At 68.0% G+C, this 222,953-nt stretch carries 211 protein-coding genes, 13 tRNA genes, 1 other RNA gene and 2 pseudogenes (2 of these 227 only partly in view); 103 read left to right on the top strand and 124 right to left on the bottom strand.

Annotated features, from left to right (window positions below; translation table 11 throughout):
- Positions 1-290, bottom strand: partial view of a Six-hairpin glycosidase-like protein gene (locus AC3ITM_RS05385; RefSeq protein WP_489268973.1) — the 5' end (the start) only. Its footprint begins 1,912 nt before the window's first position; 290 of the gene's 2,202 nt are visible here — the first part of the coding sequence; its start codon is at positions 288-290; its stop codon lies off the left edge, out of view.
- Between the two features lie 313 nt (positions 291-603).
- On the opposite strand from AC3ITM_RS05385, the gene AC3ITM_RS05380 reads away from it, so the two are divergent.
- Both AC3ITM_RS05380 and AC3ITM_RS05375 read left to right on the top strand, forming a co-directional pair.
- Positions 604-2,634, top strand: a complete 2,031-nt coding sequence (locus AC3ITM_RS05380) for a glycoside hydrolase family 97 protein (protein WP_489268971.1) — start codon at positions 604-606, stop codon at positions 2,632-2,634.
- A 332-nt stretch (positions 2,635-2,966) separates the two neighbouring features.
- Complete coding sequence (locus AC3ITM_RS05375; protein WP_489268969.1) at positions 2,967-5,720, top strand: TonB-dependent receptor; 2,754 nt, start codon at positions 2,967-2,969, stop codon at positions 5,718-5,720.
- Between the two features lie 324 nt (positions 5,721-6,044).
- Here the strand turns inward: AC3ITM_RS05375 and AC3ITM_RS05370 are convergent, their stop codons facing one another.
- Positions 6,045-6,959, bottom strand: a complete 915-nt coding sequence (locus AC3ITM_RS05370; protein WP_489266115.1) for an IS110 family RNA-guided transposase — start codon at positions 6,957-6,959, stop codon at positions 6,045-6,047.
- Between the two features lie 849 nt (positions 6,960-7,808).
- The gene (locus AC3ITM_RS05365) at positions 7,809-9,422 is read right to left on the bottom strand and encodes an alpha-glucosidase (RefSeq protein ID WP_489268968.1); all 1,614 of its coding nucleotides are present in this window, start codon (positions 9,420-9,422) and stop codon (positions 7,809-7,811) included.
- A gap of 279 nt (positions 9,423-9,701) precedes the next feature.
- Between AC3ITM_RS05365 and AC3ITM_RS05360 the strand changes: the two genes are divergently transcribed.
- Positions 9,702-10,700: a polyprenyl synthetase family protein gene (locus AC3ITM_RS05360; RefSeq protein ID WP_489268966.1), complete on the top strand. Its 999-nt coding sequence runs from the start codon at positions 9,702-9,704 to the stop codon at positions 10,698-10,700.
- A gap of 66 nt (positions 10,701-10,766) precedes the next feature.
- Here the strand turns inward: AC3ITM_RS05360 and AC3ITM_RS05355 are convergent, their stop codons facing one another.
- The 4 genes from AC3ITM_RS05355 to AC3ITM_RS05340 all read right to left on the bottom strand — a co-directional run bounded on the left by AC3ITM_RS05355 (position 10,767) and on the right by AC3ITM_RS05340 (position 17,067).
- Entirely contained in the window at positions 10,767-11,561 is a 795-nt protein-coding gene (locus AC3ITM_RS05355) for a dienelactone hydrolase family protein (protein ID WP_489268965.1), read from the bottom strand.
- Between the two features lie 89 nt (positions 11,562-11,650).
- Complete coding sequence (murD, locus tag AC3ITM_RS05350) at positions 11,651-13,060, bottom strand: UDP-N-acetylmuramoyl-L-alanine--D-glutamate ligase (protein ID WP_489268963.1); 1,410 nt, start codon at positions 13,058-13,060, stop codon at positions 11,651-11,653.
- Positions 13,041-14,393: a UDP-N-acetyl-alpha-D-muramoyl-L-alanyl-L-glutamate epimerase gene (gene murL / locus AC3ITM_RS05345; RefSeq protein ID WP_489268962.1), complete on the bottom strand. Its 1,353-nt coding sequence runs from the start codon at positions 14,391-14,393 to the stop codon at positions 13,041-13,043. The genes murD and murL overlap by 20 nt, the downstream gene beginning before the upstream one ends.
- A gap of 70 nt (positions 14,394-14,463) precedes the next feature.
- Complete coding sequence (locus AC3ITM_RS05340; protein WP_489268960.1) at positions 14,464-17,067, bottom strand: bifunctional aspartate kinase/diaminopimelate decarboxylase; 2,604 nt, start codon at positions 17,065-17,067, stop codon at positions 14,464-14,466.
- A 176-nt stretch (positions 17,068-17,243) separates the two neighbouring features.
- Between AC3ITM_RS05340 and AC3ITM_RS05335 the strand changes: the two genes are divergently transcribed.
- Positions 17,244-18,119, top strand: a complete 876-nt coding sequence (locus AC3ITM_RS05335) for a PhzF family phenazine biosynthesis protein (protein WP_489268958.1) — start codon at positions 17,244-17,246, stop codon at positions 18,117-18,119.
- A gap of 31 nt (positions 18,120-18,150) precedes the next feature.
- Here the strand turns inward: AC3ITM_RS05335 and AC3ITM_RS05330 are convergent, their stop codons facing one another.
- Together AC3ITM_RS05330 and AC3ITM_RS05325 are read right to left on the bottom strand one after the other, a co-directional pair.
- On the bottom strand, positions 18,151-19,824 hold the full coding sequence (locus AC3ITM_RS05330; protein ID WP_489268956.1) for an amidohydrolase: 1,674 nt from the start codon (positions 19,822-19,824) through the stop codon (positions 18,151-18,153).
- A gap of 98 nt (positions 19,825-19,922) precedes the next feature.
- Entirely contained in the window at positions 19,923-20,360 is a 438-nt protein-coding gene (locus tag AC3ITM_RS05325) for an OsmC family protein (protein WP_489268955.1), read from the bottom strand.
- 363 nt (positions 20,361-20,723) lie between these two features.
- Between AC3ITM_RS05325 and AC3ITM_RS05320 the strand changes: the two genes are divergently transcribed.
- The 4 genes from AC3ITM_RS05320 to AC3ITM_RS05305 all read left to right on the top strand — a co-directional run bounded on the left by AC3ITM_RS05320 (position 20,724) and on the right by AC3ITM_RS05305 (position 22,987).
- A complete protein-coding gene (locus AC3ITM_RS05320; RefSeq protein ID WP_228886225.1) occupies positions 20,724-21,122 on the top strand; it encodes an HU family DNA-binding protein in 399 nt (132 codons plus the stop codon).
- Between the two features lie 257 nt (positions 21,123-21,379).
- The gene (locus AC3ITM_RS05315; RefSeq protein WP_489268952.1) at positions 21,380-21,718 is read left to right on the top strand and encodes a DUF3861 family protein; all 339 of its coding nucleotides are present in this window, start codon (positions 21,380-21,382) and stop codon (positions 21,716-21,718) included.
- Between the two features lie 65 nt (positions 21,719-21,783).
- The gene (locus tag AC3ITM_RS05310; protein WP_489268951.1) at positions 21,784-22,317 is read left to right on the top strand and encodes a hypothetical protein; all 534 of its coding nucleotides are present in this window, start codon (positions 21,784-21,786) and stop codon (positions 22,315-22,317) included.
- A gap of 73 nt (positions 22,318-22,390) precedes the next feature.
- Positions 22,391-22,987, top strand: coding sequence for a DUF1439 domain-containing protein (locus AC3ITM_RS05305; protein WP_489268949.1), 597 nt, complete (start codon positions 22,391-22,393; stop codon positions 22,985-22,987).
- Between the two features lie 28 nt (positions 22,988-23,015).
- Here the strand turns inward: AC3ITM_RS05305 and AC3ITM_RS05300 are convergent, their stop codons facing one another.
- Positions 23,016-23,558, bottom strand: a complete 543-nt coding sequence (locus AC3ITM_RS05300) for a type 1 glutamine amidotransferase domain-containing protein (RefSeq protein WP_489268948.1) — start codon at positions 23,556-23,558, stop codon at positions 23,016-23,018.
- A 96-nt stretch (positions 23,559-23,654) separates the two neighbouring features.
- Positions 23,655-24,122 (bottom strand): SET domain-containing protein, encoded by a 468-nt coding sequence (locus AC3ITM_RS05295; RefSeq protein WP_489268947.1) that lies wholly within the window; start codon positions 24,120-24,122, stop codon positions 23,655-23,657.
- 173 nt (positions 24,123-24,295) lie between these two features.
- Here AC3ITM_RS05295 and AC3ITM_RS05290 point away from each other — a divergent pair, with 173 nt between their 5' ends.
- The 7 genes from AC3ITM_RS05290 to AC3ITM_RS05260 all read left to right on the top strand — a co-directional run bounded on the left by AC3ITM_RS05290 (position 24,296) and on the right by AC3ITM_RS05260 (position 31,518).
- Positions 24,296-24,748 (top strand): SUF system Fe-S cluster assembly regulator, encoded by a 453-nt coding sequence (locus AC3ITM_RS05290; RefSeq protein WP_228886219.1) that lies wholly within the window; start codon positions 24,296-24,298, stop codon positions 24,746-24,748.
- A 16-nt stretch (positions 24,749-24,764) separates the two neighbouring features.
- The gene (gene sufB / locus AC3ITM_RS05285) at positions 24,765-26,240 is read left to right on the top strand and encodes a Fe-S cluster assembly protein SufB (protein WP_489268946.1); all 1,476 of its coding nucleotides are present in this window, start codon (positions 24,765-24,767) and stop codon (positions 26,238-26,240) included.
- Positions 26,241-26,321: 81 nt separating this feature from the next.
- The gene (sufC, locus tag AC3ITM_RS05280) at positions 26,322-27,086 is read left to right on the top strand and encodes a Fe-S cluster assembly ATPase SufC (RefSeq protein WP_489268944.1); all 765 of its coding nucleotides are present in this window, start codon (positions 26,322-26,324) and stop codon (positions 27,084-27,086) included.
- Positions 27,086-28,348 carry a Fe-S cluster assembly protein SufD gene (gene sufD / locus AC3ITM_RS05275; protein WP_489268943.1) on the top strand — a complete coding sequence of 421 codons (1,263 nt, stop codon included), beginning with the start codon at positions 27,086-27,088 and terminating at the stop codon, positions 28,346-28,348. Before sufC ends, sufD begins: the two co-directional genes overlap by 1 nt.
- Positions 28,345-29,601, top strand: a complete 1,257-nt coding sequence (locus tag AC3ITM_RS05270; protein ID WP_489268942.1) for a cysteine desulfurase — start codon at positions 28,345-28,347, stop codon at positions 29,599-29,601. The genes sufD and AC3ITM_RS05270 overlap by 4 nt, the downstream gene beginning before the upstream one ends.
- 502 nt (positions 29,602-30,103) lie before the next feature.
- Positions 30,104-30,802 (top strand): response regulator, encoded by a 699-nt coding sequence (locus AC3ITM_RS05265; RefSeq protein ID WP_489268941.1) that lies wholly within the window; start codon positions 30,104-30,106, stop codon positions 30,800-30,802.
- Positions 30,799-31,518 carry a response regulator gene (locus AC3ITM_RS05260; RefSeq protein WP_489268939.1) on the top strand — a complete coding sequence of 240 codons (720 nt, stop codon included), beginning with the start codon at positions 30,799-30,801 and terminating at the stop codon, positions 31,516-31,518. Before AC3ITM_RS05265 ends, AC3ITM_RS05260 begins: the two co-directional genes overlap by 4 nt.
- 45 nt (positions 31,519-31,563) lie before the next feature.
- On the opposite strand, the gene AC3ITM_RS05255 is transcribed toward AC3ITM_RS05260, so the two are convergent.
- The 18 genes and pseudogenes from AC3ITM_RS05255 to AC3ITM_RS05170 all read right to left on the bottom strand — a co-directional run bounded on the left by AC3ITM_RS05255 (position 31,564) and on the right by AC3ITM_RS05170 (position 53,582).
- Complete coding sequence (locus tag AC3ITM_RS05255) at positions 31,564-34,320, bottom strand: autotransporter family protein (RefSeq protein ID WP_489268937.1); 2,757 nt, start codon at positions 34,318-34,320, stop codon at positions 31,564-31,566.
- 53 nt (positions 34,321-34,373) lie between these two features.
- Positions 34,374-36,950 carry a fimbria/pilus outer membrane usher protein gene (locus AC3ITM_RS05250; protein ID WP_489268935.1) on the bottom strand — a complete coding sequence of 859 codons (2,577 nt, stop codon included), beginning with the start codon at positions 36,948-36,950 and terminating at the stop codon, positions 34,374-34,376.
- Positions 36,951-37,183: 233 nt separating this feature from the next.
- Entirely contained in the window at positions 37,184-37,951 is a 768-nt protein-coding gene (locus AC3ITM_RS05245) for a fimbrial biogenesis chaperone (protein ID WP_489268933.1), read from the bottom strand.
- Positions 37,952-38,045: 94 nt separating this feature from the next.
- The gene (locus AC3ITM_RS05240; RefSeq protein WP_489268931.1) at positions 38,046-38,696 is read right to left on the bottom strand and encodes a fimbrial protein; all 651 of its coding nucleotides are present in this window, start codon (positions 38,694-38,696) and stop codon (positions 38,046-38,048) included.
- 103 nt (positions 38,697-38,799) lie between these two features.
- Positions 38,800-39,375: a conjugative transfer signal peptidase TraF gene (gene traF / locus AC3ITM_RS05235; protein ID WP_489268929.1), complete on the bottom strand. Its 576-nt coding sequence runs from the start codon at positions 39,373-39,375 to the stop codon at positions 38,800-38,802.
- Entirely contained in the window at positions 39,359-40,309 is a 951-nt protein-coding gene (locus tag AC3ITM_RS05230; protein ID WP_489268927.1) for a fimbrial protein, read from the bottom strand. The genes traF and AC3ITM_RS05230 overlap by 17 nt, the downstream gene beginning before the upstream one ends.
- Before the next feature lie 54 nt (positions 40,310-40,363).
- A pseudogene (locus AC3ITM_RS05225) lies at positions 40,364-40,822 on the bottom strand (transglycosylase SLT domain-containing protein); the annotation flags it as partial.
- Entirely contained in the window at positions 40,812-43,829 is a 3,018-nt protein-coding gene (gene trbL, locus AC3ITM_RS05220) for a P-type conjugative transfer protein TrbL (protein WP_489268925.1), read from the bottom strand. The pseudogene AC3ITM_RS05225 and the gene trbL, both read right to left, overlap by 11 nt.
- Before the next feature lie 99 nt (positions 43,830-43,928).
- Positions 43,929-44,849 carry a TrbJ/VirB5 family protein gene (locus tag AC3ITM_RS05215; protein ID WP_489268923.1) on the bottom strand — a complete coding sequence of 307 codons (921 nt, stop codon included), beginning with the start codon at positions 44,847-44,849 and terminating at the stop codon, positions 43,929-43,931.
- Positions 44,850-44,949: 100 nt separating this feature from the next.
- Entirely contained in the window at positions 44,950-46,230 is a 1,281-nt protein-coding gene (locus tag AC3ITM_RS05210; protein ID WP_489268922.1) for a TrbI/VirB10 family protein, read from the bottom strand.
- The gene (locus AC3ITM_RS05205; protein WP_489268921.1) at positions 46,231-46,665 is read right to left on the bottom strand and encodes a hypothetical protein; all 435 of its coding nucleotides are present in this window, start codon (positions 46,663-46,665) and stop codon (positions 46,231-46,233) included.
- A 2-nt stretch (positions 46,666-46,667) separates the two neighbouring features.
- Entirely contained in the window at positions 46,668-47,558 is an 891-nt protein-coding gene (gene trbG / locus AC3ITM_RS05200) for a P-type conjugative transfer protein TrbG (RefSeq protein WP_489268919.1), read from the bottom strand.
- Positions 47,559-47,569: 11 nt separating this feature from the next.
- On the bottom strand, positions 47,570-48,289 hold the full coding sequence (locus AC3ITM_RS05195) for a VirB8/TrbF family protein (RefSeq protein WP_489268917.1): 720 nt from the start codon (positions 48,287-48,289) through the stop codon (positions 47,570-47,572).
- Entirely contained in the window at positions 48,286-50,823 is a 2,538-nt protein-coding gene (locus AC3ITM_RS05190; RefSeq protein WP_489268915.1) for a VirB4 family type IV secretion/conjugal transfer ATPase, read from the bottom strand. Before AC3ITM_RS05190 ends, AC3ITM_RS05195 begins: the two co-directional genes overlap by 4 nt.
- A complete protein-coding gene (locus tag AC3ITM_RS05185) occupies positions 50,820-51,131 on the bottom strand; it encodes a conjugal transfer protein TrbD (protein WP_489268913.1) in 312 nt (103 codons plus the stop codon). The genes AC3ITM_RS05190 and AC3ITM_RS05185 overlap by 4 nt, the downstream gene beginning before the upstream one ends.
- Position 51,132: 1 nt before the next feature.
- On the bottom strand, positions 51,133-51,534 hold the full coding sequence (locus AC3ITM_RS05180; RefSeq protein WP_489268911.1) for a TrbC/VirB2 family protein: 402 nt from the start codon (positions 51,532-51,534) through the stop codon (positions 51,133-51,135).
- 8 nt (positions 51,535-51,542) lie between these two features.
- Positions 51,543-52,526 carry a P-type conjugative transfer ATPase TrbB gene (trbB, locus tag AC3ITM_RS05175; RefSeq protein ID WP_489268909.1) on the bottom strand — a complete coding sequence of 328 codons (984 nt, stop codon included), beginning with the start codon at positions 52,524-52,526 and terminating at the stop codon, positions 51,543-51,545.
- A 330-nt stretch (positions 52,527-52,856) separates the two neighbouring features.
- Positions 52,857-53,582, bottom strand: a complete 726-nt coding sequence (locus AC3ITM_RS05170; RefSeq protein ID WP_489268907.1) for a LuxR C-terminal-related transcriptional regulator — start codon at positions 53,580-53,582, stop codon at positions 52,857-52,859.
- 457 nt (positions 53,583-54,039) lie between these two features.
- Here AC3ITM_RS05170 and AC3ITM_RS05165 point away from each other — a divergent pair, with 457 nt between their 5' ends.
- Positions 54,040-54,732, top strand: coding sequence for a response regulator transcription factor (locus tag AC3ITM_RS05165; protein ID WP_489268905.1), 693 nt, complete (start codon positions 54,040-54,042; stop codon positions 54,730-54,732).
- Between the two features lie 73 nt (positions 54,733-54,805).
- Here the strand turns inward: AC3ITM_RS05165 and AC3ITM_RS05160 are convergent, their stop codons facing one another.
- Positions 54,806-55,291, bottom strand: coding sequence for a hypothetical protein (locus AC3ITM_RS05160; RefSeq protein WP_489268903.1), 486 nt, complete (start codon positions 55,289-55,291; stop codon positions 54,806-54,808).
- Between the two features lie 458 nt (positions 55,292-55,749).
- Complete coding sequence (locus AC3ITM_RS05155) at positions 55,750-55,986, bottom strand: hypothetical protein (RefSeq protein ID WP_489268901.1); 237 nt, start codon at positions 55,984-55,986, stop codon at positions 55,750-55,752.
- Between the two features lie 244 nt (positions 55,987-56,230).
- Between AC3ITM_RS05155 and AC3ITM_RS05150 the strand changes: the two genes are divergently transcribed.
- The 13 genes from AC3ITM_RS05150 to AC3ITM_RS05090 all read left to right on the top strand — a co-directional run bounded on the left by AC3ITM_RS05150 (position 56,231) and on the right by AC3ITM_RS05090 (position 69,412).
- A complete protein-coding gene (locus AC3ITM_RS05150; RefSeq protein WP_489268899.1) occupies positions 56,231-56,767 on the top strand; it encodes a GNAT family N-acetyltransferase in 537 nt (178 codons plus the stop codon).
- Complete coding sequence (locus AC3ITM_RS05145) at positions 56,764-57,096, top strand: non-heme iron oxygenase ferredoxin subunit (protein ID WP_228886189.1); 333 nt, start codon at positions 56,764-56,766, stop codon at positions 57,094-57,096. The genes AC3ITM_RS05150 and AC3ITM_RS05145 overlap by 4 nt, the downstream gene beginning before the upstream one ends.
- 107 nt (positions 57,097-57,203) lie before the next feature.
- Positions 57,204-57,602 carry a hypothetical protein gene (locus AC3ITM_RS05140; RefSeq protein ID WP_489268897.1) on the top strand — a complete coding sequence of 133 codons (399 nt, stop codon included), beginning with the start codon at positions 57,204-57,206 and terminating at the stop codon, positions 57,600-57,602.
- A 153-nt stretch (positions 57,603-57,755) separates the two neighbouring features.
- Complete coding sequence (locus AC3ITM_RS05135) at positions 57,756-60,068, top strand: catecholate siderophore receptor Fiu (protein WP_489268895.1); 2,313 nt, start codon at positions 57,756-57,758, stop codon at positions 60,066-60,068.
- A 51-nt stretch (positions 60,069-60,119) separates the two neighbouring features.
- Complete coding sequence (locus tag AC3ITM_RS05130; protein ID WP_489268893.1) at positions 60,120-60,806, top strand: Fe2+-dependent dioxygenase; 687 nt, start codon at positions 60,120-60,122, stop codon at positions 60,804-60,806.
- Positions 60,807-60,957: 151 nt separating this feature from the next.
- Positions 60,958-61,389, top strand: coding sequence for a hypothetical protein (locus AC3ITM_RS05125; RefSeq protein WP_489268891.1), 432 nt, complete (start codon positions 60,958-60,960; stop codon positions 61,387-61,389).
- Positions 61,390-61,527: 138 nt separating this feature from the next.
- On the top strand, positions 61,528-63,948 hold the full coding sequence (locus AC3ITM_RS05120; protein WP_489268889.1) for a TonB-dependent receptor domain-containing protein: 2,421 nt from the start codon (positions 61,528-61,530) through the stop codon (positions 63,946-63,948).
- Between the two features lie 501 nt (positions 63,949-64,449).
- Complete coding sequence (locus tag AC3ITM_RS05115) at positions 64,450-64,620, top strand: hypothetical protein (RefSeq protein ID WP_489268887.1); 171 nt, start codon at positions 64,450-64,452, stop codon at positions 64,618-64,620.
- A gap of 2 nt (positions 64,621-64,622) precedes the next feature.
- Positions 64,623-65,258: a PepSY-associated TM helix domain-containing protein gene (locus AC3ITM_RS05110; RefSeq protein ID WP_489268885.1), complete on the top strand. Its 636-nt coding sequence runs from the start codon at positions 64,623-64,625 to the stop codon at positions 65,256-65,258.
- 22 nt (positions 65,259-65,280) lie between these two features.
- On the top strand, positions 65,281-65,799 hold the full coding sequence (locus AC3ITM_RS05105) for a DUF2271 domain-containing protein (protein WP_489268883.1): 519 nt from the start codon (positions 65,281-65,283) through the stop codon (positions 65,797-65,799).
- Between the two features lie 103 nt (positions 65,800-65,902).
- Positions 65,903-66,709, top strand: a complete 807-nt coding sequence (locus AC3ITM_RS05100; protein ID WP_489268881.1) for a DUF4198 domain-containing protein — start codon at positions 65,903-65,905, stop codon at positions 66,707-66,709.
- A 118-nt stretch (positions 66,710-66,827) separates the two neighbouring features.
- Positions 66,828-67,808 (top strand): FAD:protein FMN transferase, encoded by a 981-nt coding sequence (locus tag AC3ITM_RS05095; RefSeq protein WP_489268880.1) that lies wholly within the window; start codon positions 66,828-66,830, stop codon positions 67,806-67,808.
- Complete coding sequence (locus tag AC3ITM_RS05090; RefSeq protein WP_489268878.1) at positions 67,805-69,412, top strand: sulfite reductase subunit alpha; 1,608 nt, start codon at positions 67,805-67,807, stop codon at positions 69,410-69,412. Before AC3ITM_RS05095 ends, AC3ITM_RS05090 begins: the two co-directional genes overlap by 4 nt.
- Before the next feature lie 506 nt (positions 69,413-69,918).
- Here the strand turns inward: AC3ITM_RS05090 and AC3ITM_RS05085 are convergent.
- The 5 genes from AC3ITM_RS05085 to AC3ITM_RS05065 form a co-directional block, all read right to left on the bottom strand.
- The gene (locus AC3ITM_RS05085) at positions 69,919-70,203 is read right to left on the bottom strand and encodes a hypothetical protein (RefSeq protein ID WP_447592342.1); all 285 of its coding nucleotides are present in this window, start codon (positions 70,201-70,203) and stop codon (positions 69,919-69,921) included.
- Positions 70,196-70,810 (bottom strand): HutD/Ves family protein, encoded by a 615-nt coding sequence (locus AC3ITM_RS05080; protein ID WP_489268876.1) that lies wholly within the window; start codon positions 70,808-70,810, stop codon positions 70,196-70,198. The genes AC3ITM_RS05085 and AC3ITM_RS05080 overlap by 8 nt, the downstream gene beginning before the upstream one ends.
- Before the next feature lie 14 nt (positions 70,811-70,824).
- Positions 70,825-71,532 (bottom strand): murein L,D-transpeptidase catalytic domain family protein, encoded by a 708-nt coding sequence (locus AC3ITM_RS05075; protein WP_489268874.1) that lies wholly within the window; start codon positions 71,530-71,532, stop codon positions 70,825-70,827.
- 26 nt (positions 71,533-71,558) lie between these two features.
- Positions 71,559-72,620 (bottom strand): L,D-transpeptidase, encoded by a 1,062-nt coding sequence (locus AC3ITM_RS05070; protein ID WP_489268873.1) that lies wholly within the window; start codon positions 72,618-72,620, stop codon positions 71,559-71,561.
- A gap of 517 nt (positions 72,621-73,137) precedes the next feature.
- Positions 73,138-73,572 carry a ComEA family DNA-binding protein gene (locus tag AC3ITM_RS05065; RefSeq protein ID WP_489268871.1) on the bottom strand — a complete coding sequence of 145 codons (435 nt, stop codon included), beginning with the start codon at positions 73,570-73,572 and terminating at the stop codon, positions 73,138-73,140.
- A 94-nt stretch (positions 73,573-73,666) separates the two neighbouring features.
- On the opposite strand from AC3ITM_RS05065, the gene AC3ITM_RS05060 reads away from it, so the two are divergent.
- The 4 genes from AC3ITM_RS05060 to murU all read left to right on the top strand — a co-directional run bounded on the left by AC3ITM_RS05060 (position 73,667) and on the right by murU (position 77,315).
- A complete protein-coding gene (locus tag AC3ITM_RS05060; protein ID WP_489268869.1) occupies positions 73,667-75,160 on the top strand; it encodes a M20 family metallopeptidase in 1,494 nt (497 codons plus the stop codon).
- Positions 75,161-75,229: 69 nt separating this feature from the next.
- Positions 75,230-75,511 carry a GlsB/YeaQ/YmgE family stress response membrane protein gene (locus AC3ITM_RS05055; protein WP_489268867.1) on the top strand — a complete coding sequence of 94 codons (282 nt, stop codon included), beginning with the start codon at positions 75,230-75,232 and terminating at the stop codon, positions 75,509-75,511.
- 68 nt (positions 75,512-75,579) lie between these two features.
- A complete protein-coding gene (locus tag AC3ITM_RS05050; protein WP_489268865.1) occupies positions 75,580-76,605 on the top strand; it encodes an aminoglycoside phosphotransferase family protein in 1,026 nt (341 codons plus the stop codon).
- Entirely contained in the window at positions 76,602-77,315 is a 714-nt protein-coding gene (murU, locus tag AC3ITM_RS05045) for an N-acetylmuramate alpha-1-phosphate uridylyltransferase MurU (protein ID WP_489268863.1), read from the top strand. Before AC3ITM_RS05050 ends, murU begins: the two co-directional genes overlap by 4 nt.
- A 196-nt stretch (positions 77,316-77,511) precedes the next feature.
- Here murU and hda read toward each other — a convergent pair whose 3' ends face one another.
- From hda to AC3ITM_RS05030, 3 genes are read right to left on the bottom strand one after another with little or no spacing between them, the layout of a single operon-like run.
- Positions 77,512-78,222 carry a DnaA regulatory inactivator Hda gene (hda, locus tag AC3ITM_RS05040; RefSeq protein WP_489268862.1) on the bottom strand — a complete coding sequence of 237 codons (711 nt, stop codon included), beginning with the start codon at positions 78,220-78,222 and terminating at the stop codon, positions 77,512-77,514.
- A complete protein-coding gene (locus AC3ITM_RS05035) occupies positions 78,219-79,391 on the bottom strand; it encodes an AI-2E family transporter (RefSeq protein ID WP_489268860.1) in 1,173 nt (390 codons plus the stop codon). Before AC3ITM_RS05035 ends, hda begins: the two co-directional genes overlap by 4 nt.
- Positions 79,388-80,506, bottom strand: a complete 1,119-nt coding sequence (locus tag AC3ITM_RS05030; protein WP_489268858.1) for a DUF2066 domain-containing protein — start codon at positions 80,504-80,506, stop codon at positions 79,388-79,390. The genes AC3ITM_RS05035 and AC3ITM_RS05030 overlap by 4 nt, the downstream gene beginning before the upstream one ends.
- 138 nt (positions 80,507-80,644) lie before the next feature.
- On the opposite strand from AC3ITM_RS05030, the gene purM reads away from it, so the two are divergent.
- The 6 genes from purM (at position 80,645) to AC3ITM_RS05000 (ending at position 85,014) form a co-directional block, all read left to right on the top strand.
- Positions 80,645-81,670, top strand: coding sequence for a phosphoribosylformylglycinamidine cyclo-ligase (purM, locus tag AC3ITM_RS05025; RefSeq protein ID WP_489270031.1), 1,026 nt, complete (start codon positions 80,645-80,647; stop codon positions 81,668-81,670).
- A 20-nt stretch (positions 81,671-81,690) separates the two neighbouring features.
- A complete protein-coding gene (locus AC3ITM_RS05020; protein ID WP_228886790.1) occupies positions 81,691-82,167 on the top strand; it encodes a hypothetical protein in 477 nt (158 codons plus the stop codon).
- Between the two features lie 49 nt (positions 82,168-82,216).
- Positions 82,217-82,828, top strand: coding sequence for a DUF2238 domain-containing protein (locus AC3ITM_RS05015; protein WP_489270030.1), 612 nt, complete (start codon positions 82,217-82,219; stop codon positions 82,826-82,828).
- On the top strand, positions 82,825-83,484 hold the full coding sequence (gene purN, locus AC3ITM_RS05010) for a phosphoribosylglycinamide formyltransferase (protein ID WP_489268856.1): 660 nt from the start codon (positions 82,825-82,827) through the stop codon (positions 83,482-83,484). The genes AC3ITM_RS05015 and purN overlap by 4 nt, the downstream gene beginning before the upstream one ends.
- A 64-nt stretch (positions 83,485-83,548) precedes the next feature.
- A complete protein-coding gene (locus tag AC3ITM_RS05005) occupies positions 83,549-84,328 on the top strand; it encodes a DUF3108 domain-containing protein (protein WP_489268854.1) in 780 nt (259 codons plus the stop codon).
- Positions 84,329-84,330: 2 nt separating this feature from the next.
- Complete coding sequence (locus tag AC3ITM_RS05000) at positions 84,331-85,014, top strand: DUF3108 domain-containing protein (protein ID WP_489268852.1); 684 nt, start codon at positions 84,331-84,333, stop codon at positions 85,012-85,014.
- A gap of 120 nt (positions 85,015-85,134) precedes the next feature.
- Here AC3ITM_RS05000 and AC3ITM_RS04995 read toward each other — a convergent pair whose 3' ends face one another.
- From AC3ITM_RS04995 to AC3ITM_RS04985, 3 genes are all read right to left on the bottom strand, one after another.
- Positions 85,135-85,446: an EF-hand domain-containing protein gene (locus AC3ITM_RS04995; protein WP_228886787.1), complete on the bottom strand. Its 312-nt coding sequence runs from the start codon at positions 85,444-85,446 to the stop codon at positions 85,135-85,137.
- Positions 85,443-86,720, bottom strand: coding sequence for a UDP-N-acetylglucosamine 1-carboxyvinyltransferase (murA, locus tag AC3ITM_RS04990; RefSeq protein WP_489268850.1), 1,278 nt, complete (start codon positions 86,718-86,720; stop codon positions 85,443-85,445). The genes AC3ITM_RS04995 and murA overlap by 4 nt, the downstream gene beginning before the upstream one ends.
- Positions 86,721-86,826: 106 nt before the next feature.
- Positions 86,827-87,060 carry a BolA family protein gene (locus AC3ITM_RS04985; protein ID WP_489268848.1) on the bottom strand — a complete coding sequence of 78 codons (234 nt, stop codon included), beginning with the start codon at positions 87,058-87,060 and terminating at the stop codon, positions 86,827-86,829.
- Positions 87,061-87,113: 53 nt separating this feature from the next.
- On the opposite strand from AC3ITM_RS04985, the gene AC3ITM_RS04980 reads away from it, so the two are divergent.
- The 17 genes from AC3ITM_RS04980 to AC3ITM_RS04900 all read left to right on the top strand — a co-directional run bounded on the left by AC3ITM_RS04980 (position 87,114) and on the right by AC3ITM_RS04900 (position 101,068).
- Complete coding sequence (locus AC3ITM_RS04980) at positions 87,114-88,115, top strand: KpsF/GutQ family sugar-phosphate isomerase (protein ID WP_489268846.1); 1,002 nt, start codon at positions 87,114-87,116, stop codon at positions 88,113-88,115.
- 44 nt (positions 88,116-88,159) lie between these two features.
- Positions 88,160-88,708: a KdsC family phosphatase gene (locus tag AC3ITM_RS04975; protein WP_489268844.1), complete on the top strand. Its 549-nt coding sequence runs from the start codon at positions 88,160-88,162 to the stop codon at positions 88,706-88,708.
- A complete protein-coding gene (lptC, locus tag AC3ITM_RS04970) occupies positions 88,705-89,265 on the top strand; it encodes an LPS export ABC transporter periplasmic protein LptC (protein ID WP_489268843.1) in 561 nt (186 codons plus the stop codon). The genes AC3ITM_RS04975 and lptC overlap by 4 nt, the downstream gene beginning before the upstream one ends.
- A 102-nt stretch (positions 89,266-89,367) precedes the next feature.
- Entirely contained in the window at positions 89,368-89,919 is a 552-nt protein-coding gene (lptA, locus tag AC3ITM_RS04965) for a lipopolysaccharide transport periplasmic protein LptA (protein WP_489268841.1), read from the top strand.
- Positions 89,919-90,638: an LPS export ABC transporter ATP-binding protein gene (lptB, locus tag AC3ITM_RS04960; protein ID WP_489268839.1), complete on the top strand. Its 720-nt coding sequence runs from the start codon at positions 89,919-89,921 to the stop codon at positions 90,636-90,638. Before lptA ends, lptB begins: the two co-directional genes overlap by 1 nt.
- Before the next feature lie 41 nt (positions 90,639-90,679).
- Entirely contained in the window at positions 90,680-92,119 is a 1,440-nt protein-coding gene (locus tag AC3ITM_RS04955; protein WP_489268837.1) for an RNA polymerase factor sigma-54, read from the top strand.
- Positions 92,120-92,177: 58 nt separating this feature from the next.
- Positions 92,178-92,495, top strand: coding sequence for a ribosome hibernation-promoting factor, HPF/YfiA family (gene hpf, locus AC3ITM_RS04950; protein ID WP_489268836.1), 318 nt, complete (start codon positions 92,178-92,180; stop codon positions 92,493-92,495).
- A gap of 20 nt (positions 92,496-92,515) precedes the next feature.
- On the top strand, positions 92,516-92,968 hold the full coding sequence (locus AC3ITM_RS04945; protein ID WP_489268834.1) for a PTS sugar transporter subunit IIA: 453 nt from the start codon (positions 92,516-92,518) through the stop codon (positions 92,966-92,968).
- The gene (gene hprK / locus AC3ITM_RS04940; RefSeq protein WP_489268832.1) at positions 92,965-93,915 is read left to right on the top strand and encodes an HPr(Ser) kinase/phosphatase; all 951 of its coding nucleotides are present in this window, start codon (positions 92,965-92,967) and stop codon (positions 93,913-93,915) included. The genes AC3ITM_RS04945 and hprK overlap by 4 nt, the downstream gene beginning before the upstream one ends.
- The gene (gene rapZ / locus AC3ITM_RS04935; RefSeq protein ID WP_489268830.1) at positions 93,912-94,808 is read left to right on the top strand and encodes an RNase adapter RapZ; all 897 of its coding nucleotides are present in this window, start codon (positions 93,912-93,914) and stop codon (positions 94,806-94,808) included. Before hprK ends, rapZ begins: the two co-directional genes overlap by 4 nt.
- Before the next feature lie 249 nt (positions 94,809-95,057).
- Entirely contained in the window at positions 95,058-95,450 is a 393-nt protein-coding gene (locus tag AC3ITM_RS04930; RefSeq protein WP_228886774.1) for a PTS sugar transporter subunit IIA, read from the top strand.
- Positions 95,443-95,712 (top strand): HPr family phosphocarrier protein, encoded by a 270-nt coding sequence (locus tag AC3ITM_RS04925; RefSeq protein ID WP_228886773.1) that lies wholly within the window; start codon positions 95,443-95,445, stop codon positions 95,710-95,712. Before AC3ITM_RS04930 ends, AC3ITM_RS04925 begins: the two co-directional genes overlap by 8 nt.
- Before the next feature lie 2 nt (positions 95,713-95,714).
- Entirely contained in the window at positions 95,715-97,493 is a 1,779-nt protein-coding gene (gene ptsP, locus AC3ITM_RS04920; RefSeq protein ID WP_489268828.1) for a phosphoenolpyruvate--protein phosphotransferase, read from the top strand.
- Positions 97,494-97,652: 159 nt separating this feature from the next.
- Complete coding sequence (gene mgtE / locus AC3ITM_RS04915; RefSeq protein WP_489268826.1) at positions 97,653-99,014, top strand: magnesium transporter; 1,362 nt, start codon at positions 97,653-97,655, stop codon at positions 99,012-99,014.
- A 26-nt stretch (positions 99,015-99,040) separates the two neighbouring features.
- The gene (locus AC3ITM_RS04910; protein ID WP_489268824.1) at positions 99,041-99,307 is read left to right on the top strand and encodes a hypothetical protein; all 267 of its coding nucleotides are present in this window, start codon (positions 99,041-99,043) and stop codon (positions 99,305-99,307) included.
- A 67-nt stretch (positions 99,308-99,374) separates the two neighbouring features.
- Positions 99,375-100,175: a carboxylesterase family protein gene (locus AC3ITM_RS04905; protein ID WP_489268822.1), complete on the top strand. Its 801-nt coding sequence runs from the start codon at positions 99,375-99,377 to the stop codon at positions 100,173-100,175.
- A 434-nt stretch (positions 100,176-100,609) separates the two neighbouring features.
- Positions 100,610-101,068: an REP-associated tyrosine transposase gene (locus AC3ITM_RS04900; protein WP_489270029.1), complete on the top strand. Its 459-nt coding sequence runs from the start codon at positions 100,610-100,612 to the stop codon at positions 101,066-101,068.
- Positions 101,069-101,185: 117 nt separating this feature from the next.
- On the opposite strand, the gene AC3ITM_RS04895 is transcribed toward AC3ITM_RS04900, so the two are convergent.
- From AC3ITM_RS04895 to AC3ITM_RS04885, 3 genes are read right to left on the bottom strand one after another with little or no spacing between them, the layout of a single operon-like run.
- The gene (locus AC3ITM_RS04895; RefSeq protein WP_489268820.1) at positions 101,186-102,136 is read right to left on the bottom strand and encodes an aspartate carbamoyltransferase catalytic subunit; all 951 of its coding nucleotides are present in this window, start codon (positions 102,134-102,136) and stop codon (positions 101,186-101,188) included.
- Positions 102,137-102,152: 16 nt separating this feature from the next.
- A complete protein-coding gene (gene ruvX, locus AC3ITM_RS04890) occupies positions 102,153-102,650 on the bottom strand; it encodes a Holliday junction resolvase RuvX (RefSeq protein ID WP_489268818.1) in 498 nt (165 codons plus the stop codon).
- The gene (locus AC3ITM_RS04885) at positions 102,643-103,209 is read right to left on the bottom strand and encodes a YqgE/AlgH family protein (protein WP_228886765.1); all 567 of its coding nucleotides are present in this window, start codon (positions 103,207-103,209) and stop codon (positions 102,643-102,645) included. The genes ruvX and AC3ITM_RS04885 overlap by 8 nt, the downstream gene beginning before the upstream one ends.
- An 82-nt stretch (positions 103,210-103,291) precedes the next feature.
- Here AC3ITM_RS04885 and AC3ITM_RS04880 point away from each other — a divergent pair, with 82 nt between their 5' ends.
- Together AC3ITM_RS04880 and AC3ITM_RS04875 are read left to right on the top strand one after the other, a co-directional pair.
- A complete protein-coding gene (locus tag AC3ITM_RS04880) occupies positions 103,292-105,088 on the top strand; it encodes a DUF4153 domain-containing protein (protein ID WP_489268816.1) in 1,797 nt (598 codons plus the stop codon).
- Positions 105,088-105,624 carry a DNA-3-methyladenine glycosylase I gene (locus AC3ITM_RS04875; RefSeq protein WP_489268815.1) on the top strand — a complete coding sequence of 179 codons (537 nt, stop codon included), beginning with the start codon at positions 105,088-105,090 and terminating at the stop codon, positions 105,622-105,624. The genes AC3ITM_RS04880 and AC3ITM_RS04875 overlap by 1 nt, the downstream gene beginning before the upstream one ends.
- Positions 105,625-105,893: 269 nt before the next feature.
- On the opposite strand, the gene AC3ITM_RS04870 is transcribed toward AC3ITM_RS04875, so the two are convergent.
- Together AC3ITM_RS04870 and AC3ITM_RS04865 are read right to left on the bottom strand one after the other, a co-directional pair.
- Positions 105,894-106,601, bottom strand: coding sequence for a YitT family protein (locus AC3ITM_RS04870; protein ID WP_489268813.1), 708 nt, complete (start codon positions 106,599-106,601; stop codon positions 105,894-105,896).
- Positions 106,602-106,717: 116 nt separating this feature from the next.
- Positions 106,718-106,933: a DUF4287 domain-containing protein gene (locus AC3ITM_RS04865; protein WP_489268812.1), complete on the bottom strand. Its 216-nt coding sequence runs from the start codon at positions 106,931-106,933 to the stop codon at positions 106,718-106,720.
- A 182-nt stretch (positions 106,934-107,115) separates the two neighbouring features.
- Here AC3ITM_RS04865 and AC3ITM_RS04860 point away from each other — a divergent pair, with 182 nt between their 5' ends.
- Positions 107,116-107,937, top strand: coding sequence for an alpha/beta fold hydrolase (locus tag AC3ITM_RS04860; RefSeq protein WP_489268810.1), 822 nt, complete (start codon positions 107,116-107,118; stop codon positions 107,935-107,937).
- 144 nt (positions 107,938-108,081) lie between these two features.
- Here the strand turns inward: AC3ITM_RS04860 and AC3ITM_RS04855 are convergent, their stop codons facing one another.
- From AC3ITM_RS04855 to AC3ITM_RS04845, 3 genes are all read right to left on the bottom strand, one after another.
- Positions 108,082-108,702, bottom strand: a complete 621-nt coding sequence (locus tag AC3ITM_RS04855; RefSeq protein WP_489268808.1) for a hypothetical protein — start codon at positions 108,700-108,702, stop codon at positions 108,082-108,084.
- A 149-nt stretch (positions 108,703-108,851) separates the two neighbouring features.
- The gene (locus AC3ITM_RS04850) at positions 108,852-109,988 is read right to left on the bottom strand and encodes a PilT/PilU family type 4a pilus ATPase (protein WP_228886758.1); all 1,137 of its coding nucleotides are present in this window, start codon (positions 109,986-109,988) and stop codon (positions 108,852-108,854) included.
- A 51-nt stretch (positions 109,989-110,039) separates the two neighbouring features.
- A complete protein-coding gene (locus AC3ITM_RS04845) occupies positions 110,040-111,077 on the bottom strand; it encodes a type IV pilus twitching motility protein PilT (RefSeq protein WP_228886757.1) in 1,038 nt (345 codons plus the stop codon).
- Between the two features lie 86 nt (positions 111,078-111,163).
- Between AC3ITM_RS04845 and AC3ITM_RS04840 the strand changes: the two genes are divergently transcribed.
- Together AC3ITM_RS04840 and proC are read left to right on the top strand one after the other, a co-directional pair.
- On the top strand, positions 111,164-111,844 hold the full coding sequence (locus AC3ITM_RS04840; RefSeq protein ID WP_489268806.1) for a YggS family pyridoxal phosphate-dependent enzyme: 681 nt from the start codon (positions 111,164-111,166) through the stop codon (positions 111,842-111,844).
- Positions 111,845-111,880: 36 nt separating this feature from the next.
- On the top strand, positions 111,881-112,702 hold the full coding sequence (gene proC, locus AC3ITM_RS04835; RefSeq protein ID WP_489268804.1) for a pyrroline-5-carboxylate reductase: 822 nt from the start codon (positions 111,881-111,883) through the stop codon (positions 112,700-112,702).
- Between the two features lie 210 nt (positions 112,703-112,912).
- Here the strand turns inward: proC and AC3ITM_RS04830 are convergent, their stop codons facing one another.
- Positions 112,913-113,794, bottom strand: a complete 882-nt coding sequence (locus tag AC3ITM_RS04830) for a LysR family transcriptional regulator (RefSeq protein ID WP_489268802.1) — start codon at positions 113,792-113,794, stop codon at positions 112,913-112,915.
- A gap of 95 nt (positions 113,795-113,889) precedes the next feature.
- Here AC3ITM_RS04830 and AC3ITM_RS04825 point away from each other — a divergent pair, with 95 nt between their 5' ends.
- A complete protein-coding gene (locus AC3ITM_RS04825) occupies positions 113,890-114,492 on the top strand; it encodes a short chain dehydrogenase (RefSeq protein ID WP_489268800.1) in 603 nt (200 codons plus the stop codon).
- A 29-nt stretch (positions 114,493-114,521) separates the two neighbouring features.
- Here the strand turns inward: AC3ITM_RS04825 and AC3ITM_RS04820 are convergent, their stop codons facing one another.
- Both AC3ITM_RS04820 and soxR read right to left on the bottom strand, forming a co-directional pair.
- A complete protein-coding gene (locus AC3ITM_RS04820; protein ID WP_489268798.1) occupies positions 114,522-114,941 on the bottom strand; it encodes a hypothetical protein in 420 nt (139 codons plus the stop codon).
- A gap of 248 nt (positions 114,942-115,189) precedes the next feature.
- Positions 115,190-115,648, bottom strand: coding sequence for a redox-sensitive transcriptional activator SoxR (soxR, locus tag AC3ITM_RS04815; protein ID WP_489270028.1), 459 nt, complete (start codon positions 115,646-115,648; stop codon positions 115,190-115,192).
- A gap of 91 nt (positions 115,649-115,739) precedes the next feature.
- Between soxR and AC3ITM_RS04810 the strand changes: the two are divergent.
- Positions 115,740-117,100 (top strand): annotated as a pseudogene (locus AC3ITM_RS04810) (MFS transporter).
- 33 nt (positions 117,101-117,133) lie between these two features.
- Here the strand turns inward: AC3ITM_RS04810 and AC3ITM_RS04805 are convergent.
- Together AC3ITM_RS04805 and AC3ITM_RS04800 are read right to left on the bottom strand one after the other, a co-directional pair.
- On the bottom strand, positions 117,134-119,110 hold the full coding sequence (locus AC3ITM_RS04805; protein WP_489268797.1) for an esterase/lipase family protein: 1,977 nt from the start codon (positions 119,108-119,110) through the stop codon (positions 117,134-117,136).
- On the bottom strand, positions 119,107-120,084 hold the full coding sequence (locus AC3ITM_RS04800; protein WP_489270027.1) for an Lnb N-terminal periplasmic domain-containing protein: 978 nt from the start codon (positions 120,082-120,084) through the stop codon (positions 119,107-119,109). The genes AC3ITM_RS04805 and AC3ITM_RS04800 overlap by 4 nt, the downstream gene beginning before the upstream one ends.
- Before the next feature lie 227 nt (positions 120,085-120,311).
- Between AC3ITM_RS04800 and AC3ITM_RS04795 the strand changes: the two genes are divergently transcribed.
- Positions 120,312-122,414 carry a TonB-dependent siderophore receptor gene (locus AC3ITM_RS04795; protein ID WP_489268795.1) on the top strand — a complete coding sequence of 701 codons (2,103 nt, stop codon included), beginning with the start codon at positions 120,312-120,314 and terminating at the stop codon, positions 122,412-122,414.
- Here AC3ITM_RS04795 and AC3ITM_RS04790 read toward each other — a convergent pair.
- Positions 122,398-123,918 (bottom strand): MFS transporter, encoded by a 1,521-nt coding sequence (locus tag AC3ITM_RS04790; protein WP_489268793.1) that lies wholly within the window; start codon positions 123,916-123,918, stop codon positions 122,398-122,400. The two genes, AC3ITM_RS04795 and AC3ITM_RS04790, sit on opposite strands and share 17 nt — an antisense overlap.
- A gap of 105 nt (positions 123,919-124,023) precedes the next feature.
- Between AC3ITM_RS04790 and AC3ITM_RS04785 the strand changes: the two genes are divergently transcribed.
- From AC3ITM_RS04785 to AC3ITM_RS04775, 3 genes are read left to right on the top strand one after another with little or no spacing between them, the layout of a single operon-like run.
- On the top strand, positions 124,024-124,947 hold the full coding sequence (locus AC3ITM_RS04785) for a LysR family transcriptional regulator (RefSeq protein ID WP_489270026.1): 924 nt from the start codon (positions 124,024-124,026) through the stop codon (positions 124,945-124,947).
- Between the two features lie 59 nt (positions 124,948-125,006).
- Positions 125,007-126,143, top strand: coding sequence for a PepSY-associated TM helix domain-containing protein (locus tag AC3ITM_RS04780; protein ID WP_489268791.1), 1,137 nt, complete (start codon positions 125,007-125,009; stop codon positions 126,141-126,143).
- Positions 126,140-126,322, top strand: a complete 183-nt coding sequence (locus AC3ITM_RS04775) for a hypothetical protein (RefSeq protein ID WP_489268789.1) — start codon at positions 126,140-126,142, stop codon at positions 126,320-126,322. Before AC3ITM_RS04780 ends, AC3ITM_RS04775 begins: the two co-directional genes overlap by 4 nt.
- A 43-nt stretch (positions 126,323-126,365) precedes the next feature.
- On the opposite strand, the gene AC3ITM_RS04770 is transcribed toward AC3ITM_RS04775, so the two are convergent.
- From AC3ITM_RS04770 to fabD, 14 genes are all read right to left on the bottom strand, one after another.
- Positions 126,366-126,767 carry a hypothetical protein gene (locus AC3ITM_RS04770; RefSeq protein ID WP_489268787.1) on the bottom strand — a complete coding sequence of 134 codons (402 nt, stop codon included), beginning with the start codon at positions 126,765-126,767 and terminating at the stop codon, positions 126,366-126,368.
- Positions 126,768-126,795: 28 nt separating this feature from the next.
- Positions 126,796-127,185 (bottom strand): YbjQ family protein, encoded by a 390-nt coding sequence (locus tag AC3ITM_RS04765; protein ID WP_489268785.1) that lies wholly within the window; start codon positions 127,183-127,185, stop codon positions 126,796-126,798.
- An 82-nt stretch (positions 127,186-127,267) separates the two neighbouring features.
- The gene (locus AC3ITM_RS04760) at positions 127,268-127,687 is read right to left on the bottom strand and encodes a hypothetical protein (protein WP_489268783.1); all 420 of its coding nucleotides are present in this window, start codon (positions 127,685-127,687) and stop codon (positions 127,268-127,270) included.
- A 73-nt stretch (positions 127,688-127,760) separates the two neighbouring features.
- Positions 127,761-128,528: a PoNe immunity protein domain-containing protein gene (locus AC3ITM_RS04755; protein WP_489268782.1), complete on the bottom strand. Its 768-nt coding sequence runs from the start codon at positions 128,526-128,528 to the stop codon at positions 127,761-127,763.
- 92 nt (positions 128,529-128,620) lie between these two features.
- Positions 128,621-128,695: transfer RNA gene (locus AC3ITM_RS04750), tRNA-Val, on the bottom strand.
- Between the two features lie 65 nt (positions 128,696-128,760).
- The gene (locus tag AC3ITM_RS04745) at positions 128,761-129,114 is read right to left on the bottom strand and encodes a PilZ domain-containing protein (protein WP_489268780.1); all 354 of its coding nucleotides are present in this window, start codon (positions 129,112-129,114) and stop codon (positions 128,761-128,763) included.
- On the bottom strand, positions 129,111-130,070 hold the full coding sequence (locus AC3ITM_RS04740) for a DNA polymerase III subunit delta' (protein WP_489268778.1): 960 nt from the start codon (positions 130,068-130,070) through the stop codon (positions 129,111-129,113). Before AC3ITM_RS04740 ends, AC3ITM_RS04745 begins: the two co-directional genes overlap by 4 nt.
- Positions 130,063-130,731, bottom strand: coding sequence for a dTMP kinase (tmk, locus tag AC3ITM_RS04735; protein ID WP_228886736.1), 669 nt, complete (start codon positions 130,729-130,731; stop codon positions 130,063-130,065). Before tmk ends, AC3ITM_RS04740 begins: the two co-directional genes overlap by 8 nt.
- A complete protein-coding gene (gene mltG, locus AC3ITM_RS04730; RefSeq protein WP_489268776.1) occupies positions 130,728-131,774 on the bottom strand; it encodes an endolytic transglycosylase MltG in 1,047 nt (348 codons plus the stop codon). The genes tmk and mltG overlap by 4 nt, the downstream gene beginning before the upstream one ends.
- A 90-nt stretch (positions 131,775-131,864) precedes the next feature.
- Positions 131,865-133,220, bottom strand: coding sequence for an aminodeoxychorismate synthase component I (locus tag AC3ITM_RS04725; protein ID WP_489268774.1), 1,356 nt, complete (start codon positions 133,218-133,220; stop codon positions 131,865-131,867).
- A 97-nt stretch (positions 133,221-133,317) separates the two neighbouring features.
- The gene (gene fabF / locus AC3ITM_RS04720; protein WP_489268772.1) at positions 133,318-134,580 is read right to left on the bottom strand and encodes a beta-ketoacyl-ACP synthase II; all 1,263 of its coding nucleotides are present in this window, start codon (positions 134,578-134,580) and stop codon (positions 133,318-133,320) included.
- Between the two features lie 136 nt (positions 134,581-134,716).
- On the bottom strand, positions 134,717-134,956 hold the full coding sequence (gene acpP, locus AC3ITM_RS04715) for an acyl carrier protein (RefSeq protein ID WP_228886732.1): 240 nt from the start codon (positions 134,954-134,956) through the stop codon (positions 134,717-134,719).
- A gap of 153 nt (positions 134,957-135,109) precedes the next feature.
- Positions 135,110-135,853 carry a 3-oxoacyl-ACP reductase FabG gene (gene fabG / locus AC3ITM_RS04710; RefSeq protein ID WP_489268771.1) on the bottom strand — a complete coding sequence of 248 codons (744 nt, stop codon included), beginning with the start codon at positions 135,851-135,853 and terminating at the stop codon, positions 135,110-135,112.
- A 72-nt stretch (positions 135,854-135,925) separates the two neighbouring features.
- Entirely contained in the window at positions 135,926-136,879 is a 954-nt protein-coding gene (fabD, locus tag AC3ITM_RS04705) for an ACP S-malonyltransferase (protein WP_489268769.1), read from the bottom strand.
- A 699-nt stretch (positions 136,880-137,578) separates the two neighbouring features.
- Between fabD and AC3ITM_RS04700 the strand changes: the two genes are divergently transcribed.
- Positions 137,579-138,493, top strand: coding sequence for an IS110 family RNA-guided transposase (locus tag AC3ITM_RS04700; RefSeq protein ID WP_489266115.1), 915 nt, complete (start codon positions 137,579-137,581; stop codon positions 138,491-138,493).
- A 230-nt stretch (positions 138,494-138,723) separates the two neighbouring features.
- Here the strand turns inward: AC3ITM_RS04700 and AC3ITM_RS04695 are convergent, their stop codons facing one another.
- The 4 genes from AC3ITM_RS04695 to AC3ITM_RS04680 all read right to left on the bottom strand — a co-directional run bounded on the left by AC3ITM_RS04695 (position 138,724) and on the right by AC3ITM_RS04680 (position 141,461).
- Entirely contained in the window at positions 138,724-139,506 is a 783-nt protein-coding gene (locus tag AC3ITM_RS04695; RefSeq protein ID WP_489268767.1) for a BUD32 family EKC/KEOPS complex subunit, read from the bottom strand.
- A gap of 73 nt (positions 139,507-139,579) precedes the next feature.
- A complete protein-coding gene (locus tag AC3ITM_RS04690; RefSeq protein WP_228886728.1) occupies positions 139,580-140,557 on the bottom strand; it encodes a beta-ketoacyl-ACP synthase III in 978 nt (325 codons plus the stop codon).
- 88 nt (positions 140,558-140,645) lie between these two features.
- Positions 140,646-140,843, bottom strand: a complete 198-nt coding sequence (gene rpmF, locus AC3ITM_RS04685; RefSeq protein ID WP_017357626.1) for a 50S ribosomal protein L32 — start codon at positions 140,841-140,843, stop codon at positions 140,646-140,648.
- Positions 140,844-140,951: 108 nt separating this feature from the next.
- Positions 140,952-141,461, bottom strand: coding sequence for a YceD family protein (locus tag AC3ITM_RS04680; protein ID WP_228886727.1), 510 nt, complete (start codon positions 141,459-141,461; stop codon positions 140,952-140,954).
- A gap of 114 nt (positions 141,462-141,575) precedes the next feature.
- Here AC3ITM_RS04680 and AC3ITM_RS04675 point away from each other — a divergent pair, with 114 nt between their 5' ends.
- Positions 141,576-142,148 carry a Maf family protein gene (locus AC3ITM_RS04675; protein ID WP_489268764.1) on the top strand — a complete coding sequence of 191 codons (573 nt, stop codon included), beginning with the start codon at positions 141,576-141,578 and terminating at the stop codon, positions 142,146-142,148.
- A gap of 18 nt (positions 142,149-142,166) precedes the next feature.
- On the opposite strand, the gene AC3ITM_RS04670 is transcribed toward AC3ITM_RS04675, so the two are convergent.
- Positions 142,167-144,008 (bottom strand): ArnT family glycosyltransferase, encoded by a 1,842-nt coding sequence (locus tag AC3ITM_RS04670; protein ID WP_489268762.1) that lies wholly within the window; start codon positions 144,006-144,008, stop codon positions 142,167-142,169.
- Positions 144,009-144,048: 40 nt separating this feature from the next.
- Between AC3ITM_RS04670 and AC3ITM_RS04665 the strand changes: the two genes are divergently transcribed.
- The 4 genes from AC3ITM_RS04665 to AC3ITM_RS04650 are packed head-to-tail and all read left to right on the top strand — an operon-like array spanning position 144,049 to position 148,424.
- A complete protein-coding gene (locus tag AC3ITM_RS04665) occupies positions 144,049-145,002 on the top strand; it encodes an AAA family ATPase (RefSeq protein ID WP_489268760.1) in 954 nt (317 codons plus the stop codon).
- Entirely contained in the window at positions 145,002-145,961 is a 960-nt protein-coding gene (locus AC3ITM_RS04660; RefSeq protein WP_228886723.1) for a DUF58 domain-containing protein, read from the top strand. Before AC3ITM_RS04665 ends, AC3ITM_RS04660 begins: the two co-directional genes overlap by 1 nt.
- Positions 145,954-147,903, top strand: coding sequence for a transglutaminase TgpA family protein (locus AC3ITM_RS04655; RefSeq protein WP_489268758.1), 1,950 nt, complete (start codon positions 145,954-145,956; stop codon positions 147,901-147,903). Before AC3ITM_RS04660 ends, AC3ITM_RS04655 begins: the two co-directional genes overlap by 8 nt.
- Positions 147,900-148,424, top strand: a complete 525-nt coding sequence (locus AC3ITM_RS04650) for a Slp family lipoprotein (RefSeq protein WP_489268756.1) — start codon at positions 147,900-147,902, stop codon at positions 148,422-148,424. The genes AC3ITM_RS04655 and AC3ITM_RS04650 overlap by 4 nt, the downstream gene beginning before the upstream one ends.
- 113 nt (positions 148,425-148,537) lie before the next feature.
- Here the strand turns inward: AC3ITM_RS04650 and AC3ITM_RS04645 are convergent, their stop codons facing one another.
- From AC3ITM_RS04645 to dnaX, 4 genes are all read right to left on the bottom strand, one after another.
- Entirely contained in the window at positions 148,538-148,897 is a 360-nt protein-coding gene (locus AC3ITM_RS04645; protein WP_489268755.1) for a histidine triad nucleotide-binding protein, read from the bottom strand.
- A gap of 46 nt (positions 148,898-148,943) precedes the next feature.
- The gene (gene recR, locus AC3ITM_RS04640; RefSeq protein WP_228886719.1) at positions 148,944-149,543 is read right to left on the bottom strand and encodes a recombination mediator RecR; all 600 of its coding nucleotides are present in this window, start codon (positions 149,541-149,543) and stop codon (positions 148,944-148,946) included.
- A gap of 97 nt (positions 149,544-149,640) precedes the next feature.
- A complete protein-coding gene (locus AC3ITM_RS04635; protein ID WP_228886718.1) occupies positions 149,641-149,961 on the bottom strand; it encodes a YbaB/EbfC family nucleoid-associated protein in 321 nt (106 codons plus the stop codon).
- A gap of 6 nt (positions 149,962-149,967) precedes the next feature.
- Positions 149,968-151,923 (bottom strand): DNA polymerase III subunit gamma/tau, encoded by a 1,956-nt coding sequence (dnaX, locus tag AC3ITM_RS04630; protein ID WP_489268753.1) that lies wholly within the window; start codon positions 151,921-151,923, stop codon positions 149,968-149,970.
- 146 nt (positions 151,924-152,069) lie between these two features.
- Between dnaX and AC3ITM_RS04625 the strand changes: the two genes are divergently transcribed.
- Positions 152,070-152,162, top strand: a tRNA-Ser gene (locus AC3ITM_RS04625).
- A 631-nt stretch (positions 152,163-152,793) separates the two neighbouring features.
- Positions 152,794-153,240, top strand: a complete 447-nt coding sequence (locus AC3ITM_RS04620; RefSeq protein ID WP_489268751.1) for a hypothetical protein — start codon at positions 152,794-152,796, stop codon at positions 153,238-153,240.
- A 147-nt stretch (positions 153,241-153,387) separates the two neighbouring features.
- Here the strand turns inward: AC3ITM_RS04620 and AC3ITM_RS04615 are convergent, their stop codons facing one another.
- Positions 153,388-153,705 (bottom strand): DMT family transporter, encoded by a 318-nt coding sequence (locus AC3ITM_RS04615; RefSeq protein ID WP_489268749.1) that lies wholly within the window; start codon positions 153,703-153,705, stop codon positions 153,388-153,390.
- A 278-nt stretch (positions 153,706-153,983) separates the two neighbouring features.
- On the opposite strand from AC3ITM_RS04615, the gene ffs reads away from it, so the two are divergent.
- Positions 153,984-154,080, top strand: an RNA gene (ffs, locus tag AC3ITM_RS04610) — signal recognition particle sRNA small type.
- Positions 154,081-154,119: 39 nt separating this feature from the next.
- Here the strand turns inward: ffs and AC3ITM_RS04605 are convergent.
- Genes AC3ITM_RS04605 through AC3ITM_RS04595 form a run of 3 tightly spaced genes read right to left on the bottom strand, consistent with a single transcriptional unit; the run spans position 154,120 to position 156,014 of the window.
- Complete coding sequence (locus AC3ITM_RS04605; protein ID WP_489268748.1) at positions 154,120-154,503, bottom strand: nuclear transport factor 2 family protein; 384 nt, start codon at positions 154,501-154,503, stop codon at positions 154,120-154,122.
- Between the two features lie 3 nt (positions 154,504-154,506).
- On the bottom strand, positions 154,507-155,265 hold the full coding sequence (locus AC3ITM_RS04600; RefSeq protein ID WP_489268746.1) for an MBL fold metallo-hydrolase: 759 nt from the start codon (positions 155,263-155,265) through the stop codon (positions 154,507-154,509).
- Positions 155,265-156,014 (bottom strand): 3-deoxy-D-manno-octulosonic acid kinase, encoded by a 750-nt coding sequence (locus AC3ITM_RS04595; RefSeq protein WP_489268745.1) that lies wholly within the window; start codon positions 156,012-156,014, stop codon positions 155,265-155,267. Before AC3ITM_RS04595 ends, AC3ITM_RS04600 begins: the two co-directional genes overlap by 1 nt.
- A gap of 21 nt (positions 156,015-156,035) precedes the next feature.
- Between AC3ITM_RS04595 and AC3ITM_RS04590 the strand changes: the two genes are divergently transcribed.
- Entirely contained in the window at positions 156,036-157,085 is a 1,050-nt protein-coding gene (locus AC3ITM_RS04590; RefSeq protein ID WP_489268743.1) for a glycosyltransferase family 9 protein, read from the top strand.
- 62 nt (positions 157,086-157,147) lie between these two features.
- Here AC3ITM_RS04590 and AC3ITM_RS04585 read toward each other — a convergent pair whose 3' ends face one another.
- Together AC3ITM_RS04585 and AC3ITM_RS04580 are read right to left on the bottom strand one after the other, a co-directional pair.
- Positions 157,148-157,552: a DUF6165 family protein gene (locus tag AC3ITM_RS04585; RefSeq protein WP_228886708.1), complete on the bottom strand. Its 405-nt coding sequence runs from the start codon at positions 157,550-157,552 to the stop codon at positions 157,148-157,150.
- A 287-nt stretch (positions 157,553-157,839) separates the two neighbouring features.
- Positions 157,840-157,930, bottom strand: a tRNA-Ser gene (locus AC3ITM_RS04580).
- 170 nt (positions 157,931-158,100) lie between these two features.
- On the opposite strand from AC3ITM_RS04580, the gene AC3ITM_RS04575 reads away from it, so the two are divergent.
- Entirely contained in the window at positions 158,101-158,805 is a 705-nt protein-coding gene (locus tag AC3ITM_RS04575; protein ID WP_228886707.1) for a PP2C family protein-serine/threonine phosphatase, read from the top strand.
- A gap of 116 nt (positions 158,806-158,921) precedes the next feature.
- Here AC3ITM_RS04575 and dnaQ read toward each other — a convergent pair whose 3' ends face one another.
- From dnaQ to AC3ITM_RS04560, 3 genes are read right to left on the bottom strand one after another with little or no spacing between them, the layout of a single operon-like run.
- The gene (gene dnaQ, locus AC3ITM_RS04570; RefSeq protein WP_489268741.1) at positions 158,922-159,647 is read right to left on the bottom strand and encodes a DNA polymerase III subunit epsilon; all 726 of its coding nucleotides are present in this window, start codon (positions 159,645-159,647) and stop codon (positions 158,922-158,924) included.
- 4 nt (positions 159,648-159,651) lie between these two features.
- Positions 159,652-160,104, bottom strand: coding sequence for a ribonuclease HI (gene rnhA, locus AC3ITM_RS04565; protein WP_228886705.1), 453 nt, complete (start codon positions 160,102-160,104; stop codon positions 159,652-159,654).
- Between the two features lie 11 nt (positions 160,105-160,115).
- Positions 160,116-160,760 carry a methyltransferase domain-containing protein gene (locus tag AC3ITM_RS04560; protein WP_489268738.1) on the bottom strand — a complete coding sequence of 215 codons (645 nt, stop codon included), beginning with the start codon at positions 160,758-160,760 and terminating at the stop codon, positions 160,116-160,118.
- A gap of 11 nt (positions 160,761-160,771) precedes the next feature.
- Here AC3ITM_RS04560 and gloB point away from each other — a divergent pair, with 11 nt between their 5' ends.
- Positions 160,772-161,539 (top strand): hydroxyacylglutathione hydrolase, encoded by a 768-nt coding sequence (gene gloB / locus AC3ITM_RS04555; protein ID WP_489268736.1) that lies wholly within the window; start codon positions 160,772-160,774, stop codon positions 161,537-161,539.
- Entirely contained in the window at positions 161,536-162,750 is a 1,215-nt protein-coding gene (locus AC3ITM_RS04550) for a lytic transglycosylase domain-containing protein (RefSeq protein ID WP_489268734.1), read from the top strand. The genes gloB and AC3ITM_RS04550 overlap by 4 nt, the downstream gene beginning before the upstream one ends.
- A gap of 285 nt (positions 162,751-163,035) precedes the next feature.
- Here AC3ITM_RS04550 and AC3ITM_RS04545 read toward each other — a convergent pair whose 3' ends face one another.
- Together AC3ITM_RS04545 and AC3ITM_RS04540 are read right to left on the bottom strand one after the other, a co-directional pair.
- Positions 163,036-165,009 carry a peptidyl-prolyl cis-trans isomerase gene (locus AC3ITM_RS04545; RefSeq protein WP_228886701.1) on the bottom strand — a complete coding sequence of 658 codons (1,974 nt, stop codon included), beginning with the start codon at positions 165,007-165,009 and terminating at the stop codon, positions 163,036-163,038.
- A gap of 8 nt (positions 165,010-165,017) precedes the next feature.
- On the bottom strand, positions 165,018-165,233 hold the full coding sequence (locus tag AC3ITM_RS04540) for a hypothetical protein (RefSeq protein ID WP_489270151.1): 216 nt from the start codon (positions 165,231-165,233) through the stop codon (positions 165,018-165,020).
- Here AC3ITM_RS04540 and AC3ITM_RS04535 point away from each other — a divergent pair.
- From AC3ITM_RS04535 to AC3ITM_RS04520, 4 genes are read left to right on the top strand one after another with little or no spacing between them, the layout of a single operon-like run.
- Positions 165,211-166,188: an NAD-dependent epimerase/dehydratase family protein gene (locus tag AC3ITM_RS04535; protein WP_228886700.1), complete on the top strand. Its 978-nt coding sequence runs from the start codon at positions 165,211-165,213 to the stop codon at positions 166,186-166,188. The genes AC3ITM_RS04540 and AC3ITM_RS04535 overlap by 23 nt on opposite strands.
- Positions 166,185-167,339 carry a glycosyltransferase gene (locus tag AC3ITM_RS04530; RefSeq protein WP_489270025.1) on the top strand — a complete coding sequence of 385 codons (1,155 nt, stop codon included), beginning with the start codon at positions 166,185-166,187 and terminating at the stop codon, positions 167,337-167,339. The genes AC3ITM_RS04535 and AC3ITM_RS04530 overlap by 4 nt, the downstream gene beginning before the upstream one ends.
- A complete protein-coding gene (locus AC3ITM_RS04525; protein ID WP_489270024.1) occupies positions 167,317-167,922 on the top strand; it encodes a hypothetical protein in 606 nt (201 codons plus the stop codon). The genes AC3ITM_RS04530 and AC3ITM_RS04525 overlap by 23 nt, the downstream gene beginning before the upstream one ends.
- Positions 167,919-169,157, top strand: a complete 1,239-nt coding sequence (locus AC3ITM_RS04520; protein WP_489268732.1) for a glycosyltransferase — start codon at positions 167,919-167,921, stop codon at positions 169,155-169,157. Before AC3ITM_RS04525 ends, AC3ITM_RS04520 begins: the two co-directional genes overlap by 4 nt.
- 123 nt (positions 169,158-169,280) lie before the next feature.
- On the opposite strand, the gene AC3ITM_RS04515 is transcribed toward AC3ITM_RS04520, so the two are convergent.
- From AC3ITM_RS04515 to AC3ITM_RS04445, 15 genes are all read right to left on the bottom strand, one after another.
- Positions 169,281-169,357, bottom strand: a tRNA-Asp gene (locus AC3ITM_RS04515).
- Positions 169,358-169,445: 88 nt separating this feature from the next.
- Positions 169,446-169,522: transfer RNA gene (locus AC3ITM_RS04510), tRNA-Asp, on the bottom strand.
- Positions 169,523-169,607: 85 nt separating this feature from the next.
- Positions 169,608-169,684 (bottom strand) — tRNA-Asp (locus tag AC3ITM_RS04505).
- Positions 169,685-169,712: 28 nt separating this feature from the next.
- Positions 169,713-169,787, bottom strand: a tRNA-Val gene (locus AC3ITM_RS04500).
- Between the two features lie 11 nt (positions 169,788-169,798).
- Positions 169,799-170,071 carry an HU family DNA-binding protein gene (locus AC3ITM_RS04495; RefSeq protein WP_228887584.1) on the bottom strand — a complete coding sequence of 91 codons (273 nt, stop codon included), beginning with the start codon at positions 170,069-170,071 and terminating at the stop codon, positions 169,799-169,801.
- A gap of 206 nt (positions 170,072-170,277) precedes the next feature.
- Positions 170,278-172,743 (bottom strand): endopeptidase La, encoded by a 2,466-nt coding sequence (gene lon / locus AC3ITM_RS04490; protein ID WP_489268730.1) that lies wholly within the window; start codon positions 172,741-172,743, stop codon positions 170,278-170,280.
- Between the two features lie 144 nt (positions 172,744-172,887).
- Complete coding sequence (gene clpX / locus AC3ITM_RS04485) at positions 172,888-174,177, bottom strand: ATP-dependent Clp protease ATP-binding subunit ClpX (protein WP_228887582.1); 1,290 nt, start codon at positions 174,175-174,177, stop codon at positions 172,888-172,890.
- A 126-nt stretch (positions 174,178-174,303) separates the two neighbouring features.
- On the bottom strand, positions 174,304-174,930 hold the full coding sequence (clpP, locus tag AC3ITM_RS04480; RefSeq protein ID WP_228887581.1) for an ATP-dependent Clp endopeptidase proteolytic subunit ClpP: 627 nt from the start codon (positions 174,928-174,930) through the stop codon (positions 174,304-174,306).
- Positions 174,931-174,996: 66 nt separating this feature from the next.
- Positions 174,997-176,292: a trigger factor gene (gene tig, locus AC3ITM_RS04475; protein ID WP_489268727.1), complete on the bottom strand. Its 1,296-nt coding sequence runs from the start codon at positions 176,290-176,292 to the stop codon at positions 174,997-174,999.
- A gap of 234 nt (positions 176,293-176,526) precedes the next feature.
- Positions 176,527-176,611: transfer RNA gene (locus AC3ITM_RS04470), tRNA-Leu, on the bottom strand.
- A 221-nt stretch (positions 176,612-176,832) separates the two neighbouring features.
- A tRNA-Lys gene (locus AC3ITM_RS04465) sits at positions 176,833-176,908 on the bottom strand.
- A gap of 666 nt (positions 176,909-177,574) precedes the next feature.
- Positions 177,575-177,650: transfer RNA gene (locus AC3ITM_RS04460), tRNA-Lys, on the bottom strand.
- A gap of 80 nt (positions 177,651-177,730) precedes the next feature.
- A tRNA-His gene (locus AC3ITM_RS04455) sits at positions 177,731-177,807 on the bottom strand.
- A gap of 35 nt (positions 177,808-177,842) precedes the next feature.
- Positions 177,843-177,919 (bottom strand) — tRNA-Arg (locus AC3ITM_RS04450).
- Between the two features lie 42 nt (positions 177,920-177,961).
- A tRNA-Pro gene (locus tag AC3ITM_RS04445) sits at positions 177,962-178,038 on the bottom strand.
- A 175-nt stretch (positions 178,039-178,213) separates the two neighbouring features.
- On the opposite strand from AC3ITM_RS04445, the gene AC3ITM_RS04440 reads away from it, so the two are divergent.
- A complete protein-coding gene (locus tag AC3ITM_RS04440) occupies positions 178,214-178,972 on the top strand; it encodes a Bax inhibitor-1/YccA family protein (RefSeq protein WP_489268725.1) in 759 nt (252 codons plus the stop codon).
- 58 nt (positions 178,973-179,030) lie between these two features.
- On the opposite strand, the gene AC3ITM_RS04435 is transcribed toward AC3ITM_RS04440, so the two are convergent.
- The 5 genes from AC3ITM_RS04435 to grxC all read right to left on the bottom strand — a co-directional run bounded on the left by AC3ITM_RS04435 (position 179,031) and on the right by grxC (position 182,862).
- Positions 179,031-179,939 carry a LysR family transcriptional regulator gene (locus AC3ITM_RS04435; RefSeq protein WP_489268723.1) on the bottom strand — a complete coding sequence of 303 codons (909 nt, stop codon included), beginning with the start codon at positions 179,937-179,939 and terminating at the stop codon, positions 179,031-179,033.
- A gap of 52 nt (positions 179,940-179,991) precedes the next feature.
- Entirely contained in the window at positions 179,992-180,738 is a 747-nt protein-coding gene (locus AC3ITM_RS04430) for a cysteine hydrolase family protein (RefSeq protein ID WP_489268721.1), read from the bottom strand.
- Between the two features lie 174 nt (positions 180,739-180,912).
- Positions 180,913-181,920 (bottom strand): isocitrate dehydrogenase, encoded by a 1,008-nt coding sequence (locus tag AC3ITM_RS04425; RefSeq protein WP_228887578.1) that lies wholly within the window; start codon positions 181,918-181,920, stop codon positions 180,913-180,915.
- Positions 181,921-182,173: 253 nt separating this feature from the next.
- Positions 182,174-182,566 carry a carboxymuconolactone decarboxylase family protein gene (locus tag AC3ITM_RS04420; RefSeq protein ID WP_038690172.1) on the bottom strand — a complete coding sequence of 131 codons (393 nt, stop codon included), beginning with the start codon at positions 182,564-182,566 and terminating at the stop codon, positions 182,174-182,176.
- On the bottom strand, positions 182,563-182,862 hold the full coding sequence (gene grxC / locus AC3ITM_RS04415; protein WP_228887576.1) for a glutaredoxin 3: 300 nt from the start codon (positions 182,860-182,862) through the stop codon (positions 182,563-182,565). The genes AC3ITM_RS04420 and grxC overlap by 4 nt, the downstream gene beginning before the upstream one ends.
- Positions 182,863-183,017: 155 nt before the next feature.
- Here grxC and AC3ITM_RS04410 point away from each other — a divergent pair, with 155 nt between their 5' ends.
- The 10 genes from AC3ITM_RS04410 to AC3ITM_RS04365 all read left to right on the top strand — a co-directional run bounded on the left by AC3ITM_RS04410 (position 183,018) and on the right by AC3ITM_RS04365 (position 197,673).
- On the top strand, positions 183,018-184,658 hold the full coding sequence (locus AC3ITM_RS04410; protein WP_489268718.1) for a M48 family metalloprotease: 1,641 nt from the start codon (positions 183,018-183,020) through the stop codon (positions 184,656-184,658).
- A 135-nt stretch (positions 184,659-184,793) separates the two neighbouring features.
- Positions 184,794-185,483, top strand: a complete 690-nt coding sequence (gene phoB, locus AC3ITM_RS04405; protein WP_123728486.1) for a phosphate regulon transcriptional regulator PhoB — start codon at positions 184,794-184,796, stop codon at positions 185,481-185,483.
- 90 nt (positions 185,484-185,573) lie between these two features.
- Positions 185,574-186,914 carry a phosphate regulon sensor histidine kinase PhoR gene (phoR, locus tag AC3ITM_RS04400; protein ID WP_489268715.1) on the top strand — a complete coding sequence of 447 codons (1,341 nt, stop codon included), beginning with the start codon at positions 185,574-185,576 and terminating at the stop codon, positions 186,912-186,914.
- Positions 186,911-188,998 carry a polyphosphate kinase 1 gene (gene ppk1 / locus AC3ITM_RS04395; protein WP_489268713.1) on the top strand — a complete coding sequence of 696 codons (2,088 nt, stop codon included), beginning with the start codon at positions 186,911-186,913 and terminating at the stop codon, positions 188,996-188,998. The genes phoR and ppk1 overlap by 4 nt, the downstream gene beginning before the upstream one ends.
- Before the next feature lie 216 nt (positions 188,999-189,214).
- On the top strand, positions 189,215-190,741 hold the full coding sequence (gene ppx, locus AC3ITM_RS04390; protein ID WP_228887572.1) for an exopolyphosphatase: 1,527 nt from the start codon (positions 189,215-189,217) through the stop codon (positions 190,739-190,741).
- A gap of 447 nt (positions 190,742-191,188) precedes the next feature.
- Positions 191,189-194,122, top strand: coding sequence for a TonB-dependent receptor domain-containing protein (locus tag AC3ITM_RS04385; RefSeq protein ID WP_489268710.1), 2,934 nt, complete (start codon positions 191,189-191,191; stop codon positions 194,120-194,122).
- 238 nt (positions 194,123-194,360) lie between these two features.
- Entirely contained in the window at positions 194,361-195,500 is a 1,140-nt protein-coding gene (locus AC3ITM_RS04380) for a glycosyltransferase family 4 protein (RefSeq protein ID WP_489268708.1), read from the top strand.
- On the top strand, positions 195,481-196,020 hold the full coding sequence (locus AC3ITM_RS04375; protein WP_228887569.1) for a phosphatase PAP2 family protein: 540 nt from the start codon (positions 195,481-195,483) through the stop codon (positions 196,018-196,020). Before AC3ITM_RS04380 ends, AC3ITM_RS04375 begins: the two co-directional genes overlap by 20 nt.
- Before the next feature lie 240 nt (positions 196,021-196,260).
- Complete coding sequence (lpxH, locus tag AC3ITM_RS04370) at positions 196,261-197,004, top strand: UDP-2,3-diacylglucosamine diphosphatase (RefSeq protein WP_489268706.1); 744 nt, start codon at positions 196,261-196,263, stop codon at positions 197,002-197,004.
- An 18-nt stretch (positions 197,005-197,022) separates the two neighbouring features.
- Positions 197,023-197,673, top strand: coding sequence for a hypothetical protein (locus tag AC3ITM_RS04365; protein ID WP_489268704.1), 651 nt, complete (start codon positions 197,023-197,025; stop codon positions 197,671-197,673).
- 58 nt (positions 197,674-197,731) lie between these two features.
- On the opposite strand, the gene AC3ITM_RS04360 is transcribed toward AC3ITM_RS04365, so the two are convergent.
- Positions 197,732-198,985, bottom strand: coding sequence for a zinc-dependent metalloprotease (locus AC3ITM_RS04360; RefSeq protein ID WP_489268702.1), 1,254 nt, complete (start codon positions 198,983-198,985; stop codon positions 197,732-197,734).
- Between the two features lie 219 nt (positions 198,986-199,204).
- On the opposite strand from AC3ITM_RS04360, the gene AC3ITM_RS04355 reads away from it, so the two are divergent.
- On the top strand, positions 199,205-200,692 hold the full coding sequence (locus AC3ITM_RS04355; RefSeq protein WP_489268701.1) for a phospholipase effector Tle1 domain-containing protein: 1,488 nt from the start codon (positions 199,205-199,207) through the stop codon (positions 200,690-200,692).
- A 134-nt stretch (positions 200,693-200,826) separates the two neighbouring features.
- On the opposite strand, the gene AC3ITM_RS04350 is transcribed toward AC3ITM_RS04355, so the two are convergent.
- The 7 genes from AC3ITM_RS04350 to AC3ITM_RS04320 form a co-directional block, all read right to left on the bottom strand.
- Positions 200,827-201,678: a ferritin-like domain-containing protein gene (locus AC3ITM_RS04350; RefSeq protein WP_489268699.1), complete on the bottom strand. Its 852-nt coding sequence runs from the start codon at positions 201,676-201,678 to the stop codon at positions 200,827-200,829.
- Between the two features lie 10 nt (positions 201,679-201,688).
- Entirely contained in the window at positions 201,689-203,155 is a 1,467-nt protein-coding gene (gene purF, locus AC3ITM_RS04345) for an amidophosphoribosyltransferase (protein WP_489268697.1), read from the bottom strand.
- 30 nt (positions 203,156-203,185) lie between these two features.
- Entirely contained in the window at positions 203,186-203,965 is a 780-nt protein-coding gene (locus AC3ITM_RS04340) for a CvpA family protein (RefSeq protein WP_489268695.1), read from the bottom strand.
- A 55-nt stretch (positions 203,966-204,020) separates the two neighbouring features.
- Positions 204,021-205,028, bottom strand: coding sequence for an SPOR domain-containing protein (locus AC3ITM_RS04335; RefSeq protein ID WP_489268693.1), 1,008 nt, complete (start codon positions 205,026-205,028; stop codon positions 204,021-204,023).
- Positions 205,029-205,138: 110 nt separating this feature from the next.
- Positions 205,139-206,413 carry a bifunctional tetrahydrofolate synthase/dihydrofolate synthase gene (gene folC / locus AC3ITM_RS04330; protein ID WP_489268691.1) on the bottom strand — a complete coding sequence of 425 codons (1,275 nt, stop codon included), beginning with the start codon at positions 206,411-206,413 and terminating at the stop codon, positions 205,139-205,141.
- Positions 206,414-206,459: 46 nt separating this feature from the next.
- On the bottom strand, positions 206,460-207,104 hold the full coding sequence (locus AC3ITM_RS04325; RefSeq protein ID WP_489268689.1) for a histidine phosphatase family protein: 645 nt from the start codon (positions 207,102-207,104) through the stop codon (positions 206,460-206,462).
- Positions 207,105-207,371: 267 nt separating this feature from the next.
- The gene (locus AC3ITM_RS04320; protein WP_489268687.1) at positions 207,372-209,534 is read right to left on the bottom strand and encodes a S46 family peptidase; all 2,163 of its coding nucleotides are present in this window, start codon (positions 209,532-209,534) and stop codon (positions 207,372-207,374) included.
- A 349-nt stretch (positions 209,535-209,883) separates the two neighbouring features.
- On the opposite strand from AC3ITM_RS04320, the gene tdh reads away from it, so the two are divergent.
- Positions 209,884-210,906: an L-threonine 3-dehydrogenase gene (gene tdh, locus AC3ITM_RS04315; RefSeq protein WP_489270023.1), complete on the top strand. Its 1,023-nt coding sequence runs from the start codon at positions 209,884-209,886 to the stop codon at positions 210,904-210,906.
- A 198-nt stretch (positions 210,907-211,104) separates the two neighbouring features.
- On the opposite strand, the gene AC3ITM_RS04310 is transcribed toward tdh, so the two are convergent.
- The gene (locus AC3ITM_RS04310; RefSeq protein ID WP_489268685.1) at positions 211,105-211,806 is read right to left on the bottom strand and encodes a TorF family putative porin; all 702 of its coding nucleotides are present in this window, start codon (positions 211,804-211,806) and stop codon (positions 211,105-211,107) included.
- A gap of 191 nt (positions 211,807-211,997) precedes the next feature.
- On the opposite strand from AC3ITM_RS04310, the gene kbl reads away from it, so the two are divergent.
- Positions 211,998-213,209 (top strand): glycine C-acetyltransferase, encoded by a 1,212-nt coding sequence (gene kbl, locus AC3ITM_RS04305; RefSeq protein ID WP_489268683.1) that lies wholly within the window; start codon positions 211,998-212,000, stop codon positions 213,207-213,209.
- A 59-nt stretch (positions 213,210-213,268) separates the two neighbouring features.
- Here the strand turns inward: kbl and AC3ITM_RS04300 are convergent, their stop codons facing one another.
- The 4 genes from AC3ITM_RS04300 to AC3ITM_RS04285 form a co-directional block, all read right to left on the bottom strand.
- Positions 213,269-213,607: a hypothetical protein gene (locus tag AC3ITM_RS04300; protein WP_489268681.1), complete on the bottom strand. Its 339-nt coding sequence runs from the start codon at positions 213,605-213,607 to the stop codon at positions 213,269-213,271.
- 89 nt (positions 213,608-213,696) lie between these two features.
- A complete protein-coding gene (locus AC3ITM_RS04295; protein WP_489268679.1) occupies positions 213,697-214,530 on the bottom strand; it encodes a pseudouridine synthase in 834 nt (277 codons plus the stop codon).
- A gap of 20 nt (positions 214,531-214,550) precedes the next feature.
- Complete coding sequence (locus AC3ITM_RS04290; protein ID WP_228886420.1) at positions 214,551-215,060, bottom strand: hypothetical protein; 510 nt, start codon at positions 215,058-215,060, stop codon at positions 214,551-214,553.
- A 552-nt stretch (positions 215,061-215,612) separates the two neighbouring features.
- The gene (locus AC3ITM_RS04285; RefSeq protein WP_489268677.1) at positions 215,613-216,701 is read right to left on the bottom strand and encodes an OmpA family protein; all 1,089 of its coding nucleotides are present in this window, start codon (positions 216,699-216,701) and stop codon (positions 215,613-215,615) included.
- A 369-nt stretch (positions 216,702-217,070) separates the two neighbouring features.
- Here AC3ITM_RS04285 and AC3ITM_RS04280 point away from each other — a divergent pair, with 369 nt between their 5' ends.
- From AC3ITM_RS04280 to AC3ITM_RS04260, 5 genes are all read left to right on the top strand, one after another.
- Positions 217,071-218,096, top strand: a complete 1,026-nt coding sequence (locus AC3ITM_RS04280) for a zinc-binding alcohol dehydrogenase family protein (RefSeq protein WP_489268675.1) — start codon at positions 217,071-217,073, stop codon at positions 218,094-218,096.
- Positions 218,097-218,327: 231 nt separating this feature from the next.
- Positions 218,328-218,939 (top strand): membrane protein YczE, encoded by a 612-nt coding sequence (yczE, locus tag AC3ITM_RS04275; protein ID WP_228886417.1) that lies wholly within the window; start codon positions 218,328-218,330, stop codon positions 218,937-218,939.
- Positions 218,940-219,322: 383 nt separating this feature from the next.
- Complete coding sequence (locus AC3ITM_RS04270; protein WP_489268673.1) at positions 219,323-221,356, top strand: 2,4-dienoyl-CoA reductase FMN-binding domain-containing protein; 2,034 nt, start codon at positions 219,323-219,325, stop codon at positions 221,354-221,356.
- Between the two features lie 290 nt (positions 221,357-221,646).
- Positions 221,647-222,105, top strand: a complete 459-nt coding sequence (locus tag AC3ITM_RS04265; protein ID WP_346488737.1) for a cell wall hydrolase — start codon at positions 221,647-221,649, stop codon at positions 222,103-222,105.
- Positions 222,106-222,194: 89 nt separating this feature from the next.
- Positions 222,195-222,806 carry a glutathione S-transferase N-terminal domain-containing protein gene (locus AC3ITM_RS04260; protein ID WP_489268671.1) on the top strand — a complete coding sequence of 204 codons (612 nt, stop codon included), beginning with the start codon at positions 222,195-222,197 and terminating at the stop codon, positions 222,804-222,806.
- 63 nt (positions 222,807-222,869) lie between these two features.
- Here the strand turns inward: AC3ITM_RS04260 and AC3ITM_RS04255 are convergent, their stop codons facing one another.
- A protein-coding gene (locus tag AC3ITM_RS04255; RefSeq protein ID WP_489268670.1) for a suppressor of fused domain protein crosses the window boundary here: on the bottom strand, positions 222,870-222,953 show its 3' portion. Its footprint extends 978 nt past the window's final position; 84 of the gene's 1,062 nt are visible here — the last part of the coding sequence; the start codon falls outside the window, past its right edge; it ends in the stop codon at positions 222,870-222,872.

The raw sequence follows: 222,953 nt of genomic DNA, 5'->3' as shown, positions 1-222,953 counted from the left end.
GGCACCGGCCTGCCCTGGTTGAAGGCCGGGTCGCGGATCGCGTCCACGCGGTCGGCGTCCAGCTCCTGCTGGGCCAGCGCGAACAGCGCGTCGAACAGCACGCTGTCGGTGCGGCTGCGCATCGGCTGCGCGGCGATCTCCACCTCCTGCGCTGGCCCATGCAGGCGGTAGCCGCCATCGGCGGCAGCGACGGCGCGCGCGGTGCGGCCGTCGAAGCTCAGCTCGGCCGCCGTGGCGGCCCAGCTCGGCGCCAGCCCGAAGGCGGCGGTCAGGCAGATCATCTTCAGCATCGAAGCGGACGACCGGCTTGCGCCCGTCGGCCTCCCTCCCTCGTTGCACGCGTTGTGGTTACCCAGCCCCGTACCGGCCAACGGCCGGTACCGACCGGCGGGTGGTTGCACCGGTGCGGCGCTGCGCTCGCGGCCCCCTCCCAGGGTGCCTTGGCCCCATGGTAGACGGCAGGCCGCGGCGCGCGCCCCTTTGCATACGTATTCATCGCAATGCAGCCGAAGCGCCGGATCTGCGTGGCTATAGTCCAGCCATGTCCGGGCCGCCTTGGGAGGGGAAATGCCGACGACGCCGCAACATCTTCATGCGTGCAGCATGCGCCGTCGCCTGCCCTGGCTGGCGCTGTCGCTGCTGCTCGCCGCCGCCGGCGCCTGGGCCGAACCGCTCACCGTGGCCAGCGTGGAATCGCCCGGCAAGGTGCTGCGGGTGTCGCTGCAGCTGGATGGGGGCAACCCCAGCTACCGGGTCGAACGCCTGGGTGACACCGTGGTGGCCGAATCCAGGCTGGGCTTCCAGCTGCGCGACGGGCGCCTGGACCGCGACCTGGCCGTGCTCGGGCAGACCGCGCGCAGCGTCGATGAAACCTGGGAACAACCGTGGGGCGAACGCCGCTTCGTGCGCAACCACTACAACGAGGTGGTGGTGCAGCTGGGCGAACGCAGCGGCGCCGGGCGCCGCATCGACGTGGTGCTGCGCGTGTTCGACGATGGCCTGGGCCTGCGCTACCACTTCCCGCAGCAGCCGGGCATGGACGAGGCGATCATCGACGAGGAACTGACCGAATTTGCGATCGCGCCCGCCGCCACCGCGTGGTGGATTCCGGCCGGGGAAGCGATCCACTACGAATACCTGTACCGGCGCACGCCGCTGGACCAGGTACCGCTGGTGCACACCCCGATCACCCTGCGCAGCGGCGACGGGCTGCACGTGGCCATCCATGAAGCGGCGCTGGTCGACTACGCCGGCATGTGGCTGCGCCGCACCGACGGCCAGCGCCTGCGCGCGCAGCTGTCGCTGGCGGCCGAAGGCTGGAAGGTGCGCCGCAGCCTGCCCTTCGATACCCCTTGGCGTACCCTGCAGATCAGCGATCGCGCCGGCGGGCTGGTCGAATCGGACCTGATCCTCAATCTCAACGAACCCAATGCGCTGGGCGATGTGGGCTGGGTCAAACCGTCCAAGTACCTGGGCGTGTGGTGGTCGATGCACCTGGACCGGGAAAGCTGGGCCACCGGACCCAGGCATGCGGCCACCACCGCCAAGACCAGGAAGGTGATCGATTTTGCCGCCGCACACGGCTTCCGCGGGGTGCTGGTGGAGGGCTGGAACCCCGGCTGGGACGGCAACTGGGTGGGCAACGGTTACGACTTCGATTTCACCCGGCCCACCGCCGATTTCGACATCCAGGCGCTGTCGGCCTATGGCGCCAGGAAAGGTGTGCACCTGATCGGCCACCACGAAACCGGCTGCGCGATCGAACACTACGAAGACCAGCTCGACGCCGCGCTGGACCTGTATGCGCGGCTGGGCGTGGATGCGTTCAAGAGCGGCTACGTCTGCGATGACGGCCAGGTGGACCGGCGCAATCCGGCCGGCGGCGCATTGTGGCGCGAGTGGCACGACGGCCAGTTCATGGCCCGCCACCACCTGAAGGTAGTGCAGGAAGCCGCCAAACGGCACATCGCGGTCAACCCGCACGAGCCGATCAAGGACACCGGGCTGCGCCGCACCTACCCGAACTGGATCTCGCGCGAAGGTGCGCGAGGCATGGAATACAACGCCTGGGGCCAGCCGCCGAACCCGCCCGAGCACGAGGTCAACCTGGTGTTCACCCGGATGCTGGCCGGGCCGATGGACTACACCCCCGGCATCCTCAGCCTCAAGGGCCGTGGCGGCCAACCCATTCCCAGCACGCTGGCCCGCCAGCTGGCGCTGTACGTGGCCATCTACAGCCCGATCCAGATGGCCGCCGACCTGCCCGAACACTACCTGCAGCACCGCGAAGCGTTCCGCTTCATCAAGGATGTGGCGGTGGACTGGGACGACTCGCGCGTGCTCAACGGGGAAGTGGGCGACCATGTGACCCTCGTGCGCAAGGACCGCCACAGCCGCGACTGGTTCCTGGGCAGCATCACCGACGAGCACGGCCGGGTGCTGCCGGTATCGCTGGGTTTCCTGGAACCGGGCGTGCGCTACCGCGCCGAGATCTACCGCGATGGCGACGGCGCCGATTTCCGCAGCAACCCGTTCGCGTTCGTGCGTGAAACCCGCGAGGTGACCAGCGCCGATGCGCTCACCCTGGTGCTGGCACCCGGCGGTGGCCAGGCCATCCGTTTCGTTCCGCTGTAATTGCCCCGGCGCAATACAACGCACCGACCGTTAGCGCGTCTGGAGGAAAGCCCCCTGAGTCAGGGGGTGGTGCCGAAGGCACGGGGGTATGGGTGTTGGTGAGACAGGGGTCTGCGGTTCGCGAAGCGAATCGTGGAGCGGCAGCGCGAATGCGCCGACGCACCTGTAACCGCTTACAGCCGCTGAAACCCCATTGAATACGTATGCAGGATCCGTCGCACGGCGAATGCGCTGCCTACCATAGCCACGCAGTCAACGGCCACCGCGCCATGACGCTCCCGGTTCTCCGGGCAACCAAAAAAACGATTGGCAACATTGCCTGGGAGGGGAAAATGTTGAACCGCAAGCGCAGCGCGCTGAGTCTGGCGCTGGCCGTCGCCCTGACGCCGTTGATGGCGTCGGCGCAGACCGCCGAACCGAACACCACCACGCCGGCCGGCACCGCGGCCACCAACCTGGACACCGTGCAGGTCACCGGCATCCGTCGCGGCATCGAGAACGCCATTGCGATCAAGCAGGACGCCACCTCGGTGGTCGAAGTGATCTCGGCCGAGGACATCGGCAAGCTGCCCGATGTGAGCATCGCCGAATCGCTGGGCCGCCTGCCCGGCCTGGCCGCCCAGCGCGTGGCCGGGCGTGCCCAGGTGATCAGCGTGCGCGGCCTGTCGCCGGATTTCGCCACCACCCTGCTCAACGGGCGTGAGGTGGTCAGCACCGGCGACAACCGCAGCGTCGAGTTCGACCAGTACCCCTCGGAACTGGTCAACGGCGTGACCGTGTACAAGACCCCCGACGCCGCCCTGGTCGGCCAGGGCCTGTCGGGCACCATCGACATGCAGACCGTGCGCCCGCTGAGCTTTGCCGAGCGCGTGATCGCCATCAGCGGCCGCTACCAGAAGAGCTCGCTGGGCAAGGCCGCCAACGTCGATCCGTATGGCAACCGTTTCAGCGCCAGCTACATCGACCAGTTCTTCGACAACACCCTGGGCATCGCGGTCGGCTACGCGCACAGCGACATGCCGATCCAGGAAAACCAGGTGGGCCTGTACGAGCCTTGGACCACCGAGCATACCGACAACGGCGACCGCCCCGGGCTGGCCCCGGGCACGGTGTTCTCCGACGGCATCAAGGCGCTGCGCCGCACCGGCAACAACAAGCGCGACGGGGTGATGGCCACCGTGCAGTTCCGCCCGTCCAACGTGTGGACCAGCACCCTGGATGCGTTCCATACCGAAGCCGAGCAGATCGACACGGCCAACCAGTTCGAACTCAACCTGAGCAACTACAACGGCAACTACACCCCCGGCCTGCTGATCAGCAACCCGCAGGTGAACGCCGACGGCAGCTTCGCCGGCGGTGTGGCCAGCGGCGTGTACCCGCTGGTGCGCGGCATGTACAACACGCGCAAGGACAAGATCGACGCGTTCGGCTGGAACAACGAGTTCAACTTCGAGCGGGTCAAGGTCGTGGCCGACGTGAACTACTCCAAGGCCACCCGCGATGAGCTGAACCTGGAGAACAACCTGCAGCTGACCCCGATGCCGCAGCTGGATACGGTCGGCGTGGTGGTCAAGCCGAACGGCTTCTCGCAGATCCGCCCGGGCCTGGACTATTCCAACCCCGACGCGCTGTTCCTGACCAACACCATCTACGGCTCCGGCTACGGCAAGGTCCCGCAGGTCGAAGACCGCCTGAAGGGCGCCCGCCTGCAGGCCACCTTCGCCCTGCCCGAATCGCTGAAGTGGTTCGCCGACGTGGACGTGGGCGTGAACTACGCCGACCGCCGCAAGCAGAAGACCCAGCCTGAAGGCAGCATCCTGCTCGGCGCGCAGGGCGATGCCAACATCGCCGGCGACCTGCAGTACCGCCCGGTCAATCTCGGCTTTGCCGGGCTGGGTTACATCCCGGCCTGGAACGTGCCGGCCGCGGTGGACCGCTACATGGTGTTCGCGCCCACCGATGAGCTGTCCTACCTGGTGTCCAAGGCATGGACCGTACAGGAGAAGATCACCACCGCCTGGCTGCGCGCGAACATCAACACCGACATCGGCGCGGTGGGCGTGCGCGGCAATATCGGCGTGCAGATGCAGCACACCGACCAGAGTTCGCAGTCCAATTACTGGGATGGCTCGCAGCCGGCCGGCAGCAATGTGCGTCCGTTCAGCGGTGGCAGGACCTACAACGACTGGCTGCCCAGCATGAACCTGGTGTTCATGTTCCCGCACCAGCAGACGCTGCGTTTCGCCGCGGCCAAGCAGGTGGCACGGCCGCGGGTGGACCAGATGCGCTCGGCGCTGGAGTTCGGCGTGGACACGGCTACCGGCAAGCCGGGCGCCAGTGGCGGCAACCCGCTGCTGGATCCATGGCGTGCCACTGCGCTGGACCTGTCCTATGAGAAGTACTTCGGCGAAAAGGCCTATGTGGCCGCCGCGCTGTTCTACAAGCAGCTGAAGACCTACATCTACACCCAGTCCCAGGACAACTACGACTTCTCGCAGTTCGTCGCCGACTATGTGCCGCCGGTAGGTTCGCCGCCGGCAGTGACCACCGGCACCTTCACCGCCCCTGAAAACGGCAAGGGTGGTTCGCTGCGCGGCCTGGAGCTCACCGCGTCGTTCCCGCTGGACATGTTCACGCCGGCATTGCGCGGTTTCGGCGTACAGGCCAGCGCCACGTTCAACGACAGCGATGTCAGCATCCGCGATCCTGAAAGCGCCTCCTCGGTCGGTGATGGGCCGATCAGCCTGCCGGGCCTGTCCAAGCGCGTGTACAACCTCACCGCGTACTACGAGCGCAGCGGTTTCGAGGCACGGGTGAGCCAGCGCCGGCGGTCGGACTTCATCGGCGAGATCGGCAACTTCAACGGCAACCGCACGCTGCGCTATGTGGTGGGCGAGAACGTCACCGACGCGCAGATCAGCTACACCTTCGCCGACAGCAGCAGCCTGCACGGGTTGACCCTGCTGCTGCAGGGAAGCAACCTGACCAACGAGCCGTACCGCACCTACGCCGGCAGCAAGGACCGCCCGCTGGAGTACATGGAATGGGGCCGTACCTACATGCTGGGCGTGAACTACAAGTTCTGATCCAGCCAGGGTGGAAACCACGGAAACCCGCTGCGCGAGCAGCGGGTTTTTGCTTGCCCGGCATGCATGATCGACGAATTCCGGGTATCGCCAAGCGCGAAAAGGTTCTTCGCCAATTTTCGGGTAGGCGGCGAACTACAGACTCAGATCAAAGGCAATGACCGACATATACGCTGATTGGGTTGGCGCGGGCGGGTTGGCGGGACACGCCGTGAATCCGTCCATGGAGCAACTGTGTTGCCGGGGAGCTTCCCCGTGCCCGGCGCGCAGGCACGGTAGTGCCGGCCGCTGGCCGGCAGCCTTTTGAGGCCCTACGGGCGCGCGTCAGGCGGGGATCGATCCGCTTTGGGCGTCGCGCACGCGGGCGTTGAGGATCACCAGCATCTTCCGCATCACCGCCACGATGGCCACTTTGCCTTCCTTGCCGCGAGCTCGCAGCGACTGATAAAAGTCGCGCAATCGCGGTTCATGCCGCATGGCCGACATGCTGGCCATATAAAGCACCTGACGGATCTCGGCTCTGCCGCCATGGATGCTTCGTTTCCCACGTATCGTCCCGCTGTCGTGGGACATCGGCGCCACCCCAACCAGACTGGCGATGGCCTTGCCGCTGATCTTGCCCAGCTCGGGCAGATAACTGGCCAGTACCGCCTGCAGCCCTGGACCGACGCCTTTCATCGACTTCAGCACAGCCAGTTGAGGCTGCTGAGAGACCTGCTCGGCAATCTGCTTTCCCAGTCGTTCAACCAGCGTATGCAGGCGTGTGATATTGGTCTGCAGCAGCTGGCGCAATTCACGATTGCCCACCATTTCCTGTTGCTGCCGCGCGACGGTTAGCGCGTGCATCGCCTGTCGACGTGCGCACACGAATTCCCGCATCTTCTGCTGCCAAGGCTCCAGCGGCTGATAGGAAGGCAGTTTCACCAAGGCAGCCATCTGCGCCAATGCATAGGCGTCCAAACGGTCGGTCTTGGCCACCTGGCCAAGGCCTTGGGCCAGTTTTCGGGCCCGCAGGGCATTGGCCCGGACCACCGGATGACCTGCCTTGTGCAGGAAGTCCAGCACGGGCTGCTCGTAGCCGCCGGTGGCCTCCAGCACGATCTGGATCGCCGGGTGTTTCCTCAGCCAAGCGTCCAATTCAGCAAAGCCAGAGCGGGTATTGCTGACCCGCAGGGTCTCCCCGTCCGTCGTGCCAACATCAAGCTGGCGCTTGCTGACATCAATCCCGATCCCGTTCATCGCCCGACTCCGTATAGTCTGGAAGGGTCGAGAGCTCCCCCGCTTGCCCAGTCTTATCACTGCGAGTGTCAGCTCCAGCAACTGTTCGGGCGGATCAAGGGAGATTCCGGCGTGGGCGCCAAGCTCCATGACGATCGTCGAGATCCAGGCTTGCACGGCGGCCCACGCCGGCTCTCGACGCCTACGCTGCCAGATTCCGAACAGATAAGGCTTGGCGAAAACATCCATGTTTTCGACAGTCCCGCCAACCCACCCGCGCCAACCCTCCACACATGGCTGGCACGCATGGAAAAGCGTAGATCCGAGCCACGCTCGGACAGCGTGATGCCGGAACGAAGCGTGTCCGACCACGGGTCGGACCTACCTGCAATAGGTTGCCAGGAATTGGAGCAGCTGGACTGACCGCTGGTTGGACGCTGTTGCCGTTGCCGTTGCCGTTGCTGGTGATCCTGACCTTGATCTACCTCCCCCTTGGAGCGAGCCGAGCATCGCAGCGGCGGCAAGGGCGAAGAGGTGCGGGTGTCTGAGCGCAGCGAGTTCCGCACCGTCCCTTGCCGACGCGAGAAGCGCAGGGCACCGGCGGGCAACGCCCGACGGCGAGCGGACGGGGCGTGCTTTCTTTTGGTTACTTTTCTTTGCACGAGCAAAGAAAAGTGACTCGCGCCCCGGAGGGGCACGAAACGCTTTTGAAGTTATCCGCGAAGCGGAAACAGCAACCGCGCCCGGACAACGGTGGCATGTCCACCCAATGCCCCAGCACTTGACGGGTTGTAGCCCCGCACATCGGCGAAGAACCAAAAAAAGGGCGAGGCCATCGGCCCCGCCCACTCAATACCACCGGAAATCGTTTCAGCCCTGGCGCGCGCAGTACATTGATTGCGCCGGCAACACCAGCTCAGCACCCTCGGCGTGGCCCACGTCCGGGCCCGGCACGTGCAGCGCCTGCCAACTGCCTTCGGGCAAGGCCACGCGCACCTCGTCGGCGGACAGGTTAAACGCCAGCAGCAGCGTCTCCCCCGCATGCCGGCGCTGGAACATCAGCACCGGCTCGGCCGTGGCCAGGAATGCGATGTCGCCCACCAGCAGCGTCGGCACGGTCCGCCGCCAGCCCAGGAACCGGCGGAACGCGTTCAACACCGAGTGCGGATCGTGTTCCTGCACCGCCACCGCCGCGGCAACGTGCTCGGCCGGGATCGGCAACCATGGCTGGCCGGTGGTGAACCCGGCCAGCGGCGCGTCGATCCACGGCATCGGCGTGCGGCAGCCGTCGCGGCCCTTGAAGTTCGGCCAGAAGGTGATCCCGTACGGATCCTGCAGCGCCTCGAACGGCACCTCGGCCTCGCCCAGCCCCAGCTCTTCGCCCTGGTACAGGCAGATCGAACCACGCAGCGAGCACAGCAGCGCCACCAGCAGGCGCGCCAGCCGCGGTTGCGCCGGGTGCCCGCCCCAACGGGTCACCGCGCGCTCCACATCGTGGTTGGAGATCGCCCAGCACGGCCAGCCGTCGGCCATGGCCGCTTCCAGCCGCGACACCGTGTCGCGGATGTACCCGGCGCTGAAATCCTTCACCAGCAGCTCGAAGCTGTAGCCCATGTGCAACCGGCCCGGCGCGGTGTACTCGGCCGTGGTCGCCAGCGAATCCTCGGCCGAGATCTCGCCCAGGCTGACCGTTCCCGGATACTCGTCCAGCAGCCCGCGCAAGCGCTCGATGAAGCCGATGTTCTCCGGCTGGGTGTTGTTGTAGTAGTGGTACTGGTAGGCGTAGGGGTTGTCCGCGCTGAAACCGCGGCCCACCCGCTGGTCCAGCGGCTTGGCCGGGTTGTCGCGCAACTGCGCATCGTGGAAACAGAAGTTGATCGAATCCAGGCGGAAACCATCCACCCCACGGTCCAGCCAGAAACGCACATAGTCCAGCGTGGCCTCCTGCACCGCTGGATTGTGGAAATCCAGGTCCGGCTGGTCGGCCAGGAAATTGTGCAGGAAATACTGCTCGCGGCGCGGCTCCCACTGCCAGGCCACGCCACCGAAGATCGACATCCAGTTGTTGGGCGGCGTGCCGTCCTCGCGCGGATCGGCCCATACGTACCAGTCGGCCTTGGGGTTGGTGCGGTCCTGTCGGCTTTCGCGGAACCAGGCGTGGTCGATCGAGGTATGGCTGAACACCTGGTCGATCATCACCTTCAGACCCAGCGCATGCGCCCTGGCCAGCAGGCGGTCGAAATCGGCCAGGCTGCCGAACAGCGGGTCGACATCGCGGTGATCGGCGATGTCGTAGCCGAAATCGGCCATCGGCGATGTGAAGAACGGCGAGATCCAGATCGCGTCCACGCCCAGCGCAGCCACGTAGTCCAGGCGGTCGATGATGCCGGGCAGGTCGCCTACCCCGTCGCCATTGGCGTCGAGGAAACTGCGCGGGTAGATCTGGTAGATGACGGCACCACGCCACCATGGAGTCTGCGACATTCAGGGCCCCCTCCGGGCTTGCACGGCGCCTGCAAGGGCGCCACAACGTACCCGGCAAGCTTAGCGGGGCGCCTGCGGGGATGGCGCCGGGTGCATACGTATTCACCGCAGGCAGCTGTGCCGGCGGGGCGGCGGCGACCGGTGGCGGCATCCCGGCCATGGCCCGATCCGCCCGCCGGGCCGGCCCCGGGCCGGTAGGGCCAGCGCCGCCGCATCGCCTGGCGGGCGGAATACGACGGCACCGCCTATAATTCCCGCCAAGCCTGAAAGTCAGACCGCATGACCATCACCGAAGACACCCGCCCCGCGCTGGGCCTGCCCCAGATCCAGACGCTAGCCGCGCCCGACATGGCCGCCGTCGATGCGCTGATTCGCCGCCGTCTGTCCTCCGATGTCGTGCTGATCAACCAGATCGCCGACCACATCATCTCCGCCGGCGGCAAACGCCTGCGGCCGATGCTGGTCATGCTGGCCGGCCACGCGGTCGGCCAGGCCGGCCCGGAACACCACCAGCTGGCGGCAATCATCGAGTTCATCCATACCTCGACCCTGCTGCACGACGATGTGGTCGACGAATCCAGCCTGCGGCGCGGCCGCAGCACCGCCAATGCGTTGTGGGGCAATGCCCCCAGCGTGCTGGTCGGCGATTTCCTGTACTCGCGCAGTTTCCAGCTGATGGTCGAACTGGACCGCATGCCGGTGATGCGGATCCTGGCCGACACCACCAACCGCATCGCCGAGGGCGAAGTACTGCAGCTGTTGCACGTGCACAACCCCGATACCGACGAGGCGGCCTACCTGCGCGTGATCGAGCGCAAGACCGCGGTGCTGTTCGCCGCCGGCACCCGCCTGGGCGCACTGGCCAGCGGCGTGGACGAAGCTGCCCAGCAGGCCTTGTACGACTACGGCATGGCGCTGGGCTACGCCTTCCAGATCGCCGACGACGTGCTGGACTACTCGGCCAACGCCGAAGAGCTGGGCAAGAACCTGGGCGACGACCTGGCCGAAGGCAAGGCCACCCTGCCGCTGATCCACGCGATGGCGCACACCGATGCCGGCACCCGCGAGCGCCTGCGGCAGATCGTGCGCAACGGCGACGCCGAGGCCATGCCCGAAGTACTGGCCGCCATCCACGCCACCGGCGGGCTGGAATACAGCCGCGCCCGCGCGGTGGAATACGCCGATGCCGCCGAGCGCGCGCTTGACGGCCTGGCCGACAACGATGCGGTGGCCGCCCTGCGCGGGCTGGCCCGCTACGCGGTACAGCGCTCGCATTGACGGCAGGGCGTGCCGACCAACGGTCGGCACCTACCCGTATCCCGGTAGTGCCGGCCGCTGGCCGGCTCAACGCTTCTCGAACCGCTCCTCGAAGAACTCGTCCAGCGCCTTCCACGCGCGCTTGGCCGCGCGTTCGTTGTACAGGCAGCCCGGCGGACTGTTGGCGTCGCTTTCTGCAAAGCAGTGCACCGCGCCGCTGTAATTGGTGAACTCCCAATCAACCTTGGCCGCGTTCATTTCCTGCTCGAAGCCGGCGATGTCCTGCTTGCTCACGCCCTTGTCGTCGGCACCATTGAGCACCAGCACCGCCGGATGGCTGCCACCGGCCACGGCCGGCAACGGCGAGCCCAGCCCACCGTGCAGGCTGACCACGCCGGCCAGCGGCGCACCGGCGCGGGCCAGCTCCAGCACGGTGGTGCCACCGAAGCAGAACCCGACCGCACCGATCCGGCTGACATCCAGTGGCGCCTTGCCTGCCTGGGCCTTGAGCACCTCCACCGCCTTCAGCGCGCGTGCCCGCAGCACCGGGCGCTGGTTGCGCAGCGCGGTGGCCACCGGCCCGGCCTCGGCGTCGGTCTTCGGGCGCACGCCCTTGCCGTACATATCGGCCACCAGCACCACGTAGTCGTCGCCGGCCAGCTGCTTGGCCTTGGCGATCGCCGATTCGTTGACGCCCTTCCAGTTGGGCACCATCACCAGGCCCGGGCGCTTGTCGTTGTCGCCATCGTCGTAGACCAGCACCCCGCTGAAGGTGGTGCCGTCCAGCGTCCACTCCACCGGCTGGGTCTTCATCGCCGCCATTGCCGGCAGCGCCACCATGCCCAACAGCACGGCCGCACCCCACTGCCATCGCTTGTTCATGCACCTGCTCCTGCCCGAAAGAAGCCCGAGTGTATGCCCGCCGGCGTAGCGCCACCGCGACAGCCGCGGCACGGGCCACCGCGACCGTGTCAGGCGATCCCGATCCCCGGGATCGCGGTGATCGTGTCCGGGTCGAACCCGGCCAGTTCGGCGAAATGCCGGCCGCGGGCCACGTAGTCGCGGTACACCCCGTAGCTGGGCGCCCCCGGCGACAACAGCACCACCCCGCCCTGCCCGCCCAATGCGGCGCGGGCCAGTTGCATCGCCTGGCCCAGGTCGGCCGCCGCGTGCAGGCCGAACCGGCCGGCATCGGCCAGCGGCTGCAGCAGCGCATGGATGCGCGGGCCATTGGCGCCCATCGTGACGATTTCCACCGGCGGCGCATCGTGGGCCATGTGCTGCACGAAATCGTGCCAGTCCAGGCCGCGGTCATGGCCGCCGACCAGCAGCGCGATGCGCTGGCCGGCAAAACACTCCAGCGCGGCCAGGCTGGCATGCGGGGTGGTGCTGATCGAATCGTTGACGAAGGTCAGCCCGTCGCGCGTGCCGACCGCCTGCAGGCGGTTGGGCAACGGGCGGAAATCCTGCACCGCCGGGGCCAGCGCCACCGCGTCCAGGCCCAGCGCCTCGATCGCGGCCAGCACCGCGCACAGGTTGCCGCGGTTGTGCCGGCCCGGCAGGGGGGTATGCGCGGTATCGAACACCGCCCGCTCGCCGCGGTGGACCACCTCGCCGCGCATATACCAGCCCTGCGGCTGGTTGAACCAGATCACCGCGCTGCGCGGCAGCACCAGCCCGGCCAGGTGCGGGTCGGCGGCATTGAGCACGGCGATGCGCGGCGCAGCGTCGGTGACCAGGCGCAGTTTGTCTTCGATGTAGCGTGCTTGGCTGCCGTGCCAGTCCAGGTGTTCGGGAAACAGGTTGAGCACGATCGCCACCTGTGGGTGGGCGCCGCTGCGCGCCACCTCGCCGGTCTGGTAGCTGGACAGCTCCACCGCCCAGTACCGCGGCGCCGGCTGCGGATCCAGCACTTCCAGCAACGGCAGGCCGATGTTGCCGATCAGCCCGGTGCGCGCGCCCGAGGCACGCAGCAGGTGGGCCAGCAGGGCGGTGGTGGTGCTTTTGCCCTTGGTGCCGGTCACGCACACCGTGTCGCGCACCGTGCCGTCGGCATCGGCATGCTCGGCGAACCACAGCGCGCTGCCGCCGATGAACTGCGTGCCCGCCGCCGATGCGTGCAGCGCCGCCTCGCCATAGGGGCTGATGCCCGGCGACTTGATGACCACCTCGAAGCCGGCCAGCGCCTCGCCGGAGACATCGGTCCGCACGGTCAACGCCCCGCCGGTGTCCTCGCCGGCCGCGGCCGCTTCAGCTTCCGGGCAGAACAGGGTCAGTGCCAGCGACGGCAGCCGCTGCTGAAGGACGCGGTACGCTGCGCGCCCTTCGCGCCCCCATCCCCACAGCGCAACCCGCCTGCCCTCAAGCTGCGAAATTCGCACGCAGGCGCTCCCAGATCGCCGCCGGGATGCGGTGCTCGCCTTCCAGCGCCAGCAACGGCGTGATGGTCAGTTCAGCCGCGTCCAGCTGCGGCTGGATCTGCTCGGCGAAGCGCTTCACCAGCGCATCCTCGCTCCACTCCGGGCGGCCGGCCAGGGTGGCCATCGCCGCGCGCGATTCGCGGCCTTCGCCGACGCATTCGAACGGTTTGTGGTCCTGGAACTCCAGCAGCGCGTCAAAGCCGGCGGCCTGGTCGGCATCGTCGAGCAGGTTGCGGCCGAAGATGCCGACCAGGCGCGGCTTGGGCATGAACGGGGCCAGCGCCAGGAACACGAAGTGGCACTTCGGGCACACCCCGCACCAGCGGTTGACCGGGCGTTCGCCGAGGATGTGGAAGTTGCGGTTGCAGCTGGAGAAATGCGCGTCGTAGAAGTCGCTGCGGGCGAACTGGCGCGCCACCGCCAGCTCCGACAGCGGGCGCAGCAGCGAGTAGTAGTGCAGGTCGGCGGCGACATGCCGCTGCAGGTGCTCGCCGAACGCCTGTTCGAACGCCCAGCCCTTGGACCACTGGTGGTTGACCTCGCCGGTGCCGGGAATCTGGCTGCCATAGCTGGCCGAGCGCTCGTTGGAGAACACCACCTGGTCCACGCCCTGCAGCAGCGCGGCCAGCACCATGATCGCCGAATTGATCGCGGTGACCGGAATATGCCCGTTCCAGGCGCCCTGGCGGTTCAACTCGAACAGTTCCGGGGCCAGGCTGCGGCCGATGTTGAGGATAGGCAGGCCGGTGCGTTCGGCGCAGGCGCGGATCAGCTGCGAACCGCCGATCCAGGTCACCGTTTCGGCGATGCCCAGCCCGCGCAGGGCTTCGATGCTGACCAGCGAGTCCTTGCCGCCGCCAATGGCCACCAGCGCGTGTTCGCGCAGGCCCAGCGCCGGCGCGGCGAACGCCGGCGCGTCGGCCGGCAGGCGGAACCGCCCGCGCAGGTTCAGGCCGTTGCGGTAGGCGAACTCGCCCAGCCCGTTGAGGTACACCGTTTCCACCAGCGCGGCGGTGGCCGCATCGATGCTGTAGCTGTCGATGCGCACCTGGCCGGGCACGCCGGCCTTGTAATAGCTCACCCCGGCAATCAGGTGCAGCAGGCGCAACGCACGCTGCACCGCCTCGGCGCGGGTACCGTCCAGCGCGAACGGGGCGCCGGGAATGGTTACCGTCTCGGTCATTTCCGGGCCGTCGTCGAAGGCATAGACCAGCTGCGCCACGCCGGTATCGGCGGCGAAATCGCAGCGCACGAAGCGGAAAACGGCAACCTGGTGTTTATCGAAAGCAGTCATGGTGTATCCGGTTCACAGGGCGGCCGTGCGTTTGCACGGCGCCGCTTCAAGGTGGGGCGGCAGGTAGCGGTCAGCGCGCATCATCGATCACGTCCTCGCGCGGCAGCTCGCGCTGGTTGTAGGTGTTGGCCATGACATAGCCGTAGGCGCCGGCATCGGCGATCAGCATCACATCGTCCGGCGCGGTCGACACCGGCAGCTTGCGGCGCTTGCCGAACACATCGCTGGATTCGCAGATCGGGCCGACCACGTCGAACGCGGCCTCGGCATAACCGCCCAGCCGGCTGAGGTTCTCGATGTCGTGCCAGGCGTCGTACAGGGCCGGGCGCATCAACGTGTTCATGCCCGCATCCAGGCCGACCCGGCGCACGCCGTCCTTCTCCACCACCTGGGTGGCGCGGGCCAGCAGCACGCCCGATTCGGCCACCAGATAGCGGCCCGGTTCGATCGCCAGGCGGAACGCGGGGTGCACCGCCTTCACCTCGGCCAGGCCGGCGGCCCAGGCATCCAGGTCGAACGGCTCGTCGTCGGCGCTGTACGGAATCGGCAGGCCACCGCCGATGTCGATCGTTTCGATGCTGCCGATGCGGCGGGCGAAACCGGCCAGTTCATCGCACATCAGGCGCCAGTGCTGCGCCGTTTCCACGCCGCTGCCCAGGTGGGCATGCAGCCCGACCACGCGGGTGCCCAGCTCGCCGGCGATGCGCACGAACTCGTCCACGCGCGCGATCGGCAGGCCGAACTTGGAGTCCTTGCCGCCGGTGCGCACCTTGGCATGGTGGCCTTCGCCACGGCCCAGGTCCACGCGCAGCCACAGTTCGCGGTTGCGGAACAGGTCCGGCCAGCGCTGCAGGGCTTCGACGTTGTCCACGGTGACGGTCACCCCGAGTGCGAAGGCGGCATCGTATTCGGCATGCGGGGCGAAGCTGGGGGTGAACAGCACGCGCCTGGGCGACAGCGTCGGCAGCGTGTTGAACACGTGCTTGAGCTCGCCGTGGGAGACGCACTCCAGGCCGAAGCCTTCCTGCTCCAGCACCTCCAGGATGGCCGGGTGCGAGTTGGCCTTGATCGCGTAGTAGCGCTGGTCGATGGCCTTGATCGCGCCCAGCGCGCGGGCGCGGGCGCGCACCGTCGGCAGGTTGTACACATAGCGCGGGGTGCCGGCCTGGGCCAGCGCCAGCAGGTGCTCGCGCTGGCCCCGCCACCAGGCGGTTTCGCGCGGGCGCACGGTGCCGGCGATCTCGCGCCAGCGCGGGCCGAACACCTCGCCCTCTTCCACCGGCATCGCGCCGCTGTCGATCAGCTCGGCATGCAGGATCGGCAGCAGGCCATCGGCGTCGGCCTCGTCGATGACGAAGGTCAGGTTCAGATCGTTGGACGACTGCGAAATCATGTGCACGCGCTCGCGCCCGAACGTGGCCCACACGTCCGACAGCTTGTGCAGCAGCGAGCGCATGCCGCGCCCGACCAGGGTGATCGCCGCGCACGGCACGATGATCTTGACCTTGCAGATCTGCGACAGGTCGGCCGACAGCGCGGCCAGCACATCGGTGTTGACCAGGTTCTCGGACGGGTCCAGCGACACGGTCACGTTGGTTTCGGCCGAACCGATCAGGTCCACCGACAGCCCATGCTTCTTGAACAGCCCGAACACATCGGCCAGGAAGCCGACCTGCTGCCACATGCCGATGCCTTCCATGGACACCAGCACGATGCCGTTGCGGCGGCTGATCGCCTTCACCCCCGGCACCGGTGCTGCGTTGCCGTCGATGCTGGTGCCCGGCAGTTCGGGGCGCTCGGTGTCCAGGATCGCCATCGGTACGCCGGCGTCGCGGCACGGCTTGATCGAGCGCGGGTGCAGCACCTTGGCGCCGGTGGTGGCGATTTCCTGTGCTTCGTAATAGTCCAGCCGGGTCAGCAGGCGCGCATCGGGCACGTCGCGCGGATTGGCGCTGAACATGCCCGGCACGTCGGTCCAGATCTCCACCCGGCTGGCACCCAGCAGCGCACCGAAGTACGCCGCCGAGGTGTCCGAGCCGCCGCGCCCGAGGATGGCGGTACCGCCATCGGCGTGGCGGGAAATGAAGCCCTGGGTGATCAGCATGCGCGTGGGCTGGGCGCGGAAGCGCGCGGCCCAGTCGGCATCGGCGCGCCACTGGCAGTTCACCGACAGCCGCTGCGACCAGTCGCTCTGGTTGGGCTGCGGCGGCAGCGCGTCCAGCCACTGGCGCGCGTCCATCCAGCCGAAGTCCAGGCCGCTGGCGCGCAGGTAGGCCGCGCCCACCGTCGAGGACAGCAGTTCGCCCTGGCCCAGCACATCGGCCTGCCAGTCCAGCGGGCGGGCGGCCGCGCGCGGGTCGTCGAGCAGCCCGGCCAGCGTGGCCAGGCGCACATCCAGCGCAGCGGCATCCAGTTCCAGTTCGACCAGGAACGCGCGGTGGCGCGCCACCAGGGCCTCCACGCGGGCGCGGCTGTCGGCGGCGCCATCGGCGATCGCGGTCAGTTCATTGGTGACCCCCGACAGCGCCGACACCACCACCAGCACGCGCGCGCCGGTTTCTTCGGCGCGTTTTTTCGCCAGCTTCCCGATCGTGTCCCAGCGGTGACGACGCGACACGGAGGTGCCGCCGAACTTCAGTACGATCCAGCGATCGACAAGGGAGGAAGCTGACATGGAGGTAGACAGGGTTGGGTAGTGAGGGGGCTCGCCCGGCACGCCGGGCCGAACCCCCGATTCTATGCCAAGCCCGGCCCCTACAGGGCCGCTGCGCCGGCGACGGCGGCAAACCGCGCGGGAATGGCCGGCCGGTCTTGTTAAGCTGCCCGCCCGTTTGACCGGACCGCCCCGCCATGAGCCCTCGCCGTTTCCTGCAGTTGGATGTGTTCTCCCCCTACCCCGGCGCCGGCAACCCGCTGGCGGTGGTGCTCGACGCACAGGGCCTGGACGATGCGGCCATGCAGGCAATCGCACGCTGGACCCGGCTGCCGGAAACCACCTTTGTGTCGGCACCGCAGGTGCCCGGCGCCAGCTACCGCATCCGCATGTTCAGCCCGCAGAAGGAAGTGCCGTTCGCCGGCCATCCCAGCGTCGGCACCGCCCATGCGGTGCTGGAGGCCGGGCTGGCCGTGCCGGTGGACGGCGTGCTGGTGCAGGACGGCATCGCCGGCGCCCTGCCGCTGCGGGTGGACGGCGACGGTGCCGCGCGCACCATCGCCATCCGCACCCCGCGCGCGGCGGTGGCCGAGGTGAGCACCGCCGATGACCCGCGCCTGCGGGCCGCGCTGGCCGGCTGGGCGCTGGGCGCGCTGCCGCCGGCGCGCATGGACGGCGGACGCAGCTGGTGGGTGGTGGAACTGGCCGATGAGGCCACCCTGCGCGGCCTGCAGCCGGACTGGGATGCCATTGCCGCGCTGGCCGAAAGCACCGGCAGCATGGGCGTGTTCGCCTACGCCCGCAGCAGTGGCCAGCCCTGGGACCTGGCGGTGCGCGCGTTCGTCGGCAACGGCCGGCGCTTCGAGGATGCCGCCTCCGGGGCGGCCAACGCGGTACTGGCCGCCTGGCTGGACAGCCGTGGCGCATTGCCCGGGGGCGCCCGCGACTACGTGGTCAGCCAGGGCCGCGAAGTCGGCCACGATGCCCGCCTGAGCCTGCATATCGATGTCGCTGGCGATGTCTGGTCCGGCGGCCAGGTGCAGAGCGTCATCCGCGGCACGCTGGACTGGTAAGCGCGCACGCAAGGCCGCGCGAGGCGGCGCGTCAGCGCGCTGCCTCATACACCGGTTGGCCATCCACCCAGGTCGAACGCACCTGCAGGCTGGCCAACTGCTCCGGCGGCACGCGCAGCGGGTCGCGGTCGAGCACCACGAAATCCGCGCGCAGCCCCGGCTGCAGGCGGCCCACCCGGGCCTGGTCATGCCCGGCCCAGGCCGCGTCGGCGGTGAACCCGCGCAGCGCCTCGGCGGCCGTCAACCGCTGCTCCGGTTGCCAGCCGCGCGAGGGTTGGCCGGCGCGGTCCTGTCGCGTCACCGCCGCGTACAGGCCCAGCCGGGGGTCCACCTGCTCCACCGGAAAATCCGAGCCCAGCGCGATATGCGCACCGGCGGCGAGCATGCGCCGCCACGCATACGCGCCCAGGATGCGTTCGGACCCCAACCGGTCCTGCGCCCAGCCCATGTCCGACGTGGCATGGGTGGGCTGCATCGAGGCGATCACGCCGAGCTGGGCGAATCGCGGAATGTCTTCCAGCGCCACCACCTGGGCGTGTTCGATCCGCCAGCGGTGGTCGCCGCCGGCGCGCGCGCCCAGCACCCGCGCATAGGTATCCAGCGCGATGCGGTTGCCGCGGTCGCCGATGGCATGGGTGGCCACCTGCAGCCCGCAGCCATCGGCCTTGCGTACGGCGGTTTCAAAGTCTTCCGGCGAGGTCACCAGCAGCCCGCGGTTGTGCGGGTCATCGCTGTAGTCGGCCAGCAGCGCCGCGCCACGGCTGCCCAGCGCGCCGTCCATGAACAGCTTCACGCCGCGCATCTGCAGGCGCCCACCGGGATGCTGGTAGGCACCGTGCGTGCACAGATCGGCCAGCGCCTGGCCATTGCCATCGGCGTAGGCATCGATGCGCAGCGGCAGTCGGCCGGCATCGGCAAAGCGGCGCATCAAGGCCAGGTCCTGCCGCGATACGCCCATGTCATGCACGCCCGTGAGGCCCTGGCTGACCGCCTTGTCCAGCGCGCGGGCCAGCTGCTGTTCGCGCGCGGCGTCGCCGGGCGCGGGAATCGCGCGGCGCACCAGGTCCATGGCCGCGTCGATGAACACGCCGCTGGGCTGGCCGCGCGCATCGCGCACGATGCGCCCGCCGTCGGGCTGCCAGCGACCGGCCAGCGCGCGCTGCCCCGGCGTTCGCGCCAGCGCGCGCAAGGCAGCGGTGTTGCCCCAGCCGGCATGGCCATCGACGCGGCCCAGCCATACCGGGCGATCCGGGAACGCGGCGTCCAGGTCGGCAGCGGTCGGGAAGGTGGTCTCGGGCCAGTGGTTCTGGTCCCAGCCATTGCCCAGCAGCCAGCCCTGCGGGTTGTCGGCGGCGAACCGCTGCAGCCGCGCGACGATCTCGGCCTTGCTGGCCGCACCGGTCAGGTCGGCCTGCATCAGGGTTTCGCCCAGGAACATCAGATGCGCGTGCGCGTCGATCAGCCCGGGCACCACGGTGGCATCGCCCAGGTCGGTCAGCGCCGCCGCGGGGTACCGCGCCAGCAGCGCCGCGCGCGCGCCCACGGCCAGCACCTGCCCGCTGTCGCCGTCCCAGGCCAGGGCAGTCGCCGCGGGGGCTTCGGGAGTGCCGGTGTGGATGGTGGCCGCGGTCAGCAGGCGTACATCGGCCTGAGCCTGGTGGGCGCAGCACAGGGAAAACAGGACAGCCAGAAGGCGATGGCGCACGCATTACTCCCCGCAAACGGAACAGGGGCGACTATGCCGCCCCTGCGGGGATGACTCAATGTGCACCGCAACCACGCCGGACACGGTGCCGCCGGGCATCAGCCGCCAGCCAGCTCGGCTTCCATGCTGATCGGCACCGCGCTCAGCGCCTTGGACACTGGGCAGTTCTGCTTGGCGTCCTCGGCAATCGCACGGAACTGCGTGGCATCGATGTTCGGCACCACCGCCTTGACCTTCAGGGTGATCTGGGAGAGCTGCGGGCCGCCCTCCATCGACAGGTCCACCTTGGCCTCGGTGTCCAGCGAGGTCGGCACGAAACCGGCCTCGGTGAGCTTGGCCGACAGCGCCATGGTGAAGCAGCCGGCATGTGCGGCGGCGATCAGTTCCTCCGGGTTGGTGCCCTTTTCATCACCGAAGCGGCTGCTGAAGGCGTAGCGGGTCTTGTCCAGCAGGCCGCTCTGCGGCGTGCTCAATTGTCCCTTGCCTGTCTTGAGGTCACCTTCCCAGTGCGCGGTGGCATGACGCGAAATGCCCATCGATTGATCTCCTGCGGATGAATGGCAGGACCAGACTAGACGCTGGGGCGTTAGCACCGCGTCGGGTAACGCGGCCGGCCCGGCCCGACTTGCGCAGGACGCCCTCACGCCGCGCGGAAACTGCTGTTTTCAAGGAATTTTCTCCCGGATGGCTGCCATCCGGCGGCACCGGCATGCGGCCCCCACGGTCGCCGCCGGCCCTGTTTTCCGGGCATGTACTGATGCACTGCAGTAACCGGGAAGCGGGAAATCGCCAATATTTATGCGATTGCCTATTGGCGGCGCCGCATAGTTGCCCTACATTTCGCTTGCCGACGGGGTTCGGCGCGACCAAACCACCAACCGATCACGGAACAGGAAACCATGGCAAAGACCGCTAAGAAGGCTGCCCCGAAGAAGGCAGTAAAGAAAGTCGCTACCAAGGCAGCCGCCAAGCCGGCCGCTCCCAAGCCGATCAAGGACGTGCTGAGCAAGTCTGGTCTGGTTGCACACATCGTTGAAGCGTCCGGCGTTGTCGCCAAGGACGTGCGCGCCGTGCTCGCCTCGCTGGAAGGCGCCGTCGCCGCTTCGGTGCACAAGAAGGGCGCGGGCAGCTTCACCCTGCCGGGCCTGCTGAAGATCACCACCGTCAGCGTGCCGGCCAAGCCGAAGCGCAAGGGCATCAACCCGTTCACCAAGGAAGAGCAGTGGTTCGCCGCCAAGCCGGCCTCCACCAAGCTGAAGGTGCGTCCGCTCAAGAAGCTCAAGGACGCTGCGCTGTAACCAGCGCGCTTCCTGCAGCACCCGGACGGGACGGCGATGGCCGTCCCGTTCTTTTTTCTGGGGCGCGGCAGCGAAACACAGCGTTGCCCAGGCATCGCCGCGCGCCGGCCGGCCATGCAAACCACGCTGCGCCGGCCCTGCGCGCCGCGCACGGCGCGCGTGGAACGCACAAGGTGGAACACTGCGTACGACCGCGCCCGTCGTCGCCGCCGCCGCGCCGGCCTATGGTGGCCTTGTCCCCCACCGTGCAGACCGCCATGACCCGCGCATCGCAGCCCAGCGCCTCTCCGCCAGCCGCATCCCAGCGTTACCGCATTACCGTCACCCCGATCGAGAAGGACGGGCTGCAGTGCAGCGGGCGCTGCACGATAGAACTGGAGCACCGTGCGCAGCAGGACTGGATGCGGCTGCTAGAAGCGTCCCGCCGCCAGACCGGCCTGAGCGGCGACGAGCGCGCCGCGGCGATCGTGGCCACCCAGTTGCTGCACGACCTGGCCCGCCGCCACGCACAGGACCCTGCCCACCCGCTGAGCAGCCTGCAGCCGCAGCTGGATGAGGTGCTCGGCGCGCTCGACCGGATCCAGCACACGCCCTGACCCGGCGCCGGCCGCCGGCCGCCGGCCGCCGGCTACACTGCGCGCATCGCCGGGGAGAATCCGCCATGCGTTGTGCCGTGATCGTGTTGCCACTGCTGTTGCTGGGCGGGTGTTCGTGCCAGCGCCACGCCAATGACGATGGCGCCGCCGCCAGCGAACAGGCGGCGGCCGCGGCCGTCGCCGCGACACCAGACGGATCGGCCGCGCAGCCCCTGGCAGGCAATACCGTGTCGCCCCCCAGTGCGGTGGCCAGCGGCGCAGCCGACGAACCGACCGTCGTGCGCCAGTACTTCAATACCCTGATGACCGGCGACCGCGCCGCCGCCGATGCGTTCTGGAGCGGCGGGCGCACCTCGGCGCGCCCGGACGACATCGCCCTGCGCGAACTGCCCGGGCTGCTGGGGCTGCGCATGGAGGCCGACCCGCCGATCGCCCGCGACGATGCCCAGCCCTCGCGGCTGCGCGAAGTGCCGGTACGGATCCGCGCCCGCACCGCCGGGGGCACCCTGCGCTACCACGGCTGGTACCGCCTGCAGCCGCGCGCGGACGGCAGCGGCTGGGAGATCCATGGCGCCTCCCTGCAACCCACGCTGGACTGAGCCGGCCACGCGTCAAAGCTGGATTCAGCCGAAGGCGCTATCGTTGCAGTCTCTTTCCCCACGGCCTGTCGCCATGAACGCACGTCCGCTGCTATCCCGCCTTGCCGCCGCCACCCTGCTGATTGCCGTCGCGGTGGGCGCGCAGGCCGCCCCCAGCGTTTCCGGCCGCCAGCTGTCGGTGGGCGCCGGCGACGTCCAGCAGTACCTGGACGGCAGCTTCCCGCGCACCCAGGACGCGCTCGGCGGGTTGATCGAGATGACCATGAGCCATCCGCAGCTGACGCTTCCGCAGGGCAACCGCCTGGACCTGGGCTTCGACATCGCCATGGCCACCGCCGGCAGCAGCGCCGCGCCGCTAGGCAAGGTCAAGCTCAGCAGTGGCCTGCGTTACGACGCGCAGACCCAGGGCTTCCACCTGGACCAGCCCACCGTGGACGACTTCACCCCAGCCAACAACGGCGGCCGGCTGGATTCGCGCACGCGCAGCCTGCTCAACGCCTGGCTGACCGACTACGCGCGGCGCGAACCGATCTACAAGATCGACCCGGCCGTGGCCAGCGTGCTCGGCGCCCTGCAGGTGCAGTCGGCGCAGGTGGAGAACGGCAAGCTGGTGGTCACCTTCAACCAGGACCTGGGCCAGCTGATCCCGGCCGGCGTACTGGGCCGGTAGGCACCCACCGTTGGTGGGTGCGCCCTGCTCACCCCGCCAGCGCCTTGCCCACCGCGTCGGCAAAGGCGGGAATATCGTCCGGCTTGCGGCTGGTGATCAGCCCGCCATCGACGACCACCTCGGCATCGGTCCACTCGGCACCGGCATTGCCCAGGTCGGTTTTCAGCGACGGCCACGAGGTGACCCGTCGGCCCTTGGCCAGGCCCGACTCGACCAGCAGCCACGGGCCATGGCAGATCGCCGCCACCGGCTTGCCGGCCGCGCCGAAGGCCTTGATGAAATCAACCGCCTGCGCATCGATGCGCAGCTTGTCCGGATTGATCACCCCACCGGGCAGCACCAGCGCATCGTAGTCATCGGCCCTGGAACGTTTCAGCGGTTGATCGATGGCAACCTCGTCGCCCCAGTCCTTGTCCTTCCAGCCGCGGATGCGGCTGCTCTCGCCGGGCGCCACCACCGAGACCGTGGCGCCCCAGGATTCCAGCAGGCGCTTGGGCTCGAGCAGTTCGGACTGCTCGAAACCGTCGGTGGCCAGGATCGCGATGTGCTTGCCGTTGAGTGCATGTGCCATGGGAGGCTCCGTCGGAAAGGAGCCTCCACTGTGCATGCGCGCGCATTGGGCAGCGGTGACCGGAGCGTGTAGGAGGCGTCGGCGCCGCGGCCGGCGTTACCGCTTGGGCTGCAGCATCGTCCCGGTGCACTTTTTGGAACCGCAACGGCATTCCCACACTTTCTTCAGGCGCGCGGTGTGGCGCTCGGCCAGCACGATGCCGTAGTTGTAGGTCAGTTCCTCACCGGGCTGGATATCGCGGATCGCCTCGATGAACACCTTGTCCTCGCGCCGGTTGTCGCCCTCGGCTTCCTCGATCACCGCCTCGCAGTTGGGATCGCAGCTGTGGTTCAACCAGCGCGCATCGTTGCCCTTGTAGTTGGCATCGATCACGTAATCATCGTTGAGCGTGAACAGAAACGTATGCCCGCTCTCCACGTCGCCGGTATCGTCGGCATCCACGTCGGCGTGGCTGCGCAGCAGGCCTTTGTACTGGATCACCCGTTCGCCCTGCTTGAGCGGCGCCAGCGCGAACACGCCGTTGCCGTGGATGGCGGACTTGCGGGCTTGGATCTTCTTGGGCATCTGGCTGGCCGTTGCGATGGGAAGAGCCGATTCTCGCCTAATCCGGGTGATTGCCAAAGCCACGCCGCCACGCCGCCCTTCACCGCCGGCTTTCGGGCCGCTGAACGGGGTGGGTTGGATGCCCGGGCATAAAAGCGTACAATTTCAGTCCGCTTTATGGTCCCACCCTCCCCATGCTCCGCGTCACCAAGCTTACCGACTACGCCACCGTCGTACTGACCGTGCTCGCCGCCCGGCCGGGCGAGGTGCTCAGTGCGACTGAACTGGCCGAATTCGCCCGGCTGGAGCCACCCACGGTCAGCAAGCTGCTCAAGCCGCTGGCCCAGGCCGGCCTGGTTGAAGGCCTGCGTGGCGTGCGTGGCGGCTACCGGCTGACCCGTTCGGCCGGGCAGATCAGCCTGTTCGAGATCGTCGAAGCCATGGAAGGGCCGCTGGGCCTGACCGAGTGCAGCCACGACCACAGCCAGTGCGGCCGCGAACTGCAATGCGGTGCGCGCAGCAGCTGGCGGATGATCAACGACGTGGTGGCCGAAGCCCTGCGCGCGGTCAGCCTGGCGCAGATCCTGCCCCCCCTCCCCCTTGTCGACGCCCCCCGCCGCAGCATCGCGGCGGATGTCGTTTCCTGATCCACAGGCAGCCCCCATGGCCACCGATATCCTTGACACCGTCGCCGCCGGCGACACCCCCAATCGTGAGATCCATGAGCAGCTGGGCCGCAAGTACGCGGCCGGCTTCATCACCGAGATCGAATCGGACTCGTTGCCGCCCGGCCTGGACGAGGACACCATCCGTGCCCTGTCGGCCAAGAAGGAAGAGCCCGAGTGGATGACGCAATGGCGCCTGGACGCCTACCGTCATTTCCTGACCATGCCCATGCCGAACTGGGCCAAGCTGCAGATCGCCGCGATCGACCTGCAGGCGCTGAGCTACTACTCCGCGCCCAAGGGGCCCAAGTACGCCTCGCTGGACGACGTGCCCAAGGAACTGCTGGATACCTACGACAAGCTCGGCGTGCCGCTGCACGAACGCGCCCGGCTGGCCGGCGTGGCGGTCGATGCGGTGTTCGACTCGGTCTCGGTGGGCACCACCTTCCGCAAGGAACTGGCCGAAAAGGGCGTGATCTTTTGCTCGATGTCCGAGGCCATCAAGGAACACCCCGAACTGGTCAAGCAGTACCTGGGCAGCGTGGTGCCGGTGGGCGACAACTACTTCGCCGCGCTGAACTCGGCGGTGTTCTCCGATGGCAGCTTCGTGTTCATCCCCAGCGGCGTGCGCTGCCCGATGGAGCTGAGCACCTACTTCCGCATCAATGCCGGCCATACCGGCCAGTTCGAGCGCACCCTGATCATCTGCGAGGACAAGGCCTACGTGTCCTACCTGGAAGGCTGCACCGCGCCGATGCGCGATGAGAACCAGCTGCACGCCGCGGTGGTCGAGCTGGTCGCGCTGGACGATGCCGAGATCAAGTATTCCACGGTACAGAACTGGTACCCGGGCGATGAGAACGGCGTCGGCGGCATCTACAACTTCGTCACCAAGCGTGCCGAATGCCGTGGCGCGCGCAGCAAGGTCACCTGGACCCAGGTCGAGACCGGCTCGGCGATCACCTGGAAGTACCCGTCCTGCGTGCTGCTCGGCGACGACTCGGTGGGCGAGTTCCACTCGGTGGCGCTGACCCATCACCGCCAGCAGGCCGATACCGGCACCAAGATGATCCACATCGGCAAGCGCACCAAGAGCAAGATCGTCAGCAAGGGCATCAGCGCCGGCCGCGGCCAGAACACCTACCGCGGGCTGGTCAGGATCGACCGCAACGCCGATGGCGCGCGCAACTACACCCAGTGCGACTCGCTGCTGATCGGCAAGACCTCCGGCGCGCACACCTTCCCGTACATCGAGGTCAAGAACCCGAGCGCGACGGTGGAGCACGAAGCGACCACTTCCAAGATCTCCGACGACCAGATGTTCTATTGCCGCGCGCGCGGCATCGACCAGGAAAACGCGGTGTCGATGATCGTCGATGGCTTCTGCAAGCAGGTGTTCCGCGAACTGCCGATGGAGTTCGCGGTGGAAGCCAAGAAGCTGCTGGACGTCTCGCTGGAAGGCTCGGTCGGGTAACGCGCCGGGCGCGTTGCGCCTCATTTTTGCCTTCGTTTGACATTTTTGCCACGCATGGCGTGGCACTACCGGATTCGTATCATGCTGAAGATCGACAACCTCCACGCCCGCATCGGCGACAAGGAAATCCTCAAGGGCCTGTCGCTGGACGTCAAGCCCGGCCAGGTGCACGCCATCATGGGCCCCAACGGCGCCGGCAAGTCCACCCTGGGCAACGTGCTGGCCGGCCGCGAAGGCTATGACGTCAGCGAAGGCAGCGTGCAGTTCGAAAGCAGGGATCTGCTCGAGCTGGCCCCGGAAGAACGCGCCGCCGCCGGCCTGTTCCTGGCCTTCCAGTACCCGGTGGAAATCCCCGGGGTGAACAACACCTACTTCCTGCGCGCCGCGCTCAACGCCCAGCGCAAGGCGCGCGGCGAGGAAGAACTGGATTCGATGCAGTTCCTCAAGCTGGTCCGGCAGAAGCTGGCCGTGCTGCACCTGAAGGACGAACTGCTGCACCGTGGCGTCAACGAAGGCTTCTCCGGCGGCGAGAAGAAGCGCAACGAGATCTTCCAGCTGGCCGTGCTCGAACCGAAGCTGGCGATCCTGGATGAAACCGACTCCGGCCTGGATATCGATGCGCTCAAGAGCGTGGCCGATGGCGTCAACGCGCTGCGTTCGCCGGACCGCTCGTTCATCGTGATCACCCACTATCAGCGCCTGCTCGACTACATCAAGCCGGACGTGGTGCACGTGCTGGCCGACGGCAGGATCGTGCAGAGCGGCGGCCCGGAACTGGCCCTGGAACTGGAAGCCCACGGCTACCACTTCCTGAAGGACCGCGTGGTGCCGGAGGCAGCGGTCTGATGAGCGCCCTGCTCGATTCCCTCGCCAGCGGCTTTTGCGGCAGCGACGCACGTCGCGCCGAACTGGATGCCGCGCTGCAGGCCGGCCTGCCCGGCCCGCGCAGCGAAGCCTGGAAGTACACCTCGCTGCGCCAGCTGGAACGCCGCAGCTTCAGCCCCGCGCCGTTGGCTGCGGCCGATGTCGATCCCGCGCTGCTGGCCGACATCCCGTCGCCGCGCCTGGTGTTCGTCAACGGCCGCCCGTCCGAGGCGCTGAGCGATGTGTCCACGCTGCCGGCCGGCGTACAGTTGCAGCGCCTGTCCGCGGCACTGGCTGCCGGCGACGATGCGCTGCGCTTCCTCGGCCGTCGCTTCGAGCGCAGCGAAGAAGTGTTCGCCCGCCTCAATGCCGCGCTGGCCGATGAAGGCGCGCTGGTGCGCGTGGATGAGGACGTGCAGGTCGAACTGCCGCTGCAGCTGGTGTTCGTCAGCGTGGCCGGCGATGCCGACCTGGCCTGGCACCACCGCCACCTGATCGAACTGCGCCGCGGCGCCACGCTGGGCGTGGTCGAACACCACCTGCATGTCGGCGATGCCGCGCACCTGGGCAACACCCTGGTGCATGTGCACCTGGCCCAGGATGCGGTACTGTCGCACGCCCGCGTACAGGCCGATGGCGTGCGCGCCACCGCGCTGCTGCGCACCGACGCGGTGCTCGCCCGCAACGCGCAGTACCGTCGCGTCGACCTGGAGCTGGGCGCCGCGCTGAGCCGCCATGAGCTCAACGTGCGCCTGGAAGGCGACAACGCCCGGCTCACCGCCAACGGCGTGCTGCTTGGCAACGGCCGCCGCCATGTCGACACCCGCCTGGGCATCGAGCACATCGCGCGCGACACCGCCTCGCAGATGCTGTGGCGTGGCGTGGCCGCCCAGCGCAGCCGCGTGGTCTTCCACGGCGGCATCCACATCCGCGCAGGTGCCGACGGCACCGACGCCAACCTGTCCAACAAGAACCTGCTGCTGTCGGCCGACGCCGAAATCGATACCCAGCCCACCCTGGTAATCGACGCCGACGATGTGAAGGCCGCGCACGGCGCCACGGTCGGCCAGCTCGACGCCAATGCGCTGTTCTACCTGCGCTCGCGCGGCCTGCCCGCCGACCAGGCGCGCCAGCTGCTCAGCGCCGCGTTCTGCCGCGAGCCGTTGAATGTGCTGGACGCGCGCCTGACCGAACAGCTCAGCCGCCAGCTCGACCTGGCGCTGGCGCGGGCGGGCATGGCATGAACCTGTCCACCCCGCGCCCGCTGGCCGATACCGCCCAGGCCCCGGACTGGGGCCGGGTGCGGCTGGATTTCCCGCTGTTGATGCGCGAAGTGCATGGCAAGCCGCTGGTGTACTTCGACAACGCCAACACCGGGCAGAAGCCGGTGCAGGTGATCGGCGCGGTGGACGAGTTCTACCGCCGCTACAACGCCAACGTCAGCCGCGCGGTGCACGCATTGGGCACCGAGGCCACCGACGCCTACGAGGGCGCGCGCAACAAACTGGCGCGCTTCCTCAACGTGCGCCCGGGCGAACTGGTGCTGTGCAGCGGCACCACCTTCGCGCTCAACCTGGTGGCGTACTCGTGGGCGCTGCCCCGGCTGAAGGCCGGCGACGTCATCCTGGTCTCGCGCATGGAGCACCACGCCAACATCGTGCCGTGGCAGCTGGTGGCCCAGCGTACCGGTGCCACCATCCGCGTGGCCGAAATCACCTCCGACGGTGCGCTCGACCTGGACGCGCTGCGCAAGGCCATGACCGCCGAGGTCAAGCTGCTGGCCGTGGCCCACGTCTCCAACGTGCTGGGCACGGTCAACCCGGTCCGCGAGATCTGCCGCGAAGCGCGCAAGCGCGGCATCATCACCGTGGTCGACGGCTCGCAGGCAGTACCGCACCGCAAGGTCGACATTGCCGCGATCGGCTGCGATTTCTACGCCATCACCGGCCACAAGATGTGCGGCCCCACCGGCACCGGCGCGCTGTGGGCGCGCCGCGAGCACCTCGATGCCATGCCGCCGTTCCTCGGCGGCGGCGAGATGATCAAGGAAGTCAGCTTCGAAGGCACCGTGTTCAACGATGCCCCGCACAAGTTCGAGGCCGGCACCCCCAACATCGCCGGCTTCATCGGCCTGGGCGTAGCGGTGGACTACCTGGAATCGCTGGGGCTGGACCACGTGGAGAGCCACGAGGCCGAACTGCTGGCGCACTTCACCGAAGAACTGAACAAGATCGACGGCCTGCGCATCCTCGGCACCACCGCCGACAAGGCCGCCGTGGTTTCGTTCCTGATCGACGGCGCGCATTCGCACGACCTGGCCACCCTGCTCGACCTGGAAGGCGTCGCGGTGCGCTCGGGCCAGCACTGCGCCCACCCGCTGCTGCAGTACTACGGCGTGGCGGCCACCTGCCGGGCTTCGCTGGCGTTCTATAACACGCATGCGGAGATCGAGCGGTTCATTGTGGCGTTGAACAAGGTCCGCAAGCTGCTGGGCTGAGTTGCCGCAGCGTGACATGAGCCAATGGAACGCCGCGGGAGACCGCGGCGTTCTGCGTCAAGGCCGCGCCCGCCACCGCAGATAATCAATCGAATTATTAACTTCGATTCACCCCGATTACATCCATTCACCGTCTGCATAACCGCTACCCACCGGTGGCAGCGTGCGCGCCCACCGCCATCGACGCGGCAGGCAGCGGCACCAGTAACCATAGGGCACCGCGTCCGCCGTCAATTTGTCGCTTCCTGTCACACCAGGGCCGGCACGACCCAATGGACGAATACCGGCAAAAACCAGCAAATCAACAATCTGGTGCTGGCGCGTTCATTCAACCGGTAGACCACAGCCGCCAATAGACCGCCAAAGCTCCTGCATTCAGGCAGCAGCCCCCCCCCTCCCTGTCAGGGCGGGGGGCAGGAATACCGCCAATAAATTTAGGATAGCTACTACTGCAACGCTGATGTTGGCGTTATAATACGCTATCTCTGCCCAATCCGACACCATGCACTCACCGCCGGCCTTCATTAGGCAATCCATATTAATTTTGGACGACCACGAGATTGTTCAACATGGTCTCGCCCAGCGATTGTCGCTTGAAGACGATATGGAGGTTGTAGAGCTCTGCTCCAGCAGCCGCGACCTGCTGGATGCGCTGGCCCTGCGCGCGGCCGATATCGTGATCACCGATTTTGTGCTCGGCGCCCACGATGTCGATGGCATCAACCTGATCAAGGTCATCAAGGCGCGCTTCCCGCGTTGCAAACTGTTGGTGCTCACCGCCCAGTACACCCCGGCCACCGCCGCCCTGGTACTGCAGGCCGGTGCGCATGGATTCATCGGCAAGTCCCAGCCGCTGGACGGGGTGGTCAACGCGGTGCGCGCCGTGGCGCGCGGCCAGATCCACCTGACCCAGGACATGGCTGCGGAACTGGCCGAGTTCTCCGAATCCGGGCGGCGTACCGCCTGCGCCCCGCAACAACAGGCCCATGCCAACCCGCTGCTGGCCAGCGCGCTGCTGTCCCCGCGCGAACGCGAAGTGCTGCGTTGCTGCCTGGATGGCATGTCGGTGGCGCAGATCGCCAGCAAGTTCTCGCGCAGCAGCAACACCATCAGCACCCAGAAGCAGTCGGCCTTCCGCAAGATCGGCATCCGCAGCGACAACGAGCTGTTCAAGATGCGCGACCAGCTCGACCGGCAATGACCATCGCGCGGCCCCCTGCAGCAGCTGCCGACGATGCCAGCCGCGTCCTGCTGGTGGACGACCATCCCACCAGCCTGCTGGTGATGGAACTGCAGCTGCGCAGCCTGGGCCTGGCCCTCCACACCGCCGGCGATGGCGCCGCCGCGCTGGCGGTATTGCAGCAGTTCCCGGTGGACCTACTGCTGATCGACTGCAACATGCCCGGCATGAGCGGATACGACACCGCCGCGCATATCCGCGAGCAGGAACGCCAGCATGGCCGGCCGCACCTGCCGATCATCGCCATGTCGGTGGACCACCACCCGGCGCATACGCTGCGCTGCCTGCGCAGTGGCATGGACGGGGTCCTGCGCAAGCCCTTGTTGCTGGCCGACCTGCAGGCGCTGCTGGCCCTGTGGCTGCCGTCGACCGCGCCCGCCGCCGGCCGCCCGACCCGGCTATGGCCGGCCCCGCACATCGATCTGGGCACCCTGTTCGCCGAAACCCTGTGTGCCGATGTGGCTGCGCTGCGCGAGGCGGTGCGTTGCTGGGACCGCAGCCAGGCGCTGTACTGGAGCCATCGCCTGGTCGGCGCGGCGGCCATCGCCGACGCGGCAGCGATCGGCCAGCATGCCCTGCACGTGCAGGGCATGGTCAACGGCGACGACCGCAGCGGCGCCGACGCCGCCAGCGAGCGCGTGCAGGCAGCGCTGCGGCACTGGCTGCGCGCGTCCTGACCCAACGGCCGCCGCAGGGGCGGCCGCGGAACCGGACCGCGCGGCTTACCAGTGGTAGCGCAGCCCAAGCTGCCCACCCACGCCGCGGAATTGACGCTGGCCGGACTGCAGCGCGAACTCGCCCCAGCCGCTCAGGCGCGGGCCAAGCTGCAGCTGCGCGCCCAGCTTGGCCTCGACCTGGTCGCCACGCACATCGCCGGTCCAGATCTGCTCGTCGAAGCGCAGTGCATCGGTGGCATGGCTGTTGCGCAGCCAGTTCACGGTCAGGTACGGCTGTACCCAGGCATGCTGCTGCGCATGCGCGCCGGGCGTACCGCGCTGCCCGTACACGCGCACGCCGGTGCGCGTGGCCAGGCCACCGGCGCCCTGCACCGACACCACCGTACCGTTGCGCTCCAGGTGGCGCCCGGCGGTATACCGGGTGTAGGTCACCTGCAGCTGCGGTTCCACGTACAGCGTGGTGAACTGGCCCAACTGCAGCGGCAGCGCGTAGCCCAGTTCGACCGAGGCAGCACTGCTGCGCGCGTTGTAGCGTTCGTCTGCCAGTCCGATGCCCTCCACCTTGTGCCGGTAGCGCGCCCACTGCAGCCAGCTGTCCAGCTGCAGGCCACCTTGGTCCTGACTGGGCTCCAGCCAGCTGGCATAGATCCCCAGCGCCATGCCGTCCACACGGCCCTGGGCCTGGTAGCCGGTGGCGATCGACTCCGACTGGTTGCGGGCCTGGCCGTGGCCGAACATCACCCCGACCCGGGTGCTGTCGTTGCCATACAGGTCGGTGCCGGTCTGGCGCAGGGTACGCTGCGAACGCAGCTTCAGCTGCCCACCCTGCAGCCCGTAATTCTCCTGCTGCTGGCTGAAGCGGCCCCAGGCGCCGCGTTGCTCACTGCCCGGGTACGGCAGGCGCGCGCCGAGGCGATCGTGCAGGCCGAGCTGGAACATCGCCAGGGCCGCGGTCTGATTGGCCCAATAGGCACCCGGCTCCGGGCGCAGCACCGGATCGGGATCGGGCTTGGGATCCGGGTCGACCGACGGCAACGCCGAGCGCAGGTACCAATGTCCGTTGTCCGGGTCTTTTACCCCACCCTGGTGCAGGAAGTACTCGTGCACCCCACGCACCGCGCGGGTGCGCTGCACGAACTCGCCGTCGGAACGGCCATTGACGGTTACCACCTCAATGCCGTCGGCGCTGGTCGGGCCCACGCCGCCCACGTTGTTGACTACCACCCAGGTGCGGCCGGAGGTATCGCCTTCCACCAGCAGGCGATCCGACGGCGCCCCATCGCCTTCCAGTCGGCCGTTCAGCACCAGCATGCCGTTGTCGCTGTGGTAGTTGCCCTTGATGGTGAGCACGTTGAAACGTTCGCCATCTTCAGGCTCCTCGAACGCCAGCATGCCGCCTACAAGCACGAGGCTGCCGATCGTCGAATCGTCGGTGATGGTCCAGCGGCTGCCGTTGCTGATGCGCATGCCATCGACGATGTCGGTCGCGCCCTGCCAGTGCGAAAGACCGTCCAGCGCCACCTGCAGCCCGCTGTTGCCCGGGCTGGCGGTGCCATCGGCATGGACGATATCGCCCTGCGCCTGCACGCCGCTGTCCAGCTTGACGCCAACCGCCGCGCCCGACGGACCCTCCAGCACCAGCAACCGTCCGTCGCCGCCGAACAGCTGCGCACCGTCGCTGAAGTTCAGCTGCGAGGCCCCCGACACGCTGATCGCCCCATACTGTTCGCTGCCCAACGTGCCGCCGGCCATGTTGAAGGTACCGCCACCGATGCGCAGGCCCCAAGCCCGCTCGCCCTGTGCCAGCACCGCGCTGCTGGTCAGGTTGAACACGCTATCGTTTCCGGATACCACTAGCGCATGCCCTTGGGAGCCAATGGTTCGCACACTGCTGCCGGTGAGTTCGACCTGTGCGCCATTGCGTACCACCACGCCACTAGCATCGCTGCCGATGGTGCTGATGTTCAATGCATCGGCACGCAGCATCGCACCACCTGCTCGCTCACTGGTCACATATAGCCCATGCGAACCAACGCCAGCCGTGCTAATAGCGCCGCGACGCAGATCAACCTGACCATCGCGCACGTCCACCCCCGGCGCATAGTTCCCCAAGGTGCTGAACTGTATGTCCTGACCGCTCATTACACCATCGGATAGCAGCCATAGTGCCGCCGAATGGTCGCCCTCGGTGATGACCTCCACCCGTTGCAGACGCAGAGTGGGATCCCCGCGGTTGGCATTAATGCCCATCGAGCCGAAACCGCGGGTACGGATACGGGTATCGAACAACTCAGCCGCGCCACCCAGCATCGCCACCACGCCGTGGCTGTCATCGGCGCTGGTGCTGATCTCGCTGGCGACCAGGCGCAACACACTGCCGGCATTCTCCACGTAAACGCCGTGGCCAATGCCCGTTTTGTTGATCACCAAGTTGCGCGCGTCGATCAAACCGCCCCGGCTGGCATTCAACCCATCCGAGAAATCCCCGGTGACATCGATGCGCCCACCGTCAAGCGTAATCGCACTGCCCAAGCCCTCGGCGTACGCGCCATTGACCCCATTGCCGCTAGCACGAAGATTGACCGGACCGTCAGCGGTGATGGTGCCACCACGCAGCGCATAGAACACCGACTTATCCGGCCCGACCTGACCATCACTATCGTAGTCACCGCTGGACACACGCAGGTCGGTACCGTCGGCGACCACCTGGCCGGCGAACGCCGGCAGGCTTAGCGAGGCCAACAGGGCGGCACGTATGGCCGCGCCCAGTAGGCGGTGAGGAAAACGGGGGGTAGACAACATGGTGTAACTCCTGACAAGGCATTGTGAGGGTAGAGGTCCGCAAAGCACTGCGGTTACGGCAAAGAGGTTCGGGAGATGGTTGAGTCGCCTGGGTCGGCATCGGCAGGAATCGCATTCGGCGGTGGCGCTGTCGAGACCCTTGCTGACGCCGCGCCGACTGCAAACCAGATATCCTGACGACACACCGCCTGGTCGATCAGGTCAGGCGCCTGTTGGCGCTGCGCGCCGCGTGCGGGCAGTTCGTAGATAATCTGGCACTGCTGGTCGGTTTTTTTGCCCCAGCGCACAGTCAGTACGCCCTGCGCATCATTGCTGCGCACCTGCAGCCGGCTGCCCTGGCCCACGCTGCCGACGCTGTTGCCGGCCTGGTCGAACACGCTGGCGGCGAACGGCAGGGTGCGCCCATCGGCTTGGCGGGCCTTGATCAGCACCGCGCGGCCGCTGTCGGTGACGTACTCCAGCCGCACCACCGCACCGTGCCGCGGCGCGACCATGCGCGAGGTGGTCTTCAGTTCCACATCGGTGGACATCCCGCGCGGGTCCAGCTCCACCGTGTTGAATCGGTACGGCATCAGCGACGGCACAAGCGCATAGCCGCGTGCATCCACGCGCGCGCCATCGCCGCCACCGACCTTGGCGCCGGCCGCATCCGGGGCATGGATCAGGCCGATGGTCTCGCCCAGGCTTGGCGCCAGGGTCAGCCCGCCGGCATGCACGGCGATGCCGCCACTGAGATCCAGCGAGGTACTGCGGTAGTCATCACCCCGCGAGTAGCTGCCGCCGACGATCGCCTGCGGTGCCTTGTACTGCGCGCTGGCGCCGGCCGAGGATGCGCCGGGCCGGTGCGCGGCATTGAAACCGTACTGCAGTTGCCGGTCGGCACCGGCGGTGCCGTTGATGCCCAGGTTGATGCCCAGGTCCTGGTTGCGGTCGTGGCGCAGGGTGGAATGCAACTGCGGGGTGCGCTCGCTGCGGCCCAAGGGCAGGGTCATGGTCAGGCTGACCTCGTTGTCGCTGCGCTGGTCGGACAGCCGGGTGGAGCGTTGCGCGGCCAGGCTGTAACCCAGCTGGCGCCAGCTGTTGCTGTAGCCCAGCGAATAGCTCAGGGTGCGGCCGCCGCGGTTCCAGTAATCCTGGCTGGACGCGCTGGCGTACAGCGCCCCGCCCTGGCGGCCCAGGGTCTGGTTGACGGTGCCTTCCAGCCGGCTGCGGTAGCGGTCGATGCTGCGCGGCAGCTGGCCCTGTTCGAGCTCGGCGCGCAGACGCAGGGCCTGGTTGACATCCACGTAGCCCTGTGTGGAATAGCGGTAGGCGCCCACCGAGAAACTGGTTCCGGCCCCCGGCAGCTGCTTGCTGTAGCGCAGCTGCAGGCTCTGCCCGTCCATTGGGCCTTGCGGCAACGCCAGTCGGGACTGAGTCAGATCCAGCGACACCGCCCCGATCGGCGTGTTGAGCGCCGCACCGATCTGGCTGGCGGCGTAATGTTCGCTTTTGAGCGCACCGGCATAACCGGTCACCGCATTGCTCAGGCCGCGCTGCAGCTGTGCCTGCACCAGGTAGGGCCGGTAGCCGTACTGCACCGAGTCGACATGCCCGGCGCTGAGCGCATAGCGGCTGTAGCCAGGGCGTAGCAGCCGCGCGGTACCGGTGAACGGCACCACATACGAGGTTTCGCGGCCGTCGGCCTCGCGCACCACCACCTCCAGATCCCCGCCGTAACCGACTGCGTACAGGTCGTCGATCTCGAACGGGCCCGCCGCCACGGTCAGCTCGCGCAGCACCACGCCGCGTTGCTGCACCCGCACCAGCGCATTGGTCTGGGCCACCCCGCGCACCACCGGCGCGTAGCCCACCATCGACTGCGGCAGCATCCGGTCATCGGTGGCCAGTTCCAGCCCGCGCAGGCGCACGCTGCCGAACAGATCGCCGCGCGAGTACAACTGGCCGACCAGGAACTGCGATTGCAGGGCGACGATATCGCGCTGGGCGAAGGTGCTGCTGGCCTGGTACTGGCTGCCCTGGCCTTCGCTCCACGCCAGCGAGCCCTGGTGGCGCAGCAGCCAACCGCCGGCGTTCAGCCCGGCGCGCAGGCCGAGGTAACCGCGCGTGCTGGCAAGGCCCTGCACGCGGGTGTCGTAGAGGTTGGCGTTGTAATGCAGCAACGCGGCAGGCACGCCGCGGTCGAATTGCGCCGGCGACACGAAGTCGCGCGGGCGCCGCGCTAGGTACAGCTGCGGCACCTGCACCGCCAGCGCCTGCTCGGCCGGGTCGAAACGGGCGCTGGCGCCAGGCACCCACGCCTCGATGCTGCGGCACGCCTGATCATCGGCAACCGCTGCAGTGCCTGCGGCATCGGCATCGACACGCTCCAGGTCGACCCCGAAGCGGTCCAGCATCAGCCGGTCGACGCACAGCTGCGTGTCGTCCTGCCCGTCCGGCGCCTCGAAGCGCAGCGACTCCGGGCCCACCGACTGGCCGTTGACCTGCACCGATGCCGGATACACACCGGGCAGCACGACATTGCCCCGGTTGAAGCGCGACAGGTCGATCCTGGCACTGCCGGGAAACTGCCCCGAGCGGAACTCCACGCTGCGTGGAACCGGTGACGGATCGGCCAATGCCGTGCCCATCGTGAACGCCGATACCAGTGCAACAGCCAACCTATGGCGGTGGCGCCTGCAGTGTACACCTGCCTCTAGATCCGAATGAAAATACATGACTGGTCGATGGCCTATTGCCTGCGGGGCACGCGCCTGCGCACCAGCGGCGCCGACCCCGTGCGCCCGCGGACGAAAAAGAAATGGGCAGCCCACCCCCACAGGGGGGGGAAGGACCGCGCGTCAAGCACCTGCTACGGACAGAATCAGCGGTCATCCCCGAACGAAAGCGGCGCCACCGATTCGATCCTGTTGCCATAGTCGCCAATGGTCACGAACGCGACCTGCGCACCAGCGCCAGGGCGCCCGGTCAAATCGGGAAACTCGAACTGCTGCTGCGCATGCGGCGCCACCATGTTGGCGGCGACGTGCTGGCCGCGCTTGTAGGCGGTGCTGTGCGGCCCGTCGACGAGCTTCAGCGCCGCGAAGGAAACAAAATACGGAGTGGGGTTGCGCACCTGCACGATCGCGCCACGCTTGCCCTGCGCCGGATGCAGCGACCACTGCAGCTGCTGCGGCACCTTGTCGGCGGCCGGCACCAGCCCCTGCGGACGAAACAGCGTTTTCAACCGGGTGCGGTAGGCGAACTGCAGCAACTTCGGGCTATCGCCATTATCGGCTCCCGACGGCGGAATCTCCAAAACGTTCAACCAGAACAGGCTCTCGCGATCGCCCGGCAGCGGTTCGCCGGTATAGGACAGACGCAGCGCCTGCGCGCTGCCCGGGTCCATCCGGAATACCGGCGGGCTCACCACGAACGGCACCTCCACCGTGTCCGGCGATGAATCCTCCTGACCATCGTCCAGCCAGATCTGCAGCACACTGGGCTCATGCTCGGCCAGGTTGTTCAGCCGTACCGCCACCTCGCGCTCCTGCGCGGGATAGATCACCCGCGTCCCCGAAATCACCACCTTGGACTGCGCCGCGCCAACCACCAGCAGCAACGCCATCACTCCCATAGCACGCATCATCATCGCCATTGCCCATCGTTGCGGTAGTCCCTGGTGCGGGCCTGCACGTGGCAGGCCCGCAAGCCTGGCACCGGTTGCGGCGCCCTTTCAGCAGACCTCAGTCGTAGACAACCGAGAAGCCCACGGCCGATTCCACCGCACCCACGGTGGCAGCACCACCGTTGGCGTACATGCGCACGATCAACGGAATGCGCGCCTGGTTGTTGACGATCTCGTAGCCGGCCGAATCGTCGTTGGCGATATCGATCACCGAACCATCGATGTTGGTGAACTGAATCTGCACGTTACCGGCCGGCCCAGTGGTGGCCGTGTTGTTCAGACGACCGGTGGTGAAGTCGATGGCCGGGCTGGCCGGGTCGAACCGCACATAGGCGGTATCGCCATTGGTGCAGCCCACTTCACCCGGGGCACCGATGCTGATGGTCACCGCTTTGTCGCCAGCGGTTTGTCCCGCGGCGGCCAAACTGGCACGACTGATACCCAGCAAGTCAACATCCTTGACCACGGTACCACCACCCGGCGGCTCGCCTTCGATGGTGCAGGTAGTCGCAGTGACGGTACCGACAATGTTGATCACGCCGTCGTTGGCCGCGTGCGCTGGGTTCAGTGCGGCCATGCCCAGACCGGCAGCCAGCGCCGCCGAAATACCAAGATGCTTCATGTAGATTGACTCTCCATTGATGTAGTGCAACCGAAGGTTGCGCCCCTCGCGACCATCGCGACCGCCGGCACCGAATCGTTCATGCACCGGGGGATAGGGGGCAAACGATTATCTCGGCTCTGCTTTTCGGCGTATCTGGGGCGAGCCCCAAAACATCTGGCTGTTTTCCGAATTTCATTGAATGCTGCAATCACCAGGTCCACACCGGCCGCACAACGTCGTCCACCTGCCAGCGCACGATCGGCCCGAAGTAACGCGCGTCGAACGAGTTGCCATTGACGTCAGACATCAGCAGCAGTTCGTCATGACCCAGGCGGCGTTCGCCCAGCACCAGCACCGGCATCGGCCGGCCGGCGCCGTCGGCGCGCAATGGCCGGCTGTGCGGCAACAACCGACCGTTGACATGCACGCCACGCGCATCGATGGCCACCGTATCGCCGGCCGCGGCCATCACCCGCTTCAACAACGGCCGCACGCCCCCGGGGCAGCTGCCCGGGCGCAGGTAGCCGCGTTCGTTGGCCAGCGCGAACACCGGCCGCTCCAGCTCAGGACAGAACGAGGCGTAGCGGCCCGGCTCCGGCGCGTGGTGCTGCACCCAGTACACGCCATAGGCCAGGCTGGAACTGGTGTTCAGGCGTGCACCGGCTGCGCCCAGCAACGGCAGCACCGCCGCGGCCAGCAGCAGGCCCCCCACCACCTGCCGACGGCGGCGGCGATCGGCCAGCCAGCCCGACGGCGCACCGTTGCGGTCAGTCGTACTGCACATTGACCAATACCGTGCTGCGCGCCGGCCCGGACACCAGGTCGCCGGCGATGCGCTGGAAGCGTGCGCGGAAGCCATATTCACCACCGGCCGCCACCGCCGTCATCGCCAGCCCGCCGCCGGGCGGGATATCGCTGCCGGCGGCATTCTGCAGGCGCACCGCCACGCCACCGGCGCCGCCGGTCACCGCAAACAACTCCGGCCGGCCCACCGCTGCATCACCGGTAAAGGTGAAGCGGGCCTCGCTGAACTGGGTCAGGTCGCAGTCTTCGGACACCAGCGTGAAGTCCTTCCACGGGCCACCACCGTCGCCGCTGAAATCGCGCGGGGTGATCCGGCCCAGGTCGACGGTCTGATTCAACGAGGCGGTAGTGACCGAACAGGTGGCCAGGCGGAACGGGATGTTGTCGAACATGATCCGGCGCCCACGCAATGCATCGATGCGGGTCTCGGCCACTTCGACCGCGCCGCCGGCGCCAAGCACCCCACCGGTGAAATCGCCGGCGATGCGGTAGAAGCCCACATGCAGGGTACCGTCGTTGGTCAAAGTATAGCGCGCCGGGTTGTCGACATTGACCACGAACGGGAACGCGCGGCGGGTGCCGCCGGTCGGTTCCCATTCGAACTTGACGCCCACACCAGGCAAGGAAGTGCGATAGATGTCCGGCAGCTCGGACGGCACCAGACCAATGAAACGGCTGTCGACCACCGTCAGCCCCGAGCAGGTCGCCATCGCCCGACCGTCGCCAATGGCGGAGGCAGACTTGATCAATGCACCGACCGCCGCATTCTGTTTGATAGGAATGGCATCGCTGCCCTGGATCGGGAAGCTGACCAGGTTGTTTAAGACGCAGCTGGCGGCCTGCGCAGCGCCCGGCGCAAGGGCCAACGCGCCGGCCAGGAGCCCACCAAACACAGGAAATTGCAGTTTCATCATGGGGTTCTCATTGATTGCATGGGAAAGCGCCGCGCCAGGGCCGCCTGCTCATCCGGCCCGAGCCGGGGCCGACAGCCCGACGTCGTAAGTGGGGAAGTACTGATCCAGCCACCGCCCCCAGTGGGCGGCGCGGCGGATCAGCTGCGCGCGGTAGCGTTGGTTGTACTGCGGTGTGCGCGAGTGGTAGTTGGCCGCGCGCGTCCAGATATCGCCACGGTCGTCGCGCAGGTGGCCACGTAACCGCCAGGCGGCCAGCTCGTACGGATAGCAGCCGGCGACGGCCACATCGGCACTGCTGATGCCATACCGGGCCAGATCCTTGAGGTAGGCGGTATTGAACTGCATCGCGCCCACATCGAAGCTGCCGTTGCGGTTGCGCACCCACTGCCCGGGGCGGCCGCCTTCCTGTTCGGCCACCGCCAGCACGATATTGGCCGGGATGGCGTACTTGATCGCCGCGGCGATCGAGCAGATCACCCGCTCCTCATGCTGCGGCGGTAGATCAATGCCCATCCTTGTCTCCTGCGTGCGGTATATCCGGCGACGGCGACGCATCGTTGCCGTGCGACGGCGGCGCCGATGCGGCGTGCAGCGTGCTGCCGGCCGCCGCGGCAGATGAAGGTCGTGCCGGTGCCGTCGCCGGCTCCGCGGCTTCACTGCCGGCCGCAGCCGATGCGGGTGCAGAGGCCGGCGGCGTGGGCGCCGGCCGGGCCGCCGGCAGCACCGGCGCCTGCGCGGCGGATGGCGCGATCGACGATGCAGCGGGCGTTGCCACCGGCACTGCGCCGGCCTGCGGCAGGGCAGCGCCGTGGGTGGACACGGTATTGCCCGTCACCCTTGCATCCGGCATCGATGGAGCGGTTCCGGCCTGCCCAGCGGAGGAGGCAAAAACAGAGGTTGGCGGGAGCGGCGATAGCGGTGCCGTCCCACCGCTGGCAGCAGCGGCGGCCTCCACGCGCACCGGCATCACGGGCTGCCCGGGCGCAGACTGCACTGACGGCGGTACCTGCGCCCGCGTCGGCGGCAGCGGCGAGGGCTCGTCGCCTGCGGCCGGCCCTACCCCGCCCACGGACGGTACCCGCGGGGTTGCGGCCATCGGTGCGTCAACGCTGTGCATCGGTGGCTTGGCCGCAGCGGCGTCGGCGGCAACCGGCGTTGCCGCCGACAGCGGCGCGCCGGCACCGTCAGGGGCCGGGCCAGACATCGGCTCCGCTGCGGGCGCATGCGCAGAAAGTGTCGTCGACACCGGCACGACCTCCCGCTGCGGGCCATGCGTCGCAACGTACGCATCCACGCCTGGCAGCGGGCGTACAGTGCCCTCGGTCGACGGCGATTCCCGGTGCGGCGGCATGCCTTGCAACGGCGCCACCAGGCGCGCGTCGCCGGCGGCCGTACCCGGCACCTGCAGCGCGGGCGGCAGCCCGGGCGCCTGCGACGGGGCAGGCGGCGTGGTCTGCAACGTCGGAAGCGCGCGCGCCGTGTCGTTGTCCGTGCCGGGCAGCGGCACGCTTGCCGGCGCTACCGGGACAGCGCGCTCAGCCGCGGCAGTGGCGGCGACAGGTATCTGCGGCAGTTCCGGTGATGGCTGTGGCGGTGCGTCTGCGGCGACCTGCGGCGGCCGGTCGACGGCATTGGGCATGTGCTGCTGCAATGGCATGCTCTTGTCCGATGGCAGCGACGATGCCTGGGGCGTGTCGAGCGATGGCCGCTGTGGCGGCAGGACCGAGGTTTCCAGGTTCAGCTGTGTCGCCTGCCAGTCCGCCGTTGCCGCTGGCATGGCGGTGTGCCGTGCAGCGCGCAGCGCGTCATCACGATCCAGCGGCTGGGCGGACGGCTGGGCCAGCGGCGGCAACATGCTGCGATTCCGCTCGGCGACGGCCTCGACGTCGATGCCATCGAATGCGTTTGCAGCCGGTGCCAGCGCGGCGGCCAGCGGCGCATCGGGGGCAATCGCTTCGGCGCCGGGCGTCGGCGTGCCTGCGTCCGAGTCAGTAGCGGTGGCCGCATCGCGCAGTGGTGCTGCGGCCTGTTCGGCCGGCGCTGTCGCTCCCCCGCCCGCGGCAGCCGCGGCGGCGTTCGCCAGCAGATCGCGGCCACCGTCCGGACCACCGGCCGACTGCCCTGCCCGCCGCCCACCGGCCGGCGTGGCGGGCAGCGCGTCGACACCGCCCTGCGCCGATGGCGGCGCGGTCGCTCCTGCGCTGGTGGTATGGGATACCGCTCCGGCCGACACCGACGGGAACGCCGCAGCAGCGGCACCGGCACCCACCGCCGGCGCACTGCTCGGGCGCCCGGCGGCGGGCGTCGCCACCGGCGCACGCGCCACCTCGTGCGGTGCGGCGGTCGCGGCGAACACGCTGCCCACCGTGGTGCTGCCGTAGTCGTTGTTGTACAGCGTATGTGTGGACAGCACCGAGGCCGGCAGCGTCGCGCCAAGGTCGCTGGCGTGAGTGCCGTCGGCCGTGCTGGCGGCATGCACGGCATGGGGCGCCGGCGTAGCCGTGGCAGGGTCGCCGCGGTACGCCGCGTACAGCGCCTGGGCGCCATGGCCGGCGCGGTCGATGCCACTGGCAATCGCGGTGCCGCCCATCGCCAGCACCCGCCCGCTGAAACTGCCGCCATCATTGCCGCCGCCAAAGCGTGCCCCCAGCACGATGCCCGACACCAGCGCCGGAATGCGCACCAGCAGCGCCAGTAACACAATCGCGGCCACCAGCATGATCGCCAGGTTCGGCAGGGTGATCGCAACGACTACATCAGTGCTGTAATCGCGCAGGAAGATTTCGCCGGTGCCGGCCAGCAGCAGCATGGTGAAATAGGCCATACCCACCGCCAGCACGTGTTTGTAGTAGTTGACCGCCATCCCCGAGGTCCAGCGCGCTCCGCCGAAACCGAGCAGGAACAGGCCGCCAAAGGCCAGGATCCAGAACATCACCTGGATCACCATCATGCTCACCGCAGCCAGCGCCACCAGGACCAGAATCAGGGTGGCCAGCATCAGACCGACGATCTTGTCGGCATCGGTCCAGGAATGCTCACCGGACTGCCGGGCCACTTCAAAAAACACCTCATAGCCGCTGCGCAACAGTGCGGCCGGGCGCAAGCCAGGGCCGCCGCCGTCATTGGCCGCGCGCTCACCGAGGATCTTCATGCTGTCCAGGATGCTGTGGATCAATCCGTCCGGGCCGCCACCGCTGCTCAGCAGCCACCAGAAGATGCCGGTGAGCACCACAAAGCGCACCAGCTCGGCGAACAGCTCGCCAAAATCGGCGTGGCGGAACACCATCATCGCCATCGTCCAGGTCAGGCTAATGGTGGCCAGGGTCCAGAACAGCCAGTTCGCCGCCGTCTGTACCTCCAGCAGCCACAGCGCCAGAAGCTCGTCGAAGCGACGCAGCAGGTTGTCGACCGGATACGGATCGACCGCAGCATGGGCGATACCGGGGGCCAGCAACAGGGCCAGGCAGCACAGCGCGACGCAGCAGGGCAGGTGCTTGGCGGAGGGATCGAACCAGCTCATCAACGTCTCATTGTCCTGTCTATACAACGCGTGGCAGGGAAGCACACGCATGGACAGCGCCGGACCGCGAAGCGGTCCGACGCCGTTGTTACCCTTGATTTACCAGCGTCCAACCGCTTCGGCATTCAGGTCCGGAGCAGCCCGCAGGCGGCGTTCGGCCACCGCTTCGCGCGCGCTGCGTGCGGTGACTTCTTGCGCGCGCACCACCTGGGCATTCTGGTCGGCCAGCATCAGCGCGCGCATCTGCATCATCTCGGCGGTCTGCGCGGCGGCGATCTGGTTGGAGAACACCGCCTGCATGCGCGAGCCCATATTGGCGGTGGACGCCTCGGTCAATCCTCTCAATCGGTTGCTGTCATCGGCGAATGCTCGCGCCTGCTGATCAACGGCCTGGGCCTGCACGGCGTTGCTGTCCATCATCGACTTGAAGCGTTTGTTGTCGTGGTCGACCAGCCCATCCAATACCTGCCGCGAGTCGGCCATGTAGGCCTCGGCGCTGGCGTAGTCGCCGAACTTGCCGACGCCATAGTTCACCGGAATGGGAATGATGATTTCACCGGGATCACCGTTGCCGATGCAGTTCTGGTCACCGTCACTGACCCGCAAACCACCACCATCGCCGGTACCGATGTTGCAGTAGTAGTTGTTTTCCTTGTAAATATTGGCGATTTGTGTGTTGTGATTGGTCACATTCTCGTTATGAGTGTTGAACTCATCGTAATAGCTGATGACGTTGCTATTGTGCACTTCTACATTCTTGTTGTGCACTTCTACATTCTTGTTGTGCTCTTCGTTATTGATGTGATAGATGGTATCGCTACTCCCCATGTGGTTGAGACGATCAAGTACCAGATGCATTTTCAGTGCAGTGGCCACATTGGCCACCGAGTTCGTGGTATTCACGGCCAGATTGGCACCATCAAGGACCGGCATGACAGCCTGCGCCGGGCTGATCGAGGCTAGCGCCAGCGCGCTCGTCACAGACAAGGACAAGGACAAGGACAAACAACGGTGTTTCATCGCACACTCTCCTGAAAGATGCCCGGACGGGCAGGGATGGCCGATCGTCGCAACGATTGGCCCGACTGCAGGAAAATCCTGCGGCCAATGGGTCGGAAATTCAGTAGGTCATCGGCACATAGGGGCGATCGAAGTCCAGGTCTTTGACCACCATTACGTTGAAACGGAACCCTGGCCGAACTTCCAGCGTGGGCGCGATATTGAGGTTCTTCTGGAACAGCTGAACCAGCGCCTGGCCCAGGCTCTGCCCCAGTGCCTGGCTGATTGCGCCGCCTGCGGTGACACTGCCGTTCACGTCTTGGTTCCGATCTTTCTGGCTCAACTCCACCCCGGCAATCACACCTGACAGCAGCACCGCCTGGCCGAAGATGCGCAGGTAATGGTTGTTGACCTGGTCCTGCATGCCTGAATAGCCAGCGCCATCGGCGCCCGGCATGGCGCCGATATCCATCGCGCGCCCATCGGGGAACACCAGCCGCTGCCATGCAACCAGCACGCGCCGCTGCCCATAGGCCACCTCGCTGCTGTACGCCCCAACAAGGCGCGTGCCCTGCGGAATCACCCGGTGGCGGCCGGTGGCGGTGTCATAGACGTCCTGGCTGACCTGGCCGATGATCTGCCCGGGAAGGTCGGAATTGACGCCGGAGATCAGCACCGCCGGAATGACGAAGCCGGCGCGCAGGGTGAACGGAGTACGTGGCGCCTCGACCCGGCTGTCCAGCTGCCAGCGATCGCCCTGGCCGCTGGGAGCGAACTGGGCTAGGTCGTTCTTGCGCTGAGGTTGCTCGGCATCAGGTCCACTGAGCCGACGACGCAGATCTTCATACGATTCCGCAGGCAGATACGGCGATGGCCCACGACTGGCAGCGGATGCGTTCGAGCCTGCATCGCCACCGGTCGGCGCCTGCCCACCCTGCAACTGCTTGGCAGTGAGCACGCCGGTGCGCGCCGACAAGGCCTGCTGTACCTGCTGCAGCCGCAGCACGCGCAGCCGCTGCAGCTCCGGGTCCACGGTTTCGGCCTGCTCCGGCGGCATCGGCGGGCCCTCGTCATCGCCCAGCCGCGCGATCGGCACCACCAGCGGCGGTGGCGCACTGGCCGCCGGCGCGGCTTCGGGCACGATGCCATCGGCCTGGCTGCCGACCAGCTGCTGGGCCATCGACAACGCCGTCGGCGCGGCGCTGCTGACCATGGCCGGTGCCGACACCGCAGTGGCCGGGTCGGCCTCGCCACGGCCGCTGATCACCACCACCAGCACCAGTACGAACACCAGCCCGACCCCGCCGATCAGGTACAGCGGCAGGTTGTTGACCCGGCGCACACCGCTGCGCACGGCCGCCCCGGCCGCATCGCCCGGGGCATTGGATTGGGATTGCATCATCTATTCTCCGTGCGACCAGGCGCCGATCGGTGCCATCTGCGCGTTGCCGGCCCTATAGACGCGCGACAGCGTGCGTGGACCCACCCGCAGACTCAGCCGGTACACACCGGCATCCAGCGGTTCAAACACATAGTCCAGCGGCGCACCTTCACTGGCGGCCGCCGTGCCACGCGCGGTGGCCGCTTCCTCCACCGCATACCCCTCGCGGCGCAGGCGGTCGACCAGGGCCAGCCCGAACGCGTCGGTCGCCGGCCGCTGCAGCACCCAGCGGGTGGCCCCCGGCGGGTACCAGCCGGCCAAGCGGCCTACCGCGTCGGCGGCCACGCTGCCAAGCCCCGCAGGGGCGCTGGCCAGCACCGCCGCCGGCGTAGCCACACGCGGGGTGACCGCGCAGCCGCCCAGCACCATTGCCGCACCCAGTAGCGCCAGGCGCATGCTCAACTCCCCCGCCGCACGGTGATCTTGCGTTGGCCGCGGCCCACCCCGGTGACCAGGATGGCGTGGTCCAGCACCGCATCGACGATGTAGCGGTTGCCCTGCACGCGGTAGTTGACCAGTACGGTTTCATCGGCACCGCGCGGCGAGCCGTTGTCGCGGATCGACAGCAACGTCGGCGCCTCGGTCTGGGCCATCGCCTTGGGCATCTCGATGATGGTCTTGGTGCCATCGTTGTAGACGCGCAACGGCTTCCACGGCGCGCTGCCGTTGAGGGTGTAGTTGAAGTCCAGGTTGCCCAGGTATTCGCCGGTAGCAGGAATCGTGCGCGCCTGGCGCTCCTGGCTCTGCACCCGCTTGATCGCTTCCCAGCGCGCGGCCACTTCGTCGCCGTAGATGAAACCCACCCGCGGCAGGAACTCGGTGCGGTGCGAACGCAGGCCGATATGGTAGGTGCGGCGGTTGGTGGTCACCACCAGCGAGGTCTCCAGGCCCACGTCCAGCGGCTTGATGATCAGGTGCTGCAGCGCGCCCGGCCCGCCGCCGGTCAGCGCCGGTTCGACCAGCCAGCGCACCGCATCGCCCAGGTGCACCGAACTGACCACTTCGCCGGGCTGCAGTTCGACATCGCAGACCTGCATCACCGCACACACCACGGTGGGCTGGCCGGCACCGAACAGGAAACGGATCGCGCCGTCGGCCGCGGCCACCGGCTGCGCCCGGCTGGCCGGATTGGCCTGCCACTTGCGCGCCAACGCCACCGCGGCGCGGGCCTGGTCGGACAGCGGCGGCTCGGGGGCGTCCAACAGTTGCTGAAGGGCCGCCGGTTCGGCGGCGGCGATGGGGGCGGCCGGCGACAGGGCCAGCGCGACAAACAATGCAAGATATTTCATAGGGACTCTTTTCAGTTCTGCCTGGACCACGAGAAATCGGTGATGAAAATGCCCAGCGGGTTGTCGCGCAGCTGCTGTTCGCTGGCGTCGGAAGGCTGGTTGGCCACCTGCACGCTGACCAGTGCGCGCATCCGGGTCGGTGCGGCGGTGGGCTTGCCGCTGCGGTCGTGCACGGTTTCGATCCAGTCCACCTGCCAGGATGCGGCGCTCTGGGCCAGCACCGACTCGATCTGCACGCTCACCGTTTCGCTGGCCGCGCGCTTGAACGGGTTGACCGTGTCGGCGCCGTTGAGCCACTCATTGGTCTTGTGCGTGGCCGCATTGCCCGCCGCCAGCACCGCATAGGCGCGCAGGATCGCCTTGCGCTGCAGCGCGGTATCGGGGGTGACCGTGCGCAGGTCGCTGATGAAGGTGGCCAGAGTGGCGCGGATCACCCGCGGGTCGGCCGGGGTGGCACGGTCGGCCACGCCCACCGCCAGCGGCTGGCCCAGCTTGTCCACTTCCACTACGTAGGGCACAAACCGGGACTGGCTGCCGATATGCACCAGCCCGCCCACGCTGGCCAGCACGATCAGCAGCGCGATCAGGCCGACCAGCTGCCAGATCCGCCGCGAGGCGACCAGGGCGCCCACGTGTGCGTTCCAGGCGCGGCGCGAGGCCAGGTAGGGGTTGGCCGGCAGGTCGTCGGGCAACGGCGCGCCGGCGGTACCGGTTGCGGTCTGGTCTGTCATCGCGTGGTTCCATAGTCGTGAAGGCTGAAGCCCTTGATCCGGGCCCATTCGTGCACCCAGGCGTCGCCGTGGCGCTGGCGCAGGGCTTGGATGGTGGCGATCGATTCGCGGTCGCTGCTGCCGATGAAGGCCAGCGCCACCGGGCCGATCGCCAGGTCGTACAGGCGCCGGCCCAATTCGGACACGTAGTAATAATGGCGCTTGGGCACCGCCCCGGCGAGGATCTCGATCTGCCGGTCGTTCAAGCCCATGCGCCGGTACAGCGCCGACGCTTCCTCGTCGCGCGCATGCACGTTGGGCAGGAAGATCTTGGTCGCGGTCGATTCCAGGATCACATCGAGGATGCCGGAGTTGGCCGCATCGCTCAGGCTCTGGGTGGCCATCAGCACTAGGCAGTTGCTCTTGCGCAGCACCTTGAGCCACTCGCGGATCTTGGCCTGGAACACCGGGTGGCCCAGCATCAGCCAGGCCTCATCAAGGATGATCGCGGTGGGCTGGCCGTGCAACGAACGCTCGATGCGGCGGAACAGGTACAGCAGCACCGGCAGCGCGAAGCGCTCGCCCATGTTGAGCAGTTCCTCGATCTCGAACACGGTGAAGTCCGACAGCGCCAGTGCATCGTGCTCGGCATCGAGCAGGTGCCCCATCGCGCCGTCGCCGGTGTACTGCTCCAGCGCTTCGCGCACCGCGCGGTCCTGGATGGTCAGGCAGAAGTCGGACAAGGTGCAGGCCCCGCTGTCGTGCATGCTGGTCAACGCATTGCCGATCTCGTTGCGCTGCGCGGCACTGGTCTGCAGGCCATTGAGGGCCAGCACGGTGTCGACCCATTCCAGCGCCCAGGCGCGGTCGGCCTTGCTCTGCAGGAACTGCAGCGGGCAGAACGCCAGCCGCTCCTCGTCCACGCCGATGTTGTAATGGTGCCCACCGCAGGCCGCGGCCAGCGCGAACATCGACATGCCCTTGTCGAAGCAGTACAGCGACATGCCCGGGTAGCGGCGCAGCTGGGCGGCGATCAGGCCCAGGTGGGTCGACTTGCCGGCGCCGACCGGCCCGAAGATGAAGGTATGCCCCACGTCGCGCACATGCAGGTTGAGCCGGAACGGGGTGGCGCCCTGGGTCACGCAGCTCATCAGCGGCGGCGCGTTGTCCGGGTACATCGGGCACGGCGCGCGGTTCTCGCCTGGCCAGATGGTGCTGGTGGGCAGCAGGTCGGCCAGGTTCATGGTGTTGAGCAGCGGCCGCCGCACGTTCTCCACCCCATGCCCGGGCAGGCTGCCCAGGAACGCGTCCATGGTGTTGACGGTCTCGATGCGCGCCACGAAGCCCAGCGCGTTGACCACCTTTTCGACCTGGCGCGCGGACTGCTCCAGGCGCTGCCGGTCCTCGTCCATCAACACCACCACGCTGGTGTAATAGCCCTGCGCGACCAGGCCGCTGTTGACCTCGGCGATCGCCGCCTCGGCATCGGCCACCATCATCAACGCGTCCTGGTCGATGGTGCCGCTGTTGGTGTTGAAGATCTGGTCGAAGAAGCCGCGCACCTTCTGCCGCCACTTCTTGCGGTAGGCCTCCAGGTGCTTCACCGCCTCGTGCTGGTCCATGAAGATGAAACGGTTCGACCAGCGGTACTGGCATTGCAGCTCGGCCAGCGCACTGAGCATGCCCGGGCTGGATTCCAGCGGGAACCCCTCGATCGCCACCACCTGCACGAACTTGCGCCCGATCCGCGGCACCACCCCGGTCCACAGCTCCTGCCCGCCGATCAGCGCATCCAGGTAGATCGGCAGGTCCGGCAGCCGCACCGGCTGGTCGATGCCGGTCACGCAGTGCTGCAGCCAGCGCAGGAAATCGTCGTGGCTGATCCGCCGCCCCACCTCGTCGTTGCCGGGTACCGCCTTCAACCGGCGCAGCTGCACCGCTGCGGCCAGGCGCGATTCCAGCGAGCCGCATTCGCGGCGGAAATGCTCCAGCAGCCGCGCGGTGGTGCCCTTGTCGCCGCGCACCTTGTTGTCATCGTCGAACATCAGTTCAACGAACCGGCGTTGGGCCAACATCGGCGCGAAGTAGGTCACCGTCAGCACGAAGTAGCCCTCGTACATCACCCCCAGCCCTTCGAACAGCCGCCGGCGCTCTTCGTCGATGGCCGCGGTGACCGGGTCGGGGAAATGCGAGGCGCCGGCGGCGGTATAGCTGGGCGCCTGCTGGCGCACCGCGTCGACATGCACCATCCAGCCATTGCCCAGCCGCGACAACGCCTGGTTCAGCCGCAGCGACACCGCTTCGCGCTGCGCATCGGTACTGCTGGCTGCGTCATCGCCACGGTACAGCCAGGCCGCGCACAGCGCACCGCTCTTGCAGACGATGATGCCATCATCGACCACCGCCGCATGGTTGAGCAGGTCGGCCAGCCCGGCCGCACCGGCGCGATGGCGCGCCAGCCGGTCGGCGGCCTGCGCCTGCCGCGCCTGCGCGAACAGCCACACCAACAGCGCGCTGCCGACCACGGCCAGCGCCACGGTAACGATCACCATCATGCGTACTGCCTGGCCTGCGCGGGGGTATTGATCCGGAATGGGGTGGAGCGTGCGGCGTAGTACGCCTGGTAACGCCGGTTGCGCAGGTACACCTTGCGCAGGCGCGGGTCGGCCTTGGCCATCTGCCGCAGCAGGAACAGGGCGACAAACCACAACGCCACGCCAATTACCGCTGAAACCAGCGACTGCACGCTGAACACCAGCACCACCGACAGCAACCCGGACAGCATCACCAGCTCGCGGTCGCCACCCATGAACAGGCTGTCACGGTTGCCGGCCCGACGGATCGGCACACGTCGCAATGCCATGTCAGCACAGTCCCTGGCTGACCAGCGAGACAACAAGCGGGGTACCGGCATCGACAACGGCACCGGTGACGGCGAACAACTTCTCCAGCACGCCCACCGCGCTGACAATCAACCCGATCACGAGCACCACGAAGACGATGGAGCGCATGAAGCCACTCATGTCGCCGCCAAAGATCAACATCGCCCCCGCCGAAACAACGCCAATCACCGAAATTCCGAAGGCAACCGGCCCGGTGATCGATTTCATGAGCTTCTCCAGGCCATCCTCGTAAGGCAAACCAGCCCCACCGGTCCCACCAGCCAGAGCTGCACCAGGTACCGCAAGCAGGAGAAGCAACAGGAACATGGTCAACGTCATCCGATTGCGATCCGGAATCAGTCTTTTAACAGTAAACATCGACATCTCAACTCCTACAGGGTGTGTAATTGGTATTGGCCGTGCGCATAGCCCTGCACACGCACCAACTGGTTGATCCGGCGCCCATGCCCGCTGCGCTCGATATGCACGATCAGGTGCACGCAGTCGCCGATCAGCGGTTCGATCTGGCTGGGTGCGTCGGCGTGCATGCTGACCAGCATCGACAGCCGGCTCAGCCCGGCGATGGCGTTGTTGGCATGCAGGGTGGCCGCGCCCCCTTCATGGCCGGTGTTCCAGGCCATCAACAGGTCCAGCGCCTCCGGCCCGCGCACCTCGCCGACCAGGATGCGGTCCGGGCGCATGCGCAGCGAGGCGCGCAGCAGGCCGGTCATGCCCACCTGCGGGGTGGTGTGGTACTGCACGAAATTGGCCGCCGAACACTGGATCTCGCCGGTGTCTTCGATGATGAAGATGCGCTCGTCCGGGTCGCACACCACCATCTGCTGGATGATGGCGTTGACCAGCGTGGTCTTGCCCGAGCCGGTGCCGCCCACCACCAGGATGTTGCGGTGCGCGGCCACCGCCTCGGCGATCACCTCGCGCTGCAGCTGCGTCATCACCCCGCTGTCGACGTAGTCGTCCAGGTCCATCACTGCCACCGCCTTCTTGCGCAACGCGAAGGTCGGCGCGCTGACTACCGGCGGCAACTGCGCGGCAAAGCGCGAGCCATCCAGCGGGAATTCGGCTTCGATCATCGGCTGGTCGCGGGTGATTTCCAGGCCATGGAAACCGGCCACGGTCTTGATCACCGCTTCGGACTGCGACTGGCTCATCACCCCGATGCAGCGCATCGGTTCGCCCAGCCGCTCCTGCCACAGGCGGCCATCGGCATTGAGCATCACCTCGATGGTGCGCGGGTCGTTCAGCGCGCCCAGCAGGCACTCGCCGATATCGCGACGCAGCTTGCCCCTGGCACGCGATGCCATCGTCACCGTGTCGGCGAGCGAAGGCGTTACGGAATCAACGAGGCCGTGCATGAAGGTGGATCCTGGAAGACTGCGGGAATACGCGCTGGGCAACCTCGCCAGCAAGCCGATGCATCCTAGTGACCGCACCCGGCCGGGTCTCTAGACCGCCCCCGAAAGCGCATGGCGATTTTCCTAAGGCCACGCTCAGTGCCGGCGGGCAGCGCCCCGCTGCAGGCGTCAAGCGCGCGCACGGCCGCGATCGGCGATGGCGACCGGGCGTGGCGGCAATATCTATCCAGAACCCTTCGTGTACCAGTCCGCCGCGCGATGACGGCAGCCTGCGCGGCAGCACTGCAGCGTGCAGGCCGGCCCATCACACGGCCGACGTTGCGGGCTGGATCAGACCCCGGCGTCGAACAGCGCGAACAGCTCGAAATCGCTGTTGATATCCAGCTTGCGGAACGCACAGCGCTTCTGCGTGCTGATCGTATGCGCGCTGCGCTCCAGCTTGTGCGCGGTCTGGCTGACCGACAGGCCGGCCAGGCAACAGCGCAGCACATCGCGTTCGTGTTCGGTCAACCAGGGATGGTCCAGTACCGCCAGCGCGGCATTGACATCGGTGCGCCGGTAACGCGACAGGGACGCCGCGGGGTCGCGGGCGATCGGCGTGTGCCCGTTGGCCAGGGCACGGATGCCGGCCACGATCTCCGCATACGGCCGCAACCGGCTGATCACCCCGCCCGCGCCGGCGCGCATGACCATGTTCACCAGCCCCGGGCTGGCCGCATCGGTGAGGATCAGCAGCCGTTGCTGCGGGCGCTGCTCGCGCAACACGCGGATCAATGCGATGCCGTCCAGGCTGTCGGCGGCCAACGCGTAGTTGCTGACGATCACCTCACCCAGCGCATCCGGCGCAGCTTCCAGCAATGCGCCGACATCGGCGAAGCAGCGACCCACCTGCAGCCCCGGCTCCTGGCCGAGACGCCAGGCCAGCGCCTCCCGGTTCAACACCAGGTGGTCGAGCAGGGTCACGCCGATGCGTGCGCCGGTGCCGACGGGAGGGTTGGCCGACGGCTGTTCCGCGCCCGGGTGGAAGTGCGCATCGCAATGCTGCAATTGGTTCACCTGGCGACTCCGTGGGGACAGGGCGCGCACCATATCACGCCGCTTGAACACCCTCGGGGCCGTAACCGATACCCCGTGTCGCCCCCATCCAGACCGTCCGCGCAGGACCACGCAACCACCCCCAACGCCTCACTGGAAAGCCGGCCCGGCTTCGGATTCACCCTAGACACTTTCGCGCCAAATCTAAAGATCGCTGCCCGATGCTGCACCTAAAATTCTGCACCTAGGCTTGGCCTCGCCATCGGATGGCAGACAGCCCCCTTCCGCCACCCCGGCAGGCTTTTCGTACGGCGCCGCACAACGCGTCCGCTCCTTTTGGTCTCTGTTGCTGGCTGGCCCGTGTTCCAGGGCAACGGCCGCGGCGCACTGCCACATGAGTATCGATACCTGTTACCTATTGATTCGCTAACAACGATCACTTGGATGGCCAAATCCATCGGTCCGAGGACGCCCGCCCATGTACCCAGTCCCCTCGTACTCCCCCCCGCTCCCCCATCGCACCGACCCGATCCGGGTCGCCGTGCTCGACAACCACCCCACCCTGCTGCAACTGTTGGCCGAGCGACTGGCCGTGCAGCCCGGACTGACCTTGTGCGGCGCCTGGACGCACAGCGATGGCCTGCTCGCCGGCCTGGCCGACAACCCGGTCGACGTGGTGCTGATGGAATACAGCCTGGGCAACGACGACATCGACAGCAGCCCGTTGATCAGCCAGATCCGCCAACGCCACCCGCAGGTGCGCATCCTGGTGTTTTCGGCCCATGACAGTGCCCTGATCATCGCCGGCGCCCTGCAGGCCGGCGCCCACGGCTACCTGTGCAGGACCGCCGACTGGCCCACCCTGATCGACGCGATCGGGCATTTGACTACCGCGCAGCGCCGCCCTGCCCGAACACGGCCCACCTACCCGGACCCCGAGATGAGGCTCAGCCCGCGCGAGCGCGACGTACTGCGCCACAGCCTGGCCGGTGCCAGCGTTTCCACCCTGGCCAGGCTGCAGGGACTCAGCGAGAAAACCATCAGCACCCAGAAGCGCGCGGCCTACCGCAAGCTGGGCCTGCACGGCGACGCCGACCTGTTCCGGCTGGCCGATCTGGTGATGGCCCTGGTCGACGAAGCGCCCGCCACCTCACGCCCGCACGCGGCGTAGACGCCGCAGCGGCCGGAACCTGCGGGCAGGCAGGAGTGCGGCACAGGACGCCGCAGCGGCAACGCGCGGGCGGTTACGGCTCCGGCGAAGGCGATGCCGGCCACGGCGCATCCTGCGCACGGGCGATCTGCTCGACCAGCAGCAGGGTCGACGGATCGCCACTGCCATCATGCGAGCGCTTCGCCGCCGCCAGCGCCTCATCCAGATACGCTACATGCTGTTCCGCATCGGGCTCATCCTGCGCCTGCGCAAAGCGGCGCGCGGCATGGTGGTACAACTCCTGCGGATCGCCCAGCTTGCGCGCCCGCGCCCGCCAGTTCTCCACCGCCACCGCTTCGGCAGGGCTGGCCTCGTAATGCGCGATCAAGCGTTTGATCGCCGCCAGGTCATCGGTCTTCGCCACCACGATGACCGCCGCCTCTTCATCGGCAGACAGATAGGCAGAATCGGTGGGCGCGGCTTTCTGGCAGGCGAACAGGGCAGGCAACAACAGACACAGCAGCGAATACCGCTTCATCGATAAGGCACCAGTAGGCAGGAAGGAGTGGCAGTGCCACACGGCACTGCGCTACTGCCTCGATTGCCGGGTGATGCCATTGCAGCATCCGCCGTGTCTTACAGGCAGCCGAATCATCCTAGGCGCGCGTGAAGGCCGGCACCAACGCAGTGTTTCAATGAACTATCGTTGGTCGATTCATCGCGCCATGCCAAATGCGATGGATGTACGCATCTTTTCAATGGGTGTGGTGTGGTGGTGCCACCACTACGAAGCGCGCATCCCACAATAAAGCCATTGGCACTTTCGGCCGAGGTCGGCCCTTCCGCACGGGTAGGCAACGCTGCCGAAAGCGCCACTAGGTGAAGAGGTCTCGGCAAACCTACCTGGGGCGGACCTTGTGCCGTACGACCACGGCTACCAATGATGGCTTCATTCTGGGTAGAGCCTGCGGAAGCGGTCATATTTCCACGACTCCGGGGCAACACCGATAGACTAATTTTATCAAGCCAGCCCAGTACTTACTCCGCTTCCCGGAACACGACAATCTCCGCCCCCTCACCATCGCCATCTTCCGCCGCACACCAGTCAGAAAGGTGCCGATGCTCCCAGTGCGGAGAACTGTCCATTTCATCTGCGCATTCCATCAGGAACTTGGCAATCCTTCTTGCCGTCGCCGGCCCCAACTGCAGCGTGACCTCTTCGAGGTGAACCGGATATTCGTTAACAGCTTGCTTGCCGAACAATTTCACATTCATGTTGGACCTTCAGCTCTCCGTTCCAATAAGTTTTCCTCGCACAAGGGCTTGAGCATTTCACACGTCGCCCCCGGTTGCTCACCCCACTCTATGGCAACGGCATCCGACCACGGGTCGGATCTACCGCCGGCAACCGCAGAATCTCCCGCGTAGAGCCCGGCGCTACGCTTTCATTCCGCACCGAGGTGACCGGCAGGAACACCGCCCCCTCCCCGTGCCCGCCCGCCCCGCCTAGAATGTCGGCATGAGCACCCTAACCTTCCGCGCGGCCACTGCCGCCGACATCCCCGCCCTGATCACCCTTGTCACCTCGGCCTACCGCGGTGAAGCCAGCCGCGCCGGCTGGACCACCGAAGCGGACCTGCTGGACGGTGCGCGCATCGACGCGCAGGGCCTGCAGGCCGACCTGGCCCAGCCGCGCTCCAGCATCCTGCTGGCCGAGCGCGAGGGCCGGCTGCTGGCCTGCGCGCATGTGGCCGATGACCACGGCAAGGGCTATTTCGGCATGTTCTCGGTCGACCCCACCCTGCAGGGCGGCGGCATCGGCAAGCAGTTGATCGCCGCCGCCGAAGCCCACGCCGCGCGCGAATGGGGGGTGTCGGTGATGCAGATGACGGTGATCGACGTGCGCGAGGAGCTGATCGCCTTCTACGAGCGCCGCGGCTATGCCCGCACCGGCATCAAGAAGCCCTTCCCCTACGGCGACGCGCGGTTCGGCACGCCCAAGCGCGATGACCTGCGCTTTGAGATCCTGGAAAAGCCGCTGGCGGCCGGGGCATGAGCGCGACCTGGACCTTCGTCTGCGCCAGCGCCGAGTTGCTCCCCGGCGAGATGAAGAGCACCTTCGACGAGGTCACCGGCACCCCGATCGTGGTATTCAACCTGGACGGCGAGCTGTATGCGCTGGAAGACCAGTGCACCCATGAGGAGTTCGAGCTGTCCTCGGGCACCTTCGATACCGCCGAGGCCAGCATCGAGTGCGTGCTGCATGGCGCGCGCTTCGATATCCGCGATGGCCGCGCCCTGTGCGCGCCGGCCTATTCGCCGGTGGCCCGGTTCCCGGTCAAACGCGAACACGACGGGGTGTGGACCCGCGACGACCGCGACTGAACGCCATCGGGTAGCAACCGTCCGGCGTCGCGCCCGACTGGTTATGCGAATCATTATCGTTTCTGTTATCGTATTGCCTCCGATTGCCCGACCCTGCCCGTCTTCCGATGGCTTGCGAACGTGATGCCGCCGCTGCTGCACGACTGCCTGCGCTGCGCCTTGGCGTAGCTGCAGTGCTGTGCCTGCTCGGGCTGCTGTGCGGGGTATATCCGACCGGACTGACACGGCCGGCCGCGGCGGAATCGCCGATCACGGTGGCCGACCCGGGCCAGCGCAACGGGCTGCCGTTGCCGCCACTGCCCGAACCGGCCCTGCATGGCGCCAGCCGCGTCGAAACCGATCCCGATCCCAGCCGCAGCAGCCCCGGCGGCCCCCTGCCGGGCCGCCCCGAATACGTGGCACGGGCCGCTGCGCCGGCCGGCCATGCGTTGCCACCGGTGGGCCTGGTCTTCCGCCCCAAACCCCAGCGCCTGCCGCCCTCCCAGGCACCGCCCGCCCTGGCCTGAGCCTGCCGGCGCGCTGTCCATGCGCGCGCCGCGCGGCCCGCCTGCACGCCCGCTGCTGTTTTTTCGTTGATGCCCTCGTCCAGCGTGCATGGCCGCCTGCCATTGCGCGCCGGCCCTGCCTCCGTCTTTTTTCGTTTTCCAGGTCTTTCCACCATGATCAAGAGCCGCAAACACTCCTCCCCCGCACGCAGCGCCGCCAGCCTGGCCACGGCCAGCCTGGTCACCGGCCTGGGGCTGGCCGTCCTGCCGGGCGCGGTCCTGGCCCAATCCAGCCCGCAGACGCTGGACCAGGTGCATGTGCTGGGCGTGCGCGGCTACAAGGCCGACAAGGTCGCCTCGCCGAAATTCACCCAGTCGCTGCAGGACACCCCGCAGACCGTCCAGGTGATCACCAGCGACCTGTTCAGGCAGCAGGCCGCCACCACGCTGACCGAAGCACTGCGCAACAGCCCGGGCGTGGGCACTTTCTACGCCGGCGAGAACGGCAACAGCAACACCGGCGATGCCATTTTCATGCGCGGCTTCGATACCTCCAGCAGCATCTTCGTCGATGGCGTGCGCGACATCGGCTCGATCTCGCGCGATGTGTTCAATACCGAACAGGTGGAAGTAGCCAAGGGCCCGGCCGGTACCGACAACGGCCGCTCGGCACCGACCGGCGCGATCAACATGGTGAGCAAGCAGGCCAACCTGCACGATGCGGTATCGGCGACGGTATCGGCTGGCAGCGACAGCCAGAAGCGCGCCACCGCCGACTGGAACCAGGCACTGGGCGCCACCAGCGCGCTGCGCCTGAACGCCATGTGGCAGGACAGCGACCAGCCCGGCCGCGACCACGTCAACAATTCGCGCTGGGGCATCGCGCCGTCGCTGGCGTTCGGGCTGGGCACCAACACCCGCTACTTCCTCAACCTGCTGTACGTGGACCAGGACAACGTGCCCGACGGCGGCGTGCCGACCCTGGGCCTGCCGGGCTGGACCGCCCAGCCCACGCTGGAGCAGTTGACCGGCCACCCGGTCAACCCGGAGAACTTCTACGGCACCCGCGCCGACCATGACGATGTCACCGCGAAGATGGCCACGTTCCGCTTCGAGCACGATTTCAACGACGCCGTGCGCCTGACCAACACCGCGCGCTGGGGCCGCACCGAGCAGGATTACCTGCTGACCGCCTTCATGGGCACCGGCGCCCGTGGCGGCAACGGCGCGCCCACCGGCAACATCCGCTACGGCAACCCGGCCGACCTGGGCAGCTACACCCTGGCGCGCAGCCTGCCCACCTTCAAGGACCAGCAGAACACCATCCTTACCGACCAGCTCAACCTGCGCGCGGATTTCAGCACCGGGCGCATCGTGCACAACCTGAGCACCGGGCTGGAATTCACCCGCGAAGAACTGAAGAGCTTCGGCCAGGCCGCCACCGGCGGCACCACCTGGTCGCCGGCCAACCTGTATGCACCGGACTGGAACGCCACCGGCCTGACCTGGGCGCACAACGGCGCCGACAGCCACGGCAAGACCACCACCTCCTCGGTATACCTGTTCGACACGCTGCACCTGGGCGAAAGCTTCCTGCTGACCGCCGGCCTGCGCGCGGACCATTACAAGACCCAGTACCAGAGCGCGTCGGTGTGCGGCGGCCGCGGCCCGGCCTGCGGCAGCAACCCGGTCGGCACGGTGCTGCGCAATCCCTCGCTGGAACACTCGGACACCCTGCTCAACTGGAAGATCGGCGCGGTCTACAAGGTCGATGACATCGTCAGCCTGTACGCCAACTACGCCCTGTCCCAGCAGCCCCCCGGCGGCAGCAACTTCCAGCTGAGCGGTTCGGCCAGCAGCGCCGACAACCCCAGCCTGGACCCGCAGAAGGCCAAGACCGTCGAAGTGGGCACCAAGTGGAGCTTCCTGGACGACAACCTGGCCTTCAACGTGGCGCTGTTCAAGACCGAGGTGAGCAACGAGATCAACACCCAGGTGCTCGACGACGCCGGCAACCCGACCCAGACCGGCAAGAAATCGGTGCAGGGCATCGAGGTGTCCACGGTGGGCCGCATCACCGACAACTGGTCGGTATCGGCCGGCTACAGCCACCTGGATACCGAGGTGGAGGAAGGCGCCAACGTGGCCGCCGACGGTACCCGCAACCTGACCTACACCCCCGGCGACGCCTTCACCGGCTGGACCAGCTACAGCTTCCCGTTCGGCCTGACCGTGGGCGGCGGCGTGCGCTACGCCGGCCAGATGCACCGCGGCACCGATGGCGCGGTGGGCACCCCGGCGTTCACCAAGTCCTACACGGTCTACGACGCGGTGGCCTCCTATGAGATCAACCCGCACCTGGTGCTGCGCTTGAACGCCTACAACCTGTTCGACAAACAGTACGTGGCCGCGATCAACAAGAGCGGCTACCGTTACACCCCGGGCGCCCCGCGCTCGTTCCTGCTCAGCGCGGACATCCGCTTCTGATGCAGTGGCGGCGCGAGGGGCCATCCCCCCGCGCCGCACGAGGATCGCCCCATGTTGCTGCATGTTCCCGATGTACTCCATGCCGACCAGCTGGCCCTGCTGCAACGCAGCCTGGCTGCGGCCGACTGGACCGATGGCCGCGAAACCGTCGGTGCGCAGGGCGCGCAGGTCAAGCGCAACCAGCAGCTGCCCGACACCTCGCAGGTCAAGGCCGAGCTGGGCCGGGTAGTGCTGGCCGCACTGGAACGCCACCCGCTGTTCTTCGCAGCGGCATTGCCGCTGCGGATCCTGCCGCCACGCTTCAACCGCTACCAGGGTGGGGGCGAGTACGGCTTCCACGTCGATGGGGCGGTGATGATCACCACCGAGGACGGCCAGCGCACGCACCTGCGTTCGGATGTGTCGTGCACGCTGTTCCTGAGCCCGCCAGAGGACTACGACGGCGGCGAACTGGTGATCAGCGATACCTACGGCGAGCATGAGGTGAAGCTGCCGGCCGGCGACCTGATCGTGTACCCGTCCAGCAGCCTGCACCGCGTCAACCCGGTCACCCGCGGCGCGCGGCTGGCGTCGTTCTTCTGGGTGCAGAGCATGGTCCGCGACGACAGCGCGCGGCGCATGCTGCTGGAAATGGACACGGCGATCCAGGCCCTGCGGGGCGGCGGCGCCGACGCCGATGCGGTGCTGCAGCTGACCGGGGTGTACCACAACCTGCTGCGGCGCTGGAGCGAGGTGTAAGCGCAGCGCGCTGAGCCGTGGACGCAGCAACAGCGTCGGACCGAACACCTCACACAGTCGCAAATCATTCCCATTTGCGTTGGATAACCAATCTCACCTACAATCCCGCCGCGCCGGCTCCCCCTGGGCCACGCCCAGCAGAGGATTGTTCTTGCGCCATCCACACCGCCACCGCAGCTTCGCCCCCGCCATGCGCGGGCAGCGGCCGGCGTTGGCCGTCGTGCTGGCCTGGCTGGCGCTGCTGTCGATGCTGGTGGCCGGCCTGCCGGTGCTGGAGCTCACGCTGCCCGGCAGCACCGCGCTGGTGCTGCAGTTGCCGGTGGAAGAACGCCTGGCCGGCGGCGGTGAAGCCCCTTTGCAGGAAGAAACCCCGGCCAAGCCGCGCCGGACCGCCAGCGCGCGCCCCGCGCCGGCCACCCAGCCCCGGCCGCCGGCATTGCCGGAGGCACTGGATACGCTGATGGCCACGCTGCTGCCGTTGCCGCCGCAGACCGCCCCGGCGGTGGGCTCGGCCCCGGCCACGCCGTTGCCGGCGGCCCCCGGGCTGCGCGTACAGCGCGGCCAGGCCCCGCCGCAGGGCTGATCCCGACCGGCGCGTGAGCGCCCCGCGCCACGCCGGCTGAAGGTTTCCCCGCCCCCAAGGGCATCCCACTGCTTCCTGCACCGCTGCGGCCACCGGCCGCGGCGCCCGCGTCCGTCTTTCCTTTCCGAGGTTCCCCCCATGGCCCAGCGCCAGCGTGCCCGCCTGTCCGTTTCCCGCCACACCCTGTGCCTGGCCCTGCTCGGCGCCCTGAGCGGCCCGGCCCTGGCCAATGGCGCCGCCGCGCCGACCACGCTGGACAAGGTGGTGGTCACCGCCGCCGGCTTCGAGCAGAAGATCGCCGATGCCCCGGCCAGCATCAGCGTGATCAGCCGCGAGGAACTGAGCAGGCGGCCCTACACCAGCCTGGTCGATGCCTTGCGCGACGTCGAAGGCATCGACGTGGGCATGGAACCAACCGACAAGAACGGCCGCGCCACCATCTCCATGCGCGGTATGCCCTCCGATTACACCCTGGTGCTGATCGACGGCCGCCGCCAGAGCAATGCCGGCAACCTGTATCCGAACAATTTCGGTGGCAGCCAGTTCTCCTACATGCCGCCGCTGGATGCGATCGAGCGCATCGAAGTGGTGCGCGGGCCGATGTCCACCCTGTATGGCTCCGACGCGATGGGCGGGGTGATCAACATCATCACCCGCCGCAACCAGGCCGACTGGCATGGCTCGCTCACCCAGGGCTTCACCGTGCAGCAGGACGACCAGTTCGGCGATGCGCGCAGCACCGATCTCTACCTGAGCGGCCCGCTGGTCAAGGACCGGCTGGGCCTGTCGGTGCGCGGCAGCTACTACGACACCAAGGCGTCCAATCCGGAATGGGACGACCTGCCGTTGCCGGACGGCACGCTGTGGTCGCGCAGCATCGGCTTCGGTGGCGGCGGCAAGGCGGTGGCCAACACCAACTGGAACACCGGCCTGCGGCTGAATTTCACCGTCAACGACGACCACGAGTTGTGGCTGGACTACGACGTGTCGCGCCAGAAGTATGACAACAGCCAAGGCCAGACCGGCACCCTGGACAGCCTGGTCAGCCTGTGGCGGGTCGGCAGCGCGACCATCCCCAACCCGAACGGCAGCGGTACCGTCTCCCGCCGGGTGGTGCAGCCGCGGGTGGGCTATACCGCCTACCAGCGCTATGAACGCGACCAGCTGGCGCTGACCCACCAGGGCCGTTACGCGTTCGGCACCTGGCAGACCACGCTGACCCACATCACCAGCAACAACCTGGGCCGCTCGCTGCCGCTGACCCTGGACGAGCGCGCCAACCTGCAGACGCTGTGGAACGATGTCTGCCGCCGCACCGGCGCGGCGGCCAACTGCGCCGCCGGCGCGCGCAACGGGCTGGGCGCGCTCAACCCGGCCGAGATGACGCGGCTGCAGGCATTCCTGCCGCGCCCGCTGCGCACCATGGAACTGGAAGGCAACGTGCTGGACACGATGCTCGACCTGACCTTCGGCGCGCACAAGCTCACCGTTGGCGGCCAGTACAACGACACCGACATGGTCGATGGCGTGTTCGGCATGGACGGCGCCGGCTACAAGGACAACGTCAGGCAGCAGCACCGCATGTGGGCGCTGTTCGCCGAGGACAACTGGTCGCTGACCGACACCCTGACCGCCACCGTCGGCGTGCGCTACGACGACCACAACATCTTCGGCAGCCATGTCAGCCCGCGCGCCTACCTGGTGTGGAACGCCAACGACGCGTGGACCCTCAAGGGCGGTGTCAGCACCGGCTACAAGACCCCGCGCCCGGACCAGCTGTTCCCCGGCATCGTCGGTTTCGGCGGCCAGGGCGTGATCCCGCTGGTCGGCTCGCCGAACCTGCAGCCGGAAACCAGCACCAACTACGAAGTCGCCGCGTACTACCAGGGCGACCGCTGGGGCTTCAACGTCACCGGCTTCCTCAACAAGTTCGACGACAAGATCGCCAGCGGCGGCACGTTCGCCAACTGCGAAGTGGCGCCCAACGACGGCAGCTACTGCGTGGACATCGGCCCGGGCTGGGCGGCGCTGGGCTATGGCACCTTCAGCCAGAGCGTGAACATCGACAAGGCCGAAACCCGTGGCGTGGAAGCGGCCGCGCAGGTGGACCTGCTGGACAACCTGCAACTGCGCGGCAACTACACCTGGACCCGCAGCGAACAGACCAGCGGCGCCGGCCGGGGCCTGCCGATCACCGGCAACCCGGCCAGGCACATGGCCAATGCCAGCCTGAACTGGCAGGTCAGCGAGGCAGTGAGCCTGTCGCTGATCGGCGAAGGCCGCTACGACCGCTACCGCGACACGCTGGTCGGCAACGTCGGCGGCGTCAGCACCTCGCAGACCCGCTACTACGAGGACTACACGATCTTCCACCTCGGCGGCAGCTGGGACATCAACACCTGGCTGACGGTCAACGCACGGGTCAACAACCTGTTCGACAAGGACTTCGTATCGCAGTCGTGCGCGCTGATCAGCGACAGCGAATACAGCTGCGTGGACGACTATTCGACCAAGGACCAGCGCCGCAGCTACTGGATTTCGCTGAACGCGAAATTCTGAAATTGGAGGTGCACTGCGGCGGAGGCAACAGCACGCCACGTCGCTGGTTCTGTGATTGGGGCGGCGGGATGGGATAGCTCTGACGGCAGATCAACCGCATGGAGGCACAAGCAGCCAAGCATGGCTCGGCTCTACCGGAAAGTTCCATTTCCCGGTAGCTACCGACCGATGGTCGGTGCGCCTGGTAGTGCCGAGCCATGCTCGGCACCTCCCCCCAAAAACCTCAAAGAGCCTGCTCTTCCGTGCGCACCAGCCAACCGTGCACGGTGCGGCGGGCATGGGTTCACGGGACTGTCGAAAACATGGGTCCGGCGCATGCGCCGGACGGGTTGGGCAGGACGCCCAACCCCGGCCTTGCCGGATGCGCAGGACAGCGCATGCGAGCAAGTTTTCGCCAAGCCCCCAAGGGTGAGGGCAGATTGCCTGCGAGGCGCTGCCTCGCATCCGTCCGAACGCACAGCCGCCGGCGGCTGGGCCGGGCCGCGGAGCGGGGTTTACGGCGTGTCCCGTGAACCCATGCCCGCCGTACCGCCCACGCAGCCCACGCAGCCCACAGTGCCGCTCTGCTTCGGCTTCGGCTTCGGCTTCGGCTTCGGCTTCAAGCGAAAGAGCAACAAATTGCGAACCATTCTCATCAATGGTGTAATCCGCATCCAGATCCCAATGCAGTGACCGTGGCTACTTCCTCCTCCAGCGTGCAGCAACAACAAAGCCGCGGCTTCTGGCTGCGCACCCTGCACCAGTGGCACTGGATCAGCTCGGCCGTATGCCTGATCGGCATGCTGTTGTTTGCCGCCACCGGCATCACCTTGAACCATGCCGCCAGGATCGAAGCCAAGCCCCAGGTGGTCAACCGCCAGCTGGAACTGCCGGCCGACCTGCTCGGCAAGCTCGGCGACCGCGCCGACGGCAACGCCCCGCTCCCGCGCGCCACCGCCCGCTGGCTGGACGAACAACTGGCCATCTCGATCGGCCGCCGCCCGGCCGAATGGTCCGAGGGCGAAATCTACCTGTCCCTGCCCAGCCCCGGCGGCGACGCCTGGCTGAGCATCGACCGCGACAGCGGCGCGGTGGAATACGAAGCCACCTCGCGCGGCTGGGTGTCCTACTTCAACGACCTGCACAAGGGCCGCAACGCCGGCCCCGCCTGGGGCTGGTTCCTGGACGTCTTCGCCGCCGCCTGCCTGGTGTTCTGCATCACCGGCCTGTTCCTGCTGCACCTGCATGCCCGCCAGCGTCGCATGACCTGGCCGCTGGTCGGCCTGGGCCTGCTGGTGCCGCTGCTGATCGCCCTGATCCTCATCCACTGACCGTCCCCTCCGGAGCCGCACCATGCGCGTCACCCTGACCATCGCCCTGAGCGGCCTGCTGGCCACCTCGCCGGCCTATGCCGCCACCCTGGACATCAACGTCGAGGTGCCCAAGCTCACCGTTGCCGAATACCACCGCCCCTACGTGGCCGTGTGGCTGGAAGGGGCCGACCAGAAGGTCGCCGCCAACCTGTCGGTGTGGTACCAGCAGACCGGCAACAGCGAAGGCCATGGCACCAAGTGGTTGCCCGACCTGCGCCAGTGGTGGCGCAAGAGCGGCCGCACCCTGGACGTGCCCGTGGACGGGGTGACCGGCCCGACCCGCCCGGCCGGCAAGCACGCGCTGTCGTTCAACGACAAACAGCCGTCACTGAAAGCCCTGGCCCCGGGCAACTACACTCTGGTGGTGGAAGCCGTGCGTGAAGTCGGCGGCCGCGAACTGCTCAAGATCCCCTTCACCTGGCCGGCGACCTCCGCACAGAGCGGCAAGGCGCAGGGCAGCACCGAACTGGGCCTGGTCACGCTGTCGGCCAAGCCCTGATGCTTTACTGCCCTGCCGGGCAGGTACCCACCGGGCCGTCGCCCTGCGACGGTGGCATGGCCCCCCGGCCATCCTCCCCCTCATCCCTACATGGAGTTTTTCGATGAAGCGCTCGCTTGTCCTAGCCGCCGCCCTGGCCGCCGCACTTCCGTTCTCCGCCCTGGCCCACAAGGCCTGGCTGCAGCCCTCGCAGACCGTGATCGCCGGCAACAGCCCGTGGATCACCGTCGATGCGGCGGTGTCCAACGACCTGTTCTACTTCAACCACGTGCCGCTGCGCCTGGACAGCCTGGTCATCACCGCCCCGGACGGCACCGTCGTGCAGCCGCAGAACGCAGCCACCGGCAAGTTCCGCAGCGTGTTCGACGTCGAACTGGCCCAGCAGGGCACCTACCGCCTGGCCTCGGTCAACAACGGCCTGTCGGCCAGCTGGGAAGAAGACGGCAAGCCCAAGCGCTGGCGCGGCACCCCGGCCACCTTCGCCAGCGAAGTGCCGAAGAAGGCCAAGAAGCTGCAGGTGGCCCAGTCGGTCGGCCGCATCGAAACCTTCGTCACCAACGGCACCCCGAACGACACCGCGCTCAAGCCGACCAAGCAGGGCATCGAAATGATCGCGCTGGGCCATCCCAACGACCTGGTCGCCGGTGAAGCCGCGCGCTTCCGCGTGCTGATCGACGGCAAGCCGCGCGCCGGGCTGGCCTTCGAGATCACTCGCGGTGGCACCCGTTACCGCAACGCCCAGGACGAGATCAAGGTCACCACCGACAAGAAGGGCGAGTTCTCGGTGACCTGGCCCGAAGCGGGCATGTACTGGCTGGAAACCGGCAGCGAAGACAAGAAGACCTCGCTCAAGCAGGCCAAGACCCGCCGCCTGAGCTACGTGGCCACGCTGGAAGTGCTGCCGCAGTAACCGCCGTTGGCGGTTGTTGCGCGCACCTTCCCGCTCCCCTCCGCGCCCCCTTGCACAGCAAGGGGGCGCCTACCAGACGCCTTCCGGCGCAGGGCGGCACGCCCGCCATGCCCACCCCATGAACGACGCAGATATCGACATCGCCAGCCTCGGTGGCCACACCATGGGCACCACCTGGCAGGTAAAACTGGCCGTGGCGCGCACCTGCGACCTGCACCCGCTGCATGCCGGCATCCAGGCCCGGCTCGACGCCATCGTGGCGCAGATGAGCACCTGGGAAGCCCATAGCGACATCTCCCGGTTCAACCGCGCAGCGGCGGGAACCACACACACACCGCCGGCGCTGTTTGCCCGCGTGCTCGACTGCGCCATCGACGTGGCCCGGCGCAGCGACGGCGCCTTCGATCCCACCGTCGGCCCGCTGGTGGCGCTGTGGGGCTTCGGCGCGCAGGCACAGGCCCGGCGCATCCCCGACCCATCCCTGCTCACCGCCACCCGCGCCCGCTGCGGCTGGCAGCGCCTGCACTGGCAGGCCGGCCAACTGCTGCAGCCCGGTGGCCTGGACCTGGACCTGTCGGCCATCGCCAAGGGCTTCGGCGTGGACCAGGCCAGCCAGTGGCTGCGCCAGCAGGGCGTGCCGGCCGCACTGGTGGAGGTAGGCGGCGAACTGCACGGCTACGGTCACAAGCCCGATGGCCAACCGTGGCGCGTGCTGGTGGACGCCGGCCCCGAAGAAGACGCCGGCACCGACCTGCCGGCACGCGTGCTGGCGCTGGACGACCTGGCCGTGGCCACCTCCGGCGACCGCTGGCACCATTTCGAGCAGGACGGCGCGCAGTTCAGCCATACCCTGGACCCGCGCACCGGCGCGCCGGTGAAGCGCGCCGCCGCGGCGGTCACCGTCGCCGCGCGCGATGCGATGCACGCCGACGCCTGGGCCACCGCGCTGACCGTGATGGGCCATGCGCAGGGCCTTGCCTTCGCCCAGGCCCATGGCCTGGCCGCACGCTTCGTCTGCCGCGGCGCGCACGGCATCGAAGAACACCTCAGCCCGGCCTTCGCGCGGCTGCTCGATGCGCCCCAGGCGCGGCCGGCATGAGCCGCCCCTCGCGCGCCGCCGTTGGCAACCTGCTGGTGATCACCCTGCTGGCGGTACTGGCCTGGCTGCTGCTGCGCCTGCACCTGCAGGAAAGCTGGTGGCAGGGCGCACCGCTGGCCGCGCGCTGGCGCTGGGCAGCCGGCAGCGTGGCCGGCTATGCCGCGCTGTGCGCCCTGATCTGGTGGCGCGGGCGCCCGCACGAAGATGCCATCGCCACCGGCGGACCCGCGCCGATCCTGCTGGTCTGGGCCAGCCAGACCGGGTTCGCCCGGCAGCTGTGCGAACGCAGCGCCGAGGCACTGCGCGCGGCCGGGTTGCCGGTGCGGCTGCGCGGCCTGCACCAGATCGATGCCGGCACGCTGCAGCAGGCCACCCGGGTGTTGTTCATCGCCAGCACCACCGGCGAAGGTGATGCGCCCGACCACGCGCTGCCATTCCTGCGCAACGTCATGCCGCAGGCGCTGGCCGTGCCGCAACTGCACTACGCCGTGCTGGCCCTGGGCGACCGCAGCTACGGGCATTTCTGCGCCTTCGGCCACCAGCTCGATGCGTGGTTGCGCCAGCACGGTGCGCATCCGTTGTTCGACACGGTCGAGGTGGACAACGCCGACCCGGCCGCGCTGCGCCATTGGCAGCAGCTGCTGGGCCAGCTTGGCGGCAGCGCCACCGACCTGCCCGACTGGAACCCGGCCGAGTACCAGCACTGGCAGTTGCGCAGCCGTGCGCTGCAGAACCCGGGCAGCCCGGGCGCGCCGACCTGGCAGGTGGCGCTGGTGCCGGCCGACGGCGTGCTGCCCGCGTGGCAGGCCGGCGACGTGGTGGAGATCGGCCCGCGGCACGCGCCGGCGGCGGTGGAGGCGTGGCTGGCCGAGGCCGGAATGGACGGCGCCCGGATGATCGACGGGCAGACCCTGCGTACCCATCTATCGCGCGCGCATCTGCCGGGCGCCGATGAGCTGCCCGCCGATGACGCGGCTGCGCTGGTGACCAGCCTGCGGCCGCTGCCGCACCGCGAGTACTCCATCGCCAGCATGCCCGTGGAAGGCCAGGTGCTGTTGCTGCTGCGCCGCCAGCTGCGCCCGGACGGCACGCCCGGGCTGGGCAGCGGCTGGCTGTGCGACCACGCCGAACTGGGCGGCCGCATCGACCTGCGCTTCCGCAGCAACCCGAATTTCCATGCCCCGGCGCATGACGCACCGTTGATCCTGATCGGCAACGGCACCGGCATTGCCGGGTTGCGCGCGCATCTGCGCGCCCGCATCGACGCCGGCGCGCGACGCAACTGGCTGTTGTTCGGCGAGCGCACCCAGGCCCACGATTTCTTCTTTGGCGATGAACTCAGCGTCTGGCATCAGGCCAGGGGCATCCAGCGCCTGGATACGGTGTTCAGCCGCGATGGCGGTGAACACCGCTACGTGCAGGACCGGCTGCAGGCGCGCCTGGACGAGCTGCGCCAGTGGGTACGCGACGGTGCCACCGTCCTGGTCTGCGGCAGCCTGCAGGGCATGGCCCCGGCGGTGGATGCAGTGATCGAACAGGCGCTGGGGCGCGAAGGCAAGGAAGCATTGATCGTCGCCGGACGGTATCGGCGCGACGTGTATTGAGCAACGGCCATCGCGCATCGCCGGTAGGGTCGGTTCCCGAACGACTGCCGGTGATGTGCATCGGCGCGGCGAACGCATGAACCGTGCCAGAGCCGCCTTCGATCGCAGGTCATGCCCTTACCGAACGTTGCGCAGCGTATCGGCAGTCGATCGGGATGCGACCCTACCAAAGCTCCAATGCACCGCACGCCGCCGGTAGGGTCGGTTCCCAAACGACTGCCGGTGACGGTGATCGGCGCGACGAACGCATGAACCGTGCCGGAGCCGCCTTCGATCGCAGGTCATGCCCTTACCGAACGTTGCGCAGCGTATCGGCAGTCGATCGGGATGCGACCCTACCAAAGCTCCAATGCACCGCACGCTTCGGTAGGGTCGGTTCCCAAACGACTGCCGGTGACGGTGACCGGCGCGACGGACGCATGAACCGTGCCGGAGTCGCCTTCGATCGCAGGTCATGCCCTTGCCGAACGTTGCGAAGCGTATCGGCAGTGGATCGGGATGCGACCCTACCGCTGCAACTGCGCTACGTCATCCAGCCATCGGTCCAGGCCCTGCAATGCGGCACGCAGGTCCGGCTCCGTACCCTCCTCATCGCACCAAGATGCGATCTCAAAATCCATCGAGAGGCTCTCGAACGTTCGGATCAATGCATATGGCATCGCATCCAACGCACGGCCATTTACCAGCAACGTGCTCGCCATCTCGGCGGGAGAGCAGTGCCCCTGCAGCAACGCCTGCCGTGCTTCCCTGATCCGGGTCAGCAGCCGTTGATTGGCGGTGTCGTCATGCAAGTGGAGGTTTCCCCGGTGAAATCCGGATCGCCAACAACTCCCCACCCCCATGCAACGCAAAACGCCGCCGCTCACCGGCGGCCAGCCACGCGGTATCGCCGGCTTCCAACGGCGGCAGGTCGGTGTCGCCGTCGAACTGCGCCTGTCCGGACAACAGGTGGATCGCCCAGGCGGTATCCGCTTCGGTGAAGAAGAACATGCTGCCCACCAGCGGCCGGTGCAGCAACTCGGCATCGATCGCATCGCGCCGCCACATCAGGTTGAAATCGTGGGTCACCCCGTCCACCAGCTCGCCAGCGACCTGCGCCTCACCGGCGAACCGCAGCCGGTCGTGCGGCGGCAACAGGGTGTGCAGCGCCCCGTCGCCAAAACGCAGGCGCAGGCCCTGCCCCTGCAGCAGCACCAGTTCACGCTCCACGCCGGGGAAGGAAGAGAACGCGGCATCCTGTTCGATCTCGGCGATCGACAGGCGTACCTGCCAGTCATCGTGGTCGGGCACCCGCAGGATTTCGCGGGTCCAGCCCAGGCCGTTACGCCAGCGTTCGCGGCGGTACTCGCCACGGTAAATCACGCGCGTGGCAGCGCTCAGGACGGTATCGGTCGACATGCCGCCATTGTGCCTCAGCCGGCGTTGCCGCCGCAGTCCGGGCCGAGCAGTTGCGAGCGGGCCAGCCAGTCCTTGTCGGGGTAGTAGGCGAACACCAGCGTGCCACCGCGCAGGCTGTCGATCAGCGGCCTGGCCACGGTCAGCCGCACCGCCGGGCAGCCCAGGCTGCGGCCCAGCCGACCCTGCAACCGGGCCATGGTCGGGTTCACGTAGGGCGCGCCGTGGATGACGATGGCGCGGTCGCGCGCATGGTCGTTGAAGCCCGGCTCCAGTCCTTCCAGGCGCAGCGAATAACCGTTGCCGCCCATGTAGGTTTCCCTGGCGGTGAACGCACCCAGGCTGGACATGAAGCTGCCGTCGCGGTTGGAAAAATGCTCGGTCTGGTTGCCGCCGCTGTTGCGGCCGTGCGCCACCCATTCCTCGAACAGCAGCTTCTGCCGGGCCAGGTCGAACACCCACATGCGCTGTTCGGTGGAGGGCCGCGAATAATCGATCACGCTCAACCGGGTCGGGTCGATGCCCAGCTCCGGCCGGCGCAGCGCACAGGCCATCGCCGTGGCCGCCAGCCGCAGCACCTTGCGGTCGGCCCCCGGCGCCGCGCGCGCCAGCATGTCGGCCAGCTGCGCCGGCGGCAGTGCGGCCGGCGCTGCCCATGCGCCGCCGGCCGAGGCGGCCAACGCCAGCCCGCACAGGGCCATCGAGGTTATCCGGGACACGCGCATGGACGGCATACCAACAGGAGCAATGCCTACAAGGTGGACCCGCCCGCGTCCGATTCCAACACCGGCTGCAGATTCTGTTCATCGGCCACCGGGCGTACCGCCGGCAGGCTGGTCACCAGCAGCGTGGTGCCCGGCACCAGCGCCTTGTACAACTGCTCGGCAAAGGCCGGCGGCAACGCCATCGGCAGGCTGGGGGTGGCCAGCAGGTCCGGGCTGGCATTGCCGGCGCTCTGGCCCAGCAGCGGATAGGCGGTCCACTTGTGCAGGCGCTGGTGCGCATCCAGCGGACTGGGCAGGTCCGAGTAGCCCTGCTGCATCACAAACAGCGTGGTGCCTTCGAACGCCGGCAGCGCCTTGGCTTCCAACCGCGACTCGCCGATCAGCACGCCATCGCGCAGCACGTACAGGCGCTGGTCGTGCAGGCTGACCAGGATGCCGACCTGGCCGCTGGGCGCGGCGGCATCGTTCCAATAGTGTTCCGGCGCACCGGTGGTTTCGGCCAGCGGCTTGCCGGTGCTGTTGACCGGGGCCAGGACCGCCGGGTAGGCCAGCGTCATCGGCGCGCTCTTGGCATCGGCCACCACCACCGTATCGCCCCGCTTGGTCTGGCCGAACAGTTTCTGCGCGAACGCCTGCGGCAGCCGCACGCAGCCATGCGAGGCCGGATGCCCGGGCAGGCTGCCGCCATGCAGGGCGATGCCGTCCCAGGTCAGCCGCTGCATGTAGGGCATCGGCGCGCTGTTGTAGAGGTTGGACTTGTGGTCCTTGTCCTTCTGCAGGATGGTGAACACGCCGGTGGGCGTTTCGTGCCCGGCCTTGCCCGAGCTGATCGTGCTCAGGCCGATGGCGATGCCATTGCGGTACACGTAGGCGCGCTGCTCATCCAGGCTGACCACCAGCACGATCGGCCCGGCCGGGGAAATCTCCGGGTGCCAGAGGAACTGCCCGGGCTTGAGGTCGGTCGGGCCGCGCGGGGCCTCGGTGGCGGTGCTGGCCGTCGGCGCACTGTTGGCGGCCGTGGCGGGGAGCATCCCGGTCGCCAGCAGCGTCCCGAGCGCCAGACTCAACAGCGTGCTGCGTACTGCCATGTCGTGCATCCATTCGAAGAGATCAAGCCACGCTACACCAAGTGCCTGCCTGCGTTCGCGAAAACCGCGCGCAGCCACGCATGGCGTGGCGCTGCCACCGACACCGACGATCCAACGGGTAGATCCACGCCATGCGTGGATGACGCCCTGCCGAAGGCTGGGATCTGCGCGCATGACGAACTGCCCTGTCCGTCGTTTCAGTCACCCCAAAAAGAAATTGCCCGGCCGCACCTCCTGTGCAGTACCGGGCAATCTTCACGTCCCTGTCGGCATCCCGCCTTCCCCCTGTGCGTCCTGCCCAGTTTGGGTGCCGGCCATGCTTCCTGCACTCGGCCGTATGTCCGTTCGCCATCGCAGCCCCATCCCGGGCCTGGATGCCACCATCCTGGTGGATCGGCGCCAATCCTTCCGCGCTGCATCCGTGCGTGCCGCTTCCCTGCGTGTGTCGGTGCCACCGCGCCTCCTGCGCGGCAGCCAGTGACCGGCTCCGTGCCTGTCCCCGACCTGTCCTGTCTGGTCACCGCCTTGGTACGGACGCTGGCACCACCCTCCTGGGGGGTTCCGCCGCAGGGGCCTTCATGGTCCCCACCGTCATCCGCCGTCGATTCCGTTCGACCGTTGCTGTCCCTATCCCCTTCACCCGTGCCAGGTCCTCGACCCGGAGGAAAGGTCCGTGTTGTCGCCGGTACGCTACGATCGCATCGGCCTTGTGGGGCCCCACGTTCGTCAATCCCTGCTGCAGCGTCGACGCATCTGCCGTATTGATGTCGATGCGGTCGGCCGCGTGTGCGGCGCCGATCAACAGCAGTCCCAGCGCAAGCGCCTTCCACGAAAACCAAGGCCCCACCTTGTTACTCCTTGTGGTTCTGGACCGGTACCCGCCGGCTATCCCGTCGGAGGCATCAGCGTCCCTCACCACATACACATAGCCTATCGTCCACAGCACCTTCACACAGCAGGCCAAATACCCGACGTGATGTAGGGAAATCCCTACCCCCGGCACCGGCGTAGAATGTGAGGACTTGCCAAAGCGATTGGAGTTTCAGATGGACAGCGCCAAACTCGGCCAATTCGTCAGTGAAAAGTGGGACAGCGAGATCGTCCCGCAGTTGGTCGATTACATCCGTATCCCGAACAAATCGCCGATGTTCGACGCCGATTGGGTCGCAAACGGCTATATGGAGCAGGCGGTCACCCTGATGGAAACCTGGGCCCGGGCCCAGAACCTGCCCGGTCTGACCGTGGAGGTGGTGCGCCTGGAAGGCCGCACGCCGCTGCTGCTGCTGGAAATCCCCGCCACTGGCGCCGAAACCGGCGACGACACCATCCTGCTCTACGGCCACCTGGACAAGCAGCCGGAAATGACCGGCTGGGACGACGACCTGGGCCCGTGGGTGCCGGTGCTGCGTGGCGACAAGCTGTATGGCCGCGGCGGCGCCGATGACGGCTACGCCATGTTCGGCTCGCTGGCCGCGGTGCTGGCGCTGCAGGAACAGGGCCTGCCGCACGCGCGCTGCGTGGTGCTGATCGAGGCCTGCGAGGAATCGGGCAGCTACGACCTGCCGGCCTATGTCGACCACCTGGCCGACCGCATCGGCAAGCCGTCGCTGGTGGTGTGCCTGGATTCGGGCTGCGCCAACTACGACCAGCTGTGGTGCACCACCTCGCTGCGCGGCCTGACCGGCGGCAATTTCTCGGTCAAGGTGCTCAACGAAGGCGTCCATTCCGGCGATGCCTCCGGCGTGGTGCCGTCCAGCTTCCGCCTGCTGCGCCAGCTGATCTCGCGCATCGAGGACGAGAACACCGGCCGCATCCTGATCGAGGGCATGAACGTGGACATCCCGGCCGAGCGCCTGGAACAGGCCAAGCGTGCCGCCGACGTGGTGGACACCGCGATCTTCGAGAAATTCCCGATGGTCGACGGCCTGGTGCCGATGAACGAGGACCTCACCGAGCTGGTGCTCAACCGCACCTGGCGCCCGGCGCTGTCGGTGACCGGCGTGGACGGCATGCCGCCGCTGGCCTCGGCCGGCAACGTGCTGCGCCCGCATACGGCGGTGAAGCTGTCGCTGCGCCTGCCGCCGACCGCTGACGGCAAGGCCTGCGGCGAGCTGCTCAAGGAAGCCCTGCTGCGCGACCCGCCCAATGGCGCCGAAGTGAAGCTGGACCTGGAAAAGGCCTCCAGTGGCTGGAACGCCCCGGCGATGGCGCCGTGGCTGACCCAGGCCATCGACGATGCCAGCCAGACCTTCTTCGGCAAGCCGGCGATGTACATGGGCGAAGGCGGCTCGATTCCGTTCATGGGCATGCTCGGCGAGAAGTTCCCCGGCGCGCAGTTCATGATCACCGGCGTGCTCGGCCCGCACTCCAACGCGCATGGCCCCAACGAGTTCCTGCACATCCCGATGGGCAAGAAGGTCACTTCCTGCGTGTCCAAGGTGATCAGCGAGCACTACGCGGCCAGCCTGCGTGGCGAAACCAGCGGCTCGCCGGTAGCCGCCGACAGCGGCACCCGCCACGGCGGCCACGGCTGCTGCTGAGCGCCGCGGCGTGACGGACGCAGCCCGGCCTTGCTAGGCTGCGTCCACGCCCCCCAACGACGCATTGGCATGAACGGACTGTTCGGCAGCACCAGCTGGCTCTACATCATCCTGGTCGGCTTTCTGGTCGGCCTGCTCGGGCGCTTCTTCATGCCCGGCAACAACCGCATGGGCTGCCTGCTGACCATCGTGCTGGGCATCGTCGGTGCCCTGCTGGCCGGCTGGTTCGGCCAGTACATGGGCTGGTATGCCGCCGGTGAACCGGCCGGCTTCCTCGGCGCGGTGCTCGGCGCGGTGGCGGTGCTGGCCCTGCTGCGGCTGGTCAGCGGCGCCGGCAAGGGCAAAGGCTGAGGCCGCGCCCTACCCCCCTTTTTTTTCATTCCCTGGCGCCACCCGGTGCCGCTTCGACGTACCCGTCCATGAACGATCCTGCTTCCGATCCCCTGCGCGCCCAACAGCGCCGGCAGTGGGCCAGCACCGCGCTGGCCGACCCGCACCTGGCCCTCGACCGCGCCTCGGTCGACGCCGGCTTCCGCAGCTATTGGCGCGCCACCAGCGCGCGCGGCAGCCACATCGTGATGGACTCGCCGCCCGGGCTGGAAGACGTGCGCCCGTGGCTGCGCATGCATGACCTGCTCGAACCCAACGGCGTGCGCGTGCCGCGCGTACTGCAGCGCGATGTCGAGCAGGGCTTCCTGCTGCTGGAAGACCTCGGTGGCCCGACCCTGGCCCGGTATATCGATGCTGCCAACGCCGATGCCTGGTTCGATGCGGCGTTCGCGCAGCTGATCCGGCTGCAGTCGATCGCCGTGCCCGAGGGCATGGGCAGCTTCGGCGAGGCGCTGCTGCAACGCGATGCCGGGCTGTTCGACGAATGGTTCCTGCAACGCCACCTGGGACTGCAGCTGGATGGCAGCGCGCTGGAACAGCTGCAAGGAGTGCACCGGCAGCTGATGGACAACGCGCTGCAGCAGCCGCAGGTATTGACCCACCGCGACTTCATGCCGCGCAACCTGATGCCGGTCGACGGCGGCCCGGCGGTACTGGATTTCCAGGACCTGGTACGTGGGCCGATCGCCTACGACCCGGTCAGCCTGTTCAAGGACGCGTTCCTGAGCTGGCCGCTGGAGAAGGTCGATGCCTGGCTGGCGCGCTACCACACCCAGGCGCTGGCCGCCGGCCTGCCGGTGCGGCCGTGGCCGCAGTTCCTGCGCGATGCCGATTGGATGGGCATCCAGCGCCACCTGAAGATCCTCGGCCTGTTCGTGCGGCTGCGCGATCGCGACGGCAAGGGCCATTACTTCGACGATGCACCGCGCTTCATCGGTTACCTGGAGGAAGTGCTGCCGCGCCATCCCACGCTGGCACCGTTGCAGGCGTTGCTGGAGCAGCGCATCAAGCCGGCAATGGCGCAGCTGGCCAGCCCGGTGCTGGCGCGCCCATGAAGGCATTGATCTTCTCGGCAGGCAAGGGCGAGCGCATGCGCCCGCTGACCCTGCACACGCCCAAGCCGCTGCTGGTGGCCGGCGGCAAGCCGCTGATCGCGTGGCATCTGCAGCGGTTGGCCGCGGCCGGTTTCAGCGAGGTAGTGATCAATACCTCGTGGTTGGGCGACCAGTTCGCCACCGCGCTGGGCGACGGCGCGCGCTGGGGCCTGCGCCTGCACTTCATCGACGAGGGCGGCACGCCGCTGGAAACCGGCGGCGGCATCCTCAACGCGCTGCCGGTGCTGGGCGATGCGCCGTTCCTGGTGATCAACGGCGATATCTGGACCGACCTGGATCTGGCCGCGCTGCCGCGCGCGCCGCATGGCGACGCGCACCTGGTGCTGGTCGACAACCCCGTGCAGCACCCGCGTGGGGATTTCATCCTGCACGACGATGGCCGGGTCAGCGACCAGGGCGATGCCGCACGGCTGACCTACGCCGGTATCGGGATCTACCGCCCCGCCATCATCGACGGTTGGCGCGAGGTGATCGGCGACACCCCCGGCGCCTCCGCCCACCCGCCGCAGTTCGGGCTGGCCCCGTTGCTGCGCCATGCCATGGCCCGCAGCCGGGTCAGCGGGCAACATCATCGCGGCCGCTGGACCGACGTGGGCACGCCGGAGCGGTTGGCCCGGTTGGACGCGGAACTGCAATCCCGGCGCGGGTAACGCACCGAACGGAGCATTCGGTGCATTGAGTCCTGGCAGGGTCGCATCCCGATCGACTGCCGCTACGCTGCGCAACGTTCGATAAGGGCATGACCTCCGATCGAAGGCGGCTCCGGCACGGGTCATGCGTTCGTCGCGTCGATCACCGTCACCGGCAGTCGTTTGGGAACCGATCCTACCGGCGACGTGCCAGCCCTCACAATCGGTGCGGGCCGTCTTCCAGTACCTGGCGCAGGAATGGCACGGTGATGCGGCGTTGCGCGGCCAGCGATTCGCGGTCCAGCCAGTCCAGCAGGCTGACCAGGCTGCCCAGTTCGCGGCCGGTGCGGGTCAGCAGCCATTCGATCGCCGCTTCGTCGATCGCCAGGCCCCGGCGCAGCGCGCGTTCGCGCAGCACCGCCGCGCGGCCTTCGTCATCCAGTGGCTGCAACTGCACGCGCACGCACTGCTGCAGGCGCGAGCGCAGGTCGGGCAGCGCCAGGCCCAGCTGGTCCGGCCCGTGCTGGGCGGTGTACAGCAGGGTGATGCCGGCACTGCGCGCGCGGTTGTGGAAATCGAACAGCGCCACCTCGTCCTCGCGCTGCCCGGCCACCGCGTCCAGCCCGTCCAGCGCGACCAGGTCGCGCCCTTCCAGCGACTCCAGCGCGGCGCGGGTACGCCCCACCACCGCCTTCAGCGGCAGGTAGGTGGGCTGCCGCCCGGCCTGTTCGGCCAGCGAACACATCGCCAGCGCCTGGTGGGTCTTGCCGGTGCCGGCGGCACCTTCCAGGTAGACCCAGTCGTGCGCGGCGCCCAGCGCGATCGCACGCAGCTGCGCCAGCGCACCGTCGGGGGCACCGATGAAGGTTTCCAGGCGCTCGTCCTGCGGGTAGCGCAGGGCGAGCGGCAGCTGCGGGACGACACTCACTGCGGGTCGGGTGCCTTCGGCAGGGTGTCGATAAGGGTCACCGGCTTGTCGCCGTACGAATCCAGCACGATCGACGAACGCTCGCCGGCATACAGGTCGCTCTGCCGGTAACGCTGGTGCGCATAGCGCAGCAGCACGTTGCTGACCGCCGCCACCGGCAGCGCCAGCAGCATGCCCAGGAAGCCGAACAGCTGGCCGCCGGCCATCACCGCGAAGATCACCGCCACCGGGTGCAGGCCGATCTTGTCGCCGACGATGCGCGGGGTCAGCACATAGCTTTCCAGCAGCTGGCCCACGGTGAATACGACGCCAACCAGGACCAGCAGCTTCAGGTCGAAACCCTGCGCCTGCACCAGCGCCGCACCGACCGCCATCACAACGCCGGTGGTGGCGCCCAGGTAGGGAATGAAGCTGATCAGCCCGGCCACCAGGCCGATCAACAGGCCCAGCTTCAGCCCGACCAGCGACAACCCGGCCGCGTAGACCACGCCCAGCGCGATCATCACCAGGAACTGGCCGCGGATGAACGCGCCCAGCACTTCATCCGATTCGCGGGCCAGCTTGGTGATGGTGCCGATGTGGTTGCGCGGGATCATCGAGGCCACCCGCTCCACCAGCTTGTCCCAGTCGCGCAGGAAGTAGAACGCCAGGATCGGCAGCAGCAGGATGTTGACCACCCAGGTCACCATCGCAAAGCCCGAACGCGAGACATAGCCGAAGAAGGTCTTGGCAAAGCCACCGGCCTGCTGCCAGTGGCTGCGCACCCACTCGATCAGCCGGTCCGGGTCCAGCCACTGCATGATCTCCAGCCCGGTCTTCTGCTCGAACCACGGGATGCCGGTCTGCATCAGCCACGTCTGCGCCTGCGGGATGGCCGCGATCAGGGTGGCGATCTGGCGCTCGATCATCGGCACCAGCACCAGCAGTGCGGCCACCAGGGTCAGGATCATCGCCACGAACACCAGCACCACGCCGGTGTTGCGCGAGCGGCCGGTCGCCTCGATCCGGTCGACCAGGGGGTCGCCCAGCCAGGCCAGCGCCAGGGCCAGCACGAACGGGGTCAGGATCGGGGCCAACAGCCAGACCACCCAGCCGATCGCCAGCGCCAGCAGCACGTACTTGACGCGGCGCAGGAACTGCGCGATTTCCGCTTCGGGGCTGAGGATCATCGCAGTCGGTACTCGTTGCTGGCCGGGCGCGGCGCGGTGGTGGTCGGGTCGCCATCATCGGGCACCGGCAACGGTGCCAACGGCACGATCACGCCGTTGTCGCCCAGCATGCGGTTCAGCCCGGCCAGGCCGGTGGTCATCTCCAGGGCCAGCTCCAGGCGGTTGCCGGAGGCGCGCAGCGGGGTGATGTTGCGCACCACCGGGCTCTCGCGCAGGCCGGCGGCCAGGCGCATGTAGTCCTCGGCGCTGTCCAGCCCGGTCACCGCGATGGTGTAGGTACCGGCCGCCCCGGTGGCCGCCCCGGCCTTGGCGTAGCGGCGCACCAGCGCATCGGCGGCACCGTCGGCGCCACCGGCCATGGCGCGGCGGGCGTCGCTGTCCTTGGTGGTCCACTTGTTCAGTTCCTTGCCACCGTCGACGAACACCCAGTCGGCCACCCAACCGCCGTTGGCCCGGTACAGCTTGCCGACCAGTTGCATCGGCGGGGCATAGCGCGACGAGGCACGGGCCACCGCGGCGGTGTCCTGGCGCCAGATCGCGCCGACCAGGGCCTGTTCGGCGGCACTGCCGGTGGGCAGGCCCAGTTTGTAGCCGCGCTCGACCGCACGGTTCAGCAACGGACGGGCCGCATTGGCCTGCTGGACGCTGACCAGGCGCGGGCCGGAGCCATCGTCGATGGCCAGCCAGGCCACCGGCTTGGGCCGCGGCTGCGGCCACAGCGGCAGGCCCAGGGCCGAGATCAGGCCGTCCACGTCATCCTGGCGGAAACGCGCCACCAGCATGGTGCGGAAGCTGGGCGCCCCGCTGGCCGAGGTGCTCTGGTCCTGCCGGTAGTCATAGCTGGCCACGTAGTCCTTGGCCCCGCGCAGGGCCTGGGCCACGCCGGGGCGGCCCATCACGCTGCGGTCGCCGGACAGCTTGGCCAGCACGTTGCCCAGCGCCCGGGCCAGGGCGCCGTTGCGGTCGCCGTCGGCCTGGCTGTTGACCGGCACTTCGGCCTCGTAGGCCCCGCTGGCAGTAGCCACATCGCCTTCGGTACGCAGGCCGCTCTGGGCCATCGTGGCCACCGGCAGGCATAGCGCGAGGAACATCATCATAAAGAGGCTGCGGCGCATCAGGACTTCCATTGAGCGTATCCGGGGGGAATTGTTGCCCGAATAGGGCCTGCGCGCCAACGTGGCCTGTTAAAATCCCGCTTTCACCCCAGCGCAGCGCCGACGCCCGTGACCAACTCCCCGTCCAACCCCTCTCCCCTGACCTACCGCGAGGCCGGTGTCGACATCGACGCGGGTAACGCGCTGGTCGAGCGCATCAAGCCGCTGGTCAAGCGCAGCTTCCGCCCTGAAGTGATGGGTGGCCTGGGGGGCTTTGGCGCGCTGTTCGACCTGTCCGGCAAGTACCGCGAGCCGGTGCTGGTGTCGGGCACCGACGGGGTGGGCACCAAGCTGAAGCTGGCACAACAGCTGGGGCGGCACGACACGATCGGCATCGACCTGGTGGCCATGTGCGTGAACGACGTGCTGGTGCAGGGCGCCGAACCGCTGTTCTTCCTGGATTACTTCGCCACCGGCAAGCTGGACATCGACACCGCCGCGGCGGTGGTCGGCGGCATCGCCAACGGCTGCGCCGAGGCCGGCTGCGCGCTGATCGGCGGGGAAACCGCGGAAATGCCCGACATGTACCCGCCCGGTGAGTACGACCTGGCCGGCTTCACCGTGGCCGGGGTCGAAAAGAGCGAACTCAAGGACGGCGCCAGCGTGGCCGCCGGCGACGTGCTGATCGGCATCGCCTCCTCCGGCCCGCACTCCAACGGTTACTCGCTGGTGCGCCGCATCTACGACCGCGCCGGCCGCCCGGCCGACCTCGAACTGGACGGCGGGGTCAAGCTTGTCGATGCGCTGATGGCCCCGACCCGCCTGTACGTCAAGCCGATTCTGGCACTGCTGAAAACCCACGGCGCGGCCATCCACGGCATGGCGCACATCACCGGCGGCGGCCTGACCGAGAACATCATCCGCGTGGTGCCCGATGGCCTGGGCCTGGACATCCAGGCCGATGCGTGGACCCTGCCGCCGGTCTTCCAGTGGCTGCAGAAGGAAGGCGTCGTGGCCGACAGCGAAATGTGGCGCACCTTCAACTGCGGCATCGGCTTTGTGCTGATCGTCGCCGCCGACCAGGTCCAGGCGGTGTCCGCCGCCGTGGCCGCACAGGGCCTGGAGCACTGGACCATCGGCGAGGTCACCGTCACCGACGGTGCCGAACGCGTCCGGATCGGTTGATCCATTCCATGGAGCCCCGCATGGATGCCCCCGCTCCGCCGCCGCTGCCGGCCTCGCCGGCCGCGCCCGTGCAACGTTACGACGACGATGCGCAGCTGCGCGTGCTGTCGATCCTGCACTATGTGCTGGGTGGGCTGACCGCGTTCTTCGCGCTGTTCCCGTTGATCTACGTGGCGCTGGGGGTGGCGATGATCGTCGGCGCGGTGCCCGGCGAGGGCACGGCGGCCGACCAGCTCACGCCGCAGGTGGTGGGCTGGGTGTTCGTGCTGATGGCGCTGCTGTTCATCGCGCTGGGCATGACCCTGGCCGGCTATCTGATCTATGCCGGGCGCTGCCTGGCCCAGCGCCGCCGCCACCTGCTGTGCATGGTGGTGGCCGGCATCGCCTGCGCCTGCATGCCGCTGGGCACCATCCTGGGGGTATTCACCCTGCTGGTGCTGTCGCGCAGTTCGGTACGCGAGCGTTTCCCGCCTGCGCGCCCGCCGGTCGGTGCCTGATGCGCCCGACCCTGCTGCGATGAACCGCCCCGCCCTGCCTGCGCCACCGATGAGCACCGCCAAGAAAGCCGCCTTCGCCACCGTCCTGGCCGTGTTCGCGGCCAGCTGGATCGATCCGCAGTGGCCGCTGGAACAGACCCTGCACAGCACCCTGACCGTGCTCGGGCTGGCCGCGTTGTGGTGGGTGGACCGCCGCTGGACGCTGGGCAGCGGCGCCTTCGCCGCGATCTGCGCCTTCATCGCCATCCACTGCATCGCCGCGCGCTGGCTGTACTCCAATGTCCCCTACGATGCCTGGTTGCAGGCGGCGCTGCACTGGTCGCCCAATGCTGCCTTCGGCTGGCAGCGCAACCACTTCGACCGGCTGATCCATTTCCTCTACGGCGTCTGCTTCACCCCGGCCCTGGTCCAGCTGGCGCGGCACGCCTGGCCGGCACTGCGCCTCGGCCAGGCCTTCAGCCTGGCGGTGATGATGGTGATGTGTTCCAGCCTGGTCTACGAATGGTTCGAGTGGGGCATCGCGCTGCTGCTGTCGCCCGAAGCGGCCGAGTCGTACAACGGCCAGCAGGGCGACCTGTGGGATGCGCATGCGGACATGCTGCTGGCCACCCTGGGCAGCGTGCTGGCGTGGCCGCTGGCGCGCCGGGAGCTGCGCCGATGAACGCGCCCAGCCGCATCGCGGTGCTGGCCTCCGGCCGCGGCAGCAACCTGCAGGCGATCCTGGCCGCGATCGCCGCCGGGCAGCTCGATGCCGAGGTGGTCGGCGTGCTGTCGGACAAACCCGAGGCCCCGGCCCTGCACAGCGTGCCCGCCGCGCGGCGCTGGGCCCGTGCGCCACGCGACTTCCCCGACCGCGACGCCTTCGATGCCGCACTGGGCGATGCGCTGGCCGGCTTCGCCCCGGACTGGATCGTCTGCGCCGGCTATATGCGCATCCTCGGCGCGGCCTTCGTGGCCCGCTTCGAGGGCCGCCTGGTCAATATCCATCCGTCGCTGCTGCCGCTGTACAAGGGCCTGCACACCCACGCCCGCGCGCTGGCCGCCGGCGATGCCGAGCATGGCGCCAGCGTGCACTTCGTGGTGCCCGAACTGGACGCCGGCACGGTGCTGGCCCAGGCGCGGGTGCCGATACTGCCCGGCGACACCCCCGAAACCCTGGCCCGGCGGGTGCTGACGGTGGAACACCCGCTGCTGATCGCCAGCCTGCAGTGGCTGGTGGCCGGCCGCGTGGCTGAACAGGATGGTCAGCTCCTGGTGGACGCTCACCCCCTGTTTAGTCCATTGCGCCTAGATTGCGCCGGTCAGCTGAACCGTTGACGGCCGCGCACACGCGCTGCTGACCCGGCCGCTGGCATCCTTCCCCCCTCGCCCCCCTGCCCGCATGAGTACTTCCTTGTTCAAGCCAGTACTGCTGATTGCATCCCTGCTGTGCACCGTGGCGGTCGTGCAGGCCCAGCAAGCGGCCGATCCGCCTCTGCCGCCGGCCCTGCCGGCGATGCAGTGGGAGGCGCCGCCGCTGGAGCCGTTCACCGCCACCTACCAGGCCCTGTACAAGGGCAAGGAAGCCGGCGATGCAGTCCTGCGCGTCACCCATACCGGCGGCGCGCAATGGCGGGTGGACATGCAGGTGATCGGCCGGCGCGGCTTTGCCAGCGTGCTGGGGCTGAACCTGGAACAGAGCACGGTGTTTGAAAAGCGTGGCGACAGCTACGTGCCGCTGAGCCAGGCGACGGTGCGCAAGGGCCTGTTCCTGGGCAAGAAGGTCACCGGCACCTACAACTGGCAGGCCGGCACCGCGCAGTGGCTGGGCGACCTGAAAAAGGAACGCACCCAGCCGATTCCGCTGCAGGCCGGCGACCAGAGCGCCCTGCTGATCAACCTGGCGATCATGCGCGATGCCCGCCCCGGCGGGCAGATGCGCTACCGCTACGTCGACGTCGGCCGGGTCCGCCAGCACGACTACCAGGCCGCGCCGGACACCGAGAACGTGCAGGTCGGCGAGCTCTCCTACAACGCGCTGCGGGTCCACCGGACCAACGGCGGCAATGACGAAACCATCCTCTGGATCGCCAACGGTGTCCCCACGCCGGTGCGCATCCTGCAACGCGAAGACGGCGAGGATCGGATTGATCTGCGCCTGATCGAATACCAAGGAGTCTGAGCATGAACCTGTTGAACCGCCCGCTGACGTGGGTCGCCGCCGCCGCTCTGAGCGTGGCCAGCCTGCCGGCCATGGCCCTGCAACCGTTCAAGGCCGACTACCAGGCCAGCTACATGGGCATGCAGGCCAACGGCACCATGACCCTGACCAGCGAAGGCGCCAACAAGTGGCGCTACAGCCTGAACGTGAAGAACCAATTGGCCGACCTCAGCCAGAACACCGTGTTCGAGGAAGCCAACGGCCGCCTGCGCCCGCTCACCAGCAACGACCGCTCGGTGCTGCTGGTGAAGAAGCGCAATGTGGATGCCACCTACAACTGGTCCAGCAACCAGGCCAGCTGGACCGGCGACATCAAGCCCGACCGCCGTGGCCCAGTGGCGTTGAAGGCCGGCGACATGGATGCGCTGTTGATCAACCTGGCGATCGCGCGCGACGTGGCCGCCGGCAAGCCGCTGAACTACCGCATGGTCGATGAGGGCCGGATCAAGCCGATGAGCTACAAGGTGGTCGGCCAGGAGAAGATCACCGTGGCGGGCAAGACCTACGATGCGACCAAGATTTCGCGCGTGGACGGCAACAAGGAACAGATCGCCTGGATCGTCAAGGAATTCCCGGTGCCGGCGCGCCTGCTGCAGCGCGAGGGCGGCAAGGATGCGCTGGACCTGACCATCAAGGGGATGAACTGAGTTCATCCCGGGTAGCGCCGGCCGTTGGCCGGCTGCGCGGCCCACGGTACCGACCAACGGTCGGCACCTACCGATGCCGCGACCCGATGGATAAAAAACGCCCGCATTCGCGGGCGTTTTTCATTCCTTCTTGGCGTCTTCGCCGAACACCGTCTTGCAGTCCACGCGGATCTGCTCGCGGTTGCCGCGCCAGTAGAAGGTGCGGCAATGCCGGTTGCCCTGCTGCTGGGTGTCCACGCCCACCGCATAGAACGCCTGCAGCACCTCGGTGCGGCTGACCGTGCCGTCGCCGTTCCAGTCCATGTCCTGCTGCTCGATGCCCTGGGTGATGGCGATGTCGGCATACCAGGCATAGCCCAGCCACGCCAGCACCACCAGTACCAGCGCCAGCAGCGCCTTGCGGCGCCGGGTGAACTTGCCGCGCAGGATCATGCGGCCACGCGCCGGATGGTCGCGCCCAGCGAGGACAGCTTCTCTTCGATGTTCTCGTAACCGCGGTCCAGGTGGTAGATGCGGTCGATGGTGGTGTCACCCTCGGCCATCAGGCCTGCCAGGATCAGCGAGGCCGACGCGCGCAGGTCGGTGGCCATCACCGGCGCCCCGCTCAGGTGTTCGGCACCCCGCACGATCGCGGTGTGGCCTTCCACCTGGATGTCCGCGCCCAGCCGCAGCAGCTCGTTGACGTGCATGAAACGGTTTTCGAAGATCGTTTCGTTGATCACGCCCACGCCGTCGGCCACGCAGTTGAGCGCCATGAACTGGGCCTGCATGTCGGTCGGGAAGGCCGGGTACGGCGCCGTGGTGAGGTTGACCGCGCGCGGGCGCTTGCCTTCCATGTCCAGGGTGATGCTGTGCTCGGTGGTCTCGATCTTCGCGCCGGCTTCAACCAGCTTGGCCAGCACCGCGTCCATGGTGCCGGGACGGGCACGGTTGACCGTGACCTTGCCGCCGGTCATCGCCGCGGCGACCAGGAAGGTGCCGGTTTCGATACGGTCCGGCAGCACTTCATGGCGGCCGCCGGACAGCTTTTCCACGCCCTCGATCACCAGCCGGGCGGTGCCCAGGCCTTCGATCTTCGCGCCGAGCGCGATCAGGCAGTGGGCCAGGTCGGTCACTTCCGGTTCCATCGCCGCGTTGTCCAGCACGGTGGTGCCTTCGGCGAGCACAGCGGCCATCAGCACGTTCTCGGTGCCGGTGACGCTGACCATGTCGAAGGTGAAGTGCGCCCCCTTCAGCCGGGTGGCCACATGCGCCTTGATGAAGCCGTTCTCCACGGTGATCTCCGCACCGAGGGCCTGCAGGCCCTTGATGTGCTGGTCGACCGGCCGCGAGCCGATCGCGCAGCCGCCGGGCAGCGACACTTCGGCCGCGCCGAAGCGGGCCAGCAGCGGGCCCAGCACCAGGATCGAGGCGCGCATGGTACGCACCAGTTCATACGGGGCCACGTGCTGGTTGACCGGGCGCGGGTCGACCACGATCGCGCTGCCGCGCGACAGCGTGCCCTGGTCGATGGTGACCTTGGCGCCCAGTTCGCTGAGCAGCTTCACCGTGGTGACCACGTCGTGCAGGTGCGGCACGTTGGTGATCTCCACCGGCGCATCGGCCAGCAGGGTGGCGCACAGGATGGGGAGGACGGCGTTCTTGGCGCCGGAAATGTTCACTTCACCGTGCAGCGGCTTGCCGCCGGTCACTACGATCTTGGCCATGGAGTCTGCGCAATAAGGGAAAAAAGGAGGGGGGTAGAAGCCGACCGTTGGTCGGCTTACCGATCGGTTTTGCTGGGCGGCTTACCGAACGGCTTCGTTGGTCGGCTTACCGATTGGCTTCGGCGGCGGTCACGGTCTTCAACGCCAGCGCGTGGATCGCCCCGCCCATCAGATCGCCCAGGGTCGCATAGACCATCCGGTGGCGCGCCAACGGCAGCTTGCCGGCAAAGGCGTCGCAGACCACGGTGGCCTCGAAATGCACGCCGTCCTCACCCTGCACGTCGGCGCGGGCGCCGGGCAGGCCGGATTCGATCAGATTGCGGATGGTCTGCGCGTCCAACGGGCTTTCCTAATAAAATGAGCGTCCATTCTACCCTTCCGCGTGGCGCCCGCATGGCTGTATCGCCCCTGCCCCCCTCTCCGGCCGACGCCGACGCCCTGGTCGCCAGCGGCCGCCGCGTGTTCCAGATCGAGGCCGACGCCCTGGCCGCCGTGGCCGACCGGCTGGGCGATGCGTTCAGCCAGGCCTGCCAGCGGATCCTGCGCGGCAAGGGCCGGGTGGTGGCTACCGGGATGGGCAAATCCGGGCACGTGGCGCGCAAGATCGCCGCCACCCTGGCCTCCACCGGCACCCCGGCCTTCTACGTGCACCCCGGCGAGGCCGGGCACGGCGACCTGGGCATGATCACCGAGGACGATGTGGTGCTGGCGCTGTCCTATTCGGGCGAGTCCGACGAGCTGCTGATGCTGCTGCCGGTACTCAAGCGCCAGGGCAACACCCTGATCGCCATGACCGGCCGGCCCCAGTCCAGCCTGGCCCTGGCCGCCGATGTGCACCTGGACGTCAGCGTGCCGGCCGAAGCCTGCCCGCTGGCGCTGGCCCCCACCTCCAGTACCACCGCCTCGCTGGCGATGGGCGATGCGCTGGCGGTGGCCCTGCTGGACGCGCGCGGCTTCACCGCCGACGACTTCGCCCGCTCGCACCCGGCCGGCAGCCTCGGCCGCCGGCTGCTGCTGCATATCACCGACGTGATGCACAGCGGCGACGAGCTGCCGCGGGTGGACGCCGGGGCCAGCCTCAGCGAGGCCCTGGTGGAAATGAGCCGCAAACGGCTGGGCATGACCGCGGTGGTCGACGCCGACAACCGCCTGATCGGCCTGTTCACCGACGGCGACCTGCGCCGCGCGCTGGACACCGCGCTGGACGTGCGCAGCGCGAAGATCGCCGAGGTGATGACCCGCAACCCGCGCACCATCGGCGCCGACCGGCTGGCCGCCGAGGCCGCGCAGCTGATGGAAACCCACAAAATCACCGGCCTGCTGGTGGTCGATGCCGACGGCCGGCTGGTCGGCGCACTCAACATTCATGACCTGTTGCGGGCCCGGGTGGTTTAAACCACAGTGGCCTTCCTCCATTCAGACAACCTGCGCCCCTGCTGATGCCCTATTCCCCGCTGCCCGGCTTCCCGTCCCACCTGCATGCCGCCGCCGGCCGTATCCGGCTGGCCTGCTTCGACGTGGACGGCACGCTCACCGATGGTCGGCTCTACTACGACCGTGACGGCAACGAGAGCAAGGCGTATTACGTGCAGGACGGACTTGGCCTGAAACTGCTGCAGCAGCACGGCATCCACCCGGTGCTGATCACCGCGCGCAACAGCCTGTCGGCGCAGAAGCGTGGCGCCGACCTGGGCATCGACACCCAGATCGCGGTCGGCGACAAGCTGGCCAGCGTGCGCGCGCTGTGCGACAGCCACGGCATCGGCCTGGACCAGGTCGCCTTCATGGGCGATGACCTGCCCGACCTGGCCCCGCTGTGCGCGGTCGGGCTGGCGGTGGCGCCGGCCAACGCGCATCCGTGGATCGCCGAGCGCGTGCACTGGCAGACCCGCAGCGATGGCGGCCGCGGCGCGGCCCGCGAGCTGTGCGACGTCCTGCTGGCCGCGCAGGGCCACGTGGACGCGGTGCTGGCGAGGTTTGGCGCATGAACTGGCGTACCGCCCTGGGAGGCCTGCTGCTGGTGGCCGCGCTGGTCAGCGGTTGGTCGCTGCTGCGCCACCGCGACAAGCCGGTCGCCGAAGCGACCGATGACGGCAGCAAGGACTACGTGCTGCACGACTTCCAGATCATCGCGCTGGACGAACAGGGCAAGGAATCCACCACCCTGCGCGCGCCGCTGCTGGAACGGGCGCGCAACGATGAAACCATGACCGTCACCACCCCGCTGTTCCTGCTGCCCGACCAGGACGGCAACCACTGGGAACTGCGCAGCGAGAAGGGCTGGGTCAGCGCCAAGGGCGACCTGCTCAAGCTGACCGGCAATGTCAGCGGCGACAGCCCGAAGGTGCCCAGCGTACCGCCGACCACCTTCCGCACCGACCACCTGGACGTCTACCCGAAGGAAAACCGGGCCAGGACCGATGCCCTGGTCAGCATGACCCGGCCGGGCATGACCCAGTCCGGGGTCGGGTTCGAGCTGGATTCCAAGAGCAAGACCTATCATTTCCTGAGCCAGTCCAAGGGCCGTTACACGCCCAGCCGCTGAACCACCGCCCTGGCGACGTCTCCGGACCGGCGCCGGCCCTGATCCACCTGGACCGGCGCCCGCCGGGCCTCGCCCCCAACCTTCGCAGGACAGACCCCCTTCATGAAGATCCTATTTGCAGCCGCCTGCGCGATCAGTCTTCTGGTTCCGGCCTTCGCCAGCGCCAAGTCCACCGACCGCAACCAGGACATGTCCATCGACGCCGGCGCCCAGTCCGGCACCCTGGTCGGCGACGGCAAGACCGTGCTGTCGCAGGGGGTGATCATCATCCAGGGCACGCTGGACCTGCGCTCGTCCGATGCGGAGATCTACATGAAGGACGGCGAGGCGGTGCGCGCGGTGTTCACCGGCAAGCAGGCCAAGCTCAAGCAGCAGCTCGACGACGGCAGCTGGATGGACGCCAGCGCCGACCGCATCGACTACGACATCAAGGCCGAAGTGCTGACCATGACCGGCAATTACCACGTCAAGAGCGCGCGCGGCACCAATACCGGCCAGAAGATGACCTACAACACCCGCACCGGCGAGATGAACAGCGGCGGCGACGGCTCGCGCGTGCGCACGGTGATTCCGCCCAAGAACAAGACCGCCGCCCCGGCCGCGGCCACCCCGGCGGCCAAGACCACCATCCCCACCGCCGGGAGCAAGAAGTAATGCTCGTCGCCAAGGGCCTGCGCAAGCGCTACAAGCAGCGCGAAGTGGTCAAGGATTTCGAACTGACCCTGGACGCCGGGGAAGTGGTCGGCCTGCTCGGCCCCAACGGCGCCGGCAAGACCACCTGCTTCTACATGATCGTCGGCCTGGTCGAGGCCGACGCCGGCAGCATCGTGCTGGACGGCAAGGACATCACCGCCGACCCGATGTACACCCGCGCCAAGCAGGGCGTGGGCTACCTGCCGCAGGAGCCGTCGGTGTTCCGCAAGCTGACCGTGGCCGACAACATCCGCCTGGTGCTGGAACTGCGCGAAGACCTGGACAAGGCCGGCCGCGAGAAGGAGCTGAATTCGCTGCTGGACGAACTGCAGATCGGCCACGTCGCCGAACAGCTCGGCGCCAGCCTGTCCGGCGGCGAACGCCGCCGCTGCGAGATCGCCCGTGCGCTGGCCGCCCGCCCGCGCCTGATCCTGCTCGATGAACCCTTCGCCGGCGTGGACCCGATCTCGGTCGGGGAGATCCAGCGCATCGTCACCCATCTCAAGCAGCGCGGCATCGGGGTGCTGATCACCGACCACAATGTGCGCGAAACCTTGGGAATCTGCGACCGCGCGTATATCCTCAACGAAGGCAGCGTACTGGCGCAGGGGGCGCCGGAGGCGATCCTGGCCAACGCCGATGTCCGCCGCGTCTACCTTGGGGATACCTTCAAGCTCTGACGCCGGGCCGCTGCGGCGCCTTCCCTTCGTTCGGCACAGGCATGAAAGCACGGCTGCAGACATCGCTGGGACAACAACTGGTCATGACGCCGCAGCTGCGTCAGGCCATCAAGCTGTTGCAGATGTCCAGCGCCGAGCTGGAGCTGGAAATCGCCGAGGCGGTGGAAACCAACCCGTTGCTGGACTGGGCCGAGAACGCCGAACCGGCCCTGGAGGCTGCGCCCGGCGACGACGCCCCGCCGCCGGCCCCGGTCGACACCCACGCCGATGGCGAGCACCAGATCGCCGCCAGCGACGACTGGGCGCCCGGCGAGGGCGACTGGAGCAGCGGCAACAGCGGCGGCTCGTTCGACGATGACGACAACGGCAGCGCCGCCGAGCGCGTGGCCGAGACCGAAAGCCTGGCCGACCACCTGCTGTGGCAGCTGCACCTGTCGCACCTGTCCGCGCGCGACCGCAGCATCGGCGCGGCGCTGATCGATGCGTTCGAGGACGACGGCTACCTGCGCGAGCCGTTGTCGACCATCGCTGAAACCCTGCTGCCGGCCATTCATGCCGATGAAGCCGAGATCCTCACGGTCCTGCACCAGATCCAGCGCTTCGACCCGATCGGGGTGGGCGCGCGCAGCCTGGGCGAATGCCTGCAGCTGCAGCTGGACGTACTGGACCCGGCCACCGCCGGGCTGGCGCTGGCCCGGAAGATCGCCGATGGCCCGCTGGAACGGCTGCCGCGCAGCGGCGTGGCCGGGCTGGCCCAGGAGCTGCGCGAGCCGCTGGCCGAGGTGGAAACCGCGGTCCAGCTGCTGCGCTCGCTGGACCCGCGCCCGGGCAGCCGGATCGGCGAGCTGGCCCACGACAGCTACGTGGTGCCCGACTGCGTGGTCTGGCGCCAGAACGGGGTGTGGCGCGCCGCGCTGGCCGGCCATGCCGGCCCCAAGGTGGTCATCCACCGCGGCTACGAACAGATGATCCGCCGCTGCGGCGACGCCGACGCCGGCTACCTGCGCGCCCACCTGCAGGAGGCGCGCTGGCTGCTCAAGGGCCTGGAGGCGCGCGGGGAGACCCTGCTGCGGGTGATGCGCAGCCTGCTGCAGCAACAGGCCGCGTTCCTGGAGTTCGGCGAACAGGCCCTGCGCCCGCTGACCCTGCGCGAGGTGGCCGCCGAGCTGGGCCTGCACGAATCGACCATTTCCCGGGCGATCGCGCGCAAATACGTGCGCACCCCGCGCGGCACCCTGGCGCTGCGCGCCTTCTTCGCCTCCGGGATCGACACCGACAGCGGCGGCGAAGCCTCCAGCACCGCCATCCAGGCCATGATCCGGCGCCTGATCGACGCGGAGAACCCGCGCAAGCCGCTTTCTGACGCCAAGCTGGCTGACCTGCTCAAGACCTCGGGAATACCGGTGGCGCGGCGCACCGTGGCGAAGTATCGTGAGGCCATGAACATTTCCGCCTCGCACGAAAGGGTACGAATCGTCTGACGCTCCACCGCGCCTGGCGGGAAGGTTCATTGGCACATCCGAACAAAGGAGATACCCGATGCGCATCGAGACGTTTGGCAAAGACGTGGAAGTCACCCCGGCCCTGCAGGAATACGTGGAAACCAAGCTGCAACGCTTGGGCAAGCACTTCGAACAGCACTGCGAAGTGCGCGTGACCCTGGGCCTGCGCAAGAACGAACACCACGTCGATGCCAGTGCCAACGTCCCCGGGCAGACCCTGCACGCCGAGGCGGGTGGCCAGACCATGTATGCGGCGATCGATATCCTGGCCGACAAGCTGGACCGGCTGGTGATCAAGCACAAGGAAAAAAAACAACAGCACGCGCCGCTGCCAGTGGGCGACAATGACGACTGACGTCCTCGCTCTGCCCTGACATGCCTTTGACTGATCTACTGGCGGCCGTGCGCACCCAGGTGCTGCCGGCCGCCGATCGCGACAGCGTGCTGCATGCTGCCGCCCGGCTGCTGGCCTGCCGTGAAGCCAATGCCGACCTGATCTACCAGAACCTGTGCCAGCGCGAGACGCTGGGCAGCACCGCGATCGGCCATGGCATCGCCATCCCGCACGGCCGCGCGCCATTGCTGGAGCGCCCGCGCGGGGCCCTGCTGCGGCTGGAAAGCCCGGTCGATTTCGGCGGCGACGAGCCGGTGGACCTGGTGTTCGCCATTGCCGTGCCGGCCCATTACACCCATCAACACCTGATGCTGCTGTCCGAACTGGCCGAGCTGTTCTCCGAACCGGCCATCCGCCAGGCGCTGCGCGAAGCGCGCGACGGCGACGCACTGCGCCAGGTGATCGAATTCCCCCCGCCGGCGAGTGCCGCATGAATACCAGCATCACCGCGCGCGAACTGTTCGAACAGCAGCGTGACCGCCTGAGCCTGCGCTGGGTGGCCGGGCAGAAGGGCGAGCGACGCGAACTGGAGGCCGGCAATACCGTGTCCCGGCGCCCCTCGCTGGCCGGCTACCTCAACGCGATCTACCCCAACAAGGTGCAGATCCTGGGCACCGAGGAACTGGCCTGGCTGGATTCGCTGGACTCGCGCCAGCGTTGGGAGACCATCGAGCGGATCATGCTCTCCCACCCGCTGGCGCTGGTGATCACCCGCAACCAGGCCTGCCCGGAAGACCTGCGCGCGGCCGCCGACGAATCGCAGACCCCGCTGTGGATCTCGCCCAAGCGCGGCCACGAACTGCTCAACCACCTGTCCTACCACCTGGCGCGCACGCTGGCGCCGCGGGTGATCCTGCATGGCGTGTTCATGGAGATCTACTCGATCGGGGTGCTGATCACCGGCGAAGCCGGCTCGGGCAAGAGCGAACTGGCGCTGGAACTGCTCAGCCGCGGCCACCGGCTGGTCGCCGACGACGCCCCCGAATTCACCCAGATCGCCCCGGACGTGCTCGACGGCACCTGCCCGGAACTGCTGCAGGACCTGCTGGAAGTGCGCGGGCTGGGCGTGCTGAACGTGCGCGAGATGTTCGGTGACACAGCGGTAAAGAAGAACAAGTACCTTCGGCTGATCGTCCACCTGACCAAACCGATGACCGAACCCACCCCGCATGGCTACGAGCGCCTGACCGGCGATTCGGGCACCCGCCACGTGCTGGACCTGGACGTGCCGCTGATCACCCTGCCGGTGATGCCCGGGCGCAACCTGGCGGTGTTGACCGAGGCGGCCACCCGGCTGCACATCCTGCGCACCAAGGGAATCGACCCCGCGGCGATGTTCATCGCCCGCCACAGCAACATGCTCGAACGCCGAACGCCATGAACACGCCCACGCCCGCCTCCGCCCCTGCCGCCGCCACCCTGATCATCGTCAGTGGCCTGTCCGGTTCCGGCAAGACGGTCGCGCTGAAGACCTTCGAAGACCTGGACTACTACTGCTCGGACAACCTGCCGATCGACCTGCTGCCGGACTTCGTGCGCAGCCTGCTCGGCGACCACGACCAGGCCGGGCCCCGGCGGCTGGCGGTGGGCATCGACATCCGCGCCCAGAGCGACCTGTCCCAGCTCTCGCACTGGCGCCAGGATGCCCAGGCCGCCGGCCTGGATGCGCAGCTGCTGTTCTTCGATGCCACCGATGAAACCCTGCTCAAACGCTATGCCGACACCCGTCGCCGGCATCCACTTAGCCAGCTGGGGCTGTCGCTGCCCGAGGCGATCGCGCGCGAACGCGAACTGACCGCACCGCTGCGCCGCGCCGCCGATGCGGTGATCGACACCACCACGCTCAACGTGCACCAGCTGCGCCGCAAGGTGGTGACCGAATTCGCGCTCAACCACGCCAACAAGCTGTCGCTGCTGTTCGAATCGTTCGCCTACAAGCGCGGCGTGCCGGCCGAAGCGGACTTCGTGTTCGACGCCCGGGTGCTGCCCAACCCGCACTGGGACCCGCAGCTGCGGCCGATGTCCGGGCGCGAGCGCGAGGTGCGCGAGTATCTGGATGCGCAGCCGGACGTGCAGCGTTATACCGGCCAGCTGATCGATTTCCTCGATACCTGGCTGCCGCGGCTGGGCAATGACACCCGCAGCTATGTGACCGTGGCCTTCGGCTGCACCGGCGGCAAGCACCGTTCGGTCTACCTGGCCGAACGCATGGCCCGGCACGCCCGCGAGCAGGGCTGGCCGGAAGTGGCCACCTTCCACCGCGAACTGGATTGACCGGTACGGCCGGCAACCGCGCACCCCGGTAGTGCCGGCCGCTGGCCGGCTCCCGAAGAATTCCGGGCTAAAGAGCGGCGCCTTGTTCCTCCCGGTGGGAGGAGGACGGGCATGGATTCCGGTGTGCGGCAGGTAAAGCAGGGAACTGTGCGCCTCAAGACGCTCGCTGATCATCCATCATGAATACGGGACACAGCGCCCCTCTTTTGCGGCTATCGCCAATTCACGTTGACCTGTTAACGTTTGGCAATGACCTGTGGCATTCTCCTGGTAACTCATCCTGGCGTCGGCACCTCCCTGCTGGAGGTGGCGACCCGGCTGCTGCGGCACCTGCCGCTGAAGACCGAAGCTTTCGAAGTACCGTTCGACGCAGACCTGGACGTCCTGCTGCCCCTCGCCTCGGCCGCCTTGCGCCGGGTGGATGGTGGCCAGGGCGTACTGATCCTGACCGACCTGTACGGCGCCAGCCCCAGCAATCTGGCCGGGCAACTGGCTCGTCTGGGCACCCCGGCACGCCGGGTTTCGGCGCTTAGCCTGCCGATGTTGTTGCGGGTGATGAATTATCCGGAACAGGGACTGGATCAACTGCCCGCCACCGCTGCGGCGGGCACTCGCAATGGAGCGATTGTCGACGATGCTTGAACGTGAACTCACCGTATCCAACCGCCTGGGCCTGCATGCCCGCGCCACTGCCAAACTGGTGCAGGAGCTGGCGCCTTTCCGCTGCAACGTGACCATGACCGCCCGGGGCCGGGAGATCAACGCCAAGAGCATCATGGGCGTGATGCTGCTGGCCGCCGGCCAGGGCACCCCGGTCACGGTGCGCATCGACGGCGAGGATGAAGCCGCCGCGATGGATGCGGTGGTCTCCCTGTTCGAACGGCGCTTCGACGAGGACAACTGAGCATGCCGGGGCCACCGTCTCGACCGGGCACCACCAGCGCCAGCCGGACCGCGTCCGGCGCGCTGCTGTTGGCCGGCCACGGTGCCTCGCGCGGCAATGCCCTGGGCCGGGCCCGGGTGCGCCTGCCGCACGCACTGGAAGTGGCCGAGCAACGCATCGCCCCGGCCAAGGTCGAGGCCGAACTGCAACGCCTGCACCAGGCCGTGGACGCCGCCCGGGCGGAAATGCACGACCTGCGCCAGCGCCTGCAGGGCGCGCTGAACCAGGAAGCGGGCGAGTTCCTGGACCTGCATGCGCTGCTGCTGGACGACCCGGAGCTGCTGTTCGGGCTGGATGAACTGATCCGCAGCGGCCCCTACAGCGCCGGCTATGCCCTGCGCGTGCAGCGCGACCGGCTGGCCAAGGTCTTCGATGGCATGGACGATGCCTATCTGAAGAGCCGCATGGACGACCTGGACCATGTGATCGGGCGCATCCATGCCTTCCTGCAGAAACGCCCACCGGACGTCAAAGGCCTGGCCGGCGAAATCCTGGTCTGCGACAACATCGCCCCCTCCGAACTGGCCCAGCTGCAGGCGCACGGCGTGGTCGGCATCGTCACCGTCGGCGGCAGCGCGCTGTCGCACAGCGCCATCCTGGCGCGCAGCCTGCACCTGCCACTGATCGTCAACGCCGCCCTGGTCCTGCAGAAGATCGCCGACGGCGACGTGCTGATCATCGACGGCGGCACCGGCAGCATCACCATCAACCCGCAGGCCGGCGACCTGCGCGATTACCGCAGCCGCCTGCGCGAACAGGCGCGCGAACAACGCGAACTGGGCCGGCTGCGCTCCAAGCCCAGCCGTACCCGCGACAACATCGACATCACCGTGCTGGCCAATGCCGAATCGCGCGAGGACGTCACCCAGGCCCATGCCCTGGGCGCGCACGGGCTGGGCCTGTACCGCACCGAATTCCTGTTCCTGCAGCGCAACGAGCTGCCCGACGAACAGGAGCAGTTCGAGACCTACCGCGATGCCGCGCTGGGCATGAGCGGCCGCCCGGTCACCATCCGCACCCTGGACCTGGGCGCGGACAAGGCCGACCGCACCGGGCTGACCCTGAGCAACGAGGAGAACCCGGCGCTGGGCCTGCGCGGGGTACGCCTGTCGCTGGCCCGGCCCAAGGTGGCCGACACCCAGCTGCGCGCGATCCTGCGCGCCTCGGCCTACGGCAAGCTGCGCATCCTGGTGCCGATGGTGAGCACCCGCGAGGAACTGCTGGCGGTGCGCCGGCGCCTGCACAAGCAGGCCGCGCTGCTGCGCGCCGAAGGCCATGAGGTGGCCGAGCACATTCCGTTCGGCGCGATGATCGAAGTGCCGGCCGCGGCGATCGCGCTGGAGAGCTTCATCGACCTGGTCGATTTCCTGTCGATCGGCACCAACGACCTGGTCCAGTACCTGCTGGCCGCCGACCGCAACAACGAAGCGGTCGGCGAGCTGTATTCGCCGCTGCACCCGGCGGTGGTGCGCCTGCTGGCGCACATCCTGCGCACCGGCCAGGCCTACGGCATCCCGGTGGCGGTGTGCGGGGAAATCGCCGGCGACCCGCTGATGACCCCGCTGCTGCTGGCGCTGGGCCTGACCGAGTTCAGCCTGCACCCGGGCACCCTGCTGGAAGTGCGCCGCGCGATCCGCGACAGCGACCTGTCCGTGCTGCAGGCCATGGCCCCCAAGCTGCTGCAGGCGCGCGACCGTCGCGGGATCGAACGCTGGATCGAAAAGGCCGGCCCGGCCACGTAGGTATCGACCGTTGGTCGATACGCGGCGTCACACGCGGCACGACCAACGGTCGCGCCCTACCCGATTGACACACAAGCACGCGATAATGACGCGCTGACCACCCCGCTTGCCGCATCCTGTCCGGGATAGCGGCCTTTTCTTTTCCCGCAGGAGCTGTGCATGGCCGAAGCCGTACGCCACGACAAGACGGCACGCCAGCTGCGGCTGTTGTCCGATGCACTGGACAGCGGGCGACTGGGACCGGTCCGTCGATTGGTCAACACCCTGGCGCCGGCCGAGATCGGCAACCTGCTCGAATCGCTGCCGCCGGGCAAGCGTGAGGTGGTGTGGGGCCTGGTCGACCCCGAAGACGATGGCGAGGTGCTGGTCCACGTCGGCGAGGAAGTGCGCGAAAGCCTGCTGGCCGACATGGACCCGGACGAAATCATCGCCGCGGTCGAAGACCTGGACATCGATGACCTGGCCGACCTTGTCGAGGACCTACCGGACACGGTCATCGACGAAGTGCTCAAGTCGATGGACCGCGAGAACCGCGAGCGGCTCGAGCAGGTGCTGTCCTACCCCGAGGACAGCGCCGGCCGCCTGATGAACCCGGACGTGGTGACCGTGCGCGCCGACGTCAACGTCGACGTGGTGCTGCGCTACCTGCGCCTGCGCGGCGAGCTGCCCGACCATACCGACCACCTGTTCGTGGTCAGCCGCCGCCACCAGTACCTGGGCCGGCTGTCGCTGGCCGCGCTGGTCACCCATGAAGACAACACCCCGATCAACCGGCTGATCGACGACGAACAACCGGCCATCGACGTGGGCGAAAACGCCGACGAAGTGGCCCGGCAGTTCTCCGATCATGACTGGGTGTCGGCCCCGGTGGTGGACGACAACAACATCCTGCTCGGCCGCATCACCATCGATGACGTGGTCGACATCATCCGTTCGCAGGCCGAGCACCAGGCCCTGGGCGCGGCCGGCCTGGACGAAGAGGAAGATCTGTTCTCGCCGATCCGGCGCGCCGTGCGTGGCCGGGTGGTGTGGCTGGGGATCAACCTGTGCACCGCGTTCCTGGCGGCCAGCGTGATCGGCCAGTTCGAACTGACCCTGCAGAAAGTGGTGGCCCTGGCGGTGCTGATGCCGATCGTGGCCGGCGTCGGCGGCAATGCCGCCGTGCAGGTGCTGACCCTGATGGTGCGTGGCATCGCGCTGGGCCAGGTCGGCCCGAGCAATGCACGCATCCTGCTGTGGAAGGAATCGCGGGTGGCACTGATCAACGGCACCCTGATCGGCACCGTGGTCGGCATCATCGCCTACCTGTGGTTCCACAGTTTCCTGCTGTCGCTGGTGATCACCCTGGCGCTGATCATCAACTTCTGCGCCGCCGCGCTGGCCGGGGTGCTGTTGCCGCTGATGCTCAAGCGCATGAACGTGGACCCGGCCGTGGCCGGTACCGTGGTGGTGACCGCGGTCACCGACGTGATGGGCTTCTTCAGCTTCCTGGGCCTGGCCACCCTGATCCTGCTGCACTGACCTTGAAACACTGACTGGAGCCGGACATGGCGCTGACCCTGGACAACTACTTCTCGCCCGGCTGGCGCGACCAGCTGCACACCTGCGCGGCCTGCGAATGGCAGGGCAGCGCGCGCCAGATGCCGATGGAACTGCACGAGGACGAGGCCCAGTTCGACTGCCCGCAGTGCGAAAACCCGATCCTGCTGGTGGTCCACCCCAGCCTGGCCCAGGTGCAGGCCGCCGCCGCCGACGGCCATCCCGAGGCGATCGACCAGCTGCAGATCCTGTCCGCCGCGCCGCGCCCGCACTGACGCACTGCAAGATGCCCACGGTGGGCCGAGCGTTTAGACTGAAAACGTTTCCAGTCGAGGCAAGGCCATGGCACCACCACGCGCGCGACCCCTGCTGTGGATACTGGCGGTGCTGATGCTGGCCGGCTGCACGCCGACCCGCGACGACGCCCCCGGGCATTTCGTCGGCCGCGCGCTCACCGTGGACGGCCACACCACGCACTACCAGGTGTTCGTGCCACGTGGCGCACGCACCCAGCGCGGCGCGCTGCCGGTGGTGCTGTTCCTGCATGGCTCGGGCGAGCGCGGCCGCGATGGCCTGCGCCAGATCCAGGCCGGGCTGGGGCCCTACCTGCGCGCCCAGGCACGCACCTTCCCGGCACTGGTGGTGTTGCCACAGGTACCCGAAGACGAAGAATGGTCCGGGCAGAACAACCGCCTGGCGTTGGCCGCACTGGACACCGCCATCGCCGAGTTCGGCGGCGACCCGCAGCGCCAGTACCTGACCGGCATGTCGATGGGCGGCTACGGCAGCTGGAACATCGCCCTGGATGCGCCACAGCGCTTCGCGGCGATCGTGCCGGTGTGCGGCGCGGTCCTGGCCCCGCGCGCCGTGCGCCCCACCCTGTTCGTGGAGGACGTCGCCCACGAAGCCGATCCGTACGCGGCCATCGCCCAACGCCTGCGCAACGTCCCGATCTGGATGTTCCATGGCGCGCTGGACGACGTAGTACCGCCGGAAGACGACCGCAAACTGCACGCCGCGTTCCAGCAGGCCGGCGCCCGCGACGTGCGTTATACCGAATACCCCACCGGCAACCACAATGCCTGGGATGCCACCTATGCCGATCCGGCGATGTGGGCGTGGTTGTGGGAGCAGCGGCGCTGACCGCGATCCCCGGTCGGTACCCACGTTGGTGGGTACTGCCAACTGCATGCATCAACCAACGATCGATGCCTGCCGCGATCCGGGGGTAGGTACCCACCGTTGGTGGGTACTGCCAACCACACGCATCGACCAACGGTCGATGTCTGCCGCGATCTCCGGTCGGTACCCACGTTGGTGGGTACTGCCAACTGCATGCATCGACCAATGGTCGATGCCTACCGCAATCCCGGGTAGGTACCCGCGTTGGTGGGTACTGCCAATCGCACGCATCAACCAACAGTCGATGCCTACCGCAATTTCCGGTAGGTACCCACCGTTGGTGGGTACTTCCAACCGCGCGCATCGGTCAGCGCTCGATGCCGACGGCAATCGGCCACGGCACCGTGCGGCATTCTCCGATTCCGTCCGCCCAGGGCCATCACCACACTGGACAGATGAACAGTCCACGTCTTCGATTGGGCCGACAGTCGATCACCGACCAGACCTACGTACTGACCATGGTCTGCCAGCACTGTCTCCGCTGGTTCGAAGATCCTCGGGCCGCACAGATCATGATGGCCCAATTCCCGCAGCTCGATACCCAAGACCTTTCCTGCTCGCTCGCATGGGTAGTGATGCCCGATCATATTCATTGGCTGCTGCAACTGCGCCAACAGCGCCTGGCGTACGTTGCCCAACGAATCAAATCCCGCAGCGCACTGTTGCTCAACCGCCTGCACGGCCGAACCGGGAAGCTCTGGCAATCTGGCTATCACGACCACGCCATCCGCTCGGACGAATCGCTGCGCCGACACGCCTTGTACATTCTCGGCAACCCAATCCGGGCCGGGTTGTCCGCGCAGATCGGCGACTACCCCTTCGCGTGGTGCCGGTGGCCCATGGATGATCGGTAGGTATTCACCGTTGGTGCGTACCGCCAACCACACGCATCGACCAACGGTCGATGCCTACCCCAATTCCCGGTAGGTACCCACCGTTGGTAGGTACCACCAACCGCACGTCCTGGCGCCTTACCCCAACAACGTCTCGAGCACCGCCATGCGCACCGCCACACCGTTGGCGACCTGGCGCAGTACCCACGACTGCGGGCCATCGGCTACTTCGTCGGTGACTTCCACGCCGCGGTTGATCGGGCCGGGGTGCAGCACGGCCGCGTCGGTGCCGGCGCGCTTGAGGCGTTTGGCATCCAGGCCGTACTGCTGGTGGTACTGCTCGATCGACGGCACCAGGCCTTCTTCCATGCGCTCGCGCTGCAGGCGCAGCATCATCAGCGCATCGGCGCCTTCGAGCATGGCGTCGAAATCCTGGCCGACGATGCAGCCCTTCAGCGTTTCATCGTCGGGCAGCAGCGACTGCGGGCCGCATACGCGGATTTCGCCCACGCCCAGCGTGCGCAGCGCGTGCAGATCGGTGCGGGCCACGCGCGAGTGCTTCACGTCGCCGACGATCAGCACCTTCATCTTCGAAAAATCGCTGCCCTTGGCCTGGCGCAGGGTCAACATGTCCAGCAGGCCCTGGGTGGGGTGCGAGCTGCGGCCGTCGCCGGCGTTGACCAGGGCGGTGCCCTCGCCCGCCGCGGCGGCCAGCGCGGCCACCGCGCCGTCATCGGGGTGGCGCACCACGAAGCCGCGCACGCCCATCGCTTCGAGGTTCTTCAAGGTGTCGCAGGCGGTCTCGCCCTTGCGCGTGGACGAGGTCGACGCGTCGAAGTTCAGCACGTCCGCGCCCAGCCGCTGCGCGGCCAGTTGGAACGAGCTGCGGGTACGCGTGGAGGGTTCGAAGAACAGCGTGCACACCGCCGAACCGCCCAGCACGTGGCGCTTGTTGCCGACCCGGCCGACCGCCGCGTCGCGGATCTGGCCGGCGCGGTCGAGCAGCTGCAACAGGGTTTCACGGGGCAACCCTTCCAGGGTCAGCAGGTGGCGCAGGCGTCCATCGGAATCGAGTTGCGAAGCGGTCATGGGCAGGGTCTGAGGGTCAGGAAACGGGAGTGGCGTCGTCGGGGCTGGACAGCCAGCGTTCGATGATCACCGCGGCGGCCACCGCATCCAGGGTGGCCGCGTCGCGGCGACGCTTGCGGCCCTGCGCGCGTTCGACCGCGAACCGGCGCGCCGCCTCGACCGAGCTGGAACGCTCGTCGACCAGCACCACCGGCAGTTTGAAACGTTCCCGCAGCTGGCGGGCAAAGCCCTGCGCGCGCTTGCGGTTGGGCTGGTCCAGGCCGTCCAGGGTGAGCGGGTCGCCGACCACTAGGCCATCGGGCCGCCATTCCTTGATCAGGCGCTCCACCGCGGCCCAGTCCGGACCGTTGCCATGCACGTCGACCACCGCGATCGCGCGCGCATGGGTGCCGAACGAGCTGCCGATCGCCACCCCGATCCGGCGCGAGCCGACATCGAAGCCGAGCACGGTGCCGTCGCGAGGGATGCCCGCCGGTGCGGCGGCGGCAGGCGCTGGCAGGGCCGACTCAGACATTGCCGCTGTAATCGGTCAGCCGGAACAGGTCGACCCCGATCCGCGACGCGGCGCCCTGCCAGCGTTGCTCCAGCGGGGTGCTGAACAGCAGGTCGGCATCGGCCGGCACGGTCAGCCAGCTGTTGTCGGACAGCTCGTTCTCCAGCTGGCCTTCGCTCCAACCGGCGCAGCCCAGGGTGACCAGCGCATTGCGCGGGCCCTCGCCACGGGCCATCGCTTCGAGGATGTCGCGCGAGGTGGTCAGGTAGACCCCCTCGCCCACGGCCAGGCTGGAATCCCAGCTGCGCGCGTCGTCATGGATGACAAAGCCGCGCTCGGGATGCACCGGGCCGCCGTTGAGCACCACCTGGCCACGCAGGCGGCTGTCGTCGGTGGGGATTTCCATCTGCGCCAGCACCTCGCCCAGGGTGTACTCGGAGGGCTGGTTGACCAGCACCCCCATCGCACCGTTGTCGTCGTGCTGGCAGATCAACGCCACGCTGCGCGCAAAGGTGGGATCGGTCAGCGACGGCAGCGCGACCAGCAGGTGATGGGCCAGGGAGGTGGAAAGCTCGGACATGGGGCCATTCTAACCGCTGGGGCCGGGACACGGGCGTGAGTGCTCGGCTAGCATGCGTGCTTCCCTGGACGGACCCGAGCGCATGCAGACCAGCCCCGTACTTCCCACCGCCACGCGCAGTGCCATCGTGCTGATCGCGCTGCTGCAGGGGCTGATGTTATATGCCGTGCAGGAGGCCGCCGACAGCGGGCTGTTCCACGATATCGGCAACCGACTGCGCTGGTACAGCTGGGTGCTCAGCGTGCCCACCGCGGTCGCGCTGACCCTGGTCACGCTGGGCGACCGCCGGCTGTGGCTGCATGCCGCATGGGCCTCGCTGCTGGTACTGGGCCTGGCCAGCTGGATCGGCTGGAACCTCGGCGGGCGCGCCACGGGCCTGCAGCAGGGCGTGCTGCTGGTTCCGTTCTCGGTCTGCATGGCTATCGCCGTGTTCGTCAGCCTGCCGTGGTGGCAGTTCCGGCTGCAGGAAGGGCATTGGCGCGCGCCGTATGCGGCGCTGTTCGAGCGTGCCTGGCAGAACGCGCTGACCCTGGCCCTGGCGGTGGCCTTCACCGGGCTGACCTGGCTGCTGCTGTGGCTGTGGGCAGCACTGTTCCAGCTGGTGGAGGTGCGCTTTTTCCGCGATCTGTTCCGCGAGGAGGCCTTCATCGCCCTGGCCACCGGTACCCTGTTCGGCTTCGGCGTGCTGATCGGGCGCACCCAGCACCGCGCGATCCAGATGATCCGCCACGTGCTGTTCGCGGTCGGCCGCGGCCTGCTGCCGCTGCTGGCCTTCATCGCGTTGATCTTCGTGCTCAGCCTGCCGTTCACCGGGCTGGACGCGCTGTGGCGGACCCGCTCGGCAGCCGGCCTGCTGCTGACCCTGTCGCTGCTGCTGGTGGTGTTCGTCAATGCGGTCTACCAGCACGACAGCGAGCGCCCGCCCTACCCCAATTGGCTGCGGCGGGTGGTGGAGGCCAGCCTGCTGGCGCTGCCGGTGTATGCCGGGCTGGCGCTGTATGCGATGGGGCTGCGCATCGACCAGTACGGCTGGACCCCGGAGCGATTCTGGGGCCTGCTGGTGGCACTGCTGGTGGCCGGCTATGCGCTGGGCTATGCCGCCGCGGTACTGCGCCCGCGCACGCGCTGGCTGCAGCGGATCGAACCGGTCAACCGCTGGATGTGCTGGACGGTGCTGGGCATGGCGTTGCTGGCCAACTCGCCGCTGCTGGACCCGATCCGGATCAGCGCAGCCAGCCAGGTCGCCCGACTGGTGGCCAAGGCGCCGGACATCAACGCCAGCGACGCCGACACCCTGCGCTTCGGGCTGGGCCGGCGCGGCGTGGACGCGCTGCGCACGCTGCAGCAGGACCCGCGTTTCAGCGCGGATCCGCGCGCGGCCAGCGTGCTCGCCGCCGCGCTGGCGCGGGAATCGCGCTGGGCCTCGGCCGGGGAGGCGCCGATCGACGATGGCCTGCGTGACCTGGCGGCGCTGCAGCGCCAGCTGCAGGTGGCCAAGGGCACGACGGCACCGGACCCGGGCTGGTGGCAGGCGCTGCTGGCCCGCGGCGTGGCCGCCGGCGGCTGCCTGGAGGCTGGCCAGGCCTGCCTGGCACAGCGCCGCGATCTGGACGGCGACGGCGTGGATGAAGTGCTGCTGTGCAACCTGCAGGACTACCGTGGCCCGTCCTGCCACCTGCATGCGCTGCGCGCCGGCGCCTGGACCGACGCCGGCAGCATCGACCTGGGCAGCTACGGCACCCAGGATGAGGTGAAGCGCGCCAATGCCGCGCTGCGCGACGGCCGCCTGCAGGTACACCCGCCGCACTGGCCGCGGTTGTCGCTGGACGGCGGCGGCATGCGCAACATCGAAGAGCCCGCCCCCAAGGAAACCCGCTGATGAGTGGCTATTGCCTGATCGCCCCCGGCCATCCCGTCCACGGCCATTACCACGACCACGAATACGGCTTCCCGCAGCGCGACGAACGCGAACTGTTCGAGCGCCTGCTGCTGGAAATCAACCAGGCCGGGCTGAGCTGGGAAACCATCCTGAAAAAGCGCGAGGGCTTCCGCGCCGCCTACGACGGCTTCGACGTGGACACCGTCGCCGCCTATGGCGAACGCGACATCGAGCGCCTGCTCAATGATGCCCGGATCATCCGCAACCGGCTCAAGGTGCACGCAGCGGTGCACAACGCGCAGGTGATCCAGCAGCTGCGGGCCAGCCACGGCAGCTTCGCGGCGTGGCTGGACGCGCACCACCCCCGGGACAAGGCCGGCTGGGTAAAGCTGTTCAAGAAGACCTTCCGCTTCACCGGCGGGGAGATCACCGGCGAGTTCCTGATGAGCCTGGGCTACCTGCCCGGCGCGCACAGCTCGGACTGCCCGGTATATGCGCGCCTGCAGAAACTGCGTACCCAGAACATACCAAGCTAAACGTAGCGGAGATAGGAGATAACAGCCCCCTGAGTCAGGGGGCGGCCGCGCAGCGGCGGGGGTATGGGTGGTGATAAGACGGGGCCCGCGGTTTGCGCAGCAAAGCGTGGGGCGTCAGCGCGCATGCGCTGGCGCGTACCCCCTGAGTCAGGGGGCGGCCGCGCAGCGGCAGGGGTGTGGGTGGTGGTAAGAAGGGGCCCGCGGTTTGCGTAGCAAAGCGTGGGGCGTCAGCGCGCACGCGCTGGCGCGTACCCACCAACGGTGGGTACCTACACGCCCATGTAACGGCCCGGGCGGTGGTTGAACATCAGCACCAGACTGAGCACCACCGCCCCGATCGCCGAGTACATCACCTGGGACGGGGACAGCACGAAGAACGCCACGCCCATCAGCAGCGTGTCGAAGGACATCTGCACCTTGCCGGCGCTCCAGCCGCGGGTGCGCTGCAGGTACACCGCCAGGATGCCGATGCCGCCCAGGCTGGCGCGGTGGCGGATGTAGAACAGGATGCCCAGCCCGGCCAGCGCGCCGCCGACCAGCGCCGAATACAGCGGGGCGATATGGGCAAAATCGGCCCACCGCGGCAACAGGTCGGTGAGCACGCCGCAGGCGGTGACCGCCGCGAAGGTCTTCAGGGTGAACTCCCAGCCCATGCGCCGCACCGCCACCCAGTAGAACGGCAGGTTGACCAGCACGAACACCAGCCCGAAGTTCCAGCCGAACGCGTAGTGGGCCAGGAACGCCAGCCCGGCCATGCCGCCGATCATCAACCCGCCCTTGGCGAAGATGGCCAGGCCCAGCGACGCCACCAGCGTGGCCAACACCATGCCCTGCACATCCTCGGCCACCGAGTGGCGCAGGGCCGTTGCGTCGGCGACGGTACCGGCACTGTCCGGCGGCGGGGTCAGCGGGCCGGCGGTGACCAGGTGGCCGTCGGCGTCGTCGCACGGCGCGGGGCCATGGGAATCAAGGGACATGGGGTGGGGGCTGTTGCGTGGGGAGCGGTATTAGACACGATTGGCGTGACCGTTGCAGTTGAATTGATTCAGCCGACGCGTCGGTCCAGGCGCCGGCCCGGCACGCCGCCCGGCCCTCAGCCGCCGCCGCCGCGCAGGTGATGGGCCACCAGTGCATTGGCATGGCCGTGGCCCAGCCCGTGCTCGGTCTTCAGGAAGGCCACCAGCTGCATGTGTTTCAGCCCGCCCTGGGCCACCAGCAGGGCCAGCCAGTGGCCGACCGGCTGCCCATAGGTTTTTTCGATGGAGGGGAAATAGGAGGCCGGGCCGGTGACCTTGGCGGTGTCGCTCATGATGGATTCCTCGGAATGGGGGCGCCCCGGCCAACCGCCGGGTCATGGAATACGACGCTGCAGCGGTCGCCGAATCGACACCCGCCGTTCATGCCCGCTGAACACCTCCCTGCCCAGCATGCAGGACGGGCCGGCCGCCGCGCCGGCACCGCCCTCCCGCCCCCCCACCAGGAAGCCACGTCATGCCGCATGTCACCACGCCCGACAACACGCAGATCTTCTACAAGGACTGGGGCAAGGGCCAGCCGATCGTGTTCCACCATGGCTGGCCGCTCAGTGCCGACGACTGGGACAGCCAGCTGCAGTTCTTCCTGCTGCAGGGCTACCGGGTGGTCGCCCATGACCGCCGTGGCCACGGCCGGTCTTCGCAGACCAGCGGCGGCCATGACATGGACACCTACGTGGCCGACGTGAACGCCCTGGTCGAGCACCTGGACCTGCGCGATGCGGTGCACATCGGCCATTCCACCGGCGGCGGCGAGGTGGCCCACTACGTGGCCCAGGCTACGCCCGGCCGGGTGGCCAAGGCGGTGCTGATCGGGGCGGTGCCGCCGGTCATGCTCAAGAGCGCGGGCAACCCGGGCGGCACGCCCAAGGAGGTGTTCGACGGTTTCCGCCAGCAGCTGCTGGCCGGGCGCGCCAGCTTCTACCGACAGGTGCCGATTCCGTTCTATGGCTTCAACCGCGACGGCGCCCCGCCGCAGCAGGGCATCGTCGACAACTGGTGGCGGCAGGGCATGATGGGCGCGATCAACGCCCACTACGACTGCATCAAGGCGTTCTCGGAAACCGACTTCACCGAGGACCTGAAGAAGATCGACGTGCCGGTGCTGGTCATGCACGGCGACGACGACCAGATCGTGCCGATCGCCGATTCGGCCGAGCTGTCGATCACGCTGCTCAGGCACGGTACGCTGAAGGTCTACAAGGGCTACCCGCACGGCATGTGCACCACCCATGCCGAGGTGATCAACCAGGATCTGCTGGCCTTCATCCGCAGCTGAGCCGCGTACCGACCGATGACCGGTACCTGCCCACGCAGGCGGGTACCGGCAGCGCGCGACCAGCGGGTAGACCTCCGGTGGCCCGGCCGTTTCCCGTCGCTGGAACTCGGCTCCATGCGGCCAGCATCACAGCCGGGTGCTAGCTCAACGCGCTCCCGGCAGCGGCACGGTGACCTCGCCCACCAGCACCAGCAGCAGGCCCAGCGCCAGCAGCGTGCCGCCGAACAACAGGATCAGGATATGCCAGACCGTCAGCCGGTCCAGGCGCGTGCTGTCGATGCGCTCGTCGCGGTGGTACTGGCGCAGCAGCGCATTGACCGGCAACAGCGGCACAACGCTGAACAGGGCGAGCAACGAGCCGGCGTTGTCGAGCCGGCCGGCCAGGTTCAACACGGCGAACACGATACCCAGCAGCGCCACCGGGAACGCCAGTTCGCGCCGGCGGCCACGGGTCATGTCATTGAGCCGGGCAAAGCAGGAGAACGACCACAGCAGGCAGAACAGCGCGCGCGCCCACGGCCACAGCGGCTCGCCGGTTTCGCGCTGGATCGCCTGCCAGTTGCGCCAGAACCAGTACAGCGTGTACAAGCCGAACGTGGCCAGCGACATCGCCACCAGCTTGAACGTAGACGGTGCGAAGAACATCGGCTTGTCGGTCGCCAGCGCCCGCGCGGCGCGCTGCTCATGCGGCAGCGGGGCGGACATCGGCAGGCCCGACGCCGGCAATTCCCGGCTCGGCGGGCGGTAGGGGTTGTGCACATCCATATGCGGGCTTACCAGGCAGGCAGTGGGTCGGCAGCAGCCGGTTCCGCGCCCGCGGTGCGGAGCGCGGCGCGACTATGCCAGAGAACAATGCCACCAGCCAAGCGACGCGCACCTGCAGGCGCGGCGCGCCGATGGCTGTCGGCACCGCCTCAGCGGATCTCGGAGATTTCCACCCCATCCAACCCCTGCGACAGCGTGCGCGCATCGCCGCCCTGGGACAGCTTGATGCGCAGGCGTACTTCGTTCTGCGAATCGGCGTAGCGCAGCGCGTCTTCGTAGCTGATCTCGCCGGCCTGGTACAGCTCGAACAGGCTCTGGTCGAAGGTGCGCATGCCCAGCTGCACCGACTCCTTCATCACTTCCTTGAGCTTGTGGATCTCGCCATCGCGGATGTAATCCTGCACCAGTGGGGTGCCGAGCATGATCTCCATGGCCACCTTGCGCGACTTGCCGTCCGGCGACGGCACCAGCTGCTGGGCCACCACGCCCTTGAGGTTCAGCGACAGATCCATCAGCAACTGGTTGCGGCGGTCTTCGGGGAAGAAGTTGATGATGCGGTCCATCGCCTGGTTGGCGTTGTTGGCATGCAGCGTACACAGCACCAGGTGGCCGGTTTCGGCAAACGCGATGGCGTGGTCCATGCCCTCGCGGGTGCGCACCTCGCCGATCATGATCACGTCCGGCGCCTGGCGCAGGGTGTTCTTCAGCGCCGCTTCCCAGCTGTCGGTGTCGATGCCCACTTCGCGCTGGGTGATGATGCAGCCTTCGTGCTTGTGCACGAATTCGATCGGGTCTTCGATGGTGATGATGTGCCCGGTCGAATTGTGGTTGCGGTAGCCGATCATCGCCGCCAGCGAAGTGGACTTGCCGGTACCGGTGGCGCCGACGAACAGGATGATGCCGCGCTTGGTCATGGCCAGCGTCTTGATGATCGGCGGCAGGTTGAGCTCTTCCACGGTGGGAATGCGCGTCTCGATCCGGCGCAGCACCATGCCGACCTGGTTGCGCTGGTAGAAGCAGCTCACGCGGAAGCGGCCCACACCGGACAGGCCGATGGCGAAATTGCATTCGTGGGTCTTTTCGAACTCTTCGCGCTGCGCCGGCGTCATCACGTTGAGCACCATGTCGCGGCTCTGCTGCGGCGTCAGCGGGGTCTGGGTGATCGGCGAAATCTTGCCGTTGACCTTGATCGCCGGCGGCATGCCCGCGGTGATGAACAGGTCCGACGCCTTCTGGTGCGCCATCAGTTTGAGGAACGAGGTGAAGTCGATGGTGGTGGTGCTCATCGCAGTGTGCTCCGAAGGTTTTCAGGAGCCGGCCAGCGGCCGGCACTACCACTATTCGAAAATCCGCTTGTCCTTGGCGTATTCGCGCGCCTGGTTGCGGGTGATCAGGCTGCGCTTGACCAGGTCCTGCAGGTGCTGGTCCAGGGTCATCATGCCCAGCTGCTGGCCGGTCTGGATCGCCGAGTACATCTGCGCCACCTTGTCCTCGCGGATCAGGTTGCGGATGGCCGGGGTGCCCACCATGATTTCCCACGCGGCGGTACGCCCGCCGCCGACCTTCTTCAGCAGCGCCTGCGAAATCACCGCGCGCAGCGACTCGGACAGCATCGAGCGCACCATCGGCTTTTCGCCGGCGGGGAACACGTCGATGATGCGGTCGATGGTCTTGGCCGCCGAACTGGTATGCAGCGTGCCGAACACCAGGTGGCCGGTTTCGGCGGCGGTCAGCGCCAGGCGGATGGTTTCCAGGTCGCGCAGTTCGCCGACCAGGATGATGTCCGGGTCTTCACGCAGTGCCGAACGCAGCGCCTCGTTGAAGCCATGCGTGTCGCGGTGCACTTCGCGCTGGTTGATCAGGCACTTCTGCGAGGTGTGCACGAATTCGATCGGATCCTCGACGGTGAGGATGTGGCCGTATTCGTTCTTGTTGATGTGGTCGATCATCGCCGCCAGCGTGGTCGACTTGCCCGAACCGGTCGGGCCGGTGACCAGGATCAGGCCCTGCGGCTGGTCGATCAGCTCGCGGAAGATCGGCGGCACCGCCAGGTCTTCCAGGGTGAGCACCTCGGAGGGAATGGTACGGAACACCGCACCGGCACCGCGGTTCTGGTTGAAGGCGTTGACACGGAAGCGCGCCAGCGACGGGATCTCGAACGAGAAATCGACCTCGAGGAACTCCTCGTAGTCGCGGCGCTGCTTGTCGGACATGATGTCGTAGACCAGCGCGTGGACCTGCTTGTGGTCCAGGGCTGGAATATTGATGCGGCGGACATCGCCGTCGACGCGGATCATCGGCGGCAGGCCGGCCGACAGATGTAGATCCGACGCTTTGTTCTTTACGGAAAACGCCAACAGTTCGGCGATATCCATGCGCTGCTACTCCCCATGACTGCTGCGACTGGAAGGTTCTTTCCCCGGCCGGCAGTATAGCGTTCCTGATCTGCCGGAATGCGCCCGTGTCCGCCCTGCCCCTGCCGACGATACTGCTGAACCTGCACAACGCGGCCACTGCCGCCGGGCGGCCAGACCCCCGCCTGCTGGCGGTTTCCAAGACCCAGCCGGCCGCCGCGGTGGCCGCACTGGCCGCGCAGGGCCAGCGCGCGTTCGGCGAGAACTATGTGCAGGAGGCGGTGGCCAAGATCGAGGCGCTGCGCGCACTGGGCCTGGAGTGGCACCTGATCGGCCACCTGCAGTCCAACAAGGCCGAGCTGGCCGCGCAGCAGTTCGACTGGGTGCAGAGCGTGGACCGGCCCAAGCTGGTGGCCGCGCTGGCCGCGCACCGCCCGGCCGCGCTCACCCCGCTGAACGTGCTGATCCAGGTCAACATCGACGATGAAGACAGCAAGCATGGCTGCCGCCCCGAAGCGGTACCGGCATTGGCCGCGGCGATCGCCGCGCAGCCGCGCCTGCAGCTGCGCGGGCTGATGGCCATTCCCGCGCCCTGGCCGGACCCGGCCCGCCGCCAGCAGGCGTTGGCGCGTATGTACGGATTGTTCCAGGCACTGGCCGTGGCCCACCCGCAGGTGGATACGCTGTCGATGGGCATGAGCGGCGACTACCCCGAGGCGATCGCCCAAGGTGCGACCATGGTCCGGATCGGCACCGCGCTGTTCGGCGCGCGCCCGCGCCCGGCCTGAGGCATCGGTTTTGAACCCCTGTTCCAAGGAGATTGCATGAGCACGTCCACGCTTACCTTCATCGGCGGCGGCAACATGGCCCGCAGCCTGATCGCCGGCCTGGTCCGCCAGGGCGTCGCGCCGGCGCACATCCACGTGGCCGAGCCGGTCACGGCCCTGCGCGAGCAGCTGACCGCCGACTTCGGGGTGAAGACCTATGCAGCGGCCACCGAAGCGGCCGCGCAGGGGGAGGTCTGGGTGCTCGCGGTGAAACCGCAGGTGCTGCGCGATGTCTGCGCCTCGCTCACTGCGTTGGCCCACAGCACGCAGCCGCTGGTGCTGTCGATTGCCGCCGGCATCACCAGCGCGCAGCTGGACCGCTGGCTGGGCGGCGATCAGGCGGTGGTGCGCGCGATGCCCAATACCCCCGCCCTGCTCGGCGCCGGCGTCACCGGCCTGTATGCCACCGCCGGGGTCAGCGCGGCGCAGCGCCAGCTGGCCGATACGGTGCTGGCCAGTGCCGGGCGCACGGTCTGGATCGACGATGAAGCGCGCATGGATGCGGTCACCGCCGTGTCCGGCAGCGGCCCGGCCTATGTATTCCTGCTGGCCGAAGCGATGGAGGCCGCCGCCCGCGACCAGGGGCTGCCGGCCGACGCCGCGCGCACCCTGGTGGTGCAGACCCTGCTCGGCGCCAGCCGCATGCTCGCCGAATCCGGCGAGGCCCCGGCCGAACTGCGGCGCCGGGTGACTTCCCCCAATGGCACCACCCAGGCCGCGATCGAGTCGTTCCAGGCCGATGACTTCGAGGCGATCGTGGCACGCGCGATCGAGGCGGCGACCCGGCGCGGCCAGGCCTTGTCGGCCGCCAACGACTGAGCGGCGCGGACCCGGGCGAGGCGGCCGCGACGCTGCCCGCGGGTAGGGTCGGTTCCCAAACGACTGCCGGTCATGCCGATCAGCACGGTGACGCAGGAACCCACACCGAAGCAGCACGGCGTCTGCGGCCAGGGTCATGCCCCATCGCGCTGACACCGGCCCACGGCAGTCGATCCGGATGCGACCCTACCAGCGGCACCCAGGCGCGCGTCAGCCCGCCATGCGCGCCAATAGGAACTCCACGAAACTGGACAGCTTCGGCCGCGGCCGACGGTCCGGCAGGTAGACCAGGTGCAACGGCCGCGGTTCGGGCAGGTAGGCTTCCAGCACCGGCTGCAGGCGGCCGGCGGCGATGTCCTCGGCCAGCAGCACCGCCGGCTGCAGGATCAGCCCGGCTCCGGCCAGCGCCGCCCGGCGCAGGCCGTCGCCGTCGTTGCACAGCAGCCGCGAGTGCTCCGACCAGTCCTGCGCGGGCTGCCCGCGCAGCCGCCAGCCATGGCCGCCGCGCCAGGCCAGGTGGGTCAGGCAATCGTGGCTGGCCAGGTCGGCCGGGTGCTGCGGGATACCCCTGCGCTGCAGGTAGGCCGGCGCCGCACAGATCCGCATCGCATACGGCGGCAACGGCCGCGCCACCCATTCGGCCGACCCGGGCTGGCCCATCCGCACCACCGCGTCGAACTGCTCTTCGATCAGGTCCACCCGGCGGTTGCTCAGGTCCAGTTCCACCGTTACCCGCGGATGGGCCGCCAGGTAGTCGGCCACCAGCGGCGCCAGCACGCAGCTGCCCCAGGTCACCGGCGCGCTGATCCGCAGCACGCCCTGCGGCTGCGCCTGCAGCCCGGCCACGCTGGCCTGCGCCTGCTGCACCTGGTCGAGCACCGCGCGGCAGCCGGCCAGGTAGTTGCGGCCGGCATCGGTCAGGCTCTGGCGGCGGGTGTTCCGCTGCAGCAGGCGCACGCCCAGGTGCGCCTCGAGCTGCTGCAGGTACTTGCCAACCATCACCGAGGACACCTGCAGCTGCTCGGCCGCGGCGTTGAGGCTGCCCCGATCGACCACCGCGACGAAGGCCTGCATGCAGCGCAACGTATCCATTGGAAACCACAGGTTAGGAATCTGCAAAGCATACGCCGGTTATCAAACCCCGGACAGGGGCGCAGACTGGCCTGAGTTTCCCTGGAGCGATACCCATGAAGATTCTGCTTGTCGGTGCCAGCGGCACCCTGGGCCAGGCCGTCGCCAGCACGCTGGGCGCCCACCATGAACTGATCCGCGCCGGCCGCCATGGTGGCGATGTACAGGTCGACCTGACCGACGACGCCAGCGTGCAGGATCTGTTCGCCAAGGTGGGCAAGGTCGATGCGGTGGTCGCCACCACCGGCCAGGTGCACTTCGGCCCGCTGGCCCAGATGCGGCCGGCCGATTTCAACCTCGGCCTGCAGGACAAACTGCTCGGCCAGGTGCGCCTGAGCCTGGCCGCCCAGCATCACCTGAACACCGGCGGTTCGATCACCCTGACCAGCGGCATCATCAGTGCCCAGCCAATCCGGGACGGCGCCAACGCGACGGCCGCCAACGCCGCGCTCGAAGGTTTCGTGCGTGCGGCCGCCTGCGAGTTGCTGCCGCGCGGACTGCGCATCAATGCCGTGAGCCCGAACGTGCTGGTCGAATCGATGGACGACTACGGCGCCTACTTCCCCGGGTTCGAACCGGTCACCGCCCAGCGTGCCTCGCTGGCCTACCAGCGCAGCGTGGAAGGCGTGCAGAGCGGGCAGGTGTTCAACGTGTGGTGAGGGACGAAGGTTCCCTTCTTCAAGAAATTCTATTCCACTGATTGCTCTGGAACCGGTATCCCTGCTCGCTCCAATATCTCAATGGTACGTCGAACAAACTGCAAGGGAAGGTCGGTGCTAGCGCCATACATATCCACGATACCAATCTCGACAACACACTCCACAAGAATTCCGAACTCAACCGCTTCCTTCTGGCCTAGCAGGCTCTCGATCTCGCCAGGAAGTGCATCACCCCGTCCACCCAACTGAAGTACTGCTCCGGCCGCCTCCCATTCAGACAGATCTTCTGAAGCGGATATGGACTTCAGGTGATCAATCAGTTCGACAACTGATGCACAACTGTGGATGCCCTTCGCAACGCAGTACTGGTACAGACAGGTGGCCCCAAAGACCTGCATATTCGCTGCCGAAGCATCCTCAAGCATGCGCGGAAGTTCACGCTTGTCCATAGTGGCCCTCCTTCACTGCAGGAGATGGGGGAATCGGCATTCTAGCCGGAACGTTGAATCACCAAGGCATTGGCGACAATCAGCGGCACTCCCGACCCCTGCCTAGCATTCACCAGCAGGCAGCACTGCACAAACTGGGCAGAATCACCACAAGCGCCACCCAATAGGTGAGCGCAGGAGGGACCAGGCACATCAAGCGAAGCTACGTTCGGGTGGTGAGGCACGAGTGCGTGGAGAGGCGTTGAAGATCACGGTGCCACATCGTCATCAGGACTCTCCCACCGCTGCGGCCCATCGCCGCGCTCACCCAGCGCATCGTCCGGGTTGGTCAGGCGGCAGCGTTTCAGCGACAGGCAACCGCAGCCGATGCAGTCGGTGAGCTGGTCGCGCAACAGCAGCAGCTGTTCGATGCGCTGGTCCAGCTCGCTGCGCCACAGCGCCGACATCCGCGCCCACTCGGCCTTGGTCGGGGTCTTGTTCTCCGGCAGCGCGGCGAACGCGCTGGCCACCGCCTCCAGCGGCATGCCGACCCGCTGCGCGACCCGGATCACCGCCAGCCGGCGCAGCACATCGCGGGCGAAACGGCGCTGGTTGCCGGCAGTGCGCAGGCTGCGGATCAACCCCTTGCGCTCATAGAAATGCAGCGCCGATATCGCCACGCCGCTACGCTTGGCCACTTCCCCCACACTCAGTTCCTGCGCGATCACGAGCTTGACCTCAACCATGGTTCAGGTGGCATCCTGCGTGAGGTCCCCGCGCACTGCAAGCACCCCGCTTCCGCTTTCCCTGGATTTCCGCATGTCTTCCGACGTCGCTGCACCTGTTTCCGTCCCCACCGATGCACCGCCGTCGATCCTGTCGCCGGCCTACCGCGCCACCACCGTCGGCATGGTCGCGCTGGTCTCGCTGCATGGCTTCGAGGCCCTGGCGGTGGCCGCGGCGATGCCCACCGTCGCCCATGAACTGGATGGCCTGCGCCTGTATGCGCTGGCGTTCGGCGGCACCCTGGCCACCAGCGTGATCGGCATGACCCTGGCCGGGCGCTGGAGCGACCAGCGCGGCCCGGCGCGGCCGTTGTGGCTGGGCCTGGCCTGTTTCATCGCCGGCCTGCTGGTGGCCGGGCTGGCCCAGCACATGCCGGTGCTGGTGCTGGGCCGGCTGATGCAGGGGCTGGGCGCTGGCGCGATCTCGGTGGCGCTGTACGTGCTGGTCGGCCGCACCTTTCCCGAACCGATGCGGCCACGGGTATTTGCCGCGTTCTCGGCCGGCTGGGTGGTGCCGTCGTTGGTCGGCCCGGGCATCAGCGGGCTGATCGTGCAGCACCTGGGCTGGCGCTGGGTGTTCCTGGCGGTGCCGCTGCTGGCCGTTCCGGCGGCGCTGCTGTTGCGTCCGGCGCTGCGCAACCTGGCCCCGGCCAATGCGGCGCCCGGCGACACCACGATGGTGCGCTGGGCGATCGGCGCGGCCGCCGCCGCGCTGCTGCTCTACATTGGCGGGCAGCAACACGGCTGGACGGCATTGGCCCTGCTGCTGCCGGCCGTGGCGTTGCTGGCGCTGTGCAGCTGGAGACTGCTGCCGGCCGGCACCCTGCGGCTGCGCCGTGGGCTGCCCAGCGTGATCGCGCTGCGCGGCATCGCCGCCTCGGCGTTCTTCGGCTGCGAAGCGTTCCTGCCGCTGCTGCTGCAGCGCGAACGTGGCCTGAGCCCGCTGCTGGCCGGGGTGGCGTTGAGCCTGGGCGCATTGGGCTGGTTCAGCGGTTCGTGGCTGCAGGGCCACCAGCAGCGCGGCTGGTCGCGGCGGCAGCTGCTGCAGGCCGGGGCGCTGCTGATGTGCGTGGGCATCGTCATCACCGCACTGGCCCTGCACCCCAGCGTGCCGCTGTGGCTGGCACTGGCCGGCTGGAGCCTGACCGGGCTGGGCATGGGCCTGGTCTACCCGAGCCTGTCGGTGCTCACCCTGTCGTTGTCGCCACCGGCCCAGCAGGGCGCCAATACCTCGGCGTTGCAGTTGAGCGAGGCACTGGGCGTGACCACCACGCTGGCGGTATCGGGCTCGTTGTTCGCGCTGTTCCTGCAGGGCAACGTGGTCGTGGGTTACCTGCTGACCTACGCGATCATGCTCTGGCCGTGGCCAGCGTGGTGGTGGCACGGCGGGTGTAGCGCCGAATCAAAGCAGCGGGGCAGCGCCCCGCTCTACGGTTTCGCCGCGCCCGTTGCAGGGTGCTGCGCATCGCCGACGTCCTTGAGGTCCTCGCGCAGGATGCGGCGGATTTCCAGCACCGCCTGCGGGGTTTCCTGCACGCTGTGCCCGGAGATGATCACCTTTTCCGACACCGCCCCGTCCAGGTGCGCGCTCCAGTACGGCACCAGCCCATCGTCGGACTGCGCCAACGGCACCTCCGGTTTGCGCTGGGCGATGATCGAGTGGTACTTCAGCCCGGGCATGATCGGCAACGCGCCGGCCGCCTTGACGAACGGGTCGCTGGCCTTGAGGTTGTCGATGCTGTTGGGGATCTGCAGCTTGGTCGGCTGCGCCGACTGCGCTTCGGCCTGCTGCAGGGTCTGGAACACGTCCTCGAACTTGCCCAGGATGGTGATCGGCAGCCGCACCAGGCGGCCGATCAGGCGGCCCAGCCGGTTGCCGGCGATGTCGGTGCCCTTGTGCGGGGCGGCAATGAAGATGGCCCGTTCCACGTTCGGTTCGGCGCTGAAATGCAGCAGCGGCCCCAGCTTGGCCTCCACCCGCTTCAACCGCTCGCCCTTGAGCTCATAGTTGGCCAGCAACTGGTCCCACAGCACATCGCCGGAGGAGGTCACCAGCAGGCGGGCGAGCACCCCGCCCATGCTGTGGCCGATGAACACCATGTTCTTCGACGCCGGGCTGCTGCCGGTCGGGTCGAAGTGCTTGAGCGTGTTGTTGAACGCTTCGTTGATCTCAAAGCGGTTCAACGCGATCGGCGCATTGGTCGGGTAGTAGACCTGCCACACCTGGAAGTGCCGGCGCAGCTCCGGGTCGCCCATGATCTCGTTGGCCACGTTGACCCAGGCCTCCGGGCTGCTGCCCAGCCCGTGCAGCATGAAGATGATGCGGCGGTTGGGATCCCACGGCTGCATCAGGTACATATGCGGCTCGGCGATGCCTTCGCTGAGCCCGAACAGGGTGCGCAGCGACTGGGTGGCAAAGCCCGACTGCGCCAGCCACATGCCGTAGGCGGCGGTGAAATTGCCGGCCAGCGGCACCTTCTCGCCATGCAGGTCGATGCGCTCGGTGGATTCGGGCGAATACACATCGAACAGCACCTGGGTGGTGTCCAGCACCTGCTGCAACGTGTCGCCCTTGAAACGCAGCAGCGCGGTGGCGTTGATCGCCGACATCTCGCTGTACTGCGGGATCTCGGCCTTGCTGCCGTCTGCGGCGGCGATCAGCTTGGGCGGGTCCATCACCACCACCAGCTCGGCACCGAAGCCGTCGCGCCGATAGGTGCTGCGCAGGCCGGCAAAGCTCACCGACGAGGCCGAGACCATGCTGGTGGGAATGCTGGGCATACGCAGTTCATCGAAATCCGAGGTCAGCGTCCAGCGCTCGCCGGCCACCGGCGCGTTGTAGTCCTCCCCGTCCAGCGCGCTCTCGCGGGCACGCTTGAACACCACCGCCGCGGTCTGTTCGGCGGCGTAGTTGTAGTAGTCGCGCACCTGGGTCTGGCGGTCTTCGAAGGCCCGTTCAGACGGGGTACGCCCACTGAAGAACAGGTAGGCATAGGCATAGCGCGCCGCTTCCAGCCACGCATCCAGCGCGGCATCGGACATCGGGTGCTTGTCGCGGTCCTTGGGCTTGGGGCTCAGGCCCAGTGCGGTCTTCACCCACAATTCCGACAGCGCCGACAGCCGCTGCTCTTCGGGCAGCACCTCGGTGTCTTCCAGGGTCTTCTGGCAGGTGGCCACATCCTTGGCGCACAGGTCTTCGTCCAGGCCGATGACGCTCAAGGTCTCCTGCGATGCTGCACTGAGCTTGCCCGAGGTGAGCACATCGCCGCGCTTGCTGGCCAGGTAGTCGGTGGGCGCCACCTGCTTCATGGTCACCATCGCACAACCGCTGGACAGCAGCAGCGACAAGGCCACCGCCAGCAGCGGCAGCATCCGGTGCCGAACGCCGGGATAGACAGCCATCATGGAACGCTTCCTTGCTCTGCGCCGGGCATGCCCCGGCGGATCAGTCGGGAGAAATCGGGATCGTCGCCTGCGGCGCGGGCGCGATCGGTGATGCGGCCACGTGCCTTGAGCGTGGCGAAGTTCACGTCCGGCACCAGCACGCCGAGGTCGCGCGCGTATTCGGCAAAGTAGCCGGACACCAGCAGGCGGTAGTCCAGCGGCAGGCCCGGCGCGATCTGTTTGGCCAGCGCGTAGACGATGGTGGTGCAGTTGCTGGTCAGCGTGTTGTAGAACGCCGGGGCGGCATCGAGCTTGCGCGCCTCGCCCAGGTAGGACACGAACAGGCCCTTGAGCTGCTCCCGGGTCATGCCCTGCAGGCGGTACAGGTACACATCTTCGCCGCGCACGTTGCTGCGCACGCGGACGATGTCGGTTTCCTCCGACGCCACCAGGGTCATCTCGAACTTGCGGAAGAACCCGCCCAGCGCCGAGAACGACTCGCCGCGCTCCTTGCGGATCTCCAGCGAGAACACCAGCTGGCGGCCGTCGGCGAAGCCGAACGAAACCAGGGTGTGGGCGATCATCGGCCCCATCCAGTAGGACATCACCAGGTCGGCCGAACGCAGCTGGTCCAAGTCGTACTGGCGGCGTACCCAGCGCACGTCATGGTCGTCTTCGCTGCGCCAGGTGAAATCGCGCACGTTGTCGAGCACCACGTGGCGGCCATCGAACTGCACCACCTTCAGCCGCTGGGCCACGTCATCGGCCCAGACCCGGTCCTGGCGCGGGGTCAGCAGCAGCCACCACACCCCGGTGGCGACCAGCGCGGCCGCATACAGCGCACCCGGCCAGCGCCCGGCGCGGGCACGCGCCACCGCCACCACCGCGGTCAGCGCAAAGCCGGCCCACAGCGCCATGGCCACGCCACGCAGCCAGCCCGGACCGGGCAACTGGTAGGCCAGCATGCCGGTGACCCACAACGCCGCCACCAGCATCAGCAGCGCCAGCCCCCATCGTCCTGCCTTCTTCACGCGTCGTTCCGTCGTTGGTCCGGGGCGCTAGTTAGCCATAACCGCGGCCGACGGAACATATTTGCCTGTTCAGCTTGGCCTGCCCCGGCCGGGCCGGCGGCCACGTCGCATCCGGCGCATCTGAGACTCATTTGCATTGACGTCCCGGCCTCCCGATAATCCGGCCCCTCCTTCTCCCGGATTCCCCCGCCATGTCCGTCCTGCCGCGCCGCTGCCCCACCCTGCTGCTGTTCAGCCTAGGGGTTCCCACCCTGCTGGCCTCCGCGCTTGCCCACGCCCAGGACGGCGGCACGGCACGTACGCTGGATGCCGTCAGCGTGGTCGCCGAGCGCGCCAGCACCGCAACCAAGACCGACACCCCGCTGACCCAGACCCCGCAGGCAATCAGCGTGGTCACCAGCGAGCTGTTCAGCGACCGCGGCGCGCACACCCTGCAGGAAACCCTGCGGTACAGCGCCGGCGTCACCGCCGATGCCTACGGCCTGGACACCCGCGGCGACGGCAGCACCCTGCGCGGCCTGGACCCGGTGCAGTACCTGGACGGCCTGCGCCGCAGCTATGGGTTCAATCCGATGGCGCGTACCGAGGTCTACGGCCTGGAGCGGGTGGAAGTGCTGCGCGGCCCGTCCTCGGTGCTGTACGGCGCCGGCGCCACCGGCGGCATCATCAATGCCATGACCAAGCGCCCGACCTTCACCGACATCGGCGGTGAAGTGGGCGTGCAGCTGGGCAACTTCGACCGCAAGCAGTTCCAGGCCGATGTCGGCGGTGCATTGAACGATGCCGGCACCGTGGCCGGGCGCGTGGTCGGCCTGGTCCGCAATGCCGGCATGCAGACCGATTTCATCGATGACGACCGCATCTACATCGCCCCGTCGATCAGCTGGCGCGGCGAACGCAGCAACCTGACCGTGCTGGCCAGCTACCAGCGCGACAAGACCGCCTCCAGCCAGCAGTTCCTGCCGGTGGTGGCCACCTTGAACGCCGCCGCCGGCCGCCCGCGGCTGGATCCGTCCACCTTCCTCGGCGACCGCGATTTCGACAAGCTCGATTCCCGCGTCTACAGCGTCACCGCGCTGTTCGACCACCGCTTCAGCGACAGCATCAGCCTGCGCTCGTCGGTGCGTTACCTGGACGGCAAGACCGAGTTCCGCGAACTGTACCCGGACACCTACAGCAATCCGCTGGACCCGTTCATCGACGCCGACAAGCGCGTGGTCAACCGCAATGCCTATGGCGTGCGTCCGGACGTGCGCGTGCTGACCAGCGACACCGCCTTCCAGTTCGACTTCGCCACCGGCGCCTTCGAGCACCTGCTGCTGGCCGGCGTGGACTACACCGACTACCGCGAGGAATCGGCCGGCCTGGATGCCACGCCCACGCCGATCGACATCTACGCCCCGGTCTCTACCGGCGTCACCATCAACGCCTGGAACCGCCTGCCCGACCAGCGCACCACCCAGCTGGGCGTGTACGTGCAGGACCAGATCCGCTGGGCCGACCGCGTTTCGCTGGTGCTGGGCGCGCGCCGCGACCACGCGCGCAGCAAGACCGAAGGCCTGCCCAGCCAGACCGACAATGCCACCACTTACCGCGCCGGCCTGATCGGCGAGATCGGGGCGGGCGTGTCACCGTACATCAGCTACAGCGAGTCGTTCCTGCCGGTCAACGGCCAGGACCTGTACGGCCGCGCGTTCAAGCCGATGCAGGGCCACCAGACCGAAGCCGGCGTGAAGTGGCAGCCGGCGCGCAACATGCTGGTCACCGCCGCGGTCTACCGCATCACCGAAACCAACCGCCAGACCAACGACCCGGACAACGTGCTCAACGTCATCCAGACCGGTGAAATCCAGTCCAAGGGCGTGGAACTGGAAGGCCAGTTCTCCTTTGCCAATGACTTCACCGTGACGGCGGCCTACGCCCGCAACAAGGCCGAAGTGACCCGCAGCAACTTCGCCATGGAAGTGGACCAGCGCCTCAACGACACCCCGCAGGAACTGTCCTCGCTGTGGATCGCCAAGGGCTTCCAGCTCGATGCCGATGCGCGCCTGCGCGTGGGCCTGGGCGGCCGCTACGTCGGCAATACCCAGTCGCTGGGCTATGGCGGTTTCATCCGCACCCCCAGCTACACCCTGGTCGATGGCCTGTTCGAGCTGCAGGTCACCGACTGGACCATGGCGCTGAACATCACCAACCTCACCGACAAGAAGTACTTCGCGCCGTGCCGCAACTTCGGCGACTGCTTCACCGGCAACCCGCGCACCGTCACCGGCACCATCAGCTACCGGTTCTGAATGCAGCAGGCATGCGCTGCCGCCCCAGCAGCGCCATGACCAGCAGCGCGCTGCCGGCGGTCACCCCCGCCAGGCCGCGCAGCAGCCACGCCAGCGCATCGCTGCTGGCGTGCTGCAGCGTCACCGTGGGCAGGCCCGGCAGCAAGGCCGAGGCCTGCGCCAGCGAGCCGGTGGCCAGGTAGGCCCCGGCCCGGGCCAGCGTGGCCCACGGCGCCGCGCTGTCCACCGCCAGCCGCTGCGCCACCAGGGCGGCCAGCAACGCGGTCACCGCGGCCAGCGCGATGCCTTCGCCGGCCACCCGCACCGTGCCGAAGATGCCGGCGGCCATGCCGGCCCGTTCGGCCGGCACCACGCTTACCGACAACCCGTCCATCAAGCCCCACGGCAGCGCCGCGCCGGCGCCGACCAGCAGCAATGCCGGCCACCACTGCGCCGGCTCGGCATGCAGCGCGCGCCTGGACAGCAGGTACAGGCCCAGCGCGCACAGCAGCAGGCCCAGCGCACACAAGCGTGCCGCCCCGACCCGGCGTGCCCAGCCGGCGGCGAGCAGCGGCAGCACCAGCATCGGCGCCGACAACGCCAACATCTGCATCCCCACCTGCAGCGAGGACTGCCCCTGCACACCGGACAGGTGCAGCGGCAGGATGACCAGCAGCACCACGTAGCCAAGGCAGGTGGCTACCGGTAACAGCTGCACGCCCAGGAATTGCCGCTGCGCGAACAGCGACAGTTGCAGCAGCGGATGCGGCAGACGGCGCTCGACCCAAACAAACACCGCCAGTAGTCCCAGCGTTGCGCCTGCCGCACCGACGACCACCGGCGCATGCAGGCCATGCTCGGCCAGCAACAGCAGCCCGGCGGTCAGTGCGGCCAGCATCAGGCTGAAGATGACCATGCCGGCTACGTCCAGCCGCGCGTGCAGGCCATGGCTTTCGTCCAGGTGCCGCCAGGCCACGGCCCACGCCGCCAGTGCCAGCACGCCACCACTGGCAAATACGCTGCGCCAGCCCAAGGCATCCAGCAGGACCCCGGCCAGCAACGGCCCCAGCGCAAGCCCGACCCCGAACATGGTCCCCATCAACGCAAACGCGCGCGTGCGCGCATGCCCCCCGAAGCGTTGCGCCAGCGCGGCGCTGCCCGAGGCCAGGGCAGCGGCGGCACCCACGCCCTGGGCGCCCCGCGCCAGGTCCAGCCACATCAGGTCCGAGGCCAGGCACACCGCCAGGGTGGCCAGCGCCACAACGGCGCAGCCGGCCAGGAACAGCCGTCGCCGCCCCCACCGGTCGGCCAGGCCGCCGGCGGCCAGCAGCAGGCTGCCGAAGCTGAGCATGAACGCATTGGTCACCCAGGCCAGCGCGCCTGGCGAACCGGGAAACCGGCCGGCCAAGGCCGGCACGGCCACCGCGCCGGCGGAAAAGGACAGCGGCAGCGCCAACGCCACCAGGCACACGGCCAGCAACCCCAGGCGCGGATCGCGGGAGGGGGAAAGGAAAAACGACGACATGGGAAGTTCCTGAAAGGCGGCCATTGAAGATAGGCATGCACCTATTCCCAATAAATACCCATGTATGCATTTGATTACGGCCACTTCTTCCGTAATCATCCAGTGATGGACTCCATCGCCGAACTGCTTGCCTTCGTCCGCACCGCCGAGACCTCCAGCTTCGTCGGCGCCGCCCGCAGCCTGGGCCTGTCGCCCTCTACCGTTGGCAAGCGCGTGGCCCGGCTGGAACAGGACCTGGGCGTGCGGCTGTTCCAGCGCACCACCCGGCGCGTGCGCCTGACCGAAGCCGGCGAACGGCTGCTGGAGCGCTGCCGGCGCGCGCTGGAGGAATTGTCCGAAGCACGCGCCGACCTGGCCCAGCGCCAACACTCGCCCAGCGGGCTGCTGCGGGTAGGCCTGCCCACCATCGGCTACCGCTTCCTGTTGCCTGTATTGCCGCTGTTCGCCCAGCGCTACCCGGACGTGCAGCTGGAACTGGACTTCAACGACCGCCTGGTCGATGTGGTCAGCGAAGGCCTGGACGTGGTGATCCGCAGCGGCGAGCTGGCCGATTCCAGCCTGATGGCGCGCCGGCTGGGGCCCTTCCATTTCCTGCTGTGCGCGGCCCCCGCACACCTGCGCACGCATGCGCCACCGGCCACGCTGGCGCAGCTGGGCACGCACCCGGCCGTGCGCTTCCGCTTTCCCACCACCGGCAAGCTGCAACCGTGGACGCTGCCCGGCCATGCCGGCGATGCGGGCGCGCCGCTGACCACGGTGATGACCTGCAACAACATGGAAGCCCTGCTGGCCGCGGCCATCGGCGGCATGGGGGTGGCCTGGATGCCGGATTTCCTCGCCGCCGAGGCACTGGCCGACGGCCGCCTGCAGGAACTGCTGCCCGACCACCCGCGCCAGCCCGGCCAGTTCTCGCTGCTGTGGCCGGGCAGCCGTCAGCCCGGCGCGCGCCTGCGGGTGTTCATCGATTTCATGGCCGAGCATCTGTTCAACGCAGCGCCACCGCCCACACCTTCCCGCCCGCGGCGCTGACCGCGCCGACCGCATCACGTACCATCGCCGGCACACTCGCCAGCCCTGCGCCAGCTCCCATGCAACGCACCACCCTCAAAGCCTGGTTCCTCGTGCACAAGTGGACCAGCCTGGTCTGCACCGTGTTCCTGCTGCTGTTGTGCCTGACCGGCCTGCCGCTGGTGTTCGGTGAGGAAATCGCCCACCTCAGCGAGCCCGAGGTGGCGGCCGCCCCGGCCGATGCCGTGCCGCGCGACCTGGATGCACAGGTGCGCACCGCCCTGGCGCAGTATCCCGGCGATGTGCCGTTGTTCGTCGGTTGGGATCCGGACGCGCCCACGGTCTACGTCAATACCGGCGCGCGCCCGGACACGCCGCCGCCACAGATGCACACCGCCCTGCTGCATGCAGTCAGTGGCGAAGTACTGCCCGCCGCGCAGTTCAACCAGGGCGTGATGTACTTCCTGTACCGCCTGCACACCGACCTGTTCCTGGGCCTGCCCGGCATGTTGTTCATGGGCGCCATGGGCCTGCTGTTCGCCGTGGCGATCGTGTCCGGGCTGGTGCTGTATGGGCCGTTCATGCGCAAGCAGCGCTTCGGCACGCTACGCACCGGGCGCAGCCGTCGCCTGGCCTGGCTGGACCTGCACAACGTGCTCGGCGTGGTCACCCTCGGCTGGGCGCTGGTGGTGGGCATCACCGGTGCGATCAACACCATCGCCAAACCGCTGGAGCAGGCCTGGCAGAGCGAGCAGTTGGGCGAGTTCGCCGCGCGCTATGCCGGCAAGCCGCGCCCGACCACGCTGGCCCCGCTGCAGGCGGCGGTGGCCACCGCGCGCCACGCCGCACCGGGCATGCGCCCGGCCTTCGTCAGTTTCCCCGGCACCGGCTACAGCGGCGATCACCACTATGGCGTGTTCATGCAGGGCAACACGCCGCTGACCGAGCGCCTGTACCGCCCGGTGCTGATCGACGCACAGACCGGCGCGCTCACCGCGCAACCGCAGCTGCCCGCCTACATGAGCGTGCTGCTGCTCAGCCAGCCGCTGCACTTCGGCGACTACGGCAAACTGCCGCTGAAGATCCTGTGGGCGCTGCTGGACCTGCTGACCATCGCGGTGCTGGTCACCGGCCTGTACCTGTGGTTCAAGCGGGGCAGCACCGAGGAACGCGTGAGCGAGATCGAACGCGCCGCGCGCACCGGAGCTGCGCCATGAGCACGCCCGGCCAACCACCGCGCAGCCCCTTCACCGCGCCGGCCTGGATCGCCGCGGCCAGCCTGCTCGGCCTGGTCAGCGCGTTGATCGGCGATGGCGTATTCGATGCAGTGTCGTGGGTGGTGTTCGCCGCACTGGTCGCCGTGGTGCTGCGCGTGTGGGTGAAGCGCACGCGCTGATACCACAATGGCCGCCTCGTACGTCGAGGCCGCTCCGGCATCGTCATGCCTTGCGCGGGCCCGGCAGTGGTTTGCGTCCCAGACGATAGGTTGTGTAGCCGACGGCAAGCCACAGCACCAGGTAGCCCAGAATCCAGAGACCTACCGGCAGTACATCGTGCAGACGGATCCGGGCCACTACCCGCCAGGTATCCAACGCCACGGTGCCCATGCCGATCAGCAGCGCAACGCCGCCCAGCAACGTTCCCAGCCACCGCACCCAGGCATGCCGGCGGAGCAGCAGCATGGGCAGAAGCACCAGCAGGGTGGCGGCGAGCAGCAGCAGCGTCATGCCGGTGAGCAAACCGGTGAAATCCGATGCCAATGCCGGCAGGGGCAAGCACGCAAGCGCGCCCGCGACTATGCGGCTCCAGCGCGTGGGCGTGCGTGGGAGGCGGGCGTGCATGGTCATCCTTGGAAAGGCCGACCCGGCGTCACAGCCGCGTCGGCGTCGGCTCCACCACCACCGCCGTGCCGTAGCACAGCACCTCGGTCAGGCCGGTCATCACATCGGTGGCGTCGTAGCGCATGGCGATGATCGCGTTGGCGCCAAGCATGCGCGCATGCTTGGCCATGTCGCGGTAAGTCTCCTCGCGGGCCTGCTCGCACAGTTCGGTGTAGATGGTGATGTTGCCGCCGAACAGGGTCTGCAGGCCGCCCACGAAGTTGCCCACGATCGAGCGCGAGCGCACGGTGATGCCGCGCACCACGCCCAGGCTGCGCACCACCCGGAAACCGGGCAGTTCCATCGCCGTGGTCACCATGGAATCATCGAGCCGGGTAACGGTACCCGCGCGCGGGCTGCTGTTGTAGGGGTCGGTCATTGCGGCCTCGGAGTGGATGGAATACAGGGATCGCATCGACCCGCAGCGCGGATCGGGCGGGGTTGATGTCGCGGCAGCGCGGTCAGGGATAGCGCACGCTGGAGTTGTCTTCGGCGCTGGGCAGATGCGATCGGGCGCGCCACAACACCCACGTGAACAGCAGCAGGCACAGCCACAGCACGGCGCAGCCCAGGATGATGCCGACCCTGGTCCCGGCGTCCGCGCCGTCTGCTTCGGGCCAGAATCGCCACGTGTCCACGCCTGCCACGTACGCACTGGTCAGCAGCGCGCCCAGCCCCAGCACCACCCCGATGGTTCTCACCGCGCGATAGCGGCGGAACAGCGCCAGTACCCCAAGCACCCCCACGGCCGCCACCAGCAACGGCAGGCCGAAGAACACGGTCAACATGCCCGGCGGATCGGACGCCAGCGCGGTGAGCGGCGCGCACAGCAGTGCCGGCAGCAACCCGCGCGAGGTTGGCAGGAAATCGTTGCGTTTCATCCGGTGCGCTCCGTGCAGGGGGACAACCTGCCGGCATCATCCCATACGTTCGCGCCGCGCCGGCCGGCCGGCCTCAGCGCGGGCGCTGGCGGCGCGCGTAGTCCACCAGGTCGCGGGGATAGACGCGATGGTCGATGGCGCTGTCGTCGATATCGTAGAGATACGCGATGGCCGCGGCCTCGAACGCCCAGTAGCCGACGAAGCGGCCATCGTCGTCCATATGGCTGTCGTGCCAGGGCGCGTGCTCGAAAGCGGCGTACCAGCGCTCGCAATAGGTGGCCAGCAGGGTGCTGGCCTCTTCCGGTGTATCGGCGTAGATGGCCTGGACCAGGGGCGTGCAGTAGTCGTGGAACCACTCGTCGACATCGTGCCGGTCCGGCAGCACGCGCATCAGCAGGTCTTCATACAACGTATCGCTGGCGACGAAGTTGGCCTGGTCCATCAAGGCGGCCACACGCGCCAGCAGGTCCGGACGCCCCAACAGGATGCACAGCGCGAACAGCTGCGTGCATTCCAGATACTCATCCGGCCAGTCATCGATCGCAAACGGCGCAATCAGCGGCTGCCGCTCGTACTGCGCCAGCATCTGCTGGCGATGCTCCACGTGCTCCACCAGTGCTTCCAGCAGCGGCGGCAGCGTCTCGATCGGGTGGCCGGCGGTGTAGGTGATGTACAGGTGCTCGGCGGCCAGCCGCTGGAACCAGCGCGCGCGCAGCGAGCGTTCTTCAGCGTCCGAGTCGGACTGGAAGCGGTGTTCCTGGAAAAAGGCGATCGTCGCCTGGCGGTCTTCCAGGAACTGCGCGTAGTGCCGGGCTTCGAGCGGGGCTTGGCGTGGTTGCATGGATCATCCTTGACCGGGCACCTGCGCGCTGGGTCGGCGGGGGGCGGACACAAAAAAGCCGACCCAGGGGCCGGCTTCTTCATGTTGCAGCGTGGTGGGCGGTACAAGGTTCGAACTTGTGACCCTTGCCGTGTGAAGGCAATGCTCTACCGCTGAGCTAACCGCCCGATGCTGCTGAGCCGCTCATTATAGGGCGGCAAATTTCCGCGTCAACGGGTCTGCGGCAATTTCTTCACATCGTGTGGGTCGGCTTGTCCGCGGTCAGGATGCCGGCCAGCAGGGTCTCGATCTTGTTGCGCACCGCCTCGCCCTCGGCGCCTTCGGCCAGCTGTACGCCGATGCCCGCCTGGCGGTTGCCCTGGGCCCCGGCCGGGGTCACCCAGATCACCTTGCCGGCCACCGGCAGGCGCTCGCTGGAGTCGGGCAGGGTCAGCAGCAGGAATACCTCATCGCCCAGGAAGTAACGCTTGGGCGTGGGTACGAAGATGCCGCCGTTCTTCACGAACGGCATGTACGCGCTGTACAGCGCGGACTTGTCCTTGACGGCCAGCGACAGGATGCCCTGGCGGGCGTTGGTGGCGCTCATGCGTTGTTTCCCCTTGCGTGCCGCTCGTTGACCCGGTTCCAGGCCAACAACAATTCCACCACCGCCAGGTCGGCGCGCACGGTGGTGCGCAGCAGATCGCGGGTACGGTTGGCGGCGTCGAACCAGGCTGCCAGCTTGTGCAATCGGTCCGGATCGGTCAAGCCACCGCCGGTGGCCTGGGCCAACGCCAGGTCGGCGGCATGCCGCAGGCGCAGCGCGGCGTGTTCATCGCCGCACCAGCGCTGGGCCAGTTCGACCGCCCCGGCGCGTCCGGCCACCAGTGCCTCCAGGTCGCTGGCGACCTGCCGGCGCAACGCCAGCCCGTCTTCACGCAGCCAGCTGTCGGCCAGCCCGGGATGGCCGCGCGCCGCGTCCAGGGCCTCGCGTGCGCTGGCCTCGCTGTGGCCCTGCGACTGCAGCCAGGCCAGGGCCTCCTCGCGTGGCGGCAATTTGAACTCCAGGCGCTGGCAGCGGCTGCGCACGGTCGCCGGCAGGCGCGCCGGGTCACTGCTGATCAGCCACAGGTAGCGGCCCGGCTGCGGCTCTTCCAGGGTCTTGAGCAGGGCGTTGCAGGCGGCGCGGTTGATCGCATCGGCCGGGTCGACCACCACCACCTGGGCGATGCCGTACTGCGGGGTCAGCGCCAGCTTCTGCGAGATCTCGCGGACCTGTTCGATCACGATCTCGGTGCGCAGCTTGTCGCCGGACTTGTTGGGGATGAACGAGATCAGCTGCAGGTCCGGATGGGTGCCGGCGGCGATCAGCTGGGCGCTGCGCCTGGCCGCGGCCGGCTCGCTGCGGCCCAGCACATGCGCGGCCAGGCGCAGGGCCACCGCGCGCTTGCCCAGCCCGGCCGGGCCGCAGATCAGCAGGCCATGGCCGAGCCGGCCGGCATCGAGCGCGGCCACGGTCTGGTCGTAGGCGCGCTGCTGCCAGGGCGAAAAGGTCTCAGTCATGTTCGGGCTCCTGGGCCAGCCATGCGTCCACCGCGGCCACCACCGACCGCGCCACGCCGGGCTGGTCCTGGCTGGCGTCGATCAGGCGGAAACGCTGCGGGTCTTCGCCGGCGCGCTGGCGGAACACCGCGCGCACCCGCTGGAAAAAGTCGTCCTGCTCGCTCTCGATCCGGTCCGGCCACAGATCACGGCCGTTGGCGCGGGCGCGGCCGGTGGCCACATCCACGTCCAGCAGCAGGGTCAGGCCGGGCAGCAGGCCCACCGCGCGGCGCTCCAGGTCGGCGATCCAGGCCGGGTCCAGGCCGCGCCCACCGCCCTGGTAGGCGTAGCTGGAATCGGTGAAGCGGTCGCTGATCACATAAGCGCCGCGGCGCAGCGCCGGCTGGATCGTCTGGCGCACATGCTGGGCACGCGCGGCGAACACCAGCAGCAGTTCGGCCTCGGCCGACAACGGCTCGTGGGCGATGTCGGCATCGGGCGTGAGCACCAGCGCGCGGATCCGTTCGGCCAGCGGGGTACCGCCGGGCTCACGGGTCAGCAGCACTTCGTGGCCGCGCGCCTGCAATGCATCGCGCAGGGCATTGATGGCGGTGGTCTTGCCGGCGCCCTCGCCGCCTTCCAGGCTGATCAGGCGCGGGTGGCGCAGCAGCGATGCGGTCATTGCCGCGCCGCCTGGCCGCGCTGCTGCAGGTAGCGGGCTACCGCGGCGTTGTGGTCGGTGTAATTGGCCGAGAACACGTGCGCGCCGCTGCCGTCGCCCACCGCTACGAAGTACAGCGCATCGCCGGCGGCCGGCTGCGCCGCCGCGTGCAGCGCGTCGCGGCCGGGCATGGCGATCGGGGTCGGGGTGAGGCCGGCACGGGTATAGGTGTTGTACGGGGTGTCGGTGGTCAGGTCGCGCTTGCGGATGTTGCCGTCGTAGCTGCTGCCGATGCCGTAGATCACGGTCGGATCAGTCTGCAGGCGCATGCCGATCTTCAGGCGGCGCGCGAACACGCCGGCGATCTGCGGGCGCTCGCTGGGCAGCGCGGTTTCCTTTTCGATGATCGAGGCCAGGGTCAGCAGTTCGTAGGGGGAATTGAGCGGCAGGTCGGCCGCGCGGCTGTCCCAGGCCAGGGCCAGTTCCTTTTCCATCGCCGCGTGCGCGCGCTTGAGCACGTCCAGGTCACTGTCGCCGCGCTGGTAGACGTAGGTCTCGGGCAGGAAGCGGCCTTCGGGATGTTGCCCGGGGAAACCCACGGCCTTCATCAGCGCCGCGTCGTCGAGCGCATCGGTGGTGTGCAGCAGCGGGTCGGCGCGCTTGAGCGCGGCACGCACCTGGCGGATGTTCCAGCCTTCGACGATGGTCAGGCGGTGCTGCAGCACGCGGCCCTGGCGCATGCGGGTGAGCAGCTGGCGCGGGGTCAGGGCCGGGTCCAGTGCGTACTCGCCCACCTTGAGCTTGCCGGCGGCGTCGAGCTGGCGCGCCAGCAGCTGCCACTGGGTGTCGCTGCCTTCGTCCACGCCGGCCGCGCGCAGCTTGCCCAGCACCGTGGACAGGCCGTCACCGGAGGCGATCACCACGCTGGGCTGGTCGGGGGTCAGCGGCGTGTCGGCAAAGCCGCTCTGGCTGTGCCAGAACCACGCACCGGCCGCGGCCAGCAGCGCCGCCGCCAGCAGCAGCACCGCCAGCACGGCCAGACATCCCCGTTTCGCACCCGCCATGGTCACCTCGAATGGATTTGATTTCACCGCCGCGCAGCATACCGCGCGGGTGCTGCACACCGCCAAATCGCCGTGGCCGGCCGCGTCGGTTCAGTCCTGCCGGCCCAGTGCGCGCAGCAGGCCGCGCGCCTTGGCGCGGGTTTCGTCCAGTTCGCGCACCGGGTCCGAATCGACCACGATCCCCGCACCGGTGCGGAACACCGCGGTGTCGGTGGTCACCTCGGCGGTGCGGATCAGGATGTTCAGGTCCAGGTCGCCGTCGCGGTTCAGCCAGCCGAACGCGCCGGTATAGGCGCCGCGCGCGGTCTGCTCCAGCTCGGCGATGATCTGCATGCAGCGCACCTTGGGGCAGCCGGTGATGGTGCCGCCGGGGAAGGTGGCCGCGATCACCTGGCCGGGCGTAACGCCCTGACGCAGGCGGCCACGCACGTTGCTGACGATGTGGTGCACGTGCGCATAGCTTTCCACGCTCATCAGCTCGTCCACCTCGACGCTGCCCGGCGTGCAGATCCGGCCCAGGTCGTTGCGCTCCAGGTCGATCAGCATCACGTGTTCGGCGCGCTCCTTGGGATGGCCGACCAGTTCCTGGATGCGCGCGGCATCGTCATCGCCGGCAAAGCGCGGGCGGGTGCCGGCGATCGGACGGGTCTGCACGTCATCGCCATGCACCGACACCAGCCGTTCCGGCGAGGAACTTACCACCGCCCTGCCCTGGGCCATGAACAGGCCGGCGAACGGCGCCGGGTTGGCCACCCGCAGCTGCGCGTACAGCGCCTGCGGCGACAGCGCCTGGGCGAACTGCGCCGACCAGCGCCGCGACAGGTTGACCTGGAACACATCGCCGGCGCGCAGGTAATCGATGACCCGGGCCACGCCGTCGGTGAAACGCGCCGGTGCATCGTCGGCCAGCTGCGCCGTTGCCTGCCAGGCCGGCAACGGTGCCTGCGTGGCGCTGGCGGCCAGGTCGGCCAGCAGCACCGGCAGCAGCGCGGCGTGTTCGGTTTCGCAGACGGCGTGGTACTGGCCGAGCACGCGGTCGTGCAGCACCGCGGCCGGGCAGCGCAGCGCCAGCGCCGACGGCAGGCCATCGGCGCGCGCCGGCAAGGCCAGCACGGTTTCGATCTGGCCGGCCAGTTCGTAGTCCAGCATCAGCGCCCAGCCGCCGCGGAACGGCAATGCCGGTTCTTCGCGCGGCTGCCGCAGTGCCGCCCAGTGCGCGTCCAGCACGTCCAGGAAGCGGCCGGCGTGGGCCTGGCCGTCGCCATCGCGGACCACGCCATCGGCGTGCAGCGCCAGCGACTGGCCGTTGCCCATCAGCAGCAGGTCCCAGCGGCCCTGCGCGGTGCCCGAGGCGGTGGATTCCATCAGCAGCGGGTAGCGCTGTGGGGCCAGGCGCTGCAGCGCGAGCAGGTCGGTGGTGGCGGGCAGCGGATGGGTCTGGAGCATGCAGGGACACCGGGAAGTCACGCGCTGGGCGCAGGGGGCCAGATACACCAAGGCCGCCATGATGGCGGCCCGGGTGGGGAGTACGGCAGCGGCGCGATCAGATCCGCTTGAACACCAGAGTACCGTTGGTGCCACCGAAGCCGAAGCCGTTGGACATCACCACGTCCACCTGCTGCTGGCGGGCGGTGTTGGGCACGTAATCCAGGTCGCAGCCTTCGCCGGGCTGGTGCAGGTTGATGGTCGGCGGAATCACGTTGTCGCGCAGCGCCAGCACCGAGAAGATCGCCTCCACCCCGCCGGCCGCGCCGAGCAGGTGGCCGGTCATCGACTTGGTCGAGCTGACCATCATCTTGTAGGCGTGCCCGCCAAAGGCGGCCTTCATCGCCATGGTCTCGCCGAGGTCGCCCAGCGGCGTGGAGGTGCCATGCGCGTTGAGGTAGCCGATCTGGTCCGGGTTCACCCCGGCGTCCTTCATCGCCATCACCATGCAGCGCGCGGCGCCTTCGCCGTTCTCGCTGGGCGCGGTCATGTGGTAAGCGTCGGAGCTGGCGCCGAAGCCGGCCAGTTCGCAATAGATCTTCGCGCCACGGGCCTTGGCGTGCTCGTACTCTTCCAGGATCAGGATGCCGGCACCGTCGCCCAGCACGAAGCCGTCGCGGTCCTTGTCCCACGGCCGCGAGGCCGCGCCCGGGTCATCGTTGCGGGTGCTCATCGCCTTCATCGCGCAGAAGCCGCCCAGGGCGGTCGGCGAGGAACCGCGCTCGGCACCACCGGCCACCATCACGTCCGCATCGCCGTACTGGATCATGCGCATGGCGGTGCCGATGGAGTGGTTGGAGGTGGCGCAGGCCGACACCGCCGAGAACGACGGACCCTTCAACCCGGTGATGATGCTCAGCTGGCCCGGCAGCATGTTGATGATGGTCTTGGGCACGTAGAAGGGCGAAATCTTCCTGCCCTCGTGGAAGTCGATGGTCTGCTCTTCGATACCAAGCAGGCCGCCGATCCCGGCGCCGACGATCGCGCCGATGCGCTCGGCATTGGCGTCGGTGATGTCCAATCCGGAATCGTGCAGCGCCATGAAGGCGGCACCGAGACCATAGTGGATGAACGGGTCCATCTTCTTGGCATCCTTGCCGCTGACCCGGAACGAGCCGAACTGGTCGTTGTCGGCGGTGATGTCGAAATCCTTGACCTCACCTGCGATCTTGGTGGTGAAACGGTCCAGGTAGGACTGCGAAACGTTGGTCAGCGCACCGATGCCGGAACGGCCTTCGGTGATGCCCTTCCAACTGGTGTCCAGATCATTGCCCAACGGCGAGACCATGCCCATGCCGGTAACGACGACGCGACGCTTCATTGCAGATTCTCCTGACCCGGGTGTTGCGGGTATGACGCGGTGTAACGCTCAAATGCACAGGGCCGCAAGCGCGGCCCCATGGGTTTGCCGCACGCGGTCGCGGCGTTGGCCACAACCGCGCGCCAGCCGCCTGACATCAAGCCTTGACGTGGGCGGTGACGTAGTCGATCGCAGCCTGGACGGTGCCGATTTTCTCGGCTTCTTCGTCCGGGATTTCGCACTCGAACTCTTCTTCCAGCGCCATCACCAGTTCAACGGTGTCCAGCGAGTCAGCGCCCAGGTCATCGACGAACGATGCGCTGTTGGTGACTTCTTCTTCCTTGACGCCAAGCTGTTCGACGACGATTTTCTTGACGCGTTCTTCGATGCTGCTCATTGGATATCGCTCCAGATGGAGTAGTGGTTCAAAAGTGACGCCATCCGGTGAGGGATGACCGTGGGATAGTGTAGTGGAAACCAGCGACGCCTTGCATCGTTGCAAAACATCATTCAGATCAACCACTTGCGGCGCAATCCATGCGCCACATGCTTACGGCATGTACATACCGCCGTTCACATGGAGGGTTTCGCCGGTGATGTAGCTGGCCGACGGGCCGGCCAGGAACGCCACCGCGTTGGCGATATCGGACGCTTCGCCCAGGCGCTCCAGGGCGATGGTCTTGACCAGGCCGGTGCGCTGTTCTTCGGGCAGGGCACGGGTCATGTCGGTGTCGATGAAGCCCGGCGCGACCACATTGACGGTGATCCCACGCGAGCCGATTTCCTTGGCCAGCGACTTGGAGAAGGCAATGATGCCGGCCTTGGCGGCGGCATAGTTGGCCTGGCCGGCATTGCCGGTGACGCCGATCACCGAGGCGATATTGATGATGCGGCCGCGGCGCGCCTTCATCATGCCGCGGATGACCGCCTTGGAGGTGCGGAACACGCTGGTCAGGTTGGTGTCCAGGATGGACTGCCAGTCCTCTTCCTTCATGCGCAGCAGCAGGTTGTCGCGGGTGATGCCGGCATTGTTGACCAGGATGGTGATCGCCCCGAACTCCTTGGCGATCCCATCCAGCACCGCTTCCAGCGCGGCGGCATCGGTCACGTTCAGCGCGCGGCCATGGCCGCCCACGGCCGCCAGGCGTTCGCCGATGGCGGCGGCACCGGCGTCGGTGGTGGCGGTGCCGATCACGGTCGCGCCCTGCGCGGCCAGTGCTTCGGCGATGGCGGCACCGATGCCACGGCTGGCGCCGGTCACCAGTGCGATTTCACCCTGAAGGGGCTTGCTCATCTGTAATTCCTCGAACGGGACGGGTCCGCACGCCGGCCCCAGGGCCATGCGCGTACGGAGTCGGTCGACAGGTCAGGCGGCCCAGGTCTCGCGGGCAGCCTGGAAATCGGCAGGCGTGGACAGTGTGCGCGCGTCCAGCGATTTGTCGATGCGCTTGATCAATCCGGTCAGCACCTTGCCCGGGCCGCATTCGGCCACGCCGGTAACGCCACGGGCGGCCAGGGCCTGCACGCAACCGGTCCACTGCACCGGCAGGTACAACTGCTGGACCAGGGCGCGGGCGATGGCTTCCACGCCGTCATGCACGCGGGCATCGACGTTCTGCACCACCGGCAGGGCCGGCGCGCGCCAGTCCAGGCCGGCCATGGTTTCGGCCAGACGGTTGGCGGCTTCGCGCATCAACGGGGTATGCGAGGGCACGCTGACGGCCAGCTTGACGGTCTTGCGCACGCCCCGCTCGGCCAGCAGCGCCAGCAGCGCCAGCGCACGGTCAACGGCCGCAGCGTCGCCACCGATCACGATCTGGCCGGGAGAATTGAAGTTGGCCGGCACCACCACCTGGCTGCCGGCAGCCTGCTCGCAGACCTCCTGGACCAGGGCGTCGTCGGCACCGAGCACGGCCGCCATGGCGCCAACGCCGGCCGGCGCGGCTTCCTGCATCAGCTGGCCGCGCAGGCGCACCAGGTGGGCGCCGTCGTGCAGGGTCAGCGCGCCGGCAGCCACCAGGGCGGTGTACTCGCCCAGGCTGTGCCCGGCCAGCACGCCCGGCTGGGCACCGCCCACCGCGTTCCAGACCCGCCACACGCCGATGCTGGCGGCCAGCAGGGCCGGCTGGGTGTATTCGGTGCGGTTGAGCATTTCCTCCGGGCCGCCCTGCGACAGCGCCCACAGGTCGACACCGGCGCCATCGGAGGCTTCACGGAAGGCATCACGGATCTGCGGGTGCAGCTCGGCCAGTTCGGCCAGCATGCCCAGCGACTGCGAACCCTGGCCGGGGAACACGAAAGCGAGATTGGAATCGGTCACGCGGTCATCCGCCTGCAAAAATCGAACGGCGAATGATAAGTCGGAACAGCGCCCTTCGTCTGTACTGCCGCGTATGTGTGTTGGGTTGGTGAAGGCCGTTTTGAAGCAAAAGCGTTGCCTGCACTTCGTCTGGGAGGGCTGGGGCCAGTGGGTTTGCGGGACACGCCGTGAATCCGTCCGTGGAGGCTCGTGAGCGCCATCCATGGCGCCCAACGGTCCCGCAAACCCACTGTCCCCAGCCCTTGCACAGAGGGTCGGCCGGCATGGGATAAGCAAAGGCGGGAGCAACGGCCTTCGTTGGGATGGGGGAGGTGCCGAGCATGGCTCGGCACTACCTACTTACCCACCCCGGGCAGGGCTGCACTTGGCTTGAACACAGCGAAAGCTGTGTGCCTTGGACCTTGACTACCCTTGCGCACCAGCCCTCCATGGGTGGGGCGGCGTGGGTGGGTTTGCGGGACTGTCGAAAACATGGATGTTTTCGCCAAGCCTTATCTGTTCGGAATCTGGCAGCGTAGGCGTCGAGAGCCGGCGTGGGCCGCCGTGCAAGCCTGGATCTCGACGATCGTCATGGAGCTTGGCGCCCACGCCGGAATCTCCCTTGATCCGCCCGAACAGTTGCTGGAGCTGACACTCGCAGTGATAAGACTGGGCAAGCGGGGGAGCTCTCGACCCTTCCAGACTATACGGAGTCGGGCGATGAACGGGATCGGGATTGATGTCAGCAAGCGCCAGCTTGATGTTGGCACGACGGACGGGGAGACCCTGCGGGTCAGCAATACCCGCTCTGGCTTTGCTGAATTGGACGCTTGGCTGAGGAAACACCCGGCGATCCAGATCGTGCTGGAGGCCACCGGCGGCTACGAGCAGCCCGTGCTGGACTTCCTGCACAAGGCAGGTCATCCGGTGGTCCGGGCCAATGCCCTGCGGGCCCGAAAACTGGCCCAAGGCCTTGGCCAGGTGGCCAAGACCGACCGTTTGGACGCCTATGCATTGGCGCAGATGGCTGCCTTGGTGAAACTGCCTTCCTATCAGCCGCTGGAGCCTTGGCAGCAGAAGATGCGGGAATTCGTGTGCGCACGTCGACAGGCGATGCACGCGCTAACCGTCGCGCGGCAGCAACAGGAAATGGTGGGCAATCGTGAATTGCGCCAGCTGCTGCAGACCAATATCACACGCCTGCATACGCTGGTTGAACGACTGGGAAAGCAGATTGCCGAGCAGGTCTCTCAGCAGCCTCAACTGGCTGTGCTGAAGTCGATGAAAGGCGTCGGTCCAGGGCTGCAGGCGGTACTGGCCAGTTATCTGCCCGAGCTGGGCAAGATCAGCGGCAAGGCCATCGCCAGTCTGGTTGGGGTGGCGCCGATGTCCCACGACAGCGGGACGATACGTGGGAAACGAAGCATCCATGGCGGCAGAGCCGAGATCCGTCAGGTGCTTTATATGGCCAGCATGTCGGCCATGCGGCATGAACCGCGATTGCGCGACTTTTATCAGTCGCTGCGAGCTCGCGGCAAGGAAGGCAAAGTGGCCATCGTGGCGGTGATGCGGAAGATGCTGGTGATCCTCAACGCCCGCGTGCGCGACGCCCAAAGCGGATCGATCCCCGCCTGACGCGCGCCCGTAGGGCCTCAAAAGGCTGCCGGCCAGCGGCCGGCACTACCGTGCCTGCGCGCCGGGCACGGGGAAGCTCCCCGGCAACACAGTTGCTCCAGGGATGGATTTACGGCGTGTCCCGCAAACCCACCCACGCCGACCCAAACACTGGGCGACAAGGCAACCGCGCTCTCGCTTCGGGCTCTGGCTTCAAGGCTTTGGCCCTGCGCTCCAAAGGCCCTGCCCGATCACACCAACAGCTGCAGGAGGTCCAGATCGCCGTCGCTGAAGAAATCGACGCAGATCACCGCCAGCATCAGCACGCCCAGCGTAGTGGCGCCATGCACCACCAGGATCGCGTGCGCCAGCGCGCGCGCCGACCGCCCCATCTTCAGACTGGCGCGGGCCAGGCCCCGCAGCCGCCCCGATACCGCATGGGCATGCGCCAGCACCGGCGCTTCCACCCCGTCCATCGCCTGCGCCATCAACGCCTGCAACCGCTGCGGGCGGTCCTCGTAATACTTGGCCACGCCGTAGCCGAACATCAGCCAATCGCGCGCCTGGGCCTGGGCCAAGTCCATCACCTCCAGGGGGTCTTCCTCGAAATCGATGAAACCCACCTGCCTGCCATCCCAGGTCAGATTGCGCGGCAACGGCTGACCGAAATAGGCACCCTTGCGGTGCGCCATGGCGATCGCCTGCATCGCTGCAGCCACCAGCCGGTCGCGCCCGGCCGCATCGGCCTGGCGCAGGCAGGTATTGAACGAATTGCCGTTGTCGCCCAGCACCAGCGCCGCATGCCCGCTGCCGATCACGTGGGGCACCTTCACCCCCTGTGCCGCCAGCTCGCCCAGACGGCGCGCCTCGATTTCCCTGGCCGCATCGCCGCCGCGGTGCGGCGGCGGGCGCAACGCATCCAGCTGGAAGCGGTGCGCGACGAAATTGAGCAGGCCCAGCGCAACCCTCCGGCTTCCTTCGCCGTATTGCTTCAGCCAGGCGCGCTGCCCCTCGATGACGATGGGCTCTACCATGACAGGTCTCCTGAAATGCTTACGGCCCCGAAGGGGGCCGTAATAAAAGCATCACGTTGTCGTAACGACGCTATCAATAACGCAGCAGCGCCGAACCCCACGTGAAGCCGCCACCGAAGGCTTCCAGCAGCAGCAACTGGCCACGCTCGACGCGGCCGGAACGGATCGCCACATCCAGCGCCATCGGCACCGATGCCGACGAGGTGTTGCCGTGCCGGTCCACCGTCACCACTACCTGCTCCATCGACATCTCCAACCGCTTGGCGGTGGCCTCGATGATGCGCAGGTTGGCCTGGTGCGGGATCAGCCAGTCCAGGTCGGACTTGGTCAGCCCATTGGCGTCCAGGGTTTCGTCCACGACCGAATCCAGCGCCTTGACGGCGTACTTGAACACGTCGTTGCCCTTCATCAGGATCGCGCCACGGGCGTTTTCGCCCTCGCCGAAACCGGCCGACACACCCACCGGATTCCACAGCAGCTCTTTCTTGCTGCCATCCGAATGCAGGTGGGTACTGAGGATGCCGGTGTCTTCGTCGGCCTTGAGCACGACCGCGCCGGCGCCATCGCCGAACAGCACGCAGGTGGTGCGCTCGGTCCAGTCGACGATACGGGTCAGGGTTTCCGCACCGATCACCAGCACATGCCGTGCATCGCCGGAACGGATGAATTTGTCGGCCACGCTCAACGCGAACACAAAGCCCGAACAGGCTGCGTTGACATCGAAGGCGGGGCAACCGCTCGCACCGAGCTTGGCCTGGATCAGGCACGCGGTGGACGGGAAGATCAGATCGGGGGTCGTGGTACCCACCACGATCATGTCCAGCTGCGAAGCGTCGATACCGGCCGCTTCCAGCGCACGCAGCGCGGCCTGATAGCCCAGGTCGCTGGTGGTTTCGCCTTCGGCTGCAATGTGCCGCTCGCGAATACCGGTGCGCGATTGAATCCACTCATCGCTGGTGTCGACCATTTTCTCCAGATCCTGGTTGGTCAACACTCTTTCGGGCAAATAGCTACCTGTGCCCGCGATCCTCGAGTAGATCCGCTTGCTCATTGCATGTCCTGTAGCACGGCCATCAACAGTGACAGCCGGGAAGAAAGGAGTAAAGGCCGCTGCCCGACCGGGCAGCGGCCTCCACGAATCAATCTTCTTCGACGGCCGAATTCGACTTGGTCGTGATCACCTTCTTGCCGCGGTAGAAACCGTCAGCGGTGATGTGGTGACGCAGATGCACTTCACCGGTGGTCGGATCGGTGGACAGCTGCTTGGCGCTCAGGGCGTCATGCGCACGGCGCATACCGCGGCGGGACGGGGTGACACGGGATTTCTGCACAGCCATGGGATTGCTCCAAACTCGGTTCGTTTTGCTTCGTCGTATCGTCGCGCAGGACGCCAGCGCCCAGCACAGTTTTCGCTTTCGCCGCAGCCGCCGACGACAATCCGGCTGCTATTGTTTTTTCAGTGCCGCCAACGCCGCGAACGGATTGGCCTTGCTGATTTCTTCTTCGGTCGGTGCCCAGTCCTGGTCCACTGCCTGGCCATCCGGAGACAGCGGCACCACGGGCACGGCCAGGACAAGTTCGTCCTCCACCAGTTCCAGTGGTCGCAGCATGCCGTCTTCGGGCACCAGCCACGGCTCGTACCCTTCCGGCAACGAGGATTCATCCTCCTCGCTGCGGATCAGGCCGAGCCGCTGCACCATCGAGACCGGCAACAGGAAGCGCTGCAGGCTGCGCTGACAGATCAGCGGCAACTCGGTGTCGATGGACAGTTCAACATAGGATACCCGCAGGATGTCGTCGTGGGCGAATTCCAGTGCATAGCTGCACCGGCCTTCGGTATCGGCAACAAGCCCTTGCAGGCGGGTCAATTGCGCTAGATCCACCTGGCCGTCGAAGCGCCTTCGCGCTGCGACCATCCGCCAAGCATCCAGCAATTCGGGCACGTTCGCGGACATAAGCCGCTGAATTTTAAGGACCGTCCGGGCTGCTGTCAAATGCTGCCGCAGTCAGCTTGCCGATCCCCGCCCGCAGGGCCCAGACTGCCGGCCTTCCGTGCCCGGTATTGTCGCATGACCCCGCTGCTGCTTGCCTCCACCTCCCGCTACCGCCGTGAACTGCTGGAGCGGCTCGGCCTGCCGCTGGACACCGCCCGCCCCGAGGTGGACGAGGCACCCGGCCCCGGCGAGGCCCCGCGGGCCGTGGCGGTGCGCCTGGCGCGGGCCAAGGCCCAGGCGGTGGCCCGCCTGCATCCCGGGCGCTGGGTGATCGGCTCGGACCAGGTCGCCGAGCTGAACGGCGCGCCACTGGGCAAGCCGGGCACCGTCGCCGGCGCCCACGCGCAGCTGGCGGCGATGTCCGGGCAGGTGGTCGACTTCCACACCGCGGTGAGCCTGGTCTGCGACGGTGAAGTGCTGGAAACCTGCGATCTCACCCGGGTCCACTTCCGCCCCCTGGAGCGCGCCGAGATCGAACGCTACGTGGCCGCCGAGCAGCCGCTGGACTGCGCCGGCAGCTTCAAATGCGAAGGCCTGGGGATCAGCCTGTTCGAGGCCATCGACAACCGCGATCCCACCGCCCTGATCGGGCTGCCGCTGATCGCACTGGGCCAGCTGCTGCGCCAGGCCGGCTACCGACTGCCCTGAACCCTGCCGCCGATGCGCTCAGCGCGCCGGCACCACCAGCGGCTGCTCCGGCCAGGATTCCACGCTGCCATCGCGGCCGTAGAGGTTCAGCCCCAGCCAATGCCGGCCCGGGGCCAGCGCAGCGGTGTCGATGCGCGCATCGAAGCCGACGTTGGGGTGCTGCGGGTCGGTGGAGATCGCCCAGAACCGGGTGATGTCGTAGCTGCGCCCATAGGCCGCCTCGGCCACCGGCCGGCCATCGACCAGCACCTCCACCCGCGCCAGCCCCACCCCGTCCTTGAACGCCCAGCCACGCACGTCGAGCATTCCCGCGGCGCGCGCATCGGGCAACGGGGTATCGATCCAGGCCATCGCCGGGGTCACGCACGGCCCCGACGCGCGCCCGGCCGGCAGCTTGAACAGCAGGAAACGCTGGTAACCATGGTCGTTGCTGACCACCCGCGGCGGCGGCAGCGGCCCCACCTGCGCGCATACCGCGTGGTAGCGCGCCAGCAGGTCGCGGTAACGCTGGTCGCTGGGCGAGAGCACCAGCAGCAGCGGTGCATCGCGCCGGCCGTCGTGCAGCAGGCCCCACAGGCCCAGCTGCGCGCTGCGCCCATGCTTGTCGTTGAGCGGGTGGCGCAGCACCTGGATGGACGGATCGCGCAGCTGGAAGCCCAGCTCGGCGCCCACCTTGAAGTTGCCGGCCAGCACCCGGCTGCCGGCCGGCATCGTCGCCAGTTCTTCGCGTACCGCCGTGGCCAACGGCTGCCAGCCGGCGAAATTGCGCGGGTAATACTTGTCCCCGGCCAGCTGCTCGCGCAGCGCCGGAGTGGAGGCCATCAGGTAGTAGCCGAACGCCAGCGCCAGCCCGGTCCCGGCCAGCCACCAACCGGTGCGGCGCAGCCAGCGCGGCCAGCCATTGAGTACCACCGGCACGGCCACCAGCAGCGCCAGATAGCCCGGCAACGGCCAGTGGAAACTGATCCGCTCCACGTCGGTGAAGAAGCCCAGCGCGAAGATCGCCACGGTCGATACCGCACCGACCAGGCCGAAATAGCGCCACTGCGCCCGCGCGCCACCGCCGGAACGGGTACCGGCCAGCGCCACCTTCCACATCGCCATGCACAGGATCGGGGTGACCAGCATCGGCTGGATCACCAGGAACCACAGCCCGCTCCACTGGAACGCCCAGGGATGGCGCTCGACCACCTGGAATTTCAGCCCGGCATCATGGTTGTCGGCGTTCCACGACAACAGCGGCAGCCACGCCAGCACCCCCACCGCCAGCGCCACCCAGACCCGCGGGTCGCGCAGCATGCGCCGCCCCTGCGGCAGCAGCAGCAACGCGATGAAACCGACCACGATCACGCCGATGAAACGGTAGTGGCTGAGCGCGCCGATCATCAGCCCCAGCGCCAGCTTCACCGCCGCGGCGGCATCGACGGTGCGCAGCAGGCGCGCCCCGGCGTCCAGGCACAGCACCGCGGCCAGCGCCATCGGTACATCCGGCACCGCCAGGATGCCCAGCGTGCCCGACAACGGCATCAGCAGGGTCAGGCTGCCGGCCTGCCAGCCGGTCACCGCGCCGAACCAGCGTGTGGCGATGCGCGACACCAGCCACGGCAGCGCCGCACCGATGGCCAGGAACGGCAGCCGCTGGGCCAGCACATGCGCCCCGCCGATCTCCACGCCCAGCCGCGACAACCAGGCGGTCAGCCCGGGCAGGTCCGAATAGGCCGCCGCCAGGTGCTGGCCTTCCTGCCAGTAGAACGCTTCGTCCACGAACAAGGGCAGACGCGCGGCAATCACCAGCTTGACGGCGGTGATCAGCGTCCACAACAGCAGGAAAATTGTGCGTGCGCGTTGTTCGCCCTGCATTGCTCTATAGAATCGAAGGAATCATCGACACGAGACGGACATGCAAACCTCGCCCCACGTGCCAGCCATGCTAACCGATGTAGTGCGACAGGCCCTCCGCAGCGCCCAGGACCAGGTCAACGGGCTGGTGCTGGGCAAGGCGCATGAAGTCCGCCTTGCGTTTGTCGCCCTGCTGTCCGGCGGCCATCTGCTGATCGAGGACCTGCCCGGGCTGGGCAAGACCACCCTGGCCCATGCCCTGGCCTCCAGCCTGGGCCTGAGCTTCCAGCGCGTGCAGTTCACCTCCGACCTGTTGCCGGCCGATGTACTGGGCGTCTCGGTCTATGACGCCGGCAGCCGCCAGTTCCAGTTCCATCCCGGCCCGGTGTTCACCCATGTGCTGCTGGCCGACGAGATCAACCGCGCGCCGCCACGCACACAGAGCGCCCTGCTCGAAGCGATGGCCGAACAACAGGTGACCCTGGACGGCACCACCCACCCGCTGCCCGATCCATTCTTCGTGATCGCCACCCAGAACCCGGTGGACCTGTCGGGCACCTTCCCGCTACCCGATTCGCAGCTGGACCGGTTCCTGCTGCGGCTGGCGCTGGGCTACCCCAATGCCGAATCCGAACGCGAACTGCTGCGCGGCACCGACCGCCGCCACCTGATCGCCCGGGCCACGCCGTGCCTGGACGATGCACAGGTGCGCGCCCTGCGCGACGCGGTGGGCCAGGTGCACGCCAGCGAAGCGTTGATCCATTACGTGCAGGCACTGCTGACCCGCAGCCGCCAGCACGCCGGCGTGCGCGTGGGCCTGTCGCCGCGCGCCGGGCTGGCGCTGCTGCGCGCGGCTAAGGCCCATGCGCTGCTGCTGGGCCGCGCGCATGTGGTGCCCGAAGACGTACAGACCCTGTTCGTCGCCGTCGCCGGCCACCGCCTGGTGCCCGAGGCCGAAGCCAGCACCGGCCCGGCGCTGGCCCGCGCGATCCTCCAGACCGTGCCGGTGGACTGATGGCACGCCGCGGCTGGGGAGCCCGCTGGCAGAAGCTGCAGCTGTTGGCGCGACCGCGCCAACCCGAACCCTTGCCGCGCCGGCTCGACCGGCGCCGCATCTATGTGCTGCCCACCCGCTTCGGCCTGTTCATGGCCGCGCTGCTGGCGGTGATGCTGCTGGGCGCACTGAACTACAACAACAATCCGGCCCTGTTGCTGGCCCTGCTGCTGGCCACCGTGGCGATCGCCAGCACCATCAGCGCGCACCTGCAGTTGTCGGCATTGCAGATCGATGCGGTGTCGGCCGAACCGGTCACCGCGGGCCAGCCGATGCGCCTGCGCATCAGCCTGTCGCGCGCCGATGCACGCCCCCGCCGCGGCCTGGAACTGCAGCACGAAGATGCTGTCGCGTTTGGCCATCTGGTCGACAGCGACCAGATCGAAGTGGACCTGCCGGTACCCACCGTGCGGCGCGGCTGGCGCGACCTGGCGCGGATCCGGATCTCCACCACCCAACCCCTGGGGCTGGTGCGGGCCTGGTCATGGGTGTGGCCCGACACGCCGCTGCTGGTCTACGCCGCGCCCGCCGCCCAGGCCCCACCGCTGCCGGAGAGCGGCGGCGATCCGCTGCACACCCGCGTCCATGCCAGCGGCGATGAACTGCACCAGCTACGCCCCTACCGCGCCGGCGACCCGCCGCGCAGCATCGCCTGGAAGCACTCGGCACGGCGCGACACGCTGCTGGTGCGCGACTACGAAAAACCGGTCGGGGTCGATGTGCTGCTGGACTGGCGGCAGTTGGCGCCGCTGCCCACCGAAACCCGCATCGCGCAGCTGGCGCGCTGGGTCGACCTGGCCGAACGCGACGGTCGCCGCTACACCCTGCAGCTGCCCGGGCAACCGGTGCTCGGCCCGGCCAACGGCAGCGCCCACCACCACCTGTGCCAACGCGCCCTGGCGCTGATGCCCCATGGCTGAACCGACCGCTCCCGAACTCAACGCCAGCGCGCGCGGCTGGACCCTGGCCAGTGCCGCCCTGGGTTTGTTGCCGCTGCTGCTGCAGCTGCCCGGGCAACTGGCCGGGATCATCGCGCTGGTTGCCGTACTGACCGCCCTGGCCGCGCGCCAGCGCGTGCTGGCCGCCCCGCTGCGGCTGCTGCTGGTGCTGGGCATGCTGGCGGCGATCTACTGGCAGATGGGCGCCCGCCCCGGCCGCGACACCGGCTGCGCGCTGCTGGCGGCAATGCTGGCGCTCAAGTCCAGCGAGCTGCGCAGCCTGCGCGATGCACGCAGCCTGCTCGGCTTTGCCCTGTTCGCCCCGTTCGCCGCGTTCCTGCTCGACCAGGGGCCGCTGACCATGGGCCTGGCGGTGCTGGCTGCGCTCAGCGCGCTGCTGGCGCTGCAGCGGCTGGCCCATGCCGAAGGCCAGGCCACCAGCCCGGGCCTGGGTGGCCAGCTGCGCGGCGTCGGCCGGCTGGTGGCGCTGGGCCTGCCGCTGGCGCTGGCCGGGTTCTGGCTGTTCCCGCGCCTGAGCGAACCGCTGTGGGGCATTCCCGAACGCGCGGTCGGCAAGCCGGGCCTGTCCGACCAGATGGAGCCGGGCCAGTGGCTGGACCTGATGGCCGACGACACCCCGGCCCTGCGCGTGCAGTTCTTCGGCGCGGTGCCGCCGGCCGAACAACGCTACTGGCGTGGCCCGGTGATGACCCACTTCGATGGACGGGTGTGGGAGCAGGAACGCAGCGGCCGGCAGCGGCCGCCGCCGGCGGTCCGCCGGGCCGGCCCGCAGTGGGACTACCAGATCGATTACGAATCCACCGACCGCCGCCAGCTGGTGGCCCTGGACCTGCCGCTGCAGGCCCCGCCCGGCAGCGAACTGGATGGCGACTACAGCCTGCGCAGCCGCGACAGCCTGACCGCGCTGACCCGCTGGCGCCTGCAGTCGGCCGCACCACTGGCCTATGCCGATGAGCTCGGGCCCCACCATCGGCAGCAGGCACTGCAGCTGCCGGCCGGGCTCAACCCGCGCACCGCGCAGCTGGCCCGGCAGTGGCGCCGCGAGGCCGGCGGCGACGATGCGGCGATCGTGGCCCGCGCCCTGGACTGGGTGCGCACCCGCTTCACCTACACCCTGAGCACCCCGCTGCCCGGCCGCGATGGCGTGGACGAGTTCCTGTTCGACCAGCAGGCCGGCTTCTGCCAGCACTTCAGCTCTTCCTTCGTGGTGCTGATGCGCAACGCCGGCATCCCCGCCCGGGTGGTGACCGGCTTTGCCGGCGGCAGCCGCAACCGCTACGGCGACTACTGGGTGGTGCGGCGCATGGACGCCCACGCCTGGGCCGAGGTGTGGCTGCCCGGACGCGGCTGGGTGCGCGTGGACCCGACCGCCGCGGTGGCCCCCGAGCGCATCCGCGACACCCTGGAAGACCGCCTGGGCGGCGCCGGGGCGACCACCCTGGAAGGTCGCTGGATGCAGCTGGGCCAGGCTGCCGACTGGCTGCGCCGCGGCTGGAACGACCTGGTGCTGTCCTTCGACGCCAACCGCCAGCAGCAGCTGCTGCGTCCGCTGGGCATCGACAAGCTCGAGCCGGCCCAGCTGATCCTGGTTTTCGTGCTCTTCGCACTGGCCGCGCTAGGCTGGATGGGCTGGCTGCTGGCCCGTGGCGAACGCGAGCGCGACCGGCTGCTGCGCGCCTGGCATCGGCTGGGCCGGCGCTACGTGCGGCTGGGCCTGGCCCGCGACAGCGCCGAGACCGCCGGCGACTGGGCCCAGCGGGTACACCGGCAACGCCCCGACCCGGCGTTGTTGTCACTCAGCCTCCGTTTCGTCCAGGCGCGCTACGCTGGCGCTGACGTCGACCTCACTTCATTATTGCGCGACCTGCGCAGGCATCGCCCGTCCTCCGGAGCATCCCCATGAAGATCCAGATTCTGCTTCCCCTCGCCGCCTCGCTCGCGCTGGCCGCCTGCGCGACCGCACCCAAACCGCTGCAAGGCCAGTTCAGCATGGTCAGCCCCCGCGACGCGGTACCCACCCAGCAGGTGGGCACGCCGGTGCGCTGGGGCGGCCGCGTCATCGAGACCAACCCGGGCCAGGGCCAGACCTGCTTCCAGATGATCTCGCGCCCGCTCAACGGCAGTGGCCGCCCGAGCACCACCTCGGCCGATGCCAGCGACGGCCGCTTCATCGCCTGCCGCGCCGGCTTCTACGACCCGGCCGTGTTCGAGCCCGGCCGCGATGTGACCTTCATCGGCAAGATCGCCGGGTACGAGAACACCCGCATCGGCGAATACGACTACCGCCTGCCCAAGCTGGAGGCCGACGTGATCTACCTGTGGCCCGAACAGCGCCAGGTCGATGTGATCCCGGCCTACCCGTACGGGCCGTGGGGTCCAGGCTGGGGCCCGGGCTGGGGCTACCGCGGCTGGGGTTGGTGGTAGGTACCGACCGTTGGTCGGTACGCGTTGAAAAACGCCGCCCGGTAGGTATGCGTAGATAAAAAAACGCCGCCCCAGGGCGGCGTTTTTCATGGGCGATCAAACCGCGCGCACCCTCACCCGTTCGGCGTGCCGAAATGCCCCAGCGGCGCACCGGCCAGCAGATGCAGGTGGATGTGGAACACGGTCTGCCCGGCATGCTCGCGGCAGTTCATCACGATGCGGTAGCCGTCCTGCGCAAACCCCTGGTCGCGCGCATACCCGGCCGCGGCCAGCGCCAGCTTGCCGATCAGGTGGGCCTGCGAAGGCTGCACATCGTCCAGGGTCGGGATGGCCTCGTTCTTGGGAATGAACAACACATGCACCGGCGCCTGCGGGGCGATGTCCTTGAAGCCCAGCACCTCCTCGTCCTCGTAGACGATGGTGGCGGGGATTTCGCGGCGGATGATCTTCCCGAACAGGGTGTCTTGGCTCATGGGGCACCAGTGTGGACGTTGGAATGGGAGAGTAGCGCGCGCCGGGTCATTCCTGGACTTCGGTACGCGTACCGAACGCATGGGACAGCGTGCCGCGGTCCACGTATTCCAGCTCGCCCCCCAGCGGCAGGCCCTGGGCCAGGCGGCTGGGGCGCACCTTGTGCGCGCGCGCCAGCTGCGCCAGGTAATGCGCGGTGGCCTCGCCCTCGACCGTGGCGCTGGTGGCGATGATCAGTTCCTGCACCTCGCCCTGCTGCAGCCGTGCGCCCAGCTGGTCCAGGCCCAGCTCGCGCGGGCCGATCCCGTCCAGCGGCGACAGCCGCCCCTGCAGCACGAAGTACACCCCGCGGAAGCCGGTGGCATGTTCGATCGCCAGGCGGTCGGCCGGCGACTCCACCGCGCACAACTGCTGGCGTTCGCGGCTGCCGTTGGCGCAGACCGCGCAGATCTCGCTCTCACTGAAATCGCGGCACTGCACGCAATGCCCGATCCGCTCGATCGCCTTGGCCAGCACCTCGGCCAGCTTCTGCCCGCCTTCGCGTTCGCGCTCGAGCACGTGGTAGGCCATGCGCTGGGCCGTCTTCTGGCCCACGCCCGGCAGCACGCGGAAAGCCTCGATCAGTTGTTCGAGCAGGGGCAGGCTCATGGCGGTGTGCTCATCTGGAAACAAACGCGCGAAGCCGGCATGGCTTCGCGTCGCGGTCGGCAGCCGGGCACCGGGCAGGCCCGGCGCGGGCGCGGGTTCAGAACGGCAGCTTCATGCCCGGCGGCAGCTGCATGCCGGCGGTGGCCGAGCCCATGCGGTTCTTCGACTCGGCATCGATCTTGTTGGAGGCGTCGTTGAACGCGGCCGCCACCAGGTCTTCGGTCATTTCCGCATCGCCGAGGATCGACGGATCAATGCGCACCTTGCGGCATTCCTTGGCGCCGGTCAGGGTCACGCTGACCATGCCGCCGCCGGCCGTGCCGGTGACTTCCAGCTTGGCGAGTTCTTCCTGGGCCTTCTGCAGGTTTTCCTGCATCTTCTGGGCCTGCTGCATCAGTTGGGCGATGTTGCCGCGCATGTCGTTCTACTCATCAAAGGGACGGATGGAATCGGCCACCACCCGGGCGCCGTGCTGCTGAATCAGCACCTGCACCTGCGGGTCGGCCATGAAGGCGGTTTCTGCCGCCTGTTGTCGCTCGCCACGCTGGCGGTCCGAACGCTGGTGCAGCGTTTCGGCCTCGGCGTCGCCGTGTTCGATCACGATGCGCGGCAGCTGGCCCAATGGCGCCGACAGCGCCTCGGCCAGGGCCGCCAGCGAACGGTCCGAACACAGGTATTCAAATCCGGGCGATACCGCCAGTTTCAAGACACCGTGCTGAAAACCGATGAACGCCGCATGCGCGGCCAGCTGCCGCGACGGGCCGCTGAGCTGGCTCTGGGCAACCAGTTCCAGCCAGGCCTCTGGCGTGGCCAAGGCGGCCGGCGCCTGTTCAGATGCGGCCGACGGGGCGATGGCAATGCCCTGCGGGCGCGCGGCCGGCGGGGCGGCGGCAACCGGCGCAGGCGCCGCAGCAACCGGGCGGGCCGGCGGGGCCTCCCACGGCGCCACCATGGCCGCGTCCGGGCTGGCCATTTCCGCCGCCAGGGCCTCGTCGCGGTCTTCGGCGCCATGCTGGTGCCACGGCGGCGAATCGTCGTCTGCCGTCGGCGTGGCCACCGGAGCCGGGGTGGGCTTGGCCACTTCGGCGATGTGGGCCGGCGGGGCAACCACCGGCGCAGCCACTGCGACCACGGGAGCCGCTGCAGCCGCCAGGGCGACCGCCGGGGCCGGAGCTGCCATCGCAGCCGGCGCAGCCACCACCGCAGGCGCGGCGGCCAGGCCGCTGCCCTGCGCAGGGGTGCCCGTGCCACTGTTCACCCCGGTGCCGGTGTCCGGATCGCGCGGCACCGGCGGCACGGCTGCGGCCGGACGGAATGCCAGCATGCGCAGCACGGCCATTTCAAAACCGGCGCGCGGGCTCGGTGCCAGGTACAGGTCGCGACGGCCGCCCAGGGCCATCTGGTACCACAGCTGCACCACTTCCGGGCGCAGGCGCTGGGCGAAGGCGGCCGCATCGATGCCCTCCCCGTCGCCCGGCGCGCCCGGCACCAGCTGCTGCACCTGGATCCGGTGCAGCGCCTCGGCCAGGGCTTCGAGCACCCCGCTCCAGTCCGGCGAGAACTCGGCCAATGCCGCCACCACCTGCAGCAGGCGCACCCCATCGCCGTCGGCCAGGGCCTCGAGCATGGCCGCCACCTGGGTGCGGTCGACCGTGCCCAGCATGGTGCGCACCACGTCCTCGCGCAGCGCACCGCCGGCATAGGCGATGGCCTGGTCGAGCAGCGACAGACCATCGCGCAGGCTGCCGTCGGCGGCCTTGGCCAGCTGCACGATCGCCGTCGGGTCCGACTCGATCTCCTCGGCGGCCAGGATCCGGGTCATCTGGCCCTGGATCTGCTCCTCGTCCAGCCGCTTCAGGTTGAACTGCAGGCAGCGCGAGAGCACCGTCACCGGCAACTTCTGCGGGTCGGTGGTGGCCAGCAGGAACTTCACGTGCTCCGGCGGCTCTTCCAGCGTCTTCAGCAGCGCATTGAACGCCGCCTTGGACAGCATGTGCACTTCGTCGATCAGGTAGACCTTGTACTTGCCACGCGAGGGCATGTACTGGGCGTTCTCGATCACCTCGCGCACGTCGTCCACGCCGGTATTGGACGCGGCATCGATCTCGAGCAGGTCGATGTAGCGCCCCGAATCGATATCCAGGCAGGCCGGGCACTGGCCGCACGGGTCGGCGCTGGTGCCCTGCTCGCAGTTCAGCGACTTGGCGAAGATACGCGCGATGGTGGTCTTGCCCACCCCGCGGGTACCGGTAAACAGGAATGCGTGGTGCACCCGGCCGCTGTCCAGCGCATTGCTGAGCGCGCGGACCACGTGTTCCTGGCCCACCAGCTCGGCAAAACGCTTCGGACGCCACTTGCGGGCAAGGACGAGATAGGACATCAGGCCACCGTCTTCATCGGGACGTCCATTGTGCCATGCCTGTCCAGCCCTCCAGGCCTCCCCCGCCCCTGCTCGCCTACCGCTTGTGCGATTGCCATTCCCCCGCTAGAATCTGCGCCCCTGCAGCGGGTTATCGCAGCAGGTCCGGAGAGGTGTCCGAGCGGTTGAAGGAGCACGCCTGGAAAGTGTGTAAGCGTCTAAACCGCGCTTCGGGGGTTCGAATCCCCCTCTCTCCGCCAGACAAACGCAAAAAGGCCGCCCAATGGGCGGCCTTTTTGCGTTTGTCTGGCGGAGAGAAGGTGTGCGAGAAGCCACGCGGGTTCGACGGATTCGCCAGGAGCGAATCCGGACAGCCGCATGGCTGGCCCTGGAGCGCACATGCGCGGAAGGGCTGGGTGCATGGATGCACCCAGCAATCCCCAATGACGCGGCCACCCTCCCTCCAGGCTCGACCAACCCGCTCTCCGCTTCAGTCCCAAGGCCCATGCGGCAGCACCCGGGCGCGTGGCGACGCGTTCATCACCACAGCACATCCAGTTCCACCAGGCGCGGCCCTGGAGCGCGCATGCGCGGAAGGGCTGGGTGCATGGATGCACCCAGCAATCCCAATGAAGTGGCCACCTGTCAACAGACTCGACCAACCGCTCGTAGAGCCACCCCATGGGTGGCTGCTTCCATGATTTCGCAGCCGGGCAGGGCACCGCTCTCCCCGCATTGCCCGCTTCACCCCGCCGCGCAGAACTTTCCCATCGCCCCCCTAACGCGAGAGGTTCTTGTCAGGAGAGGACCGCAGGAATGTCGCGATAGTCTCTTGCTGTAGGCCCTTTCAGACGATCCAATGCCTTCCCTCCCCTCAGGAAACCACCCAACGTGAATGGACGCCCCCACCTGATCGCGCTTGAGCATGACGATTACCACGCCGAGCACGTTGGACACACAGCCGACGGTCGTCAGTTCATCCTCACAACGCCTTTCAATCCAACGCGAGAGAACGATCCCGGCTGCGAGTTCGTGGCGCTGTACCTATTCGATCAAAAAGGGGGCTTGATCGAAGCAAAGATTGATAGCCTAGGACCACGAGACCTTATGGACGACACTGCTCGTCGAGCCCTCTACGACGCGAGGCTTGCGGAGCTTGGCAAAGTCGCCTTCCGACGGGTCGAAATCCAACCATTCGAGATACTCCGGTTCGAAACGGCCTTTGGCCTGATCGCCCGCGCCCCCGAAGAGGAGGACGATGTCTGGGCGGTAGAGATGCAGCCAGGCAACTACATGGCTTTTTTCGAGCCATGGGATAGCGGGATCTACGACACCTGAGGCCGCCACGGTGCACCAGCGGTGGACGCTGCCTCGGATCACGGCGGCCATGAGGTATCCGCGCCTACCCGCCGGGACCTCTCAATTCCACGTCAGCCACGCATGGCATGGCTCTACCTTCGAGATCTCAGCCCGCAGTTGAACGCCTCAGCTGCTCGACAGTTTCATCAACACCAAGCCACTCACGATCAACACCGCCGCGGCAATCCGCATCGCGCTGACCTGCTCGCCGAGCAAGGTGATGCCGATGACGAAGGCGCCGACCGCGCCGATGCCGGTCCAGATCGTATACGCGGTGCCCAGCGGCAGGGTGCGCATGGCCAGCGACAGCAGCCAGAAGCTGGCGATCATGGTGACCAGGGTGATGATCGAGGGGGTGAGCTTGCTGAAACCGTCGGATTGCTTCATCGCAAACGCCCAGACGATTTCCAGTACACCGGCTGCCAACAGATAGATCCAGGCCATGCGGCCCTCCTTGATGGGGGCCAGGCCGTCCTGGTCAGTGGTTCCCGAACCGGGGGAGGTCGTTCCTCCTGTGCGGTGTAGTTTAGCGCCCCGCCGCCGCAATGGCCGCCACCGGCGGCAGCGGGCTACACCGGATTCAGGCTGGGCGTCTGGCACTGCGTGCCGCGCATGCGCTAGAATGCGCGACTGCACTGCCGGGCCTGTTCCTGCGCTGCAGCCTCCGCCTGCGGTCGGCCGATCCACGATCGCCCTGCAGCCGGAACGTCTCTATGGTGGCCCCGTCGGCCCCTCGCGACGCTAGGTCGAAAATCCCGCCAGGGCCGGAAGGCAGCAACGGTATCGATCGACGCGGGCGCCGAGGTCAGCCGGCGGGGCCGCCACCTTTTTGGGCGCGGCACTTTCCACATGTTCCGCTCAGGCCGCTTCCGGCGTGCCCTGGTGGAACAGCATCCGCCATGTCTGCCCCTGCAGCCGCCACAGCGAACTGCGCAGCACCGCGCGTTGGCGCACGCCATCGACCACATACCAACTGCGGTACCGCACCTGGGCCAGGCCCGGTGCCAGCACGGTCACGCCGAATGCCTCCGATTCGATCCCGGCCCGGGCGCGTTCACCGGGCACCTGCGCCAGTGCCGCGGCACGGTCGAACACGCTGCCGGAACTGCCGATCTCACTGAAGTCGACGTCCAGCAACGCGGCCAGCTGCACCGCATCGGCGCGCACGGCCGGGTCGTGCAGCGCGCGCTCCAGGCCGACCAGATGGTCGAACAACGCCGGCGCCACGCCCTGCCCGGCCATGCGCTATGGCACCACCACGCAGGGCGCGGTGGGGGCGGCCAGCGGCACGCACTGCCCCGGCAAGGCCACGCGGTGGCCACGCTGGCGCAGGGCCTGCCCGTCGGCATGGCTGGCGTAGTGGTAGAGCATCATCCGCGCCTGCAGTCCGGCGCTGTATTCGCGCTCCAGGTCATCCACCCCGGTGTGCGACGGATTGCCATGCAGGCCGCAGTCGTGGGCGATCAGCTCGTTGTCGTCGGCGTAACGGGCCAGCATCTCCGGGATCGGCCGGGTATCGCCGCTCCAGGTCAGCGCGCCCTTCAGGCGCAGCCCGTAGGCGGTTTCGGGCCAGTGGTGGCGCACCGGGAACACTTCCAGGCGCACCCCGTCGTGCCAGAACGCATCGCCGACCACGATCAGCTGGAACGCATCCCAGAAGTTGGCGCCACCCTCGGCCAGCACATTGGGGTAGTCGGCCACGCGCCGGTGCAGCAGCGGCACTACCGTGGCCGGCACGTACAGGCGGATGCGCCCGCGCCGCTGCGGCGAAAAGTACGCATCGACGAACAGGCGCTCGAAGCCGGCCACATGGTCCAGGTGCACATGGGTGACGAACAGCGCCTGCGGCGCTTGGCCGTAATGGGCCTGGAAGGCGGTCAGGCCCTCGCCGCCACAATCGATGGTCAGCCAGGGCAGGCCGTCGCGCTCGATCACCGCCATCGGCGAACCCAGCTCCACGGCCGAGGCATTGCCGACCCCCATGAAACGCAGCGCCCACTCCATCAGTAGCCCCGGTTCCAGGCCAGGTCGTAGGCACGGCGCAGCCGTGCATAGTCTTTTTCCACGTCCTCAATACTGCGCTCGCCGCGCAGCTTGAGCAGCGAACGCAGCAGCCGCTTGAGGTTGCGCTCACGCCAGCGGGTGGCCGGAATGCGCTGCACGCCGCGGTCGAAGTCGATCAACCAGCCATGGCCGTTGGCATCGAACAGGATGTTGTGCGCGTTGAGGTCGGCATGGTCCAGCCCGGCGCGGTGGAAGCGCGCGATCAACCGGCCGGTCTCTTCCCAGGGGGCGCCACGGCCGGCTACCAGTGCGCGGTCGGCCAGCGAACGCACGCCTTCCAGGCGCTCCATCAGGATCGCGGCGCGGTAGCGCAGGCCATCGCGCATGTAGAACGCGGCGATCGGGCGCGGCACCGGCAGCTTCAGCGCGCGCAGCGCGCGCATCAGGCGGAATTCGGCAAAACTGCGGGTCCGGTCGGCGCCGCGCCACAGGTAGGCATCGCGGCTGAGCTTGGCCGCCATGCCGCCGCGCAGGTACTGGCGCAGCACGCTGGGGCCGAACGGCGCATCGACGAACCAGGCACCGCCCCGGCCACCCTCGCCCACCGGGCGGGCGCGCTCGGCCCAGTGGCCCGGCAGGAACAATTCCATCCCGGCTTGCCGCAGCCGCTCGCGGTCGAACAGAATGGCACCGAGCCCGCGTCCATCGCGGCACGGCGTCAGCACTTCATTGGCGTCGAATGCGACCATTCCTTCGAGTCTAACAACACCATGGCACCAACGTCCTCATCCTTGTGTCTTTTGCGGTTGTCGGCACTGGGCGATGTCACCCATGTGGTGCCGCTGGTGCGGACCCTGCAGCAGGCACGGCCGGGCATGCCACTGCACTGGATCATCGACAAGGCCGGGCACAAGCTGCTGGACGGGCTGCCCGGGGTGGTGTTCCACCCCTACGACAAGGCCACCGGGCTGGCCGGCATGCGCGCGCTGCGCGCCAGCCTGCCGCCGGGGCGGTTCGAGGCCCTGCTGCAGATGCAGGTGGCGCTGCGCGCCAACGTGTTGTCGGCGTTCGTGCCGGCCCGGCGCCGGATCGGCTACGACCGCGCCCGCTCGAAGGATCTTCACGGTCTTTTCATCAATGAGCGCATCCCCGACCGCCCCGGCATCCATGTGTTGGACGCGATCGGCAGCTTCTGCGAACCGCTGGGCCTGAAACAGACCGAGGTCAGCTGGGACCTGGCGGTGCCGGCGGCGGCGGTGGCCTGGGCGCAGGCGCAATGGGACGACGACGGTCGGCCGGTGCTGATGATCTCGCCGTGTTCCAGCCACGTGCGCCGCAACTGGTATGCCGACCGCTATGCCGCGGTGGCCAACCATGCCGTCTCGCGCGGCTGGCGGGTGGTGCTGTGCGGCGGCCGCAGCACGCTGGAGCGCGACATGAGCGATGCGATCCAGGCCCAGCTGACCACCCCGGCGCTGGACCTGGTCGGCAAGGACACCCTCAAGCAGCTGCCGGCCCTGCTGGCCCGCGCGGCCCTGGTAATGACCCCCGATTCGGGCCCGATGCACATCGCCAACGCGATGGGGGCCAAGGTGCTGGGCCTGCATGCGGCCAGCAACCCGCAGCGCAGCGGGCCGTATTCGGACACCCGCTACTGCGTGGACCGCTACGACAGCGCCGCGCGCCAGTTCCTCGGCAAGCCGGCCAGCGCGCTGAAATGGGGCACCAAGATCGAGTTCGACGATGTCATGCAGTTGATCACCGTCGAGGACGGCATTGCCGCGTTCGAACGCTACGTGGCCGATCACCGCGCCGGCTAGCCCGCGCAGCGGGACCGGCGCGGGGAGGCGCGGCGACATGCGCCGATGGCAGCCGTGGCGGTTCAGGCGCGGGCGTTGTAGTCCTTGTACGACTTCTCTTCCACGTAGGCCGAGCCCAGCACCAGGTTGATCTGCTTCTTGATGCGCGCGCGCTCGTCGTTCTGCAGGTAGACGCTGCGCGCCAGTTCCACGAACCGCGCATCGAAGGCCTGGGCCTTGTCCTGCAGGCGGATGTTGTCCTCGATGTCCCACAGGCGCTCGTTGACCGCCTTGAGCTCGGCGCGCAGGCCGGCGATGTCGCCGCCCCCGGCCGGATGGGCCATCCAGGTCTTCTCCAGCGCCGACAGTTCGGCATGGATGTTGGCCAGCTTGGCCGCATCGTCGATGCGCTCGGACTTGATCTGCAGGATCGAGATCTTGTCGAGCAGCTCGCCAAAGGACACGGGAACCAGGATTTCAGCGGTCATGGGGGGCATCCATTACGGGAGGCGGCCAGTTTAGCGGACAAGGCGTCGAACGCAGGTGGGTGGCACGTTCTCTGCCACTTCAACAGATGGCGTCGTTCGTAAAGCCAGCTGGAGGCACAAGCCCCTCTGTTGAGGGGCTGCCCCGACAGGGGCGGGGAGAGGCAGGCAAAGGGACCGGGCCCAAACGCTGCATCGCAGCGTTTGGGGCGGCGGCGCGATGCGCCGTCGCATCCCGCGCCAGATAAAAAGAAAAGGGCTGCCCAGCGGGCAGCCCTTTTCTTTTTATCTGGCGGAGAGGGGGGGATTCGAACCCCCGAGGCGCTATAAACGCCTGCCTGATTTCGAGTCAGGTACATTCAACCGCTCTGCCACCTCTCCAGATGGTCCCGGCGAACCGGGAGCCGAATGATACGGGCAGGACGCGCCGACGACAAGCCTCCACTTCGCCGGGGAAGTGAATTTCTTCTGTATGGATGCCTTGCCGGATGTCCGGCAGGCCGCGATCATGCCGTTATTCCCCGCAACACACCCTTGGCCCAGCCCCGCTCATGATCGAATTCGGACACCTGACCCACCCCGGCCTGCGCCGTGACCTCAACGAGGACACCTACTACGGCGACGGCGAACTGGCGTTGTGGCTGGTTGCCGACGGCATGGGCGGCCACGCCTGTGGCGAGGTGGCCAGCGCGCTGGCGCGCGAGACCATCGTGCGCGAGATCCGCCGGGGCGCCACGCTGGCCACGGCGATCCGGATTGCCGATGAAGAGATCATCCGTACCTCGCGGCGGCGCAACGACAGCCTGCCGATGGGCACCACCGTGGTCGCCGCGCGGGTCCAGGGCAACCGCTACGAAGTGGCCTGGGTCGGCGACAGCCGCGCCTATCTGTTCCGCGACGGCAAGCTGGCGCAGTTGAGCCAGGACCACAGCGTGGTGCAGGAAATGGTGGCCCAGGGCAACCTCACCGCCGAACAGGCGCGCGCCCACCCGCACCGCAACGTGGTGACCCAGGCCCTGGGCGTGACCGACCCGGCCCATCTGAACGTGGCCACCACCACCGGCGAACTGCGCCCGGGCATGCAACTGCTGCTGTGCAGCGATGGCCTCACCGAAGAAGTGGAGGACAACGGCATCGCCCGCACCCTGGCCTTCGACGATGCCAGCGCCCAGGAATGCGTGGACACCCTGGTCGCCGCCGCACTGGATGGCGGCGGGTCGGACAACATCACGGTGATCCTGGTCCGGTGTCATTGAGAACCGCGCGCCCCGACCAACGGTCGGGACCTACCGGCGATAACGGGGTAGATCACCACCGTTGGTGGTGATGCCGCGATGTCCGGGGTAGATCGCCACCGTTGATGGCGATGCCGCTACGCCACCGCTTCTTCGGCCGTGGGGCCATCCCAGATCGCGTGGCCGGCCTTCTTGCGCAGCTTGGCCAGGCGCGCGGCATGCGCTTCCAGTTCCGAGGCGGTGGCCACCACGCGCGGGCGCGGCAACAACCGCGAGGTGTCGAAGGCCTGCGCGTGCGCGGTGCCGGTCTGGGCCTCATCGCCTGAACCGAAGCCGATTTCCTCCTGGCCGGAGGTCAGCGCGATATACACATCGCCCAGGATCTGCGCATCGAGCAGGCCGCCGTGCAGCTGGCGGTGCGCGTTGTCCACGCCCAGCCGCCGGCACAGCGCGTCCAGCGAGTTGCGCTGGCCGGGGTAGCGCTCGCGCGCCATCTTCAGCGTATCCACCACCGTGCAGCGGTCGCCGATCTTGCCGTAGTGGTCGCCCAGCAGCGACAGCTCGTTGTCCAGGAAGCCGATATCGAAGGCGGCGTTGTGGATGATCAGCTCGGCGCCATCGATGAAGGCCAGGAACTCATCGGCGATCTGCGCGAACACCGGCTTGTCGGCCAGGAATTCCAAGGTCAGGCCGGTAACTTCCTGGGCGCCCTGTTCGAACTCGCAGTCCGGCTTGATGTACTGGTGGTAGTTGTTGCCGCTGGGCCGGCGCTTGAGCAGTTCCACGCAGCCGATTTCGACGATGCGGTTGCCCTTTCGCCACTCCAGGCCGGTGGTTTCGGTATCGAGGATGATCTGACGCATGGGCTCAGTGTACCGGTCCGGTGGCACGGATCCGGACCGCGGCGTCGCGGGCCAGCTGGTCCACCCGTTCGTTGTCCGGGTCGCCGGAATGGCCCTTCACCCAGCGCCAGTCGATGGTATGGGTCAGCGTGGCGGCGTGCAGGCGCTCCCACAGCTCGCGGTTCTTGACCGGGGCGCCGCCGGCGGTCTTCCAGTTCTTGCGGATCCAGCCCGGCAGCCACTCGGTCAGGCCCTGGCGCACGTACTGGGAATCGGTGAACAGCACGATGTTGCACGGTTCGGTCAGGGCTTCCAGGCCCGAGATGGCGGCCATCAGTTCCATCCGGTTGTTGGTGGTATGCGCTTCGCCGCCGCTCAGTTCGCGCTCCTGCGTCTTGTAGCGCAGCAGCGCCGCCCAGCCGCCCGGCCCGGGATTGCCGAGGCAGGAACCGTCGGTGTGGATCTCTATCGTCTTCATTGAATTCCAGATCAGGTCGCCACGGTGCCGGGCCAATGACGGACCGGCAGTGGCGTAGGTCCCGGCAGGGCCAGGGTGCGTTTTTCGGCGGAGAACAGGCAGGCCGCGCGCAGCGGTGCCAGGCTGCGCCGGCCCGGCGCGCGGTCGCGCCACATCGGGCCCAGGTAGCTGAGGTCGTCGCAGGCCAGGCCGGCCTGCTCCAGGGTGTGGCGCAGCCGCTGCGGGGTGCGCACCACCAGTCCGTGCTGGCGCCACTGGCGCCGGAACGGGCTGAACGGGTTGAGCGTGGACAGCCACAGCCGGCCGCCGGGCATCAGCACCCGCTCGCATTCGGCGATCAGCTGCTCGGCATCGCGCGCGGTGACATGCTGCAGGACGATGGCATTGATGCTCTCGCTGGGCAGCGGCAGCGGCAGCCCGCAGTGGGTATCGCCGGCGTAGCCGGCACCGTGCCGGTGCAGGCGCAGGCCGCGGCCGGGCAGCTCCGGGGCGGCGGCCCAGGCCGGGGTCGGGCCGATCCACAGCCACGGGGTGATCGGGTGCGCGGCCAGCAACAGCAGCAGGCGCTGCAACTCCAGCTGGCACAACGCTTGCGCCGGTTCAGTATCAAACCAGGATGCGACGGAAACTTGACGGGGGCTCGGCGCGGCGGGCATGGTCCAATTCTATGCGACTGACCGCCCTACCCGCATTCGCGGACAACTACATCTGGGCCCTGATCGCAGCCGACGGCGCGGCGATCGTGGTCGACCCCGGCGATGCCACCCCGGTTCTGGCTGCCGCAGCGCAGCAGGGATGGCGCCCGCAGACCGTATTGCTGACCCATCACCACGACGACCATATCGCTGGGGTGGCGGCACTGCAGGCCCGGTTTGCGGGGCTGCAGGTGTACGCACCGGCCGATCCGCGGATACCGCTGGCCACCCACCGGGTGGCTGAAGGTGAACGTATTCAGGCATTGGGGCTGGGGATCGACGTAGTATCCGTGCCCGGACACACCCGCTCGCACGTGGCGTTTCACACCGCTGAACATCTTTTCAGCGGCGACGCACTGTTCAGCCTGGGCTGTGGACGCATGTTCGAAGGTACGCCGTCCCAGCTTCTGGCATCCCTGCACAAGCTGGCGTCCCTGCCGCCGCACCTGCTGTTGTGCTGCGGGCACGAATACACCGTGTCAAATGCCGTCTTCGCGCGGCATGTCGACCCCACCAACGCTGCGTTGCTGCAGCGCCATGAGGAGGCCCTGGCCATGCGCCGCGATGAACGCCCCACGCTGCCGGTAACCCTGGCCAGCGAGCTGGACTGCAATCCGTTCCTGCGTACCCGTACACCCTCGATCCAGCAGGCCGTCAGTGCCCACCTGGGTCGCCCCGTCACCGATGAAGTCGATGTCGTCGCAGGTCTGCGCGGCTGGAAAGACGGATTCGGTACATGACCGGGCGATTGTTGCCGCTCGCGTTCGGCCTGGCGTTGAGCATGGCCGGTGGCGCGAGCGCCCAGTCGTTGAGCGTGGGGATGTCGCAGAACGTGGCCGGGCTGTCGCAGCTGCCGCTGGACCCGGCCGCCCTGCCCCCCGCCTCGGTACGCAACGGGCAGGAGATCTTCGCCAGCTTCCGCGCCGGCCTGGCCGAACCCACCTGCAATGCCGACGCCACCAGCCCGCGCTGGCAGAAGCAGTTCGCCCATGCGCCCTCGCGGCTGGCCAACCAGGACGATGATGCCCTGGTGCTGTTCGGCTATGTGGTCGAAGAGCTGCGCAAGTCGGACCTGCCCACCGAATTTGCGCTGATCCCGTTCGTGGAAAGCGGCTACCGGCCCAATGCGCGCAACGGCAGCGGCCCGGCCGGGTTGTGGCAGTTCATCGCCACCACCGCCCGGAACCACCGCGTGCAGATGACCGCCGGTTATGACGGTCGCCTGTCGGCGGTGGATTCCACCCAGGCGGCGGTGCGCTACCTCAAGACCCTGCACGGCATGTTCGGCGGCGACTGGCGCCTGGCCACGATGGCCTACAACGCCGGCGAGTACCGGATCCTGCAGTCGCTGCGCAAGGGCGGCATGAACGCGCAGAACGCGCGCCCGGCCGAACTGCCGGGGCTGTCGCCGATCACCTATGCCTACGTGGAGAAGCTGCACGCGCTGGCCTGCGTGCTGGAAAACGCCGAAACCTCGCCGACGGTGATGGCCTCGCTGGACCGCACCGTGCCGGTGCTGAAGGGCCACCCCCTGCCGGCCGGCACCAGCGTCCAGCAATGGGCCGCCCAGCGCGCCCTGGACCCGGCGCGGATCGCTCGGCTCAACCCGGCCCTGGCCAGCGGCAAGGGCCGCCCGGCCGGCCAGGTCACCGTGCTGGCCCCGGCCAGCCACGCCCCGGTCGATGCCAGCGTGATGCTGGCTGCGGCGGTGGATACCGCTGCGGCCAAGGCCGACAGCCCTGCGGTCAGCGCACCGGCGCCGCGCGTGGCGCGAACGGTGGCCAGCAGCGCCGATCGTCCGCGCAACCGCCGCCATACCGTGCGCGACGGCGAATCGCCGTGGACCATCGCCCGCCGTTACGGCATGCCGCTCAAGGCCCTGCTGTCGCTGAACGGGCTCACCGGCAGCAGCGTGCTCAAGCCCGGCGCGGTACTGCGGGTCGAGGACTGAGGCGAGCCCACGCCGGCCTTGGCTGGCGGCTGTGAACCTAAGCGATGCCCGGCACTGCCGGGCATCGTCATTTTCGGGTGGAGCTTGGCAGGCTGCCGTTGGAAGCAGGCTTCTTCGACCGGGGTCATGCCCTACCGCACTGATCGGCGTGGTCGGCAGTCGGCTGGGGCGCGACCCTACCAGGCACCCCTTCCCGCCGCGACGTCGGTGCGATGCTTCTCCGCCCCCCACAATGCACAAGGCCCGGCAATGCCGGGCCTTGTGCTGCCACTGCAACCGATCCGGTTACAGGTTGGCTTCTTCGGTCTGCACCTTGTAATGCTTGCGCATCGCGTCGATGTAGGCCTTGGCTGCGGCCATGCCGTCGATCTGGTCGAGCTGGTCGCGGAAGGCCTTCTGCTGTTCGGGCTGCACCTCGGCCAGATTGGCCGGGGTGACCTTGGTCACCGCATACACCAGGTAACGGCCCTGCACGACCACCTTGCCGTAGCTGGGCTTGCCTTCGGCCGGCAACGGCGCGCTGAACACGGCGCGGTTGATCTCCGGGGTCGGCACCGGCTGGGTGCGCGGCAGGCCCGGCAGCGGGCTGACCCGCAGCTTCTCGCCCACGGCCAGCGCCTGCAGGGTCTGCCCTGCCTTGAGCTTGGCCAGCAGCGCATCGGCCGCCTTTTCCGAGGCCAGGCGGGTGCGGTCGGCGCGGACGGCGGCGATCACCTGCTCACGGGCCTTGTCCAGCGGCAACGCCTGTTCCGGGCTGTGCTCGGTGACGCGGATCATCACGCTGTGGTTGGGCGTGATCTCGATCGGGTCGCTGACCGTACCGTCCTGGGTGAGCACGTCGGAGAACGCCGCACGCTGCACGGCCGGGTTGGCGGCGATGCCGCTGGCGGTGGCGCGGGTGAACGGCCCGGCGGTCTGCACCGGCAGGCCCAATTCCTTGGCCGGGCCTTCCAGCGAGGTCGGGTTCTTGTTGACCAGGTCGACCAGGCGGCCGCTGAGGTCGGCAAACACGCGCTCGTTGTCGGCCTTGAGCTGCTCGGCGGCCAACTGGTCGCGCACCGCTTCGAACGGACGGCCTTCGCCGCCCTTCAGCTCGCGCAGCAGCAGCACGTGGTAACCGAAATCGGTCTTGACCGGGCCGGTGACTTCGCCGGCCTTCATCGCAAACAGCGCGTCTTCGAACGGCTTGACCATCGCGCCGCGCTCCACCCAGCCCAGGTCGCCGCCGGCGTCCTTGGAACCGGGGTCTTCGGAGTTGGCCTTGGCCAGGGCGGCAAAATCGGCGCCCGGCTTCTTGGCCTCGGCGGCGATGCCGGCGGCCTTGGTTTCGGCGGCCTTGAGCTTGGCCGGGTCGCTGCCGTCGGCGGCGATCAGGATGTGCGAGGCCAGGCGCTGTTCGGGCGCGGCAAAGCGCGCCTTTTCGTCCTCATAGCGCTTGCGCAGCGTCGCCTCGTCGGCCGGGGTGGCCGCCGGCAGGTTGGCGCCGTTGATTTCCACATATTCCAGCGACACGGTTTCGGGCTGGCGGAAATCCTTGGTGTGGGCGTCGTACCACTGCTTGATCTGCGCGTCGGTGACCGCGGCGGTGTCGGCCGGCAGTTCCGGCAGTTCGGCCAGTTCGACGTCGCGGGTCTCGCCAAGCAGCTTGAGCAGGCGTTCGGTTTCGGCCTGGGTGGTGAAGCCCGAGCTCTGCAGCGCCGAAGGGATCACCGACTGCTGGATGCTCTCGCGCACCAGGGCCTCGAACTGGGTCGGGGTACGCGGCGGGTTGCCGCCAGCCAGGGTGAGGCGGTACTGGTTGTCGTTGAACTTGCCGTCCGGGCCGAGGAAGGCCGGGATCGCCGCGATGTACTCGCGCACGGCGTTGTCGCCGATCACGATGCCGGACTGCTCGCCGGCCAGGCGCACGACCTGCTCGTCGACCATCTGGTCGAGCACGGCCAGCTTGTTCTCGGTGCTTTCGAACTGGCGCGGATCGAAGGCTTCGCCCTGCTGCTGGCGCGCCTGCTGGCGGGCCTGCTCGAAGCGGACGCGGAAGTCCTGCGAGCTGATCTCATGATGCTGCCACAGGAACGACATCGGCCACCACGACGGCGCCGAGCGCCACCAGGTCGGCGGCGCGGCCACCTTGGCCACGTTCTGTGCGCCCACGCCACCAAGGTAGCTGGAGTCGATCACGAACAGGAACGGAATCATCAGCAGCCCCAGGATCACGGTAACGATCCAGCCTGAGGTCTTGTCGCGAAGTTTCTGCAGCATGGGAGGAATCACAAGGCCTGATTGGCGAGCCCGGCAGTGTAACCCGCTTCGCGGCCGGCACCAAAAGCGGCCCGGAACGAGGCAGGACAAGGATCTGCGCCATTGTCGCGGTCGGCCACCTGCGGCCCCGGCATGGCCGTGCCGCCGCCCATCGCGCATACTGGCCGGTCAAGCGGCGTGGCCCCGGTGCGGCCTGCTGCAATGCTCAAGGAGGACAGGGCCATGCGCATCCTGGTTACCGGTGCCTCCGGCTTCATCGGCGGCGCCCTGCTGCGGCGGCTGGCGGGCCTGCCCGGCGTGCAGGCGATGGGGGTGGCGCGGCGTGCGCTGGCCCTGCCGCACTACGCCCAGGTCGACCTGTCCGGGCCCTTCGAGCTGCCCTTCCGCCCCGACGTGGTGGTGCATGCCGCCGGCCGCGCAGCGCCGTGGGGCAGCCCGGCCCAGTACCAGCAGCAGAACGTGGAAACGACCCGGCAGGTGATCGCCTTCTGCCGCCGTGCCGGCCTGCCACGGTTGCTGCATCTGTCCAGCACGGCGGTGTTCTACCGTGAGGCGCACCAGCACGGCCTGCACGAGGACAGCCCGATCGCCCCCCCGTTCCTGAACGACTATGCGCGCAGCAAGGCCGCCGCCGAGGCGCTGGTGGCCGGCTACGAAGGACCGTCGTGCATCCTGCGCCCGCATGCGGTGTTCGGCCCCGGCGATACCGTGCTGATGCCGCGCCTGGCTGCGGCCGCGCGCCGCGGCGGCCTGCCGGTGCTGGTCAGCCGCGGTGGACCTGTGCAGGTCGACCTGATCCACATCGACACGCTGGTGGAGTACCTGCTGCGCGCCGCGCAGGCACCGCGGCTGGCCGCGGCCTACAACCTGACCAACGCACAGCCGATGGAACTGCAGGCATTGCTGCAGCGCCTGCTGTCGGGACTGGGGCTGCCGCAGCCCAGGCGGCGCGTGCCGACCGCCCTGGCACTGCGCGCGGCCGGTGCGCTGGAACTGGCCTGGCGCGCCCTGCGCCTGCGCGGCGAGCCGCCGGTGACCCGCTTCGGCGTGGCCGCCTTCGCGTTCTCGCGGACCTTCGACCCGCGCCGCATGCTGGCCGACCTCGGCCCGCCGCAGCAGGACCTGGAGGCCGGCATCGACCGCTTCATCCACTGGCAGCGTGCGCAATGGACGGCCTGAGCATCGCCAGCGCGCTGCTGGCCCTGGCCTACCTGCTGCTGCTCGGCCTGAAGGCCGCCGGCGCGGCCAGCGTGCTGCGCCGACAGCCGCCCCGCCGCCACCAGCAGACACCGTTCGACGGAACCGGCGTGGCCATCCTGCAGCCTATCCTCGGCGGCGACCCGTTGTTGCCGCAGGTCCTGCAGCACACCCTGCAGGCACTGCCGGGCGCGCACTTCCTGTGGCTGCTGGACCAGACCGACGCGCCCGGCCGGGCGACGGCCGAGGCGTTGTGCAGCGCCCACCGGCAGCACCACATCACCTGTCTGCTGCATCCGGCCGCGCCGCAGGGCATCAACCCGAAGACCTTCAAGCTGGATGCGGTGCTGCCGCGCGTGGAAGAACCGGTGTTGCTGGTGCTTGATGACGACGCACGGCTGTCGGCGCCGGCACTGGCGCAGATGGTGGACGAGCTGCGGCATGCCGACCTGGTCACCGCCCTGCCCTGCTACCGCGACGATGGTGCCGCAGGCGCCCGCCTGATGGCGCAGTTCGTCAACAACAATGCCGCGCCCACCTACCTGGGCCTGCTGCCCTGGCTGTCGCCGCTGTCGATCAACGGCATGTGCTACGCCATGCACACCGCGCGTCTTCGCGAGCTTGGCGGTTTCGCGCCGTTGCGGCACATGCTGGCCGACGATCTGGCCCTGGCCCGCGCCCTGCGCAGCCAGCACGCGCGCCTGCACCAGTCCACCGCCTGCGTGGAGGTGCAGACGCATGTGCCGACCCTGCCGCGTTACGTTCTGCAGATGCACCGCTGGATGCTGTTCGCGCTGCTGTTGCTGCGCGATGAGCGGCCGGCCCTGCGCGCGCTGATCGGCGTGCTGCACGGGCTGCCGCCGTTGCTGCTGTGGGGCCTGCTGGTGCTGGCGGTGCTGCCGCCATTCGGCTTGCCCGGCGTGGTCGCCGCGGCAGTGCTGGTGCTGCGCGCCGGCACGCTGGCCGCACTGCAGCGCCGGGCCAGTGGCCGCGCGCGCCATCGGCCGCTGGCCTCGTTGATCGCCGAGCTGCTGCAGCCGCTGCATCTGCTGCACGCGGCCTGCAGCCGCCGCATCCGCTGGCGCACCCACGTTTACCGCGTGCATGGCAATGACCAGTTCGATGAAGTCTGATGCCATGCCGGCCAGCACCACCGGCCTGCAGATCGCATTCCTGAGCGGCCAGAGCGACCCGGCGCGCTGCGCGCTCAGTCCGGCGCAACACGCCTTCGGTCAAGCCCTGCTGGCGCCCGGGCGGGCACTGCATCCCTGCAACTTTCCCTACGATGCGGGCACCCCGCCGTTCCGGCCGGCACCGCTGTTGTCGGCCAGCTGGCACAACACCCGGCACTACCTGCGCTCGCGCCATGCCGGATTCGCGCAGGCGCACCGTCCCGCGTTCGAGCAGTTGCTGCATGCCGCGCCGCACACCCTGCTGCTGGCCGGCAGCTGTGGCCTGGAACTGCTGGCCAACCTGGCGCTTCCCGAAGCACTGGCGCAGCGTCTGAGCGTGCTGGCCTATGGCCCGGTCGCGCGCCGCACCCCCGCTGCGGCCCGCCTGCTGGTGCTGGTCGGGCGCCAGGACTGGATTTCCCGGCTGGGCTGGCACGGCCCGCGTACCTGGGTGGACAGCGGCCACCTGCACTACCTGCAGCGGCCGCAGGTGCTGGCCCACGCCAGCGCCTTCGCCGCGGCCATCGAGCGCACCCACGCATGAAGATCGAACTGCTGGCCCCGCCCTACAGCGGCCACCTGCACCCGGTGCTGGCGATGGCCCGGCAGTTGCAGCCGCACCATGAGGTGACCGTGCTGAGCACGCCCGGTGCGCAGGCGGCGATCGGCGCCAGCGGACTGCACGGTGAGGTGCTGCTGTGCGCCGAGCAGGAAGCAGCCCTGTGGCAGATCGCCAATCCGCCCAGGCCGGTCAAGGCCAACCCGCTGCGCCTGCACGCCCAGTTGCGCCAGGCCCTGCGCCTGATGGAGCAGATGCGCGGCACGCTGCAGCAGCGCTGGGCCGATTCGCGGCCGGACCTGGCGATCGTGGATTTCACCTTGCCACCGGCCGGCCTGCTGGCCGCCGAGCTGGGCATCGCCTGGTGGACCAGCCTGCCCTCGCCGTGCGTGCTCGAATGCGCCGATGGCCCGCCCCCCTACCTGGGCGGGCTGTCGCCGGCGCGCAACCGCTGGCAGGCCCTGCAGCATGCCGCCGGGCGGCGGATGACGCGCCTGTTCAAGCGCGGCGTGCACGCCTGGCAGCGACCGTCAATGCGCCGCCTGGGGGTCGCATCGATCTATCGGCCCGATGGCAGCGAGCGGGTGTACTCGCCCGAGTGCATCCTCGCCCTGGGCGTACCGGAACTGGAATTCCCGCGGCGCTGGCCGGCGGCGCTGCAGTTCGTCGGCCCGATGCTGCACACCCCGCCAAGCGCGCATCCAGCACCGCCGTTCGTGCCCGGCGCACGCCATCTGCTGGTCACCGCCGGCACCCACCAGGACTGGGTCAAGCCACGCCTGGCCGAAGCGGCCGCGGCGCTGGCGCGCCTGCATCCGCAGTGGCAGGTGCACGTCAGCGACGGCCACCAGGACAGTGCGGTAGCGCCCATGCAGGCGCTGCCGAACCTGCATCGGCTGCCGTTCGTCGATTACGCCCGGCACCTGCCCGGCTATGACCTGGTGCTGCACCACGGCGGCGCCGGGGTGATGTACCACGCGCTGCGCGCGGGCGTGCCGGCCCTGGTGTTTGCGCTGGATTACGACCAATTCGACCATGCCGCGCGGCTGCAGGCGGCCGGCGCGGGGTTATGGCTGCGCGACCTGCAGGATCTGCCGGCGGTATTCGCCGCTGCCCTGCGCGGCGATGCGTTTCCCGGGCTGGCCACGCTGCAGGCGTCGGTACGGCAGCACATGGCCGCCGACGCGGTGCTGGCACGGGTGGAGGCGTTGGCCAGGTAGGCCCGGGGCCGGACCTGGACAATGCGATACCGCAATCGGCGCATCCAGCTGCCAGCCGGACCTGCTGCGTCACCTGGAGGACAAAAAAAAGCCCCTGGCTTTCACCAGGGGCTTCTCAAAGATTGGCGGAGCGGACGGGACTTGAACCCGCGACCTCCGGCGTGACAGGCCAGCATTCTAACCAGCTGAACTACCGCTCCGCACTTGAAACTTTGCAGGCGCTCATTCTATCCGAAGATATTCAGAAAACCTACCCCGATATGCTGCTTTTCGAGGATTTTTCATAACTGGCGGAGCGGACGGGACTTGAACCCGCGACCTCCGGCGTGACAGGCCAGCATTCTAACCAGCTGAACTACCGCTCCGCATTGAACCTTTGCTACTTTCCCCGGCAACCTGCGGTCGCTGGAGAAAACAAGGCCCCCGATCGCTCAGGGGCCTCGTTGAAACTGGCGGAGCGGACGGGACTTGAACCCGCGACCTCCGGCGTGACAGGCCAGCATTCTAACCAGCTGAACTACCGCTCCACATTTCAAACGTCTACTGGCGGTGCTGTGGTGGGTGCTGAGGGTTTCGAACCCCCGACCCTCTCCGTGTAAAGGAGACGCTCTACCGCTGAGCTAAGCACCCCAGCAAGCCGCTTAGTTTACGGCATCCTTCAGGGCTTTGCCAGCCTTGAACGACGGATTGTTCGATGCAGCGATCTTGATGGTGTCGCCGGTCTTCGGGTTGCGGCCGGTGCGGGCAGCGCGCGCGCGGACCTGGAACGTACCGAAGCCAACCAGCGTCACCGCGTCACCGCCCTTGAGGGCCTTGGTGACGGAAGCGATGACAGCATCGACGGCGCGGCTGGATTCGGCCTTGGTCAGGTCGGCAGCCTCGGCAACGGCGTCGATCAATTCGGTCTTGTTCATTCTCTACAGCTCCTTTGGCGGGGATTCCGCATGTTCGACAGTGAAGCATCCGACCCAGACGGCGACCGGATGCCAGTGAAGTTCTCGATTCGCCGAATTCAGCGAAATGCTGATGTGCGAGTGGTGCTTTTATACCAGTGCACCCCTACCCGCGCAAGCTGAAAAGCCAATAACGACGCGGGTTTCGGCGATTTCAACATGTCGCGTCAGTGCTTGACGCGCGTGGTGGAAGCTGTCTTGCCCTTGCCGCGCACTGTGACGCGCGCCCCATCCTTCCTGGCCTTCTTCGGTGTCAGCGGGGTCTCCAGGGCCAGGTCCAGCACCTCGTCGATCCACTTCACCGGGATGATCTTCAGGTCGCGGGTGACATTGGCCGGAATATCGGCCAGGTCCTTGCGGTTCTCCTCCGGGATGATCACCGTGGTGATCCCGCCACGCAGCGCGGCCAGCAGCTTCTCCTTGAGCCCACCAATGGCGGTGACGCGGCCACGCAGGGTGATCTCGCCGGTCATGGCCACTTCGGCGCGGATCGGCACCTTGGTCAGCGTGGACACCAGCGAGGTCACCATGGCAGCGCCGGCGCTGGGGCCATCCTTGGGGGTGGCGCCGTCGGGCACGTGCACGTGCACGTCGTGCTTCTGCAGGAACTCGTTGTCGATGCCCAGTCGCTCGGCGCGCGAACGCACCACCGACAGGGCGGCCGAGGCCGACTCCTTCATCACGTTGCCCAGCTGGCCGGTCAGGATCAGCTGGCCCTTGCCCGGCACCAGGGTCGATTCGATCTGCAGCAGATCGCCGCCGACCTCGGTCCAGGCCAGGCCGGTGACCAGGCCGATCTCGTTCTGCTCCTCGGCGCGGCCGAAGTCGACCCGGCGCACGCCCAGGTACTTGTCCAGGTTCTTGCCGTTGACCACCACCAGCGCCTTCTTCTTCGCGCCGGCCTTCTTGCCGGCCTTGGCCGGCTTGGCCGCCGCGACCGGGCCGGCCAGGGCGATCTCCTTGACCACCTTGCGGCAGATCTTGGCCACTTCGCGTTCCAGGTTGCGCACGCCCGATTCGCGGGTGTAGTAGCGCACGATGTCCTGGATGGCGTCGGCCTCGATCTCCAGCTCTTCCGGCTTCAGGCCATTGGCCTTGATCTGCTTGGGCACCAGGTAACGCATGGCGATGTTGAGCTTCTCATCCTCGGTATAGCCGGGGATGCGGATCACTTCCATGCGGTCCAGCAACGGGCCGGGGATGTTGAGCGAGTTGGAGGTGGCAACGAACATCACCTCCGACAGGTCCAGGTCCACTTCCAGGTAGTGGTCGTTGAAGGCGTTGTTCTGCTCGGGGTCGAGCACTTCCAGCAGCGCCGAGGACGGATCGCCACGGAAGTCCATCGACATCTTGTCAATCTCATCGAGCACGAACAGCGCGTTCTTGCTGCCCACCTTGTTGAGGTTCTGCACGATCCGGCCCGGCATCGAACCGACGTAGGTTCGCCGATGCCCGCGGATCTCGGCCTCGTCGCGCACGCCGCCCAGGCTCATCCGCACGAACTTGCGGTTGGTGGCCTTGGCGATCGACTGGCCCAGCGAGGTCTTGCCCACGCCGGGCGGGCCGACCAGGCACAGGATCGGGCCCTTCATCTGCTTGACCCGGGTCTGCACCGCCAGGTACTCCAGGATGCGGTCCTTGACCTTGTCCAGGCCGAAGTGGTCGGCGTCCAGGGTGTCCTGCGCGGCCTTGAGGTCCTTGCGCACCTTGGTGCGCTTCTTCCACGGCACGCCCAGCAGCCAGTCCAGGTAGTTGCGCACCACCGCCGCCTCGGCGGACATCGGCGACATCTGCTTGAGCTTGTTCAGTTCGGACTTGGCCTTGGCCTCCACCGGCTTGGGCATGCCCGCCTCGGCGATCTTGCGGGCCAGCTCGTCCAGCTCGCCCGGCGCATCGTCCAGGTCGCCCAGTTCCTTCTGGATCGCCTTCATCTGCTCGTTGAGGTAGTACTCGCGCTGGCTCTTTTCCATCTGCGACTTGACCCGGCCGCGGATGCGCTTTTCCATCTGCTGCACGTCGATCTCGCCGTCGACCAGGCCGACCAGCATTTCCAGCCGGTCGCCGATCTGCAGGGTTTCCAGCAGGCGCTGCTTGTCGGCCAGGCGCACGCTGATGTGCGCGGCGATGGTATCGGCCAGGCGCGCCGGCTCGTCGATGCCGGCCAGGGTCTGCAGCAGCTCCGGCGGCAGCTTGCGGTTGGTCTTGACGTACTGCTCGAACAGCGACATCAGCGAACGGGCGATCGCCTCGATCTCGCGCGGCTCGCGCGATTCGTCCGATTCGATTTCATTGGCCAGGCCATGCAGCGCGCCCTCGCGCTCGGTGACCTGGGTGACATTGACCCGCGACAGGCCTTCGACCAGCACCTTGATGGTGCCGTCGGGCAGCTTGAGCAGCTGCAGCACCTGGGCCAGCGTGCCGACCTGGTACAGGTCCACGGCAGTGGGGTCGTCGGTCTCGGCCGACTTCTGCGCCAGCAACAGGATGCGCTTGTCCGCCGCCATCGCCTGTTCCAGCGCGTGCATGGACTTGTCGCGGCCGACGAACAGCGGAATGACCATGTGCGGGAACACCACCACGTCACGCAGCGGCAGGACCGGCAGGTCGAGAGTCTCAGTTGGGGAACGGGCCATGTGGGCTCCAGTTGGAACAGTGGGGATGGCCTCCGGGCGGCCTCGCCCGGATACAAAAAAAGCCGATGGCCTCGTTATGGGGCCATCGGCTTCTAGATGCAAGCTGTTCTGAAAAACTTCTTTCAATTCAATTGCTTGAACTGATTATTCAGCGCCCGCCGCCTTCTGTTCAGGCGCCGGCGGCGTCTGGTAGATCAGGTACGGCTCGGACTTGTGTTCGATCACCGATTCGTCCACCACCACCTTGCTGACGTTCTCTGCCGAGGGCAGGTCGTACATGGTGTCCAGCAGGACCGATTCGACGATGGTACGCAGGCCACGGGCACCGGTCTTGCGCTTGAGCGCCTTGCGGGCAATGGCGGCCAGCGCGTCCGGGCGGAATTCCAGTTCCACGTGCTCCATCTCGAACAGCTTCTTGAACTGCTTGGTGATGGCGTTCTTGGGCTCGGTCAGGATCCGCACCAGGGCCGCCTCGTCCAGCTCCTCCAGGGTTGCCACCACCGGCAGGCGGCCGACGAACTCGGGAATCAGGCCGAACTTGATCAGGTCTTCGGGCTCCACTTCGGCCAGGATCTTGCCCACTTCCTGCTTGCGCTCGGAACTCTTGACCTTGGCGCCGAAGCCGATGCCGCCCGAATCGTTGGAACGCGCCTGGATCACCTTGTCCAGCCCGGCAAACGCGCCGCCGCAGATGAACAGGATGTTCTTGGTGTCCACCTGCAGGAATTCCTGCTGCGGGTGCTTGCGGCCGCCCTGCGGCGGGACGCTGGCCACAGTGCCTTCGATCAGCTTCAGCAGGGCCTGCTGGACGCCTTCGCCGGACACATCGCGGGTGATCGACGGGTTCTCGCTCTTGCGCGAGATCTTGTCGATTTCATCGATGTAGACGATGCCCTGCTGTGCCTTCTCGACGTCGTAATCGCACTTCTGCAGCAGCTTCTGGATGATGTTCTCCACGTCCTCGCCCACGTAACCGGCTTCGGTCAGCGTGGTGGCGTCGGCCATGGTGAACGGCACGTTGAGCAGGCGGGCCAGGGTTTCGGCCAGCAACGTCTTGCCCGAACCGGTCGGACCGACCAGCAGGATGTTGGACTTGGCCAGTTCGACTTCGTCGTTCTTCTGGCGGCTCTCGATGCGCTTGTAGTGGTTGTACACGGCCACCGCCAGCGTGCGCTTGGCCCGGTTCTGGCCAATCACGTACTGGTCCAGCACCTCGAGGATCTCGCGCGGCTTGGGCAGCGAACTGCGCGCCGACTGCGCCTTTTCCTCGAGTTCTTCACGGATGATGTCGTTGCACAGCTCCACGCACTCATCGCAGATGAACACGCTCGGGCCCGCAATCAGCTTGCGCACCTCATGCTGGCTCTTTCCGCAGAAGGAGCAGTAGAGGATCTTGCCGGTGTCCGTGGAACGACCTTGGCGGTCTTCGCTCATGCTTCGCTTACCCAGTTACCCCACCCGCTGAACGGGGGTTCGATTCGAGAATAACACAGGGTCGGAAGGACGCCAGTCCGGCCCGACCCCGCGGAAACAAGCCGGTTTGCCGGCCTGGCTGCATCATCACGCCGGGGTGATCGACTCTTCCGGACGGCGTTCCAGCACCTGGTCGACCAGGCCGTAGGCCACCGCATCGACCGCGCTCTTGAAGTTGTCGCGCTCGGTATCCCGGGCGATGGTCTCCAGCGACTGGCCGGTGTGCTTGGCCAGCACCTCGTTCAGGCGCGAACGCAGGGTGAGGATTTCACGGGCGTGGATGTCGATATCCGAGGCCTGGCCCTGGAAGCCACCCAGCGGCTGGTGGATCATCACCCGCGAGTTCGGCAGCGCATAGCGCTTGCCGGCCGCGCCCGATGCCAGCAGCAGCGCGCCCATCGAGGCGGCCTGGCCGACGCAGATGGTGCTCACGTCCGGCTTGATGTACTGCATCGTGTCGTAGATCGCCATGCCGGCGGTGACCACGCCACCGGGCGAGTTGATGTAGATGCTGATGTCCTTTTCCGGGTTGTCCGCTTCCAGGAACAGCAACTGGGCGACCACCACGTTGGCCATGTGATCGTCGATCGGGCCAACCAGGAAGATCAGACGCTCCTTCAACAGGCGCGAATAGATGTCATAGGCGCGCTCGCCGCGGCTGGTCTGTTCGACCACCATCGGAACCATGTTCAGGGCTGTGGTTCGGTTGTCCATTAGTGAGGCACCTATTTGGGGGGAAACGACCCCGCGCCGGGGCGCGGGGCGTAAAACGCGGGCCGCTTACTGGCGGATCGCGTCCTGGAACGACAGCGACTGCTCGGTGTGCTGGGCGCGCTCGGCGATCCAGTCGATCACCTGCTCTTCCATCACGCGGTTCTGCAGCCCACCCATCAGCTGGGGGTCATTGCGGTACATCTCAATGACCTGCTCGGGCTCTTCGTAGGTCGAGGCGATCAGGCGCATGGTTTCATTCAGGCGCTTGGGATCCAGGCGCAGGTCGTTCTTGCGGGCCACTTCACCGACCAGCAGGCCGACCAGTACGCGCTTGGCGGCGGCGTCCTTGAAGCCTTCGTGGGCATCGGCCGGGATCTCGCCCGGGTTGCGGCCGCTGCGGCGGATCTGGTCGACCTGCTGGGCCAGCATGGCGCGGGCTTCGTTCTCGACCAGGCGCGGCGGCAGTTCCACCGAGGCGTAGGCGGCGATCAGCTGCTCACCCACTTCACGGCGCAGGCGGTTCATCAGCGCGCCCTTCAGTTCGCGCTCCAGGTTGGCGCGGATGTCGGTGCGGAACTGCTCCACGTCGCCGCCCTTCACGCCGAAACTCTTGATGAACTCGGCATCCACTTCCGGCAGCACCGGTGCGGACACGTCGACCACCTTGACGGTGACCTTGGCCTGCTTGCCCGCCAGCGCCGGTACGCGCCAGTCGGCCGGGAACTCCACGTCCAGGGTCTTTTCTTCACCCTTGGCCAGGCCGACCAGGCCCTGTTCGATCTGCTCGAACATCATGCCCTGGCCAACGATCACGCTGCCCTTTTCGCTGCCTTCGGCCGGCAGGCGCTCATCGCCGACCAGGGAGAAGGTTTCCAGCGCGACCAGATCACCGTCCTGGGCGCCACGGGTCACCGGGCTCCAGCTGCGGCGCTGCTCGCGCAGGTTGGTGATCATCTGGTCGATGTCCGCGTCGTTGATCTCGGCGGTGTGGCGCACCACGGTCAGCTTGCTGACGTCGACATCGCCGAAGTCCGGGATCAGCTCGACGGTGGCCACGAAGGAGAACTCGCCCTCTTCGCCCTTGTCGATGCGCGGGGTGCCGGCAATGCGCAGCTCATGCTCGCGCAGGGCGGCATCGAAGGTCTCACGCAGCAGGCCGTCGACGGCCTCGCTGCGGACCTGCTGGCCGAAACGCTGTTCGATCACCTTGGCCGGGATCTTGCCCGGGCGGAAGCCCTTGATGCGCGCGGTGCGGGCGATTTCGCCCAGACGGCCACTGATGTGGGTCTGCAGGCGGTCTTCCGGCAGCGAGAAGGTCAGGCGGCGTTCCAGATTGCCGGTGGATTCGATCGAAGCTTGCATGTTGACTCCTGCCACCGGCGGCAACGCCCCCGGCACGAATGGTTGGATGAAACGGGTTTTGGGCGCGGCGTACTGGACGCGCATGCCCGCCGCAGCCCTGTAGTTTCGCCGATATCGGCCAGCGCCGCCAGCGCGGGACCGGGAGGGGCACGGCGACCCCTGCCCCAGCATGTGGCCGTCTCCCCCGGTTGCGGACGTGCCCATGGTCATGGTGCCGGCCAAAAAGCCGGGCACTGGTGCGAAAGGGGGGACTCGAACCCCCACGCCTTGCGGCACTGGAACCTAAATCCAGGGCGTCTACCAATTCCGCCACTTTCGCGGGCGTGCTGCCCAAGCGCACATTGTTGCAGGGTGCGGGGGAAAGCTAAAGGCATCTGACCGGGTTTGTGAATGCGCGAGCGGGGGAGGGGCCCTTCTCATCAGCACCCAGATCCCCGCGGCTTCGCCGCGCCCCCTTGACTCAAGGGGGCTCTTCTCCAGCCAGCAACCGGAACGTCGGGCAAGAAAAAAGCCGCCTGGCGGACCAGGCGGCTTCTGTCTTGGTGGGCTGTCAAGGATTCGAACCTTGGACCTATTGATTAAGAGTCAACTGCTCTACCAACTGAGCTAACAGCCCGAAAATCGGGAGGCGAATTATGCGGGGATCCTGCCCCTGAATGCAAGTGTTTTGTTTGAACAGGCGGCAACGAGGAGCTTGGTAGATCCGGGCCATGCCCGGATGCGGCCGGCGGGATCGCGCGAATGCCGGCATTGTCGATCAGGACCGCGCGATGCCAAATCTTGTCGGGCTTCGCCCGATATCCGAGCATGGCTCGGACCTACGGGGGCTCTTCTCCAGCCAGCAACCGGAACGTCGGGCAAGAAAAAAGCCGCCTGGCGGACCAGGCGGCTTCTGTCTTGGTGGGGTAGCTGCCGCGCATTCGCGCTGCAGCCCCACGTTTGGCTGCGCAAAACGCGGGCCCCTTCTCATCAGCACCCAGATCCCCGCGGCTTCGCCGCGCCCCCTTGACTCAAGGGGGCTCTTCTCCAGCCAGCAACCGGAACGTCGGGCAAGAAAAAAGCCGCCTGGCGGACCAGGCGGCTTCTGTCTTGGTGGGGCAGCTGCCGCGCATTCGCGCTGCAGCCCCACGTTTGGCTGCGCAAAACGCGGGCCCCTTCTCATCAGCACCCAGATCCCCGCGGCTTCGCCGCGCCCCCTTGACTCAAGGGGGCTCTTCTCCAGCCAGCAACCGGAACGTCGGGCAAGAAAAAAGCCGCCTGGCGGACCAGGCGGCTTCTGTCTTGGTGGGCTGTCAAGGATTCGAACCTTGGACCTATTGATTAAGAGTCAACTGCTCTACCAACTGAGCTAACAGCCCTGAAAACTCAGGCGCACATTGTAACCGCGATGCCGCCTTTTGCAACCCTGATTCACTTTCGATGAACCAGTTTTTGTCAGTGGGGTGGCTGAGGGGACTCGAACCCCCGACCACCGGAATCACAATCCGGAACTCTAACCAACTGAGCTACAGCCACCACTGAAACCTTTGCTTCCTGACGCATGCACCCGATGGTGCGCCCGACAGGAATCGAACCTGTAACCGCCGGCTTAGAAGGCCGGTGCTCTATCCAGTTGAGCTACGGGCGCCCTGGCTGGATTATCGCATTTCAATCCTGTTTTGCGCAGGCTTGGTCGGGGTAGAGGGATTCGAACCCCCGACATCCTGCTCCCAAAGCAGGCGCGCTACCAGACTGCGCTATACCCCGGTGGTAAGTCCCTCGAGGTTCCCCCCGAAAGAGTCGGCTATTGTGGGAATCTGCGCAGCATCTGTCAACGCTTATTTCACATTGTCGTACCTGCCACGGTCCGGTCCGGACGTATCGGCTATGCTCCACACAGCGGCCGGATGGCCGGACCCCTACCCCTTCAAGGAGATTGGCAATGCGCAGCGGCAATCCCGCACTTTCCGAGTCGACCTTCCTCGACCTGGCCAGCGGCTCGGTGGTGAGTTCGCCCGACCAGGTGATGACCATCAACGGTACCGTCAACAAGACCGGCGTACTGCTGTTGTTGACCGTACTGACCGCGGCGTTCGCCTGGAGCCAGGCCATCGATGCCAACGGCCTGCCCACCTCCAGCGCGATGCTGTACGCGATGGGCGGTGCGATCGGCGGACTGGTGCTGGCGCTGGTCACCGTGTTCAAGAAGGAGTGGTCGCCGGTCACCGCGCCGATGTACGCGCTGGTCGAAGGCCTGTTCCTGGGCGCCATCTCGGCGCTGTTCAATGCCAAGTTCCCCGGCATCGTGATGCAGGCGGTGATGCTCACCTTCGGCACCCTGTTTGTGATGCTGGCCACCTACCGCAGCGGCCTGATCAAGGTCACCGAGAACTTCAAGCTGGGCGTGGTCGCGGCCACCGGCGGCATTGCGCTGCTGTACCTGGCCTCGTTCGTGCTGGGCTTTTTCAACATCAACATCCCGATGATCCATGAAGGCGGCTGGCTGGGCATCGCCTTCAGCCTGTTTGTGGTGGTGGTGGCCGCGCTGAACCTGGTGCTGGACTTCGACTTCATCGAAACCGGTGCCGCCGCGCGCGCGCCGAAGTACATGGAGTGGTACGGCGCGTTCGGCCTGATGGTCACCCTGGTGTGGCTGTACATCGAATTCCTGCGCCTGCTGTCCAAGATCCAGCAACGCTGATCGCAGCAAGCGCAGCACCGCACAAAGGGCGCCTTCGGGCGTCCTTTTTCATGCGCGGCTACCCGGCCGCATCGACCTGCCCGGCGTAGTGCCCGGCCAGGTAGTCCACCAGCGCGCGCACCTTCGGCGCCAGTGCGCGCGCATGCGGGTACAGCGCGAAGTAGCGGCGCTGCCCGCCATGCCAGGCCGGGAGCACCCTGACCAGGCGGCCGCTGCGCAGGTCTTCCTGCACGGTCAGCGCAGTGAACAGGCTGATCCCCATGCCCGCCAGCGCGGCGGCATGCAGCGCCGGGGTGGCATCCACGCGCACGCGCTGCCCGACCTCGACGCTGGCCCGGGCCGCGCGCGGGCCCTGCAGTTGCCACGGTGCGGCGGCCCCGGCGGGGCTGAAGGCCAATAGCGCGTGCCGCTCCAGGTCGGCCGGCTGGCGTGGCAGACCGTGGCTGGCCACATAGGCCGGCGCGGCGACCAGAATGCGCAGGCAACACGCCAGTTCGCGCGCGACCAGTTGACTGTCCGGCAACGTCGGGGCGATACGCACCGCCAGGTCGAAACCACCGCCGACCACGTCGACCAGCTGGTCATCGGCCGAAAGGTCCACCGACACCTGCGGGTAGCGGGCGAGAAACCCCGGCAGCCAGTACGGCAACTCCTGGCTTGCCACCACCTGCGGCACGCTGATCCGCAACCGCCCGCTGGGCGCGGCCTGCCCGGCCCGGGCGCGGTCATCGGCCAGTTCCAGCCGCTCCAGCAGCGCCACCGACTCGCGGTAGTACTCGCGCCCGGCCTCGGTCAGCGACAGGCGCCGGCTGTTGCGGTCGAGCAGTCGCACCTGCAGGTGCTCTTCCAGTTGCCGCAACTGCCGCGACATCGCCGAATGGGTGGTCCCCTGCCGTTCGGCAGCTGCGGTGAAGCTGCCGGCCTCGACGATGGCGCGCAGCGCACGCAGGGAGGCGAAGTGGTCCATCGGCAGGCAGCTCCGGTAGGCGGGCCCGCCGGTTGCGGGCCCGGCCAGCTTATCAAGTGCCGTCGCCGGCCCGGCGCACCGGCAGGGCCAGGATCGCATCGGTGGCGAGGACTTCGCCGAAGGCATCCTCGACCTGTGCCAGCGATGCTTCATGCAGCGCGCGGTGGCCGATGCGCCCGCCACCGGCCAGGTCGAGGTCGCGGCTGGCGGTGGCGTCGGAGGCCACCAGCACCCGATAGCCGCGCGGGGCGGCGGCGCCATCGCGTGCGGCGCCAACCACGCAGGCGTGGGTCTGCAGGCCGGTGATGATCAACGTATCGATGCCGGCGTCTTTCAGCACCTTGTCCAGCACCGCGGCCGAGGCGCCAGCGAACACGCTCACGTTGTCCTTCTGGATCACGGTTTCGCCGCGACGCGGTTGCATGTCGCGATGGAAGGCGACGTTGACGCTGCCCTGCGCAAACAGCGGCGCGCCGGCCGGCAGCACATGCTGCACATGGATGATGCGGATACCGCGGGCATCGGCGAAGTCGACCACGCGCCGCGCCTGGCGCAACGCGGCCACGCCATCGGGAATGACCATGCGCCCGCCGGCAAAGCCGGGCGCCGCGTCGGCGGCGAAGTACTCGTTCTGGAAATCGATCACCAGCACGGCGGTCCTGGCCGCATCCAGTGCGGTGGTGGCCGGGGCACCGGCGAGCTGGCGGAGGGTGGGATGGGCCGGGTCGGCGGCCAGCTCCGGGCTGGCGGTGGCGGCCATGCCGATCAGGCTGGCCAGGGCAAGGGTGGAGAGATTCATGGAAGCGCACCTGCATCAGGGAAAGTGGACACAGGATGCGGTGCGGCGAGCGCACCAACCAGCCCTGTTTTCACACATCATCTGTGCATTTTTCGCACAGACACCCAGCCGATGCCGCAAACGCAACGGGGCGCCCGAAGGCGCCCCGTGTGCACTGGACCGTCGAGCAAGCGCTTACAGACGGCTGGCGATGGCCTGGGCAAAGCCCATGGTGTTGCCGGTGCCGCCCAGGTCGCCGGTCAGCGAATCCTTGGCTTCCAGCGTGGCCACGATCGCCTTGCGCAGGCGCTCGGCGTTCTGCGGCTGGCCGACATGGTCCAGCATCTGCGCCGCCGCCAGCAGCAGCGCGCACGGATTGGCCTTGCCCTGGCCGGCGATGTCCGGCGCGGTGCCGTGCACGGCTTCGAAGATCGCCGCATGCTCACCGATGTTGGCGCCCGGGGCCAGGCCCAGGCCGCCGACCAGACCGGCACACAGGTCGGAGATGATGTCGCCGAACAGGTTGGTGGTGACGATGATGTCGAACTGTTCCGGGCGCATCACCAGCTGCATGCAGCAGTTGTCGACGATCATTTCCTGGAACTCGATGTCCGGGTACTTGGCCGCCACTTCACGCGCCACGGCCAGGAACAGGCCCGAGGTCGACTTGATGATGTTGGCCTTGTGCACCGCGGTGACCTTCTTGCGGCCGGCGCTGCGGGCCAGCTCGAAGGCGTAGCGCACGATGCGCTCGGAGCCCTTGCGGGTGATGCGGGTACCGGAGAAGGCGGTCTCGCCGTCGGCCGACACTTCCTGGCCCTCGGCCAGGTAGGCGCCTTCGGTGTTCTCGCGCACGGTGATCAGGTCCACGCCGTCGCCGAAGCGCGACTTGGTGTTCGGGAAGGACACCGCCGGACGCACGTTGGCGTACAGGTCGAAATGACGGCGCAGGCTGACGTTGATCGAGGTGAAGCCGCCACCGACCGGGGTGGTCAGCGGGCTCTTCAACGCGACCTTGTTGCGTGCGATCGACTCCAGCGTGGAGGCCGGCATCAGGTCACCGTGCTTTTCCAGCGCGACCAGGCCGGCGTCGGCGTCTTCGTATTCAAAGCCGGTGTCCAGCTTGCCGAGCACGAACAGGGTAGCGTCCATGATCTCCGGGCCGATGCCGTCACCGCGGATGACCGTGATTTTCTGCGTCATTGATGTGTATTCCGAACCGAGGGGGAGCGCCGTCCGTTGAGGTACCCGGAGCGTGGGCGCAGGGGAAGTTTCATCGGCAATTATGCCTTACCCGCCCAAGGGACCCCAAATTGGCCATTGGTCGGGTAGCCACCGACCGTGGGTCGGTGGGCATTGTGGCGGCTCGGTGGGTAGTGGGGGCGGTGGGCGTGTCGCGGCGGCGATTGCCACCGGACATGAACAGAAGGCCGCCGGCCAAGGCCGGCGTTGCCGCTCAATGTTCGTGAACGGCCGGCGCGGCGGCACCACCTTCGAGCTGGTCGAGGAAATCGACCGCGCGACGCAGGTGCGGGATCACGATCGAGCCACCGACCACCAGGCCGACCGAGAAGGTCTCGAAGAACTCCTCGCGGGTCACCCCGGCGTCCTTGCACTGGGCCACGTGGTAGCTGATGCAGTCGTCGCAGCGCAGCACCATCGAGGCGACCAGGCCGAGCAGTTCCTTGGTCTTCACATCCAGCGCGCCGGCCTGGTAGGTCTGGGTGTCCAGCGCGAAGAAGCGCCGGACCACCTGGTTGGGCTCGCCCAGGATGCGCTGGTTCATGCGCTGGCGGAATTCGGTGAATTCGGCGATGCGGTCCTTGCTGCCGTCGTCGGCCGCGCTCATGCCGGGTCCTGCCCGGCCAGCAGCGGCTCCAGCTTGCCGGCGCGGTGCAGGGCCATCATGTCGTCGTAGCCGCCGACATGGACCTCGCCGACGAAGATCTGCGGCACGCTGGTGCGGCGGGTCTTGGCCATCATCTTGTCGCGCTCGACCGGATCCAGGTCGATCCGCACCTCGGTCCAGTCGCGGCCCTTGCTCTTCAGGAAGTTCTTGGCCGCCACGCAGTAGGGGCACACGGCGGTCGAATAAATGGTGATGGCGGGGGCGCCAGCCGGGTTGGAAACAGCATCTTGGCTCACGGGAAACTCCACAGCGGATCGACGGTCTGTATATGGTAGCCCTCCGCTGGATTTTCCATGCCATCACCGCAACACTGTGGATTAACCTTGGATTTGCACCGGGCCTGTCACGCTGGGGGCCCGCCCGCCCTGCCCCGCACCCCCAGGAGCCTTGTTTGCGCCCTCTGCTGCTCTCTGCCGCGTTGACCCTGGCCCTGGCCGCCCCGCTGGCCGCCGCCCAGGACAACAAGCTGCCGGACATCGGCTCGTCGGCCGGCGAACTGCTCACCCCGGCCCGCCAGGCCGAATACGGCGGGATGATGCTGCGCGAGCTGCGCAACTACGATTACCTGCTGGAAGACCCGCTGGTCGATGACTGGCTGCAGACCATGGGCGCCCGGCTCGGCTCCAACAGCGCCCAGCCACGCCAGAGCTACACCTTCTTCATGCTCAAGGACCGCCAGATCAATGCCTTCGCCACCCTGGGCGGCTACATCGGGGTCAATGCCGGGCTGGTGCTGACCGCCCAGCGCGAGGACGAGGTCGCCGCGGTGCTGTCCCATGAAATCGCCCACGTCACCCAGCAGCACGTGCTGCGCGGGGTGGAGCGTGCCCAGCGCGACCAGATCCCGATCCTGCTCGGCATGCTGGCGGCGGTCGTGGCCGCCCAGCAGGCCGGCGGCAACTCCTCCGGCGATGCCACCATGGCCGCGATCACCTCGGGCATGGGGCTGATGCAGCAGCGCCAGATCAACTACACCCGCAGCAACGAATCGGAGGCCGACCGCCTGGGCATCCGCACCCTGGCCCGCAGCGGCTACGACGTGGATGCCATGGCCGGGTTCTTCGAGCGCATGTCGGCCTCGATGCGCGGCAATTCCGGTGGCTACTCGGTACCGGACTTCCTGCAGACCCACCCGGTCAACACCACCCGCATCAGCGAGGCCAAGGCCCGTGCCGAGCAGATGAAGAAGGACACCGTACTGCTGACCACCGCCGTCCCCGGCGGCATCCGCCAGGAGCGGGTGGACCCGGCCGATCCGGCGCTGTCCGACCCGCTGGTCAAGCGCAACAATCCGATGCTGCCGGCCTCGATGCAGATCTCGATCAACGCCCTCGGCCGCGGTGGCAGCGGCCAGTTCGAGTGGGCGCGCGAGCGCCTGCGCGTGCTCAGCGCCGACACCCCCGGCGAGGTGGCCCAGGAGTACGAGAACCTGCAACGCACCCAGAAAGATGGCTTGAGCCAACCGCAGCAGTACGGCCTGGCGCTGGCCCGGCTGCGCAACAGCGGCGCCGCCCAGGCCCGCCGCGACCTGGCCGAACTGCAGCAGGCGCACCCGGACAACCTCTGGGTGGCCCTGGCGCTGGGCGAGGCCGAGTCGCGCTCGGGCCAGCCGGCCCAGGCCAACACGCGCTTTGAGACCCTGCTGCGGCAACACCCGGGCAGCCGCCCGGTGGCGCTGACCTATGCGGCCATCCTCAATGAACAGGGCGGCCGCGAGGCCGGCCAGCGTGCCCTGGCGATGCTGCGCCCGCTGCTGTCGCAAAGCGGCAATGACCCGGTGTTCCAGCTGCGTCTGGCCCGGGCCAGCGAACTGGCCGGCGATACCATCCGCGCCAGCGAAGCCTATGCCGAGGCGGCATTCCTGAATGGCCGCCCGGAACAGGCCCTGATGCAGCTGCAGGCGCTGAAGAAACAGCCGGCGCTGGACTATGTGGGCCGCGCGCGGGTGGATGCGCGCATCGAAAGCATCACCCCGACGGTACTGGAGATGCGCCGCCAGGGGATCTCCGACCCCGAGCTGGAGCGACGTTGAGTTATCCGTGGTGCCCGGCGCAGATGACCGCCGGATGGCAATCGCCGCCGATACCGGCCCGGGCCGTCACAAACATGTCATGAAACCGTAGTCTACTGGGGTCAATCCCGGTCTGATAAGCATTACGGTGGGCACGTGCAAAAACGCATCCTGATCGTCGACGATGAACCTGCGATCCGCGAAATGGTCGCCTTTGCCCTGCGCAAGGGCGATTACGACCCCATCCATGCCGGTGATGCGCGCGAGGCGCAGACGGCCATCGCCGACCGCGTCCCGGACCTGATCCTGCTCGACTGGATGCTCCCGGGCACCAGTGGCCTGGACCTGGCCCGGCGCTGGCGCAAGGAGGCCCTCACCCGCGAGGTGCCGATCATCATGTTGACCGCGCGCGGCGAAGAAAACGACCGCGTCGGCGGGCTGGAAGCCGGGGTGGACGATTACGTGGTCAAGCCGTTCTCCGCGCGCGAACTGCTGGCCCGCATCCGTGCGGTGATGCGCCGCGCCCGCGACGACGACGAAGACGGCAGCGTGGCGGTCGGTACGATCCGCATCGACGGCGCCGCGCATCGGGTGTTCGCCGGCGACCAGCCGGTGCCGATCGGTCCCACCGAATACCGCCTGCTGCACTTCTTCATGACCCACCCCGAACGCGTCTACACCCGCGCCCAGCTGCTCGACCATGTCTGGGGCGGCAGCGTGTACGTGGAAGAGCGCACCATCGATGTGCACATCCGGCGACTGCGCAAGACCCTGGAACCGTTCGCCGCCGAGAACATGGTGCAGACCGTGCGCGGCGCCGGCTACCGGTTCTCGACCTCGACCTGATCACCGCCACTCCTGCTATGGTCCGGCAGCGGGGCAACGCCCCGCCCTACCCCGGATCACGCCGGGGACCGCAACTTCCGCGAGACCGCAATGCCGCGCCACATCCGCTCTGCCTGGTTGAAGACACTGGCCACCCTCGCCCTGCTGCTGCTCGCCGCCGGCGTGCTGGGGCTGCTCACCGGCCATGTCTGGATGTGCATCGCGCTGGCCTCGATCGGCGCGCTGGCCTGGCACTACTGGCGGCTGCGCCGGGTGCTGCGCCGGCTGACCGCGCGGCACCGCTGGGACACCCGCGAAGGCACGGGGGTATGGAACGAACTGGACCGCCTGCTGTACCGCAACCAGCTGGAAATGCGCACGCGCAAACGGCGCCTGCTGGACATGCTGCGCAGCTACCGCGCCGCCGCGGCGGCGCTGCCCGACGCGGTGGTGGTGGTGGACCGCAACAGCCAGCGCGTGCAGTGGTTCAACGAAGCGGCCACTTCGCTGCTGGGCCTGCACCATCCCGGCGACCTGGGTGAGGCCCTGGTCGAACGCCTGCAACCGATGCCGCTGGCCCACTGGCTGGCCGGTGGGCGCAACGCCGAACCGATCCTGGACGTGGCCTCGCCGGTGGATGCGGCGATCCGGCTCAACCTGCGCCTGATTCCCTACTCGCCGGACTACTGGCTGCTGATCGCGCGCGATGTCAGCAAGCTGCTGCGGCTGGAACAGGTGCGCCGCGATTTCGTCGCCAACGTCTCCCATGAACTGCGTACGCCGCTGACCGTGGTGCACGGCTATCTGGACATGATGGAACCGGAGGATTTCCCCGGCACCGGCCCGATGCTGGAGGAAATGCGCAAGCAGTCCCAGCGCATGGCCCAGCTGGTCGAAGACCTGCTGACCCTGTCGCGGCTGGAATCGCAGGAACATACCGAGGAGGAGGCGGTGGCGATGGCGCCGATGCTGGCCACGCTGCGCCGCGAGGCCGAAGCGCACAGCCAGGGCCGCCACCAGATCAGCGTGATCGACAACGCCGGGGTGGACCTGCAGGGCTCCAACAAGGAACTGCACAGCGCCTTCTCCAACCTGGTCACCAATGCAGTGCGCTACACCCCGGCCGGCGGCCGCGTCGAGGTGGAACTGGCGCGCGAGGGCCAGGGCGTGGCGCTGCGCGTGCGCGACACCGGCTACGGCATTCCGGCCACCCACCTGCCGCGGCTGACCGAACGCTTCTACCGGGTGTCCAGCAGCCGGTCGCGCGAAAGCGGCGGCACCGGGCTGGGCCTGTCGATCGTCAAGCACATCCTGGGCCTGCACCATGCGCGCCTGGAGATCCAGAGCGAGGTCGGCAAGGGCAGTGTGTTCTCGTGCCACTTCGATGCCGACCACGTGCGCGTACGCACCGAAGCGGCCTCCCTTCCTTCTTCCGAAGACTTTTCCGCATGAGCAGCCTTGGCCCCCTTCCCGCCGTTGTGAATGCCGACAACGACCCGCTGCGCGATCCGGCGCTGTACATCAACCGCGAACTGTCGCAGCTGGATTTCAACTTCCGGGTGCTGGCCCAGGCCATGGACACCCAGGTGCCGCTGCTGGAGCGCCTGCGCTTCATGTGCATCTCCTGCACCAACCTGGACGAGTTCTTCGAAATCCGCGCCGCCGCGGTGCGCCACGCCCAGGAGTTCGGCCTGCCGCCGGCGCCGGACGGGATGACCCCGCAGGCCATCCTCAACTCCATCCACGACCGCGCCGCGCAGCTGGTGGACCAGCAGTACCGCTGCTGGAACGAAACCCTGCGCCCGGCACTGCACGAAGCCGGCATCGACGTGCTCGGCCGGCATTCGTGGAACCATCGGCAGAAACGCTGGCTGCGCGCGTACTTCCGCAACGAGATCATGCCGGTGCTGTCGCCGCTGGGCCTGGATCCCTCGCACCCGTTCCCGAAGATCCTCAACAAATCGCTGAACATCGTGGTGGTCCTCAAGGGCACCGATGCGTTCGGCCGCGCCGGCCACCTGGCCATCGTGCGCGCACCGCGTTCGCTGCCGCGCATCATCCAGCTGCCGGAAAAACTCGGCGGCGGGCAGACCTATGTGTTCCTGTCCTCGGTGTTGTCCACCTTCGTCGATGAACTGTTCCCGGGCATGGAAGTCCAGGGCGCCTACCAGTTCCGGGTCACCCGCAACTCCGAGCTGGTGGTGGACGAGGAAGAAGTGGAGAACCTGGCGCTGGCGCTGCGCGACGAGCTGGTCGACCGCGGCTACCGGCCGGCGGTGCGCCTGGAGATCGCGCAGGATTGCCCGCGCGACATCGTGCGCACCCTGCTGCAGAACTTCGGCCTGACCGAGAACGCGGTGTACCGCATCGACGGCCCGGTCAACCTCAACCGGGTGATCCAGCTGTACGACCTGCTGGCGCGCCCGGAACTGAAGTACCCCACGCTCAACCCGCGGGTGCTGCGCGACAGCGACGGCATCTTCGAGGTGGTCGCGCGCGGGGACGTGCTGCTGCACCATCCCTTCGATGCGTTCACCGCGGTGCTGGACCTGATCAAGCAGGCGGCGGTGGACCCCAACGCCCTGGCGATCAAGCAGACCCTGTACCGCACCGGCAAGGATTCGCAGATTGTCGATGCGCTGATCCTGGCCGCGCGCAACGGCAAGGACGTCACCGTGGTGGTCGAGCTGCGCGCGCGCTTCGACGAAGAAGCGAACCTGGGCCTGGCCGACCGCCTGCAGGAAGCCGGCGTGCAGGTGGTGTACGGCGTGGTGGGCTACAAGACCCACGCCAAGATGCTGCTGATCGTGCGCCGCGAAGGCCGCAAGCTGCGCCGCTACGTGCACCTGGGCACCGGCAACTACCACAGCGGCACCGCGCGCGCGTACACCGACCTGAGCCTGATCACCGCCGATGCGGACATCGGCAACGATGTGCACCTGCTGTTCCAGCAGTTGTCCGGGCTGGCCCCGCGCACCAAGCTCAAGCGCCTGCTGCAGTCCCCGTTCACCCTGCACCCGGGGCTGCTGCAGCGGATCGAGCGCGAAACCCGGCTGGCCGCCAGCGGCCGCCCGGGCCGGATCATCGCCAAGATGAACGCCCTCAACGAGCCGCAGATGATCCGTGCGCTGTATGCCGCCTCGCAGGCCGGCGTGCAGATCGACCTGATCGTGCGCGGCGCCTGCACCCTGCGCCCGGGCGTACCGGGAGTGTCGGACAACATCCGGGTGCGCTCGATCGTGGGGCGCTTCCTGGAGCACAGCCGGGTCTACTGGTTCGGCAACGATGGCGCCGCCGAACTGTTCTGCGCCAGCGCCGACTGGCTGGAGCGCAACCTGCTGCGCCGGGTGGAGACCTGTTTCCCGATCCTGGACCCGGAACTGGCGCGCAAGGTGTACCGCGACGTACTGCAGAACTACCTGGACGACAACCTCAACGCCTGGGAACTGCGCGCCAACGGCGAGTACGACAAGTGCACGCCGGGCCACGACGAGCCCCCGCATGCAGCGCAGATGACGTTGATGCAAGGCCTGTAGGTACCGACCGTTGGTCGGTACGTCTTTGCGTGCCGGCCAATGTCCCCCCGCGTGCCGACCAACGGTCGGCACCTACCGGGCCAGGAGCAACGGCCAGCCCCACCGCGACCTGCGCATCGGCCGCCGCCCCCCCCTCGATGCGACCGGTCGTCGCAGCCTGCCCCTGTGAAGGCCACGCGGTGACTTCGCGCCCCCGCCTTCGGCTAACATTCGCCCATGCCGCATACCTCCACGACTCCGCCTGCCCTGCGCGATGGCGACCTGCTCGCCGCCATCGACCTGGGTTCCAACAGCTTCCACATGGTCATCGCGCGCTACACGCTCGGGCAGCTGCGGGTGGTCGACCGCCTGCGCGAGACGGTGCGCATGGCCGATGGCCTGGACGGCAAGGGCGGCCTGTCCGCCGACGCGCGCCAGCGCGCGCTGGAATGCCTGGCCCGGTTCGGCCAGCGCATCCATGCGATCCCGCCGGTACGGGTACGTGCGCTGGCCACCAATACGGTGCGCCAGCTGCGCTCGCCGCAGGCGTTCCTGATGCCGGCCGAAACCGCGCTGGGCCATGCCATCGAAGTGGTCAGCGGACGTGAGGAGGCGCGCCTGATCTACCTCGGCGTGGCCCACGCGCAGCCGCCCAAGCCGGACCAGCGCCGCCTGGTGATCGACATCGGCGGCGGCTCCACCGAGTTCATCATCGGCCAGGGCATGCAGACCCTGGAGCGCGAAAGCCTGCAGGCCGGCTGCATCGCCAGCACCCGGCGTTTCTTCCCCGGCGGCAAGCTGAGCAAGAAGCGCTGGAAGGATGCGTTGACCGAGATCGGCGCGGAGTTCCAGCAGTTCGCCACCAAGTACCGCGCGCTGGGCTGGCACGAGGCGCTGGGCTCGTCGGGGACGCACAAGGCGATCAGCGAGATCTGCGCGACCATGAAGCTGAGCAAGGGCGCGATCACCGCCGAGGCGCTGCCGCAGCTGCGCGACGAACTGCTCAAGGCCAAGCGCATCGAGGACATCAACCTGCCCGGGCTGTCGGCCGACCGGCGCCCGATCATCGCCGGCGGCATTCTGGTGCTGGAGGCGGCGTTCCAGGCCCTGGGCCTTGAGAAGCTGCTGGTCAGCAAGGCGGCGATGCGCGAGGGCATCCTCTACGACATCCTCGGCCGTGCCAGCGAGAACGACCTGCGCGATGAATCGGTGGCCGCGCTGACCCAGCGCTACGGCATCGACACCGTCCAGGCCGAGCGCGTGGAACGCACCGCGATGCACCTGCTCGGCCAGGTCGAGGACAGCTGGGGCCTGGACCCGGACGATGCGCGCATGCTCGGCTGGGCCGCGCGCCTGCATGAGCTGGGGCTGATGATCGCCCACAGCGGTTACCACGTGCATGGCAGCTACGTGCTGGAGAACTCGGACATCGCCGGCTTCTCGCGGCAGGAACAGCAACTGCTGGCCGCGCTGGTCCGCAGCCACCGCCGCAACATTTCCAAGTCCGCCTTCGACGCCCTGCCCGAGCGCCTGCTGCTGCCGGCCCGGCGGATGACCGCCCTGCTGCGGCTGGCCGTGCTGCTCAACCGCACCCACGAAGACACCCCGATGCCGGCCCTGGACCTGACCGCCGACGACAGCCGGCTGTCGCTGATCCTGCCGCAGGCCTACATCGACGCCCGCCCGCTGCTGCGCGCCGACCTGATCGGCGAAACCGACGGCATGGCCGGGCTGGGGCTGCAGTTCCGCCCGTTCGTGGCCTGAGCAGACCGGCCTGCGCGGACTCCCGCGCAGGCCCGTACCGGATCGCCTGCGGTGCAGGCCTGCCCTGCCCCTGGCCCGCGCTGGGATCCTGCCATCGCGACCTCCCCACGGCCCCCACCGGCACGGCCTTGCCTCCGGCGGCAGCCGTGTGACTGATCCGTACGGTTGTGCGCCAAAACCGTACTGCATCGCAGCAATTTGATACATATCGACATAAACAGACATGAAGCCCGATTGACGGTCTCATGCCAAGCCATTGCTTTTGATCGTATTTTGTCTTTCAGGTTAGGGATTTGTGATAAATCCATCACGATGACTTTACAAACCCTTAACTACCGAGACTATGATCGGGTTACCGGCCTTCACATGGCCGGATTTTTTGGGATGGCGGGAACTTGGACCCGTCCACCCCTTTTTGATTGAGTTCCGAACGAGAGAGAGAGCCAAATGAATTCACGCACCAACGTGCTGGGGCAAGCCATCCGCATTGCCCTGGTCGCCGGCACCGCCGGTCTGGTCGCCGCACCGGCGATGGCACAGGACGCGCCGAACACCACCAACCTGGATCGCATCGAGATCACCGGTTCGCGCATCCGCCAGGTCGACGTGGAAACCGCCCAGCCGGTGCTGGCGCTGACCCGCATGGACATCGAACGCCAGGGCTTCAGCTCGGTGTCGGACATCCTGCAGAACGTCACCGCGATGGGCAGCCCGACGATCAGCCGTGCCAACGTGCTGACCGCCGGTGAAAATGCAGGCGGTACCTACGTCGACATGCGCGGCCTGGGTACCCAGCGCACGCTGGTGCTGGTCAACGGCAAGCGCCTGGGCATCAGCACCTCCGGCTACCAGGACCTGTCGGTCCTGCCGGTGTCGGCGATCGAGCGCATCGAGATCCTGAAGGACGGCGCCTCGGCCATCTATGGCTCCGATGCGATGGCCGGCGTGGTCAACATCATCACCCGCAGCAACGTCAACGGCGTGACCGCCAACGTCTACCACGGTCAGTACAGCGAAGGCGACGGCGCACGCGACCGCTTCGACGTGGTTGCCGGCTGGTCCAATGACCGCCTCTCGGCCACCTTCGCCGCCGAGCATTCGGAAGAAAAGGCCGTGTGGGCGCGTGACCGCGGTTTCAGCCAGTACAGCAACACCGACCGCCACCCGACCGAAGGCTGGACCACCACCAGCCAGTGGGGCCAGTTCACCGGCGTGAAGGGCCCGGGCTGCACCGTTGCGGCCGGCTGTGGCTACAACCTCAACCGCGGCAGCGACCCGACCAAGCCGGGCAACTACCACCTGACCAATCCGGCTGCGTTCACCGGCGACACCAGCAACACCAACGATCAGATGCACCTGAGCTATCCGATCAAGCGTGATTCGCTGTTCTTCTCCGGCCAGGCCGACATCACCGACAGCATCCGCTTCAAGACCGAGCTGGGCTACAACAAGCGTTCGTCGACCCGCGTCACCGCGGGTTACCCGCTGGCCTCCAGCTCGCTGGGCAAGACCGCTGCCGCCGGCAACATGGCCATCGACAGCTACTTCAACCCGTTCGGCAACAAGAACGGCTACGCCGCGCCGACCTCGGTGGCCTGGAACCGCCGTACCTGGGAACTGCCGCGTACCAGCACCAGCGAGCTGAAGACCTACCGCGCGGTGGCCTCGTTCGAAGGTTCCTTCGACCTGGGCGAGCGCTACTTCGATTGGGAAGTGGGCTACCAGTACAGCAAGAACGAGCTGACCCAGCACACCACCGGCAATCTGCACAAGCAGCGCGTCATCGATGCGGTCGGCCCGTCCTACCTCAACGCCGCCACCGGCAAGGTCGAGTGCGGCAGCGCAGCGGCACCGAAGGCCAACTGCATGGTCTGGAACCCGCTGGTCCCGTACGGCGTGCAGAACCCGTACGGCCTGGACGGCAACCAGGCCCTGCAGGACTGGCTGTTCCCGGAAGAGAACGCCACCGGCCAGACCTCGACCAAGAACTGGTTCGCCAACCTGAGCGGCAGCGCGTTCACCCTGCCGGCCGGTGACCTGGGCTTTGCCTTCGGCCTGGAAAACCGCGAAGAAAACGGCAAGTTCGTTCCCGATGCACTGGCCCAGACCGGCGCGACCACCAACCTGGCCGCAGGCCCGACCGGTGGCTCGTACAAGGTCAAGGAAGCGTATCTGGAAATCAACGTGCCGGTGCTGGCCGACCTGCCCGGTGCCAAGGAGCTGAGCTTCAGCGCCGCCACCCGCTATTCGGATTACAACACCTTCGGCGACACGCTCAACAGCAAGTTCGGCTTCAAGTGGAAGCCGCTGGACCAGCTGCTGGTACGTGGCACCTGGGCCGAAGGCTTCCGCGCCCCGACCATCAACGACCTGTTCGGTGGCGGCTCGGAAACCTTCGCCACCTTCACCGATCCGTGCGACAGCGTGTATGGCTCGGCCAAGTCCAACGCCGGCGTGAAGGCACGTTGCGCCGCCGACATCGCCAACGTCGATACCTTCCGCCAGCTGGACAGCACCAACAAGCCGACCTCCGGCTCCAGCGCCGCCACCCCGGTGCCGTTCACCTCCGGCTCCAACCCGAACCTGCTGCCGGAAACCTCGACCAGCAAGACGCTGGGCCTGGTGTGGAGCCCCACCTTCATCAGCAACCTCAACGTGTCGCTGGACTGGTGGAAGATCCGAATCGACAACACGATCGTGTCCGACAGCCCGAACCAGATCCTGATCGACTGCTACGAGCAGGGCATCCAGTCGCGTTGCGACCGCTTCACCCGTGACCCGGCCAACGGCATCGTCACCGGCCTGAAGTTCGGCAACCGCAATGCCGGTTTCGTCGAGACCGAAGGCTACGACCTGGACCTGAGCTACCGTCTGGATACCGACTACGGCAAGCTGAGCACCAACCTGTCCACCACCTACGTCAGCTCGAACATCTACCGTTCGTCCAACGACGCAGCCACCGTGCCGACCACCACCAACGGCATCGCCACCAACGCCGGCATCGGCTTCCGCGTGCGCTCCAACGCCACCGTGGGCTGGGACCTGGAGAACTTCGGCATCAGCTGGTCGGCGCGTTACTACTCCGGTGTCAAGGAGCAGTGCCTGAGCCTGCCGAACCATCCGGACGAGTGCTCCGATCCGAACGTGGCCGCGCCCTGGTACAAGGGCACGCGCAACTACAACGAACGTGGTTCGGTAACCTTCCACGACGTGCAGGCGCGTTACAAGCTGCCGTGGAACGCGACGGTCTCCATCGGCGCCAACAACGTGTTCAACCGCCTGGGCCCGGTGATGTACACCAAGCCGAACTCGGTGTACTCGTACTACGGTGCCTTCGACATCGGTCGCTTCGTGTACATGCAGTACAAGCAGAGCTTCTGATCGCTGCCAGGTAGTACCGCAACACACTGACCACGGCCCTTCGGGGCCGTGGTTTTTTTATGGCGGACACAAGCGGCAGGCCTGGGCCGGGGTCGGTCGCGCCGGGCTCGGCACGGCGACGTCCTGCACGGCGATATCCGACCACGGGCCGGGCGTACCCCGTCATGCCACGGTCATACCGGCGTCATGTCGGCTACATCGCACGCGCCCAGCATGCGCTGCATACCGGAGGCCCGCCATGCGCTATGCCATCGTCACCGAAACGTACCCCCCCGAGGTCAACGGCGTCGCCCTGACCGTGCAGGGGCTGGAACAGGGACTGCGCGCGGCCGGCCACCAGGTCGATCTGGTCCGGCCCCGCCAGGCCAGTGAAGCAGAACACGCCGACGACACCCTGCTGGTCGCCGGGGCCGGGTTGCCCCGCTACCCGGGCCTGCGCTTCGGCCTGCCCGCCCCCAAGCGGCTGGCGCGGCAATGGCAGCAGCAGCGCCCCGATGCCATCTATATCGCCACCGAAGGCCCGTTGGGCTGGTCGGCGCTGCGCACCGCGCGCCGGCTGGGCATCCCGGTGGCCACCGGCTTCCATACCCGCTTCGACGAATACCTGCCCGACTATGGCGTGGCCTGGCTGCAGGCGGCCGCGCTGCGCTGGATGCGGCGCTTCCATAACCAGGCCGACGCCACCCTGGTGCCCACCCTGGAATTGCAGCAGTTCCTCGGGCAACAGGGCTTCGACCGCGTGCGGCTGCTGGCCCGCGCGGTGGACAGCAGCCAGTTCGAACCATCGCGGCGCGACCCCGCCCTGCGCGAGGAATGGGGCATCGACGGCAACGGTTTTGCCGCCATCTATGTCGGCCGCATCGCCCCGGAGAAGAACCTCGCCCTGGCGGTGAAGGCGTTCCGCCGGCTGCAGCAGATCCGCCCCAAGGCGCGCTTCATCTGGGTCGGCGACGGCCCCTCGCGCGCCAAGCTCGCGCATGAAAACCCGGACTTCATCTTCTGCGGGGTACAGCGCGGCGACGCGCTGGCCCGCCATTTCGCCAGCGGCGACCTGTTCCTGTTCCCCAGCCGCAGCGAGACCTTCGGCAATGTCACCCTGGAAGCCATGGCCAGCGGCGTGGCCACTGTTGCCTTCGACTACGGCGCCGCGCGCGAATACCTGCGCACCGATGAAAACGGCATCGCGGTGAACGACGATGCCGAATTCCTCGCCGCCGCACTGCAGCTGGCCGGCGACGACGTGTTGCGCGCTCGCCTGGGCCGCAACGCGGCCACGGCCATGAAACGGCTGCATCCGCAGCGGGTGGTGGCCGAGTTCGATGCCTTGCTGTCCGAACTGGCGCACGCCCGGAGGCCGCATGCCGACCACGCCGCTTGAGGCCCTGCGCGGGCACGAAACCCGCTGGTGCCGCCGCGCCAACCACTACTGCCGGCGCCGACGGGTACGCCGCGCGTTTGCCGTGGTCAGCCGGCTCGGCGATGGCGTGTTCTGGTATGCGCTGATGGCCGCGCTGGTGCTGGTGGATGGTCTGGAGGGGCTGCAGGCCTCGCTGCACATGGCCGCCACCGGGCTGATGGCGCTGCTGCTGTACAAGGGCCTCAAACGCTGGACCCGGCGCCCGCGCCCATATGCGGCCGACCTGCGCATCCGCGCCTGGGTGGCGCCGCTGGATGAATTCAGTTTCCCCTCCGGGCACACCCTGCACGCGGTGTCGTTCACCATCGTCGCACTGGCCTACTACCCGTGGCTGGCACCGCTGCTGGTGCCGTTCACCGCCGCAGTGGGCCTGTCGCGGGTGGTACTGGGGCTGCACTACCCCAGCGACGTACTGGCCGCCACCGCGATCGGCACCGCGCTGGCCGGCGCCAGCCTGCGCTGGTTGCCGTTGCCGGTATAGGCCGCCGCCGACCAACGGTCGGCCGCTACCGGTAGGTACCGACCGTTGGTCGGTACGCATACGTGCCCCAGCCCCACGCTTTGCCAGGCAAAGCGCGGGCCCCGGCTCACCACCACCCCTATCCCCCGCGGCGGTACGCCGCGCCCCCTTGACTCAAGGGGGGCTCTCCACCAGAGAGTGATTGCATGGCATCCAGGCTCATCGCATCCCGCAGGGCGTCTGCCGTTTTACAATGGGCCCATGACCACGCTGTTCATTTCCGATCTGCATCTGGACCCGAGCCGTCCAGCCATCACCGAACTGTTCCTGGCGTTCCTGCGCGATGAAGCGGCGCAGGCCGAGGCGCTGTACATCCTCGGCGACCTGTTCGAGGCCTGGATCGGCGATGACACGCCCTCGCCGGCCGCCGATGCGGTGGCCGATGCGCTGCACGCGGTAGCCGATGCCGGGGTGCCGGTGTACTTCATCCGCGGCAACCGCGACTTCCTGGTCGGCAACGACTACGCGCGCCGCGCCGGGTTCCGCATCCTGCCCGACCCCAGCGTCATCGACCTGTATGGCCGCCCGGTGCTGCTGCAGCACGGCGACCTGCTGTGCACCGACGACGTGGCCTACCAGCAGTTCCGCGCGCAGACCCGCGACCCGGTATTCCAGGCGCAGTTCCTGTCGCAGCCGCTGGCCGCCCGCATCGCGTTTGCGCAGAAGGCACGCGATGCCAGCCAGGCGCGTCAGTCGGAAATGAAACAGGGCGACCGCGCCACCTTCGAAACCGTCACCGACGTGGCCCCGGCTGAAGTGGAGGCCACCTTCGCCCGCCACGGCGTGGACACCATGATCCACGGCCACACCCACCGCCCGGCGATCCATGCGCTGCAGGTCGGCGATCGCCCGTGTACCCGGATTGTCCTGGGCGACTGGTATGAACAAGGGTCGGTGCTGCGCGTAACCGCGCAGGGCTGGAGCCTGGACACGCTGGCGCGCTGAGCCGACAAAGGATCACGGATGATCGACCGTATACCAGCCCTGCTGCTGGCCGCGCTGCTTTCGCTGGGCGCGCCTGTGGCAGCCAGCGCCGCCGAAGCCACTACATCACCCCAGGTGGAACAGATCCGCCCCGACCCGCAGGCCCCGCAGGTCGGCAGCGGCCCGCACCGGTACCAGTTCGTGCTGCGCGATACGGTCAGCGCCGCACCGGCCGCGCTGCGGCCGTTCGCGCTGTCGCACACCGCGTTCGACCTGCCGTTCGTGGCCGCAGAGAAGGATGTCTACCAGGGCATCACCGATGCGCAGGGACGCACGCCCGTGTTCGCGTTCGAACAGGCGCCTCCCGCGCAGGGCTGGGTGCTGCTGGAGCGCTTCGGCAGCGGCCCCAATGGCGAACGCATGCGGCTGCAGGCCGGTGATGGCGAGGGCATCCGCGCGATGGCCTACGAGCTGGTGGTCTGTGGCAAAACCCCGCGCCTGTATCGCGGCGTGACCACGGCCGACGGCGACACCGCGTATGTGGCCACCAGCGCGATCGTGAACCTGTTGCTCTTCATCGACGCCGACAGCACCTCCGCCGGGGGCGACAAGAGCGCCAGTCGGATCGAGGCCGACGATGGCCAGACCGCGCTGCGGCGCTGCCGCCCCGACGCGGCAGATCCGACCTGACCCAAGGTGCCCTGCCCGCCACCGCAGCGTGCGGTGGCAGACAGGGCGTTGGCCAGGATCAGCGGAAGGCGGCCACCGTCGCCTTGGTGTTGACCAGCACGCGCTGGTTGTCGGCGCTGCTGGCAATGCCCATCGGCACGCCGTTGTAGTTGATGTTCGGGTTGGACCAGAAGTTCAGCCGCGGGCAGCCCGCCGCGCACGCATAGGCCATGATCGTGCGCCAGCGCGAACCGCTCGACGGCTCGTAGCGGTAGCCGTGACCATACGCGTACGGCGAGGTGCTCGGATCGGTGGCGATGTCGTGGCGCGCACTCTGCAGGTGGCCGATTTCATGGGCGAAGGAGTAGTAGCCGGTGGCGCAGTCCCAGTGCACCACTGCGAACGCGGTGGCGGCGCTGGAGCCGATGCTGGAGGCCAGCCCGCACGAGCTGGCGTTGTTGATCACCAGCACGCCCACATCGGCGCGGCTGTTGTTGCGGCTGGTGTGGATGCTGTCCATGATGCCGTCGCTGGTGCTGCGGAAGCGCGACAGGTCGGTGGAGAAGCTGCTCGACTCGGCATAGCTGGTGGTTTCATAGCCGGCCAGTTCCAGGGTGAGGCCGACGTTGCTGGCGACATAGCCCTGGTTGGACTCGGCCACCGCCAGTTGCACCAGCGACTGCATGTTGCCGCCATAGGCCGCCACCGCGCCGTTGGTGGCCACCACCAGCACCCGGATGGTCGCCGGCGTGCCCGAGGACGCACCCGCGATGCCGATGCGGTCGTTGCCCGGCATCGCCACCGTGGGCAGGCTGTTGTAGTCGCCGGGGTGGTCGGCCGGCATGCGCGACTCGTCCACTTCCACCAGCACGTGGCGGCCATCGCTGAGCGGGCGCAGCCGATACAGCTGGCCGTCCTTGCGGATCGAGCCGGTGATGGTATCGCCGGCACGTACCAGGATCACAGAATTGGCCGGATCATTGCCGGCCGTGCGGGCGTTCAACCTGGCATCGCGCGCCTGCAACTGGCCGTACCAGATGCTGCCACCGTCGGGCAGTGCCTGCACGCGTTGCTGCAGCGCCTGCACCGGGGTGCCGAGCAGTTCGAACTCCAGCGAACGCTGGCGGGCATCGACCGCCGCCGCATCCACCCGTACTTCCTGCACCGCAGCGGTGGAGGCGGCCGACAACAGCGCCTGCGCGGCGGGCTGGTCGACGGCGCCGGCACGGCTGAGCACCGTCACCGGCTGGAACAGCGGCGCGGCGCTGGCTGCGCCTGCGGCGGCCAGGCACAACGTGAACACACCTGCGGCCTTGCTCATCGATCTGGACATCGTGTCGTCTCTCTTTGAGTGGGAAAAAATGGTAGTGGTCGTTGTTGCAGCGCAGCCCCTGCGGGTCGGCCCGTCCATATGGCTCCACTTGATTGCGTGAATTCAATAGACCTTGCAAATCATTCTTTCCGAACTGTGACCGCCGACCGGGTGGTTCAGCGATGTCGCGTCCGTGTCGTTTTCGCGCTACCTTCGCGGCATCCACCGGGAATCAGCGCCATGGCAGGACAGCCCAATCCGGCAACCACCGCGACGCTGTCGCTGCAGGTCGGCCTGTTCTTCGACGGCACCCGCAACAATGCCGACAACCTGTTGCGTGCCTCGCGCCCGCCAGGCAGCACCACCCCGGCAGCGCGCCCGCCGGCACCGCTGGTCGCCGACGACGCCTCGCCGTACCAGAGCCGCCTGACCAGCAGTTACAGCAATGGCCTGACCAACATCGCGCGCCTGCATGCGCTGTACCCGGACAACCGGACGCACGCGCTGGCCGGCGATGCGCTGTCGCTGGCGATCTACGTCGAGGGCGCCGGCACCCGCAGCGGTGAAGAAGACGACCTGATGGGCCTGGCCTTCGGGATCGGGCGCACCGGCGTGCGTGCCAAGGCGCGGCGTGCATTGGACGAACGCCTGCCCGAGGCGCTGCGGGCACTGGCGCACGCGCACCCGGGCCGGACGCTGGGCCAGGTACGCCTGGACCTGTTCGGCTTCTCGCGCGGTGCCGCCTCGGCGCGCGATGCGCTCAACCGCCTCAACCACGCCGATGGGCCGGCCTGGCTGCGCGAACAGCTGCGCCGCACCGGCTGGCAGCTGGCCGGCGATGCCGCCGTGCCGCGGCGACCGGCGCGCTTTGTCGGCCTGTTCGACACGGTGGTGGCGATCAACCGCCAGCAGCGCGATCAATGGCCCGCGCTGGCCCTGCCTGCCGATGCGGCCGACAAGGTCCTGCAACTGGCCGCGCGCGACGAACACCGCTACCACTTCGCATTGACCACGGTGGCACCGGAGCACGAAGAAATCGCCCTGCCCGGCGTGCACGCCAATATCGGCGGCGGCTACGACCAGCGCATCGAGGGCCCGAAGCTGCTGACCCGGCCGCTGGGCCAGCGCATCGTCAAGCATGCGCTGGCCGACACCGCCGTGCCGCCGCTGTCGCTGCTGCGCGATACCCAGGTGTACCGGCAGGCGCAGGCGGCCTGCCGGCACTGGCAGGCGCAGCTCGGCCTGGGCGAGGAGGCGGTGTGGGTGGACGTGTGGCACCGCTGGCAATCCCAGCGCATTGCCGGCAGCCCCAGCGTGCTGCCGCAATGGGTGTTGTACGCGCACGCGGCCGTGGTGCTGCGCCGCCCGATCGATGGACGCTACCAGTGGGTGCCGCTGCGGCTGATGCAGCAGCGCGCGGCCGACGCCGGCGTGCACTGGAGCCGAGCGGTCGATGAGGTGCCCGAGCTGGCCCTGCCTGATGCGCTGCTGCCGATCGCCGCACGGCTGCTGACGGGCCAGCCGCTGGATGCGGCGCAGGAACTGACGCTGCGCCAAGGCTATGTCATGCAGTCGGCGCACTGGAATTTCGATGCGCTGGGCGATACCGCGCTGCTGTATGCCGCCGACGAAGCCACCCGCGAACTGCCCTACCGGCCCGGCCCCGGGCTGTTCTACATCAACCGCCCGACCGAGGATGGGCAGCGCGTGGTGTTGCCCAACCGCTAGGGTCGGTTCCCGAACGACTGCCGATGGCGATGATCGGCGCGACGAACGCATGGCCCGTACCGACGCCGACGCCGATGTTGGCTATGCCCTTACCGGGCGCGGCACGTCCACCGGCAGTCGATCCGGATGCGTCCCTACCTTGCCGGTCCGCTGGTGCGGCCGGCCTGTTCGATCAGGTTGGCGATTTCTTCTTCATCGAAGCCGGCCAGCAGGCGCGCTTCCAGGTTGAACGGCCCGTACAGGAAACCGCCGGCGTACTGGTTCAACAGCGCGATGAAACGCCCGCGCGGCTCCACCCCGGCGCGCTGGCAGTACCAGTGGTACCAGCGCGAGCCGGCGGCCACATGCGCCACTTCCTCGCGCAGGATGATCTCCAGCACATCGGCGGTGGCGTGGTCGTTGGCGCTGCGCAGCTTGGTGATCATGCCGGGGGTGACGTCCAGCCCGCGCGCTTCGAGCACGCGCGGCACCAGCGCCATCCGCGCCAGGCCGTCATGGGCGGTCTTCTCGCACATTTCCCACAGGCCGTTGTGCGCATCGAAATCGCCATAGTCGTAGCCCAGCGCCCGCAGCCGTGCGTGCAGCAAGGCGAAGTGCCGCGATTCATCATCGGCCACGCCGACCCAGTCGGCATGGAACGAGGCCGGCAGCCCCCGGAAGCGGTACACCGCATCCCAGGCCAGGTCGATCGCATTGAGTTCGATATGCGCGATGGCGTGGATGAACGCGGCGCGTCCTTCCACGCTGCCCAGCCCGCGCTTGGGCAGCTCGCGCGGGTGTACCAGGGTCGGCCTGGCCGGACGGCCCGGCATCCGGATCGGTGCCGGCGGCGGTGCGTCGGCGGCCGCCTTGAGCTGCCCACAGCGGAACTGCGCCGCATAGGCCTGGGTCAACGCAACCTTGTGCAGCGGATCGGTCGCGGCCAGGCAGTGCTGCGCGGCGCGCAGCAGGTCACCGGCCGCATCCAGCGGCAACTGCTGGTCCATGACGCCGGCCTCAGGCGCGGCGCTTGTGCTTGGCATCGTCCGAACGCAGTTGCTGGATGCGTTCGAAGTAACCCGGTTCGATACCGGTCGGGTAGACGCCGTTGAAGCACGACGAATCGAAGGCCTTCAGCTCCGGGTTGCCTTCGCGCACCGCCGCTTCCATGTCCTCGATGTCCTGGTAGATCAACCAGTCGCAGCCCAGGTGCTTCTCGATTTCCTCGATGCTGCGGTTGTGAGCGACCAGCTCCTCGGCCGCCGGCATGTCGATGCCGTAGATGTTGGGGTAACGCACCGGCGGCGCGGCGCTGGCCAGGTACACCTTGCGTGCGCCGGCATCGCGCGCCATCTGCACGATCTGCTGGCTGGTGGTGCCGCGCACGATCGAGTCGTCGACCAGCAGCACCACCCGGTTGCGGAATTCCAGGTGGATCGGGTTGAGCTTGCGGCGCACCGATTTCACCCGCTCGCCCTGCCCGGGCATGATGAAGGTACGGCCGATGTAGCGGTTCTTGATGAAACCTTCGCGGTATTTCACCCCGAGCGTATTGGAGATCTCCAGCGCGGCGTCGCGCGAAGTGTCCGGGATCGGGATGATGGTGTCGATGTCGTGGTCCGGGCGCAGGCGCAGGATCTTCTCGCCCAGCTTGATGCCCATGCGCATGCGCGCCTTGTGCACCGAGACGTTGTCGATCATCGAATCGGGGCGCGCGAAGTACACGTACTCGAAGATGCACGGGCTGTGTTCGGCAGGTTCGGCGCAGACCTCGGAGAACAGCTCGCCGCGCGCGGTGATCACCAGGGCTTCGCCGGGGCGCACGTCGCGCACGCGCTGGAAGCCGAGCACGTCCAGCGCGGCCGATTCGGAGGCCACGATGTACTCATCGCCTTCGGCATGGGCGCGCTTGCCCAGCACCAGCGGACGGATGCCGTGCGGATCGCGGAAGGCGACCAGGCCCAGGCCCAGCACCACGCTGATCACCGCATAGCCGCCCTTGACCCGGCGGTGCACGCCGGCCACCGCGCGGATCGCCGCTTCCGGGGTGAGCTGGCGCTGCGCGTCCAGCTCGTAGGCGAACACGTTCAACAGCACTTCGCTGTCCGAATCGGTATTGACGTTGCGGCGGTCCTGCTCGAATACCTGCTGGCGCAGGGCTTCGGTATTGATCAGGTTGCCGTTGTGGGCCAGCGCGATGCCGTAGGGCGAGTTGACGTAGAACGGCTGCGCCTCGTCCATGCCTTCCGAACCGGCGGTGGGGTAGCGCACGTGGGCGATGCCGACCCGGCCTTCCAGGGTGGACATCCGCTTGGCATCGAACACGTCGCGGACCAGGCCGTTGGCCTTCTGCACGCGCAGGCGGGTGCCATCGGCGGTGGCGATGCCGGCCGCATCCTGGCCACGATGCTGGAGGACGGTCAGGCCGTCATACAACTGCCCGGCGACGTTCTGGTTGCCGACGATTCCGACGATGCCACACATGGTGCGAACTCTCCGCTGGGCCGAGCCCATTTACTGTGAAGGTGGCCGTGCCTGGCCTGGGGAACCGTTCCGTGCCGGATCGGTGGGATCCGGGCGCACGAGCGCCGGATCGAAGGAAGTCGGGGAGCCTGGGTGGGACCCACGCGCCGATACATCGGCGGGGTCCACCACCTGTTGCGGGGTTTCATCCAGCGGTCGCGGCCATCCGCGCCCACCCAGCAGCCCGCCAAGCACCCCATTATCGCCTGTCAGCAGCGGCTTGCCCAACTCCGATCCAGACAGTTGCGACATGTTCACCTCCGGCAGCGCCATCGGCATGCCCTGCAGGCTGGGCAGCTGCGGCATGTCGGGCATGCGCGGCATCTTGGCCTGCATCCAGCCCACGCCGGGGCCGAGCATGGCGCGCAGGTTGGAATTGCGCCACGCCGCTTCGCGCGGCAACGGGGTATAGGAGGCGATCAGCAGCAGCAGGCAGCCGATCAGGCCGCCCCGGGCCAGGCCAAGCGCCCCGCCCAGCGCGCGGTCGGCGCCGTTCAGGCTGGTCGAGCGCACCGCCTGGCGGATCACCAGGCCGATGCCCCAGACCGAGACCATCACCGCCAGGAACACGGTCAGGTAGCCGGCGAGGAAATGCCCGGTGCCGGGCGCGGCCGGGGCCGACCACCAGCCGGCGGCGGACTTGCCCAGCATCAGTGCCGCCCAGCTGCCCAACAGCCAGGACAGGGTACTGATGACGATACTGACGAAGCCGCGCATCACCCCCAGCAGGGTCGAGATGCCGATCACCGCCAACAACACGAAATCGATCATGCGCTTCCTCCCGGGAGGAACGTTCCGGCCTCAAGGCACGGGCGCAGGGCCGGCATCAGGGATGTGGCCGGACCATGCCGGCCACGCCGACCTTCGACGCAACCTGGGCCTTGAGGTTCTCCGCCTCGGCCCGGTTGGCGACGGGACCGACGCGCACGCGGTTGAGCGTGCCCTTGTCGGTACGTACCTGCTCCACAAATGCGCTGAAACCGGCGGCGCGGACCTTGTCGCGCAGCGCGTTGGCTTCGGCGGCCTGGCCGAAGGCACCCAGCTGCACGGCAAAGCCGATGCTGCTGGCGGCCGGGGCAGCCGGGGTGGCCACCGCCGGGGCGGGCTTGGCCGGGGCCGGCTTGGGTTCGGGTTTGGGCGCGGCCGGCTTGGCCGCGGCAACCGGTTCGGGCGGCAGGGCTTCGGTGCGCACGGCCGCGCCGGCCGGTGCGGCGCTGGCAGCGCTGGCGGTATTGGCCGGGGTGGCGGTCGGGGCCGGGGTCGGGGTCGGCGCGCTGGCCACGGCGCTGTCGGCGCGCGCATCCAGGGTCACCACTTCGGCCTTGACGTCGCTGCGCACCTTGACCGCCTGCAGCCGCGCGGACTCGGCCTGGGCGCGGTCGGCATACGGCCCCACGCGTACCCGCCAGGCCTGGCGGCCGTTGATGGTGGCCGCTTCGCTGAAACCGGGCAGCTGCGCCTTGCGCAGATAGGCGATCACCGCATTGGCGTCGGCCTGGCTGGCATAGGCACCGAAGCTGACCGCGAAATTGCCGGCAGCCACCGCCGGCGAGCTGTCGGCCGTAGCCGGATCGGCCGCAGCGGCGCTGGTGTCCTGCAACGGCTGGGTGGTGGACGCACCGGCCTGCAGGCCGGTGGCACCGCCGGTGGGCGCCACCAGCGGCAGCTCACGGGTTTCGAACTGGCCATCGGCAGGCGCCGCCGGCGCGCTGATCGGCACATTGGCCACGCCGCTGTCCGGCGCAGGGCCTTTGACCAGCATGGGCAGGAAGATCACAGCCAAAGCCACCAGAACGATGGCACCAATCAGTCGCTGTTTCAGAGGAGTATCCACGGAAGGCAGGCAGGGCGGCGCGGCGGAATGCCACGGAGATTATACGGGTGTCGGCGTGAGTGGCGTCTGTTGCGGCTGAACGGCCGCCGCGTGCGTACGCAAGGTTCGGCTCAGGCCGGGCGCTTCAGCCAGTGCAGTGCCTGCGCGGCGGTGTGGAACGAGCCGAACACCAGCACCCGATCGCCCGGCCGGGCCTGGTCCATGGCCTGCTGCAGCGCCTGCGCCACCGTGGCATGGGTGGCCGCCTGCGCCGCGGCGGTGCCGCCCAGGCGCGCGCGAAGTTCCTGCGCGCTCTGCGCCCGCGCACCGTCCAGGCCGGCCAGGTGCCAGCCATCGACCTGCGCGTCCAGCGCCTGCACCACGCCGGCGGCGTCCTTGTCCTGCAACGCGGCGAACACCGCCACGGTCCGCCCGGCAACGCTGGCCGCCTTCAACGCGCTGGCCAGTTCAGCGGCGGCCTGCGGGTTGTGGCCGACATCGACCAGCACTTCCACCCCGTCGCGGTCGAACGCCTGCAGGCGGCCGTCGATGCGGGCCGCCGCCACCCCCTCGGCGAAGGCCGCGCGCGGCAGCGGCTTGTCCAGCGCGCGCAGCGCGGCAATGGCGGTGGCCGCGTTGCGCAGCTGGATCGGGCCACGCAGCGCCGGGGTTGGCAGCTCGATGCGGAAGCCGACATCGCGCCAGCACCAGTGCTGCGCATCCAGGCGGTCGGCGAAGAAGTCGCTGCCACCGCGGATCGCATTGGCGCCCACCAGGTAGGCGCGCGCCAGCACGCTGGACGGCGGGTCGGTCTCGCCCAGGATCACCGGCTTCCAGCCGCGGATGATGCCGGCCTTCTCCACCCCGATGGTTTCGCGGTCTTCGCCCAGCCACTCGCTGTGATCGATATCCACGGTGGTGATCACCGCCACGTCGGCATCGACGATGTTGACCGCATCCAGTCGCCCGCCCAGGCCCACTTCCAGCACCGCCAGGTCCAGCCCGGCCTGCGCGAACAGATGCAGTGCGGCCAGCGTGCCGTATTCGAAATAGGTCAGCGTGGTGCTGCCGCGCGCGTCTTCGATGGCATTGAAGGCACCGACCAGGGCGGCATCGGAGACCTCCTGGCCATCGATGCGCACCCGCTGGTTGTAGCGCAGCAGGTGCGGTGAGGTGTATGCCCCCACCTTCCAGCCGGCCGCGCGGGCGATCGCCTCGATGAAGGCGACCGTGGAGCCCTTGCCGTTGGTGCCGCCGACCACGATGGTGCGCTCGCCCGGCGCGCCCAGTCCCATCGCCTGCGCCACGCTGCGCACGCGCTCCAGCCCCATGTCGATGGTGGCCGGATGCTGCTGCTCGATATGCGCGAGCCAGTCGGTGAGGGTGTGCGGGCGGGCGGTGGTCATGGGCGTTGGATCGATGTGGCGGACGGCGGGATGGGGCGTACCCGGGTTACAGCGCGCGGTGCTTGGCTTCGCCGAAGAACGGGGTGTGGTGGGCGCAATCGTTCAGGCGCACCACTTCCAGTTGGTCCAGATCGGTGCCTTCGAGCAGGTTCAGCGTGGTCGGGGCCTGGCGGAAGGTCCACAGGCGCGACAACGGCAGGCCGAGGATGCGGCACAGGATCACCCGGTTGACCGCATCGTGGGCCACCACCAGCAACGTGTCGTGCTCACCCAGGCCTTCAGCGGCGCGGGCCAGGCCGCGCCAGCTGCGCTCCAGCACCAGGCGCAGCGATTCGCCACCGGGCATCAGCACGGTGTCCGGCTCGTCGCGCCATGCCTGCAGGCGCGAGGGATCCTTTTCGTGGATTTCACTGGCCAACAGGCCTTCCCACTCACCGTGGGCGATTTCCTGCAGGTCCGGCTCGGTCAGCAGCATCGCCGCGCGTTCGGTGCCCAGCGCCAACTGCGCGGTGAGCTGCGCGCGCGACAGCGGCGAAGCCACCGCACGGGTGATGTCCACCGACTTCAGGCGCTCCCCGAGGGCCTGGGCCTGCGCTTGTCCGATCGGCGACAACGGGATATCGATCTGGCCCTGGTAACGGCCTTCGGCATTCCACGGCGTTTCACCGTGGCGGGCAAGCAGGATGCGCATGCGTACTGGGAGTCCTTGGGGGAGGAAGGGCTGTCGCAATCGTTCACATGATGTGAATGAGCGAGGGGACACGCATGATACCCCGACCGGACCGGCCGGGTGCCTGCCACGGTGGTGCCGGCCGCAGGCAGCCCTGCACCGCCTGCATGCCGGCCAACGGTCGGCATCTACCCGGTGCCTGCCGGCAGGCACCGGCCATTGGCCGGTACGCGTGGCATGCCGGGGCCCAACGAACAACCCCGCGGCTTTCACCGCGGGGTTGGGGTCTTACTTCACCAGGTTCAGCTCTTTGAGCAGCTGCGGCGCCGGCGCCACTTCCTGCATGATCCACTGCATGTAGCGGCTGTCGACCGAAATCATGCGGGTCATCACCGGGTCGAACACCCAGTTGGAGCTGACCGATTCCCAGTTGCCATCGAAGGCCAGGCCCACCAGCTTGCCGTGCGCGTCCAGCACCGGCGAGCCGGAGTTGCCGCCGGTGATGTCCAGGTTGGACAGGAAGTTGACCGGCACCGAGCCGATCCGCTTGTCTTCCAGGCCGCCGTAGCGCTTGGCCTTGACCGCATCCAGCAGCGCCTTGGGCGAGTCGAACGGATCCACGCCGGTTTCCTTGGCGGCCACGCCTTCCAGAGTGGTGAACGGGGTGTAGTTCACGCCGTCCTTGCCATAGCCCATCACGTTGCCGAAGGTAATGCGCAGCGACAGGTTGGCATCGGGGTAGACGAAGCCGCCCTTGCTCTTCTTGTAGTCGGCCACGGCCTGCAGGTACAGCGGACGGGCGGTCAGCGATTCGCCTTCGCGGATCTTCTTCTGCTCTTCCTGCTTGAGCAGCGACGGCATCGCCGCCACGGCGTACTGGATGGCCGGATCGGTGCTGGCCTCGAAGGCGGCGCGGTCGGCCTTGAACCAGGCCAGGCGCTTGTCCAGGCTGCCCAGTTCGGTGCCGCCCAGCTTGGCCACCAGTCCCTTGACCGCAGCGGCATCACTGCCGGCCAGCCACGTGTTGAGCACTTCGTTGCTGCGCTGATCGGCCGGCAGGGCGACGTACTGGCCCAGCCAGTAGGTCTGCAGCTGCTGATCCATCTTCGCCACGTAGCGGCGATCCATCTGCTTCAGGCCGCCTTCGATGGTGGTCAGGTCGCGCTCCTGGAAGCCCGCTTCGCGCTCGGCATCCGGCTTGGCGCGCTCGATCGACAGGCGATACAGCGAAATGGCCGCACCCACCGCCGAGGTGCTGTTGAACTGGCTCACGAACAGGTCGCGCTCGCGCGTGGCCTTGCTGGTATCCAGGTGCTTGATCAGCTGCGCGTGCGCGGCCAGCGCCGGCTTGCCTGCCGCGCCCTGCTGCTTCAGCCAGGCCAGCACGGCGGCTTCTTCGGCCTTCTTCTGGCCGGCCGCGTCGATGCGCTTGAAGCCTTCCAGCTGGCCGACGTAGTTCTTGGCCACGTTGTTCATGCTGGCCGCGGTGGCGGCGTACTTCACCTTGATGTCGGCATCGGCCTTGCCGGCCTCGTCGATCATCTTCAGCACCGCGTTGTAGTGCTGGGCGATGGTCGGATAGGTCCAGCCCGCGGTTTCGTTGAACTCACCGGCCAGCGCATAGCGGTTGGTGCGGCCCGGGTAGCCGGCCACCATCACGAAGTCGTCGGCACCCAGCGGCTGGTCGGCGAACTTCAGGAAGTGCTTGGGCTGGTAGGGCACGTTGTCGGCCGCGAACGCCGCCGGCTTGCCGTCCTTGCCCACGTAGGCGCGGTAGAACGAGAAATCGCCGGTGTGGCGCGGCCACATCCAGTTGTCGACGTCACCGCCGAACTTGCCGACGCTGCCCGGGGGCGCATAGACCAGGCGCACGTCCTTGATTTCCATGTTGCGGAACAGGCGGTAGGTGTTGCCACCGGAGAAACTGAAGAGACGGCAGCGGAACCCGGCATCGGCTTCACACGCGGCGGTCTGGGCCTTGTCGAACGCCTCCAGCGCGCGGGTGCGGGCCAGCGGGTCCTTGCCGGCAGCGGCGATGGCGGCCTTGGCCTGCGCGGTCACGTCGGTGATCTGGTCGAGCACGAACACGCGCGCGTTCGGGCCGGCGCTCAGTTCGTCCTTCAGGTTCGGCGCATTGAAGCCGTCCTTGATCAGGTTCTTCTCGGCGGTCGAGTTCAGCTGGATCGCACCGTAGGCGCAATGGTGGTTGGTCACCACCAGCCCCTGCGGAGACACGAAGCTGGCCGTGCAGCCGCCCAGCGCCACCACCGCGCCCATCGGGTCGCCGGTGAGGTTGGAGATCTGCTCGGCGGACAGCTTCAGGCCGGCCTGCTTGAGCGGCCCGGCAATCTCCGGCAGCTGCTGCGGCACCCACATGCCCTCAGCGGCATGGGCGACCTGGACCAGCCCAAGGCTGGCGACGACGGAGAAAGCGAGCAGGTTCGAGCGCATTGAGCAGCCCCTGGTGAAAGAACCGCCGAGTGTAGCCCAGCCCCCTGCCCCGGCCCGAAGCCCGGAAGTCATGGGGGTTGCCCAGCCGGCACGTGCCAGCCGGGCAGAGCCCGGCTCTACGCCTCCCGCGGGCACGGACGGACAGCCGGCGGGAGGTCCCGGGCAGGCCGGGGCCGGGCCGCGGAGCGGGGTTTACGGCCTGTCCTGCACCGGCCTGCCCGGCACCTCGATCGCCAGAAGCAGGCGCCGCCGCTCCAAACCACCCGCGCTGCAACATGGGAAACCCGCCGACAGCCCTATAATCCGCCCTTTCCCCCAGATGAGTTCCACCCCGATGGCGCAGCAGACAATGAAGGCCCTGGTCAAACGTGAAGCCGCCAAGGGCATCTGGCTGGAAGAGGTTCCGGTACCCACCCCCGGCCCCAATGAAGTACTGATCAAGCTGGAAAAAACCGCCATCTGCGGTACTGACCTGCATATCTACCTGTGGGACGAGTGGAGCCAACGCACCATCAAGCCGGGCCTGACCATCGGCCACGAGTTCGTCGGCCGCATCGCGCAGATCGGGCCGGGCGTGACCGGCTATGAAATCGGCCAGCGCGTGTCGGCCGAAGGCCATATCGTCTGCGGCCATTGCCGCAACTGCCGTGGCGGCCGCCCGCACCTGTGCCCGAACACAGTGGGCATCGGCGTCAACGTCAACGGCGCGTTCGCCGAATACATGGTGATGCCGGCCAGCAACCTGTGGCCGATCCCCGACCAGATCCCGTCCGAGCTGGCCGCGTTCTTCGATCCCTACGGCAACGCCGCGCACTGCGCGCTGGAATTCAACGTGATCGGCGAAGACGTGCTGATCACCGGTGCCGGCCCGATCGGGATCATCGCTGCCGGCATCTGCAAGCACATCGGTGCGCGCAACGTGGTGGTCACCGACGTCAACGATTTCCGCCTGAAGCTGGCCGCCGACATGGGCGCCACCCGCGTGGTCAACGTGGCCAACACCTCGCTCAAGGACGTGATGAAGGACCTGCACATGGAGGGCTTCGACGTGGGCCTGGAAATGAGCGGCAACCCGCGCGCGTTCAACGACATGCTCGACTGCATGTACCACGGCGGCAAGATCGCGATGCTGGGCATCATGCCCAAGGGCGCCGGCTGCGACTGGGACAAGATCATCTTCAAGGGCCTGACCGTGCAGGGCATCTACGGCCGCAAGATGTACGAGACCTGGTACAAGATGACCCAACTGGTGCTGTCCGGCTTCCCGCTGGGCAAGGTGCTCACCCACCAGTTGCCGATCGATGATTTCCAGAAGGGCTTTGACCTGATGGAACAGGGCAAGGCCGGCAAGGTGGTGCTGAGCTGGAATTGATCCCCTGTGCCTTCGGCACAGAGGATCAATTGCTCATATCACCTTATCCCCGCGCCGCTGGCGCGCCCCCTTGAACAACAAGGGGGCTGTTCTCCAGCAAGGGTTCCGGTGTGAGGCCAGCATTGAAAAGGCGCCCAGTGGGCGCCTTTTCCAGTTCGTGGGATGCCGGCCGTGCGTGGAGCCGGCCAGCGGCCGGTACTACTGCCCTACCCCAACGGTGAAGACCACGCGGCTGTCGGCCAGCTTGCCGGAGTTGTCGCGGCCGTTGCCGTCGGTGCCGTAGTAGCCCAGGCCCAGGGTGACCATGCCGAAGCTGCGGTTCACGCCCACGTTCCAGTCGGTGTAATCCTTGGAAATGCCTTCTTCGAAGGTGCTGCGGCCGACGTTGGCGGTCAGGTTGAATTCCTGCGGCAGCGCCCACTCCCCGCCCACGGCGTAGTACCACGCATCGGTGCCCGAATTGAACACGTCGTTGGTGTAGGTCACCGTCAGGCTGTACTGCTTGGCGAAGGTGGTCTTGGTGATGAACTCGTTGTAGGCCAGCTCGCTGGAACCGGGATAGGTGTAGCGGTTGAACAGCAGGTCCAGGTTGACGTTTTCGTTGATGTCGAACGCGTAGCCGATCAGGTAATCGACTTCCGCATCCGGGCCACCCTCGCCGAAGTCCACGCCCGAGCCCCACACCCCGGCGTACAGGCCGACCGGCGAGGTATAGGTGAAGGCGGCCTGCACGGTCGGGTCCTCGGCGGTCTGCGAGACCCCGCGGAACACATAGTCCGACACGCCGGTGACGTTCCAGCTGAAGGGAGAGGCGGCCTCGTCCTGGGCACTGGCGGCGAACGGGGCAAGCAGGGCGGCGCAGAGCACAACGGCGGCGGTACAGCGCGAGGCGTGGTTCATGCGGGTCTCTCCGGGGCGGTGGGGTGGGCGGAACGTCGCGGTTTACACTTTTTTAACCTGATTGATATTGCGATGCAACAATCCCCTGTGTCCTGCCCGCCCCGGCCGCGCCCGCCAACCGGCCCGGCGACGGCCCCAGGAACGGCCGCGGCAGGTAAAATCGGTGGTTTCCGCGCTGATGACTGCCTGCCATGACCGATGCCACGACCGCCCCGCTGACCCGGCACTACGTTGAAGAACTGGAGGCGATCCGCGCCCAGGGCCTGTTCAAGGCCGAACGCATCATCACCAGCCCGCAGTCGGCGCAGATCACCCTGGACGACGGCCGCACGGTGCTGAACTTCTGCGCCAACAATTACCTGGGCCTGGCCGACCACCCCGACCTGATCCAGGCCGCCAAGGACGCGCTGGACAGCCACGGCTTCGGCATGGCCTCGGTGCGCTTCATCTGCGGCACCCAGGACCTGCACAAGCAGCTGGAAAAGCAGATCGCCGACTTCTTCGGCAAGCAGGACACCATCCTGTACGCAGCCTGCTTCGACGCCAACGGCGGCCTGTTCGAGCCGCTGCTGGGCGAGAACGACGCGATCATCTCCGATGCGCTCAACCATGCCTCCATCATCGACGGCGTGCGCCTGTGCAAGGCCAAGCGCTTCCGCTACGCCAACTGCGACATGGCCGACCTGGAAGCCCAGCTGCAGGCCGCTGATGCGGCCGGCTGCAGCACCAAGCTGATCACCACCGACGGCGTGTTCTCGATGGACGGCTTCATCGCCCCGCTGGATGAGATCACCGCGCTGGCGAAGAAGTACAACGCGCTGGTGCACATCGACGAATGCCATGCCACCGGCTTCCTGGGCGCCACCGGCCGCGGCTCGGCCGAGGTCAAGGGCGTGCTGGAGAAGATCGACATCATCACCGGTACCCTGGGCAAGGCCATGGGCGGCGCGCTCGGCGGCTTCACCTGCGCCAGCGCCGAAGTGGTCGAACTGCTGCGCCAGCGCTCGCGTCCGTACCTGTTCTCCAACTCACTGCCGCCGCACGTGGTGGCCGCCGGCATCAAGGCCTTCGAGATGCTGGCCGCCGCCGATGACCTGCGCAGCACCCTGGCGCAGAACACCGCCTACTTCCGCGAGAAGATGACCGCCGCCGGTTTCGACGTGAAGCCGGGCGTGCACCCGATCAGCCCGGTGATGCTGTACGACGCGCCGCTGGCGCAGAAGTTCGCCGAACGCCTGCTCGAAGAAGGCATCTACGCGATCGGTTTCTTCTTCCCGGTGGTGCCCAAGGGCCAGGCCCGCATCCGCACCCAGATCAGCGCCGCGCACACCCGCCAGCATCTGGACCGCGCCATCGATGCGTTCACCCGCATTGGCGTGGAGCTGGGCGTGATCAAGGGCTGAGGGAACGGCGGCGTCCGCCCGCCATCCCGATCCAGCGCCGGGCAATGCCCGGCGTTTTTTTATTTCTTCTTTTTCTTCTTGTCCTTGGCCGATTCCTTGCTGGCCACCACCACCGGCGCGGCGGCCGCCCGGTCCTGTCCATTGCCCTTGGCCACGCGGATGCCGTTGGCCTTCATCCAGGCGTCGAACTCGTCGGCGCTCATGCGCTTGTCGCCATCGCTCATCAGGAATCGATAGCTGCCGCGCCCGTCCAGCTCGGGGGTCTTCACTTCCACTACCTTGTCGGTCACCGGCGGGGTCCTGGACGCCTGTTTGTGGCCACCGCAGGCGGTCAGCAGCGCGGCCGGCAACAACAGGCAGGCGCCGCGGAACAGGGAACGGGTGAGGTTGGCATACATGGGGATACTCCCGGTAGTCAATGGAACGTGGGGTGCAAGGCCATCCTTTGCCCGGGTCGGTCGGCCTGCCCGGCGGGCAGACCACGAAGTCACGGTGCCGCCACGGCGCTATCGGCCGCGGCATACAACAGGTCCAGATCGGTTTGGCTCAGCGCGCGCCATTGGCCCTTGCCCAGCGTGCCCAGCGGCAGACCGCCGATGGCCACGCGCACCAGGCGCAGCACGTTGATGCCGAAGGCGGCCAGCAGGCGGCGGATGTGCCGGTTGCGCCCTTCCTCCAGCACTACTTCCAGCCAGGCGGTCTTGCCGCCACTGCGCAGCAGCACCGCGCGGCGCGCACGCAGGTGCTGGCCGTCGTCATCGATGCCGGTGCACAACGCCTGCAGCTGCGCGGCATCGGGAATGGCGTCGATCTGCACGTGGTAGGTCTTGTCCGGCCCGGTGGCCGGGTCGGTCAGGCGCGCAGCCCATTCGGGGTCGTTGCTGAACAACAGCAGGCCTTCGCTGGCCTTGTCCAGGCGCCCTACCGGCGCCAGCCAAGGCAGCCCGGCGCCATCCAGGCAGCGGTAGACGGTGTCGCGGCCCTGCTCGTCCTGGGCGGTGGTCAGCAGCCCGCGCGGCTTGTTGAGCATCAGGTGGATGCGCCGCGGCGCGTCCAGCGGCCGGCCGTCGACGCGCACCTGGTGGCGCCCCTCGACGATCGGGAATTCGGGGTTGTTGATGACCCGGCCATCGACCGTCACCCGGCCCTCGGCGACCCAGCGCGCGGCCTCGGTGCGCGAACACAACCCGGCCTTGGACAACACCCGGGCCAGGCCGTGGCGCGGGGCGCCATCGCCGGTGGTGGTACTTGCCGCTGCCGCACGCCGCTGCGGGCGGCGTGGTCGGGCGGCAGGCGCGGCAGGGGGCCGGCGTGAACTCATCGGGCTCCGCGCGCGGCGGCCTACTTCTTCTCGCCCGGCTTGGTCGCCGCCGGTGCTTCAGCGGCGGCAGGCGCAGCGGCCGGAACCGGACGCGCCTTGACCACGCGCACGCCGCGCGCCTTCATCCAGGCGTCGAATTCCTCGGCGGTCATGCGCTTGCCGTTCTGGCTCATGTCAAAGCGCCACGGCGTGTTGTCGAACTCGGTCGCCGGCTTGTAGGCGGCCGGATCGTTGGGTTTGATCGCCGGGGCGCCGGGCATCGCCTTGGCGATGTTCTGGCAGCCATCGATGCGCAGGCGCTGCAGCACGCGGTCCAGCGACTGCTGCTGATCGAAATTGGAGGTGAGCACACCGGCCGGCATGCCCAGCTGCACGTTGCGGATGTACAGCTCTTCGGCCACCGGCGCGATCGCGGTGGCCGGCAACGGCAGCGGCGCGGCGCTGATGGCGTGGGCCGAGCAATCCACGGCTGCGTAGGCGGTGGGAACCAGGGCCAGGCCAAGCGTGGCGGCCAGTGCAATACGCAGCATGGGATGCATCCAGGGATAGGGTGACGCGGCGAGTTTAACAGTGCCACAACGGCTTTCAAGATCCCACATTCAATGAATACGGCAACTTGTTGGATTTATTGTTGATTTTTAGTTGCCTAGCAGAGCCGAACCAAGGACCTTGGCGCCCACGGTGGATCCACGCAAGGCTCTTCCCCGATTGCGGGGTCAGCTGCGAACTGCAGACTCAGATCAAAGGCCGCTACCCACGTTTGCGCTGATTGGGCTGGCGCGGGTGGGTTGGCGGGACACGCCGTGAACCCCTCCCTGGGGGCTTGGCGAAAACATCCATGTTTTCGACAGTCCCGCCAACCCACCCGCGCCAACCCTTCTCACATGGCTGTCGCTCACAGAAGAGAAGGCAGGTCCGAGCCACGTTCGGGCAGCGCGGCACCAAGAGGCATTCCGGCCAGCGGCCGGCACTACTTGCCCCTACGACAATGTTTGGACGGCAGCCCCGGAGATGGGCGAAGAACCAAAAAAAAAGGGCCCGGCAATGCCGGGCCCTCTTCTGAGGCTGTACAACCAGAAGGATTAGTTCTGGACGTTCAGCTCGGTACGACGGTTCTTTGCACGACCTTCCGGGTTGTCCGAACCATCCGGGTTGGTGTTCGGCGCAATCGGACGGCTCTCGCCGTAGCCGATCGGGCCCACCAGACGCGAAGCGGACACGCCGTTCTTGGTCAGGTAGTCATACACGGTGGTGGCACGACGCTCGGACAGCTTCTGGTTGTAAGCGTCGGTACCCTTCGAGTCGGTGTGACCGGCAACTTCAACGCGCAGATCCGGGTAACGCTTCAGGATCTCGGTGGCTTCGCTCAGGATCGCAACAGCGTCCGGACGCAGGGTAGCCTTGTCGAAGTCGAAGTTCACGCCCTTCAGATCGATCGAGACCGGCACCGGGCAACCGTCCGGACCGATGGTCTGACCCGGCTGCGAATCCGGGCACTTGTCGTCGCAGTTGTTGACGCCGTCACCGTCGTCATCCAGGTCGGCGCAGCCCGGTGCAACCGGAGCCGGAGCAACGGTGGCAGCGGTCGGAGCCGGGCCCAGCGGGATCACGACGCCGACCGAAGCCAGCACGTCGCCGAACCAGCTTTCGTCCGGTGCAGCGACGCTCTGGTCGTCGAAGTCAGCGCGGTAGGCCACTTCGGCGCGGACAGCAACGCGCTTTTCGAAGGTGGTCTGCAGGCCGACGCCGACCTTGGCGGCGAGGTTGCCGTCCTTGCGGTCACGCGGGCCAGCTGCGTTGAAGACGGACTCTTCTTCCGACTTCTGGTAGCCCAGACCCATCAGCACGTACGGGTTCCAGCCACGGCCTTCGGAGATGAAGTGGCGACGCAGGTCGACCGAGACGCCGTACTGGCTCCAGTTCAGATCCTGGTTGGCATCGAAGTTCGGGTTCTGGTAGTTCAGCTCGCCGTCCAGCGACCAGTTGGGGCTGATGAACTTACCGAGGCCCAGGGTAACGAACGGAGCGTCGTTGGTCAGACGGTCGCTATCCTGGAAGTTGAAGCCGGCCGAACCGGTCAGGTACCAGCGGTCGTCAAAATCCTGCGCCGATGCAGCCTGGGCGAAAGCCAGACCGCCCAGCAGCGCGGCAGTAAGGATCTTCTTGTTCATTGAGTACAGCTCCTATTTCGGGGGTATGAAACCGGTAGAGGCATGGGCCAGCACCTGCGTCGTTTTCAGACTGCCGATTCAGCACGCCACCGCCGCGAACATTATGCTCAGGCGAGTGAAGGTGATGTTAACAGTCCCGTAACATGTGAAGACGACCGCCAGACCTCTACCCGGTCCAGCTGGTGGCACCCTATACAGGTTGATGAAATTCCGCAAGACCCAGCAATGACAAGGGTTTTGCCATTTCTCCCGGGTTTTCAGCGGTGCACTGCCGTATTCGGTGCCAATCGCCGCCCGGCATTTGATTCAGCGCAGAAACAGCTTTGTCAGCAGCCGTATGATGAAGCCCTCCCCTCCGCCGGAGCTGCCATGAAAGCCGTGGGACTGACGCACTACCTGCCGATCGACGACCCCGACAGCCTGCTCGACCTGGTCCTGCCCGAACCCGGTCCGCCAACCGGGGCGGACCTTCTGGTCCGCGTCCAGGCCATCTCGGTCAACCCGGTGGACACCAAGCTGCGGGCTCCGCGCGACCAGCAGGCGCAACCGCCGCGGATCCTTGGCTATGACGCGGCCGGCATCGTCGAAGCGGTGGGTCCGCAGGTCACTGCCTTCGCCCCCGGCGACGAGGTCTACTACGCCGGCGACGTCACCCGCCCCGGCTGCAACGCGCAATGGCAGCACGTGGACGCGCGGCTGGTCGGGCGCAAACCGGCCACCCTGGATTTCGCCGACGCCGCCGCCCTGCCGCTGACTACCCTGACCGCCTGGGAGCTGCTGTTCCAGCGCATGCCGCTGCAGTTCGACGATCGCCGCCATGCCGGGCAGACCCTGCTGGTGATCGGCGGCGCCGGCGGGGTGGGCTCGATCGCCATCCAGCTGGCCCGGCATGCCGGCTTCAGCGTGGTCGCCACCGCCTCGCGCGAGGCCTCGGCGCAGTGGTGCCGGCAGCTGGGCGCCGACCATGTCATCGACCACCGCCAACCGCTGCCGCCGCAGCTGCAGGCGCTGGGCATCAGCGAAGTGCAGGTGGCGCTGAACCTGGCCGACACCGACCACTACTGGGACGTGCTCGGCGAACTGCTGGCCCCGCAGGGCCACCTCGGGCTGATCGTCGAGCCCCGCGGCCCGCTGCGCATCGGCGATCCGTACAAGGCCAAGTGCATCGGCATCCACTGGGAATTCATGTTCGCCCGGGCGCGCTTCGGCACTGCCGACATGGTCGAGCAGCACCGCATCCTCAACCGCGCCGCCAGCCTGGTCGATGCCGGTGAACTGCGCAGCACCGCGCACACCCACCTGGGCCCGATCAACGCAGCCAACCTGCGCGAGGCCCACCGCCGGCTGGAAGCCGGCGGGGTGATCGGCAAGCTGGTGCTGTCCGGCTGGGAATGAGCCGGCGGGCGCGCCGTATCGGCCAACGGTCGATACCTGCCGCGGCGCTACCTGGCCGGCAAACCTACGCCCGGTCGGTACCTGGCCTGCAGGTACCGACCGCTGGTAGGTACCTGCGCCCGAGCACTCACGTAACCGGCGCCGATGTGTGGGCGTGGATTGGCGTCCATCTGTATCTGTCGGCATGTCGTGCCGCGCCCTACATTCAAGCGCCCTCCCGGTGACACCGTCATGCCCACCTCGCTGCCCCTGCGTCTGCTGCAACTGTTGCTTGGCCTGTTCCTGTACGGGATCGGCGCGGCGGTGATGATCCGCGCCGCGATCGGGGTGGCGCCGTGGGACGTGCTGTCGCAGGGCATCGCCCTGCACACGCCGTTGTCGTTCGGGGTGGCCACCAATGTGATCGGCGCGCTGGTGCTGCTGCTGTGGTGGCCGATCCGGCAGAAACCCGGGCTGGGCACGGTGCTCAACGTGATGCTGATCGGCCCCAGCGCGCAGCTGGGCCTGTGGGTGCTGCCGGAAGTGCACGGCCTGCTGCTGCAGGTGCCGATGTTCGTGTGCGGCCTGCTGCTGGTGGCGCTGGCCACCGGCCTGTATATCGGCGCACGCTTCGGCCCCGGCCCGCGCGACGGCCTGATGACCGGCCTGCATGCCCGCAGCGGCTGGCCGATCTGGATCGTGCGCAGCCTGATCGAAGGCAGCGTGCTGCTGGTCGGCTGGTGGCTGGGCGGCAACGTCGGCGTCGGCACCCTCGCCTTCGCGCTGCTGATCGGCCCGCTGTGCGGGGTCACCCTGCCCCTGTTCGGAATCGGCAAAGCCGCACCCGCAACCGCCACCCGGTAATGCCGGCCGCTGGCCGGCTCCTCCGGAACCCATCACCACCCAGGTAGTGCCGGCCGCTGGCCGGCTCCTCCGGAATCCATCACCACCTGGTAGTGCCGGCCGCTGGCCGGCTCTGCACATTGCCGGCGACACGAGGAGCCGGCCAGCGACCGGCACTACCGGGCGTAGCGACCAACGGTCGCTACCTACCGCAATCCATCTGGAGAAAGGAGCCCCCTGAGTCAGGGGGCGCGCCGCGAAGCGGCGGGGGTCTGGTGGCATGCCCCGGGGCCCGAGGTTTGCGCAGCAAACCTTGGGCAAGCGTGAAGCGTGCCGCGAAATGGTCCTTGCTGTCAGGACCATTTCGCGGCACGCTTCACGCTTCCGTACGCAAGCGTATCGACATGTCGCCAGCCGCCGAATCCACCGCCTATCCCCATCTGTTCACGCCGCTGGACCTGGGCTTCACCCAGCTGCGCAACCGCATCCTGATGGGCTCGATGCATACCGGGCTGGAAGACCGCGCCCGCGATTTCCCACGGCTGGCCGCCTATTTCGCCGAGCGCGCCGCCGGCGGGGTCGGGCTGATCGTCACCGGCGGTTTCGCGCCGAACGTGGTCGGCTGGCTCAAGCCGTTCGGCGGCAAGCTGTCCTGGCCCTGGGAAGTGCGCCCGCACCGCCAGCTGACCGCCGCGGTACACGACAACGGCGGCAAGATCTGCCTGCAGCTGCTGCACGCCGGCCGCTATGCCTACCACCCCCTGTCGGTGGCCCCGTCCAGACTGAAGGCACCGATCAACCCGTTCACCCCGCGCGCGCTGTCGGCCAGCGGCGTCGAACGGCATATCGCCGATTACGCGCGCAGCGCGCGGCTGGCGCGCGAAGCCGGCTATGACGGCGTCGAGGTGATGGGCTCGGAAGGTTATCTGATCAACGAATTCATCGCCCCGCGCAGCAACAAGCGCACCGATCGCTGGGGCGGCGACGCGGCCCAGCGGATGCGCTTTGCGGTGGAGATCGTGCGCCGCATCCGCGAGGCCTGCGGCCCGGATTACATCATCATCTACCGGCTGTCGCTGGTGGACCTGGTCGAGGACGGCAGCAACTGGGAGGAAATCGTGCAGCAGGCCAAGGCGATCGAAGCTGCCGGCGCCACGCTGATCAACTCCGGCATCGGCTGGCATGAAGCACGCATCCCCACCATCGCCACCTCGGTGCCACGCGCGGCCTTTGCCGGGGTCACCGCCAAGCTCAAGCCACACGTCCAGGTGCCGGTGATCGCCACCAACCGGATCAACATGCCCGACGTGGCCGAACGCATCCTGGCCGGCGGTGGCGCGGACATGGTGTCGCTGGCGCGGCCGCTGCTGGCCGACCCGGAGTGGGCCAACAAGGCGCGCGCCGGCCGCCCCGAAGCGATCAACACCTGCATCGCCTGCAACCAGGCCTGCCTGGACCATGTGTTCGAGAACAAGACCGCCAGCTGCCTGGTCAACCCGCGCGCCGTGCACGAGACCGAACTGGTCTACCGCCCGGCGACGCTGGCCAAGCGCGTGGCGGTGGTCGGTGCCGGCCCGGCCGGGCTGGCCTGCGCCACCGTCGCCGCGCAGCGCGGCCACCAGGTCACCCTGTTCGACGCCGGCAGCGAGATCGGCGGCCAGTTCAACGTGGCCAAGCGCATCCCCGGCAAGGAGGAGTTCCACGAGACCCTGCGCTACTTCGGCCACCTGCTGGCGCAGACCGGCGTGGAGGTGCGGCTGGACACGGTGGCCGACGTGGCCAGCCTGGCCGGGTTCGACGAGGTGGTGGTGGCCACCGGCATCACCCCCCGCCGGGTCGATTTCCCGGGTGCGGACCACGCCAAGGTGGTCAGCTACCTGGACGTGCTGCTGGGCCGGGTGCAGGTCGGCGACCAGGTCGCCATCATCGGCGCCGGCGGCATCGGCTTCGACGTAGGCGAGTTCCTGGTCCACGACGGCCCCTCGCCGTCGCTGGACCCGGCGCGCTGGATGGCCGAATGGGGCGTGGATGCCACCTTCGAAGGCCGTGGCGCACTGACCAGGGCGGCCCCGGAAGCACCCGCGCGCCAGGTCTGGCTGCTGCAGCGCAGCCCGGGCAAGCCCGGTGCCCGGCTGGGCAAGACCACCGGCTGGATCCACCGCGCCACGCTCAAGGCCAAGGGCGTGAAAATGCTGGGCGGGGTGGAGTACCTGGGCGTGGATGATGCCGGCCTGCGCATCCGCATCGACGGCCAGGAACAGACCCTGGCGGTCAGCCACGTGGTGGTCTGCGCCGGCCAGGAACCGCGCCGCGACCTGCACGCCGCGCTGCAGGCCGCCGGCATCAACGCGCACCTGATCGGCGGTGCCGACGTGGCCGCCGAGCTGGATGCCAAGCGCGCCATCCACCAGGGCAGCCACCTCGCCGCCAGATTCTGAAACAGGTCGATACCGACCTGAATACGGGCCGGGAACCGCGTTCCCGGCCCCGTCCCGAACCTGAATGTCAAGCCTTCAGATTCAGGATGCATTGGGAAATGGCCCCCTATCGTGCGCCAACTTTCCCGCTCACCACCCAGTTCGAGTGAGCGCGCGGACCCCATCTTCAGTTCGGGTCCGCCCACGGGCGGCCCCGATGGCCGCCTCCCCATGACGCCAAGTCGTACCCTCGCCCCGTCCGCATGATCGGATGGACAGCCAGGTGCGGCCCATACGGAGCAAGGAGATTTATGAAACTGGCCTGGATTCTCTGGCTGTCACAGTTGTTGCCGCAGCCTGCCGCCGATTCGTTGTGCCTGAGCACTACGGTCTACCTCGAAGCGCGTGACCAGACCCTGCGCGGCCAGCAAGCCGTCGCCGAGGTGGCCCTGCGCCGCCTGGACAGCGGGCTGTGGGGCGATTCGATGTGCAAGGTGGTCACCGCGCGCAAGCAGTTCGCCCCGACCATCGTCGCCCCCGGCACCCAGCTGGGCAATGCCGACGCCTGGCAGGAAGCGATGACCGTGGCCTTCGATGCCGAGCGCAACTGGGCCCTGCCGGCCGGCGAGCGCAAGGAAATCGTGCCCGGCGCCAGCCACTTCGCCGCGCTGGCCATCGCCAACCCGAGCTGGCGCAATGCCTACCAGGTGGCCACCATCGGCGACCACACCTTCTATCGCGTGCAGAAACTCAAGCCGCGCGCGTCGTAACGGTCTGTTACGGCCATACCGTTGAGGATGCGGGGCCCGCTCTGGAATAGTGGGCGGCTGGCCTTCCATCGATCCGCAACGGAGTTCCCATGAAGCTGTACAGCAAGCCCGGAGCCTGCTCCACCGCCGACCACATCGCCCTGCAGTGGACCGGCCAGCCGTTCGAGGTGGAACTGCTCGACAAGGACACCCTGAAGGCGCCGGCGTTCCTGGCGATCAACCCCGCCGGCTCGGTGCCGGCGGTGGTCGACGGCGATTTCACCCTGACCCAGAACGCGGCCATCATGGGCTACATCGCCGACACCTACCCGCAGGCCGGCCTGGCCGGTGACGGCAGTGCCCGCCAGCGTGCCGAAGCCACCCGTTGGCTGTCCTTCGTCAACTCGGACCTGCACCCGGCGTTCTCGCCGCTGTTCTCGCCAAGCAAGTTCATCGGCGATGCCAGCCAGCACGCCGCCATCCGCGCCGCCGCGCACGCCCGCCTGCGCGGGCTGTTCGAACGCGCCAATGCGCAGCTGGAAGGCCGCCAGTGGCTGGCCGGCTTCCGCAGCTTCGCCGACCCATACTTCTACATCACCCTGCGCTGGGCGGCCGGCGCCAAGGTCGACCTCGGCGGCCTGGACAACCTGGCCGCGTACCGGCAGCGCCTGGAAGCCGACCCGGGCGTACAGGCGGCGCTGCAGGCAGAAGGGCTCAGCTGAGCTGCCCGGCACCGCCCAGGCATATATAAGGACAACGCCCGGCATCGCCGGGCGTTGTGCGTTTCAACCCAGGGTGCGGATGACCTGGCCCTGGGCATCGCGCAGCTCGGTCGGTACAACCCGCACCCGCAGCCTGCCGCCGGGCAG

The sequence above is a fragment of the Stenotrophomonas sp. KH_029 genome, assembly GCF_057839765.1.
This window is presented reverse-complemented; position numbering and strand designations above follow the sequence as displayed.

Excerpts from the sequence above, each read along its gene's own strand:
- AC3ITM_RS04600 (WP_489268746.1), bottom strand. The coding sequence starts at position 155,265 with ATGGAGTGGGCGCTGCGTTTCATGGGGGTCGGCAATGCCTCGGCCGTG.
- AC3ITM_RS04385 (WP_489268710.1), top strand. The coding sequence starts at position 191,189 with ATGAATTCACGCACCAACGTGCTGGGGCAAGCCATCCGCATTGCCCTG.
- AC3ITM_RS04745 (WP_489268780.1), bottom strand. The coding sequence starts at position 129,114 with ATGAGCGCCACCAACGCCCGCCAGGGCATCCTGTCGCTGGCCGTCAAG.
- AC3ITM_RS05370 (WP_489266115.1), bottom strand. The coding sequence starts at position 6,959 with ATGAACGGGATCGGGATTGATGTCAGCAAGCGCCAGCTTGATGTTGGC.
- AC3ITM_RS05325 (WP_489268955.1), bottom strand. The coding sequence starts at position 20,360 with ATGGGCATTTCGCGTCATGCCACCGCGCACTGGGAAGGTGACCTCAAG.
- AC3ITM_RS04545 (WP_228886701.1), bottom strand. The coding sequence starts at position 165,009 with ATGCTGCAGAAACTTCGCGACAAGACCTCAGGCTGGATCGTTACCGTG.
- AC3ITM_RS05105 (WP_489268883.1), top strand. The coding sequence starts at position 65,281 with ATGCGCGTCACCCTGACCATCGCCCTGAGCGGCCTGCTGGCCACCTCG.
- murL (WP_489268962.1), bottom strand. The coding sequence starts at position 14,393 with ATGACTGCTTTCGATAAACACCAGGTTGCCGTTTTCCGCTTCGTGCGC.
- trbB (WP_489268909.1), bottom strand. The coding sequence starts at position 52,526 with ATGCACGGCCTCGTTGATTCCGTAACGCCTTCGCTCGCCGACACGGTG.
- AC3ITM_RS04675 (WP_489268764.1), top strand. The coding sequence starts at position 141,576 with ATGACCCCGCTGCTGCTTGCCTCCACCTCCCGCTACCGCCGTGAACTG.
- AC3ITM_RS04495 (WP_228887584.1), bottom strand. The coding sequence starts at position 170,071 with ATGAACAAGACCGAATTGATCGACGCCGTTGCCGAGGCTGCCGACCTG.
- AC3ITM_RS05320 (WP_228886225.1), top strand. The coding sequence starts at position 20,724 with ATGGCAAAGACCGCTAAGAAGGCTGCCCCGAAGAAGGCAGTAAAGAAA.
- AC3ITM_RS05055 (WP_489268867.1), top strand. The coding sequence starts at position 75,230 with ATGAACGGACTGTTCGGCAGCACCAGCTGGCTCTACATCATCCTGGTC.
- AC3ITM_RS05100 (WP_489268881.1), top strand. The coding sequence starts at position 65,903 with ATGAAGCGCTCGCTTGTCCTAGCCGCCGCCCTGGCCGCCGCACTTCCG.
- AC3ITM_RS05305 (WP_489268949.1), top strand. The coding sequence starts at position 22,391 with ATGAACGCACGTCCGCTGCTATCCCGCCTTGCCGCCGCCACCCTGCTG.
- AC3ITM_RS04325 (WP_489268689.1), bottom strand. The coding sequence starts at position 207,104 with ATGCGCATCCTGCTTGCCCGCCACGGTGAAACGCCGTGGAATGCCGAA.
- AC3ITM_RS04925 (WP_228886773.1), top strand. The coding sequence starts at position 95,443 with ATGCTTGAACGTGAACTCACCGTATCCAACCGCCTGGGCCTGCATGCC.
- acpP (WP_228886732.1), bottom strand. The coding sequence starts at position 134,956 with ATGAGCAGCATCGAAGAACGCGTCAAGAAAATCGTCGTCGAACAGCTT.
- ppx (WP_228887572.1), top strand. The coding sequence starts at position 189,215 with ATGCCGCATACCTCCACGACTCCGCCTGCCCTGCGCGATGGCGACCTG.
- AC3ITM_RS04760 (WP_489268783.1), bottom strand. The coding sequence starts at position 127,687 with ATGAAACGCAACGATTTCCTGCCAACCTCGCGCGGGTTGCTGCCGGCA.
- AC3ITM_RS04790 (WP_489268793.1), bottom strand. The coding sequence starts at position 123,918 with ATGTCGTCGTTTTTCCTTTCCCCCTCCCGCGATCCGCGCCTGGGGTTG.
- rnhA (WP_228886705.1), bottom strand. The coding sequence starts at position 160,104 with ATGAAGACGATAGAGATCCACACCGACGGTTCCTGCCTCGGCAATCCC.
- sufB (WP_489268946.1), top strand. The coding sequence starts at position 24,765 with ATGGCCACCGATATCCTTGACACCGTCGCCGCCGGCGACACCCCCAAT.
- rpmF (WP_017357626.1), bottom strand. The coding sequence starts at position 140,843 with ATGGCTGTGCAGAAATCCCGTGTCACCCCGTCCCGCCGCGGTATGCGC.
- rapZ (WP_489268830.1), top strand. The coding sequence starts at position 93,912 with ATGAACACGCCCACGCCCGCCTCCGCCCCTGCCGCCGCCACCCTGATC.
- AC3ITM_RS04420 (WP_038690172.1), bottom strand. The coding sequence starts at position 182,566 with ATGAGCGCGGCCGACGACGGCAGCAAGGACCGCATCGCCGAATTCACC.
- AC3ITM_RS04285 (WP_489268677.1), bottom strand. The coding sequence starts at position 216,701 with ATGAACAAGAAGATCCTTACTGCCGCGCTGCTGGGCGGTCTGGCTTTC.
- AC3ITM_RS04695 (WP_489268767.1), bottom strand. The coding sequence starts at position 139,506 with ATGGTAGAGCCCATCGTCATCGAGGGGCAGCGCGCCTGGCTGAAGCAA.
- AC3ITM_RS04595 (WP_489268745.1), bottom strand. The coding sequence starts at position 156,014 with ATGGTCGCATTCGACGCCAATGAAGTGCTGACGCCGTGCCGCGATGGA.
- AC3ITM_RS04680 (WP_228886727.1), bottom strand. The coding sequence starts at position 141,461 with ATGTCCGCGAACGTGCCCGAATTGCTGGATGCTTGGCGGATGGTCGCA.
- AC3ITM_RS05260 (WP_489268939.1), top strand. The coding sequence starts at position 30,799 with ATGACCATCGCGCGGCCCCCTGCAGCAGCTGCCGACGATGCCAGCCGC.
- AC3ITM_RS04525 (WP_489270024.1), top strand. The coding sequence starts at position 167,317 with ATGACCAGTTCGATGAAGTCTGATGCCATGCCGGCCAGCACCACCGGC.
- tdh (WP_489270023.1), top strand. The coding sequence starts at position 209,884 with ATGAAGGCCCTGGTCAAACGTGAAGCCGCCAAGGGCATCTGGCTGGAA.
- AC3ITM_RS04365 (WP_489268704.1), top strand. The coding sequence starts at position 197,023 with ATGATCGACCGTATACCAGCCCTGCTGCTGGCCGCGCTGCTTTCGCTG.
- AC3ITM_RS04700 (WP_489266115.1), top strand. The coding sequence starts at position 137,579 with ATGAACGGGATCGGGATTGATGTCAGCAAGCGCCAGCTTGATGTTGGC.
- AC3ITM_RS05185 (WP_489268913.1), bottom strand. The coding sequence starts at position 51,131 with ATGGCATTGCGACGTGTGCCGATCCGTCGGGCCGGCAACCGTGACAGC.
- AC3ITM_RS05155 (WP_489268901.1), bottom strand. The coding sequence starts at position 55,986 with ATGAATGTGAAATTGTTCGGCAAGCAAGCTGTTAACGAATATCCGGTT.
- AC3ITM_RS05265 (WP_489268941.1), top strand. The coding sequence starts at position 30,104 with ATGCACTCACCGCCGGCCTTCATTAGGCAATCCATATTAATTTTGGAC.
- AC3ITM_RS04440 (WP_489268725.1), top strand. The coding sequence starts at position 178,214 with ATGCGCAGCGGCAATCCCGCACTTTCCGAGTCGACCTTCCTCGACCTG.
- AC3ITM_RS05365 (WP_489268968.1), bottom strand. The coding sequence starts at position 9,422 with ATGTCGCAGACTCCATGGTGGCGTGGTGCCGTCATCTACCAGATCTAC.
- AC3ITM_RS05080 (WP_489268876.1), bottom strand. The coding sequence starts at position 70,810 with ATGTCGACCGATACCGTCCTGAGCGCTGCCACGCGCGTGATTTACCGT.
- AC3ITM_RS05355 (WP_489268965.1), bottom strand. The coding sequence starts at position 11,561 with ATGAACAAGCGATGGCAGTGGGGTGCGGCCGTGCTGTTGGGCATGGTG.
- AC3ITM_RS04870 (WP_489268813.1), bottom strand. The coding sequence starts at position 106,601 with ATGTCCCTTGATTCCCATGGCCCCGCGCCGTGCGACGACGCCGACGGC.
- AC3ITM_RS04660 (WP_228886723.1), top strand. The coding sequence starts at position 145,002 with ATGGCACGCCGCGGCTGGGGAGCCCGCTGGCAGAAGCTGCAGCTGTTG.
- AC3ITM_RS05150 (WP_489268899.1), top strand. The coding sequence starts at position 56,231 with ATGAGCACCCTAACCTTCCGCGCGGCCACTGCCGCCGACATCCCCGCC.
- AC3ITM_RS04980 (WP_489268846.1), top strand. The coding sequence starts at position 87,114 with ATGGCTGTATCGCCCCTGCCCCCCTCTCCGGCCGACGCCGACGCCCTG.
- AC3ITM_RS04355 (WP_489268701.1), top strand. The coding sequence starts at position 199,205 with ATGGCAGGACAGCCCAATCCGGCAACCACCGCGACGCTGTCGCTGCAG.
- AC3ITM_RS05195 (WP_489268917.1), bottom strand. The coding sequence starts at position 48,289 with ATGACAGACCAGACCGCAACCGGTACCGCCGGCGCGCCGTTGCCCGAC.
- AC3ITM_RS04560 (WP_489268738.1), bottom strand. The coding sequence starts at position 160,760 with ATGCCCGCCGCGCCGAGCCCCCGTCAAGTTTCCGTCGCATCCTGGTTT.
- AC3ITM_RS04540 (WP_489270151.1), bottom strand. The coding sequence starts at position 165,233 with ATGGCCCTGTCCTCCTTGAGCATTGCAGCAGGCCGCACCGGGGCCACG.
- lpxH (WP_489268706.1), top strand. The coding sequence starts at position 196,261 with ATGACCACGCTGTTCATTTCCGATCTGCATCTGGACCCGAGCCGTCCA.
- AC3ITM_RS04310 (WP_489268685.1), bottom strand. The coding sequence starts at position 211,806 with ATGAACCACGCCTCGCGCTGTACCGCCGCCGTTGTGCTCTGCGCCGCC.
- AC3ITM_RS05120 (WP_489268889.1), top strand. The coding sequence starts at position 61,528 with ATGGCCCAGCGCCAGCGTGCCCGCCTGTCCGTTTCCCGCCACACCCTG.
- AC3ITM_RS04830 (WP_489268802.1), bottom strand. The coding sequence starts at position 113,794 with ATGGATACGTTGCGCTGCATGCAGGCCTTCGTCGCGGTGGTCGATCGG.
- kbl (WP_489268683.1), top strand. The coding sequence starts at position 211,998 with ATGACCGATGCCACGACCGCCCCGCTGACCCGGCACTACGTTGAAGAA.
- tmk (WP_228886736.1), bottom strand. The coding sequence starts at position 130,731 with ATGACCGCATCGCTGCTGCGCCACCCGCGCCTGATCAGCCTGGAAGGC.
- sufC (WP_489268944.1), top strand. The coding sequence starts at position 26,322 with ATGCTGAAGATCGACAACCTCCACGCCCGCATCGGCGACAAGGAAATC.
- murU (WP_489268863.1), top strand. The coding sequence starts at position 76,602 with ATGAAGGCATTGATCTTCTCGGCAGGCAAGGGCGAGCGCATGCGCCCG.
- AC3ITM_RS04655 (WP_489268758.1), top strand. The coding sequence starts at position 145,954 with ATGGCTGAACCGACCGCTCCCGAACTCAACGCCAGCGCGCGCGGCTGG.
- clpX (WP_228887582.1), bottom strand. The coding sequence starts at position 174,177 with ATGAGCGAAGACCGCCAAGGTCGTTCCACGGACACCGGCAAGATCCTC.
- AC3ITM_RS05215 (WP_489268923.1), bottom strand. The coding sequence starts at position 44,849 with ATGAAACACCGTTGTTTGTCCTTGTCCTTGTCCTTGTCTGTGACGAGC.
- AC3ITM_RS04430 (WP_489268721.1), bottom strand. The coding sequence starts at position 180,738 with ATGAATCTCTCCACCCTTGCCCTGGCCAGCCTGATCGGCATGGCCGCC.
- phoR (WP_489268715.1), top strand. The coding sequence starts at position 185,574 with ATGCCGCGCCACATCCGCTCTGCCTGGTTGAAGACACTGGCCACCCTC.
- AC3ITM_RS04780 (WP_489268791.1), top strand. The coding sequence starts at position 125,007 with ATGCAACGCACCACCCTCAAAGCCTGGTTCCTCGTGCACAAGTGGACC.
- AC3ITM_RS04765 (WP_489268785.1), bottom strand. The coding sequence starts at position 127,185 with ATGACCGACCCCTACAACAGCAGCCCGCGCGCGGGTACCGTTACCCGG.
- AC3ITM_RS04930 (WP_228886774.1), top strand. The coding sequence starts at position 95,058 with ATGACCTGTGGCATTCTCCTGGTAACTCATCCTGGCGTCGGCACCTCC.
- AC3ITM_RS05035 (WP_489268860.1), bottom strand. The coding sequence starts at position 79,391 with ATGATCCTCAGCCCCGAAGCGGAAATCGCGCAGTTCCTGCGCCGCGTC.
- AC3ITM_RS05245 (WP_489268933.1), bottom strand. The coding sequence starts at position 37,951 with ATGATGATGCGTGCTATGGGAGTGATGGCGTTGCTGCTGGTGGTTGGC.
- AC3ITM_RS05075 (WP_489268874.1), bottom strand. The coding sequence starts at position 71,532 with ATGCGCGTGTCCCGGATAACCTCGATGGCCCTGTGCGGGCTGGCGTTG.
- AC3ITM_RS04895 (WP_489268820.1), bottom strand. The coding sequence starts at position 102,136 with ATGACCGCTTCGCAACTCGATTCCGATGGACGCCTGCGCCACCTGCTG.
- AC3ITM_RS04755 (WP_489268782.1), bottom strand. The coding sequence starts at position 128,528 with ATGCAACCACGCCAAGCCCCGCTCGAAGCCCGGCACTACGCGCAGTTC.
- AC3ITM_RS04955 (WP_489268837.1), top strand. The coding sequence starts at position 90,680 with ATGAAAGCACGGCTGCAGACATCGCTGGGACAACAACTGGTCATGACG.
- AC3ITM_RS04535 (WP_228886700.1), top strand. The coding sequence starts at position 165,211 with ATGCTCAAGGAGGACAGGGCCATGCGCATCCTGGTTACCGGTGCCTCC.
- AC3ITM_RS05380 (WP_489268971.1), top strand. The coding sequence starts at position 604 with ATGCGCCGTCGCCTGCCCTGGCTGGCGCTGTCGCTGCTGCTCGCCGCC.
- AC3ITM_RS04550 (WP_489268734.1), top strand. The coding sequence starts at position 161,536 with ATGACCGGGCGATTGTTGCCGCTCGCGTTCGGCCTGGCGTTGAGCATG.
- AC3ITM_RS04350 (WP_489268699.1), bottom strand. The coding sequence starts at position 201,678 with ATGGACCAGCAGTTGCCGCTGGATGCGGCCGGTGACCTGCTGCGCGCC.
- AC3ITM_RS04645 (WP_489268755.1), bottom strand. The coding sequence starts at position 148,897 with ATGAGCCAAGACACCCTGTTCGGGAAGATCATCCGCCGCGAAATCCCC.
- AC3ITM_RS04300 (WP_489268681.1), bottom strand. The coding sequence starts at position 213,607 with ATGTATGCCAACCTCACCCGTTCCCTGTTCCGCGGCGCCTGCCTGTTG.
- AC3ITM_RS04670 (WP_489268762.1), bottom strand. The coding sequence starts at position 144,008 with ATGCAGGGCGAACAACGCGCACGCACAATTTTCCTGCTGTTGTGGACG.
- gloB (WP_489268736.1), top strand. The coding sequence starts at position 160,772 with ATGCGACTGACCGCCCTACCCGCATTCGCGGACAACTACATCTGGGCC.
- AC3ITM_RS05070 (WP_489268873.1), bottom strand. The coding sequence starts at position 72,620 with ATGGCAGTACGCAGCACGCTGTTGAGTCTGGCGCTCGGGACGCTGCTG.
- AC3ITM_RS05375 (WP_489268969.1), top strand. The coding sequence starts at position 2,967 with ATGTTGAACCGCAAGCGCAGCGCGCTGAGTCTGGCGCTGGCCGTCGCC.
- AC3ITM_RS05315 (WP_489268952.1), top strand. The coding sequence starts at position 21,380 with ATGACCCGCGCATCGCAGCCCAGCGCCTCTCCGCCAGCCGCATCCCAG.
- AC3ITM_RS05135 (WP_489268895.1), top strand. The coding sequence starts at position 57,756 with ATGATCAAGAGCCGCAAACACTCCTCCCCCGCACGCAGCGCCGCCAGC.
- lptC (WP_489268843.1), top strand. The coding sequence starts at position 88,705 with ATGAACTGGCGTACCGCCCTGGGAGGCCTGCTGCTGGTGGCCGCGCTG.
- AC3ITM_RS04690 (WP_228886728.1), bottom strand. The coding sequence starts at position 140,557 with ATGAGCAAGCGGATCTACTCGAGGATCGCGGGCACAGGTAGCTATTTG.
- mgtE (WP_489268826.1), top strand. The coding sequence starts at position 97,653 with ATGGCCGAAGCCGTACGCCACGACAAGACGGCACGCCAGCTGCGGCTG.
- AC3ITM_RS04320 (WP_489268687.1), bottom strand. The coding sequence starts at position 209,534 with ATGCGCTCGAACCTGCTCGCTTTCTCCGTCGTCGCCAGCCTTGGGCTG.
- AC3ITM_RS04775 (WP_489268789.1), top strand. The coding sequence starts at position 126,140 with ATGAGCACGCCCGGCCAACCACCGCGCAGCCCCTTCACCGCGCCGGCC.
- AC3ITM_RS05205 (WP_489268921.1), bottom strand. The coding sequence starts at position 46,665 with ATGCGCCTGGCGCTACTGGGTGCGGCAATGGTGCTGGGCGGCTGCGCG.
- mltG (WP_489268776.1), bottom strand. The coding sequence starts at position 131,774 with ATGGCGGGTGCGAAACGGGGATGTCTGGCCGTGCTGGCGGTGCTGCTG.
- traF (WP_489268929.1), bottom strand. The coding sequence starts at position 39,375 with ATGTGCAGTACGACTGACCGCAACGGTGCGCCGTCGGGCTGGCTGGCC.
- AC3ITM_RS04270 (WP_489268673.1), top strand. The coding sequence starts at position 219,323 with ATGTCGCCAGCCGCCGAATCCACCGCCTATCCCCATCTGTTCACGCCG.
- AC3ITM_RS04375 (WP_228887569.1), top strand. The coding sequence starts at position 195,481 with ATGCCGACCACGCCGCTTGAGGCCCTGCGCGGGCACGAAACCCGCTGG.
- AC3ITM_RS04340 (WP_489268695.1), bottom strand. The coding sequence starts at position 203,965 with ATGATCGATTTCGTGTTGTTGGCGGTGATCGGCATCTCGACCCTGCTG.
- sufD (WP_489268943.1), top strand. The coding sequence starts at position 27,086 with ATGAGCGCCCTGCTCGATTCCCTCGCCAGCGGCTTTTGCGGCAGCGAC.
- AC3ITM_RS04380 (WP_489268708.1), top strand. The coding sequence starts at position 194,361 with ATGCGCTATGCCATCGTCACCGAAACGTACCCCCCCGAGGTCAACGGC.
- AC3ITM_RS05335 (WP_489268958.1), top strand. The coding sequence starts at position 17,244 with ATGAGCCCTCGCCGTTTCCTGCAGTTGGATGTGTTCTCCCCCTACCCC.
- AC3ITM_RS05005 (WP_489268854.1), top strand. The coding sequence starts at position 83,549 with ATGAGTACTTCCTTGTTCAAGCCAGTACTGCTGATTGCATCCCTGCTG.
- AC3ITM_RS05180 (WP_489268911.1), bottom strand. The coding sequence starts at position 51,534 with ATGTCGATGTTTACTGTTAAAAGACTGATTCCGGATCGCAATCGGATG.
- AC3ITM_RS05145 (WP_228886189.1), top strand. The coding sequence starts at position 56,764 with ATGAGCGCGACCTGGACCTTCGTCTGCGCCAGCGCCGAGTTGCTCCCC.
- AC3ITM_RS05095 (WP_489268880.1), top strand. The coding sequence starts at position 66,828 with ATGAACGACGCAGATATCGACATCGCCAGCCTCGGTGGCCACACCATG.
- AC3ITM_RS04850 (WP_228886758.1), bottom strand. The coding sequence starts at position 109,988 with ATGAGCACCACCACCATCGACTTCACCTCGTTCCTCAAACTGATGGCG.
- AC3ITM_RS04900 (WP_489270029.1), top strand. The coding sequence starts at position 100,610 with ATGAACAGTCCACGTCTTCGATTGGGCCGACAGTCGATCACCGACCAG.
- AC3ITM_RS05130 (WP_489268893.1), top strand. The coding sequence starts at position 60,120 with ATGTTGCTGCATGTTCCCGATGTACTCCATGCCGACCAGCTGGCCCTG.
- AC3ITM_RS04975 (WP_489268844.1), top strand. The coding sequence starts at position 88,160 with ATGCCCTATTCCCCGCTGCCCGGCTTCCCGTCCCACCTGCATGCCGCC.
- AC3ITM_RS04880 (WP_489268816.1), top strand. The coding sequence starts at position 103,292 with ATGCAGACCAGCCCCGTACTTCCCACCGCCACGCGCAGTGCCATCGTG.
- AC3ITM_RS04860 (WP_489268810.1), top strand. The coding sequence starts at position 107,116 with ATGCCGCATGTCACCACGCCCGACAACACGCAGATCTTCTACAAGGAC.
- hprK (WP_489268832.1), top strand. The coding sequence starts at position 92,965 with ATGAATACCAGCATCACCGCGCGCGAACTGTTCGAACAGCAGCGTGAC.
- AC3ITM_RS04995 (WP_228886787.1), bottom strand. The coding sequence starts at position 85,446 with ATGATCCTGCGCGGCAAGTTCACCCGGCGCCGCAAGGCGCTGCTGGCG.
- AC3ITM_RS04770 (WP_489268787.1), bottom strand. The coding sequence starts at position 126,767 with ATGCACGCCCGCCTCCCACGCACGCCCACGCGCTGGAGCCGCATAGTC.
- AC3ITM_RS05230 (WP_489268927.1), bottom strand. The coding sequence starts at position 40,309 with ATGATGAAACTGCAATTTCCTGTGTTTGGTGGGCTCCTGGCCGGCGCG.
- AC3ITM_RS04795 (WP_489268795.1), top strand. The coding sequence starts at position 120,312 with ATGTCCGTCCTGCCGCGCCGCTGCCCCACCCTGCTGCTGTTCAGCCTA.
- AC3ITM_RS04585 (WP_228886708.1), bottom strand. The coding sequence starts at position 157,552 with ATGACCGCTGAAATCCTGGTTCCCGTGTCCTTTGGCGAGCTGCTCGAC.
- AC3ITM_RS04725 (WP_489268774.1), bottom strand. The coding sequence starts at position 133,220 with ATGCTCCAGACCCATCCGCTGCCCGCCACCACCGACCTGCTCGCGCTG.
- AC3ITM_RS04615 (WP_489268749.1), bottom strand. The coding sequence starts at position 153,705 with ATGGCCTGGATCTATCTGTTGGCAGCCGGTGTACTGGAAATCGTCTGG.
- trbL (WP_489268925.1), bottom strand. The coding sequence starts at position 43,829 with ATGAGCTGGTTCGATCCCTCCGCCAAGCACCTGCCCTGCTGCGTCGCG.
- AC3ITM_RS04845 (WP_228886757.1), bottom strand. The coding sequence starts at position 111,077 with ATGGATATCGCCGAACTGTTGGCGTTTTCCGTAAAGAACAAAGCGTCG.
- AC3ITM_RS04265 (WP_346488737.1), top strand. The coding sequence starts at position 221,647 with ATGAAACTGGCCTGGATTCTCTGGCTGTCACAGTTGTTGCCGCAGCCT.
- AC3ITM_RS05250 (WP_489268935.1), bottom strand. The coding sequence starts at position 36,950 with ATGGGCACGGCATTGGCCGATCCGTCACCGGTTCCACGCAGCGTGGAG.
- AC3ITM_RS05050 (WP_489268865.1), top strand. The coding sequence starts at position 75,580 with ATGAACGATCCTGCTTCCGATCCCCTGCGCGCCCAACAGCGCCGGCAG.
- AC3ITM_RS04290 (WP_228886420.1), bottom strand. The coding sequence starts at position 215,060 with ATGCTGCGTATTGCACTGGCCGCCACGCTTGGCCTGGCCCTGGTTCCC.
- AC3ITM_RS05210 (WP_489268922.1), bottom strand. The coding sequence starts at position 46,230 with ATGATGCAATCCCAATCCAATGCCCCGGGCGATGCGGCCGGGGCGGCC.
- AC3ITM_RS04800 (WP_489270027.1), bottom strand. The coding sequence starts at position 120,084 with ATGCTGGTGGCGGCGTTGTGGGTCACCGGCATGCTGGCCTACCAGTTG.
- dnaQ (WP_489268741.1), bottom strand. The coding sequence starts at position 159,647 with ATGCGTCAGATCATCCTCGATACCGAAACCACCGGCCTGGAGTGGCGA.
- AC3ITM_RS04905 (WP_489268822.1), top strand. The coding sequence starts at position 99,375 with ATGGCACCACCACGCGCGCGACCCCTGCTGTGGATACTGGCGGTGCTG.
- AC3ITM_RS04575 (WP_228886707.1), top strand. The coding sequence starts at position 158,101 with ATGATCGAATTCGGACACCTGACCCACCCCGGCCTGCGCCGTGACCTC.
- murA (WP_489268850.1), bottom strand. The coding sequence starts at position 86,720 with ATGGCCAAGATCGTAGTGACCGGCGGCAAGCCGCTGCACGGTGAAGTG.
- AC3ITM_RS05165 (WP_489268905.1), top strand. The coding sequence starts at position 54,040 with ATGTACCCAGTCCCCTCGTACTCCCCCCCGCTCCCCCATCGCACCGAC.
- AC3ITM_RS04665 (WP_489268760.1), top strand. The coding sequence starts at position 144,049 with ATGCAAACCTCGCCCCACGTGCCAGCCATGCTAACCGATGTAGTGCGA.
- folC (WP_489268691.1), bottom strand. The coding sequence starts at position 206,413 with ATGACCACCGCCCGCCCGCACACCCTCACCGACTGGCTCGCGCATATC.
- lon (WP_489268730.1), bottom strand. The coding sequence starts at position 172,743 with ATGGCCCGTTCCCCAACTGAGACTCTCGACCTGCCGGTCCTGCCGCTG.
- ruvX (WP_489268818.1), bottom strand. The coding sequence starts at position 102,650 with ATGTCTGAGTCGGCCCTGCCAGCGCCTGCCGCCGCCGCACCGGCGGGC.
- AC3ITM_RS04820 (WP_489268798.1), bottom strand. The coding sequence starts at position 114,941 with ATGGACAAGCGTGAACTTCCGCGCATGCTTGAGGATGCTTCGGCAGCG.
- AC3ITM_RS05300 (WP_489268948.1), bottom strand. The coding sequence starts at position 23,558 with ATGGCACATGCACTCAACGGCAAGCACATCGCGATCCTGGCCACCGAC.
- AC3ITM_RS04740 (WP_489268778.1), bottom strand. The coding sequence starts at position 130,070 with ATGACTGAGACCTTTTCGCCCTGGCAGCAGCGCGCCTACGACCAGACC.
- AC3ITM_RS04875 (WP_489268815.1), top strand. The coding sequence starts at position 105,088 with ATGAGTGGCTATTGCCTGATCGCCCCCGGCCATCCCGTCCACGGCCAT.
- AC3ITM_RS05015 (WP_489270030.1), top strand. The coding sequence starts at position 82,217 with ATGAGCACCGCCAAGAAAGCCGCCTTCGCCACCGTCCTGGCCGTGTTC.
- AC3ITM_RS04825 (WP_489268800.1), top strand. The coding sequence starts at position 113,890 with ATGAAGATTCTGCTTGTCGGTGCCAGCGGCACCCTGGGCCAGGCCGTC.
- lptB (WP_489268839.1), top strand. The coding sequence starts at position 89,919 with ATGCTCGTCGCCAAGGGCCTGCGCAAGCGCTACAAGCAGCGCGAAGTG.
- AC3ITM_RS04425 (WP_228887578.1), bottom strand. The coding sequence starts at position 181,920 with ATGACGCAGAAAATCACGGTCATCCGCGGTGACGGCATCGGCCCGGAG.
- trbG (WP_489268919.1), bottom strand. The coding sequence starts at position 47,558 with ATGAAATATCTTGCATTGTTTGTCGCGCTGGCCCTGTCGCCGGCCGCC.
- AC3ITM_RS04855 (WP_489268808.1), bottom strand. The coding sequence starts at position 108,702 with ATGGATGTGCACAACCCCTACCGCCCGCCGAGCCGGGAATTGCCGGCG.
- AC3ITM_RS04360 (WP_489268702.1), bottom strand. The coding sequence starts at position 198,985 with ATGTCCAGATCGATGAGCAAGGCCGCAGGTGTGTTCACGTTGTGCCTG.
- AC3ITM_RS04910 (WP_489268824.1), top strand. The coding sequence starts at position 99,041 with ATGGCGCTGACCCTGGACAACTACTTCTCGCCCGGCTGGCGCGACCAG.
- AC3ITM_RS04590 (WP_489268743.1), top strand. The coding sequence starts at position 156,036 with ATGGCACCAACGTCCTCATCCTTGTGTCTTTTGCGGTTGTCGGCACTG.
- purF (WP_489268697.1), bottom strand. The coding sequence starts at position 203,155 with ATGTGTGGCATCGTCGGAATCGTCGGCAACCAGAACGTCGCCGGGCAG.
- AC3ITM_RS05360 (WP_489268966.1), top strand. The coding sequence starts at position 9,702 with ATGACCATCACCGAAGACACCCGCCCCGCGCTGGGCCTGCCCCAGATC.
- AC3ITM_RS05090 (WP_489268878.1), top strand. The coding sequence starts at position 67,805 with ATGAGCCGCCCCTCGCGCGCCGCCGTTGGCAACCTGCTGGTGATCACC.
- AC3ITM_RS04280 (WP_489268675.1), top strand. The coding sequence starts at position 217,071 with ATGAAAGCCGTGGGACTGACGCACTACCTGCCGATCGACGACCCCGAC.
- ptsP (WP_489268828.1), top strand. The coding sequence starts at position 95,715 with ATGCCGGGGCCACCGTCTCGACCGGGCACCACCAGCGCCAGCCGGACC.
- recR (WP_228886719.1), bottom strand. The coding sequence starts at position 149,543 with ATGAGCCTGCCCCTGCTCGAACAACTGATCGAGGCTTTCCGCGTGCTG.
- tig (WP_489268727.1), bottom strand. The coding sequence starts at position 176,292 with ATGCAAGCTTCGATCGAATCCACCGGCAATCTGGAACGCCGCCTGACC.
- purN (WP_489268856.1), top strand. The coding sequence starts at position 82,825 with ATGAACGCGCCCAGCCGCATCGCGGTGCTGGCCTCCGGCCGCGGCAGC.
- AC3ITM_RS05270 (WP_489268942.1), top strand. The coding sequence starts at position 28,345 with ATGAACCTGTCCACCCCGCGCCCGCTGGCCGATACCGCCCAGGCCCCG.
- hpf (WP_489268836.1), top strand. The coding sequence starts at position 92,178 with ATGCGCATCGAGACGTTTGGCAAAGACGTGGAAGTCACCCCGGCCCTG.
- AC3ITM_RS05060 (WP_489268869.1), top strand. The coding sequence starts at position 73,667 with ATGGACAGCGCCAAACTCGGCCAATTCGTCAGTGAAAAGTGGGACAGC.
- AC3ITM_RS04945 (WP_489268834.1), top strand. The coding sequence starts at position 92,516 with ATGCCTTTGACTGATCTACTGGCGGCCGTGCGCACCCAGGTGCTGCCG.
- AC3ITM_RS05020 (WP_228886790.1), top strand. The coding sequence starts at position 81,691 with ATGGATGCCCCCGCTCCGCCGCCGCTGCCGGCCTCGCCGGCCGCGCCC.
- AC3ITM_RS04785 (WP_489270026.1), top strand. The coding sequence starts at position 124,024 with ATGGACTCCATCGCCGAACTGCTTGCCTTCGTCCGCACCGCCGAGACC.
- AC3ITM_RS05295 (WP_489268947.1), bottom strand. The coding sequence starts at position 24,122 with ATGCCCAAGAAGATCCAAGCCCGCAAGTCCGCCATCCACGGCAACGGC.
- AC3ITM_RS05255 (WP_489268937.1), bottom strand. The coding sequence starts at position 34,320 with ATGTTGTCTACCCCCCGTTTTCCTCACCGCCTACTGGGCGCGGCCATA.
- lptA (WP_489268841.1), top strand. The coding sequence starts at position 89,368 with ATGAAGATCCTATTTGCAGCCGCCTGCGCGATCAGTCTTCTGGTTCCG.
- yczE (WP_228886417.1), top strand. The coding sequence starts at position 218,328 with ATGCCCACCTCGCTGCCCCTGCGTCTGCTGCAACTGTTGCTTGGCCTG.
- AC3ITM_RS05310 (WP_489268951.1), top strand. The coding sequence starts at position 21,784 with ATGCGTTGTGCCGTGATCGTGTTGCCACTGCTGTTGCTGGGCGGGTGT.
- clpP (WP_228887581.1), bottom strand. The coding sequence starts at position 174,930 with ATGGACAACCGAACCACAGCCCTGAACATGGTTCCGATGGTGGTCGAA.
- AC3ITM_RS04520 (WP_489268732.1), top strand. The coding sequence starts at position 167,919 with ATGAAGATCGAACTGCTGGCCCCGCCCTACAGCGGCCACCTGCACCCG.
- AC3ITM_RS04865 (WP_489268812.1), bottom strand. The coding sequence starts at position 106,933 with ATGAGCGACACCGCCAAGGTCACCGGCCCGGCCTCCTATTTCCCCTCC.
- AC3ITM_RS04885 (WP_228886765.1), bottom strand. The coding sequence starts at position 103,209 with ATGTCCGAGCTTTCCACCTCCCTGGCCCATCACCTGCTGGTCGCGCTG.
- AC3ITM_RS05340 (WP_489268960.1), bottom strand. The coding sequence starts at position 17,067 with ATGTCAGCTTCCTCCCTTGTCGATCGCTGGATCGTACTGAAGTTCGGC.
- dnaX (WP_489268753.1), bottom strand. The coding sequence starts at position 151,923 with ATGTCCTATCTCGTCCTTGCCCGCAAGTGGCGTCCGAAGCGTTTTGCC.
- AC3ITM_RS04260 (WP_489268671.1), top strand. The coding sequence starts at position 222,195 with ATGAAGCTGTACAGCAAGCCCGGAGCCTGCTCCACCGCCGACCACATC.
- AC3ITM_RS05030 (WP_489268858.1), bottom strand. The coding sequence starts at position 80,506 with ATGCGCCGCAGCCTCTTTATGATGATGTTCCTCGCGCTATGCCTGCCG.
- AC3ITM_RS05290 (WP_228886219.1), top strand. The coding sequence starts at position 24,296 with ATGCTCCGCGTCACCAAGCTTACCGACTACGCCACCGTCGTACTGACC.
- AC3ITM_RS05190 (WP_489268915.1), bottom strand. The coding sequence starts at position 50,823 with ATGATGGTGATCGTTACCGTGGCGCTGGCCGTGGTCGGCAGCGCGCTG.
- AC3ITM_RS04295 (WP_489268679.1), bottom strand. The coding sequence starts at position 214,530 with ATGAGTTCACGCCGGCCCCCTGCCGCGCCTGCCGCCCGACCACGCCGC.
- AC3ITM_RS04805 (WP_489268797.1), bottom strand. The coding sequence starts at position 119,110 with ATGATGGCTGTCTATCCCGGCGTTCGGCACCGGATGCTGCCGCTGCTG.
- fabG (WP_489268771.1), bottom strand. The coding sequence starts at position 135,853 with ATGAGCAAGCCCCTTCAGGGTGAAATCGCACTGGTGACCGGCGCCAGC.
- AC3ITM_RS05140 (WP_489268897.1), top strand. The coding sequence starts at position 57,204 with ATGGCTTGCGAACGTGATGCCGCCGCTGCTGCACGACTGCCTGCGCTG.
- fabF (WP_489268772.1), bottom strand. The coding sequence starts at position 134,580 with ATGAAGCGTCGCGTCGTCGTTACCGGCATGGGCATGGTCTCGCCGTTG.
- AC3ITM_RS04435 (WP_489268723.1), bottom strand. The coding sequence starts at position 179,939 with ATGGACCACTTCGCCTCCCTGCGTGCGCTGCGCGCCATCGTCGAGGCC.
- AC3ITM_RS05000 (WP_489268852.1), top strand. The coding sequence starts at position 84,331 with ATGAACCTGTTGAACCGCCCGCTGACGTGGGTCGCCGCCGCCGCTCTG.
- proC (WP_489268804.1), top strand. The coding sequence starts at position 111,881 with ATGAGCACGTCCACGCTTACCTTCATCGGCGGCGGCAACATGGCCCGC.
- AC3ITM_RS04650 (WP_489268756.1), top strand. The coding sequence starts at position 147,900 with ATGAAGATCCAGATTCTGCTTCCCCTCGCCGCCTCGCTCGCGCTGGCC.
- ppk1 (WP_489268713.1), top strand. The coding sequence starts at position 186,911 with ATGAGCAGCCTTGGCCCCCTTCCCGCCGTTGTGAATGCCGACAACGAC.
- AC3ITM_RS04635 (WP_228886718.1), bottom strand. The coding sequence starts at position 149,961 with ATGCGCGGCAACATCGCCCAACTGATGCAGCAGGCCCAGAAGATGCAG.
- AC3ITM_RS04605 (WP_489268748.1), bottom strand. The coding sequence starts at position 154,503 with ATGGCCGGGCAGGGCGTGGCGCCGGCGTTGTTCGACCATCTGGTCGGC.